Source organism: Nocardioides sp. cx-169 (assembly GCF_021083605.1).
Lineage (GTDB): Bacteria > Actinomycetota > Actinomycetes > Propionibacteriales > Nocardioidaceae > Nocardioides.
Map to the genome: position 1 here is coordinate 1 of NZ_JAJNRO010000004.1, position 226,642 is coordinate 226,642.

A 226,642-nucleotide genomic window follows, 5' to 3' on the forward strand; every position below is an offset into this window, starting at 1 on the left:
GCGGGCCTGGGGGAGCGGCGCGGCCTGGGTGGCGGTCTGGGGGGTGGTGGGTGGGGGGGAGCCCCGCGCGGCCTGGTCGGCCGCGCGGGACTCCGTCGGGAGGCTGGTGGTCACGAGGCGCTCACCCGGCGCTGATCGAGGTGTCGATGAACTCGTTGGTCACCAGCGTCTCGGGCGTGGCGTCGGAGACGTCGCCCTTGCCGTACTCGTCGACGATGTCGATGAGGGTCTGGACCCGCTCGAGGTCGAACGTGCCCATGACGCCGTCCTCGCTGTCGCCGAGCACCCCCAGCTCGACGCCCGTCTTGTGGGCGTACTCGCCGCCTTCCAGGCTGTAGACCCACCCGGTGTCGTACTCCTTGACGAGCTCCACGACCAGCTCGTTGGTCGCCGACGCGTCGTTGATGTAGTCGACCTGCGCCTGCTGCATGATCGGCACGATCTCCTTGAGGCAGTCGGCCTCCTTCTCGTACGTCGCCGTGCTGACGGTCAGCGCCTGGAAGTACTCGGGGAAGCCGGTGTCGTGGATCAGCTGGCCCTTGACGGGCTTGCCCCACTCCGGGATCTCCTCCTCGTACATGAAGGGCTCGGCCGTGAGGAAGCCCGCCTCGGCGAGCTCGCCCTTCGCGCTCACGAACGCGGCCGGCTTGTTCTGGTCGCTGCGGTCGACCTGGTCCTCGTCGATGACCCCGGTGCCGACGAGGTAGTCGACCCAGACGTCCTCGGACGAGCCGACCGAGATGGGGGCGCCCGTGCCCTTGAGGTCCGCGATCGTCTCGACCTCGGGGTAGGTCTCCTCGTCCCAGTAGACGGCGTACGGGCTGATCGCCATCGAGGCCAGGACGCCGATGACCGGGGTGTCGGCCTGCGTGGCCATGTACTCGCCCACGCGGCCGTAGCCGAACATGATGTCGCGGTCCTGATAGATCAGGGACTGGGCGGACTGGAATCCGACGGAGGTGCCGCCGATGCGGATCTCGATGTTCACGCCGCTGTCCTCGCCGTCGACGATGAGCGGGCCGGTGACCGACTTGGCGTCGGCGTCGATCGTGTAGTCGTCGCCGATGAGCTTGTAGATGCCGCCGTGCTCTGCCTCGGGCTCCCAGTCGGCCTGGATCACCACGGTCTCGGGACAGACCTCGGCGAGGACTCCCTCACCGGTGGTGGTGGCGGTCGGCTCCTCGTCCGAGCCGCAGGCGGTCAGGACCAGGGAGCCGACGAGCAGGGTGGAGCCGACGGCCATGGACCGTCGGATGCCTGATGTTGTCATGGTGGGTTCCTTCGAGGTGGGGTGGCGGGCGGATGTGGCGGGACTGTCGGTCGGGCGCCGTCAGCGGGCCCCCCACGCGGGGGACCACTTTCCGACGATCCGGCGTCCGAGTGCGCCGAAGATGCAGAAGGCCGCGATGCCCAGCAGGCAGGCGACGATGACGGTGGCGAGCATCTCGGCGGACTGGAGCCGTGAGCTGTAGCGCTGGAGGAGCAGGCCCAGCCCGGTCTGCCCGCGACCGAAGAAGAAGTCGCCCACGGTCGCCCCCACGACGGCCAGGCCGGCCGCGGTCTGCAGACCGACGAAGACGTCGGGCAGGGCGGAAGGGAACTGGAGCTTCACGAGGCGGGTGAAGGAGTCGGCCCCGCCGAGCGTGAAGAGGTCGTGCAGGCCGCGGTCGGCGCCGAGCATGCCCTGAAGCGGGTTGATGATGAGCGGGAAGAGGCTGATGATCACGCAGACCACGACCCGGGCGAACATCTCGAAGCCGAACCAGAAGCCGATGACCGGCACGATCGCGAGGATCGGGACGGTCTGCAGCAGGATCGCGTAGGGATAGAGGGACCGCTCGATCCAGCGGGCCTGGACCATCGCGACGGCCAGGAGGAGCCCGATGCCGACCGAGATCGCCAGGCCGATGAGCGCCGCCTGGGCGGTGACCCACAGGGCATCGAGCATGTCGGCGCGGATCTCGGAGTCGAGGAAGCCCTCGGTGAGTACGTCGTGCGGCGGCGGCAGCAGGAACTTCTCGTCCTCGGCCAGCACCTGGTAGCTGACGAAGTACCAGATCCCGAGCATCACCGCGAAGACGGCCAGGGGCGGCACGACCGCGACGAGGACCTTCTTGACCGAGCGGTTCACGCGGCCGCCTCCAGGCACTTGGCGACCTTGCCGGCGAGCTCGGCGAACTCCAGCGTGTAGCGCAGGTCGAGGGATCGGGGGAACTCGAAGGGCACGTGGAACTCCTCGACGATTCGGCCGGGCCGAGCCGACATCACGACCACCCGGGTGGACAGGAAGACCGCCTCCTCGACCGAGTGGGTCACGAAGAGCCCCGCGAACGAGCGGTCGAGGAAGAGGTCCATCAGGACCAGGTTGAGTCGGCCGCGGGTGATCTCGTCGAGGGCGCCGAACGGCTCGTCGAAGAGGAAGACCTCGGGGTCGAGCACCAGCGAGCGGGCCACGCTGGTCCGCATCCGCATGCCCCCGGAGAGCTGGTGAGGGAGGTGGTCGGCGAAGTCGGTGAGCCCGACGGTCGCCAGCGCGCGATCGACCGCCGCGCGGATGCCGGCCTTGCTCATGCCTTGGAGCTCGGCCAGCAGCCCGACGTTGCGGCGTACCGTCCGCCACGGCATCAGCGTGGCGTCCTGGAAGACGTAGCCGACGCTGTCGGTGGCGAACTGGATGTCGCCCGATGTCGGCTTGTCCAGGCCCGACGCCAGGCGCAGGAGCGTCGACTTGCCGCAGCCGGACGGGCCGATGATCGACACGAGCTCCCCGCGGGAGACGCTGAGGTCGGTAGGGGCGAGCGCCTCGACGGACTCAAAGGTGCGCCCCACCTGGCGGAAGGCCACCAGGGGCTGAGAAGTGCTGGACATGCGGCGAGGTTAGAAGCGAAATCGGCCGTCTTCGCCCCGGTTTACGGCCTGTTTACTGCTCGTCACCGTTCTTCTCGGCGGTGTTACAAACACTGGGACAGGGGGACAGGCGCCGCTCAGGCGGGGCCGCATCATGTGGGCAGGACCGGTGCCTGCCCGCTCGCGTCGGGTGCTGCCGTCCTGACCCGGGAGCGACTCGGCGCAGCGCGGCGCTCGTACGTGCGCACGCCCACCGAGCCCGATTTGGTGCCGCCTCCCTCAGGCCGTAGAGTTCGTACCTGAATCCAGAGACCGCCGGTTGTCCGGCTGCATCAGCAGCCAGACCGAAGGTTCCGCAGCGATGTGGACGGCCTGCGCAGGTGACAGAGCAAGACCCGCGGCTCGCCGTGAAGTCCACGCCCTGAGCATCTGCGCTCAGGGCGTCCGTCATTTCGGCGGACCCGGCGCGGTGGTCTCCCAGTCCGGAAGGAGACCCATGGCGCGGGCAGATAGAGACGCCGCCGTCGCGGAGATCGTTGACTCGTTCAACGACGCCGCCGGTGCCGTGCTGACCGAGTACCGCGGTCTGACCGTCAAGGAGCTGCAGGACCTGCGCCGCTCCCTCGGTGAGAACGCCAACTACGCCGTGGTCAAGAACACGCTGGCCAAGATCGCCGCCAACCAGGTGGGCATCTCCGGCTTCGACGACCTGTTGACCGGCCCGACCGCCATCGCCTTCATCAGCGGTGACGTCGTCGAGGCGGCCAAGGGTCTGCGTGACTTTGCCAAGGCCAACCCCACCCTGGTCATCAAGGGCGGGGTCCTGGACGGCAACATCCTCGACGCGAAGGAGATCGGCAAGCTCGCCGACCTCGAGTCGCGCGAGGTGCTCCTGAGCAAGATGGCGGGCGCGATGCTCGCCTCCCTCAGCCAGGCCGTCTACCTGCTCAACGCCCCGCTCGCCCAGGCCGCCCGGCTCGCCGGTGCGCTCCAGGCGAAGGCCGAGCAGGACCCCTCGATCCTCGCAGGTGGTGCCGGTACTCCGGTCGCCGCCGAGGAGGCCCCGGAGGCAGCCGCTGCCGACGAGGCCCCCGCAGACGAGGCCGAGGCTCCGGCCGAGACCGACGAGGCCCCCGCGGCCGACGAGGCTCCCGCCGAGGCCGACACCTCCGATGAGGGCGAAGCCACCGAGTCCTGACCCAGGACCTCGGTACCCCACCACCTGAAACCAGGCTCGCCGCCAACACCGGCGGGCCACCGAATGGAAGGAACCGCCACCATGGCGAAGCTCAGCACCGACGAGCTGCTCGACGCGTTCAAGGAAATGACCCTCATCGAGCTCTCGGAGTTCGTGAAGCAGTTCGAGGAGACCTTCGGCGTGACCGCCGCTGCTCCCGTCGCGGTTGCGGCCGCCCCTGCTGCCGGCGCTGCCGGCGGTGGCGAGGAGGCTGTTGCTCAGGACGAGTTCGACGTCATCCTCGAGGCTGCCGGCGACAAGAAGATCAACGTCATCAAGGAGGTGCGCGCCCTGACCTCCCTCGGCCTGAAGGAGGCCAAGGAGCTGGTCGAGGCCGCGCCGAAGGCCGTCGTCGAGAAGGTCGACAAGGCCACCGCGGACAAGGCCAAGGAGGCGCTCGAGGGCGCCGGGGCCACCGTCACCCTGAAGTGATCCACCCGTTCGCCGGGGGCTGACACCAGCCCCCGCCGAGCGACTGCACCGCCACGATGGGCGGCCATCCCTCCGGGGGTGGCCGCCCTTCGCGCTTTCCCAGCATCGAGACTGGCGTGCTTCGGGGGCAGCCTCCCGCCTCAACCTGCGGGCTCCGCCGTTTGCCCAGGTGAGCCCGGGGGTAGTGCACCACCGGCGTGACGAGGAGCACAAAGCCGCGTAACCTCACCGCGGGAACACCGTTGTTACTCACGAGTGGGTCCGTGTGTGCACTGACGCGCTCCATCTGGGGACGGGCCGACTCGGTCCGAGGGGAAGAGAGACGACATGGGCGTGGAGATCAAGGTCGAGGACCTCACCAAGTCCTTCGGCAAGCAGCTGATCTGGGGCGACGTGACCCTCACCATCCCCGCCGGGGAGATCTGCGTGATGCTCGGCCCCTCCGGCACCGGCAAGTCGGTCTTCCTGAAGACCCTGATCGGCCTCCTCAAGCCCGACAAGGGCTCGATCGTCATCGAGGGCACCGACATCGCGACCTGCTCGGAGAAGGAGCTCTACGAGATCCGCAAGCTCTTCGGCGTGCTGTTCCAGGACGGCGCCATGTTCGGCTCGATGAACCTCTACGACAACGTCGCCTTCCCGCTGCGCGAGCACACGAAGAAGTCCGAGTCCGAGATCCGCGACATCGTCATGGAGAAGATGGACCTGGTCGGACTGCTCGGGGCCGAGGACAAGCTGCCGGGCGAGATCTCGGGGGGCATGCGCAAGCGCGCCGGCCTGGCCCGCGCACTCGTCCTGGATCCCGAGATCGTGCTCTTCGACGAGCCGGACTCCGGGCTGGACCCGGTCCGCACGTCGTTCCTCAACCAGCTGATCATCGACCTCAACGCACAGATCGACGCGACCTTCCTGATCGTCACCCACGACATCAACACCGCCCGCACGGTGCCCGACAACATCGGCCTGCTCTACCACAAGCACCTCGCCATGTTCGGCCCGCGCGAGATGCTGCTCAGCTCCGAGGAGCCGGTCGTACGCCAGTTCCTCAACGCCCAGCGCGTCGGGCCGATCGGCATGTCGGAGGAGAAGGACGCCGACGAGCTCGCGGCGGAGGAGGGCCAGGAGCTGCCGCCGCTGCCGCCGATCCCGATGCAGCAGGAGCCGTCCAACGGCATCCCCCGGCGCAGCCAGCGCGAGCCCGGAGCCTGGTGCCGGGACAACGGCGTGACGCCGCCCCCCGGCTCGTTCGAGCCGAACATGTCCATGGCTATCGGGACCTGAGGGAGACGACCACCTCGTGGCATCCACCGCGACCCGGGTACTCGCCCCGGTCGGCACCGCGGGCCAGCTCTTCGCCTTCGGTCTCGACGTCGGACGGGCGCTGTTCCGGCGACCCTTCCAGCTGCGCGAGTTCCTGCAGCAGGCCTGGTTCATCGCCTCGGTCACCATCATTCCGACGGCACTGGTCGCCATTCCCTTCGGCGCGGTCATCGCGCTGCAGGTCGGCGGCCTGATCAAGCAGTTCGGTGCCCAGTCCTTCACGGGATCGGCGTCGGTCCTGGCGGTGATCCAGCAGGCCGGGCCCATCGCGACGGCACTGCTCATCGCAGGTGCCGGCGGGTCGGCCATCGCCGCCGACCTCGGGGCGCGCAAGATCCGCGAGGAGCTCGACGCCATGATGGTGCTGGGCATCGACCCGATCCAGCGGCTCGTCGTCCCCCGCGTCCTCGCCTGCATGATGGTGGCGTTCTTCCTCAACGGCCTGGTCAGCGTCGTCGGCGTCGCCGGCGGCTACGTGTTCAACGTGGTCCTGCAGGACGGCACCCCAGGTGCCTACCTCGCCAGCTTCACCGCGCTCGCCCAGCTGCCGGACCTGTGGGTCGGCCTGCTCAAGGCGCTGGTCTTCGGGTTCATCGCCGCGATCGTGGCCGCCTACAAGGGGATGAACGCCGGCGGCGGGCCCAAGGGCGTGGGCGACGCGGTCAACGAGTCCGTGGTCATCACGTTCCTGCTGCTGTTCGTCGTCAACTTCGTCATGAGCACGATCTACCTCCAAGTCATCCCACCGAAGACGGGTTGACATGGCGAACATGAAGGCGGTCTACGAGAAGCCCCTCGGCTCCCTGAACGAGCTGGGTGGCCAGCTCGCGTTCTACCTCGGCGTGCTCCGTGCGATCCCCCGCTCGGTCAAGCGCTACCCCAAGGAGATCATGCGGATCCTGGCCGAGGTCACCCTCGGCTCCGGGTCGCTCGCCGTCATCGGCGGGACCGTCGGCGTCATCGCCGGCATGACGTTCTTCACCGGTGCGCAGGTGGGTCTCTCCGGGTACGCCGCCCTCAACCAGCTCGGCACCGCGGCGTTCTCCGGCTTCGTGTCCGCCTACTTCAACACGCGAGAGATCGCCCCGCTCGTCGCGGGCATCGCACTGGCAGCCACGGTCGGCTGTGGATTCACGGCCCAGCTCGGCGCCATGCGCATCTCCGAGGAGGTCGACGCCCTTGAGACGATGGCCATCCCCTCGATGCCGTTCCTCGTCGCCACGCGGGTCGTCGGCGGCCTGATCGCGATCATTCCGCTGTACGTCGTGGGGCTGCTGTCGTCGTACTTCGCGAGCCGGCTGATCGTCACCCAGTTCTACGGTCAGAGCTCGGGGACCTACGACTACTACTTCAACCAGTTCCTGCCACCGGGCGACGTGCTGTGGTCCTTCGGCAAGGTGCTGGTCTTCGCCGTCGTCGTGATCCTGATCCACTGCTACCACGGCTACAACGCCTCCGGCGGGCCGGCGGGCGTCGGCGTGGCCGTGGGCCGAGCCGTCCGCACGAGCATCGTCGCCATCAACGTCCTCGACCTGTTCCTGTCCATGGCCATCTGGGGCACCACCACCACCGTGAGACTGGCGGGGTGAGGGCATGAGGATCCTCGGCAACCACAAGGTCCTGGGCGTCGCCTTCCTGGCGCTGCTGGTCTTCGGCGTCTATGCGACCTACGCGGTGTTCACCAAGAAGTTCGTCGACTACGAGGAGGTCCGGCTCGAGACCTCCTCGATCGGCCTGCAGCTGCCCAGCCGGGCCGACGTCAAGATCCGCGGGGTCATCGTGGGCGAGGTGCTGGAGACCCGGACCCGCGCGGACGGCGCGGAGCTCACCTTGGGCATCTTCCCGGAGAAGATGGACACCATCCCCGCCAACGTCACCGGCTCGATCGTGCCGAAGACGCTCTTCGGTGAGAAGTACGTCAGCCTGGAGATCCCGGACAGCGGCCCCGAGGGCCGGCTGCGCACCGACGCCGTCATCGACCGCACCGCGGTCAGCACCGAGGTCGAGCAGGTGCTGTCCGACCTCTACCCGCTGCTGCGCGCCGTACAGCCCGCCGAGCTCAACATGACGCTCAACGCCGTCGCCACTGCCCTCGAGGGCCGAGGCGAGCTGATCGGCGAGAACCTCGAGACCGTCGATGCCTACCTCAAGCGGCTCAACCCGCAGATCCCCGGCCTCGTGGAGGACCTGCGGCTGACCGCGCAGGTCTCCGACGTCTACAGCGACGTGCTGCCCGAGGTGGCCCAGATCCTGGAGGACACCGTCACCACCACCGGCACGCTCGAGGACCGCGCCCCCCAGCTCAACGCGCTCTTCACGGAGGTGGCGTCCTTCTCCGACACCGCGCGGGGCTTCCTCGCCGAGAACGGCGACAACATCACGCGGCTCGCCGACGTGGGCTCCCAGCAGCTGCGGGTGCTGGCCAGGTACGCCAAGGTGTTCCCCTGCCTGACCTCCGGCATCGTCAAGGCCGGCAAGCTCCAGGCGGAGGCGTTCCGCGGTTTCACGCTGCACATCGTGCTGGAGACGCTGCCGCGCCAGCCGCGTGCCTACGGACCGCAGGACAAGCCGCGGATCGCCGAGGACCGCGGCCCCGACTGCCTGAGCCTGCCCAACCCGCCCTGGAGCCAGGCCAACCCGTTGCGCAACCAGCCGGACCTCGACGACGGGGTCGACGAGCCCACCGGCAAGGGCACCTCGCGCGTATCGCCCGGCTACTTCTTCGACGGGGCCGGCGAACCGGGCAGCGTCGAGGAGTCCGACCTGCTCAAGGAGCTGATCGGCCCCGGCTTCGGAGTCCCTGCCTCCGAGGTGTCCGACCTCAGCGTCCTGCTCGTCGCGCCGATGGCGCGCGGCGCGGAAGTGAGCCTGCGCTGATGCCCCGCCTCGACAAGCGCACCACCGGTGACCTGGTCAAGCTCCTGGTCTTCATGGTCGTCACGACGCTGGCGACCGGCGTCCTCGTGATCACCATCGGCAACCTCTCGTTCGGGGGCTCGCGCGACTACCGCGCGGTGTTCGTCGACGCGACCGGCGTGGTCAAGGGCGACGACATCCGCATCGCCGGGGTCAAGGTCGGCACCGTCAAGGACGTCGAGATCATCGACCGGACGCGGGCGCGGGTGTCGTTCACGGTCGAGGACGAGACCCGCCTCACCGAGTCCACCCACGCCCAGATCAAGTACCGAAACCTCGTCGGCCAGCGCTACATCTCGCTGACCCAGCAGGTCGGGAACGACGCGGTGCTCGACGAGGGCGACACGATCCCCGTGGATCGCACCTCGCCCGCCCTGGACCTCACCGTGCTGTTCAACGGGTTCAAGCCGCTGTTCGAGGCGCTCTCGCCCGACGACGTCAACAAGCTGTCCTACGAGATCGTCCAGGTCTTCCAGGGCGAGGGTGGGACGCTCGAGAGCCTTCTGGGCAACACGGCCACCATCACCACGACGTTGGCGGCGCGCGACCAGGTCATCGGCGACCTGATCACCAACCTGAATCTGGTGCTCGACAACCTCGCCGACCGCGACGACCAGCTGACCGACCTGATCAAGACCTTCCGGGTGTTCGTCTCCGGCCTCAACCAGGACCGCGACGCGATCCTGGACTCCCTCGACCAGATCTCGGCGCTCTCGGTCGAGACCGCGGGCCTGGTGGAGGACGTCCGCCCGCCGTTCGTCCAGGACATCAAGCAGCTGCGCCGCTTCGCCACCAACGTGGCCCGCAACAAGGGCGAGCTGGATCGGGCCCTGCAGGTGCTGCCGATCAAGCTGGAGAAGGTCGGCCGCACCGCGATCTACGGGTCGTGGTTCAACTTCTACCTCTGCAACTTCCGGGGCCAGGTCCGTCTGCCGGGCATCGCCCCACTCCAGCTCGACTACGACACCGCAGCCGCGAGGTGTGATCTCGGATGAAGCCCTTCCGCGAACGCAACCCGGTCGTCATCGGGGCCGTCAGCATCACCGTCCTGGTGCTGATGCTGGTCGCCGCCTTCCGGGCCCAGGACCTGCCGCTGATCGGCGGCGGTGACACCTACTACGCCTCCTTCGCCGAGGCGGGCGGACTCAAGGCCAACGACGAGGTTCGCATCGCCGGCGTCCGCGTCGGGAAGGTGGAGGCGGTCGAGCTCGCCGGTGACCACGTCCGGGTCACGTTCCGGGTGAAGACCGACTCCCACTTCGGCAACCAGACGGGCGCGGCGATCAAGGTCAAGACGCTGCTGGGCGCGATGTTCCTGGCGCTCGAGCCGGCGGGGAAGGGCCAACTCGACGACGGCAGCGAGATCCCGGTGGAGCGCACGAGCTCGCCGTACGACGTGGTCGAGGCCTTCTCGGGTCTCGCGGAGACCTCCTCCGACATCGACACCGACCAGCTGGCTGCCTCGCTGAGCACGCTGGCCGACCTCACCCGCAACACCCCGGAGGAGTTCCGCACCGCCCTCGACGGCGTCTCCGCGCTGTCGCGCACGGTCGCCTCGCGCGACGCCCAGATCAACACGCTGCTGCAGAACCTCGACCGGGTCTCGACGGTCCTGGACGAGCGTGACCAGGACATCGTCGGGCTGATGCGCGACTCCGACGTCCTCTTCCGGGCGCTCGTGGCCCGGCGGGAGGCCGTGCACGACCTGCTGGTCTCGACCTCGACGCTCTCGAAGGAGCTGACCCTGCTGGTGCAGCAGACCCGCCAGGACCTCAAGCCCGCGCTGCAGAAGCTCGAGGAGGTGGTCGACGTGCTCAACAAGAACGAGGACAACCTCGACAACAGCCTGCGGCTGATGGCGCCCTTCTACCGGGTGTTCGCCAACACCCTCGGGAGCGGGCCGTGGTTCGACACCTACATCCAGAACCTGCCTCCCGTCGGGACCCCGTCGCTGTGACCGCACTCAAGAAGTACCTCGTCCCCCTGGTCGTGCTCGTCCTCGTGGCTGCCGCCGTTCTCGCCATGACCGGCGGGGACGACCAGAAGCGACTGGTCGCCCACTTCCCGCGCACGATCTCGGTCTACGAGGGCAGCGAGGTGCGCGTCCTGGGGGTCCCGATCGGCCGGGTCGAGAGCGTCAAGCCGTCGGGCACCGACGTCGAGGTCACGATGGCCTACGACGCGAAGGTCAAGGTCCCTGCCGATGCGCGCGCCGTCATCGTCGCTCCCTCGATCGTCGGCGATCGCTACATCCAGCTGACCCCCGTCTACACCGAGGGCGAGGTGTTGGCCGACGACAGCGTGCTCGAGGGGGAGCGTACGGCGGTGCCGCTGGAGCTGGACCAGATCTACTCGAGCCTGGACCGGCTCACCGTCGCCCTGGGCCCGGACGGCGCCAACGCCCAGGGGTCGCTGAGCGACCTGCTGGAGGTCACCGCCGAGAACTTCGGAGGCCAGGGCGAGCAGCTCAACCAGACCATCGAGGACTTCAGCACCCTCACCTCCACCCTGGACAACAACAAGGAGGAGCTGTTCGGCTCCGCGGAGCGGCTCGGCAACTTCATCGAGACCCTGGCCGACAACGACGCCACGGTCCAGAGCTTCAACAGCTCCTTGAGCTCGGTGTCGACGATGCTGTCCGGCGAGCGTCAGGAGCTGGCGGCCTCACTGCGCAACCTGTCCGTCGCGCTGGGGGAGGTCGGCACTTTCGTGCGCGACAACCGGACCGTGCTGGGGCGCAACATCAAGAAGGTCAACCGGGTCGCGAAGGTGCTGGTCAAGCAGCGGGCCGCCCTCGATGAGACGCTCAAGCTCGCCCCGCTGGCGCTGAACAACCTGGCGCTCACCTACAACCCCGACGCCGGCACTCTCGACACCAACGCCAACATCGGCAACCTCGTGCACGAGATCACCAACAACCCCACGCTGCTGCTCTGCAGCCTCATCGGCGAGGCGGACCCCGACGGGGAGCTGTGCGACCTGATCGAGGGGCTGCCCCTACCGCGCAACGCCCCGTTCGGCGCTGGGACCGGCACCGGTTACGGTGCCGCCTTCGACCCCACCCTGGGCGGTCTCGTGAAGGTGGACCAGTGAGGGGCCGGCTGCGGCTGCTGGTCGCGCTCGTCTTCGGCAGCCTGCTGCTGACCGCGTGCGACTTCGACGTCTACGACCTCCCCCTGCCCGGCGGCACGAGCGCCGGGGACGACGCGATCGTCGTCCAGGTGATGTTCGCCGACGTCCTCGACCTGGTGCCGCAGTCCACGGTCAAGGTCAACGACGTCTCCGTCGGTCAGGTCACCGAGGTGGAGCTCGCCGGCGAGGTGGCCAAGGTGACGATCGAGCTGCGCAACGACACCGAGCTCCCGGACCAGCCGATCGCCGAGATCCGCCAGACCAGCCTGCTCGGCGAGAAGTTCGTCTCCCTCAAGCCGCCCGAGGGCGGCGGCAGCGGCCAGCTCTCCACCGGCGACGTGATCCCGCTGGAGCGCTCCGGTCGCAACCCGGAGGTCGAGGAGGTCCTCGGTGCCCTCAGCCTGCTGCTCAACGGCGGCGGGGTGGCCCAGCTCAACACGATCACCCAGGAGCTCAACCTCGCCCTGGAGGGCCGCGAGGACAGCGCCCGGTCGGTCCTCACCCAGGTCGACGAGCTGATGGGTCAGCTCGCGACCAACAAGGACAACATCGTGGACGCGATCGAGTCGCTCAACCGGCTCTCGATCTCCGCCGACCGGCAGAAGGGCGCCATCAACTCCGCGCTCGCCGAGCTGCCGAGCGCCGTCACCTCGCTCGACAAGCAGCGCGGCGACCTGGTGAAGATGCTCCAGGCGCTCAACCGGCTCGGAGACGTGGGAGTGGATGTCATCCGCTCGTCGAAGGAGGCCACGGTCGACTCGATCCGCCAGCTCCAGCCGGTGCTGACGCAGCTGGCCAACTCCGGCGACGACTTCGTCAAGGCGTTCAACGTCTTCCTGACGTACCCGTTCGTCGACGAGGTCGTGGGGCGCGACCCGCAGGTCGCGCGCAACCTGCACATGGGCGACTACACCAACCTGTCCATCACCCTCGACATCGACCTGACGGGGGAGGTCCCCGGCATCCCCGTGCCCGGCCTTCCGTGCACGCCTCTGGGGGACCTGCCCGACACCGGCCCCCTCCCGGATCTGGAGGAGCTCTGCGCCGACGCCAACGCGGCGATCCAGCAGTGCCTGCAGAACCCCACGGTGCAGAACTGCGCCGCCCTTCCGGGATCGGTCGTCCAGGCCGTGTGCAAGCAGGTCCCGATCCCGGGCCTGTGCCCCGGCGGTGGCGGTGGCGGTGGCGGTGGCGGCATCCCGAGCATCCCCGGCCTCCCCGAGCTCCCCGGCCTCCCCGAGCTCCCGGGCCTGCCCGGCGGTCTCGGCGGTCTGGGGCGCCCGGGCTTCGACCCCGAGGGCGGCGCCGCCCGCGGACCGACGATGGGACAGCTCATGGAGCACTACGACCCGGCGCTCGTCTCCCTGCTCGTCCCGGGACTGGTGGTCCGATGATCACCCGGCGCACCAAGGCCCAGCTGCTGGTCTTCGTGATCATCACGCTCCTCGGCGTGACCTATGTCGGCGCGCGCTACGCCAAGCTGGACCGCCTCGTGGTCGACGACAGCTACACCGTCGTGGCGCACTTCCCGGAGTCCGGAGGGATCTTCGCCGGTGGCGAGGTGAACTACCGCGGCGTCAAGGTCGGGCGGGTCGACAAGCTCGTGCTCACCGACCAGGGCGTCGACGTGCACCTCGGCATCGAGAACGACTTCGACGAGATCCCCGCCGAGACCCTGGCCGTCGTCGGCAACCGTTCCGCCGTGGGGGAGCAGTACGTCGAGCTGCAGCCGAAGGTCGACGACGGCCCGTACCTGGAGGGGGACTCCGAGATCGACGAGGCCGACACCCGGCTGCCGATCTCGACCAACCAGCTGCTCACGAACCTGTCGAACACCGTCGCCTCTGTCGACACCGACGACCTGCGCACGACCGTGGACGAGTTCGGGCTGGCCTTCTCGGGTGCAGGGCAGGACCTGCAGCGGATCATCGACTCCGGCACCTCGTTCATCGAGGTCGCCAACGAGAACTTCGACGTGACCAGCCGGCTGATCGAGGACAGCAACGTCGTGCTGCGCGGCCAGCTGCGCTCGGAGAGCGCCCTTCGCAACTTCGCGCGCGAGCTCTCGCGCTTCAGCGGCACCCTCGCCGCGTCCGACGCTGACCTGCGCCAGCTGATCGAGGACGGCTCCGCCACGGCGGCCGAGCTGAGGTCGTTCCTCGAGGAGAACGAGGTCGAGCTCGGCAGCCTGATCAACAACGTGCTCACCACCGGTGAGGTCGTCGTCAAGCACCTCAACGGGATCGCCCATGTGCTGGTGGTCTACCCCTACGTGGTCGAGGGCGGCTTCACTGTCGTCTCCAAGTCGCCCTCGGGGCTCTACGACGCCCACTTCGGCCTGATCCTCACCAACACGCCGGTGTGCCACGAAGGCTATGAGGGCACTGAGCGGCGAACGCCACAGGACCGCGACGACCTGCCGATGAACGAGAACGCCCGGTGCGCCGAGCCGGCGAGCAAGAGCAACGCCCGCGGCTCCCAGAACCTCAACCGGGTCGTGGCCACCTTCGATCAGGAGACCGGCGAGCTCGAGTGGGGCTCGCGGGCCGCCCAGCCTGAGGGGAGCGGTAGCGTGGCTCCGCCGGCCCTCGGAGAGGATTCGTGGAAGTGGCTCTACCTTCAGCCGCTGACGTCATCTCGCCGGTGACCGACAGCAGCGAGAACCGTCCGCCGGACCGCCACTCGACGCCTCGCCAGGCGCTCGATCGCGCGCTGGTCCCCGTCCTGGTGCTGGTCATCGTGGGGTGCCTCGCCTCCTTCGCGGTCTTGCTGGTGACCGGCTCCCGTGCGCCCGAGGGCGCCTCCCTGGGTGGTCGGGTGTCCGCCTTGTTCGGCGCCGACGACCCCCTCGTGGCGGAGCGCGAGAAGGCGATGTCGCAGGCCCAGCAGTTCGTGCTCCGGGTGCACACCTACGGCCCCCAGCTCCTGGACGAGAAGAACGCCATGCCGGAGTACCGCAAGCTGGTCACCGAGGTGATGACCCCCAAGTTCGGAGCCGGCTTCGAGGAGCAGGCGGGCCTCGCGGAGGCGACCGTCGCGCAAGCCGGCGTCGCGCGCGTGGCCGAGGTGTTCTCCTACGCGACCTCCAGCATCGACTCCGACTCCGCGCAGGTCCTGGTGGCGGGGTCGTTCACCACCTCCTACCCCGACCCCAAGAACGCCGACAAGCGGATCGCGACCGACGCCATCCCGTTCCGCTACGAGGTGTCGCTGAAGAGGATCGAGGGCGACTGGCTGGTCGACGACTTCAAGGACCTCACCGGTGAGCCCGAGCAGGAGGCGGCGCCGTGACCCCGAACTGGTACGACCTGCTGGACGTGGACCGCGACGCCACGACCGAGGAGATCCGGGCCGCCTGGAGGTCGGCCATCGCCGACCTGGAGCCCGACGATCGCCGCTTCCGCGTCTACAACGAGGCCGGGGCCGTGCTCCTGGACCCCGAGCGGCGGGCGGCGTACGACGCCACCCTCCCGCAGGACGAAGACCAGGCTCACGAGGGCCACGAGGAGGCTGCCGGCGCGGCGCCGGACGTCCGAGCCGACACAGAGGCGGAGAAGCTGCCTGAGGATGGGCCGCAGGACACCGCGGAGCCCGAGGGCGAGCGGTCGGGCGACGACCGGAGGGCGGGCGCGCGGCTCTGGCTCACCGCCGTGCTGGCCGTCGTGGCGCTGGCGCTGGTCGCCGCCAGCGTCTACGCGTGGACCCGACCCGCGCCCGTCGACGAGGACGCCGCGCGCGCTGCCGCCCGCGCGGCGGTCGTCCCGGTCCTGTCCTACGACTACCGCACGCTGGACGAGGACGCCGCGACCGCCGGCTCCTACATGACGCCGCGCGTCCGCAAGGACTACGACGACACCATGCAGGTGATCAAGGACAACGCACCCCAGACCAAGACCGTCGTGCGCGTCGAGGAGCCGCTCGCCGACGGCGTCGTCAGGTCCAGCGAGGACCGGGTCGACGTCCTGCTCTACGTCAACATGCCGACCACCAACGCGCAGGGAGCGCGCACGTACCGCAACCAGGTCACCCTGCGGATGGTGCTCGCCGATGGCGAGTGGCTGGTCGACGACTTCACGACCAACCTGACCCAGCGGTAGCCCCTGGGGGGAGCGAATCGACAGGCGCGCGGCGGTGGTGCTTGACCTGAGGACCGCGGGAGCGCATGATCCTCGGCGACGCTCATCGTTGCGGTGCATGCAGAGGTTGTTGTGTGCCCTCGTTTAGTGTATCGTGGCGCATTGCGCCTGCCCTCAAATACTTGTCATCCTGCCCGGTGGTTGAGCCTGTGGTGGGTGGGCGCGTCTCTCACACAGCGACACGTCGAAGGACAACTCTTGGCCGCGCGCAGCACTTCCGGTAACTCCCGCCGCATCTCTTTCGCAAAGATCGAAGAGCCTCTCGAGGTTCCTCAGCTCCTCTCACTTCAGACCGACGCCTTCGACTGGCTGATCGGCAACGAGAAGTGGGACGCCGTCGTCGAGCGCCGACGCGCCGAGGGCGAGGACGTCTCCGCCAAGTCCGGCCTCACCGAGATCTTCGAGGAGATCTCGCCGATCGAGGACTTCTCCGAGACGATGTCCCTCGCCTTCGAGAACCCGGTCTTCTACGACCCCAAGTACACCGTCGACGAGTGCAAGGAGAAGGACTTCACCTACTCCGCTCCGCTCTACGTGTCGGCGGAGTTCACCAACAACGACACCGGCGAGATCAAGGGCCAGACGGTCTTCATGGGCGACTTCCCGCTCATGACGCCCAAGGGCACCTTCGTCATCAACGGCACCGAGCGCGTCGTCGTCTCGCAGCTCGTCCGCTCGCCGGGCGTCTACTTCGAGCGCACCGCCGACAAGACGTCCGACAAGGACATCTACACCGCCAAGCTGATCCCCTCGCGCGGCGCGTGGCTCGAGTTCGAGATCGACAAGCGCGACCTGGTCGGCGTCCGCCTGGACCGCAAGCGCAAGCAGAACATCACGGTCCTGCTCAAGGCCCTCCAGGCCGTCGCCGAGGACATCGGCGAGGAGTACGACTACGACGCCGTCATGGCCGAGCTGCGCCAGTACGAGTCGATCCAGCTCACCGAGGAGAAGGACCACACCCAGGGTCCCGACGACGCGCTGCTCGACATCTACCGCAAGCTGCGCCCGGGCGAGCCGCCCACGCGCGAGGCCGCGCTGACGCTGCTGAAGAACTACTACTTCAACCCCAAGCGTTACGACCTCGCCAAGGTCGGTCGCTACAAGATCAACAAGAAGCTCGGTCTGGTCGAGGCCTTCGACCACCAGACGCTGACGATCGCCGACGTCGTGGCCGCCATCCGCTACATCGTGGCGCTGCACGACGGCCGTGAGCAGCTCGAGACGCCCCAGGGCACCCTCGACATCGGCGCCGACGACATCGACCACTTCGGCAACCGCCGCATGCGCACGGTCGGCGAGCTCATCCAGAACCAGCTCCGCACCGGCCTGGCCCGCATGGAGCGCGTGGTCCGCGAGCGGATGACGACGCAGGACGTCGAGGCGATCACGCCGCAGTCCCTGATCAACATCCGCCCCGTGGTCGCGGCGCTGAAGGAGTTCTTCGGCACCTCGCAGCTCTCGCAGTTCATGGACCAGACCAACCCGATCTCCGGCCTGACGCACAAGCGGCGCCTCTCGGCGCTCGGTCCCGGCGGTCTGTCTCGTGACCGTGCCGGCATGGAGGTCCGCGACGTCCACCCCTCGCACTACGGCCGCATGTGCCCGATCGAGACCCCGGAAGGCCCCAACATCGGCCTGATCGGCTCGCTCGCGTCCTACGGGCGGATCAACCCGTTCGGCTTCGTCGAGACGCCGTACCGCAAGGTCGAGAACGGCAAGGTCACCGACAAGATCGACTACCTCACCGCCGACGACGAGGACCGTTACGTCATCGCGCAGGCCAACGCGGCGCTCGACAAGAACGGCAAGTTCGTCGAGGAGCGGGTGCTGGTCCGCCAGCGCTTCGGTGAGGTCTCGGAGATCCTGGCCGACGAGGTCGACTACATGGACGTCTCGCCGCGCCAGATGGTGTCGGTCGCGACCGCCCTGATCCCGTTCCTCGAGCACGACGATGCCAACCGCGCGCTCATGGGCGCCAACATGCAGCGCCAGGCCGTGCCGCTCATCACGAGCGACTCGCCCCTGGTCGGCACGGGCATCGAGTACCGCGCCGCGGTCGACGCCGGCGACGTGGTCGTGGCCGACAAGGCCGGTGTGGTCAAGGACGTCTCCGCCGAGGTCATCGAGACGATGAACGACGACGGCACGTACTCGACGTACAAGCTGGCCAAGTTCAAGCGCTCCAACCAGGGCACCTGCATCAACCAGCGTCCGCTGGTGGCCGAGGGCGACAAGCTCGAGGTCGGCACCCCGATCGCGGACGGCCCGTGCACCGACAACGCCGAGATGGCGCTCGGCACGAACCTGCTCGTCGCGTTCATGCCCTGGCAGGGTCACAACTACGAGGACGCGATCATCCTCAGCCAGCGTCTGGTGCAGGAGGACGTCCTCACCTCGATCCACATCGAGGAGCACGAGGTCGACGCCCGGGACACCAAGCTGGGCCCCGAGGAGATCACCCGCGACATCCCCAACGTCTCCGAGGAGATGCTGGCCGACCTCGACGAGCGCGGGATCATCCGCATCGGCGCCGAGGTCACCACGGGCGACATCCTGGTCGGCAAGGTCACGCCCAAGGGCGAGACCGAGCTCACCCCCGAGGAGCGCCTGCTCCGCGCGATCTTCGGCGAGAAGGCGCGCGAGGTGCGCGACACCTCGATGAAGGTGCCCCACGGTGAGTCCGGCACGGTCATCGGCGTGCGGGTCTTCGACCGCGAGGACGGCGACGAGCTGCCCCCGGGCGTCAACCAGCTGGTGCGGGTCTACGTCGCCCAGAAGCGCAAGATCTCGGTGGGCGACAAGCTCGCCGGTCGCCACGGCAACAAGGGCGTCATCGCGAAGATCCTGCCGATCGAGGACATGCCGTTCATGGAGGACGGCACCCCGGTCGACGTGGTCCTCAACCCGCTCGGCGTGCCGCGACGGATGAACATCGGTCAGATCCTCGAGCTCCACCTCGGCTGGCTCGCCAAGCAGGGCTGGGACCTGGACTTCGCGGACGACAAGTCCGACGCCGACTGGAAGCAGCGCCTGATCAGGATCCACGCGGACAAGGCCGCCCCCAACACCAAGGTGGCGACGCCGGTGTTCGACGGCGCCCGCGAGGACGAGATCACGGGCCTGCTGGGCGCCACCACGCCCAACCGCGACGGTGTGCGGATGATCGGCGAGTCCGGCAAGGCGAACCTGTTCGACGGCCGCTCCGGCGAGCCGTTCGCGGACCCCGTCTCGGTCGGCTACATGTACATCCTCAAGCTGCACCACCTCGTGGACGACAAGATCCACGCGCGCAGCACCGGCCCCTACTCGATGATCACGCAGCAGCCCCTGGGCGGTAAGGCCCAGTTCGGTGGCCAGCGGTTCGGCGAGATGGAGGTCTGGGCGATGGAGGCCTACGGCGCCGCCTACGCCCTGCAGGAGCTGCTCACGATCAAGTCCGACGACGTGCCCGGTCGCGTCAAGGTCTACGAGGCGATCGTCAAGGGCGAGAACATCCCCGACTCCGGCATTCCCGAGTCGTTCAAGGTGCTCGTCAAGGAGATGCAGTCGCTCTGCCTGAACGTCGAGGTGCTCAGCCAGGACGGCACGCAGATCGAGCTCCGTGACGCGGAGGAGGACGTCTTCCGCGCCGCCGAGGAGCTCGGGATCGACCTGTCGCGCCGCGAGCCCAGCTCGGTCGAAGAGGTGTGAGTCGCCGGCGCCCCTCCACCGCGAGGGGCGCCGGCCTCCGCCCCCCATTCTCTTTAACTTTTAAGTACTACGAAGGGTTGCAGCCATCGTGCTCGACGTGAACTTCTTCGACCAGCTCAAGATCGGCCTGGCCACGGCGGACGACATCCGCACGTGGAGCCACGGCGAGGTCAAGAAGCCGGAGACCATCAACTACCGCACGCTCAAGCCCGAGCGTGACGGCCTCTTCTGCGAGAAGATCTTCGGTCCCACCCGGGACTGGGAGTGCTACTGCGGCAAGTACAAGCGCGTGCGCTTCAAGGGCATCATCTGCGAGCGCTGCGGCGTCGAGGTGACCCGCTCCAAGGTGCGCCGCGAGCGCATGGGCCACATCGAGCTGGCCGCGCCCGTGACGCACATCTGGTACTTCAAGGGCGTCCCCTCGCGGCTCGGCTACCTGCTCGACCTGGCGCCGAAGGACCTCGAGAAGGTCATCTACTTCGCCGCCTACATGATCACCGCCGTCGACGAGGACGCCCGCCACCGCGACCTGTCCTCGCTCGAGGGCAAGGTCCAGCTCGAGCGCGAGCGCCTCGAGAAGCGTCGCGACAGCACGCTCGAGGACCGCATGAAGAAGCTCGAGGAGGACATGGCCACCCTCGAGGCCGAGGGTGCTAAGGCCGACGCGCGCCGCAAGGTCCGCGACGGTGCCGAGCGCGAGATGAAGCAGGTCCGCGACCGCGCCCAGCGCGAGATCGACCGGCTCGACGAGGTGTGGAGCACCTTCAAGTCGCTCAAGGTCCAAGACCTCATGGGTGACGAGCTCCTCTACCGCGAGATGAAGAACTGGTTCGGCAAGTACTTTGAGGGCCACATGGGCGCCACGGCGATCCAGAAGCGCCTCGAGAGCTTCGACATCGAGGCCGAGGTGGAGTCGCTGCGCGACACCATCGCCAACGGCAAGGGCCAGAAGAAGGTCCGCGCCCTCAAGCGCCTCAAGGTCGTCGACGCCTTCCGCAAGACCGGCAACAAGCCGCAGGGCATGGTCCTGGACGCCGTTCCGGTCATCCCGCCGGACCTGCGGCCCATGGTCCAGCTCGACGGTGGCCGCTTCGCGACCTCCGACCTGAACGACCTCTACCGCCGCGTGATCAACCGCAACAACCGGCTCAAGCGGCTGCTGGACCTCGGCGCGCCCGAGATCATCGTCAACAACGAGAAGCGGATGCTGCAGGAGGCCGTCGACTCGCTGTTCGACAACGGTCGCCGTGGCCGCCCCGTGACCGGGCCGGGCAACCGCCCGCTCAAGTCGCTGTCCGACATGCTCAAGGGCAAGCAGGGCCGGTTCCGTCAGAACCTGCTCGGCAAGCGCGTCGACTACTCGGGTCGTTCGGTCATCGTGTCGGGTCCGCAGCTCAAGCTGCACCAGTGCGGTCTGCCCAAGCAGATGGCCCTCGAGCTCTTCAAGCCGTTCGTGATGAAGCGCCTCGTGGACCTCTCGCACGCGCAGAACATCAAGTCGGCCAAGCGCATGGTCGAGCGCGCCCGCCCGGTCGTGTGGGACGTCCTCGAAGAGGTCATCACCGAGCACCCCGTGCTGCTCAACCGTGCGCCCACGCTGCACCGCCTCGGCATCCAGGCCTTCGAGCCCCAGCTGATCGAGGGCAAGGCCATCCAGATCCACCCGCTCGTCTGCACGGCATTCAACGCCGACTTCGACGGTGACCAGATGGCGGTGCACCTGCCGCTGTCGGCCGAGGCCCAGGCCGAGGCGCGGATCCTGATGCTCTCGACCAACAACATCCTCAAGCCGTCGGACGGCCGTCCGGTCACCATGCCCACCCAGGACATGATCATCGGCCTGTTCTTCCTGACGACCGACCGTGAGGACGAGCCGGGCGCCGGCCGTGCCTTCTCCTCCCCGGCCGAGGCGATCATGGCCTACGACCGTGGCGAGATCTCGGTGCAGAGCAAGGTCAAGATCCGCTTCAACGACATCGTGCCGCCGCTGGACCTCGAGGTCGGCCCGGACTGGGAGGAGGGTCAGACGCTGACCCTCGAGACCACCCTGGGTCGCGCGCTGTTCAACGACACCCTCCCGGCCGACTACCCCTTCGTGAACTACGAGGTGGGCAAGAAGGCCCTGGGCGCGATCGTCAACGACCTGGCCGAGCGCTACACCAAGGTCGAGGTCGCGGCCTCGCTCGACGCCCTCAAGGACACCGGCTTCACCTGGGCGACCCGCTCGGGTGTCACCGTCTCCATCGACGACGTCACGACGCCGGTCAACAAGATCGAGATCCTGTCGCGCTTCGAGGAGCAGGCCGCCAAGGTCCAGAAGCAGTTCGAGCGCGGTCTGGTCACCGACGACGAGCGCCGCCAGGAGCTCATCGAGATCTGGACGGAGGCCTCCAAGGAGGTCGGCGACGCCATGGAGGCGACGTTCGAGCGCTCCAACCCGATCTACATGATGGTCGACTCGGGCGCGTCCGGAAACATGAACCAGATTCGTCAGGTCGGCGCCATGCGCGGTCTCGTGGCCAACCCGAAGGGCGAGATCATCCCGCGCCCGATCAAGGCCAACTTCCGCGAGGGCCTGTCGGTGCTCGAGTACTTCATCTCGACCCACGGTGCCCGCAAGGGTCTGGCCGACACCGCGCTCCGCACGGCGGACTCGGGCTACCTGACGCGTCGTCTCGTCGACGTGTCGCAGGACGTCATCATCCGTGAGGACGACTGCGGCACCGAGCGTGGCCTGCCCAAGGTCATCGGCGTCCGCGGCGCCGACGGGGTCGTCCGCAAGGACGACAACGCCGAGACCGCGGCGTACGCCCGGTCCGCGTCCAGCGAGGTCACCCACCCCGAGACCGGCGAGGTGCTGGTCGAGGCGGGCGGCGACCTGGGCGACGTCAAGATCGGCGAGCTCGTGGCCGCCGGCATCGAGACGGTCAAGGTCCGCTCCGTGCTGACCTGCGACGCCAAGACCGGCACGTGCGCCAAGTGCTACGGCCGTTCCCTGGCCACCGGCAAGCTGGTCGACATCGGCGAGGCGGTCGGCATCATCGCCGCGCAGTCGATCGGGGAGCCCGGCACGCAGCTGACCATGCGGACCTTCCACACCGGTGGTGTGGCCTCGGCCGACGACATCACGCAGGGTCTGCCCCGCGTGGTCGAGCTCTTCGAGGCCCGCTCGCCCAAGGGCCGGACCCCGATCTCGGAGTCCGCCGGTCGTGTGGAGATCGAGGACACCGACAAGACCCGCAAGGTCCTGGTGACCCCCGACGACGGCTCGGAGGTGCAGGAGTACCCGGTCTCGAAGCGCTCGCGCCTCAACGTCGAGGACGGCCAGCACATCGAGGTCGGGCATCACCTGACGTCCGGTACGCCGGACCCTCAGGACGTGCTGCGCATCCTCGGCGTCCGCAAGGCGCAGGAGCACCTCGTCGACGAGGTCCAGGCTGTCTACCGCAGCCAGGGCGTGTCGATCCACGACAAGCACATCGAGATCATCGTGCGGCAGATGCTGCGCCGGGTCACGGTCATCGAGTCGGGCGAGACGAACCTGCTCCCCTCCGACCTGGTCGACCGGGTGCGCTTCGAGGAGGAGAACCGTCGGGTCGTCTCCGAGGGCGGCAAGCCGGCCTCGGGTCGTCCGGTGCTCATGGGCATCACGAAGGCCTCGCTGGCCACCGAGTCGTGGCTGTCGGCGGCCTCCTTCCAGGAGACCACCCGCGTCCTCACCGACGCGGCGATCCACGGTCGCTCCGACTCGCTTCGCGGCCTGAAGGAGAACGTGATCATCGGCAAGCTGATCCCGGCCGGCACCGGCCTCGAGCGGTACCGCAACATCCGGGTGGAGCCCACCGAGGAGGCCCGCGCCGCGGCGTACTCCGTCACCGGCTACGACTCCTACGACTACGAGTTCGGCAACGCGGGCTCCGGTCAGGCCGTCGCGCTCGACGACTTCGACTTTGGGTCCTACCAGAACTAGGACGAAGTCCTAGGTCTGGTAAGGCAGGACCCAGATCGAGCAAAGCAACGCCCGCCCACGCTTGCGTGGGCGGGCGTTGCTGCGTCGAGATGCAGTCACGGGCGCGGGACAATGCTCTCGACTCTCGACTCGCTGCGCTACCTCGTCCTCGGGTACGCCGACTTCTACTGGGTCTCGCACCCGGCAGCGCACCACTTCGCGAACCTCAGGTGCACACCGCGGCTAAGCGCGACGATCCTCGACACCACGGCACCGGTCGGCGGGGCACGCGCGGTCTACCTCACCGGCATCGCGCTGACGTGTCGAGGGGGTGATTCGGTGTGTGAGCGGGCAACTGAGAGAATCGGGGCGTGACCCAGGCGCCGACGCAGACCGACATCCTGGTGGTCGGTGCCGGCCCCGCCGGGTCGGCGGCTGCGGCCTGGGCGGCGCGCGGCGGCGCCGACGTGGTGCTCGCCGACGCGGCGGTGTTCCCCCGGGACAAGACCTGCGGCGACGGCCTCACGCCACGCGCCATCGGCGAGCTGCAGAAGCTCGGCCTCGAGGACTGGCTGCGCGCCCACACCGTCAACCAGGGGCTGCGCGCCCACGGGTTCGGCCAGACCCTGCTGCTGCCGTGGCCGGGTGGCACGCTGCCGTCGTGGGGGAGCGCGGTGGCGCGCACCGAGCTCGACGACCACCTGCGCACGACGGCGATCAAGTCCGGCGCGACCGCCATCGACGGCATCCGTGCGGTCGACGTACGGCGTGAGGGTGCGCGGGTCGCGGCCGTGGTGTTCCAGCGCGGCGAGCAGCGCTTCGAGATCGCCTGCCGCCGTCTCGTCGTCGCCGACGGCGTGCGCTCGCCCCTCGGCAAGCTGCTGGGTCGCGAGTGGCACCGCGACACCGTCTACGGGGTGGCGGGCCGCTCCTACGTCAGCTCCACCATGTCCGACGACCCGTGGATCAGCTCTCACCTCGAGCTGCGCGGCGAGGACGGCGAGATCCTGTCGGGCTACGGCTGGATCTTCCCGCTGGGCACCGGCGAGGTGAACATCGGCGTGGGCACGCTGGCCACCGCCAAACGGCCCGCCAACGTCGCGATCAAGCCTCTGATGTCGTTCTACGCCGACGAGCGCCGCGAGGAGTTCGGGCTCTCCGGCGAGCTGCGGATGCCCACCTCGGCGCTGCTGCCCATGGGCGGCGCGGTCTCCCAGGTGGCCGGAGCCAACTGGGCGCTGATCGGCGACGCAGCCGGCTGCGTCAACCCGCTCAACGGGGAGGGCATCGACTACGGCCTCGAGACCGGGCGCCTGGTCGCCCAGGTCATGACGGAGACCGACGATCTTGCGACCGTGTGGCCGGCGCTGCTGCGCGAGCACTACGGCGAGTCGTTCTCGATCGCGCGCCGCCTGGCCGGGCTGGTGACCGTGCCGCGGCTGCTGCCCACGCTCGGCCCGGCGGGCATGCGGTCGGACTGGCTGATGACGCTGGCCCTGCGCTGGATGGGCAACCTGGTGACCGACGAGGACCGCGACCGCGCCGCGCGCGTGTGGCGCTGGGCCGGGCGCCGCTCGCTCGCGCGCGACTCGCGACCGCCGTTCACGTGAGCCGCCGCTCCGAGCAGGTCCAGCGGGTAGCGGCGTACGCCGTCGTCCTGCGGGAGGGGCAGATCCTGCTCAGCCGGCTGTCGCCGAAGCTGGCGCGCAGTGAGACGTGGACGCTCCCCGGCGGCGGCGTCGAGCACGGTGAGGACCCACGGGACGCTGTCGTCCGCGAGGTCTACGAGGAGACCGGGCTGCCGGTCACCGTCGGGGAGACCGCGCACACGTTCTCGCTGTACCTGCCCGACACCTGGCGCCAGGGTCGCCGGGTCAACGCCCACAGCATCCGTCTCGTGTACAACGGCTGGGTGCCGGTCGACGCGCCGGAGCCCCATGTCGTCGAGGTCGACGGGTCGACCGCCGAGGCGGCCTGGCAACCCCTGGCCGACGTGCTCGACGGGACCGTGCCCACCGTCTCGCTGGTCCGTGAGGCGCTGTCGGCCCACGAGACCTTCCGGCTGCAGCGGGTGGCGGCGTACGCGCTGGTCGAGCGCGACAGCGCAGTGCTGCTGGCCCGCGTCTCGCCCCGCGGCTTCCACACCGGGCTGTGGTCACTGCCGGGCGGCGGCATCGACCACGGGGAGCCGCCACGCGACGCGGTGGTGCGTGAGGTGCGCGAGGAGACCGGCGTCGCCGTCGAGGTGGGCGAGGTGCTCACCGTGGACGACGAGCGCATCCGCGGCACGGCCCCCTCCGGCCGCGACGAGGAGATGCACGCGGTCGGGATGGTCTTCACCGCCACCGTCGTGGGAGAGCCGGGGCCGCTGGTGACCGAGGTGGGTGGCACCACGGACGCGGTCGCGTGGGTGCCGGTCTCCGAGATCGAGAGCGGCGCGGTGCCGGTCGTGCCGCTGGTGCGCTCGGCGCTGCGCGCCCGCACCGGCGGGCTATCTTGACGGGGTGAACCAGGGGCGAGCGTGAGCGACCTGGTCGCCGCGCTGCGGCGTGAGGGGGTCGCGGACGTCGACGACTCGGCGCTGGCCCGGGCGCTCTACTCCTCCGACGCCTCGCTCTACCGCGTCGTGCCGCGGGTGGTGGTGCGCCCGCAGCACCGCGACGAGCTGGATGCGGTGCTTGCCGTGGCGAGAAGCGCGAGCGTGCCGGTGACGATGCGCGGGGCCGGAACGTCGATCGCCGGCAACGCCGTGGGGGAGGGCATCGTCGTCGACACCTCCCGACACCTGCGCCGGATCCTCGAGATCGACCCGGAGGCCCGCACGGCACGGGTGGAGCCGGGGGTCGTCCACGCGGCGCTGCAGGCCGCGACGGCGCCGTACGGTCTCAGGCTCGGGCCCGACCCCTCGACCCACACCCGCTGCACGATCGGCGGCATGGTGGGCAACAACGCGTGCGGGTCACGGGCGCTGGGCTACGGCCGCACGTCGGACAACCTGGTCGCCGTCGACGCGCTCTTCGGCTCCGGTGAGACCGATGTGTCGGCGCGCCTCGGGGAGCTGGCCGACGCGCACCTGGCGCACGTGCGCACTCACTTCGGGCGGTTCTCCCGGCAGGTCAGCGGCTACGCGCTGGAGCACCTGCTCCCGGAGAGCGGGCGCCGCGTCGACCGGCTGCTGGCGGGCTCGGAGGGCACCCTCGCGCTGCTGCGTGACGTGACGGTGTCGCTGGTTCCCGAGGAGGTCCGGCACCTGCTGGTGCTGGGCTACTCGTCGGTGGTCGAGGCCGCCGACGCGGTGCCGGCCCTGCTGGCTGTGGAGAGCCGGCCGCGACTGTCGGCGGCCCGTGGTCGGCTGGTGGCATGCGAAGGACTCGACTCCCGGATCGTCGATCTGGTCCGCGCGCGCCGAGCCGTGCCGGAGCTGCCCCGCGGCGCGGGCTGGCTCTTCGTCGAGGTCGCTGGCGAGGACGCCGAGAGCCTGCTGGCGGACCTGGAGGCGGCGTCGGGTTGCCTGGAGCGGCGGCGGGTGAGCGACCCGGGGGAGGTCGCCCAGCTGTGGCGGATCCGCGAGGACGGCGCGGGTCTGGCCGCGCGCAGCCTGGCGACACCGGCCTACTCCGGCTGGGAGGACGCGGCCGTGCCGCCCGAGCGGCTCGGGGCGTGGCTGCGCGACTTCGACGAGCTGCTGCGCGAGCACGGCCTGGACGGGGTCCCCTACGGGCACTTCGGCGATGGCTGCGTCCACGTCCGCATCGACTTCCCCTTCCACGACGGGGCCAGTGGGCGGCGGGTCTTCCGCGACTTCCTGACCGCGAGCGCGCTGCGCCTGCGCGAGCACGGCGGCTCGCTGTCGGGCGAGCACGGCGACGGACGCGCGCGCTCGGAGCTGCTGCCGTTGATGTACGACGCCGACTCCCTGGCGCTGTTCAGGGCGGTCAAGGCCGCCTGCGACCCCGACGGCCTGCTCAACCCCGGGGTGCTGGTCGCGCCCGCCCCGCTGGACGCGGACCTCCGGCCCGGCCGGCCGCGGCTGTCGATCTCCCCGGCCCTGCGGCTCACCCACGACGGTGGCTCGCTCGGCGACGCGGTCCACCGGTGCACGGGCGTCGGCAGATGCGTCGCCGCGACCTCGGCCGACGTCATGTGCCCCTCCTACCAGGCCACCCGCGAGGAGAAGGACTCGACCCGGGGGCGGGCCCGGGTCCTGCAGGAGGCGCTCGACGGCACCCTGGTCCACGGCCTGGCCGATCCCGCGGTTCACGAGGCGCTCGACCTGTGCTTGTCCTGCAAGGGCTGTGCGTCCGACTGCCCGACCGGCGTGGACCTGGCCACCTACAAGGCGGAGGTGCTCCACCAGACCTACCGGGGACGGCGCCGCCCGCGCGCCCATTACACGCTCGGCTGGCTGCCGGCCTGGGCCGACCGGGTGGCGCCCGTGGCCGGCGTCGCCAACGCCCTGCTGCGCTTCGGCGCGGTGGCGCGGCTGGCGAAGGCGGGCGCCGGCATCGACCGCAGGCGCTCGCTCCCGGTCTTCGCCCGGCGGACGCTGCGCTCCCAGGTCCGCTCCGCTGAGCCCGGCGCTCCGGACGTGTGGGTGTGGGCCGACTCCTTCACCGACCACTTCCACCCGGTCGCGGGCACGGCCGCGCTGCGGGTGCTCGCGGCGGCCGGGCTCACCGCCCGGGTCATCCCCGAAGACGCCTGCTGCGCGATCACCTGGGTGACCACGGGCCAGCTCGACCGCGCCCGCACGATCCTGGCGCGGACGGTGGCGACCTTGGCGCCGTACGTCGCGTCGGGGGTGCCGGTGCTCGGCCTCGAGCCGTCCTGCCTCGCGACGCTGCGCAGCGACGCCGTTCAGCTGACCGAGGACCCGCGGGCGGCGGTGGTGGCGGGCGGCGTGCTCACGCTGGCCGAGCTGTGGGAGCGCCTGCGCTGGCCGCTGCCCGACCTGACCGGCACCGAGGTGGTGGCGCAGCCGCACTGTCACCACGCCTCGGTGCTGGGGTGGGACGCCGACGAGCGGCTGCTGGCCGCGACCGGGGCGTCGGTGACCCGGGTCGCGGGCTGCTGCGGGCTGGCCGGCAGCTTCGGGATGGAGCAGGGCCACTACGAGGTCTCGGTGGCGGTGGCCGAGACCCACCTGCTCCCGGCCGTGCGTGCCGCGGCCCCCGGGACGGTGGTGCTCGCCGACGGACTGTCCTGCCGACTGCAGCTCGACGACCTCGCGGGGGTACGGGCGATGCACCTCGCCGAGCTGCTCGCTCCTAGACTGCCTGGATGAACCCACGCTATCGCCGACTGGTCATCCCGGTCGCCCTGGTGGGTCTGCTGCTGCTCGTCGTGATCACGGCCCTGGTGCGCGGATGAGCGAGCCGCTGCTGGTCGTGATGGACCGCGTGCGCGGGCTGCTGCTCGACCCCGACACCCTCGTGCGGGCCGTGGCGTCGGGCCGGCACAAGGGCCGACAGCCGCCGCGCTGGCGCCGAGTGGAGCTGCGCTACGTCGATCTCAAGGCAGGTCGGCACCTCCAGGTCGTGGCCTACGACGAGACCCAGGCCCATACCAGCAACCATGCGCTGGCGGCGGCGCCGGCGGCCGTCGACGAGCTGCTCCGGGAGCCGTTCGGCAACTGGCATGTCGAGACGCTCACCGAGGTCCACCAGATCAGGGTCACCAAGAAGCTCGAGGCGATGGCGCACACCAGCGCCCGGGCCGAGGCGGCCGAGGTCGACCGCGGCCACGACCGTGACAAGGACCGGCTGCTGCCGGAGAGCGACCCGGTGTTCCGGGCCCTCGGCCTCAGCGACGCCCAGGGCCGGATGAAGCCGAGCCGTCACGCGAAGTACCGCCAGGTGGAGGAGTTCCTGCGGCTGCTCGACTCCTCGATCACCGACGCGATCACCAAGGGGAGGCTGCGCCGCCCTACCCCCGAGGAGCCCCTGCGCATCGCCGACCTCGGCTGCGGCAACGCCTACCTCACGTTCGCCGCGGAGCGGTTCTTGACCTCGGTGCGCGGGCTGCCGATCCACCTCACCGGCGTCGACGTGCGCGAGCAGTCGCGGGACCACAACGCCGTGATCGCCGCCGAGCTGGGCGCCGGCGCCGAATTCGTGGTCGGCTCGATCTCCGGGGTCCAGCTCGACCCGGCGCCGGAGGTCGTGCTCGCGCTGCACGCCTGCGACACCGCCACCGACGAGGCTCTGGCGAGAGCGGTCGAGTGGCACGCGAGCTTGGTGCTCGCCGCGCCGTGCTGCCACCACGACATCGCGGCCCAGCTGCGCAGCGCCGCCACCCCCACGCCGTACGCCATGCTCACCCGCCACGGCATCCTGCGCGAGCGCTTGGCCGACACGCTCACCGACGGCCTGCGGTCCTCGCTGATGCGCGCGCAGGGCTACCGGGTCGACGTGATGCAGTTCGTGGAGAGCAAGCACACCCCTCGGAACACGCTGCTGCGCGCGGTCCGCACCGGTGCCCCGGACTCCGACGGCGCCGTGCGCCGTGAGTACGACGAGCTGGTCGAGCTCTGGGGGATCACCCCGCGACTGGCCGTGCTGCTCGACGCATGATGCTCGTGGTGGAGCGGCTGCTGGCCGGGGCGATGGTGGTGCCGTTCGCCCTGGGGCTGACCTCCGCCGACGCCGAGCGCCGCGACGTCGTCCTCGAGTTCGCAGACCCCCAGATCGTCGAGTCCAGCGGCCTGGTCGCCTCCGGCGGGCTGTTCGTGACCGTCAACGACTCCGGCGACGAGGGCCGCACGTTCGTCGTCGACCGCGACGGCGAGACCGTCGGCGGTGCGTCCTGGGGTGAGGCCACCGACGTCGAGGCCGTCGCGCCGTGGGGACGCGACCGCGTCCTGGTGGGGGACATCGGCGACAACCGCCGCAACCGCGACTCGGTGCGGCTGCTGCGGCTGCCGCTCGAGCGTGAGCAGCGGGAGGTCGCCCCGGAGGTGTTCGAGGTGACCTACCCCGGTGGGCCGGTCGATGCCGAGGCGCTGCTCGTCCACCCGGTCACCCAGCAGGTGCTCGTCGCTTCCAAGGAGCTGCTCGGCGGCACCCTGTACGCCGCCCCACGCGAGCTCAGCACGTCGCAACCGAACCGCCTGCGGCCCCTGGGCCCGGTGCTCGGCTTCGTCACCGACGGGGCGTTCTTCCCCGACGGCCGGCACCTGGTGCTCCGCGACTACGGTCGGGCCGTCTTCTATGCCTATCCGTCGCTGGAGCCGGTGGCGACGGTCGACCTGCCGAGGCAGGAGCAGGGCGAGGGGATCGCGGTCGACGCGCGCGGCACCGTCTACGTCAGCAGCGAGGGCCAGCGCAGCGAGGTGCTGCGCATCGACCTGCCTGGCGCGCTGCGGGACGTGGTCACGCCGCCCCCGCCCAGCCCCACGCCCACCCCCAGTGCGAGTACGACCCGGGAGCCGGCGCCCGCGACACAGGGCCGCGAGGGCCGCGAGCTGCCGGAAGAGGCGTCGGACGAGCGCCCCTTCTGGCCGTGGTTCCTCACCGGGTGGCTCGGCCTGGGGGTCCTCGTCGTCCTGCTCTACGCGCTGCGCCGCCGATGAGACCCCTGCGGGTGAGACGCGTGCGCGTGCGTCCGGCATAAGGTCGCCGGGTGCCACGACTGCGCCGCACGTCGCCCGACCAGCCGGGCTGGATCCGCCGCCGGGCGGGCAAGGGCTTCGTCTACCTCGACCAGGACGGCCAGAGGCTCCCCGACGAGGACGTGCAGAGGGTCCGGAGCCTGGTGATCCCGCCGGCGTGGAAGGACGTCTGGGTCACGCCGTACGAGAACGGTCATCTTCAGGCCGTCGGCACCGACGACGCCGGGCGCCGCCAGTACCTCTATCACCCGGTCTGGCGTGAGCGACGCGACGCGGAGAAGTTCGACCGGATGCAGGACTTCGGCCGGGCCCTGGTCCGCGCACGCGAGCTCGTGGTCACCGACCTGGGCCGCCAGGGAATGCCCCTGGAGCGCGCCTGCGCCGCCGCCGTACGCCTGCTGGACCTGGGCTACTTCCGGATCGGCAACGACATCTACGCCGACACCCACGGCAGCTTCGGGCTGACCACGCTGGAGCGTCGGCACGTCAAGCGGCGCCGGGACCGGCTCGTCTTCGCGTTCGTCGGCAAGTCCGGCGTCGACCACCGCATCGAGATCGACGACGTCACGGTGATCGAGGCGATCGAGATCATGCGCCGCCGCCGCGGCGGCGACCTGCGGCTCCTCGCGTACAAGAACGGGCGCTCCTGGCGCTCGATCCTGCCCGAGCTGGTCAACGAGTACGTCCGGGGCAGCACCGGGCTGGAGGCCACGGCCAAGGATTTCCGGACCTGGCACGCGACGGTGCTCGCCGCGGCGGCCCTGGCCGAGGCCGAGGAGCACGGGGAGACCCGGGCCTCGCGCAAGCGGGCGGTGGCCGGCGCCATGAAGGAGGTCTCGGAGTTCCTCGGCAACACCCCGACGCTGGCGCGCTCCTCCTACGTCGACCCGCGGATCATCGAGGCCTACGAGGAGGGCAAGACGATCCGCGGCACGACGCGGCGCTCCTACGACACCCCCGACGAGCGCCAGGCCGCCCTGGAGCGCGCGACGCTCAAGCTGCTCAAGCAGACCTGACGTGGAGCTCTCCGCGGTCCAGGGCGACATCACCGAGCAACACGTCGATGCGCTGGTCAACGCCGCCAGCCCGGAGATGCGCGGCGGGGGAGGCGTCGACGGCGCCATCCATCGCGTCGGGGGACCGGCCGTGCTCGAGGACTGCGTGCGCCGCTTCCCGCACGGCCTGGCCACCGGTGACGCGGGCTGGACGACTGCGGGCGACCTGCCGGCGCGCTGGGTGATCCACGTGGTGGGCCCCAACCGCCGCGCCGGCCAGACCGACCGGTCGCTGCTCACGTCCTGCTACTCCCGCGCCCTGGGCGTTGCCGACGAGCTCGGCGCCCGTACCGTCGCCTTCCCCCTGGTCGGCGCCGGCATCTACGGCTGGCCCAAGGACGACGCGATCGCCGCGGCGGTCGAGACCCTGCGCGCCACCGAGACCGGCGTGACCGAGGCGCGGATCGTCGCCTTCGACGGCCCCACGTACGACGCCGTCGTGGCCGCCCTCCGCTGACCCGTCAGAGGCTTCTGACGGGTCAGCGGGGAATCCGGCGAGCTTGTGACGGGTCAGCGGGGCTCAGGCGGTGTGCTCGACGACGTAGTCGATGCAGGCGGTGAGAGACTCGACGTCGGCGGGGTCGATGGCGGGGTACATCGCGATGCGGAGCTGGTTGCGGCCGAGCTTGCGGTAGGGCTCGGTGTCGACGATCCCGTTGGCGCGCAGGGTCTTGGCGATCGCGGCCGCGTCGATGGCGTCGTCGAAGTCGATGGTGCCGATCACCAGCGAGCGGGAGTCAGGGTCGGCGACATACGGCGTGGTGTACGACGTCTTCTCCGCCCAGCCGTACAGCGCGTCGGAGGAGGCGGTGGTGCGCTCCACCATCCCGCTGAGGCCGCCCTGGGCGTTCATCCAGTCCAGCTGCTCCGCCATGAGGAAGAGGGTCGCGACCGACGGGGTGTTGTAGGTCTGGTTCTTCGCGGAGTTGTCGATGGCGGTCGGCAGGTCGAAGAACGCCGGGATGTGCCGGTCACTGGCCGCGATCGTCGCGGCGCGCTCGAGGGCGGCCGGCGACATGAGCGCGATCCAGAGCCCGCCGTCGGAGGCGAAGCACTTCTGCGGGGCGAAGTAGTAGGCGTCGACCTGAGTGAGGTCGACGGGCAGGCCGCCAGCGCCGGAGGTGGCGTCGACCAGCACCAGCGAGCCCTCGTCGGCGCCCTCGGGGCGTACGACGGGCGCCATCACGGCGGTCGAGGTCTCGTTGTGGGCCCAGGCGTAGGCGTCCACGCCGGCCTCGGCCTGGGCCGTCGGCCGCGAGCCGGGCTCGGACTTGATCACCGACGGCGCGTCCAGCCAGGGCGCGTCGGCCGCGGCCTTGGCGAACTTGGAGGAGAACTCACCGAACGACAGGTGCTGGCTCTTGGTCCGGATCAGGCCGAACGTCGCGATGTCCCAGAACGCCGTCGCGCCGCCGTTGCCGAGCACCACCTCGTAGCCGTCAGGCAGGGAGAACAGTGCGGCCAGACCCTCCCGCACGCGGCCGACGGTGTCCTTGACCGGGGCCTGGCGGTGCGAGGTGCCCATCAGCGAGGAGCCGGTGGCAGCCAGTGCGTCGAGGTGGCTGGTCTGGATCTTCGACGGGCCGGCGCCGAAGCGGCCGTCGGCGGGCAGGAGGTCTGCGGGGATCTGGAGGGCGTCGCTCACGTGGCAACCTTCCGAGGTGGGAGGGGTGGGTGCTGACGACGCTGTCAGGGAGGTCCCTATTGTGTCAGCACCGTTGCACGCGCGATAAATCGGAGGACTGCTGTGCGGATCGAGCGCGTCGGTTACGGCCACCCCGACGCCGTGCGCCTGGTCGCCGATGTGCAGGCCGAGTACGTCGTGCGCTACGGCGGGCAGGACGACTCCCCGGTCGACCCGCTGGAGTTCGAGCGGCCGCACGGCAGCTTCTTCGTCGGCTACGTCGACGACGTCGCCGTGGCCACCGGGGCCTGGCGGCGCTCGACCGTCGAGGCGTTCGGCACCACGCAGACCTGCGAGGTCAAGCGCATGTACGTCGTGGCGGCGGCACGCGGCCAGGGGCTCGCGCGCCGCATGCTGGCGCACCTGGAGGCGTCGGCGCGCGCCGCGGGCGCCCGGGCACTGGTCCTGGAGACCGGGATCAAGCAGCCGGAGGCGATCGCGCTCTACGAATCGTCGGGCTACGTGGCGATCCCGGGCTACGGCTACTACCGTGACTCACCGCTCAGCCGCACGCTGGGCAAGCCGCTCGTCTGAGGAGGGCGCGATGCTGCTCCCGGTGAAGGTCGCCCGCGGAGTCGCCCATCTCGCGCGAACCACGCGGGCCGAGGCTCAGTCGCCGACGACGAGGTAGCGCTCGTCGGTGATCTCGCGACCCCAGTAGACGGCCTCGGGGAGCCGCCGCAGCCGCGCGGTCAGCCCGACGTCCTCCACCAGCGCGAGCGTCTGGTCGGCCGTCAGCCCCGCGCCGGTCGACCATCCCACAGCCTGGCGTCGCTCATCGTGACTCCCAGTGCGCGACCGTGAGCGGCTCCGGACGGAGCCGCTCACGGGGCGCGACGGCTCGGCTCAGCCGGCCCACTCCGACTTCCAGCCGTCGACCTCGTCGGCGCCGCGGGCACTCGGGCCGGTGTAGATCGCCGACGGGCGGATCAGGCGACCGGTGCGCTTCTGCTCCAGGATGTGCGCGGACCAGCCGCCGGTGCGCGCACAGGTGAACATCGAGGTGAACATGTGCGGCGGCACCTCGGCGAAGTCGAGGACGATCGCGGCCCAGAACTCCACGTTGGTCTCGAGGACGCGGTCGGGCCGGCGCTCGCGGAGCTCGGCCAGCGCGGCCTTCTCCAGTGCCTCGGCGACCTCGTAGCGCGGCGCATTGAGCTCCTTCGCCGTACGGCGCAGCACGCGGGCGCGCGGGTCCTCGGCGCGGTAGACGCGGTGGCCGAAGCCCATCAGCCGCTCACCGCGGTCGAGCAGGCCCTTGACGTAGGCGCCGGCGTCGCCGGACTCCTCGACATCGGCGATCATCCCCAGCACCCGCGAGGGGGCGCCGCCGTGCAGGGGGCCGCTCATCGCGCCGATCGCGCCGGAGAAGGCGGCCGCGACATCGGCCCCGGTGGAGGTGATGACGCGCGCGGTGAACGTGGAGGCGTTCATGCCGTGCTCGGCCGCCGACGACCAGTAGGCGTCGATGGCGTGCACGTGCTTGGGGTCGGCCTCGCCCTTCCAGCGGATCAGGAACTTCTCGGCCAGGGTGCCGCCCTGGTCGACGAGCCGCTGGGGGACGACCGGCAGCTGCAGACCGCGCGCCGACTGGGCGGCGTACGAGAGGACCATGACGGCCACGCGGCTGAGGTCCTCGCGGGCCTGCTCGTCGGAGATGTCGTAGGTCTGGCCGAAGCCGAACGCCGGGGCCAGCATCGCGACGGCGGCCTGGACGTCGACGCGGACGTCGCCGGTGTGGACCGGCAGGTTGTAGGGCTCGGCCGGCGGCAGGCCGGGGGTGTAGCTGCCGTCGATCAGCAGGCCCCACACGTTCTCGAACGGCACCCGACCGACGAGGTCCTCGATGTCGACGCCGCGGTAGCGAAGCGCGGAGCCCTCCTTGTCGGGCTCGGCGATCTCGCTCTCGAAGGCGATCACGCCCTCCAGCCCGTGGTGTACCTCGGTCATTGTGGCGACTCCTTCGTCTGGCGCCCGGGTGCCGGGCGCGCCGCAGGCATTCTGCACCACGGCCTAGCCTGCAGGTCATGGGAGACAACACTCACGACGACTCCGACATCGCCGCGCTTCGCCAGGAGTACGCCGCCGGAGGGCTTGCCGAAGCCGACCTGGCCCGGGATCCCGTGGCGATGTTCGGGCGGTGGTTCGCCGACGTACGCGCTGCGGGGCTGCACGAGCCCAACGCCATGGTCGTCTCCACGGTCGGGGCCGACTCCCGGCCGTCGTCGCGCCTGGTCCTGCTCAAGGGCTACGACGACGAGGGCTTCCGCTTCTTCACCAACACCGCCTCGCGCAAGGGCGAGGAGCTCGCCGCCAACCCGGCCTGCGCACTGCTGTTCCCCTGGCACCTCCTGGAGCGGCAGGTCCGCGTCGACGGCACCGCCGAGCTCCTGCCGCGCGACGAGGTCGAGGCGTACTTTGTCTCTCGTCCCCGCGGCTCCCAGCTCGGCGCCTGGGCCTCCCACCAGTCGCAGCCGGTCGCGGACCGCGGCGAGCTGGAAGACGCCTACGCCGAGGCCGAGCGCCGCTTCCCCGACGACGTGCCGGTGCCGCCACAGTGGGGCGGCTACCTCGTCCGCCCGCAGGTCGTGGAGTTCTGGCAGGGCCGTCGCGGGCGCCTGCACGACCGGCTGGTCTATCGCGTCGGCGGGGGCGGCGGCTGGACGACGGTACGGCTGGCGCCGTAGGCATCGGGTGGAGCCTCTGGGCCTTCTCCTGCCCTTCTGGGCCGTTGTTCTGCCCCAGAAGGGCAGGGTTATCAGCATCTGCTGATAACCCTGCCGACAGAACCCCGTTGTGAGTGAGCGCTCACTCAGTTACAGTCGCACCCATGCCACCCCGTGCCCGGCCGATGGCGGCCGACGAGCGTCGCACCGAGCTGACCGACGTGACGTTGCGCCTGCTGCGCGTCCACGGTCGCGCGGTCACGACCCGCCAGATCGCAGAGGCGGCGGGGGTCGCTGAGGGGACGATCTTCCGGGTCTTCGACTCCAAGGAGGAGCTCGTCGACGCGGCGCTCGCGCGGGCCTTCGAGCCGGGCGACCTCGTGGCGCGCATCGAGGGCATCGACCGGGACCAGCCGCTGAGCGCGCGGCTGCTCGACCTGGTCAGCGTGCTGCAGCAGCGCTTCCGCGCCACCTTCGACCTGATGCTCAAGGTCGAGCTGGTCGGGCCGCCGGGCCACGTGCACGACTCCGAGGAGGCCGAGGAGCGGCGAGCCCGCCTCACGCTGCTGCTCACCGACCTGGTTGGCGAGGACGGCGACCAGCTCGCCGTGCCCGTCGACCACTTCCTGCACATCCTGCGCCTGCTGACCTTCGCGGGCAGCCACCCGAAGGTCACCGAGGGCCGGCTGCTCACCCCCGAGCAGATCGTCGAGACCGTGCTGCTCGGCCTCGGGAGGAGGGACTGATGCTGCTCCAGCTGATGCGCACCTACCTGCGCCCCTACCGCGCCTCGCTGTCGGTGATCGTCGTCCTGCAGCTCGTCTCCACGGTCGCGCTGCTCTACCTGCCGAGCCTCAACGCCGACATCATCGACGACGGCGTGGCGGTCGGCGACACCGACTACATCGTCCGCGTGGGCGCCGTGATGCTCGCCGTCTCGCTGGTGCAGGTCGCGTGCTCGGTCGTGGCCGTCTGGTTCTCGGCGCGTACGGCGATGGCGTTCGGCCGCGATCTGCGCGCGGCCGTCTTCCACCGGGTCGGCTCGTTCTCCGGGCGCGAGCTCGCGCAGTTCGGCGCCCCGTCGTTGATCACCCGCAACACCAACGACGTGCAGCAGGTGCAGATGCTGACGCTGATGACCTGCACGATGGCGGTCTCGGTGCCGATCATGATGGTCGGCGGCATCCTGATGGCGATGCGCGAGGACCTGGGGCTGTCCTGGCTGCTGGCGGTCGTGGTGCCCGCGCTGTTCGTGTGCGTGGGCCTCGTCGTGTCCCGCATGGTGCCGAGCTTCCGGCTGGTGCAGGAGCGCATCGACGGCGTCAACCGCGTGCTGCGCGAGCAGATCACCGGCATCCGGGTCGTCCGCGCGTTCGTCCGGGAGCCGCACGAGACCCGCCGGTTCGCGCGTGCCAACGACGACCTCACCGAGGTGTCGGTTCGGGCCGGCCGGTGGATGGCCACCATGTTCCCGCTCGTGATGCTCGTCGTGAACGTCTCCAGCGTCGCGGTGATCTGGTTCGGCGGCCACCGCGTCGACCAGGGGCAGATGGAGGTCGGGGCCCTGACCGCCTTCCTGAGCTACCTGATGCAGATCCTGATGTCGGTGATGATGGGCACGTTCATGCTGATGATGGTGCCGCGCTCGGCCGTCTGTGCCGACCGGATCGCCGAGGTGCTGGCCACCGACTCGTCCGTGGTCCCGCCAGCGCATCCGGTGCACGAGGTGACGGGACGCGGCGTGCTGGAGCTCGACGGCGTGGGTTTCACCTATCCCGGCGCCGAGCAGCCGGTGCTGAACGACGTGAGCTTCCAGGCCCGCGCGGGGCAGACGGTCGCCGTCATCGGGTCGACCGGCGCGGGCAAGTCCACCCTGCTCAACCTGGTGCCGCGGCTGTTCGACGCGACGGCAGGCGAGGTGCGCGTCGACGGCGTGGACGTCCGCGATCTCGACCCCACCATGCTGTGGTCCAAGATCGGCCTGGTGCCGCAGCGGGCGTTCCTCTTCACCGGCACGGTGGCCTCCAACCTGCGCCACGGCAAGCCGGACGCCACCGACGAGGAGCTCTGGCGTGCCCTGGAGATCGCGCAGGCGCGCGACTTCGTCGAGGCGATGCCGGAGGGCCTGGACGCGCCGATCGCCCAGGGCGGCACCAACGTCTCCGGCGGCCAGCGCCAGCGCCTGGCCATCGCCCGCGCGCTCGTACGCCGTCCCGAGATCTACCTCTTCGACGACGCGTTCTCCGCGCTCGACCTCGCGACCGACGCCCGCCTGCGCGCGGCGCTGCGCCCGGAGACCCGCGACGCCACGGTGGTCCTGGTCGCGCAGCGCGTCTCCTCGATCCGCGACGCCGACCTGATCCTCGTGCTCGAGGACGGCCACGTCGTCGGGCGCGGCACCCACGAAGAGCTGCTCGCCGGCAATCCGACGTACCAGGAGATCGTCACCTCCCAGCTGAGCGCGGAGGAGGCGGCATGAGCGCCCCGACGCGCGACACCGCGGGCACGATGAAGGAGACCGAGCGCATCCAGCCGGCCGGTGGCCCCGGCCACGGTCCGATGGCCGGCGGCATGGTCGGACAGAAGGCGATGAGCTTCGGCCCCTCGGCCCGCCGCATGCTGCGCCGCATGGCGCCGCGGCGCCGCCAGGCCTACGCCGTGGTCGCGCTGGCCGTCGTGAGCGTCGCTCTGATGTCGCTGGGTCCGAGGATCCTCGGCGAAGCCACGGACCTGATCTTCGACGGCTACCTCGCCCAGGAGCCGATCGACTTCGACGCGGTGCGCGACGTGCTGCTTGGCGTGCTCGCGATCTACATCGGCGCGTCGGTCCTGTCCTGGCTGCAGGGATACCTGCTCAACGACGTCGTGCAGGGCACGGTCCGCGACATGCGTGCCGACGTCGAGGACAAGGTCAACGCGCTGCCGCTTCAGTACTTCGACCGGCAGCCGCGCGGTGAGCTGCTCAGCCGCGTCACCAACGACATCGACAACGTCAGCCAGACGCTGCAGCAGACGATGAGCCAGCTGCTCACCTCGCTCCTGACCGTGGTGGCGGTGCTGTCGATGATGTTCTGGATCTCGCCGGTGCTGGCCCTCATCGCGCTGGTCTCGGTGCCGGTGTCGATGTATGCCACCACCCGGATCATGAAGCGCTCGCAGGGCCAGTTCGTCGCCCAGTGGCGGCGCACCGGCCGCCTCAACGCCCACATCGAGGAGACCTTCTCGGGTCACGCCCTCGTGACGGTGTTCGGCCGGCGCCCGGAGGTGGAGCGGACCTTCGAGGTCGAGAACGACGAGCTGTACGAGGCGTCGTTCAAGGCGCAGTTCGTGAGCGGGCTGATCATGCCGCTGATGATGTTCATCGGGAACCTCAACTACGTCGTCATCGCCGTCGTCGGCGGCCTGCGCGTGGCCAACGGGACGCTGTCGCTGGGGGAGGTGCAGGCCTTCATCCAGTACACGCGGCAGTTCACCCAGCCGCTGACCACGGTGGCCTCGATGATGAACCTGCTGCAGTCCGGCGTCGCGTCTGCCGAGCGGGTCTTCGAGTTGCTGGACGCCGAGGAGCAGGTGCCGGACGTGGCGGGGGAGCCGCTCCTCGACGGTCGCGGTCAGGTCGCCTTCGAGGACGTCTCGTTCTCCTATGACCCGGCCGAGCCGCTCATCTCGGGGCTCTCGCTCGTCGCCCGGCCGGGGCAGACGGTCGCGATCGTGGGGCCGACCGGTGCCGGCAAGACCACGCTGGTCAACCTGGTCATGCGCTTCTACGAGCTCGACGCCGGACGGATCACCCTCGACGGCGTGGACATCACCGCGATGCCGCGCGCCACGCTGCGCGGCGGCATCGGGATGGTGCTGCAGGACGCCTGGCTCTTCGAGGGCACCATCCGCGACAACATCGCCTACGGTCGCCCGGGGGCGAGCGAGGATGAGATCCTCGAGGCGGCCCGGGCGACGTTCGTGGACCGCTTCGTCCACTCGCTGCCCGACGGCTACGACACGATGATCGACGAGGACGGCGGCAACCTCTCGGCCGGCGAGCGGCAGCTGGTGACGATCGCCCGCGCCTTCCTCTCCGACCCGGCGCTGCTGATCCTCGACGAGGCGACCTCCTCGGTAGACACCCGCACGGAGCTGCTCCTGCAGCACGCGATGGCCGCGCTGCGCAGTGACCGGACGTCGTTCGTGATCGCGCACCGCCTCTCCACGATCCGCGACGCCGACCTGATCCTGGTCATGGAGGCGGGGCGGATCGTCGAGCAGGGCACCCACGACGAGCTCCTCGCGGCCGGCGGCGCCTACAGCCGGCTCTACCGCTCCCAGTTCGCCGCGGCGCTCGCGTGAGGGGGGCGGCCCGCCTGCGGTTGATATCCCCTTGAGCGGCGGGCCGCGGCGACCTACGGTGGACGTACACGGGAAAGGAGGTGGTCCGAAGAATGAGTTCTTTGAGGACGCGTGAGGTGGCTGCCCGCTAGCAGCCCAGCATCATGCCGGGTGGAAGTGCCCGGCAGGCTGCTGACGAATTCCTAGCAGCTACCCGACCCGCAGGCGATCCGGGATCACGTCCCCCGGAGCGGCCTTCTCCGGAAGGCCACGCCTGCGGGTCGCTGCATTTCCGCAAGCCCCCGGCGTGGGGCTGGACACAGTGGATGCCGGGGACGACGAGCAGGGGATATAGTTGATCTTGGCAACCTTCTAGCACGCATGAATCGAGCTTCTGTGTCACAGGCAGTCCCCCCGTCCGCCCCGTCCATCCCGTCGGGGCAGGCCCCCGTCCAGATGACCCACCGCGAGATCCTGGAGGCCCTGAGCGGCCTGCTGCTCGCGATGTTCGTCGCCATGATGTCGAGCACGGTCGTGTCCAACGCACTGCCCGTGATCGTCACCGACCTCGAGGGCAGCCAGACCGGCTACACCTGGGTGGTCGTCGCGACCCTGCTGACGATGACGGCCACCACCCCCCTGTGGGGCAAGCTCGCCGACCTGTTCAGCAAGAAGCTGCTCGTCCAGACGGCGCTGGTCATCTACTCGGCCGGCTCGCTGGTCGCCGCGTTCGCACCCACCATGGGCGTCCTGATCGGCGCCCGTGCCCTGCAGGGCCTCGGCGTGGGCGGCCTGACCGCGCTCGTGCAGGTCGTCATCGCCACCATGGTCAGCCCTCGCGAGCGCAGCCGCTACTCCGGCTACATCGGCGCGGTCTTCGCGATCGCCACGGTCAGCGGCCCGCTCATCGGCGGCCTGATCGTGGGCAGCCCGCTCGGCTGGCGCGGCTGCTTCTTCGTGGGGCTGCCCATCGCCGCGCTGGCCTTCGTCGTCCTCCAGCGGACCCTGCACCTGCCCGTCGTACGGCGCAAGGTGCACGTGGACTACCTCGGCGCGACCCTCATCATGGGCGGCGTGAGCGTCCTGCTCGTCTGGGTCTCCCTGGCCGGCCAGCAGTTCGACTGGGCCTCCCGCACGACCGCGCTGATGCTTACCGGCGGCATCGCCGTCATCGCCCTCGCGGTGTACGTCGAGTGGCGCGTCGCCGCCGACCCGATCATCCCGCTGCGCCTGTTCCGCGACCGGACGACCGCCCTGGCCACGCTCGCGTCGGTCATGGTCGGCGTGGCGATGTTCGGCTCGACGGTCTACCTCAGCCAGTACTTCCAGCTCGCCCGCGGCATGTCGCCCACCGAGGCCGGCCTGATGTCGATCGCGATGGTCGGCGGCCTCCTGGTCTCCTCGATCGTCACCGGCCGGATGATCACCACCACCGGCCTGTGGAAGCGCTGGCTCGTGGGCGGGATGGTCCTGGTCATCCTCGGGCTGTTCCTGCTCGGCACGATCGACGAGAAGACCCACCTCGCCGTCGTGGGCGGCTACATGGCGCTGGTCGGCCTGGGCCTGGGTGCGACCATGCAGAACCTCGTGCTCTCGGTGCAGAACAACACCCGCATCGAGGACATGGGCGCCGCCAGCTCGGTCGTCGCGTTCTTCCGCTCGCTCGGTGGCTCGATCGGCGTCTCCGCGCTGGGCGCGATCCTGGCCACGCAGGTCGCCGACAGCGTCAAGGACGGGTTGGCCAAGATGCACATCCGGCCCGACTCGCACTCGAGCGGCGCCATCCCCGATCTGGACACGCTGCCGGCGCCGATCCGCGCGCTGTACGAGGCGTCGTTCGGTGAGGCCGTGGGTCACCTGTTCCTGGTCGCCACGCCGTTCGCGGTCGCCGCGCTGATCTGCGTGCTCTTCATCAAGGAGGTGCCGCTGCGCACCTCCAACTTCGTGGCCGCCGAGGCCGAAGAGCCGGCCGCCCGATGACCAGAGTCGAGCTGCTGCGCCACCTCGAGCAGGAGGTGGGCGTGATGATGCGTCGCGTCAAGCGGGTCGTCGCCGTCAGGGCCGAGCTCGTGCACGAGGACCTGCAGCCGGCGGCGTACCTGATGCTGAGCTACGTCGCCGAGCACGGCCCCCTGCGGGCCTCCTCGATGGCGGAGATCTTCTCCACGGACAAGGGCGCGATCAGCCGTCAGGTGCAGCACCTGGTGGACCTCGGGCTCGTGGTCCGGGTGCCCGACCCCGATGACCGCCGGGCGTGGCTGGTCTCGGCCACGGACGAGGCGGCGGCGCGCCTCGACGAGGTGGCGCGCCACCGCCGCCAGTGGCTCGACGAGCGGCTCGGCGACTGGACCGACGAACGCCTGGAGGACTTCACCAGGCTGCTCATGGACTACAACGAGGTGCTCGGCCGGTCGCCGACCGGCCGGGGGCCCGATCGACGAGGCCTGACCAGCCGGACGTGACCCAACCCGGGTCGTGACCAAGTTCATGTTCACCCGGTCGGGCCGCGACGGTGTCAGCTCGTCCTGACCCAGATCGCGGTGTCGGGAGGCAGCCCGCCGTCGGCCGGCCCGGTGGCCAGCAGTGTCTCGCCTGCGGGCAGCGGCGCGGCGTGCGAGCCGCAGTTGACTGCCAGTGTCACCCGCCCCCGGCGCACGGTGAGGACGTCGTCGAGCACGGTGAGGGTGATGTCGTCGCCGGCGTCGCGCAGCCACTCCCGCCGTAGCGCCAGAGCCCGCCGGTAGAACGCGAGCGTGGATTCCGGGTCGGCCTCCTGTGCCGCCACCGTCAGCGGCGCCCAGTCGTCGGGCTGAGGGATCCAGGGCTGGCCCTCGCCGGGCCCGAAGCCGTACGGCGGTCGGTCGCCCGACCAGGGGATCGGCACCCGGCAACTGTCCCGCCCCGGCTGGCCGGTGCGGAACCAGGACGGGTCCTGGCGGTACTCCGGCGCCACCTCGACGTCCTCCAGGCCGAGCTCCTCGCCCTGGTAGAGGTAGGCGGAGCCGGGCAGGGTCAGCGAGAGCAGGGTCGCCGCGCGGGCCCGCGCCCGGCCGATCGCTCCGCCGCCGTAGCGGGTCGCGTGGCGCTGGACGTCGTGGTTGCTCAGCACCCACGTGGGCGTGCCGCCGACCGCCTCCATGGCCGGGAGGGTGCGCTCGATCACCTCCGCGAAGGCGGTGGCCGACCACGGCGCCAGCACCCAGTCGAAGTTGAACGCCTGATGCAGCTCGTCGCCGCGCACGTAGGCGGCGTTGGCCTCCACGGTGCTGGTCCAGGCCTCCGCGACGGCCATCCGGTCGCCGGCGTACTCGGCGAGGATGCGGTGCCACTGGCGGTAGACCTCGTGGACCTCGGGCTGGTCCCACATCGGGGCGTCCTCAGCGAGGCCGCCGACCTCGAAGTGGTCGAGCTCGGTGCGCTGCCCGCGCTGGTCGCGCAGGCCCTCCTCCTTGAGCAGGCCGTGCGCCACGTCGACGCGGAAGCCGTCGACGTCGCGCTCCAGCCAGAAGCGCAGCACGTCCGCGAACATCGCCGCGACCTCGGGGTTGCGCCAGTCGAGATCGGGCTGGGTGCTGTCGAAGAGGTGGAGGTGCCACTGGTCGGTGTCCCCCACCCGCGTCCAGGCCGGGCCGCCGAAGACGGAGAGCCAGTTGTTGGGCGGCTCGCCTGCGTCCGCGCCGCGTCCGGTGCGGAAGAGGTAGCGGGCCCGCTCCGGGCTCCCGGGCTCGGCGGCCAGCGCGGCCTGGAACCAGGCATGCTCGTGCGAGGTGTGGTTGGGCACCAGGTCCACGATGACCTTCAGCCCGAGCTCGTGCGCGCGGCTCACCAGCGCGTCCGCGTCGGCCAACGTCCCGAACAGCGGGTCGACGTCGGTGTAGTCGGCGACGTCGTAGCCGTGGTCGTGCTGGGGGGAGCGGTAGAACGGCGTCACCCACACCGCGTCGACGCCGAGGTCGCGCAGGTACGGCAGCCGCGAGGTGATGCCGGGCAGGTCGCCGACGCCGTCGCCGTCGGAGTCGGCGAAGCTGCGCACGTAGACCTGGTAGACGACCGCCTGGCGCCACCACTCGCGCCCGCTCACGCGAACGCCGCCGGCTCGATGGTGATCCACACGTGCTCGGCGCACGCCACGACCCGCCCGTCGGCGTCGTACAGCGTCGAGGCCGTGAACGTCTTGCGGCCCTCCTGGCCGCGTGCGGCTCCGACCACCACGTGCTCCTCGTCGATCGCCGGCAGGGCGTCCACCCTCGCCGTCATGGTCCCGAGCACCATCGGTCGGTCGGCCATGTCGGCGGCCCAGGCGCCGACGCAGTCGAGCGCCGCCCAGGTGACGGGCAGCGACGCGTGCGGCACGTCGTCGCGGTACTCGTGCCAGTCCTCCGCGTGGCTCGGGTGCGGCCTCCAGGTCCCGGCCGCGCGGGCCTGGCCGTCCTCCGGCGTCACCTCGCCGGGGAAGATCCGCAGCCCGTCGCCCTCCTCGCGCTCGGTGCCGCAGGCGAAGCAGGTCGGGAACGGGTGCGAGCGCAGGCCGGGGTACGTCGCCTCGGCGCCCCGCGCCTCGTCGGCGGGCACCGGTCCCACCGGCTCGAGGTCGCGCTCGGCCCGCCGGGCCTGCGCGACCGGGCGGCCGTCGTACGTCGCGACGCGGGCGCCGCCGTCGTCGGTCAGCGGCAGCGCGACGTCCAACGGAGGCGGCTGGCGCAGCGCCACGGTGACCGCGGGCCAGGCGTGACCTCGGCCCGCGTCGAGCGGGATCGTCGCCGCCAGGGCGCCGGCGGTCCAGCCGCCGTTGCCGGACGAGGGCGGGCCGCAGAAGCGTCGGGGCACGATCAGCCGGTCGTTCGACGGGTTCATCGGATCTCCTCCCAGCGGGCGATGGCCTCGCGGCGCTCCTGCGCATGATCCACGATCGGGTGCGCGTAGCCCACCCGGTCGCGGTCGTCGGGGCCCGGGTCGTGCGGGTCGGCGACGTCGGTCAGCTCGGGTACCCACCGGCGCACGTAGGCACCCTCCGGATCGAAGCGGCGGCCCTGGCTGGTGGGGTTGAAGACCCGGAAGAACGGCGAGGCGTCGGTGCCGCTGCCGGCCACCCACTGCCAGCCGTGCTGGTTCGAGGCCAGGTCGCCGTCGACCAGCCAGCGCATGAAGTGGCGGGCCCCGTGCTGCCACTCGACGTGCAGGTCCTTGACCAGGAAGCTGGCCGTAACCATCCGCGTCCGGTTGTGCATCCAGCCGGTGGCGCGCAGCTGGCGCATCCCCGCGTCGACCACGGGGAAGCCGGTGCGGCCCTCCTGCCAGGCCTCGAGGTGGTCACGGGGGTCGTCGTAGCGCATCCGAGCGAACTCGGGACGCAGGTAGTCGCGGGCCGTGCGCGGCCGGGCGAACAGCACGTCGGCGTAGAACTCCCGCCAGGCCAGCTCCTTGCGGTAGGTCGCCGCGCCCGGGTTGGGCAGCCCCGCCAGGTCGGCCAGCAGCGTGCGGGGGTGGATCTCGCCGTACTTGAGGTGCACCGAGAGCCGGGACGTGCCGTCGACGGCCGGTCGGTCACGGTCGTCGCCGTAGGCGGCGACGACGTCCAGGAAGTCCGCCCAGCGACCGTGCGCCGCGGCCTCGCCCGCCTCCGGCAGGGCGAGACCCTCCGGCAGCCGGATGTCCGGCAGGTCGGTCGTCTCGCGCAGGCTCAGCCAGGCCGGGTCGGTCGGCGCGTCGACGGGCGCGCGCCAGCCGTGCTCGGCCCAGGCCTTCGAGTACGGCGTGAAGACCCGGTAGGGCTCCCCGCTGCCGTTGGTCACCCGCCCCGGCGCGACGGCGTACGGCGAGCCGGTGCGGACGAGCTCGACGCCGGCGTCGGCCAGCGCGCGCTCGACCGCGGCGTCGCGGACGCGACCGTAGGGCCCGAAGTCGGCCGCGACGTGGACCCGCTGGGCCCCGACCTCCCGGGCGGCCTCGACCACACGTCGTACCGGATCGCCGGGCACGACCGCCAGCGGGACGTCGGCGCCCAGGGCGCGCAGGGAGGCGGTCAGGTGGCTGCGACGGGAGGGGCCTGAGGGGCACCAGAGAGCCGGGTCCAGCACGAACAGCGCGAGCACCTCGCCCTCGGCGCACGCCTCCACGAGGGCGGGGTTGTCGCGGGTGCGAAGGTCGCGGCGGAACCACATGACAGCGGGCATCGCGTCCACGATGCCAGGGACATCCACGCATGCGTCAGAATGGGTGGGTGAGCGACCTGATCGACACCACCGAGATGTACCTCCGCACGATCTACGAGCTCGTGGAGGAGGGCATCGTGCCGCTGCGTGCCCGCATCGCGGAGCGGCTGCACCAGAGCGGCCCCACGGTGTCGCAGACGGTAGCCCGGATGGAGCGCGACGGGCTGCTCACCGTGCAGGGCGACCGGCACCTCGAGCTCACCGACGTCGGTCTCCAGCTCGCGACCCGGGTGATGCGCAAGCACCGGCTCGCCGAGCGGCTGCTCACCGACGTCATCGGCCTCGACTGGGAGCTCGTCCACGAGGAGGCGTGCCGCTGGGAGCACGTGATGTCCGAGACCGTGGAGCGCCGCCTGCTCCAGCTCCTCGACCACCCCACCGCCTCGCCGTACGGCAACCCGATCCCCGGCCTCGAGGAGCTCGGCCAGGTCGAGGTCGGCGAGGACTTCATGGACGGCGTCGAGTCGCTCTCCCAGGCCGCCGGTGCCGAGGAGGGACGGGTGCTCGTGCGCCGGATCTCCGAGGAGATGCAGAAGGACGAGGCCCTGATGAGCGCCATGCGCCGCGTCGGTGCCCTGCCCGACAAGACCGTCACCGTCGTCGCCACGGACGAGGGCGTCCTCGTCGGCTCCGGAGGCGAGACCGCCGAGATCGTCCCCGACGCGGCCGATCACATCTTCGTCAAGCGGCTCTGAGGACCGACCCGTCCCCGCCCAGCCCGCCGGTCAGCCCGCCAGCGCCCCCAGGAACTCCGAGCACCCGACGTCCAGCTTGTACGTCGCGTGCTCGTCGCCGCGGGTGCTGCCGCGGTTGACGATCACCACCGGCACGCCGAGCTTCGCGGCCCGGCGGACGAACCGCAGGCCGCTCATCACGGTCAGGCTGGACCCGGCCACGAGCAGGGTGCCGCCCGCGGGCGCCAGCGCCTCGACCGCCGCGTAGCAGCGCTCGACGCGGTGCACCGGGACGTTCTCGCCGAAGAAGACGACGTCCGGCTTCAGCACCCCGCCGCACCCCTCGCACGCCGGCACCACGAAGCCGGCGGTGTCGTCGAGCTCCACGTCGCCGTCGGGCCGGACCTCGGCCGTCGCGTGGCGCTCGGCGAAGCCGGGGTTCAGCGCCGCCATCCGCTCGTGCAGCGCCACCCGCGACGTGGTCGCACGGCAGCCCAGGCACACGACGTCGGCGATCCGCCCGTGCAGCGCGACCAGCCGCCGCGACCCGGCCGCCTCGTGCAGCCCGTCGACGTTCTGGGTGATGAGCAGCTCCGGGTCGAGCCTGGCCAGGGCTCGGTGGCCGTCGTTGGGGGCGGCGTGCCGCATCCGGCCCCAGCCCAGGTGGCTGCGCGCCCAGTAGCGCTGCTGGGCGGCCGGTCCCGACACGAACTCCTGGTAGGTCATCGGGGCCCGCGTCGGCGACCCCGGCCCGCGGTAGTCCGGGATGCCGGAGTCGGTGGAGAGCCCGGCCCCGGTGAGGACGACGACCGGCCCGCCGCCCAGGAGGGTGCAGGCGGCGTCGTACGTCGTGGCGGTCGGAAGTGCCGTCATGAGGCCCTCAGCGGGCGTAGCGCAGCTCGGCGCGCGCCCGCGCCCTCGCCGCCTCGACCTCGCGGTCCTTGGGCGGCGCGGTGGTCACCAGGTCGTCGAGCAGGTGCTGGGTCAGGTGCGCGATCTCCTGCACGGCCCGGTCGAAGACCGCCTGGTTGGCCTGGGACGGCTTGGTCGTCCCCGACACCTTGCGGACGTACTGCAACGCGGCCGCTGTGACCTCGTCGCGCGTGGCCGGCGGTTCGAAGTTGTTGAGCGGGCGGATGTTGCGGCACATGCGGCCGAGTTTACGTCGCCTTCCGCTGACCTGTCAGAAACGTTCTGACGGGTCAGCGGGGAATGGCGTGAGTGGGTGACGGGTCGGTGCTCAGAGGGCGAAGAGCTCGACGTCGTCGCCGGTGACGAGGGCGACGCGGCCCTCGGGGAGGGGGACGAGGCGGATGTCGGCGACGTCCCTGCCGTGATCGACCTCCACCATGCGGTTGGTGATCTCCTCGCCGGTGAAGGAGAGGACCGAGACGTACCCGGTGCGGCCCCGCTCCACGACGGTGAGCGCGACCCGCTCGGCGCCGAGCCAGGTGAACTGGCGGGGGTCCTGGCCGGCCATCGCGGTCGAGCCGCCGGCGTACTTCAGCACGTCGAGGCGTCGCGGCCGCGCCAGGTCGTGGATGTTGAAGAGCGACACCTGCGCACCCCAGCGACCACGCTCGCCCGGGCCCTGGCCCATGCCGACCAGCCAGTGCTTCCCGAGCGGGTGCAGGTACTCGGAGAAGCCGGGGATCTTGAGCTCGCCGCCGAGGCGCGGGGCGGTCTGGTCGGTGAGGTCGACGGCGTAGAGCGGGTCGATCTGACGGTAGGTGACGACGATCGCCAGGGCTCCGAACCACCGCACCGACTGGATCTGCTCGCCGTCGCCGAGGTGGTCGAGGCGGCCGATCTCGACCAGCTCGTCGCCCTGCGCCTGGAGCGTCACGACCGAGTTGAAGTCGCCCGTCTCCTGCGTCGGGCCGACGGCCAGCCGCAGGACACCCTCGTGCTCGTCCATCGACCAGCGGTCGGCGACGGCGCCCTCCACCTCCCCGGACCCGACGTACGACGCCCCGACGCCGTCCAGCGCGAAGTCGAAGACGTGCGTGACGCCGTCGTCCACGGGCACGACCGTCCGCGGACCGTCGATGATCGAGTCGAAGCAGCACCAGCCCCATGGGTCGGCCTGGGTCGCGAGGTACAGGTGGTCGGACGACTCGTAGGCCAGGGGGGCGGAGCCGGCCAGCCCCAGCGTGCGGAGCTCAGTGGCGGAGTCGGCCGCGAAGCCCACCACCGCCATCGTGTCGAGCGCCAGGTCGGCCTCCGGGATCGCGACGTCGCCGCACGCCACGAGCTGCTCGGTGCCGGCATCGCCGGCCACGCGGGGGATCCAGTCGTCGAGGGTGGAGGCCCGCACGACCTCGCGGTTGGCGCGCAGCGCGTCGCGTCGCCGCTCCTTGCTCGTGCCGCCCCGGCGGCGCGGCTCCACGAACGGCAGGTCGGGCAGACCCGCCTGCAGCACCAGTCGCACGTCCTTCCCGTGCTGGCGGGCGGTGACCAGCCCGCTGGTGTAGTCGACGGTCTCGACCACGGCCGGCGTCGCCGGATCCGCGACGTCGACGGTGACCACACGGGTGCGCGCGCCGTCCCGGCCGAGGCGGCCGATCGCCACGACCGTGTCGCCGGCCAGCAGGATCTCGGCGTCGAGCAGGTCGCCCAGGTCCAGCGAGGTCAGCTCGGAGACGTCCGCGCCGCTGACGTCGTACGTCGTCAGCAGGTCGCCCTCGACCCGCACGAGCACCTCGCCGTCGGTCTTGACGTGGTCCGGCTCGTCGACGCCGGCCTCCTGCACGTTGGTGCCGGTGTCGCTGCTGAGGGACTGGTAGGACTTCGCCACCCGCGAGTTGGCCGCCCCCGTAGGGGAGGGTGACGGGAGGCCGTCACGCGCGGTGGCCTGCTCGAGCATCCACGGCCCGCCGTAGCCGTACTCCTGCCACCCGAACGGCCCCACGAGCTTCAGCGCCCGCTCGACGTAGGAGCTCCGCAGCGCCTCGCACGAGGCGGCAGGCTGCAGGTCGCCGTGGAACGCCGCCGGCGTGATCGGCGCCGTGTCGCCCCCCGGTCGCGTGGGCCCGGGGCCGCCGGGCCCGTCCGAGGACGGCTGCCCGACCAGGATCCCGGCGACGAAGGCCGCGGCGATCCCCGCCACGACCGCGCCGCGCACCAGCGGCCGCACGACGCGTCGCCGGGCGGGACGCCGGCCGCCGGCCCGCATGATGTCGGCGACGGGCGCCGGCCCCACGGGCAGGTCGTCCCAGAGGCGTTCCAGGTCGTTCATGGCGCCCTCCTCGGGCTGGGGCCGTCGCTGAGGTCCGCGAGGTGGTGGTCGGCGGCGAGCTGGGCGAGGGCCCGGGAGAGGCGGCTCTTGACGGTGCCGGGCGGCACGCCGAGCGCGTCGGCGGTCTGCTGCTCGGTGAGCTGCGCGAAGTAGCGCAGCACGACGACGTCCCGGTTGACCTTGCTGAGCCCCGCCATGGCCCGGTGGATGGCGTCGGCGGTGTCGACGTCGGCCATGGGGTCGCGCGCCCCGGTGCGGCCCTCGGGCAGCACCTCGGTCGCCTGCTCGCCCCACCACCGGCGCCGCTTGCTGTCGCGCAGGCCGTTGACCAGCATCCGGTAGACGTAGGCGTCGCGGTTGTCGGCGGCGCGCACCTTCGCCCATGCGGAGTAGCAGCGCGCCAGCGTGGTCTGGACGAGGTCCTCGGCCTCGGGCAGCCGGCAGCCGAGGAACACCGCCGACCGCACCAGGGCCGGCCACGCCTCCTCGGCCCAGGAGGCGAACTCGGTGTCGGGATCCATGCGGTCGTGACGTCCTCGTAGGTCGGGGCAGGCGGGGCGGTCAGGGGTACGACGAGGTGGCCACCGGACCCGGTTCCATCCGGAGCCGGACCAGTGCCACGATGGCCCATGCCCTCACCAGAGTCTCGCGAGTACGACGTCGTTGTCTTCGGAGCGACCGGGTTCACCGGCGGCCTCACGGCCGCGTACCTCGCCGAGCACGCACCCGAGGGCCTGCGTTGGGCTCTCGCGGGCCGGAGCCCCGACAAGCTCGAGCAGGTACGGCGCAGGCTGGCCGAGGCCCACCCGGAGCGAGCGGAGCTGGCCGGCCTCGACCTGCTGCCCGCCGACGTCACGGACGCCGCCTCGCTGGCCGACGTCGCGGGCCGCGCCCGCGTCGTGACCAGCACGGTCGGCCCCTATCTGCAGCACGGCGAGCCCCTGGTCGCCGCTTGCGCCGAGGCCGGCACCGACTACGTGGACCTCACCGGCGAGCCGGAGTTCGTCGACCGCATGTACGTGTCCCATCACGCCACCGCCGTGCGCACCGGCGCCCGGCTGGTCCACGCCTGCGGCTTCGACTCGATCCCGCACGACCTGGGCGCGTACTTCACCGTGCAGCAGCTCGCCGCCTCCGGGGCGGTGACCCTGCGGGGGGTGGTGCGCGCCAGCGGGATGTTCTCCGGCGGTACCTTCCACTCCGCGATCAACGCGATGTCGCGACCCCGGCAGTCCAAGGAGGCGTGGGCGGCCCGGCGCCGCATGGAGCCGAAGCCGGCCGACGGGCGGTCCTCACGCGCGGTCGCGGGCAAGCCGCACCGTGACCGGCAGCTCGGCCTCTGGCTGCTGCCGATGCCGACCATCGACCCGTTCGTGGTGGCGCGCTCGGGTGCCGCGCTGCCGGCGTACGGGTCGAGCTTCCGCTACTCCCACTACGCGGGCACCAAGACGCTGCGCTATGCCGCCGGTGGCACGGCCGCCGTCGCCGCGATGGCGCTGTCGGCCCAGGTGCCTGCGCTGCGCAAGCTGCTGCTGGGCCGGGTCGCGCAGGGGGAGGGTCCCGACGAGGCCAAGCGGGCCCGGTCGTGGTTCACGGTCGACTTCGTGGGCGAGGGCGACGGCCGCACCGTGCACACCCGGGTCGCCGGCGGCGACCCAGGCTACGGCGAGACGGCCAAGATGCTCGGCGAGTCGGCCCTGTGCCTGGCCCTCGACGACAACCCCGAGACCGTCGGGCAGGTGACGACGGTCGAGGCGATGGGGGACCACCTGCTGGCGCGGCTGGAGCGCGCGGGCCTCCGTTTCGAGGTCGTCGCCTGAGCTCCCGGCGCTGCGGTGTGGCGGCCGACTTGTCCGCGGCGACGGACCGTCCCCGTGCTCCTTGTGGCGGCGGACCAACACGGGAGGGGGCCTGGCTCCTTAGCGTGATCTGCATGACAGCACTGACGGACGTCGAGACCTGGATCGCCGAGCAGCTCCCGGCCCTCATCGAGAAGTACGACGTCCCCGGTGCCGCGGTGGCCGTCCTGGCCGGCGGCGAGGTGGTCGACCACGCGGCGGGCCTCCTGAGCCGCACCACCGGCGTGGAGGCGACCCCAGACTCGGTCTTCCAGATCGGCTCGGTGACCAAGGTCTGGACCGCGACCCTCGTCATGCAGCTAGTCGACGAGGGCCGGCTCGACCTCGAGCTGCCGATCCGCACCTACCTGCCGGAGTTCCGCATCGCGGACGAGGCGGCGGCGGTCAAGATCACGACCCGCCAGCTGCTCTCGCACACCGCCGGCTTCGAGGGCGACATCTTCACCGACACCGGCCTCGGCGACGACTGCGTCGAGAAGTACCTCGACGTCCTGCACGAGGTGCCCCAGCTCTTCGCCCCCGGTGAGCTCTTCTCCTACAACAACGCCGGCTACTGCGTCCTGGGCCGCCTGGTCGAGGTGCTGCGCCAGAAGCCCTACGACGCCTGCCTGCGCGACCACCTGTTCGCGCCGCTGGGGCTCACCCACGCCGCCACCGGCCCCTACGAGGCGATCCTGTTCCGCGCCGCGGTCGGCCACCTACAGCCCGCGCCCGACGCGCCGTACGAGGCGGCGCCGGTCTGGGCGATGGCCCGCTCGAACAGCCCGGCCGGCTCGATGCTCGCGATGCGCCCGCGCGACCTGGTCACGTTCGCTCGGATGCACCTGGAGGGCGGGGTCGCTGCCGACGGCACGCAGGTGCTCTCGCCCGCGAGCGTCGCGGCGATGCAGGAGGCGCAGGTGGCGCTTCCCGACCTCGGCCTGATGGGCACGCACTGGGGCCTGGGCTGGGAGCTGTTCGAGACGCCGGACGGCGTGCTCGTCGGCCACGACGGCAACACCATCGGCCAGGCGGCGTTCCTGCGCACGGTGCCGGAGCGCGGGGTGGCGATCGCGCTGCTCACCAACGGCGGCGACGCCTTCTCCCTCTACCGCGACCTCTATTCCCACCTGCTCCTCCAGCTCGCCGACGTCACCCTGCCCGCGCTGCCGGCGCCGCCCGCCGAGGCGGAGGCCATCGACGCCTCCCGCTATGTCGGCACCTACTCCGCGGAGGTGTTCGACATCGACATCTCCCAGGAGGACGACGGCCGGATCTGGATGGATCTGAAGCCGAGCGGCATCGCCGAGGAGTTGGGCGAGAAGCCCGAGCGCAAGGAGCTCGTCCACTACGACGGTGACAGCCTCATCCCGGTCGAGGCGGACCGTGGCATGTTCATGCCGCACGCGTTTCTCGGTGACGACGGCGCGGGTCACGCGCTGTATCTCCACGTCGGCCGCGCGGTACGCCGCGCCGGTGCCTGACCCGTCCACCCACTCCGCAACCACGCACCACGTCACCAGAGGACCCGCCCATGAAGCTGACCGCCACTGCTCTCGGCCTGTGCGTCACCACTGCAATGCTCGCCGGCTGCGGCGGGGGCGGTGACGACCCCGGCTCGCCGTCCGGAGGAGGCGACGTCGTCGACGGCGGCACGTTCACGATGGCGATCGCCGGCGACCCCGGCAAGCTCGACCCGCACTCGTCGGCCAGCACCCAGCTGTTCACCGTCAACCAGCTCGCCTACGACAACCTGGTCGCGGTCAACGGCGACGGCGAGATCGAGCCGCAGCTCGCATCCGAGTGGACCGTCGACGGCACGACGGTCACGTTCACGCTGAACGACAACATCACCTGCGCCGACGGCAGCGACTTCACCGCGACCACGGTCGTCGACAACGTCGCCTACGTGGGCGACCCGAAGAACAAGAGCCCCTACCTCGGCACCTTCCTGCCGGTGGGCGCCACCGCGAAGGCCGACGACGCCGCGGGCACCGTGACCGTGACTCTCGCGCAGCCCGCGCCGTTCGTCCTCAACGGCTTCGCCAGCCTGCCGATGGTGTGCGAGTCGGGGCTGGCCGACCGCCCGTCGCTGGCCGCGGAGACCGCCGGCACCGGCCCGTACGAGCTCACCGAGGCGGTCCCGGGCGACCACTACACCTACCAGATCCGCGACGGCTACGCGTGGGGACCCGACGGTGCGAGCACCGACGAGAACGGCATGCCGGACACCGTCGTCATGAAGGTCGTCCAGAACGAGGGCACCGCCGCTAACTTGCTGCTCTCCGGCGAGGTCAACGCGGCCACGATCCAGGGGCCGGACGTCAAGCGTCTGGACGGTGCGAACCTCTTCTCCAACAGCACCCCCGCCATGGTGGGGGAGCAGTGGTACAACCACAACGAGGGCCGCGAGACCAGCGACGCCGAGGTGCGGATGGCCCTCACCACGGCCCTCGATCTCGACGAGCTCGCGTCCGTGGCGACCGCCGGCGAGGGCACGCCGGCCACGACCCTGGCCTCCCTGGCGCCCACCTCGTGCCCGGGTGACTCGATCTCCGAGGCACTGCCCGCCCAGGACGTCGACGCGGCCAAGGCCGCCCTCGACGGCAGGGAGGTCACCTTCCTCTACTCCAGCGCCGCCGGCACCGCCGTGTCCGCGGCGGCCGAGCTCGCCGCCCAGCAGTGGGAGGCGGCCGGCGCCAAGGTCACGACCAAGGCACTGGACGAGACGGCCCTCCAGGGCGTCATCTTCGGCACCGGCGACTGGGACATCGCGTGGGTCCCGCTCAACGTGAGCAGCCCCGACCAGCTGGTGCCGTTCCTGTCCGGACCCGGCGTGGCCGAGGGCGGCACGAACTTCGCCGGGATCGACAACCCCGACTACACCGCGGCGGTGCAGGAGGCGACCGCGATGAACGGCGTCGAGGGCTGCGACACCTGGCTCGAGGCCGAGTCCAACCTGGTCGCCGCGGCCGACCTGGTGCCCTTCGCCAACAACCAGGTGAAGACCTTCGGCAACGGCGCCGAGTTCGAGTACCCGGGGCAGCTCGTGCCCACGAGCATCCGGATGCTGGCGAAGTAGCCCATGGCCCAGGCGACCACGCTCGCCCCGTCGACCCCACGGGTGGGCTTGACCACCCACCCGTGGGTGCGGTTCGGGGTACGCCGTCTCGGGCGCCTGCTGGTGTCCCTGTGGGTCCTGGTGACCGCGTCGTTCCTCATGATCCACCTGATCCCGGGCGACCCGGTGCGAGCGGCCCTGGGACCGACGGCGCCGGCCAGCCTGGTCACGGCCAGGCGCGCGGAGATGGGCCTCGACGACCCGCTCCCCGTGCAGTACTGGCACTATCTCCAGCACCTCTTCACCGGTGACCTCGGCACCTCGCTGGTCTCGCAGCTGCCGGTGTCGCAGATCGTGTCCCAGCGGTTGCCGGCGACACTCCAACTCGCGCTTCTGGCTTTCCTGGTCGCGATCGCCGTGGCGGTGCCGATGGGCGTCGTGATGGGCGTCCTGACCCGGCGCGGCCACGGTCGACGCACCGAGCTCGCGTTCACGACCACCAGCGTGATCCTCGGCATCGTCCCGGACTTCCTGATCGGCGTGGGCCTGGTCTACGTCTTCGGCGTCAACCTCGGCTGGCTCCCGGTGGCGGGCAACGGCAGCCCGGACGCCTACGTGCTCCCCGTGCTCTCGCTCGCCATCGGCCCGGCCGCGATCCTGTCGCGGATCGTCCGGGTGGAGATGGTGTCGGTGCTCCAGGCCGACTTCATCCGCACCGCACGCGCCAAGCGGCTGCCGTCGCGCACCGTCTACCTCTCTCACGCCCTGCCCAACGCGCTGACCGCTTCGCTCACCCTGGGTGGGCTGATCCTCAGCGCCATGGTCGCCGGCACGGTGCTGGTCGAGAACGTGTTCGCCTGGCCCGGCCTGGGCAGCACCATCGTCTCCTCGATCCTCAACAAGGACTACCAGGTCGTGCAGGCGGTCGTGATCGTGTACGGCGTCGGCGTGCTCCTCGTGAACACCGCGGTCGACGTGGCCCTGGCCCTGCTCGACCCCCGCTCGACGATCCGGGAGGACTGACCATGCGCCGCTGGCTGAGAGTGCTGCGCACTCCCTTGGGCCTGGCCGCGACCGTGCTCACGGTCGGGGTGCTGCTGCTGGCCGTCGTGGCCCCGATCCTGTGGACCGACGACGCGAACGCCGTGGACACCGGCAACATCCTGGCCGGGCCCTCCGCCGACCACTGGGCCGGCACCGACAACCTCGGGCGCGACATCTTCTTCCGCACCCTGGTGGCGACGCGGCTCTCGGTCCAGCTCGCGCTCGCGGCGACGGCGATCGCCGTGGTCGCCGGCCTGATCCTCGGCGCGGGCTCGTTCCTGCTGGGCCGCCGGGCCGGCCGGCTCGTCAGCGCCGGCATCAACATCGCCGTCGCCTTCCCGGGCATCCTGCTGGCGCTGTTCTTCGCGGTGGTGTTCGGTGTCGGCGCCACCGGTGCGGTGCTCGCCATCGGCTTCGCCGGCGCACCGACGATGGGCCGCCTCACGCAGACCCTCGTGGCCAGCGTCGCCTCCCGCGACTACGTCGCCGCGGCGCAGGTCGCCGGCGTCGGCCGGGTGCGCATCCTCCTTCGTCACGTGCTGCCCAACATCGCCGAGCCCCTCGTCGTCAACGCCACCATCGGCGCCGGCGGGGCCCTGCTCTCCTTCGCCGGGCTCTCGTTCCTCGGCCTCGGCGTTCAGCAGCCCAAGTACGACTGGGGTCGGCTGCTCTTCGACGGCGTCGGCTCCATCTACGTCAACCCGGCAGCCGCGCTCGCGCCGGGCGCGGCCGTCCTGCTGGCCGGCCTCGCGTTCAACCTGTTCGGCGAGTCCGTCGCCACGAGCCTCGGCCTGTCCACCGTCGCGGGGGTCCCGCTGCGTGCCGAGGACGAGGAGGAGGCCGGCTCCGTCGACCTCCCCGGCGAGTCCCGGCCCGAGCAGGCCGTCGACGGCGTCGAGCCCGGTCTGGTCCTCGACGTGCGCGACCTGCGGGTCACGTTCCCCGGTCCGACCGGCCCGATCCGTGCCGTCCGCGGCGTCTCCTTCTCCGTGCGCCGCGGCGAGGCCGTCGGCGTCGTGGGGGAGTCGGGGTCGGGCAAGTCGCTCACCGCGCTCGCCGTCTCCCAGCTGATCGATGACACCGGGCGGGTCGAGGCCAGCCGGCTGGAGCTGCTCGGCACCGACCTGCGTGACGGCGGCGCCCTGGCCCACCGGCACCTGCTCGGCACGTCGCTGGCGATGGTGTTCCAGGATCCGATGACGTCGTTCAACCCCACCCGACGGATGGGCAACCAGCTCGCCGAGGTCGCGCGTCACCACCAGGGCATGGACCGCAAGCAGGCCTTCGCCCGCGCGGTGGACCGCCTGCGCGCCGTGCGCATCCCCGACGCCGAGAAGCGCGCACGGCAGTACCCGCACGAGTTCTCCGGCGGCATGCGCCAGCGCGCGATGATCGGCATGGGGGTGATGGGCAACCCGGCGCTGATCGTCGCCGACGAGCCCACGACCGCGCTGGACGTGACCGTCCAGCAGCAGGTGCTCGACCTGCTCGCCTCGATCCGCGAGGCCGACGACGTCGCGCTCATCCTGATCAGCCACGACGTGACCGTCGTCGGCGAGGTCTGCGACCGGGTGCTCGTCATGTACGCCGGGAAGATCGTCGAGGACCTGCCGGCCGCCGGGCTGGCCACGGTCGCCCAGCACCCGTACACCCGCGCCCTGGTTGCTGCGGTCCCCGACATGGACACCGACCTGGACCGGCCGCTGGCCGTCGTGCCCGGTCGCCCGGTCGACCCCTCCGATGTGCCGCCGGGGTGTGCGTACGCCGCCCGCTGCCCGCTCGCCGACGCCCACTGTCGCGAGGTGGAGCCGCCGCTGGCCCCGGTCGGCGGGGGGAGCCTGGTCGCCTGCTGGCACGCGGGCGAGCCCCTCGAGCTGAGCGAGCGCACCGGCGAGCTCGTGGAGATGGAGCCCCGATGAGCGCCACCAGCGATCTGCGCTTCGAGGACGTGACGGTCTGCTACGAGGGCGCCGGCCGGTCGTTCACCGCCGTCGACGGCGTCAGCCTGACCGTGCCGGCCGGCGCCGTCGTCGGTCTGGTGGGGGAGTCCGGCTGCGGCAAGTCGACCCTCGCCCGCGCCGCGGTCGGACTGGCCCCGCTCTCCGGCGGCCGGATCCTGCTGGGCGGCGAGCCGGTGCCCCAGCGCGGTCGCCGGCGCCCGCTGCAGATGGTCTTCCAGGACCCCTACTCCTCACTCGACCCGCGGATGTCGATCGGCGAGAGCATCGCCGAGGCGATCCCACCCGGCATGTCCCGCGCCGAGCGGTCGGCCGAGGTCGAGCGCCTCCTCGAGCTCGTCCACCTCGACCCCGGGCGGTCACGAGTGCTGCCCTCGGCGCTGTCCGGCGGGCAGCGCCAGCGCGTCGCCCTGGCCCGCGCCCTGGCCGGGCAGCCCCAGGTCGTCATCGCCGACGAGATCACCTCGGCGCTGGACGTGTCAATCCAGGGCGCCGTGCTCAACCTGGTGCGCGAGCTCCAGCGCGAGCTCGGGCTCTCGATGCTGTTCATCTCCCACAACCTGGCGGTCGTGCGCTACGTCGCGAGCCATGTGGCCGTGATGTACCAGGGGCGGATCGTCGAGCAGGGCCCCGTCGCCGAGGTCCTCGTGGAGCCCCAGCACGACTACACCCGCGAGCTGCTGGCCGCGGTCCCCGGCTCCCGCGCCGCAACCTCCCCCGGCACCCCCCCCGGCCCCCGGGCCACCCCGACAAGGAGCACCTCGTGACCCGACGGATGCGCATCGACGACCTGACCGCCCTCGCGGTCCCCTCCCAGCCGGCGATCTCGCCCGACGGGACCCGCGTGGCCTACGTCGTGCGCACCCTCGACACCGAGGCGGACCGGCACGTCGACCGCCTCTGGATCGTGGGTACGGCGGACGGTGCGGGAGCGACGGGGCCCCGCGGGCTCACCGGCGGTCCGGCCGACGGCGCTCCGCGCTGGTCGCCCGACGGCTCGCGCCTGGCGTTCCTGCGTGCCCACGACGGTCCGGCCCAGATCTGGCTGCTGCCGGCCGACGGCGGCGACCCCGAGCAGGTCACCGACCTGCCGCTGGGCGCCGGCGCGCCGGTGTGGAGCCCCGACGGACTGCGGATCGCCTTCTCCGCGGCGGTGGAGCCGAGCCCGCGCGGCAACGGCCCGATCGTCTCCGAGCGCCTCGACTACCAGGCCGACGGCGCCGGCATCCACGGCGCGGTCCGCAGCCAGCTGCACGTGCTCGACCTGGCGAGCGGCGAGTGCCGCCGGGTCACCGACGGGCCGCACCACGCCGGCGAGCCGGCGTGGGCGGCCGACGGCAGCACCCTGGCCTTCACCCGTCCCGTGGGGGCGGACGCCGACCTCACCTTCCGCACGGGCGTGCACCTCCTCGACGTGGACGACGCCCGCGCGCGCCCCCGCGTCGTGGGGTTCGCCGGCGGCGTCGCCGCGACCGCGTCCTTCACCCGCGACGGCGACCTGCTGGTCATCGGCTGGCCCGGCGACCCGCGGGGCCACGCCCGACTGTTCCGCGTCCCGGTGGACGGGGGTGACCCGGTCGACCTGACCGGACACCTGGACCGCAACGTCATGCCCGGCGCGACGGCGTACCCGGGCGGGCGTCCGGTGGAGGCCTTCGGCGGAGTGCTGTTCTGCCTGCGAGACCGCGGCTGCACCCACCTGTATGTCGGCGACGGCCACGAGGCCCGTCCGGTCCTCGCCGGAGAGGGTCGCGTCGTCTCCGGACTCTCGGTCGCCGGCGGCACCGCGGCCGTGGCCCTGGCCACCCCCACGTCGTTCGGGGAGATCGTGCTGGTGGACCTGGCCTCGGGCGTGGAGCGGGTGCTCACCGACCACGGCGCCTCGCTCGCCGACATCGAGCTGTTCGAGCGGGTCCCGCGCACGTTCCGCATCTCCGACGGCACCGAGGTGCAGGGCTGGGTCGTGCGCGACCCGGCGCTGAGCGGCCCGGGGCCCCTGCTGGTCGACGTGCACGGCGGACCGCACAACGCGTGGAACGGCGCGGCCGACGAGATCCACGCCTACCACCAGGAGCTCGTCGCCAGCGGCTGGACCGTGCTGCTGGTCAACCCCCGCGGAAGCGACGGCTACGGCGAGTCGTTCTACGACGCCGTCAACGGGGCCTGGGGCGTCGCCGACGCCCAGGACGTCCTGGAGCCGGTCGACGCGCTGGTCGCGGAGGGCCTCGCCGATCCCGAGCGACTGACGGTGACCGGCTACAGCTACGGCGGCTTCATGACGTGCTACCTCACCGCGCACGACGACCGCTTCGCCGCGGCCGTAGCCGGCGGGGTGGTCAGCGACCTGGTGAGCATGTACGGCACCTGCGACGACGGCGCCCTGCTGGGCAGCGTCGAGCTGGGGGGCACCCCGTGGCAGGAGCCGGAGCGGTACGCCGCGATGTCCCCGATCACGCGCGTCGCCGACGTCCGGACCCCGACCATGATCCTGCATGGCGGCGGCGACCTGCGCTGCGACCTCGGCCAGGCCCAGCAGTGGCACACCTCGCTGCGCCAGCTCGGCGTCCCCACCCAGCTGGTCATCTACCCCGAGCAGTCCCACGAGTTCATCCTCACCGGACCCCCGAGCCACCGGCTCGACTACGCCCACCGCGTGGTCGGCTGGCTCGAGCAGCACACCCTCTCGGCGGGCCGTCCCGCGATCGACCTCGCGCACTGGGAGCGGCGCTTGGCCGAGCTCGCCGAACGCCACCATGTGCCCGGCGCCCAGCTGGGGATCCTGCGGCTCTCCCCGCAGACCGAGGACGAGTTGGTGACCGCGTCGTACGGCGTGCTCAACGTGGAGACGCAGGTCCCGACCACCGACGGCTCGCTGTTCCAGATCGGCTCGATCTCCAAGGTCTGGACGGCCACGGTCGCGATGCAGCTGGTCGACGAAGGGCTGCTGGAGCTGGACGCCCCGATCGTCGAGGTGCTGCCGGAGCTGCGCCTCACGGACCCCGACGTGACCAAGACCGTCACCCTGCGCCACCTGCTCAACCACACCAGCGGCATCGACGGGGACGTCTTCACCGACACCGGCCGCGGCGACGACTGCCTCGAGAAGTACGTCGGACTGCTCGCCGACGCCGGTCAGAACCACCCCCTCGGCGCCACCTGGTCCTACTGCAACTCCGGCTACTCGCTCGTGGGCCGGCTCATCGAGAAGGTCACCGGCGGCACCTGGGACCAGGCCATGCGCGAGCGGCTCTTCACGCCGCTCGGGCTGACCAGGACCATCACCCTGCCCGAGGAGGCGCTGCTGCACGGCGCGGCCGCCGGGCACCTCGAGCACGAGGGCGAGCAGATGGTGGCCCCGGTGTGGCAGCTGCCGCGCTCGCTGGGCCCGGCCGGGCTGATCACGGCCACGGCGGCCGACGTGCTGGCGTTCGCGCGCCTGCACCTCGAGGGCGGGGTGGCCGCCGACGGCACGCGGCTGCTCAGCGAGGACAGCGCGGCCGCGATGGCCGGCCACGAGGTCGACCTGCCCGACCGGCTCGTGCTCGGCGACTCGTGGGGCCTCGGCTGGATCCGCTTCGGCTGGGGCGAGGATCGCCTGATCGGCCACGACGGCAACACCATCGGGCAGGGCGCGTTCCTGCGGATCCTGCCCGAGCAGGGCCTCGCGGTCACGCTGCTCACCAACGGCGGCAACGCCCGCGACCTCTACCAGGACCTCTTCCGCGAGCTGTTCGCCGAGCTCGCCGGCGTCGAGATGGCCGAGCCGTTCGTGCCCCCGGCCGACGCCGAGGTCGACATCGCGCCGTACGTCGGCACCTACCGGCGCCACTCGGTCCTGATGGAGGTCTTCGTCGCCGACGACGGACCACGCCTGCGCACCACGATCAGCGGCACGATCGCGGAGATGCTGCCGGACCCGGTGGAGGAGCACCCCCTCGTGCCGGCCGGGCCCGGGCTGTTCGCGATCCGGCCGGAGGGTGTGGAGACCTGGGCGCCGGTGACGTTCTACGAGCTGCCGACCGGGGAGCGCTACCTGCATCACGGCGTCCGCGCGACGCCGCGGGTGGAGTAGTGGACGCCTTCCTGGATCCGTTCCTGGCCGACCTGCGCGAGCTCGTCGAGTGCGAGTCGCCCTCCTCCGACCACGCTGCCGTCGCCCGGTCCGCGGACGTGGTCGCCCGCGTGGGCGCCGCGCGCCTCGGCGTACCGCCGGAGCGGGTGGTGCTCGACGGCGTCACCCACCTGCGCTGGCGGCTCGGGTCCGGGCCGCGCCGGGTGCTGCTGGTGGGCCACCACGACACCGTGTGGCCGCTGGGCACGCTCGCGTCGCGGCCGTTCGCCGTCGAGGACGGCGTGCTGCGCGGCCCCGGCTGCTTCGACATGCTCACGGGCGTGGTGATGGCCTTCCACGCGCTGGCCTCCCTCGACGACGTGGACGGTGTGACCCTGCTGGTCACGGGCGACGAGGAGCTCGGCTCGCCCAGCTCGCGCGGGCTGGTGGAGGACGAGGCGCGCCAGGCGGCGGCCGCGCTGGTGCTGGAGGCGTCCGCCGACGGCGGGGCCCTCAAGACCGCCCGCAAGGGCGTCTCCCTGTACGACGTGCGGGTCACCGGCCGTGCGGCCCACGCCGGGCTCGAGCCCGAGCGGGGAGTCAACGCCACGCTCGAGCTGGCGCACCAGGCGCTGGTCGTCGCCGCGCTGGGTGACCCGGACCTGGGCACGACGGTCACCCCGACCGCCGCGCGCTCGGGCACCACGACCAACACGGTCCCGGCCGCGGCGTCGTTCTCCGTCGACGCGCGGGTCCGCACGATCGCCGAGCAGGACCGCGTCGACGCCGCGATGCGCTCGCTGCGGCCGGTGCTCGAGGGGGCCGTGGTCGAGGTGCTCGGCGGCCCCAACCGGCCGCCCCTGGAGGAGCCGCTGTCGGCCGCGCTGTTCGCGCGGGTCCGTCGCCTCGCGGCCGAGCTCGGCCTGCCCGAGCCCACCGCCGTCGCCGTCGGCGGCGCCTCCGACGGCAACTTCACCGCCGGCGTGGGCACCCCCACGCTCGACGGGCTCGGCGCGGTCGGCGGCGGCGCCCACGCCGACCACGAGCACGTCCTGGTGGAGCCCGTCGCCGGCCGGACCACGCTCCTGGCCCGCTTGGTCGCCGACCTCCTGCAGGACCAGCCGGCTCGGCCGGGCCTCGAGCCGTCTGGGGCGACGAACGACCTGCTCCGGACTGGTGGGCTGCGACCATGACGGGGCCGGAGAACCTGGCCAGCATGGGTGGGGTGAGCAACGTAACAGTGCCTCGGGCACCCGACCTCGACCTCGCCGTACAGGCGGCCGACGCCGCGGCGCTGGCCGCCCGGGTCTCCGTGCGGGAGGTGGTGGACCTGGCCGAGCTGGGCGAGGTCGTGGCCCTGTTCGCGACGATCTGGGGACGCGATGCCAACCCGCCGGTCACCCTGGAGCTGCTGCGCGCCTTCACCAAGGCCGGCAACTACGTAGGGGGCGCGTTCGAGGACGGCCGGCTCGTCGGCGCCTGCGTGGGCTTCTTCCACGCCCCGGCCGAGGACGCGCTGCACAGCCACATCGCCGGTGTGTCGTCGGCGGCGACCGGCCGCAGCGTCGGCTTCGCGCTCAAGCTGCACCAGCGCTCGTGGGCGCTGCTGCGTGGCGTGTCCGAGATCGCCTGGACCTTCGACCCGCTGGTGAGCCGCAACGCGCACTTCAACCTGGTCAAGCTGGGCGCCCTGCCCGTGGAGTACCTGCCGAACTTCTACGGCGCCATGCCCGACCGCCTCAACGGCGCCGACGACTCCGACCGGCTGCTGGTGCGGTGGCCACTGCGCGCCGCCGTCGTCCAGGCCGCCGCGACGGGGGACGGCCCCCGCCCCGTCGTCGGACCCGACGCCGTCGTCGCGCTGGGCGTCGGTCCCGACGGGCTGCCGGCCCGGGGCCGGCTCGACGGCACCACCTCGCTGGTCGCGGTCCCCGCCGACGTGGAGGACCTGCGCCGCAGCGACCCCCGGGCCGCGCAGGAGTGGCGCCGGGCGGTCCGCGACGTACTCACCGAGCTGGCTGCGGGCGGCGCCCGCATCACCGGCTTCGACCGCACGGGCGGCTACGTCGTCCGCCGTACCTCCGAAGGAGTCTCCTCATGAAGCTGGCCGGCGTCGAGCTGCGCTGGGTGTCGATGCCGCTGGTGTCGCCGTTCCGGACGTCGTTCTCCACCCAGACCACCCGGGACCTGCTGCTGCTGAGGGTCGTGACCGACGAGTCCGAGGGCTGGGGCGAGTGCGTCGCGATGGCCTCGCCGCTGTACTCCGAGGAGTACATCGAGGGTGCCGCCGACGCGCTGCGCCGCTTCCTGGTGCCGGCCCTGGCCGCGGCCGGCCCGCTCGACGCGTCGCTGGTCGCCCAGGTCCTCGGTCCCTTCCACGGGCACCGCATGGCCAAGGCCGCACTCGAGATGGGGGTCCTCGACGCCGAGCTGCGCGCGGAGGGGCGCCCGCTCTCCCGTGAGCTCGGCGCCGTGCACGACCGGGTGCCGTGCGGCGTCTCGGTCGGCATCATGGACGACCTCGGCCAGCTGCTGGACGCCGTCGGCGGCTACCTCGACGAGGGCTACGTCCGGATCAAGCTGAAGATCGAGCCCGGCTGGGACGTCGAGCCGGTGCGCGCCGTACGCGAGCGGTTCGGCGACGACGTGCTGCTCCAGGTGGACGCCAACACCGCCTACACCCTGTCGGACGCGCGCCACCTCGCGCGCCTCGACCCCTTCGACCTGCTCCTCATCGAGCAGCCGCTGCCCGAGGACGATCTCTTCGGTCACGCGGACCTCGCCCGGTTGATCACCACCCCGGTCTGCCTGGACGAGTCGATCACCTCCGCACGGACGGCAGCGGCCGCGATCCGGCTCGGCGCCTGCTCGGTGGTCAACATCAAGCCCGGGCGGGTCGGCGGCTACCTCGAGGCGCGGCGGATCCACGACCTGTGCGTGGCCCACAGCGTGCCCGTGTGGTGCGGCGGGATGCTCGAGACCGGCCTGGGACGCGCTGCCAACGTCGCCCTCGCCGCCCTGCCCGGGTTCACCATGCCGGGCGACACGTCGGCCTCCGGCCGCTACTACGCCACCGACGTCACCGCGCCGTTCGTCCTCGTCGACGGCCACCTCCCCGTGCCCACCGGCCCCGGCCTCGGTGTCGACCCCCTCCCCGACGCCCTCGCCGCCGTCACCACCCACACCGAGTGGCTCCCCGCCTGAGGCACCGCTGACCCGTCACCAACTCACGCCGTTCCCCCCTGGCCCGTCAGAAAGTCTCTGACGGGTCAGGGGGGCGGGTGGTGGGGGCGGCCAAACACTGGGGCAGATCTTGTGCGCGGGGACGAAGTAGGGTGAGCCAGACCTTCCTACCGTCAGGGTGGTGATCCCCGCCGTGAACCTGCGCCCGCGCGCCAGCCTGGGACGTGTCCTGGACGACCTGGGCGCCACCCTGCTCGACCTGGCGGCCGGTGATGCCGAGGGCACCCAGGAGATCGGCGGCGTGGTGATCCACGACCCGTTGGACATGCCGCTGCTGCCGGCGGGGGCGCTGGTGCTCGGGGTCGGTGTCGACGAGCCGGACCGGGTCGTGGCACTGCTGCGCGCGCTAGGCCGGGAGGGGGCCGCCGGCCTGGTGTTGCGGGGGCCGGTGCAGGTCACCCCCGAGGTCCGTACGGCGGTCGAGGAGTCGGGCGTGACCCTGCTCGGCCTCAGTCGTGGCGCCCCGTGGGCGCACCTGGCGGCCATGCTCCGCTCGCTGCTCGCCGAGGGCGACGTCGGGGTGGCCGAGCCCGAGTCGATGGGCGGACTCCCGTCGGGGGACCTCTTCGCCGTGGCCAATGCCATCTCCTCGCTGCTGGACGCCCCCATCACGATCGAGGACCGCAGCTCCCGGGTCCTGGCCTTCTCCGGTCGTCAGGACGAGGCCGACCCGTCGCGCGTCGAGACGATCCTGGGCCGCCAGGTCCCCGAGCGCTACGCGCGGGTCCTGTCCGAGCGCGGCGTCTTCCGCGACCTGCATCGCAGCGACAAGCCGGTCTTCATCACGCCGATCCCGATGGAGGGCAACACCTTCACGCGGCCGCGCGTCGCGGTCGCGGTGCGCGCCGGCGACGAGGTGCTCGGCTCGATCTGGGCCGCCGTGCCCGGGCCGCTGAGCGACGAGCGCACCGAGGCGCTCTGCGATGCCGCCAAGCTCGTGGCGCTGCACCTGCTGCGCGTCCGGGCCGGCGCCGACGTACAGCGCCGGCTGCGCGCCGACCTGCTCAGCTCGGCGCTGGAGGGTGGGGCCGGTGCGCGCGAGGCGCTCGACCGCCTCGGCCTCGGCGCCCAGCCGCTGATGGTGCTCGGCGTGGCCGTCACCGGCTCCGATGTCGGGGACGGCGCGGACGGCGACGCGGTGGTCGCTCACGAGCGGGAGCGGCTGAGCGACGCCTTCGCCATGCACCTCAGCGCGGTGCACCCCAAGTCGGCCGCCGCCCTGATCGGTGGGGTGGCCTACGGGCTGGTGCCGGTCCCCGGAAGCGCCGACGGGGCCGAGGAGCGCGCCTCGCGCATCGCGCAGGAGTTCCTGGACCGCGTGGGGGACCGCCGCAACGCCGTCGTCGGCATCGGCCCGATCGCGGGCGACGTCGGCGAGCTGGCGCACTCACGCTCCAGCGTCGACCGCGCCCTGCGCGTCCTGCGCGACGGCGGCGGGCGCCGCGTCGCGCGCCTGAGCGACATCCACGTCGAGGCCCTGATGCTCGAGATGCGCGACCTTGTGGCGGCGCGCGGCGACCGGCCCGAGGGGGCGCTGGCGCGCCTGATGGCGTACGACGCCCAGCATCACGCGAACCTCGTGGAGACCCTGCAGGCGTGGCTGGAGGCCTTCGGCGACGTCGTGGCGGCGTCCGAGCGGCTCTACGTCCACCCCAACACCTTCCGCTACCGGCTGCGCCGGCTCATGGAGGTCGGGGAGATGGACCTCTCCGAGCCCGACGTCCGCTTCGGGGCACTGCTGCAGCTGCGCCTGCTGCCGCCGGCGACCACGTCCCGCACGCCGGCGGAGTGACCCGGTGCTGACGGGCGCGAGACGCCCGCTCAGCACCCGCGCGAGAGCCGGGTGCTGCGGGCCCGGCGGCGCCCCCAGCAGCACGCACTGGCCGCTCGCCACCGAGAGGTCGTCGAGCTGGAGCAGGGCGGTACGGCGACCCCGCACCCGGACCCCCTCGAGCTCCAGCTGCAGGTCAGCACGGGCCCGCACTCACGGCCGCCTCAGCGCGGGGACGAAGGCCGCGACGACGAGCAGCACCCACGTCGTCAGGATGTAGACCCACGGGTACGTAGAGCTGGTCAGGAAGACGACGGACAGCGCGATTGCGGTCAGGACGCCCGAGTAGCCGGAGAGCCCTCGTTGATGGTCTCGGAGGTTTCGCCGAGCGCGGGCGCGGGCCAGGCCACCCGCGACGGTGGCGGGACAGGACCAGCCCTGGTCGCCGAGCGCGGTGAAGGCCGCGGCTCCGATGAGTGCCGTTGAACCGCTGCATGCCGAGCTCCAGATCGTCGGCGCCGGAGCGCATCAGCCAGCTGTTCGGCGGGGCCGCGGCGTGGGTCGTCGACATGGTCGGCTCCTGGCGGTCAGTTCTTGCGGATCCTCGGGGAACTGCCGTCGGTGAGCAGGGCACGTACGGCCTGCCACGCCGTCGTGAGGGCGTGCACCATCGTCTGAGTGTCGTCTCCCAGCAGCCGCACCCAGACGCCGGCGTCGCACGGCAGCGTGCTGACGCCCAGGACGAGGCCGTCCGCAGCGAAGGGGCTCAGGACCCGGTGCAGCAGGTCGCCGATCTCGGCGGCTCCGGCGCGCTCGGTGAGCACGTAGAGCATGGAGAGCACGTCGCGGTCGTCGAGCACGGCCAGGCCGCCGGTGGCGCCGGCGATTGGGGTCAGTCGCACCCGGTCCAGAGCCACGACCGATCCGTCGGGGCGGCACACATCGAGGTCGGAGGCGAGCGCGGAGTACTCGTGGTGCTCGCCGCGCGCGAGCCGCCCCGCCACGAAGGTCTCGCCGAGGACGAGCGTGGCCGAGGAGGGCAGCGAGACGCGGGTCTGCTGGTAGAACCGAGCCTCGGCGAAGGCGATGACCGGGTCGGGCAGGTACTCCACGTAGGCATCGGCTCCCAGGGCGATGTTCGTCTGGGCGACCGCGTAGTCGTGCTCCATCCGCAGCACCTTCGTGTACGCCGCGGTCACGTGGGCCGAGGTGCCGTCCCCGAAGGTCAGATCCGTGCGCAGGCGGTCGCCCTGCATGACCCCCGCGCCGGTCGAGAGCAGGTACGTGTAGGGCATGTCGGGGCGCGCCGGGTCGTAGTAGTGGGGATGCATGATCTGCAGCGGCGACTTCTCGTAGTGCCCGACTAGCTCGGTCGCCCGTCCGGTGAGCGCGAACTCGAGGTCCAGCAGCCCGACCTTGCCCGGGCTGCCGGTGGGCAGGGTGTCCAGCGGGCCGGCGTGGCGCGCCACCTCCGGCGGCACCCGCGCGGGCTCGTAGTAGCGGGGGTCGAGACGGTGCCCGCCGTAGCGGGGCTCCGGCGTCGGCGGCTCGGGCGGGACGGGGGTGGTGTCCGCCATGTCACGGGCGGTGGCGAGGGTCATCGGGTCAGCGCCCTCGGTCGCACTGCCCAGGAGCCGAGCAGGAGGTCCTGCAGCTCGTCGACGCCCTCGCTCGTGAGTGAGTTGGTGAGGATCACCGGCTTGCCGTCTCGGACCGGGATCGCGTCGGACTCTGTGACCGCCGCGTTCGTCCGGAGATACCGGGTGTCGATGTCGTTGGTGATCACGGCGGGCTGCCGCCCCGTGGCGAGCAGCCGCGGCACGAGGGCCTCCGTCAGGGCGGTCTTGCCGGAGCCCACCGGGCCGCCGATCCCGATGCGCAGCACGTTCTCTTTCATTCATCCACCTCGTCGTCGTTGGGTCGTGGCCGGGCGCTGGCTCAGCTCGCGAAGAGCCGACCCTGCGCCCGCTCGTGCTGGGCGGACATCACGTCTGCCATCGGCACACAGCCGCCCAGGTCCTCCAGTGGTCGTCGGGCTGCTTCCTCGGTCACCTCGGCGATGGTCGGGCCGACGGCGTGCAGCACCACTTGCACGTCGCGGCGGTCGAGCAGGCGCAACCGCAGCGCCGCACCGAGGAAGCTCACGGAGAACGCCGACAGGTCGGAGGCGACCGCCTGCTGGATCGGCACTCCGGCACTCGCGTAGGCCACGGCGGTCGCGACCGCCTGGCAGCCCGGCGTCTCCTCGGCCGTGACCATCCGGTGCCACTCGTAGAGCGGGGGCCCGCTCATCGCCTCGAGCGCCACATCGGTGATCTGGTGTCCGCTGCGCACGCTGGCTCGGCGCATCTCGGCATTGAGCTTGGCGGCGAACAGGGTGTGGTCGATGAGGCACACCCGCGCCCAGTCGCCCGCCTGGATCGCGTCGTGGGCGCGGGCGAGCGCCGTGGCGTCGCCCGGCCCCAGCGAGTGGAGCAGGAGGCCCTTCAGGAGCCCCTCGACCCCGCCCCGGTCGACGGCGTGGGCCTGGGCATAGCCCTCCAGCCCGTGCGACATCGTGGAGAACCCGCTGGGGAAGGCGGAGTCCGAGAGCTGCAGGCTGACCAGCAGGTCGGGGATGGGGATCGTGGTCATCGAGACCTCGGGCCAGGAAGAAGGGCTGGTTCATCGGCAGGGACTGCGACGGCAGCGAGGCCCTCCGGTCGCCCATGTGGCCCCAGGTGATGAACCCGCCTTTGATCACCAGTCGCGGCTTGACCGCGTAGGAGTCGATCGGCCAGAGCACCGGCTGGGTCGTGGTGGTGATCCTTGCGGCTGCCAGGCATGAGTGGGTCCCTTCGTCGTGGGCCACGCGCGTGACCCGCCCTCGGTCAATGGGGGGAGGAGAGGTGCTCGGTGGGGGAGGGCTCGCGACCTTCGCGGTGGCGTGTCTCGGCCCGCGCCGCTGGAGTGCGACCCGCGGTCGTGGGCTCGGCGACGGTCGAGGGGTGGGAGTGGGAATGAGCAGCCGGGGGGTGGGGAGGGGCGTGGGCAACCTCGCCCTCCCGCGCGTTCGGGTGGGCATAGCCGTGCCCGTGGTCGGCGAGCAGCCCGGCCGTGATGCCGTCGTCGCCGTGAGCCAGGTCGTGGCACGCCTCGCGCGTACGGCGCCCCACGACGTCGACCACCGCCTGGGGGGACAGTAGAGGCCCGAAGAAGGACACGCGCCCGGCCGGCAGAGCAACGGGTGCGAACCGCGCGAAGCCGGCCGGCACCACGATGACCTCGTCGCTGCCGAGCAGCCGTGCCCGTTGTACGGCAGAGGCGAGGTCGGCGGCGTTGCTCAGGCAGGCGGGCTCCACCGGCACGCCGGCACCGTGGGCTCCCACGAGGTGAGCGACACGGTGCAGGTCCGCGTCGTCGAACGGGTTGGCGGCGGCGGCGGCGAGCAGCAGTCCCGCTCCCGGGCGATCCCGCGCGGTCTCGATGGCGGCCCGTCGCAGCCAGGTGACGAGATGATCCTGGGTGCCGAAGTCGGCACAGAGCGCCAGCCGGCCGGCCCCTGCCCCACCGGCAAGCCACCTCAGGGTCTTCGCCGTATCCGCCACCATGCCCGGGTCTCGCCCCCACGTCATCGGGAGAACGGCCACCACGGAGCCGCCCGCGGCGAGTTCCGTCACGACGGCGTCGTGCAGCGCTCGACCCGGCCGGGTCACCAGCGCGGAGGGCAGCGCCTGCAGGAGCGGTAGGAGGTCGGCCCCATTGGCGCTCTCATGACCGCCCACGAGGATCGTAGTCGTCGCGTGCTGTCCTCCTGGGGGGAGCATGGTCACGCCGCCACGGGATCGTGGCAGGAGACGAGCTTGCTGCCGTCGACGAAGGTCGCCTCGACTTGCAGCAGGGCTAGCCGAAGCCGCACGCCGGGCATGCTCCCGAGCTCGCAGACGACATGCTTGCCCAGCTCCATGCACTCGGCCGCAGACCTGACGTCGCGCGCGGCCTCGAGGATGGCTTCGGGGATAAGCGCCTCCGCCTCGCTCAACTTGAGCTTGGTGCCGCGATCGCGCCGGCGACGCGCGAGGTCTGCGACCTGGTCGATGAGGAGCTTGTCGATCTCGCGGGGGGCCAGGTTCATGGCGTCGACGACCTTCTGCTGGGGAAATGGGTCCGGCTACCGGTCTAGTTGCCTTCCGATGGCGTCAGCAGAGCCACCAGGCCCGGATTCAGAGAGTCACGAGCCTCTATTCACAAGCAGTTCGACATGTGGTAATGGGAGGCGTGCCGTACCCCCGGGCCCGCGACCATGTCCAGGACCGCACCCAGACCCCCTCTCCCAGCGGGACCTGGTCACACCGGGCGCGGCCCGGGGCGTACGCCTGACGGGTCAGGAGGGGCCCGGTCTGGCTCCTGCTCGGGGCCTGTTCCCCGGCGCCACGCTCGTGGACCTCTTCCGGACGCTGAGAGCCTCTACCTCGACCCGCCACTCCATGCACCCACCTCGGTCCCGCTGCGCCACTCGTCCGGGACGCGGGCGGGCAATGGGGGCGTCGAGGACCAGCGACGGTGCTGCTGACCCTCACCGGTGCACACCCATGTGCGCGTCATCGCACGCAGCATGCTGTCATGGCGGGTGTCGGCCTCGAGGACCACTCACCAGCGCCGTGGCGGAGGGCCCTCCGCCGAGCAACGGCTCGTCACGGTCAGCGGCCACGGGGAGGCACGGTGAGCACAAGCAGACCGGCCTACCTGCGTGCCTCCTCCATCGGACTGGTGCTGGTGGGTGGCGGTGTGGGCGCCGGCACCCAGGAAGGGCTCTCGCTCGCCGTCTCCGACCTGGACGGCGTCCCGGTGGTGGTTCCGGTGGTCAACCTGGTGGGCGCCTTCCTGCTGGGCTACCTCTACGAGGCGTTGACCCGCCGGGATCCCGGGCCCCTGACCACCGCGCGCCTGAAGCTCCTGCTCGGCACCGGCTTCTGTGGCGGGCTGACCACCTACAGCTCCCTGGCGACGGACACGGCGGTGCTGCTCGACGACGAGCGGCTCGCGGTGGGGCTGCTCTACGCCCTTCTCACGGTCTCGCTGGGCGCCGCGGCGACCATCGCCGGGATCGTCGCCGGCTCTCGGAGCCCACGTCGCGGCGACCAGCCGCCGGGGGAGGCGCCATGACCGCCGGGCTGTTCCTCCTCCTGGTCCTCGGGGGCGGGGTGGGTGCCGCGCTGCGCTACGTGGCGGACGGCGCGATCAAGGCGCGCACCCACGACTCGTGGTTCCCCTGGTCCACCGCCATCATCAACCTCACCGGCTCTCTTGCGCTCGGGTTCCTCACCGGCCTGGTCGTCAGCCGCATCGCGGACACTGACGTGAGCGCCGTGGTGGGGACCGGCCTGCTGGGGGGCTACACCACCTTCAGCACGGCCAGCTACGAGACGGTCCAGATGGCGCGCGAGGGGCGCATGGCCCACGCGTTCGTCTACGGGTTCGGCGTGCTCGTGGCCGGTGTCGGCCTGGCCTTGGCGGGCTACCTGTCGGGGTCGCGGGTCTAGGGCGACACGTGACAAAGGGGGGATGGCTCCTTGTGCTCGGAGGCGATGGTCGAGGCCGGCATGGTCGGGGTCAACCGCGGCATGGTCTCGCTCCTTCAGTGCGCTTCGGCGGGTTTCGGCGCGGTCACAGAGCGGCCTGGGGCGCGAGGGCGCCCGCGACGGCATCCGGAAGTTCACCGAGCCCCAGTCCCTGATCGTCGATGGGGTCGACTGAGGTACAGCCTCACTCAGCTCCCGCATCTCGGGAGTGTCAGACCGAACGCAAGGCGCAGGTCGTCGAACGCGACCGCCTCTACGACGAGCGCGCCAAGCTGCTCCAGGCCCACTAACGAGGGGCCGTGCCACTGGACCTGCTCAAGACCGAGCAGGACCGCATCGCGCGTCAGATCGCGTTCCTCGACTCACGCACCGAGGCCAGCGAGATCGACTACGACCAAGCCCGCGCCCACCTCGATGACTGCCTAGCCCTGGCAGGCAACGCCCACGCGATCTACGTGAGCATCGACGACTCACTACGCCGCATCGCCAACCAAGTCCTTCTTCGACCGCTCACCGTCACCGACGACGACGCCATCGACGCCGAACCTGGAGTGCCCTTCGGCACCCTGTTCAACCCCGAAGTCCCGGCCACCGCCCTCGCCCGCCAGACAGCAGGCGGAAACGGGACGGTTCAAACCGGAAACGTCGCTGGTTCGTACAACGACGCTCTGGTGCCCCAGGCAGGAGTCGAACCTGCGACCTTTCGCTTAGGAGGCGGCTGCTCTATCCGCTGAGCTACTGGGGCGTGCCATGTGCACATTCGTGCTGAGAGCGTCCACTGACGCTAGTCATTTTGTCAGTCATCACTGGACTCGACGAACTCAGCCCCCGGGCCGTGTCTGACTGAGTCGGCGCTCGGGGCTCTTCGCGGATGTGAGGGCAGCACGAGCGCGCGTTGCCCGGGGGCGCGGATACTCCGGCGTGGCTGCTCCAATTCGTGAGAGCGCGAAGTGTGGTCTACCCGCGGCGGAGCGGGCCTACCCGCAGCGACGGGCGCCATCGACGGCATCTCCGCCGCCCGGTGCTGCGGCGGCGGCTTGCGGGGTCGCCGGGTGCTGCGGGCGCCGGTGTGGACGGCCAGCGCCGCCCGGCGGTCGAGGACCCGGGCCCGCCGCCGATGGGTCGTCCGAGACGCGACTACTCCGCCGCCGCGGACTCCTCGCCTACCTCGAGAGGGAAGTGGCAGGCGACGTACTGGCCGGGTCGGACCTCGCGGACCACCGGCTCCTCCTGCACGCAGAGGTCCTGCGCCTTCGGGCACCGCGACTGGAACCTGCAGCCCTCGGGCGGGCTGAGTGGCGAGGGCATGTCGCCCTTCAGCGCCGGCCCCGCGAAGCCCTTGTCGGGATCGGTGAGCGGCACCGAGTCCAGCAGCGCCCGCGTGTACGGGTGGGCCGGGTTGTCGTAGACCTCCACGGAGTCGCCGTACTCGCAGACCTTCCCGAGGTACATCACCAGGACGTTGTCGCTGACGGTCCGCACCACGCCGAGGTCGTGGGCGATGAAGACGATCGTCAGGTTGAACTCCTGCTTCAGCTCCTCGAGCAGGTTGAGGATCTGCGCCTGCACCGACACGTCCAGGGCGGAGACCGGCTCGTCGCAGATCAGCAGCCGCGGACTCAGTGCGAGCGCGCGAGCGATCGCGACTCGCTGCGCCTGCCCCCCGGACAGCTGGCGCGGCAGCATGGCCGGGAAGCGCTCGTCGGCCAGACCGACCTGCGCCAGCATGTCCTCGGACATCTTGGTGCGAGCGGACTCGGGTTCCCCCTCGATCGTCATCCCCTCGACGACGATCTCCTTGACCGAGCGCCGCGGGTTCAGCGAGGCGACCGGGTCCTGGAAGATCATCTGCATGTCGCGGCGCAGCTTGCGCATCCGCTTCTCGGGGATGGCCTCGATCCAGTCCTCGCCGTAGCGGATCCGCCCGCCGGCGATCGGGTCGAGACGCAGCACGGCCCGACCGGTGGTGGACTTCCCGCACCCCGACTCACCGACGATGCCGAGCGTCTCGCCCTGCTCGACATCGAAGCTGATGCCGGCGACGGCCTTGAACGAGCCTCCCTTGGTGTGGTATTCGACTTCGAGGTCCTCGACCCGCAGGAGCGTGCCTTCACCTCGAAGATGGGCGGTTCCGCTACCGGCCAACGAGATCACCCACCATCGATGAGGCGTCCGAGGACGCGCGGTTGAGGCAGGCCACGTCGTGGTCGCTGCCGACGGACTCCATGACCGGTCCCGGATCGGTGCAGGCATCCAGCGCGTACTCGCACCGAGGGGCGAACCGGCACCCGGGGGGCAGGTTCGTCGGAGGCGGCAACGAGCCGGAGATCAACCGCAGCGGGGTGTGCCGCTGATGGTCGATGGTCGGCGTCGCCCCCAGCAGCGCGTGCGTGTAGCGGTGCTGGGGTGCGTCGAAGACCTGCCGGGTCGAGCCGATCTCGGCGAGCTTGCCCGCGTACATGACCGAGACCCGGTCGGTGCGTCCGGCCACCACTGCCAGGTCATGGCTGATCAGCATCAGCGACATGCCTCGCTCCACCTGGACCCGGCGGAGCAGATCGAGGATCTGGCGCTGGATGGTGACGTCGAGCGCGGTGGTCGGCTCGTCGGCGATGAGGAGATCCGGCTCGCACGCCAGCGCGGTCGCGATCATCACCCGCTGACGCATCCCGCCGGACAGCTCGTGCGGGTAGTTGCGCAGCCGGCGCTCCGGGTCGGGCACGCCGACCTCCTTGAGGAGGTCGAGGGCCCGACCGTGGGCCTCGGACTTGCTCACCCCGAGATGGCGACGCATCCCTTCGGTGAGCTGGCGCTCCACGCGCACGACCGGGTTCAGGGACCGGCCGGGGTCCTGGAAGACCATCGCGATCTGCTTGCCCCAGACCTCCTCCAGCTCCTTGCGACCGAGGGTCAGCAGGTCCCGCCCCTGGAAGAGGACCTCCCCCGACCGCCCCGAGCGGGGTGGCATCAGGCCCATGATGGCGCGGGCCATCACGGACTTGCCGGATCCGGACTCGCCGACGACGCCGAGGGCCTGCGAGCGGCCGACGTCGAGACTGACGCCGTCCACCGCACGCACCACCCCGCGGACGGAGCCGATGTGAGCATGAAGGTTGCGAACCCGAAGCAGGGGCGCGTCGCTGATCACCTCCTGACCCGCCCCGCGCTCGGGCTGGACGCCGGTCACTCCTCGATCCACAGGGTGTCGGGGAGCAGCGAGCCGAAGCCGTACTGCTGGAGTCCGCCGACCTTGGAGTTGGCGATAACACCCATGGCGGCCCGGGTGTACATGATCATCGGCTTCAGCTCTGCGAACCGCTCCTGGACGATGCGGTAGTGCGCCCGCCGGTCCTCGTCGGTCGTCGCGGTCCGAGCGTCCGTCAGCGCCTTGTCGAGCTCCGGGTCGTTGATCCCGCTGTGGTTTCTCTGGGACTTGCTGAAGAGAGTCATCCAAAAGCGATTCTCACCCATGGAGCTCATGATGACGTCGTAGTCGTGGTCGCGGGCGAGCGTTGCGTACTGGGCCATGTCGATCGTCTCCGACTCCACGGTCACGTTGTCGTAGGCGCTCAGCTGGGTCTGGATGCTCGAGATGAGGACCTGCGATGCGGGGCTGAACGCGATGATGGTGAACTTCACCGGCTTGCCCTCGGCCTCCAGCTCGTCGAACAGCTTCCGGGCCTCGTCGGGGTTGTGCTCGTGGATCGGGATGTCCTCGAAGAACGGCGAGTCCTCGGTGAACAGATGGGTGGGAACCTGCCCAGTGCCGTTGTTGACGGCGTCGTCGACAAGCTCAAGGTCGATCGCCGCCGACAGAGCAGCCCGCGCCCGCACGTCGTCGAACGGGGGGCGCCGGGTGTTGAGGACCAGGCCGACGCCGCCGCCCTCCTGGTGGTTCAGCATCTGCAGACCCTCGTTCTGGGCCTTGTCGAGGTTGAGCCACGAGCTTTCCGTGGTCAGGTCCGCGCCGCCGCTGATCAGGTTGTTGATCCGCTGCTCGGGGTCAGTGATCGTGCGGATGTCGATCGCGTCGAGGTAGGGCCTCGGGGCGTCGTAGTAGTTCTCGTTGCGGACCAGCTTGATGACGTCCTGGCGCCGCCACTCCGCCAGGACGAACGGCCCGGCTCCGATCGGGTTGGCATCGACCTCGGCCTGACCTGCCTTGATCGTCGCGGGCTTGCCGATCCAGTTGAGAGCCGTCTCCCGGATCAGCGCGGGGAACTGCGCGTCGGGGGAGACCAGGGTGATGTCGACGGTCAGGTCGTCGACGACCTCGACGGCGGTGATGGTCAGCGAATCGGTCAGGTAGCCCGACGCGACTGCGGGGTCGCCCATGTGCTCCCAGTTGAACTTGATGTCCTCGGACTTCATCGGGGTGCCGTCGGAGTACGTGATCCCGTCTCGCAGCTTCAGCGTCCACGTCAGGCCGTTGTCCGAGGTCTCCAGCGACTCGGCCATGCGGGGCACGGTCTCGTTCGTCTCGAGGTCGTTGAGGATGAGCTGGCCGTACAGGGCGTTGCCCAGGATCGACTGGCCGCTCACGTTGTTATGGAGCACGACGGGATCGAGGCTCCGCGGGTCGGCGGGCTGGATGACCGTCGCGGTGCCGCCCTGGACGGGCTCTCCGCTGGGGCCGTCGGCCGAGCCGCCGCCGCCGCCGCCGCTGCCGCTGCCGCCGCATGCGCTCAGAACGAGGCCGCAGGCCAGAGCGGCTGCGGTCGCGCGGGCGAGTTTTCTCACGGACATGTTGAACCTTTCCTCGGGATGGAGAACTTCAGCTCGAAGGCAACGACGTTGCCGTCGTCGATCAGTCGTGCATGGTGCGGTCGAACCGCTGCCGCAGGTGGTCGCCCACCTGGTTGAGAGCGAAGACGGTCAGGAAGATCACGGCAGCCGGTACGAAGACCAGGTGCGGGTCGGTGGCGATCGAGCTGCGCCCGTCGTTGATCATCCCGCCCCAGCTGGGACGGGGCGAGGGGATGCCGAAGCCGAGGAAGCTGAGGGAGCCCTCCGCGACGATGAGCGCCGCTGCGACGATCGGGAAGAACGCGCCGAGCGCCGGCAGGACGTTGGGCAGGATCTCCTTGATGAGGATCCGGGTGTTGCTGGCCCCCATGTTCTTGGCGGCTCGCACGAACTCGCGAGACGACCAAGCGATCGTCTGGGCGCGCGCCAGCCGCACGAACGTCGGAATCGTGAGCAGCGTCAGGCCAGCCGTGATCGTGGTGATGCTCGGGGTCAGGATGGAGGCCAGGGCCAGCAGCAGGATCAGGGGCGGGAAAGCCAGCATGGCGTCGGTGAGCAGGCTGATCACCCAGTCGGTCCGGCGACCCAGGTAGCCGCCCAGCAGGCCCAGCGTGGTGCCGACCACGAGGCCGGCCGTGGCCGCCATCAGGCCGATGAGCAGTGAGACCTGCGCTCCGTGGATGCACCGCGCGAGGATCGAGCGACCGAAGCTGTCGGTCCCCAGCAGCAGGTCAATGGAGCCGAGGCCGGGCCGCAGCCTCGAGGTGTCGACCGGCTCGGAGTAGCCCGCGACCGGGAGCACCCCCGCGAGGAGCGCTGCGCAGAGAAGAACCCCCAGCCAGGCATAGCACGAGTAGACGATCGCCGACCTCTTGCGCTTGGGCGCCGGTACCACCGGTAACGCGACCGGCACCGGAGTGACGTCGCTCTCGGCTGTCGACGTGGTGAAGGTAGTCATCCTCGTTCCGCCTTCCGGACCCGCGGGTCTAGCAACCCGTAGCTGATGTCGACCAGGGTGTTGGCGCCCACATAGACCACGGCGACGAAGACGACGATCCCCTGGACGGTGATGATGTCGCGGCCGAAGATCGCCGTCGAGACGAGCTGCCCGAGCCCCGGGAGCCCGAACAGGGTCTCGACGACGACCGTGCCGCCGATGAGACGCCCGAGGCTGATGCCCGCCACGGTGATGAGCGAGAACGACGAGGGACGAAGAGCGTGCCGGAACATCACGTAGGCTCGGGTCATGCCCTTGGCGCGGGCGGCGGCCACGTAGTCCTCACGCAGGGTCCCGACCAGGTCGGACTGCAGCAGCCGGGTGAAGACCGCGATCTCGGTGAGGGCCACCGCGAACGCCGGCAGGAAGGCGCCGCGCAGATTCTCCCCCAGGCCGTCACCTAGCTGGGTCCACCCCGAGACCGGGAAGTATCCCGATTGCACCGCCAGGAAGTAGATCAGGATCGGTCCGGCCACAAAGGCGGGGACGGCGAGGAGTACCGAGGTGATGCCCGCGATGCCGCGGTCCAGGAGACTGCCCGGCAGCGAGGCAGCGGCAACCGCGAGGATCACCGAGAGCACCAGCGCCATGAGCAGGGCGAGCACAGCGATCTCCAAGGTGACCGGCAGGCGGTCCACGATCGCCTCGCTCACTGGCACCCTGCTGATGGGGGAGGTCCCCAGGTCGCCCTGTACGGCCCCGCCGAGCCAGTCGCCGTACCGCTGCCACAGCGGATCGTCGAGGCCGAGCTCGGCGTTGAGAGCCGCGACCGTTTCGGGAGTGGCGTCCTCGCCGAGCATCGCGTCCGCCGCCGAGCCCGGAGCCAGGTCGAGCAGACTCAGCGACGCGATCGTCACGAGGAAGATCACCAGAAGGGCGCGGATCACCCGCTTCGCCATAGAGCTCCACACCAGGCGGCGCCGCTTGGGGGTCTGCGCGCCGGCCGACGGCGCCGGAGCGGCGCTGGGCTTGGTCACCGTCTGCGCGGTCATCGCCCAGCCCAACGCGTCGCGCCGGGTCGCCGCCCGTCTGGAGTGGGAGCCAGGCGCTGGACGGGTCCGTGCCCGAGGAGACTGGTGCCAGCCGCATCGCACGGGAGTCCACCGAGACGGAGCCCAGCGTGTCGCTCTCGTAGGCGCCTCCCTTGAGCCTCCAGTCGCTCAGCTTGAATCCGAGCTCGTGGTGCGGCCAGGCGGTCTCGGCCGGTGTCCGTGGTCATCTCGCTCCTCAGAGAGTGGTGTCGGTGGTGCGAACGCTCCAGTGGGCTGGCTCGTCTGCTGCATGTCGTGTGGGGAACCTGGGCGGGGATGGGCCCAGCCGGACGGGGACTCGAGGTGAGCCCGTCGAGAGGCCCCAAGGATGAGGGGGTCGTTGCTGGATCGGAGACGGCGGACCTGTGGGTGCCGCCGGCGCCTCGGGCGTCAGATGCGCCGCTCACGAGGCGGGGCCCTCCTGGGGCGCACCGCCGTCGCTAGACGGCACGGGGGAATCCACGCCGGCCCGAGCCGGCCTCCGCGTTAGGAGGACCTACGGTCTCCGCGGTGCGCGTGTGTCACTGACAGTGCCTTCCTGTGAGCCCGATCTGTCCCTATCGCACCCTGTGATTGCCACCACACAGCCGCTGATGGCGACGCTAGGGGGTATGTATTGATCGGTCAACACCTAACACCAAAAATCCCACCCGCGGATGCCGCCGACGTCGCCGGGAAATCGGCACCGGTGGATGCGTTCCTTGCGGCCTCAGAGATCCGCAGGCGCCGGCCGCAGCGGATTGTCGGCGTCCGCGGCGGCCTCGGGCGTGATCCGGTGCCCGGTCGTGAGGGCGCGTCGGACCGCCATGTAGTCCCGAGGCGAGTTGATGGAGTTCACCGCGATCAGCCTTTGGTCGCGGAAGTAGAAGACCGAGAACCGCTCCTCGCCGGGGTCGCCGCGCAGGACCGTCTGGTCGAAGCCTCCGGAGAGCCCTGCGATCTGCAGCTTCAGCGTGTCCTGGTCGGACCAGAACCACGGCACCGCGTCGTAGCTCACCGGCGCACCGGTCAGGGCGGCGGCGGCGCACTTGGCGTGGTCGACGGCGTGTCCGACGGACTCCAGCCGAACCAGTCCGTCGGCCGAGGGGTGTGGCGTCGCTGCACAATCCCCCACGGCGACGACCCGGGGGTCGCTGGTCCGCGCGAACTCGTCGACCACGATGCCGTTGTCGACCTCGAGCCCCAGCTGTCGGGCGAGCTCAACCCGGGGCTCGACCCCGATGCCGACGACAATGAGCTCGATAGCGACGCGCTCGCCGCCGTCCAGGTGGGCGGCCGCGACCCGTCCCGCTCGACCCTCGATCCTCTCGATCGAAGCGCCCAGCAGCAGGCGGGTGCCGCGGCGCTCGTGTGCCTCGCGATAGAAGTCGGACACGAGCGGGGAGACGACGCGGCCGACGAGCCGGTCGCTTGCTTCGACGACGGTCACGTCCTTGCCGCGCGAACGGGCGACCGCTGCGGCCTCGAGGCCGATGAAGCCGCCGCCGACGACGAGCACGCGCTCGGCGTCCTGCATGCGCTCCTTGAGTTCAGTCGCGTCGGCGAGATCACGCAAATAGCAGACCCCGTCCAGCTCCGCGCCCGGCACGGTCAGGCGGCGCGGCCGCGACCCCGTCGCGAGGGCGAGCCGGCTGAACTCGAGCGTCGTGCCGTTGTCGCACGTCGCCACCCCTGGCTCGCCGTCCGCCGGCAGCCGTACGTCGAGTACCCGGTGCTCGGTGCGCACCGCGATCCGTTCGCGTGCGTAGAACTCCTCCGAGCGGAACTCCAGCGACTCGGAGTTGACGGCGCCTAGGAGGTAGGCCTTCGAGAGCGGGGGACGCTGGTACGGCGGGCGCTGCTCCTCGCTAAGGATCGTGATCGGCTCGTCGGCGCCGAGGTGGCGAAGCGAGATCGCCAACTGGACTGCGGCTTGGCCGCCGCCGACGATCAGGACGCCGGCAGTCGGTTCCGAGGTCACGAAGCTCTCACGAGCTCGGGCCGATCTCGACCGTCAGGCCGTTCAAGGCGTCGCTCATCTCGATCTGGCACGACAATCGGCTGCTTGCGCGGCGCTCGACTGCGTCGTGCAGCATCTCGTCCTCGTCGCTGTCGACCTCGCCCACTGCGTCGAGATAGTCCTCGTCCACGTACACGTGGCAGGTGGCGCAGGTGAGGGCCCCCCGCACCAGTGCGACGATGCCGGGGACGCCGTCGCGCACGGCGACCTCCATGATCGAGGTGCCCTCGGCCACGTCGTACTCACGGACGCTGCCCTCACCAACGCGAATGGTCAGGTGCGGCACGGCTTCCCAGCTCCCTCAATCTTTTATTGACCAGTTGGTCGAATATTCGATACGAATGGGGTGGTTGTCAACCGACGTTCCTGCTGGGTGGGCCGCGCCCAAATTAGTTGACACGTCGATACAATTCCTTGAAGAATCCCCAGACGCGCGTTTCGGCGCGGTTAATAGTTGTCAGGCCGTGAGGCCGGAGGGGAATGGGCGAGCCATGGAGCGTGTTGCGTTCGTAACCGGAGGGGCCTCGGGAATGGGGCTCTCGATCTGCGAGCACCTGGCCAGGGAGGGGCACGCCGTCGCGGTCGTCGACCTCGACCAGGCGAAGGCGCAGGAGGCGGCAGACGCAATCCGAGAGTCTGGCGGGAAGGCCATCGCGTGTGTCGTCGACGTCAGCGACCGGGAACAGGTCGAGGACGCCGTCAAGCAGACCCAGAGCGACCTCGGCACGGTCGGCATCGTGGTGACCAGCGCCGGTGTCGCGCGCTCGGAGCCCTTCGTCGGGATCAGCCTGGCGTCGTGGAACCAGGTGATGGCCGTCAACTTGACTGGCACCTTCAACTGCGTGCAGACGGTGGTCCCCGGCATGATCGAGGCTGGATGGGGCCGAGTCGTGCTCATCTCCTCCTCCAGCGCCCAGCGCGGTGCCCCGACGATGACGCACTACGCCGCCTCGAAGGGCGGCGTCATCGCGTTTGGGAAGACGCTCGCCCTGGAGCTGGCGCCGCAGGGAATCACGGTCAACAACATCGCGCCGTCCGCCATCTGGACTCCGATGGTTGAGCAGCAGCAGTCCGGGGGGGCGTTGGGCAGCAAGGAGGCCTTGACCCGCAACATCCCGGTCGGGCGCCTCGGCACCGGCGACGACATCGCCGCCGCGTGCACGTTCCTGTGCTCGGACGGGGCGTCGTACGTGACTGGACAGACCATCAGTGTCAACGGAGGCTCGTTCGTTGGCTGGTGATCGGCTCCCAGGGCCCAACAGCGCAGCCGGCCGCGGGGTCGCGTCGACCCCGCGGCGGCTTGCGCGGGGCGCGGCGTGCTCCTTGACAACCTCACGTGAGGTCCACCACAGTTTGGTTCAGACCGATCAGTATATTTAGGATGGACATGACCTCATCGCCCTACCCCGTACGCATCCCGCCCCGGGATCGGTCCGATTGGGACTCGGAGGTGGGTGAAGCCCTGTCCGTGCTGGCGCCGCCGAAGAATGCCAGTGCCCCGCCTCGGGACGAGCCGGCCCCGCAGGCGCCGCAGGAGCCGCGCCCGGTCGCCAACATCCTGGGCATCTTCACCTGGCACCCGGCGCTCACGAAGGCGTTCTTGGGTTTCAACAACCACCTGTTCGCCTCAACCCTGACCGACCGGGTCCGGGAGCTGGTCACGGTGCGGGTCTCCTGGGTGCGCGATGGGGAGTACGAGTGGGCCCAACATGTGCGCATGGGCAAGGCCGTGGGGCTCAGCGACCGCGAGATCGACGCGATCTCCGAGGGGCCAGATTCACCGGTCTGGGAGCCCGTCGAGGCGGCGCTGCTGCGCGCGGTGGACGAGATCGTCGCCGAGCGCTACGTCTCGGACGCCACCTGGGCCGCGCTCGAGGGTCACTTCGACCGTCAGCAGCTGATGGACATCGTCTTCACCATCGGCGCCTACGACATGCTGGCGATGGCCTTCAACGTCTTCGGACTGCAGCTCGATCCGGGCATGGAGGGCTTCCCCCTCGACGCTCGATGAGCGCCCGTGGTCCGGCCGAGCCACCCGCAGATCCGGCCCGCGGGGCCTGCGGGCCCATCGTCACCCATCTCCGGCCGTCGCCGACCCGCGACGCCCGCCAGGCTGGCCATCATCCACCTGATTTCGTTCGCAGCACAGAGACTGGAGCACCGGCGTGACCGACCTCAATAATGTCGACTTCTTCAACGACCCCCAGCTCGCCCTCGATCCGTACCCGCTTTTGGAGTACCTCGCGGCCAACCGTCCTGTGTGGCGCGAGCCCACGCACGGGGTGGCTCTCGTCGCCGGTCACCAGGAGGCGATGGAGGTGCTCCGCGATCCCGCGACGTTCTCCTCGAGCACGATCGTCTCCGGTCCGGTGCCGCCGTTCCCGGTAGAGCTCACCGGGGACGACATCACCGACATCGTCGCCCAGTATCGCGACGACCTGCCGATGGGCGACCAGATCGTCGCCTTCGACCCCCCCAAGCACACCGCGCACCGCGCCATCCTGATGGGCCTGATCACCCCCAAGCGGTTGAAGGAGAACGAGGAGTTCATCTGGCGACTCACCGATCGCCAGCTTGACGTCGTGCTGCCTCTGGACCGGTTCGAGCTGATGACGCAGTACGCCCACCCATACGCACTGCTCGTCGTCGCCGATCTCCTCGGCGTTCCCGAGGAGGATCACCAGCTCCTGCTTCGGAAGAACGGTTTCAGCATCGACCGGGTACCCGGCGTGGGGGTGGGGACCTCCGGCGAGGAGGATGGCTCGAGCCACGGCGGCCTCGCGGCGCTCTACGATTACTTCATCGAGGCGATCGAGGACCGCCGCCGCGAACCCCGCGGCGACGTCCTCAGCGGGATGGCGAACGCCACGTTCCCTGACGGCTCCACGCCCGAGCTCATCGACTGCGCCCGGATCGCCTCCAATCTGTTCTCTGCGGGCCAAGAGACGACGGTCCGCCTGCTGGGCACGGCGCTCAAGCGGATCGCCGAGGACGGCGACCTGCAGACGCTGTTGCGTGAGAAGCGCGAGCTGATCCCCAAGTACATCGAGGAGACCCTCCGGTTCGAGGGGCCCATCAAGGGCGAGTTTCGGCTGACGCTCAAGACCACGCAGCTGGCTGGGGTCGACCTCCCTGCCGGGACTCCGGTGATGCTCCTCAACAGCGGCGCCAACCGCGATGCCCGCCGGTTCGAGTCTCCGGGGGAGTTCCTGCTCGACCGGGCGAACGCTCGGAATCACCTGGCCTTCGGGCACGGTGTCCACACCTGCCCCGGCGCTCCATTGGCCCGCTCGGAGGTCCGGATCACCATCGAGCGGCTCTTCGACCGCACGGATGACATCCGGATCTCGGAGGCCGACCATGGCCCCGAGGGGAACCGTCGCTTCGACTACATGCCCACCTACATGTTCCGCGGCCTGACCAAGCTCTTCTTGGAGCTCACGCCCAAGGCCTGAGCCTCCCACCGCCCGCGCGGCGACCGGCCCTGAGCATCAAAGGAAGGAAGAGCAGTGCCAACCGACGACTCCCGGGAGATCCGGATCGACCGTGGCTTGTGCATGGGCTCCGCGCAGTGCTGCTGGTACGCGCCGGGCACCTTCGACCAGGACGACAGCACCGTCGCCATCGTGATCGATCCCCAGGGCGACCCCGAGGCGGAGATTAGGGCGGCCATCGAAGCGTGCCCGACCCAGGCGATTTCACTGGTTCGCGCGGACGCGGGCCAGTCGGCGACGGATTAGCTCCGGCGGGGCGCTGCCCGCGGCGCGCGGGCCGCAGGCTGGGCGGGGTCCGCGCCTGGCTGGCCCGCGTCGCTATAACTATAAGTCGGGGTCGATGCAGATCCGCTTCGTGCTGGACGCGCGGCGCCCGGAGTGGCACCGGTGGCGGGCTCCCGGAGATCCGCGGGTCGCAACGGGATGGGCCCTCCCGCCGGTCGAGGAATCGTACCTTGGTCTCGACCGTTGTGCCCAGCACGTCGTGCTCACCGGCACGCCGGAGCGGGCGCTGCGCCTATTCGTCGGAGTGCTCGGCGGCAGCTGATGTACGAGGTGCGATGAGGTGCTCGGCGCCTCGTGCTCCTACGTCGCGCTGGCGACGGGTCGATGAGTTCGCGGTACCTGGCGCCGGCACCGCGGCGCACCACGATCTGGTCGCGCGGACGGTCGCACGAACGTCTATCACTCGCTCTCCCTCACGTTGACCGACCTCGACCTGGCCGGAGGAGCACATGCGTGCCCATGGCGTGAGCATCCGCGCGCGCCTCCGCGCGGAGGGACGCGATCGTCACCGATCCCCGCCCAGTGTCAGCGTCGAATGGCGCTGCGCCGTTCTGTGGTTCCCGGCCCGCGTACCTCAACCGACAGCATCGCGCCTCGATTCACGATCGGACCGCCCATCTGCAGGCACCCCTAGGAGAAGCGACGTGTCCAAGGCCCCACCCCACGTCTGGCCGCAGCAGGTGCTCGGCACGCAGCTCTCCGTGTGGGGAGGTGTGGCGCCGACGACGGGCTCGGCACGAGAGCTCCGTGATGCCCGAGAAGCGGGTCGCCGCAATGCACCCGGGTGAGGTCCCTCGCCACAAAGTGCGCGGCTCGTCGCCGGAGTCGAGCGCGGGCGAGCGCGCAGCCACGACGCCGATCCGCAGATTAGGGGCTAGAGGGGTTTGATCGACGGCAGGCCGCCTTGACCAGATCTAGTATTGACCAATCTGTACAAATGTCTCTACCGTCGCATCAAAGCGCCGCCAGGCTCACGCGTGGCGGCCCATCACCCTCCTCAAGGACCACTGTGAATCGCACCCGACGCCGTCTCGTGGCCGACCTCGCGTTCTCGTGGGGGGCCGCCCTCCTCGCCGTCGTGAAGGCCCTGGGGTCGGTCAGGATTGAACCGGCCCTGGTCTGCGGTGCGGTGTACGGCGACGCCGCGACAGCAACGCGACCTTCGACCGGCGCGCCTGGCTCGACCAGGGCGGCGAGACGAATCATCGCGTCGCGACCAAGCTCAGTCCCAACGAAGGCCAGAAGTAGCCTCCCCCCGCTCGTGTGGTCGACCGCGCCTGCTATTCCCAGTCCCGTGTCTCGCAATCAAGGAGAAGTCCATGGATACCTTCAGCTTTGACGGCCGTGTCGCCGTCGTCACCGGTGCCGGCCGCGGCATCGGCCGCGCCTACGCCGTCCTGCTCGGCGCGCTCGGCGCCAAGATAGTGGTCAACGACCTCGGTGGCGGGAGGGACGGCTCGGGCAGCGACCTGGGCCCGGCCGAGAGCGTGGTGGCCGAGATCGTCGCCGCGGGCGGCTCCGCCGTGGCCAACGGCAACGACGTCTCCGACCCCGATAGTGCCAAGGCCATCATCGACCAGGCGGTCGCCGAGTACGGCCGTATCGACATCGTGGTCAACAACGCCGGCAACATCGTCTGGGGTGCGCTGCCCGACGCCGACCTCGGCAACATCGAGCGGCACCTGGACGTGCACGTCAAGGGATCTTTCAACACCGTCAAGGCGGCCTGGCCGCACTTCCTGGAGCAGGGCTACGGCCGGGTCGTGCTCACCGGCTCGACCGGGATGTTCGGACTCCCGGACAACCTGGGCTACGCCATCGCGAAGGCCTCGATGATCGGCATGGCCAAGAGCATGACCGTCTCGGCGGGCCAGCACGACATCAAGATCAACGTGGTCGCCCCGAACGCGATGACCCGGCTCGGATCGCGCGAAGAGGGCGGCTCTGCCGACGACGTCCCCGAGGTGCCGGGCATGGAGCCCGAGCTCGTAGCGCCGCTGGTCGCCTACCTGGCGCACGAGGCCTGCCAGGTCAGTGGCGAGACGTACGTCGGCGGGGCGGGCCGGACCGCCCGGCTGTTCGTCGGGGTGACCCAGGGGTACCTCAACGAGCCCGGGACGACGCCCGCGGTCGCCGATGTGGCTGCCAACTGGGACGCCGTCAATGACGAGACCGGCTACTACGTCCCGGGTGACATCATGGACTGGGCCGGGCACTACATGTCGCACCGGACCCCCGACGCCGCTCAGATGGAGCGCGTCACGCCGGACCAGTCAGGCGCATCCCGCTGACCCTAATTCCGGCGCTCGGGAGGTACGCTGCCGGGGGCACTGGGCCCACGTTTGAAGGACGGTGTGATGGGAACGACAGGCGCTTTGCCGGTCAAGAAGGAACGTGTCAAGTCTCGTAAGTACTACGACCGGCGCGAGCGGGTCATCGACGTGGCCGTGGAGCTCTTCTCTCGCAACGGCTATGCGAGCACCGGCGTCGCGGACATCGGCGACGCCGCCGGTCTGGCTCGCGGTGCGCTGTACTACTACATCGGCTCCAAGGACGCCCTGCTCGCCGAGATCCACGACCGGGTCATGGACCCGCTCCTGAGGGAGGCGGAGGCGGTCGCGGCACTCGACGTCGACCTGCGGACCCGGCTGCGACTGCTGTCGGAGTCGCTGCTGTGGCAGGTGATCCACAAGAAGGACCACGTCTGGGTCTTCCTGCACGAGTACCACCAGCTCGAGGGGGAGCGGCGTGCGCAGTTCCGCGAGAAACGCCAGGAGTTCGAGGGTTGCGTCCAGGGTGTGATCGCGCAGGGGGCCGCCCACGGTCTATGGACCGTCAGTGACCCGCAGCTGGCGACGTTTGCGTTCTTGAACCTGCACAACTACACCTACCAGTGGGTCGGCGGTCGCCGCGACCTCGAGGTCGAGGGCCTGGCTGGCTTCTACTGCCACGTCTTCCTCGACGGCATCGCCTCACCCGCGGAGGCCGACGAGGTCAGCCCCGGCCTGCTCGCGGGCCGGGCGTTGCTCGACGAGCTGCGGCGCCCCGACTGAACTGGGGGCGCCGCCCGCCTCACATCTGGAGGGTGAGCACTCGCTCGTGAAACCGCCAGGCCTCGCCGTCGTGGTGGAGGACGTCGGCGTAGTGGCCGGTCAGGCTGACGCCCCAGCCGTCCTCGGAGCGCGAGAACAGCGCCAGGTCGGAGTTGGCCCGGGCCGTATCGGGGCCGGTCCGCTCGACCACCGTGTTGCCCACCAGGTGGAGCTGCGGGCCGGCAGGCGTCATCCCGCCGTAGCCGGCCCGGAGCTCGTCGCGGCCGACGAAGCGAGCCATCCCGACGATCTCGGAGACCCCGTCGGGGCAGAAGAGCGCGACCAGCTCGTCGGGCTGGTGGGCATCCAGGTGCCGGGCGTACGCGGCGATGGTTGCGTGGATGCCCTCGGTGCTGATGTCGCTTCGGACAGCCGTCATGGATCCTCCAAGAAGTGGGAGTCAATAGCATTGACCGATCGGTACAAGGATCATACCCTGAGGTCGGCCGTCAAGGTGGACGGTCGGGCCAAACGAGGAGGAATCGTGGCGAAGCGGTGGGAGCAGCGTCCAGAGCGGTCGACCTGGGGAGACTGGGGTGACGAGGACGAGCTGGGGAGCATCAACCGACTGACCCCACAGAAGGTCCTGGAGGGGGTCCGCGAGGTCGAGCACGGGATCACGTTCTCGCTCAGCTTGCCCCTGGACTACCCCGGGGGCAACGCGCTGCACGACCGGCGATTCCCGCCGGAGGTCCACCCGATCACGGACATGGCCCAGCGGAAGGGCAACTTCTACAACGTCATCGCTCGCGACGAGCTCGACCCGTCCTACGTCGACGTGTGGTCCGACGACCTCGTCACCTTGTACCTGCAGTACTCCACCCAGTGGGACTCGCTGGCCCACCAGGGCCAGCTGTACGACGCCATGGGCGACGGGGTCGAGCGTCCGACGTACTACAACGGCTTCCGCGGCGACGAGGACATCATCGGCCCGAAGGAGGACGCCCGCGGCGACGGCAGCGGCAGCACCTCGTGGACGAAGCGGCTTGGCCTGGAGCACATGGCCGAGCACGGTGTCCAGGGTCGGGGCGTGCTGGTCGACCTGCACCACCATCTCGGCGACGCCTTCACCCCGGTGACGCTCGCGATGCTCCAGGAGATCATGGCCGCCGACAAGGTGATCGTCCAGCCTGGAGACATGCTGGTGCTCCACACCGGGTTCGCGGACCAGATCCTGGCCTGGGACAAGAAGCCCGACCCGGTGAAGATCCGCGCGATGTACTCGCACCTCGACGCCTCGGACGACGCGCTGCTCGAGTGGATCGCCGAGTCCCAGATCTCCGCGCTGATCGCGGACAACTACGCCGTCGAGGGCTTCATGCCCTCGAGTCCCGAGCCGCACAGCCTCCTACCGATCCACAACCTGTGCCTGTTCCGGCTCGGCGTGCCCCTGGGCGAACTGTGGAACACCGGCAACCTGGCGCGCTGGCTGCGCGAGAACGACCGCAGCCGGTTCCTGCTCACGGCGCCGCCGCTGAACCTGCCCGGCACCCAGGGCAGCCCGCTCACCCCCGTGGCGACGGTCTAGCCAGACCCGGGCATCGGGACCCACCCCTCACGCGGGGGGTGGGTCCGGCCCGGGCGCGCCCTGAACCGGCGCGCCCACGCACGATCTCCCACCCCAGCCCCACCCCCGAAGCCATCCACGAGAGGAGCCCCCGCCATGCAGGCAGTCCGCTGGCACGCGGCCCGCGACGTCCGCCTCGAGGACGTCGCCGAGCCCGAGCTCCTGCCCGGGACGGCCATCGTCGAGGTCGCCTTCTGCGGAGTGTGCGGCACCGACGTCCACGAGTACGCCCACGGCCCGGTGATGATCCGGCCGGGTGCCCACCCGCTGAGCGGCGCCACGCCGCCGCTCACCCTCGGGCACGAGTTCAGCGGCCGCGTGGTCGCGATGGACGGTGCCCACCCCGGCATCGAGGTGGGCACGCGGGTCGTGGCCGACCCGTGCCTGCGCTGCGGCGTGTGCCGCTGGTGCCAGCGCGGCGAGTACCACGTGTGCGCCAAGGGTGGCTCGATCGGCCTGGCCGCCGACGGCGGGCTGGCACCCCTGGTGCGGGTCCCGCTGATCGAGCTCCACCCGGTCCCGGACGGCGTCTCCGACGAGCACGCGGCGCTGGCCGAGCCGTTGTCGGTGGGCCTGCATGCCGCCCGACGGGCGCAGATCACGCCCGGCGAGAGCGTGCTCGTGCTGGGCGCCGGCCCGATCGGGCTCGCCGCGGTCGTGGGTGCCCGGCTCTCCGGCGCGGGCCAGGTCTTCGTGAGCGAGCCCAACCCGGCGCGCGCCGAGGTCGCCCGGACCATGGGCGCCACCGAGGTCTTCGACCCGACGACGGACGACGTCCGGACAGAGGTCTTCACCCGCACCGGACGCATCGGCCCCGACGCCGCGATCGACGGCACCGGGATGCCGGTCGCCATCGAGCTCGGGCTGCGCAGCCTGCGGCGCGGCGGCCGGATGGCCGTCGCCGGCATCTCGCCGTCCGAGCTCAAGGTCGACCTGCGCCAGCTGGTGCTGTACGAGCGGACGCTGCTCGGCTCGCTCGGCTACAACTTCGACATCCCCCGGGTCCTCGACCTGATGGCCAGCGGGCAGCTCGACCCCTCGCCGCTCGTGACCGACGTGCGCCCGCTGAGCGTCGTCGTCGCCACGCTCGAGGAGCTGTCAGCCCCCAACCAGCACATCAAGGTGCTGCTGAACCCCCAGGAGACGTGAGATGGACTTCTCGCTCGAGCCCGAGATCGTGGCCCTCAAGAAGATGGTGCGCGACTTCGCGGAGAAGGAGATCGTGCCCCACGCCGCCGGCTGGTCGGAGCGCGGCGAGTTCCCCACGTCGGTCTTCCGGCAGCTCGGGGAGCTCGGCCTCATGGGGATGCTGGTGCCCGAGGAGTGGGGCGGCATGAACGCCGGCATGGTCACCTACGTCGCGGTGATGGAGGAGATCGGCCGGGCCGACCAGTCGGTGGCCGCGGCGTGGAACGCGCACTCGACCATCGCCTCCCTGCCCCTGGTCATGTTCGGCACCGACGAGCAGAAGGAGCGCTGGCTGCGGCCGCTGGCCGAGGGCCGCAACATCGCGGCGTTCGGCCTCACCGAGCCGGGTGCCGGCTCCGACGCCGCCGGCATCACCACCCGGGCGACCCGGACCGAGGACGGCTGGGTAATCGACGGCGCCAAGATCTTCATCAGCAACGCCGGCACCGACATGAGCCTCGGCGTGACCGTCCTGGCCCAGACCGGCACCGGAGCGGACGGGCGCAAGCAGTTCGGGGCCTTCTTCGTCCCCAAGGGCACGCCCGGCTTCGAGATGGGTGAGCCGCTCAAGAAGCTCGGTTGGCACGCGATGGACACCCGCGAGCTCTACTTCGCGAACTGCTTCGTGGGCGCCGACCACCTGATCGGCGACCCGGAGGCCGGCCTGACGCAGTTCCTCAGTGCGCTGGACCCCGGGCGGATCAGCGTCGCGTCGCTGGGGCTCTCGTTGAGCCAGGCGGCCCTCGAGCTCGGCGTGGACTACGCCGGCATCCGCTCGCAGTTCGGCAGGAAGATCGGCGAGCACCAGGCCATCGCCCACAAGGTCGCCGACATGGCGACCCAGGTCGAGGCCGCGCGCTGGCTCGTCTACCGGGCCGCGTGGCTCGCCGACGAGGGGCTGCCCTACCGCAAGGAGGCGGCGATGGCGAAGCTGTTCGCCTCGGAGGTCGCCAACCGGGTCTCGAGCGCGGGGGTGCAGATCCATGGCGGGTACGGCTGGATGGTCGAGTCGACCATCGCGCGCTTCTACTCCGACGCCAAGATCCTCGAGATCGGCGAGGGCACCAGCGAGATCCAGCGCAACGTCATCGCCCGCATCGTCCTCTCCGGGGGCGCGGGTCGCTGAGGCGACCGGCCCGACCGCTTCTCGTCACGCAGGGAGAAATCCGTGGAGAACCTCGCAGCCATCCTGGACCGCAACGCGGACCGGCGCCCGGACAAGGTGGTGCTGACCGACGCCCGGGGCTCGCTGACCAACGCCGACCTGCTGGCGCGCGTGAACGCCCTTGCCGAGGGCCTCGTGGACCTCGGGGTGCGCCGCGGCGACCGGGTGGCCCTGCTGATGTCCAACCGCATCGAGTTCATCGAGGCCCTGTTCGCGATCACCCGGGTCGGGGCGGCGTTCCTGCCCCTCAACACCCGGCTCGCACCGGCCGAGTGGACCTACATCCTGGGCCACAGCCAGGCCCGCGCGGTGATCGCCGACGGCGACCTGGTGGGGCGCCTCGACCCACTGCTCGGCGAGCTGCCGGACCTGTCCGCGGCCGTGAGCATCGACGGCGTCCAGCCCGGGTGGTCGTCCTACGACGAGCTGCTCGCGGCGCATGCCGGGGCCCAGGTCGAGGTCGTCGACGTGGCCGGCAGCGAGCTGCAGCGGCTGATGTACACCTCGGGGACCACCTCGTACCCCAAGGGCGTGCGCATCAGTCACGCCAATGTGATCTGGAAGAACCTCGGCCTGATGATCGAGTTCGGCCTGACCTTCGAGGACGTCACCGCCGTGCCGGGGCCGCTGTACCACGTGGGCGCGCTCGACATGGGCGGGCTGGCGACCCTGCACGCCGGCGGCAGCCTGGTCCTCCTGCCGCGATTCGACACCGCCGAGCTGGTCCGGGTGATCGAGCAGCACCGCGCGACCACGGTGTGGCTGGCCCCCGCGATGGTCAACGCCCTCCTGCAGCACGAGAGGACCGCGACCGCGGACCTGACGTCCCTGCGGGTCATCATGTCGGGCGGGGAGAAGATGCCCGAGGCGCGGCTCAAGCAGATGCTCGACCTGCTGCCCGGCGTCTGGTTCGCGGATGCCTACGGCCTGACCGAGACCGTGTCCAGCGACACCTTCATGCCCCGTGAGGCCATGCGCAGGAAGCTCGGCTCGGTCGGCAAGCCGCTGTCGCACCAGCGGGTGCGGATCGGGGACGCCGAGGGACGCGACGTGCCTTGTGGCACGGTCGGCGAGGTGCTCCTGCGCGGGCCCAAGGTGTTCTCCGGCTACTGGGGCGACCCCCAGGTCAACGAGGGCGTCTTCGTCGACGGCTGGTTCCGCACCGGGGACCTGGGCCGGCTCGACGAGGACGGCTTCCTCTACATCGAGGACCGCAAGAAGGACATGATCGTCTCCGGCGGCGAGAACATCGCCAGCCCCGAGGTCGAGCGGGCCCTCTACGAGCACCCCGACATCGTGGAGGCAGCGGTGATCGCGCACCCCGACGAGCGATGGGGCGAGGTGCCGCACGCGTTCGTCGTCCTCCGCGCGGGAGCCACGCTGTCGACCGAGGAGATCCAGGAGTTCTGCCGGACCCGGCTGGCGAGGTTCAAGGTGCCCAAGTACCTCACGATCGTCCCCGAGCTGCCGCGCACCGCCTCCGGCAAGGTCGTCAAGCGCCGGCTCCGCGACGCGCCCACGGTCCAGGAAGACTGAGCAAAGGTGAATCACATGGTGTCCACGCCCACCGAGGCAGGCCGCACCGCTCCCGGCGCCGTCACGGCCGAGGACCTGACCGAGATGTACCGGCGGATGGTCCGGATCCGGCAGTTCGAGCAGAGCGCGTCCAAGCTGTACGCCGCGACCGAGATCCCCGGGTTCCTGCACCTGTCGATCGGCCAGGAGGCGACCGCGGTCGGCGGCTGCTGGCACCTCGGCGACGGAGACGGCATCACGTCCACGCACCGCGGCCACGGGCACTGCCTGGCCAAGGGCCTCGACCTGGCGCCGATGTTCGCGGAGCTGATGGGCCGCGAGGCCGGGACCTGCCGAGGACGCGGCGGGTCGATGCACATCGCCGACCCGGGGGTCGGCATCTTCGGGGCCAACGGGATCGTCGGCGCCGGCCTGCCCATCGTCTCCGGCGTCGCGACCGCCGCCCAGCTGCGCGGCCGGGGCGAAGTCGCCGTGGGCTTCTTCGGCGACGGTGCCGTCGCCCAGGGCATGTGGCACGAGGCGGTCAACCTGGCTGCGGTGTGGGACCTGCCGGTGGTCTTCTTCTGCGAGAACAACCACTACTCGGAGTTCTCCCGTGAGGAGGACCAGCACCGCGCCGGGCTTGCCGCCCGGGCCGCCGGCTACGGGATCCGCTACGAGGCGGTCGACGGCAACGACGTGGTGGCGGTCGCCGAGCTGATGCACCGGCTGGTCGCGGGGCTGCGCACCGGTGACGGCCCGGTGCTCGTGGAGGCCGACACCTATCGCTGGCACGGCCACTACGAGGGCGACCCGATCAGCTACCGCGAGGCCGCGGAGCTCGACGAGTGGAAGAAGCGCGATCCGCTCGTCGTGGCGCGTGCCCGGATGCTCGAGCTCGGCCTGGACGTCTCGGTGGCCGACGAGATCGACCGTGAGGTGACCGCGCAGATCGGGGCCGCCATCGAGGAGGCGCGTTCCTCGCCGTTCCCGGACCCCGAGGCCCTCCTCGACTTCGTGATGGTCGAGGACGACGAGCCGGAGGAGGTGCCCGCCGAGCCGGGCGAGCGGTTCCGGATGATGGATGCCGTGCGCGAGGCGGTGACCTACGAGCTCGAGCACGACCCGGACGTCTATGTCGCGGGCATCGACGTCGGCCGCGGAGGCAACGTCTTCGCGCTGTTCCGCGGCCTCGCCGACCGCTTCCCCGGCCGGGTGCGCGACACCCCGATCTCGGAGTCCGCGATCGTGGGCGGCGGGGTCGGCGCCGCCATGGCGGGGATGCGCCCGGTCGTCGAGGTGATGTACATGGACTTCATCGGCGTCTGCCTGGACGCCTTGATGAACCAGGCGGCGAAGCTGCGCTTCATGACCGGCGGCCAGGCCTCGATTCCCCTCGTCGTCCGGACCCAGTTCGGTGCCGGGCGGTCGTCGGGGAGCCAGCACTCGCAGAGCCTCGAGGCGATGCTGGCGCACATCCCCGGCCTGACCGTGGTGATGCCCTCCGACCCGGCCGAGACCTACGGCCTGCTGCGAGCCGCGATTCGCAGCCCCAACCCGGTCGTCTTCGTGGAGAACCGGCTGCAGTACGGCCTGAAGGGCCCGCGTCCCCAGGCCGACTACCTGATCCCGCTCGGGAAGGCCCGGATCGCGCGACCCGGGCGCGACGTCACCGTGGTGAGCTACTCCCGGATGCTGCAGGAGGCCCTCGCCGCGGCCGACGAGCTGGCGGGGGAGGGGATCGAGGTCGAGGTCGTGGACCTGCGCACGGTCGCGCCCCTGGACCGGGCGACGGTGCTGGAGTCGCTGAGCCGGACCCGGCGGCTCGTGGTGGCCCACGAGGGCGTCCAGGACTTCGGGGTCGGCGCGGAGATCGCGGCGCTCGCCGCGAACGAGGGCTTCTGGCACCTCGACGCCCCGGTCGTGCGCGTCGCGCCGGTGGCGATGCCCGCGCCGTACTCACCAGGGCTCGAGAAGGCGTGGCTGCCCGACCGGACGGTCATCACCGACGCCGTGCGCCGCGTCGTCCAGGTGCCCGCACGATGAGGGCCCAGCGCGCACCGCACGCGAGTGCCCAGCCCCAGCAGCCTCCCGCCGGGTGGCAGCCGTCGCGTGCCGCGGCGGCCCCCGCCTCGGCGACGACGCTCCTGGCCGCGCCGTCGGCCGGGCCGCGTTTCGTCGCCGACGTCGACCTCGACGTCAGCGGCGCACGACGGGATGCCGGAGGCGAGGACGACCTCACGGCCGAGATCGTGGTCTGCCTCCTGGCGGCGTGCCGTGCCCACGGGCTCGTCGACGACGGCACCTCCCTCCAGGTCCTGAGCCCGGCTGCCGACGGCTGGCATGGGGTGTCCTACCGGCAGGCGGCACGGCAGTCGGCGTTCGGGATCGCGCGCGGCCTGGCCGAGATGGCCCCGGTGGCGCTGGACCAGGATCCCGGCACCTTGCGGCTGGTGCGGCTCGAGGGATCCGGCGTCCGGTGCGCCACCGACTGGGGGCTGCCCGGTCTGGCGACCATCACCGTCGGCGCGCCCGCTCCGGTCGCCACCCCCTGGGTCCAGCAGGATGCGGGTGGGCTCAGCATCGTCACCCGGTGGCTGGTCCGGGTGTCGCTCGCGACGCCGCCCGGCGCCGAGACCGCGCGCGCCGCCGTGAGTGCCCTGGCCGCCACCGAGCGCGCGCTCGCGGAGCCCGGGGCGCGCGCCTGAGTATGAGACTGACCGGGGCCTGATATCGGTGCCTGGCACAGAGCGTTACGGTCACCACGCCCTGCGATCCAGGACCGGGCGATCGGACCGCTGTGACGACTGGCACGCTGCGTGCGGTCGACGCCCGCCTGGCGGCGCTGCAGTTCCTGAACCTGCACAATCACAGCTACCAGTGGGCCCGCACCGCCAACCGCACGCGGAGCGTCGCGGAGCTCTCGCGCGAGTTCTGCCGGACCCTGCTCCATGGGATGGCGGTCGGCCCGGTCGAGCTGGGTGAGCTCGACGACGCGGTGGCGCCGGCTCCTCCTGCCGCCGGTCCCGGCCAACGTCCGCGACCCGGCGCCCCACCAGATCCCGACCCCGGGCGGAAAGGTCCTCGCCATCCCTGGCAAGTGCAGATCGATCAGTACAGAATAGGTCCATGACTTCGGTGCGGACCGCGGCGCGGGTCCGGCTGGTGGTGATGGTGCTCGCGCTGGCCGGGGTCCTGGTGGCCCTGGTGGCGACGCTCATCGTCCCGCTCGTCGCCCACCTGCCCGAGGTGTTCGACGTCAGCCCGGTCGCCGCGTCCTGGCTGCTCACCAGCACGCTGGTCGCCGGTGCGGTGGCCACCCCGATCATGTCCCGCCTGGCGGACCAGCACGGCAAGCGTCCGATGCTGCTGATCTCGCTCGCCCTACTGGTGCTGGGCTCGCTGCTGCTCGCGACGTCGAGCTCCTTCGTCCTGGCCGTCGCCGGGCGCTCGCTGCAGGGGTTCGGATCCGCGCTGATCCCCATCGCCATGAGCATCCTCAAGGACGTCCTGCCGGCCGAACGGGTCGGCTCCGGGGTGGCGCTCGTGAGCGCGACCCTAGGCCTCGGCTCGGCCATCGGCCTCCCGCTGGCCGGGGTGCTGTACGGCGCGACGGGGTGGAGCGGCCTGTTCTGGCTGACCGGGGGCCTGGGGCTGCTGCTGATGGTGGCGGTGCGGGCCGTCCTGCCGGCGCCGGCCCGCGGCTCCCGGGTCCGGCACGCGTTCGACTGGTGGGGTGCCGCCCTCCTCCTGTGCGTGCTCGTCCCGCTGCTGCTGGTCGTCTCCCAGGGCAACACCTGGGGCTGGGACAGCCCCCGGATCCTGGTGCTCGGCCCTGTCGCGACGGTGGCGCTGGCCGCGTGGGTGCTGTGGGAGAGACGGGCTCCGGCGCCGCTGATCGACGTACGGCTGGCCGTCCGGCGCCGGGTGCTGCTGACCAACCTGGCCTCCGCGGCGGTGTCCCTGGGCATGCTGGCCAACCTGCTCGTCGCCGCCGGGCAGCTCGGCGCTCCGGAGTCCGTCGGGGGCTTCGGCCTCAGCACGGGGGGCATCGGCCTCGCGGCGGCGGCGCCCGCCGTCGTTCTGGTCCTGAGCGCGCCCCTGGTGGGTCGCCTGCTCCGGGTGTTCGGCGGTCGCTGGGTCCTGAGCGTGGGCGCGCTGGTGATGGCCGTCAGCTACGTCGCCCGGGTCTTCCTGGACGGCTCGGTGCCCCAGGTGGTCCTCGGGGCGGCGCTCGTGAGCATCGGCACCAGCTTCTGCCTCTCGGCCATCCCGATCATCATCATGGCCGCGGTCCCCTCCCGGCAGACCGCCTCAGCCAACGGTGTGAACTCCCTGTTCCGCACGATCGGCACGTCGGTCTCGACGGCCGGGCTGGCGGCCCTCACGAGCGCCACCGCGGTCGTGGCCGGCGGCCTGGAGTACCCGTCGGTGCAGAGCCACCACATCGCCCTCCTGAGCTGCGCGTCGGCCGCCCTGGTCGCGGCCGGCCTCGCCTGGGCGATCCCACGGACCCCCGAGGCCGCAGCCCGGCCCGGGTCGGATGCCCTGATCGCCGTGCCCGGCGTGCCAGGCGAGATCGTGGAGCTCACATGAAGGACCGATCATCGCGGCCCGATGTCGGCGTCCTTGCCTTCGTGACCGACCGCTCGATGCCGCTGCTCGAGCTCGCTCAGGAGGTCGAGGCGCGAGGCTTCGACGCGCTCGTGCTGCCGGAGCACACCCACATCCCGCTCTCGAGTGCGGAGGCCTTCCCGGACGGGGAGATGCCCGAGCGCTACCGGCGCACCCTGGATCCGTACGTCGCCCTCGCCGTCGTGGCCGCGCGCACCGGGCTGGCGATCGGGACCTGCATCTCGCTGGTGGCCCAGCACGACCCGATCACCCTGGCCAAGACGGTCGCCACGCTCGACCTCGTGTCCGGCGGTCGCTTCACCCTGGGGGTCGGGTACGGATGGAACGTCGACGAGCTGGCCAACCACGGTCGAGACCCGTCGCGACGTCGCGGGATCGTCACCGAGCACGTCGCCCTGATGAGATCGCTGTGGCGCGACGAGCTCGCCGAGTTCCGGGGCGAGCACGCCACGCTCGCGCCTTCCTGGGCCTGGCCCAAGCCGTCGGCCGAGGCCGCGGTCCCGGTGCTGCTCGGCTGCGCGCCGACGGCCCGGGGCTTCGAGTCGGTCGTGGGCTGGGCCGACGGGTGGATCCCGGGCGGCGACGACCCGGAGCTGCTCGCCGGCTGGATGGTGGACCTGCGCACGCGGTGGGAGGCGGCGCGACGGCCCGGCTCTCCCGTGGTGTGGGCGATGCGCACCGTGGTCGACGACGCCACCCTCGCGCGGCATCTGGACCGCTATCGCTCGCTCGGCGTCGACCAGGTGGTGCTGGACGTGCAGGCGCTCTCGCGCGAGGAGTTGCCGGCGGTCCTGGACCGGTACGCCGACGTGGTGCGCGACGTGCTGGGCGAGGCGTCGGCCTCGCCGTGAGCACCGCCGCGCGCGGGGCACAGGTTGGGCCCGCGTGCGAGCGGGACGGCTACGGAGCCTCGTCCGCGGGCTGGGGCCGCCGGGAGATGACGAGCAGGCCGAGGGCCGCCAGTGCTCCGAGCACGGCGGCGGCGAGCGCCCACCACACTCCGTCGAGGTCGAGATCGGCGACGTGGTCGAGCGACCAGGCGCCGGGACCGATGGCGGCGATCCCCACCGCGACCAGTGCCACGAGCAGGACGTATTCCGAGCCGCCCTTGAAGACGAAGTAGCCCTTGCCGCGGTGGTCGGTGAGGGCCGCCACCAGCATCAGTCCGACGAAGGCGGAGCAGGCCAGGCCGGTGAGGAGGCCGAGGGCCAGCAGGAGCCCGGCCACGATTTCGGTCGCGGCGGCCAGGCGGGCGTGCAACCACGCGGGCTGGAGCCCGAGGGCCCCGAACCAGCGGGTCGTGCCTGCCAGGCCGCCGCTTCCGAAGATCTTGTTCAGACCGTGCAGCACCAGCATCGGACCGAGGGCGAGACGGATCACGAGCATGCCGATATCTAGCTCCATGCCGGTGTCCTCGGATCGATTCGTTGTGCTGGTGCGCCGGTCGGGTGACTAGACCGCCGTGGCGGCGGGGGTGACGACCTCGGCGAGCTTCTTCGAGGTGTCGAAGCCCACCACGCCGGCGAGCGTGCCGCCCAGGATGGCGGCCCGGTCCTCATCGTCGACGCCCTCGAAGTTGAAGGCGACACAGTCCCGGCTGTCGCGGAAGGTGCCCTCGGCGTGCGGGTAGTCGTTGCCCCACATGATCGTGGAGAGGCCGGTGATGTGACGGGCCTGCACCGCGGTCGGGTCGTCGGCGAACTGCACGTGGATCTGGCGGCGCAGGTAGTCGGTGGGGCTCAGCGGGAGCGGCCACTTGGCGTTGATTGCGAACAGGCGGCCCATCGCCGGCTGGTCCTTGGGGCCTCGGCTGTCGTCCCAGAACCCGAGCCACCAGTCGGGGTCCTGGCCGATGCCGGTGCGCCACGACTTCTCCATCATGCCCATGTAGGACACGAGCCACCCGGCGCCGAACTCCACGAGGTTGAAGTGGAGGTTCGGGAACCGCTCGCAGACGCCGCCGCCGATGAGCGAGGCGATGATCTCCTGCGGGCTCGCCGCGGCGGTGTTGCCGCCGCCCATGGTGCGACCGGCGACCATGTCGTCGGTGAGCTGACCCTTGCCCATGTTCATGGCGGTCATGAGGCCCTTGACCGTCGTGGCCGTGTGGGAGACGTTCTCCTTGACCATGACCCCGCCGGTGGCGACGTGGAAGAAGATCGGCAGCCCGAGGTCCTGGGCGACCGTCCAGACCGGGTCGTACTCCTTGGTCCAGTACGGCTTCGGCGGGATCTCCGGGAGCAGGAGCGCCCGGATGCCCAGCTTGGCCACGCGCTTGATCTCCGCGACGGCGTCGGGGACGTCGGTCAGCGGGATGGCGGCGGTGGGTCGGAGCCGGCTGCTGTAGGCCAGGTAGTTCTCGGCGACGAAGTCGTTGTAGACGCGGGCGTGGGCCATCGACAGCTCGTGGTCGTCGGTGAAGAGCACGAACAGCGAGAGGTTGGGGAACATCACCGAGGCGTCGACGCCGTCGATGTTCATGTCGCGGATGATGTTGTCCGGGTCGCCGTCCGGCGTCTCGCCTCCGGTCTGGCGGTACTTGGAGATGGTCCACCCGTCGAAGCCGATGGTGTGGAGCTTCTTGAACTCGGTGTGGCCGCCCGGGACGATCGGCTCGTCGAGGGTAAACTCCTCCTCCCACAGGGCGCGGTCGCGCAGGTGCTTGGGGAGCCGGTCCTTGTAAAGGTCGACCGGCTCGATGATGTGGGAGTCACCCGAGACGACGAATTCCTTGAATACGTGGCGTGCCTCTGACATGGAGTCCTTCTTTCGGTGCAGACGCGGCGGTGTGAGACGGACCTCACACGTTTTGTGAGACTGAGTGTCAGGTTAGAGACCGGAGCCCAGTTCCGCAATGGGGTCTCACCAGCGGTTAGGCTCGGACCATGACGGAGAGTCGCACCACCCGGACGATCGCCCGCGAGGCCGTGCGCGCTGACCTCTCCCAGGCGGCCTTCCAGCTGACCCGTCAGCGCGGCTTCGACAACATCACCGTCGGCGACATGGCGGCCGCCGCCGGCGTCTCGCGCAGCACCCTGCTGCGCTACTTCGCCTCCAAGGAGGAGGCGGTGCTCTACGCGTTCAGCGTGCATGTCGCCCGCTTCGCCGAGGCGCTGCGGGCCCGTCCGGACTCCGAGGACGACTGGACGGTCCTGCGCCGCTCCCTCGAGGGGGTCATCGACTTCTACCTCGCCGACCCGGTCGGCGCGCTCGAGATCACCCAGCTCGTCATCGAGACCCCCGAGCTGTACGCGCACCAGCTGCAGCGCCAGCACAGCTGGCGGCCGGTGCTGGCCGAGGCGCTGGCGGCGCGCGCGGGCCTCTCCGTCCCGGTCCCCATCGCGCTCGAGGTCAAGGTGGGGGCCGCCCTCAGCTGCCTGTCGATCGCCGTGGAGCGCTGGGTCGCCTCCGCGGGCGCCCTCGACCTGCTCACCCTCCTGCGCGAAGGGCTGGACGTCATCGCTCCGACGCCTGCGTCGGTGAGCTCGGTCATCGAGGCCTGACCCCGGCTCCGATCGGCGGCACCGGCCTGGCTGCCGTGGAGCCACCGCGGCGCGGGCCGGCGGCGGGCCGCAGGCGCACGTCCTGACCTCGACGCCGGGGACCTGCGCGCCCACCTCGGTTCCGTGACGCCTGGGCAACTTTTATGATCGTCGGCCCAGAATTCGTTGATCGATCGGTACAAAGCGGCTAAGGTCGCCCGACGAAGGGTCCGCCGCCCATCAGGCCGGTGGCGCTTCATTCACCGGTTCGGGATCCATCCACGACACGGAAGTCAGAACGCTCATGGCCGGTAGTGGCACCTCGCATTTACTCCGGACCTCCAGGGTCGTCCCCGTCGAGGACCTGCACGTCGAGCTGGACAGCTCCCTGCGCCGCGAGCCCGTCCGGGTCGTCACCGGGCGGAGCTTCGACATTGCCGAGGGCGTGAGCCTGGGCCTGGTCGCGGGAGTCCAGAAGCGGCAATGCGACCACGGCCAAGGCCATCCTGTAGCCCCAGTGCATCACCGGGGGCACCATCACCTTCGAGCAGTGGGACCTGCCCGCCTGAGGCGATCCGAGTTGCGCCAGATGCGCACGCGGACGGAGACGGTCTTCCAGGACGCCTGGTCGTCGTTCCATGCCCCGCACAGTGTCGAGGAACCCCTCACCGTGCGTGGGGGGCCACCGACAAGGGGGAGCGGCGCGAGCGCCGAGCAGGAGCCGCAGGTGCGCATGCTCGCACCGGGTCACTTCATCGCCTGTCACTTCCCTACCCCTCGGGCCGAGTCCGCGGACGCGCCCGTCCTCACCACCAATGGAGCCGCAACATGACCTCTTCCTCCTCTCCCGTCGACGTCCTGGTGATCGGAGCCGGCGTCACCGGCCTCCACCAGCTGATGGGCGCCCTCGACGCCGGCCTCTCGGTCAAGGTCCTCGAGGCCGGCCACGGGGTGGGCGGCACCTGGTACTGGAACCGCTACCCGGGCGCCCGCTTCGACTCGGAGAGCTGGACCTACGGGTTCCTGTCCGAGGAGATCTGGCGGGAGTGGAACTGGAAGGAGCAGTACGCGGGGCAGCCCGAGATCGAGGAGTACTTCAACTTCGCGGTGGACCGCCTCGACCTGCGGCGCCACATCGAGTTCGGCGCCAAGGTCGTCTCCGTGGTCTGGGACGACGCCTCGTGCACCCACACCGTCACGACCGAGGGCGGTGCGTCGTACAACACCCGGTTCGTGGTGGCCGCGAGCGGCAACCTGTCGGTCCCCTTCATCCCCGAGATCCCCGGTCGCGCCGACTTCCGCGGCGATCAGCACCACACCGGTCGCTGGCCCGACGGCGTCGACCTCACGGGCAAGCGGGTCGCCCAGATCGGCACCGGCTCCAGCGGGGTCCAGATCGTCCCGGCCGTCAAGGACCAGGTGGCCCAGATCACCGTCTACCAGATGAACGCCGACTGGGTGACGCCGCTGAACAACGGGCCCCTCTCCGAGGAGGAGCGGGCCCGGATCCAGCGCGACTACGAGGAGATCGTGGCGGTCCTGAACAACTCGCCGAGCGGCTTCGAGCACCGCTCGGAGGGCCTGTCCTCCACCGATCACGACCTCGAGCAGCGTCGTGCCTTCTTCGAGAAGACCTGGAACAGCCGCGGCTTCCGCAAGCTCACCGAGAACTACATCGACCTCACCACCAACCCGGAGATCAACCGGGAGTGGTGCGAGTTCATCGCCGACAAGATCCGCACCATCGTCAAGGACCCCGTGATCGCCGCACGCCTCACGCCCACGGACGGCGGGTACGGCGGTCGTCGCCCCCCGTTCGGCACCGGCTACTACGAGGCCTACAACAACCCCAACGTCGACCTGGTCTCGCTCCAGGAGACCCCCATCGTGAGGATCACGCCGGACGGCATCGAGACGACGGAGGGGCACCGCGAGTTCGACGTCATCATCTGGGCGACCGGCTGGGACTTCGGGACCGGCGCCCTCAACCGGCTGGGCGTGCGCGGCCGCGACGGCCTCGCGCTCGAGGACCACTGGAAGTCTGGCCCGCTGAGCTACCTGGGCATCATGACCCACGGGTTCCCCAACTTCTTCTTCCCCGGCGGCCCGCACGGCTCCACGGGCAACAACCCTCGCTACTCCGGGGACCAGGTCGCCTGGACGACCCAGGTGATCGTGCACGCCCGCGAGCAGGGCGTGGGGGCCGTGGAGGCCACGGAGGCGGCCGAGCAGCAGTGGACCGGCCGGATGAACGAGAGCAAGGGCCTGTTCCTCGAGAGCAGCTACTTCCACGGGGCCAACATCCCCGGCAAGCCGGTCGCCCAGCTGCTCAACCCCACCGGTCGCTGGGCGATGCAGGAGGTCATGCGCGAGGACGCGGCCGCGGGCTACCCGGCGCTGCTCATGACCGGTCAGGAGTCCGGGCAGCCGTCCGCGGCCCAGGGCGGGGCCGACGACGTGGCGGGCGCGGTGCGCAACGCGATCGGCGCCCACACCCAGGCCCAGGACGCCGGCGACGCCGAGCGGATCGCCTCGCTCTACCTCCCCGACGCGGTGCTGGCGCTGCCCGGCAGCGAGCCCCTGGTGGGGCTCGAGGCCCTCCGCCAGGCCTTCCTCGGCTGGGCGCCGACCGCGCCGCAGAAGCACCTGGTCGGCAACACGGTGGTGACCCAGGTCTCCGACGACGAGGCCCACGCGGTCAGCGACGTCGTCTTCTTCCAGCGCGGCGAGTCCGGCTGGTCGGTGCAGGTCACGGGGCGCTACGAGGACACGCTGCGCCGCACGGCGGACGGCTGGCGCTTCGGCCGGCGCGACGTGCAGTACACCGCGTGACCGCGGTCGAGCTCCAGGCGCATCCCGACGAGCCCCGGCTCGGCGTGCTGCGCCTGGACCGGCCGCCTGTCAACGCTCTCGACCAGGACTCCTGGGACCGCCTGGCCGCGATCGGCAGGGAGCTGCACGACCCGGCGTCGCCGTACCGCGCCCTGGTCGTGACCGGGGGGCCGCGCACGTTCGCGGCCGGCGCTGACGTCGCGGAGCTCGTCGGGCTCGAGCCGGCCGTCTTCGACCGGCGCAACCGGGTGCTGCAGGGGGCGTTCGACGCGATCGCGACCGCGCCGCAGATCAGCGTGTCGGCCATCAACGGCCCCGCGCTGGGCGGGGGCCTCGAGCTGGCCCTCGCCACGGACCTGCGGCTCGCATCGCAGGACGCCCGTCTCGGCCTGCCCGAGATCACGCTGGGCATCATCCCCGGCTCCGGCGGCACCCAGCGGCTGCCGCGGATGATCGGGCTCGGGCCCGCGCTCGACCTGATCCTGTCCGGGCGGATCGTGCGAGCCGACGAGGCGCTGCGGATCGGGCTCGTGCACGAGGTCCTGCCGGCCGCCGAGGTCGAGGACGCCGCCATCGCGCGCGGGCTTGCGTTCGCCGCGGGTCCGGTCGCTCTGCGCCACGCAAAGGCCGCGGTCCGCGAGGGCCTGGAGCGTCCGCTCGCGGAGGGACTCGCCCTCGAGGCCGAGCTGATCGCGGCCAGCTTCGCCACGGCGGACGCTCGGGCCGGGCTCGTCAGCTTCCTCGAGCACGGGCCGGGTCGCGCGGTGTTCCGCGGGACCGACGAGATCGGGGCAGGAAGCTGACTACACATGATCGATCGGCACGCAACGACGGCCGTGACCTGGAGGAGAAGACAGACGTGATGGAGAGCTGGGCCGACGTGAGCGGCCGGCGAGTGGTGCTCACCGGGGCGGGCCGCGGCCTGGGGCGGATCCTGGCGTCGGCCTTCGATGCCGCCGGGGCCCACCTGGGCCTGGTCGCGCGGACGAAGGACTCGCTGGACGACCTGGCTCAGACTCTGAAGGGAGACCCGCTGGTCTGCGCGGGCGACGTGCGAGACGACGAGTTCAACGGCCGGGTGGCGCGTCAGATGGTCGAGCGCTTCGGCGGGGTCGACGTGTGGATCTGCAACGCCGGGATCTCACCGGAGATGACCTCGGTCTCCGACATGAGCCCCGAGACCTGGCGCGAGATCGTCGACATCAACCTGACGGGCACCTTCCTGGGTGCGCAGGCCGCGGCCCGCGTCATGGAGCCCGGCGGGCGGATCATCATCACCGGATCGGTGATCGGGGACCGGCCCCGCGCCGGGCTGTCGGCGTACGCCGCCTCGAAGAGCGGCGCCCACGCGCTCACCCAGGCGCTGGCCCTCGAGCTCGGTCCCCGCGACATCACGGTCAACGCGGTCGCTCTGGGCTGGTTCGACACCGGCCTGGGCGCGCACTGGCACCGTGACGAGCGACGCGAGAACGACATCGTCGACCACACCTCCCTCGGCCGCTGGGGCACCGCGGGTGACCTCCCCGGCGCCTACCTGTTCCTGGCCTCCGCGGCCTCGGGGTACGTCACGGGCACCACGCTCACGGTCGACGGCGGATACTCGCTGATCTAGGAGGCCGACGGGCTCCCGGACGCACGACGTCCTGCGGTCGTCCCCAGGGTCGTCCCGTGCTTCGGGAGTCCCGGCCGCAGCACATTCCCGCCCCGCACGCAGAAAGCGAAGGCAACGTCGCTGTGACGCACCCGCTTCCCTGGGCCGACCGGCCTACCACCGCCGTCCCCCCGTTCGACCAGGCGCGAGCCGAGGCCGCCGTGCGCGAGCTGCTGTTCGCGATCGGCGAGGACCCCGACAGGGAGGGGTTGCAGGACACCCCGGCGCGAGTCGCGCGCGCCTACGCCGAGGTCACCTCCGGGCTCAGGATGAGCCCTGAGGAGGTGCTGACCACGACCTTCATCCTGGACCACGACGAGATGGTGCTGGTGCGCGACATCGAGCTGTGGTCGATGTGCGAGCACCACCTCGTGCCGTTCACCGGCGTCGCCCACGTCGGCTACATCCCCGCCGAGACCGGCAGGGTCACCGGGCTCTCGAAACTCGCGCGACTCGTCGACGTCTACGCCAAGCGGCCCCAGGTCCAGGAGCGGCTCACCACGCAGGTGGCCAACTCGCTGATGGACATCCTGGAGGCGCGCGGGGTCATCGTCGTGATCGAGGCCGAGCACCTGTGCATGACGATGCGCGGGGTGAGGAAGGCCGGTGCCCGCACGATCACCTCGGCCGTGAGGGGCTCCTTCCTGACCGACCGGGCCACCCGGAGCGAGGCGATGGCGCTGATCCAGAGCCCGCCCCGCTGAGCGGAGGCCGGCCCGCAGCGACACCGGCCCGACCACCCCGGGTGCGCTCCCTCGAGGGGTCGCGGGTTTGGACTAGTCGCCGCCCGCGGTGACAATTTGGCTATCACACGTATCTTCGCCACGGCGAACGCGACCCCCACGACCAGAGGTGCAGATGTCCGACGAGCAGCAGCCTGCTGAGTCGGAGTCACCGACCCCGCAGGGCGGCCGCCGCCGGGGACGGTCCCCCAAGCGTCACGTCGTGGCGCGGGTGCTGATCACGACGCTCGTGGTGCTCGGCATGGTCACGGGGCTCTCGGTGGTGTTCATCGCTCGTCACCTCTCCGACAACCTCACGGTGCTCGACCCGAGCGACCAGCTCTCGAACCGCCCGGACAAGGTCGACGAGGGCCCCGGCGAGCCGCTGAACATCCTCGTGATGGGCTCCGACAGTCGCGAGGGCGCCGGCAACAACATCGACGGCCTCACCGGCGACGGCGCGCGCTCCGACACCACGATCCTCATGCACCTCTCCGCTGACCGGGAGCACGCGTACGGCGTGAGCATCCCGCGCGACTCGCTGGTGACGCGTCCCGACTGCGAGGACAAGGACGGCAACACCATCCCGGGCGGCGAGAACCAGATGTGGAACACCGCCTTCGCGCTGGGCGGGCCGGCGTGCACGATCCAGCAGTTCGAGCAGCTGACCGACGTCCGGATCGACCACTTCGTCGTCGTCGACTTCGCGGGCTTCCGCGACATGGTCGACGCCATCGACGGGGTCGAGGTCTGCATCCCCGAGGACATCGAGGACCCCGCCCACGGGATCAACATCCCGGCCGGCACCCGCGAGATCCGCGGCAAGGAGGCGCTCAACTACGTCCGCGCGCGCTACACGCTCGGCGACGGCTCCGACATCGGCCGCATCCAGCGCCAGCAGGCGTTCGTGGCGGCGATGGCCAAGAAGGTCGTCTCCGGCGGCACGCTCGCCCGCCTCGACCGCGTGGTCGCCTTCCTCGACGCGGCGACCAAGTCGCTCATCGTCGACCCCGGGCTCGAGGGTGTCTTCAAGATCGGCAAGCTCGGGCTCGGCTTTCGTGGCATCGGCCTGGACAACATCAAGTTCCTGACCGTCCCGTGGGCCTACGACACCCGCGACGGGTTCGAGGGGCGCGTGGTGTGGCGCCCCGACGCCTCGAAGGTATGGCGCAAGGTGCGCGAGGACGAGCCGCTCACCAAGCGCCTCAGCAGAGGCTCGATCAACGCCGGCAACGTGCCCGGGTCCGGCTCCGGCGGCAGCCCCGGCACGCGTCCCGACCGGAGCGACGAGGAGGAGGCGGCCGCCCGCGAGGCCGCCGGTCTCTGCGCATGAGCGACCCCACGACCGACCCCACGACCGACTCCGCGACCGGCGAGGGGCGCGAGCCTCGCGCGGAGAGCGCCTGGCAGCGCCGGCGCCGCCTCGAGGCGGTCTTCGGAGACACCCTGCCCGACACCACCAGCGACGAGCAGGACCCCGCGGGGGCCGACGACAACGAGGCCTGGCTCAAGGCGCAGGTGCCCCCGCACCACGGGGGATGACGCGTCGTCGCGCAGCAGGCCCGGTCAGGTCCGCGGTGGCCCCTCGGCCTGGCTCGCGAGCAGGTCGCGGATCTCCTGGAGCAGCTTGACGTCCTCGGGCGTGCCCGGCTCGGGGCTGGGGAAGAACCGCTCCTTCGCGGCGACGTAGGGAGTCACCACGAAGAAGTAGACGACTGCGGCCAGGATCAGGAAGGCCACGAGTGCGGTCAGGAACGGCCCGACCTCGACCTTGCCCGGCGCGTAGTCGTCGAAGTTCGGCTGGCTGCCGCCCAGGACCTTGGCGATCGCCGACAGCAGCATCTGGGTGAAGGCGGTGACGACGGCGGCGAACGCCGTACCGATGATGACCGCGACCGCGAGATCGACGAGGTTGCCGCGCAGGATGAAGTTCTTGAAGCCGCTCATGGGGTGCTCCTCGCTTCCGAGAGGCGGGCCGGCGCCCACCGGTCTCTCGACGCTAGCCCTCGGTCCAGGTGAATGTCACAACGGTGCGGACCGCGGCAGCGGTGAGCGCGCCGACCTCGGAGGGGGTCACGCCGACCACCACCAGGCGGCCCGGGAGGCCGCTCGCCGCGGCGGCGCCGTCGTCGGCCGGCAGGGCCAGCACCGGCACGTCGCGGGCCACGACCTCGGCGTCGCCCGCCTGCGGGTCGGCGGCGACCAGGTCGATCCGGTCTCCGACCGACAGCAGCCCCACCATGCCCGGATCCGGCAGCCGCACCGGGGTGGCGACCAGGTCCGGACGGCCCTCGGTGAGGGCCGGCCCGACCAGCCGGACCGCGGTGAGCGGCTCCCCACGGCGCAGGGGCCCGGCGAGCGTGTGCCCCACCGGGTCCTCGGCGAGGTCGTCGGGCACCGACTCCGGGGTGAAGGCGACCCGGACCAGGTCTTCTCCGTCGAGCACCGTGCCCGCGGCCAGGTCGTGGGCGGCGACGGGCACCTCGACGGTCGCGGGCGGCGGAGCCGTGGCGGCGTGCAGCCCCGCCGCGACCGCGACGGCGACCAGCAGTGCCGCGAGCGGCCGGCGCCGGCGCAGCACGGCGCGGCGGGCCTGCCGCACGGCATGCCCCAGGCGGGGCCGCCCCGGTCGGTCAGCGGGGGAGGAGTCCATCCCCCGACGCTAGGCGAGGACGCGCGGCGGCGGGCCCGCTCTCCACAGGGGTCAGGAGGAAGCGGCGGCGGCCGGCTTCGCTTCGACCTTGGGCTTGCTCTCGGTCTTCGTCTCGGTCTTCGTGTCCGAGGTGCTCTCGCTCTTGGCGGCCGGAGCGTCGCTCGAGGTGCTGGTCGAGCGGCTGTCGTTGCGGTAGAAGCCGGAGCCCTTGAAGACCACGCCCACGGCGTTGAACAGCTTGCGCAGCCGGCCCTGGCACTCCGGGCACTCGGTGAGCGCATCGTCGGAGAAGCTCTGGAACTGCTCGAAGGTGTGGTCACACTCGGTGCAGGCGTACTGGTAGGTCGGCACGGGGTCTCCTTCGATGGCGCGGATCTGGCACTCCGCCCTGGCGACTGCCAATGCTACGACACGGCACAATGAGTGCCGCCATGACCGAGGACACCACAGCTACCCGCGGGCCGTGGGCATCCTTCCTCGCACTCCCGCGCGCGGCGCGCGTCACGTCGTACGTCGCCGTGGTGGTCGTCCTGGCGCTCGTCGCCGGGCTCGCGACGGTCGTGGTGCTCGCCCGCCGCCCCCTTCCACAGACCTCCGGGGAGCTGTCGCTTCCCGGCCTTGAGGCCGAGGTCGAGGTCGTGCGCGACGAGCACGGCGTCCCGCAGCTCTACGGCGACTCGCTGCTCGACCTGGTGCGGGCCCAGGGCTACGTGCACGCCCAGGAGCGCTTCTTCCAGATGGACGTCCGCCGCCACGCCACGGCGGGGCGGCTGGCCGAGCTGTTCGGCAAGGACGCGGTCGAGAGCGACGCCTACGTCCGCACCATGGGCTGGCGCCGCGTCGCCCAGCGCGAGCTCGCCCTGATCGAGCCGGCCACCCGCGCCGCGCTGGAGGCGTACGCCGGCGGCGTCAACGCGTTCCTCGCCGAGAGCTCGCCCACCGAGATCGCGCTGGAGTACACCGTGCTCAACGCCGGCGGTCTGGACTACCACCCCGAGGACTGGACCGCGGTGGACTCGCTCGCCTGGCTGAAGGCGATGGCGTGGGACCTGCGCGGCAACATGGCCGAGGAGATCGACCGGGTCCTGGTGGCCGGGTCCGTGGGCGAGGAGCGCGCGGCCGAGCTGTATCCGGCCTACCCCTACGACGAGCATGCTCCGGTCGTCGACCGGGGCGCCGTGGTGGACGGGGTGTTCGAGCAGGACGCCACCACCGGCGGCACCCGCGACCCGCGCCGCCCGGCGTTCACCGCCGACCAGCAGGCGCCGCTGGCCCGCCTGCGCGCGGGGCTGGCGCGGATGCCGTCCTGGCTGGGCCGCGGCGAGGGCCTGGGCAGCAACGCCTGGGTCGTCGATGGAGCGCACTCCGCGACCGGTGAGCCGTTGTTGGCCAACGACCCGCACCTCGGCGTCGACCTGCCCGGGGTCTGGATGCAGACGGGGCTGCACTGCCGGCGCGTGAGCCCCGAGTGCCCCCTCGACGTCGCCGGTTTCACCTTCGCCGGGGTGCCGGGCGTGGTGATCGGCCACAACGCCGACATCGCCTGGGGCTTCGCCAACCTCGGCCCCGACGTCACCGACCTGTTCGTGGAGCGGGTGCGCGGCGACACCTGGCACTACGACGGACGGGAACGTCCGCTGCACGTGCGCACCGAGACGATCGAGGTGGCCGGCGACGAGGACGTGGAGCTGACGGTGCGCGCCACCGACCACGGGCCGCTCGTCTCCGACGTCGACGACGTCGTCGACGTCGTCGGTCAGGTCGCCGACCTCGCGCGGCGGCAGGGACCGGCCCCCGACGAGTACGCCGTCGCGCTGTCCTGGACGGCACTGCAGCCCGGCACGGCGGCCGACGCCATCCTGGCCCTCAACCTGGCGACCGACTGGGACTCCTTCCGCGCCGCCGTGGCCGGCTTCGCCGCGCCTGCGCAGAGCATCGTGTACGCCGACCGCGAGGGCCACATCGGCTACCAGGCGTCGGGACTGGTGCCGATCCGCAGGTCCGGCAACGACGGTCGGGTGCCGTCGGCCGGGTGGCTCCCGGAGAACGACTGGACCGGGGAGGTCGTGCCCTACGAGGGCCTGCCCCGCGCACTCGACCCGGAGGGCGGCGTCATCGTCGCCGCCAACCAGGCCGTCATCGGCGAGGACGACTACCCCTACTTCCTCGGCGACGACTGGGACCAGGGCTACCGATCGGAGCGGATCGGCCGGTTGCTCGATCAGGAGAGGGAGCTGTCGGTCGACGAGATGGCGGCGCTGCAGCTCGACGACCGCAACCCCCTCGCGCCGGTGCTCACGCCGTACCTGCTGGGGGTGCGGCTGAGGCCCGGATACGCCGACGACGGCCAGCGCCTGCTGGACGACTGGGACTTCCGGCAGCAGGCCGACAGTGCGGCGGCCGCGTACTTCAACGTCGTGTGGCGCGAGCTGCTCGAGAGGACCTTCCACGACGAGCTGCCCGAGGAGTCCTGGCCCGACGGCGGCAACCGGTGGATGAGCGTCGTCACCCGGCTGCTCGAGGAGCCGGGGTCACCGTGGTGGGACGACCTCGCCACCCAGGACGTCGTGGAGACCCGCGACGACATCCTGCGTGCGGCCCTCGTCGGCGCGCGCGACGAGCTGACCGCGCTGATCTCGCCGACCCCGCGCGAGTGGACCTGGGGCGACCTGCACGAGCTCGACCTGCGCTCCCTGCCCCTGGGCGAGTCCGGCATCTGGCCGGTCGAGCGTCTGGTCGACCGAGGCGGCTGGGAGGTGGGCGGGGGCGCGGCCACCGTCGACGCGACCGGCTGGGACGCCCGGGAGGGCTACGAGGTGACCACGGCCGCGTCGATGCGGATGGTGGTCTCGCTCGGCGACCTCGACGCGTCGCGGTGGGTGAGCCTCACCGGGGTCTCCGGCCACCCGTTCAGCGGGCACTACAGCGACCAGACCGACCTCTGGGCGGCCGGCGAGACGCTGCCGTGGCGGTTCTCCCGCGACGCGGTCGTCGCCGACGCGATCGACACGCTGACCCTCGTCCCGGTCCCCGAGGACGGCTGAGCGGTCCGACCGAGGGCTCACTCCTGGAGGCCGTCCAGCACCCGCATCGCCTTCATCCCGTGGGTGTAGGCCCCGCCCGCGCGCAGCGCCGCGGTGACGAAGGTGGTCTCGGCGATCTCCTCGCGGGTCGCCCCGGCCTCGTGGGCCGCCTTGGTGTGGCTCTCCAGGCACATCTCGCACTGGGTCGTGAGGGCGACGGCGATCGCGATGAGCTCGCGGTACTTCGGCGGGATCTCGCCCTCGGTGTTCGCGAACACCGACTCGGCGAACGCCGCGTAGCCGGCGGCCTCGGTGGGTGCGGCCTTGCGCAGCGCCGGGGCGTAGGCGCGGTCGGACTTGGCGGGGGTCACGGTCATGGCAGGTCTCTCCTGGGTCGAGGGTGGTGGGTGGGCCGGGGGCAGAGGTCAGGACGCGGGCGTGGTCCACGTGGAGGTGAACCACGACACCTCGCCGGTGTCCGGCTGGTAGGAGCGCCGCGGCAGCGTGCCGATGTCGGCGCCGTAGACGTGGATCCCCACGCACGGCTCGTCGCCGCCGCAGAACACCTGGTGCACGTCGTCGTCGGTGGTGCAGCACACGGTCACCTGGCCGGCCGTCCAGTCGACCTCGGCCTCGCGGCGGGGGACGTCGCCGTCGTGGGCGGGCTTGGTGAAGGCGACCTCGCGCTCGACGCCGGAGTGGATGCCGACGACGCCCCAGGTCTCGTGGCCGTGGACGGGGGTGCCCTGGCCGACGTTCCAGACCGCGGAGGCGATGGAGAAGCGGCCGGCGGGGTCGACGTGGAGCGGGTACATCACGTAGCGATCCTCGCCGGGCTTGGTCACCGACGGCGGCAGGTCGATCCCCGCGGCGAGCGCGGCGCGCAGCCGGTCGGCCACCAGTGGGGTGAGCTCGTGCTCGTCGTGGTGGGTGTCGACGAGCTCGCCGACCTCCTGGACGAGCTCCGCGAGGCGGGGGTCCTGGACTGTGGTGGTCATCGTGCTCCTTCGGGGGTGCGGGCGGGGGCGGATCGGTCGCGGTACTGGCGGACCCGGTCGCGCAGACCTGGCCGGCCGGCCAGCGAGCGGACGAGCTGGGCGAGCGGGTCGGGGGCAGACGGTGCGCCGGCCCGGCGCAGCGCCGCCGTCGTCCCGGGCGGGAGTGCGCGGGTCGCCTCGGCCAGCCGGGCGATCTCGGCCTCGGCCTCGTCGCGCCCGACGAGCGGGGTCAGCAGGCCGTGGTCGGACGCCTCGATGCCGGTGATCCGCCGGCCGGTGGCCGCGGCCTCGGTCGCGAACGAGGGCGAGGTGAGCGCCGCGAGGCGCGCGGTGCCGAGGACGGCGCCGAAGCCGGCGCCGGGGAAGCGCAGCGAGGCGCCCGGAAGGCCGAGGCGCACGTCGGCGGCCAGGGCCAGGTCGGCGCCGGCGCCGACCGCCGGGCCCTGAACGAGCGCGACGGTGAGCGCAGGCAGCTCCGCGAGGCGCTCGAGCAGGAGCTGGATCCGCACCAGTCGCAGCAGCAGGTCCGCATCGCTCTCCTCGTCGAGCGTGCCCATGTCCAGGCCTCCGCAGAAGACCCGGCCGCGCGCCTCCAGCACGACCACGTCGGCCGTCGCCCCCACGGCGCTCAGCTCGTCGTGGAGCCGCTCGACCGTGGCGGCGTCCAGCGCGTTGGCCCGGTCGGGCCGGTCCAGGACCAGGCGGGCGATGCTCACGCGACACCCCACTCGGCCAGGACCTCGGCGGTCTGCTCACCCAGGCGCGGCGCGGCGCCGTCGAGCCGCGGCTCCGTGTCCGTCGCGCGCACCGGGAACACGGTGGTCCATGACGGCCCGGCGACCGGGACGTCGTAGGGCCGCACGAGCCCGCTCTCGCGCAGAGCGGGGTCGGCCAGGACGTCGCCGAAGGTGTTGACCGGCCCGGCCGGCACGCCGGCGGCGCGCAGCCGCTCCACCCAGTCGGCCGCGGGGCGCTCGGCGAAGCGCTCGGTGAGGAGCTTCTCGAGCTCGAGCTGGTGGGCCACGCGGCCGTCCTGCGCGGCGAAGCGGGGGTCGTCGGCGAGGCCGGGGTCCCCGAGGACCTCGCAGACCGCGCGCCACAGCCGGTCGTTGCCGGCGGCGAGGACGAAGGGCGCGTCGGCCGCCGCGAAGACCTGGTACGGCGCGTTGCGCGGGTGGCGGGTGCCCCGCGGCGTGGGGTCGACGCCGCTGCCCCAGTACTCGCTGGTCTGCAGCGCCGAGGTCGCGAGCAGGCAGTCGAGCATCGGCACGTCCAGGTGCACCGAGCGCCCGCTCGCGCGGACCTGCGGCAGCCAGGCGACCACGCCGAGCGCGGCGTAGAGGCCGCTGGTGAAGTCCGCGACGGGCACCCCCGCCTTCACCAGCTCGCCCTCGTCGGTGCCGGTGACGCTCATCATCCCGCTCATGGCCTGGATGACGACGTCGTAGGCCCCGAGGCCGGCGTACGGCCCGCTCTGTCCGAAGCCCGAGACCGAGGCGTAGACGAGGCCTCGGTGCTCGGCCGCCAGCTCGTCGTAGCCCAGGCCCAGCCGGGCCAGGACCCCGGGCCGGTAGTTCTCCACGACCACGTCCGCGGCCAGGCACAGCCCACGCACCCGGGCCAGGTCGTCGGGGTCCTTGAGGTCGGCGAGCACGCTGCGCTTGTTGCGGTTGACGCTGGCGAAGTTGTGGCTGAACCGCTCCTCGCCGTCGGTCGCGAGCGGCGGCCACTGGCGCATCTGGTCGCCGTCAGGACCCTCCACCTTCACCACGTCGGCGCCCAGGTCGGCCAGCAGCATGGACCCGAAGGGCCCGGCGGCGACATGGCCGAACTCGACGACCCGCACCCCGTCGAGGGGCCGGGGGGTGGCGGAGGAGGTCATGGTCTGCCCTTCGGTCGGTCGGTGAGGCGGCGAGTCGCGGTGCCCGAACAATACTAAATCACGTGACTTATGGTGATTCGCGGGGTGTCGGCGCGTCGACGGTTCGGAATGTAAGACAAGTAAGTCAGTATGGTTTATGGTGAATGTTCCGACGTCCTCTCGGGCTCCCGCTCCTCACCCGGAAAGGCTCACCTCGATGAGCAGACTCACTCGTTCCCCTCACGGCCGCCGGCTCCCCGCCCTCGACCGCCGCGCCCTCCTAAGCGCCGGCCTCGGCCTCACACTGGCCGTCTCGATGGCGGCGTGCGGCGCGGACGCGTCGACGCCCGGCGGCTCGGGGGGCGGTGCCGGCGTCGTCAAGTGGGCCTGGCAGCTGCCCACGACGTGGGACCCGGTCACCTCCTCGGCCGGCTCGGACGTCCAGATGCTCGCGCTGACGTACTCCTCGCTGACCCACATCGACGAGAAGGGCAACGCGATCCCGCACCTCGTCGAGAAGTGGGAGTACAACGGTGACGGCACCCAGGTGACGTTCACGCTCCAGGACGGCCTGACCTTCAGTGACGGCGCGCCGATCGACGCCGAGGCCGTCAAGGTCAACCTCGAGCGGGGTCGCGACGCCGACAACTCCCTGATCGCCCCTCAGCTCGCCGACCTGGTCGACGTGACCGTCGACGACGAGCTGACCTTCACGCTCACGCTGGACGGCCCGAACTACCAGTATCCGAACCTGCTGGCCGGCAAGACCGGGATGCTCGTCAACCCCAAGGCCATCGCCGACGACGTCGAGTCGCTGGCCACCAAGCCGGCCGGCTCGGGCCCCTTCACCCTGGACAGCTACACGCAGAACGCCAACGCCAAGCTGACCCGCAACCCGAAGTACTTCCAGGCCGACGAGATCTTGGTCGCCAACTTCGAGCTGTACCCGGCCGCCGACGCGGCCACCGTCGTGGCCTCGGTCCAGTCCGGCCAGTACAACGTCGGCCTGCTGCCGGGCAGCCAGGTCCAGGCCGCCGAGGCCGCCGGGCTCGACGTGCAGGAGATCCCGTCCCTGTACGTCGCCACCCTGGACGTCAACGTCACGAAGAAGCCGTTCGACGACCCCGCGGTGGTCGAGGCCCTGCACTACGCGGTGGACCGCCAGGAGCTCGTCGACGCGGGCCAGTTCGGAGTCGGCGAGGTCAACTACCAGCCGTTCCCGCCGGGCCACGTCGGCTACAACGAGGAGCTCAAGGACGTCTTCGCCTTCGACCCCGACAAGGCGAAGGGCATCCTGAGGGACGCCGGCTACACCGAGCCGATCCCGCTCACGATCTCGGCGTCCAACCCGGAGGGCGTGCCCGAGCTGCTGCAGTCGCAGCTCGAGGAGGTCGGCTTCGACCCCGAGATCGAGACGATCCCGGTCGCTCAGTTCACCCAGCAGGTCTACATCAACCACTCCAAGGCGCTGGCCGTCGACGGCTTCGCCGGGCGCGAGTCGCCGGCACAGGCCTTCCAGGTGCTGTTCAGCGACACCGGCCTGATGAACCCCGGCCGCCAGTACGACCCGTCGGTCCGGGCGGCGATCGAGAAGGTCATCGCCACCCCGCTCGACGACCCGAAGTACGCCGAGCTGCTGCAGGAGGCCGTCAAGGTCGCGGTCGAGACGATGCCCAACACGTTCCTCTACACGGTGCCGCGCGTCCTCGTCCGCAACACCTCGGTCTCCGCGGTGCCCGAGAGTCCGGCCCTCGTCGAGTGGAACGGCGTGAGGGTCCAGTGAGCACCGCGACCCTCACCGCCCCGGTCGCAACGGGGGACGTCTCGGGCCACGCAGCCATGGCCCCCACCCGCGTCAGCCGGGCGGTGGGGGTCGCGACACCCGTCGCCAGGATGCTGCTCGTCGCGGTCACGGTGTTCCTGCTGTCGTCCGTGCTGACCTTCGCGCTCGGCGCCATGTCGGGGGCCAACCCAGCCGCCGCGGTGCTCGGCGAGACGGCCACGCCGCAGGACATCGCCCGCATGAAGGCGGAGTTTGGCCTCGACCAGCCGCTGTGGCAGCAGTACCTCACCTGGCTGGGGCACCTGCTGCAGGGCGATCTCGGCGTCTCGTGGTTCACCACCGTGCCGGTGACCGACAGCATCGCCGCCGCCCTGCCCGTTGACCTGTCGATCGCGGGACTGGCGCTCCTGATCGCGGTGCTGCTCGGCGGCGGCGCCGGCATCGCCGCGGCCCTGAGCAACGGCGGGGTCGTCGACCGCTGCGTCACCGTCGTCTGCTCGGTGCTCGCGACGATGCCGCCGTTCGTGATCGGCATCGGCCTGATCGTGATCTTCTCGGTCAACCTCGAGTGGCTGCCCTCCGGCGGCTACGTGCCGATCAGCCAGGACCCGGCGCAATGGCTGCGGTTCGCGATCCTGCCGGCGCTCGCACTGAGCGTCGATGCCGCCGGGTCGCTGGCCCGCCAGCTGCGGACCTCGCTGGTCGGCGCGCTGCGCGAGAACTACGCGACCGGCGCCGAGATGCGAGGCTTCTCGCGACGCCGCGTGCTCTTCGGGCACGTGTTGCGCAACGCCTCCGGCCCGGCGCTCGCCGTCCTCGGCTTCGCCGTGCCGACGATCATCGGCGGCGCCGTCATCGCCGAGAAGCTCTTCAACCTGCCCGGCATCGCGCAGCTCGCACTGCAGTCTGCCGAGCAGGGCGACGTCCCGGTGATCCTCGGGACGCTGATGGTGACCGTGGTCGTGGTGCTCATCGCCAGCACGGTCGTCAACCTGCTCCAGACCGCGCTCAACCCACTGGCCCGCCGGGCCGCCCGACCCGCCGGAGGCAAGTGATGGACACATTGCGCAGGGTGTGGCGGGTCCCCGCCGCCAAGGTCTCGATCCTGGTCCTCCTGGGCGTGGCCGTGCTCGTGGTCGCCGGCGGCTGGCTCGCGCCGTACGACCCACTGGCGCAGGAGCCGTCGCAGATGCTGCTGGGCCCCAGCGCCGAGCACTGGCTCGGCACCGACTACCTCGGCCGCGACGTGCTCAGCCGGCTCATGGCGGGCACCCGGGTCTCGGTGGCCGGCGCGCTCGAGGCCGTCGGCACCGCCGCCCTCATCGGCATCCTGCCCGGCCTGGCGTCGGCCTGGCTCGGCCCGCGGTTCGAGTGGTTCTCGCTGCGGGTCACCGACACGCTCATGGTCATCCCGTTCACGGTCTTCGCCATCGCCGTCGTCGGCACCCTGGGCAACGGCCTGCACCAGTCGATGATCGCGATCGGCATCCTGATGTCGCCCCTCTACTTCCGGATCACCCGTGCCGTCACCCTCGGCCTGCGCCAGCAGCAGTACGTCGAGGCCGCCGAGCTCATGGGTGCCTCCCAGTGGTGGGTCCTGCGCAAGCACATCTGGTCGAAGGTGCTGCCGACGATCGCGGTCACCACGGCCCAAGCCGTCGGCGCCGCGCTGCTGGTGATGGCCTCGCTGACCTTCCTCGGCCTGGGCGTCACCCCGCCCGCCCCGACCTGGGGCGGGATGCTGGCCAGTGACCTGGCCTACCTCGCCCAGCAGCCCTGGGCGCCGCTGTACCCCGGCGTGATGATCATGCTCACCGTCGGTGCGCTCAACCTGCTCGCCGACATCATCCGCGAGGCCACGCCCGACGCCGTACGCCGCACCTGGCGCCGGCCGGCCCCGGTCGGCACCGGCCTCGCCGTCGGCTCCTCCGTCGCAGCCCAGCCCGTGGCCCTCGACGATCCCGCCTCGACCGAGCTGAAGGAGGACGGCGATGTCCGTGTCCCCGCTGCCTGAGCCCACCCTGCGCGTCGACGATCTCGGCGTCACCGTCGGCCAGGAACGCCGCGCGGCCGTCCGCGGCGTGTCCTTCCAGATCGCCCGCGGCGAGTCCGTCGGCCTCGTGGGGGAGTCCGGCAGCGGCAAGACGCTGACCTGCCGCTCGGTCCTCGGGCTGCTGCCGGCCGGCTGCGACGTCGCCGAGGGGAGCATCCGCCTGGGCGACGGGGCCGACCAGGTCGAGCTGACGACCGTGCGCCGCCGCGGCTGGGACCGGCTGCGCGGGCTGCGGCTCGCCGCGGTCTTCCAGGACCCCGCGTCGTACCTCAACCCCTCGCTGACCGTCGGCCACCAGCTCGCCGAGCAGCTGCGCGTCAAGCGCCGTCTCAAGCGCCGGGAGGCGCACGTCCGCAGCGTCGAGCTCTTCACCGAGGTGGGGCTGCACCGGCCCGAGCAGGTCTTCCACCAGTACCCGCACGAGCTCTCGGGCGGCATGCTGCAGCGCGTCCTGATCGCGATCGCGGTGGCGCTGGAGCCGGACCTGCTCATCGCCGACGAGGCGACCACCGCGCTCGACGTGGTGATCCAGGCCGAGATCCTGCAGCTGCTCTCGCGGCTGCGCCGCGACCACGACCTGTCGCTGCTGCTGGTGACGCACGACCTCGCGGTCGTCGCGGAGACGTGCGACCGGATCCTGGTGATGTACGGCGGCGAGATCGTCGAGAGCGGCCGCACCGAGGAGGTGCTCGCCGACCCGCAGCACCCCTACACGCGGGCCCTGCTCAGCGTCGCCTCGATCGGCGACTGGAGCCGCCGGCGGCTGGACGTCATCCCGGGTTCCCCGCCCGAGGCGGGCGAGCAGATGCCAGGCTGCCGCTTCGCGCCGCGCTGCGCGGACGCCGCGGCGGTGTGCACGGCCGGGCCGGTCGCGCTGCGCGAGCGCGGCTCCGGGCGGGCCGCCCGCTGCGTACGCTTGGACGAGCTCGCCGGCGCGCACGCCGGGGGTGCGGCATGACCGCCGCTCTCGACGCCTCGGCCGCTCCGCTGCTGTCCGTGCGCGACCTCACGGTCACCTACGCGCCGCCGCGCCGCCGGGGCTCCCTCGGCACCGGCGCCGCGCTCTCGGGGGTCGACCTGGAGATCCACGCGGGCGAGATCGTCGGCATCGTCGGGGAGACCGGCTCCGGCAAGACCACGCTGGCTCGCGCCACGGTCGGGCTCGTGCAGCCGGCGGCCGGCTCCATCGACTTCGCCGGCGCCGAGCTCGGCGGGCTGCGGGGGCGGGAGCTGCGCGACTTCCGGCGTACCGGGCAGGTGCAGCTGGCGTTCCAGGATCCTCTCCGCTCGCTCGACGGCGACCTGACGGTGGCGCAGGTCGTGGGGGAGCCGCTCGAGATCGTCGGCACCGACCGGGCCGAGCGCCGCCGGCGCGTCGACGAGGCCCTGGACCTGGTGGGACTGGAGCCGACCTTCCGCGATCGCTACCCGCGCCAGCTCTCGGGCGGCCAGCGGCAGCGGGTCTCCCTGGCCCGCGCGATCGTCACCCGGCCGCGGCTGCTGTTCTGTGACGAGCCGGTCAGTGCGCTCGACGTGTCCAACCGCAACCTGGTGCTGCGCCTGCTCGACCGGCTCCGTGAGGAGCTCGGCCTGGCCGTCGTGATCATCGCCCACGACCTGTCCTCGCTGGCCGGGATCGCCGACCGGGTCGCGGTGTTCTACCGCGGCCGGCTCGTCGAGCAGGGCCCCATCGGCGAGGTGCTGGAGCGGGCCGCGCACCCCTACACCGCGCTGCTCGCCGCGTCGGCGCCCAGCGTCCAGCACGAGGACCGGCTGCGGCCCGACCAGCTGCGGCACCCCGTGGGCGACGTCGGCCGCGACTGGTCGCCGGGCGCGTGCGTCTTCGCCGCCCGCTGCGCCTTCGCCCACGACGCCTGCCACGAGCAGCCCGCGCTGGCTCCGGTGGCCGGCACCGCGCGCCGTACGGCGGCCTGCCACGTGGCCGACACCTGGCGTGCCCAGCTCACGACCACCAACCCCGCCCTCGGAAAGGTTCCCGTCACATGACGATCGAGTTCATCGGCTTCGCCTCGACCAAGGAGTACAGCGAGTCCGGCGGCACCGCCGACGGCCCCGTCGTCGACCCGGCCTACCTGCGCGCCGTCGCGACCGCGCACGAGGAGTCGGGCTTCGACAAGGTGCTGGTCGCGCACTCGTCCGCGAGCCCCGACGGGTTCGTGATCGCCGACCAGGTGCTCACCGCGACCGAGCGCCTCGCGGTGCTGCTCGCGCACCGCCCCGGCTTCCTCGCCCCGACGCTGGCGGCGCGGTCCTACGCGACGCTCGACGCCTTCCACCCCGGTCGCATCGCGATGCACGTCATCACCGGCGGCGACGACGCGGACCAGGCCCGCGACGGTGACTTCTCCGACAAGCCGACGCGCTACGCGCGCACCGACGACTTCCTGACGGTAGTTCGCAAGGAGTGGGAGTCCGAGACCCCCTTCGACCACGAGGGCGACTTCTACCGGGTGGCGCAGGGCTGGTCCTCGGTCCGGCCGGCGCAGCCGATCCCGGTCTACTTCGGCGGCGCCTCGGGCGACGCCGTGCGGGTGGGGGGCAAGCACGCGGACGTCTACGCGTTCTGGGGCGAGCCGCTGGCGGGCATCGCGGAGCGGATCCGTGAGGTGCGCGCCGCGGCGGCGCCGTACGGCCGTCGGACGCGGTTCAGCGTGAGCCTGCGCCCGATCGTGGCCGACACCGAGGAGCAGGCGTGGGCCAAGGCCGAGGAGATCCTCGAGCGGGCCAAGGAGCGCGCCGGCGGCCCGCAGCCCGGCTTCAAGAACCTCGACCACCAGCAGCAGGAGGGCTCCAAGCGGCTCCTCGACGCTGCCGCCAAGGGCGACGTGCACGACAAGCGGCTGTGGACCTCGGTCGCCAAGGTCACCGGCGCAGCCGGCAACTCCACGGCCCTCGTCGGCAGCCACGAGCAGGTCGCGGACGCGCTGCTGGACTACGTCGACCTCGGCGTCAGCACCCTGCTGATCCGCGGCTTCGAGCCGCTGGCCGACGCCATCGCCTACCGCACGGTGATCGACCTGGTTCGCGAGGGCGCCTCCCGGCGTACGCCGGTGGCGGCTTCTGCCTGACCCCTCTTCGTCGGCACGCCCTTGTGCACCCAGGGGCGTGCCGACTCCCTCCACGACAGATCGGACCCCCATGACCACCACCGCACCCGACACCCGCACCGCACCTGCGCCGTACGAGCGGCCGGTCGAGCTGCTCGGCATGATCGGCACCCGCGACCAGTCCGAGAGCCGCCCGGGCTCGGGGCCGGCGATCGACGCGGACTACACCCGGCGCTTCGCCCGCGCCCACGAGGACGGCGGCTTCGACCGCATCCTCATCGGCTACGGGTCGAGCTGGCCCGAGGGCACCCAGGTCGCCGCCCACGTCGCTGCGCACACCGAGCGCCTCGGCCTCCTGGTCGCGCACCGCCCCGGCTTCGTCGCGCCCACGCTCGCCGCGCGGACGTTCGCGACCATGGACCACTTCTCGAAGGGCCGGGTCGCCGTCCACGTCATCACCGGCGGCAGCGACGTCGAGCAACGTCGTGACGGCGACTACCTCGGCCACGACGAGCGCTACGACCGCACCGACGAGTACCTGCAGATCCTGCGCCGGGCGTGGACCTCGACCGACCCCTTCGACTTCGAGGGCGCCCACTACCGGCACGAGGGGTACGCCGCCGGCGTGCTGCCCTACGGCGAGCGGCACCTGCCGCTGTTCTTCGGCGGCTCCTCCGCGGCGGCGTACCGCGTCGGCGCCCGCCACGCCGACACCTTCATGCTCTGGGGCGAGCCGCTCGCCGAGACCGCCGAGCAGGTCGCGTCGGTGCGGGCCGCCGCGGCCGAGGCCGGGCGCGAGGCGCCCCGCATCAGCGTCTCCTTCCGCCCGATCCTCGCCCCGACCGATGAGCTGGCCTGGGAGCGGGCGCACGAGGTCCCGCACCGGATCCAGCACGGTCCGGCCAGGGCCCTGCTGGAGACGGCCACGAGGACGACCGACGACGTCCCGCAGAACGAGGGCTCGCGGCGGCTGCTCGCCGCGGCCGCGAAGGGCGACCTGCATGACCGCGCGCTGTGGACCCCCACCGCCACCGCGGCCGGCGCCGGCGGCAACACCACCGCCCTCGTCGGCAGTCCCGAGACCGTCGCCGCCGCGATCCTGGACTACGTCGAGATCGGCGTCGACACGATCCTCATCCGCGGCTACGACCCGCTCGACGACGCCATTGACTACGGCCGCCACCTGCTCCCGCTCGTGCGGCAGGAGGTCGCGCACCGGCGCTCCTCGGCCGCCTGAGGGTCGGGGTCGAGGGCTAGGAACGCCCGCGGAGTACGCCGGTCAGAGGCGTACGTCGTCTCACCAGCGAGCGACTCGCCACGCCGCGCCGTACGCTGCGACGGCCGCGGGCAGCTCGCGGAAGTGCTCGGTGAGCGCCATCAGGGTCAACGTGGCGAAGCAGGCCAGCCCGAGCAACGCGGGCCAGTCCGCGTCATCGGCGGTACCGGCGGGCTCGGCCTGCCGTGGCGTCCGGTCGAGGGACATGACCCCCTCCTTCATCCGACCTGGATACCCGATTTTGTCCAGTGACTCAGTCGACTAAAGGGTAGCGCGTCGGCGGCAAGATGTGCGGAGGGAAGGGGCAGGGTCGGTAGGCCCCGTGGGACTCGAACCCACAACCAAGAGATTAAAAGTCTCCTGCTCTGCCAATTGAGCTAGGGGCCCGGGGGGCTGGGGTTCCGTCCGGAGAAACACCTGGACAATCACGATGTAGTTTCCAGCGTCGCCCGCGCACCCGCCGCCACAGGGTATCGGCCCGGTCGACATCCCAGGACAGAGTCCCCTGCCCGGTCCGAGCGGAACTGGCGTCTGCGGCGCTCCGGCACAGGTGTCGACTGCAAGGGGGAGGTGGCGATGGCGGCCGCGGTAACTGCAGATTCCCCTTCACCTGGTGCGTGCGATCCACCAGTTACCGGCGGGTAGGCGGGCGGGCGCCGAAGCGACGGGCACACCCGCACTGAGGACGTCTCCTCACCCGCACCGTCCTCATCATCGACCCGTCGACCGGGGAGACCATCGGGCCCGCTACCTGATGACGACCCCGGCAGGCGGGAAGGCGCGCGTCGAACCGGCCTGACGCGCCGAGCCGGGCAGACGAGCAGGTCGATCCAGGCGCAAGTTTCCGGCCCGCTCATACGTTTCGTCCCTCGGGCCGGGGTACCGGTGGAGCGTGTGCTTCTCCATGAGCGCCGATCTGACTGCCGGGGCGGCCCTGCTCCCCGTCGCTGCGATCTGCCTGCGCGAGGTGCGCACGGCGCGGGAGCTGCCGTTCGCGTCGCTGCCGCTGCTCTTCGCGCTCCACCAGCTGACCGAGGCCCTCGTCTGGCGCGGCGCGTCGGACTACGTCTCGGCCGGTGTCCAGCACGCCGCCGCGGTGATCTACGTCCTCTTCGCCTTCCCGGTCCTCCCAGTCCTGGTGCCGCTCGCCGTGCTGCTGCTCGAGCCTCGGGGACGGCGCCGGCGGGTGGCGCCGTTCGTGGTGCTCGGCGCAGTGGTCGGGGCGTACCTGCTCTGGGCAGTTCTCGACGGCCCGTTCCTCGTCAGGGAGGAGCCGCACGCACTGATCTATGACGTCAACCTGACGTACGGGCCGATGTGGGCCGTGCTGTACATCGTGGCGGTGATCGGCCCGTCGGTGCTGTCGGGCTACCCCTCGATCGTCGTCTTCGGACTTCTCAACCTCGTCGGGCTCACGGTCGTCGCCATCATCTACGTCCAGGCTTTCGCGTCGCTGTGGTGCGTTTACGCGGCGCTGACCTCCGCGCTGGTCGTCGTGCACATGGTGCTGCGCCGCCGGCTGTCGGACCTCCACCGCCTCGAGGGTCAGGGGCTGGCGCGCGCCTGAGGCGGTGGTGATCGAGACAGCCGCCGCAGGTCGCGGAGACGCTACGCCTGCGCCGGTCGCCTCTGGAATCTCTCCGAGCGCCTCACCACCCCCCGCGCCCGCCCTGCGGTGTGCGTTCTCGACCATCTCCGCGCGCTCTTCCGGGGTCATCGACGCCAGGACTGGCGGTAGTCGTCCACGCCGTCGGCGATGAGCTTGGAGGAGGCTTGGTCGTCGGCCAGGTCGCGGAGGCGCCGTCGGCCGGAGAGCGCCTCGGTGAGCACGTTCTTCGTCACCAAGACAGGCGCCGGCCTTGGGAGTGAACTCGATCGGGACTGGGGGGCCCGAAGGTCCGGTGAGGGCCTCGGTGGGTGGGTGGGGCATGGCGGACTACTGCGCAGGCGGCGGTACCGGAATGCCGCGGTCGGTGAGGGCCTGTTCGGCGCGCACGACCAGCTCATCACGTCTGCCTACCATCTTCCGCAGGTTCACCAGCACGGTGTCGCCGCGCAGGCTCGGGCGCAGCAGGTCGAGGTCAGGACGGGCCAGCAGCACGTCGTAGTACGGGGTGAGGATGGCATCGCTGAACTTCAGCTTCGCCGCGATGGTCTCCAGCGGGGTGCCGAACTTCGCCACGACCTCGTTGACATCCGCACCGGCGTCCAGCATGCGCTCCAGCAGCTTGGCCTCGCCCGTGAAGTCATGCTCGTTGCGGCCGAGCAGGAGGTGCAGCGGCTGCCCTTCGCGCACATCGGCGCCGTCGTCGAGAAGACGGTTCGCGATGGCGACCCGCTGGGAGGTGTCAGGGTTGCTCAGCGCCAAGGTCAGCGGAGTCCCGGACGCGTAGGCGTAGTTCACCCACGCCGGCTCGTAGACCCGGTTGAGATCATCGACGGTGCCGTACGTCAACGCCCGGTACAGCTCGGCGGTGTCACGGGGCACGTTGCGCTTGAAGAGTCCCATGTGCGGTCTGCCTCCTCGGCTTCTCGTCCTTCAGGTCCTGGCTACGGCACTTCGTCAACGTGTGAACTGTTTCCCGCTGGGAGATCCAGCCGTGCGAGTCGCTCGCCACCCGACCGCTCCGCACCCGAAGCCACCCCCGCAACGAGGGAAGCGGCCCGGGGCAGGACCGCCTCGAGTCGTCCGGGCCCACGGTAGCGGCGCAAGAAGTCCTCCGGACAGATCTCGAGCCGCGCCGTCCTTGGCGAAGGCCCACACCTGGCCCTGGCGGCTGGTGGCGGTTTCAGCCGCGCCCGGGACCCAGATCTCAGGAAAACGTTGACGCGTGTCAGCCCACGTTGTTTCGTGTTTCTCACCCGGACTCTCGCTGGCTAGCAGCCCCCCGCACGGACCGATGGATCGTCGGCACGTGACGTGCCCGCGCAGCGTCCTCTCGGAAGGAGTCAGCCCGATGTCTGCATTCACCCGACGGCGCCGCTGGGCCCGTGCCCTCGCACTGTCCACACCCGTGGCGCTCGTGACCGTCACGCTCGCGTTCGCGGGCACGCCAAGCGTCACGGCTGCACCCTCGGCCCCCACCGTCGCCCTCGAGCGGCTAGCCGACGAAGAGCCCATGGTCGTCGAGGTGCTCCTCGACGACACCGCCGAGCTGGACCGACTGGTCGCGACCGGTGTCGACCTCGAGCACGGAGTCGAGCAGGAGCAGGACGGCCTGACCGTGCGCGCCGTGGTCACCGACAGCGAGATCGAGTCCCTGAAGGCCGCCGGCTACGAGATCGGCGAGGTCCTCTTCACCGCCGACGACTCCGCCGCGGCCCTGGCCGGGCGCGCGGACATCATCGCGGCGCAGCGTGCGGCCAACGCCGCCGTGCAGCGCGGCAAGTCCAGCGGCCTACGCCTGCTTCCGGGCTCGACGCCGGCGGACTCCTCCGACGTGCGGATCATCCGCGCCGACTACTACACGAGCTTCGGGACCGGGGTCCTCTCGGTGGAGGCGAAGTGGATCGACGCCGCCACGGCCACCACCCCCCTGGTCGTCCGGCGCGACAGTGGGCCGGGCACGCCGATGGGCTCCGGCGGCACCCAGACGATCTCGCCCTTCGTCGACGCCGGCGTCTACCTCTACCACCTCGGCGCGACCAACGTGGACGTCGACGTCCGCGGGGAGCCGGTCCGGCCCGACCGCGTCCAGATCACCAGCCCGAGCGGCGACGTCGCCATCGCCCGGGTCAACGACTGGCTGCCCACCGGCACCGAGCAGGACCCGTTCAAGGGTGCCGGCTACCAGGAGGACTTCATCACCAAGTACCTGGTCCCGACCGAGCTCTACGCGCGGGTGCAGCAGCTCGCCAAGACCTACCCGGGCCTGGCGGAGGTCGTCACCCTGCCGAACGCGTCGGGCGGCTACCGGCGCAAGGCGCAGGCGCTCCTGGAGGCGACCAACCGCCTCACGGCCAACATCAACGGCAGGACCCTCGATCTCCCGTACGCCGCCGCCTCCTCCGGCGCGTGGGCCACCCTGGCGCCGACGGCATCGACGACGCCGGGACCGGTCGCCGTGCGACGCGTGACCTCGGCGCCCAACCCGGCCTGGCCCCTGGCCACGCCGAGCATGGGGTGTGGTCCGATCACCGGTCTGCCCGCCGGGGCCATCGCGGTCATCGACCGCGGCGAGTGCAGCCTGGCCGACAAGGTCCACAACGCGCAGAACGCCGGCGCGGTCGCGGTGGCGCTCGTCAACGCCACCACCGGGCTGCCGAGCGCGCCCAGCGGCACCACCACCCCGACCGCCGGCGGGGCCGCGGTGACGCTGCCGACCGTCGGGATCTCGCTGATGGACGCCACCCGCATCCGCAACGGCGGCGCCACGGTGACGGCCCGGCTCGTGCCCGCCCCGGCGGTCCCGAACGACGCGCGGCTGGGCGTCGAGTCCCGGGCCTGGGGCCACGAGGGCGGCAACGACATCGCCGCCCAGATCATCGACCCCGGGGCGCCGAGCGCGCCACTGACCGTGACCGTGACCGGCACCAGCATCAGGGTGAGCGTGGCGACGGATGCCACCGGCGCGATCGTCAGCACGGCCGCCGAGGTCGTCGCGGCGCTGCTGGCCGACCCGTCCGCTGCCGCGCTGGTCGACGCCTACCCCTACCGGGGCGAGACCGGCGCCGGCGTGGTGCGGGCGACGCCGGTCATCACGCTGAGCGACAACCTCAACGCCCCGGCCTGGGTCTCGCGCGACCCGCACCCGGTCTACGCGCTCAAGATCGGCAAGACCCGCAACGGCACCAAGCCGGGCGTCCTGGCCTATGCGCAGGAGCACGCGCGGGAGTGGGTGCCCCCGCTGGTGACCCTCGAGGCCGCGGAGCGGCTGCTGCGCAACTATGCGACCCACGCGCCCACCCGGGAGCTGGTCGACAACCTGGAGATCTGGATCGCGCCGTCGATCAACCCCGACGGCGGGCACTACTCGTTCTTCGACTTCGCCTCGCAGCGGCGCAACCTGACCAGGCACTGCGCCCAGGGCGGGGCGTACGACGCCACCGCGCGCAACAGCTGGGGGGTCGACCTGAACCGCAACTTCACTGAGTACAGCGCGCACGACGGCTACTCCGGCGCGTCCACGACGAACTGCACCAGCGACACCTACGCGGGCCCCGCAGAGCTGTCCGAGCCGGAGGCGCGCAACGTCGACTGGATGATGGCCCGTCCGAACATGCGCTACTCCATGAACATGCACTCCTCGGGCGACTACTTCATGTGGGCGCCGGGCGCCTACAAGGCCGAGGGACGCGTGACCGCCCCCCGGCCGAGCGTCGGCGAGGAGGCGTACTTCTGGCAGGCGTCCAACCAGATCCTCACCGCGATCAAGCGCGAGCGCGGGATGTCGGTGACCCCGGCCCGGACCGGGCCGATCATCGACGTGCTGTACTCCGCGGCCGGCAACTCCGGCGACCTCGCCTGGTACAAGTACGGGCTGTACGGCTGGAACTTCGAGGTGGGCCGCACCTTCCAGCCCCCGTTCGAGGCGCTCACGCCGACCGGCCCGGGAGCGCACCAGGAGGCGATGGAGTACGCCAACGGCCTGGTCGCGCTGCTCCAGGTGGCGCGCGGTCAGGACCTCGATGTCCAGTCGCCGACGACCGGGATCGAGTTCCTGGAGACCTCCGACCCCGCGCGGGTGGACTTCGAGTTCACCTCCAGCGAGGCGGTGGAGATCTACTACACGCTCGACGGCACTGTGCCGACCCGGACGAACGCCACCCGGTGGGAGTCCGCCGGCGACCGTGAGGGCGGCAGGCGGCTCAGCGTCGCGAAGGGCAGTCCCGTCTACTGGTACGCCGTCGACGCGGCCGGCAACGTCGAGCGGAGCTACGACCCCACCGATGCCACCGACCGGCGCTACCGCAAGTGGGTCGCCGACCCCGAGTGGTCGCCCGAGGCGGCCGCGCCGACCGTCCGGCTGAGCGTGGCGCCGACCAGCGTCAGGCAGGGCGAGCGGGCCACGGCCACGGTCTCGGTCACCGCGACCAACGACTTCGGGCTGAAGCCCTCGGGCACCGTCTCGCTCACGGCCGGTGGCGCCAAGGTCGGCACCATCACCCTGGGCGCCGACGGTAGAGGCACCGGTCGGGTCGGCCCGTTCGCACGGGCCGGTTCGGTGCCGGTCGTGGCGACGTACTCCGGCGACGACCTGACCGCCGGCGCCTCCTCGAGGCCGGTCACCGTCAGGGTCGCGGCCGCGTCGAAGGTCGCCTCGAACGTCGCGGTCCTGAAGGTGTCGCCCGACCGGATCACGCCGAGCACCCGGGCACGTCTGACCATCCGGGTCGCCGCGCGCGCCCCGGTGGCGGGCAGGGTCGTGGTGCGCTCGGCCGGCCGGGTCGTCGCCAGCGGCCGGGTCGGGGCGAGCGGCCGGGTCGTGCTGACCCTGGCCAGGCTCGGCAAGATTGGCCCGAAGACACTGGTGATCCGGTACGCCGGCAACACGCGGGTGAAGGCCGACACCACCCGCACGGTGGTGCGCGTGGTGGGCTGAGCGCGAGCCGCATCCGGCGGGGCCGGCAGCACCTCCGGGGGCCTGCCCCAGCCGGCTGACCCAGCGGGTGACCCGGCCAGGTGGCCTAGCCGGGGTCACGGTTCGCCACCAGCGGGGACAGCCAGCGGCTGTCCGGGTCGGCGTCGACGAGGAGCGAGCGGACCAGGATCGAGAGCGGGACGGCCAGGATGGCGCCGATGGGACCGATCACGCCCGCCCAGAAGATCAGGGAGAGGAAGGTCAGGGTGGAGGTCAGGCCGACCGAGTTGCCGACGACCCGGGGGTGGATCACCGAGCCGATGACGAAGTTGACCGCGAGGTAGATCGCCACCACCGCCAGCAGGAGGCCCGGTCCGCCCTCGAGCAGGGCCAGGACGGCGGGCGGCACCAGCCCGATGAGGAACCCGATATGGGGGATGTAGCTGGTCAGGAAGGCCAACAACCCCCACAGCAACGGCGCCGGGACGTCCAGCAGCTCCAGGGCGATGGTGTCCAGGACGGCGGCGATCAGGCCGAAGACCGTGGAGACCAGGAGGTAGCGCCGGGTGTCGTGGGCGAAGCTGCGCAGTGCCGCGACCAGGTCCGGCCGCCCCCGGGCCACGGTGGTGAGCTGATCGGAGAACGCCCGGCTGTCGACGGTCATGAACAGTACGAGCGCCAGCATGAACACGAGGCCGGAGAGCAGTCCGTAGACGTCGGACAGGGCCTCGGTGGCGACGCCCACGAGCCTGCCCAGGTCAAGCCCGTCCAGCACGTGCCGGATCTGCTCGGTCGAGACCCCGGCCCGCTCCAGGAGGTGGATCGCGTCCGAGGCCGCGTCGTTGAAGTCGTCCTTGTACTGCGGGAGCAGGGTCGCGAACTTGGCCCCGGCCACCACGATCGCCACCGCCAGCCCGATCGCCACGGCGGCGACCAGCAGCACGCACAGCGTCGTGACCACCCAGCCCCACAGGTGACGGTCGAGTCGCACGCGCAGAGGATGCACCGCGATGGTGAGGACCAGGGCGAGGAAGGCCGGGCCGATCAGGCCGGCCGAGGCGCGCATGCCGGAGATCACGAGGAAGGCCGCCGCCAGCCCGAGCAGCACGATCAGGCCCCGCGGCAGGGCGCCGTCCCGCTTCGTGCCGGCGCTCCACACCGACTGCCGCTTCGGTGGCTCCGGGCCGGGACGGTGGTCCTCGGGCTCCGCAGGTGGCGTCGTGGGCACGGGGGCTCCCTCCCGCCCGAGCGCCGAGGCGCCCTGGGCTGGTCCGGCTCCACGAGACTCGGGTCCACCGGCGCCGGCGGGGACGGACCCACTACCGCACTCGACGATACGCCTGCCCCGATGACGCCAGGAACCCTCGCGGCCAGGGCGGCGGGGGTGGCCGTGCTTCCATGACCCGTGCTCAACCGACGCGGCGCCCTTCCCCTCCTGGTCCTCATCGTGACGCTGGTGACGCCCGCGGTGACGCAGGCGATCCCGAGGGCGACCAGCGCGGCGCCGGCCTCGGCGGTGGTCCGGGTCAACCAGGTGGGCTACGCCGTGGGCGAGCCTGTGGTGGCCTATGCCATGACGCGCACGGCCGCGCCGACGGCGACGTACGCCGTCGTCGACGAGGAGGGGACCGTCGTCGCCTCCGGTGCCGTAGGCCCCGACACCGGGCGCTGGAGCGACCGCTGGCCGCATGTCTACCGGGTCGCGGCGCCGCCGGTGCGCGAGCCCGGTCGCTACCGGCTGGACCTCCGCGGTGCCGCCACCGGCACGTCGCCGACGTTCACCGTCGCCGAGGACGGCCAGCTGTACGCGCCGCTGGCCGTCAACGGGGTGCGCTTCTTCCAGGCGCAGCGCGACGGGGCGCGGCAGGTGCGCGGTGTCCTCGCTCGCCGCCCCAGCCACCTGGCGGACCGGCGCGCCCGCACCTACGAGCCGCCGCGCCTGCGGGGCGGGCGGCTGGCGGGGGAGCTGCGAGCGACGGGTCGCCGGGTGAACGTCGAGGGCGGCTGGTTCGACGCGGGGGACTACCTGAAGTTCGTGGAGACGGCCAGCTACGCCGACGCCCTGCTCCTGGTCGCCACCCGAGACGCGAGCCGACCGGTGCCGGGGCTCCGTGCCGAGGCGCTGTACGGCGCACGATGGCTGGACCGCGTCTGGCTGGAGCGGTCCCGCACGCTCGTCTACCAGGTGGGGATCGGCGAGGGGGGCCGTGGCTTGCTCGGCGATCACGACGTCTGGCGGCTGCCGCAGGCCGACGACCGTCGGCGCGTCGGACCCGGCTCGCCGGCGTACCTGCTCAAGCACCGGCCGGCGTTCGTGACGGGCGCGCGCGACCAGCGGATCAGCCCCAACCTCGCCGGCCGCACGGCGGCCGCCTTCGCGCTCGCGGCGCAGGTCCTCGCCGCCGACAACCCGCAGCGCGCGCGCGCCTACCTCGCGAAGGCGCGAGGCGTCCTGGCCCGCGCCAAGACGCGGCAGGTGGGTCGGCTGCTGACCACCTCGCCCCACTCCTACTACGAGGAGGACGAGTGGCGCGACGACCTCGAGCTCGGGGCCGTGGAGATCGCGCTGGCGGGTCAGGCGCTGAAGGTGCCGCTCGGCCGACAGCGCGCCGACCTGCGCCGGGCCGCCCAGTGGGCGCGGGCCTACCTGCGCAGCCCCCGGCACGGCTGGTACACCCTCGCCCGCGACGACCAGTCCGCGCTCGCGCACGCCGACCTGGTGCGTGCGCTCGACGCCCACCCGGACCTGCGGCTCGCGGTGACGCGTGCGGACCTGACCGGGGACCTGGCCGCCCAGCTGCGGATCGCCCGGACGCGGTACGCCGACCCGCTGGCCTTCGGCGGCGACGAGGATCCGGGCGCCGACTTCGCGTTCGGGGTCGCCGTCACCGAGCGGCGCTACCGCGAGCTCACGGGAGACGGAAGTTTCGCCGCGCTCGGCGGCTCCCTGCGCGACTGGGTGCTCGGGGCGAACGCCTGGGGCACCTCGCTGGTCATCGGCGCCGGCAGCACCTTCCCGCGCTGCCCCCACCACCAGATCGCCAACATCCTGGCCGCCCGCCCCGGCTCGGACGGGACCCTGCTGGGCGCGGTCTCGAACGGCCCCGCAGAGGCGGCGGCGTTCCGCGACCTGGGCAGACCGGGGGCTTACGCCCGCCGATGCGCCGCGGGCTCCGGGTGGGCGGCCTTCGACGGCCAGGGTGCGCGCTACCGCGACGACGCTCGGGCGTACGCCGCGACCGAGCCGGCGATCGACTACGTGGCCGTCTCCGTGCTGGCCTTCGTGCTCGAGTCGGGGACTGCCGGCTAGGGGACCCGGCGCACAGGTAGGTCTTTCCGAGGGTCTCACCGGGGGACTTCGGACTCCTCGCCCAGGTGGCGCGAGCGGGGGGCCCTAGCCTGTTCCCGGGAGGCACGTCATGGAGTTCAGACAGCTCGAGTACTTCCGGGTGGTCGTCGAGGCCGGCTCGGTCTCGCGGGCGGCCAAGCGGCTGCATCTCACCCAGCCGCCGCTCAGCACCGCGATCTCTCGGCTGGAGAAGGAGTTGGGCGTCCAGCTCCTCGAGCGCACCGCCAAGGGCGTGGTCCCGACCGCCGCCGGGCTGCACCTGCTCGCCGAGGGCGGTCAGCTGCTGGCCCAGCGCGACCGGCTGGTACGTCGTCTCGCGCTGATGGGGGATGGGGCGATCGGCGAGCTTCGGGTCGGTGTCGAGCCGATGGTGGTCAACGAGCTGATCGCCGAGGTCGTGGGGGCGTTCGTCGACGCCGTCCCCGGCGTGCACGTCAGCCTGACCGATGCCGCGCCGGACGCCCTGCTGCAGGGTGTGCGGACCGGGGAGCTGGACATCGCGTGCGTGCCGTTCGGCCCCGACCAGTTCGCCGACTTCGTTACCGAGTTCTGCGACTACGAGCGGCTCGGACGGATGCCGGTGCAGCTCGCGGTCCCGACCGCCCGCCGGCGCGAGCGGCACGACGGTGCACGCGGCTGGGGGAGGTGGGTCGTGCCGTACCGGCTCTCCGCCTTCAGCGGCTTCCCCGAGGCGATCGAGGCGGCGCTGGCCGACGACCCCACGTTCGACACCATCGAGGTGTCAACCCCGCAGACGGCGGTGGGCTTCGTCGCGGCCGGCCTGGGCGTTGCGCTGGTCACCGAGCGAATGGCCAAGGCCAACCCCGACGTGGCCGCGCTCTGGGCGCCCGACTGGGTCCCCGACATGGGCGTCTCGCTGCTGTGGCGACGCGGCGCCGAGGTCACACCGCTGATGGCGCGGTGGGTCGAGGCCAGCCGCGAGGTGGCCCGCTCGCGGCTCGTGGAGGTCGACTCGTATACGACCGCGAATACCCCTGACGACGAATCGGAATGACTCCACCCTGTCGCTGACAGGCCGTATCTCACGATGCGGGCGCCTTTTCGACCGATCGCTCGGCTCGCCCCAAGGCGGGGCCTCGGGCCCTGGTTTGCGGTAGCCCCGACCGCATCGCCGCAGGTCAGCGCCCTGACAGGCCCGGCCGTGAGTGCGAGTCGGACCTCGGTTCCCGGGGTCGCGGCACGCAACAGCCGCTCGATGTCAAGGCCCCGGGAGGCCTGTCTTGTGTGGTTGACGCGTTGTCAGGATCCGCCTTGAGCCGGTCCCGAGACCTGGCTCACCTTTTGCCACCAAGCCTGGAGAGCCGAGCCCATGAGCGAGCTGCTGATCAAGGACGACACGACCGAGCAGGACGTCGACCTCGTCCCCTTCACCGGCGAGGAGTACCTCGCCAGCCTTGACGACGGCCGCGAGGTCTGGATCTATGGCGAGCGCGTGGAGAACGTCGCGGAGCACCCCGCGTTCCGTAACTCCGCTCGCATGATCGCCCGCATGTATGACGCGCTGCACGACCCGGCCCGCAAGGACATCCTCACCACGCCGACGGAGTGGGGCGGCTTCACGCACCGCTTCTTCCGCGCCGCGAACAGCGTCGAGGAGCAGGTCGCCGCCCGCGACGCGATCGCGGAGTGGCAGCGGATCACCTGGGGCTGGATGGGCCGCTCGCCGGACTACAAGGGCTGCTTCCTCGGCACCCTCGGCGCCAACTTCGACTTCTACCGCGGCTACGAGGAGAACGCCCTCGCCTGGTACCGCAAGGCGCAGGAGCGGACGTACTACATCAACCACGCGATCATGAACCCTCCGGTCGACCGCGCCGACGGCGCCGAGGCCGGCAAGGACGTCTTCATGCGGGTCACCCGCGAGACCGCCGAGGGCATCTACGTCTCGGGCGCCAAGGTGGTCGCGACCGGCTCGGCTCTCACGCACTACACGTTCGTCGGCCACGTCGGTCAGGTCGCGATCCAGGACCCGGCGTACTCGCCGGTGTTCATCACGCCCACCAACGCCCCCGGAGTGAAGCTGATCTGCCGCACCTCCAACGAGTACCGCGCCGCCGTGCTGGGCAGCCCGTTCGACTACCCGCTCTCCAGCCGACTGGACGAGAACGACGCCATCCTGGTCTTCGACGAGGTCTTCGTGCCGTGGGAGAACGTGTTCATCCACAACGACCTCGAGCAGGCCAACCGCTACAACGTCCACTCGGGGTACCTCGAGCGAGCCTCGCTGCACGGCTGCACCCGTTTCGCGGTCAAGCTCGACTTCCTGGTCGGCCTGCTGTCCAAGGCGCTCGACGTGACCGGCGCCGGGGAGTTCCACGGCGTGAAGTCGCAGCTGGGCGAGGTCATCGCCTGGCGCAACACCTTCTGGGCGCTCTCCGACGCGATGGCCAAGAGCGGGGTGCCGTGGAAGAACGGCATGGTCCGCCCCGACCCGCACTTCGCCGGCGCCTACCGGGTGATGAACCAGCTCGCGATGCCGAAGATCAAGAACATCATCGAGCAGGTCGTCGCCAGCGGGCTCATCTACCTCAACTCCCACGCCAGCGACTTCAAGGCGCCCGAGATCAGCGGCTACCTGCAGACCTACCTGCGCGGCACCAACGGCATCACCGCGGAGGAGCGCGTCAAGGTCATGAAGATGCTGTGGGACTCCATCGGCACCGAGTTCGGTGCCCGCCACGAGCTCTACGAGATCAACTACATCGGCAGCAACGACGTCACCCGTCAGACGAACCTCTTCGCCGCGATGGGCACCGGCCTGCTCGAGGAGTGCCGCGAGTTCGCACAGTCCGCGATGGACGACTACGACCTCGACGGCTGGACCGTCACGGACATGGTCTCGCCCGACGACGTCAGCATCCTCGGCCGCTGACGGCCGAGACCGAGAGAGAGGCAGCCATGGCGACCGCAGTCGACTGCGCCCAGGTCACCTACGAGATCCCCGACCTGGCGCTCCAGGAGAGGTTCCTGACCGCGTTCGGGATGACCCGGGCGGAGGGCAGCGACGAGCAGACCCTCTACATGCGCGGCACGGGGACCCAGCACCACATCCATGTCAGCCGCAAGGCGGCCCGGCAGCGCTTCGTCGGGGCGTCCGTCGAGATGGCGACCCGCGCGGACCTCGACGAGCTCGCCGCCATGGAGGGCTCCTCGCCGGTCCGGGAGGCCACCGAGCCGGGAGGCGGCCTCGAGGTCGTCATGCACACCCCGGACGGGATCGAGATCAAGGCGATCTGGGGTCGCGCGGCGGCCGAGCCGATCCCGGACCGGGCGCCGTTCAAGTTCAACAACCTGATCGAGAAGCCGCGCGTCCACGAGCCGGTCCGGATCAGCACCGCCCCGTGCACCGTCGCGCGGCTGGGACACTTCGTGCTGCACGTGAGCGACCACGACGCGACCGTGGCCTGGCTGACCGAGCGCTTCAACTTCCTGCCCTCGGACTACATGGTCCCGCCGGGCACGGACGGGCCGCCGTACGGCACGTTCCTCCGGCTGGACCTCGGCGACCAGCTGGTCGACCACCACTTCCTGCTGGTCCTCCAGTCGGACTGGGTCGGCGTGCACCACAGCGCCTTCGAGGTCCTCGACCTGGACGCGGTCATGTCGGCGCACGACTACCTGCTCCAGGAGGGCTTCTCGCTCGACGTCGGTGTCGGCCGGCACCGTCTCGGCAGCCAGGTCTTCGACTACTGGAAGGACCCGCACGGGTTCCGCATCGAGCACTACACCGACGGCGACGTCGTGGACGCCGGCCACCGGCCCACGACCTTCAACGGCACCGCGAGCGAGACGACGCAGTGGGGCAACCGCCCGCCGCTGGAGTTCTTCCAGTGAGCCCCGAGGAGGAGGCGGCCCTCGAGCAGCTGCGCCAGGTGGGCACCGCGAACGTCGCCAACGCGCTGTACGCGCGCGGCTTGCGCAACGTCGTGATGCACGGCGTCGCCCCGCTGGCCCCCGGTCAGGAGCAGCTCGTCGGCCCGGCGTACACACTGAGGTTCATCCCGGCCCGTGAGGACCTGGACTCGATGGCGGAGTACGGCAAGGACTCCAACCTGCACCGGCGCGCCATCGAGGAGGCGCCGCCCGGCTCGGTGCTGGTGATCGACGCTTTCGGCTCCACCCGCGCCTCGTCCATGGGCGACATGATGGCCGCCCGGCTGCGCCGGCGCGGGGTCGCCGGTGTGATCACCGACGGTGGCTACCGCGACACCACGGCGATCGCGGCGACCGGCCTGCCCTGCTACCAGAGCGGCAACGCCACGCCCGCGACCCCGATCGTGCTGCACCCCGTCGCGCTGGACGAGCCGATCGGCTGCGCCGGCGTCGCGGTCTACCCCGGCGACATCGTGGTCGGGGACGGCGACGGGGTCGTGGTGATCCCGCGTCACCTCGTCGTCGAGATCGCCGAGGCGGCCTACGCCGCCCACGAGTACGAGCAGTTCGCCGAGCTGCAGATCGGGGCCGGTCGACCCCTCTTCGGCCTGTTCCCGGCGACCCCGGAGAGCACGACGGAGTTTCACGCCTGGGTGGCCGCCGGCCGCCCCGCCCCAGAGGAGATCGCATGACCGACGTCAACCAGGCCACCATGAAGTCCCTCGAGGTGCTGATCCACGCCACGGAGCTCGATGAGGACCAGTGGATCGACTACCCGGAGTACGGCTTCCGCCAGTACTTCCTGTTCAAGAACGAGGAGACCGGGGCCAGCATCGCGCTGCTCGAGTACGAGCCGGGCGGCCGGATCCCCACCAAGCACACCCACGCCTCGAACCAGTTCATGTACTGCCTCGAGGGCGACTACGAGTACACCGACTCCGGCAAGCGGCTGCGGCCCGGGTCCTTCTACATGAACCCGAAGGACCACCCGCACGGCCCCACCCTCGCGCACGAGCGCAGCGTGCTGGTCGAGATCTACGACGGCCCGCACTACTACGAGAAGCCCGAGTACCACACCGACGAGACCATCGGCGACTTCCTCGCCAAGGACCCGGCATGACCGCCGCGAACGGGAGCACAGACATGACCGACCAGAGGTTCGACACCGCCGAGGCGCTCGCCGCCTTCGGCCTCCAGCGGGTCCACTCCGGGACCTACTCGGCCGGCACCGGCTGGGGCCCGGTCGAGGGCCGCGACCTGATCAACGCCGAGTGTCCCGCCGACGGCACGGTCGTCGCCCGGGTCGCCAGCTCGACGGCTGCGGACTACGAGGAGATCCTGGCCACGGCGACCGCCGCGCAGGAGCGGTGGCGCGACGTCCCCGCGCCCCGGCGCGGGGAGCTGGTGCGGCGGATCGGGCAGCTGATCGAGGAGAACATGGACGCACTGGCGGCCATCGTCTGCCTCGACACCGGCAAGTCGGTGGCGGAGGCCAAGGGCGAGCTCAAGGAGTCGGTGGACATGTCCGTGCTTGCCGCGGGCCAGGCACGGATGCTCTACGGCCACACCCAGCAGTCGCAGCGGGTGGACCACCGGATGTATGACCAGTGGCTGCCGCTGGGCGTCGTCGGGATCATCAGCGCCTACAACTTCCCCGCGGCCGTCTGGGCTCAGAACGGCTTCCTCTCCGCGATCGCCGGCAACACCGTCATTTGGAAGCCCAGCCCGAAGGTGCCGCTGACCGCGATCGCCGTGCAGCAGCTGGTCAACCGGGCCGCCGAGGAGCTGGGTCACCCCGGGGTCTTCTCGCTCTACCTGCCGGCGGACGACGCCGACGCCGAGCTGATGGTGGCCGACCGGCGCGTCGCCATGATCTCCTTCACCGGCTCCACCGGTGTCGGCAAGCGGGTCGCCGCGGTGGTCGGCTCGACCCTCGGCCGGCGCTACCAGCTCGAGTGCTCCGGCAACAACGGCTGCATCGTCGACGAGACCGCCGACCTGGACCTCGCCGCCAAGGCACTGACCTTCGGCGTCGTCGGCACCACCGGGCAGCGCTGCACCAGCACGCGACGGGTCATCGCGCACGTCGACATCGTCGACGCGCTGGTGGAGAAGATGAAGCGGGCCTTCGACCAGATCCCCCTCGGCGACCCGCGCGACCCCGACAGCGTCGTCGGCCCGCTCATCGACGCCGCCGCGGTCGACCAGTACCGGCGGGTCCTGGAGCAGGCGACCGCCCAGGGCGCCTCCGTGGTCTACGGCGGTCAGGTCCTGGACCGGCCGGGCCTGTACGTCGAGCCGGCCATCGTCACCGGCGTGAAGCCGGACTTCGAGATCGCCCAGGAGGAGACGTTCGCGCCGATCGTGTCGGTGCTGACCTATGAGACTCTTGACGAGGCGATCCGGATCCACAACGACGTCGCGCAGGGCCTGGCCTCGGGCATGCACTCCACGAACCTCACTCACATCGAGACGTTCCTGTCGGCGCGCGGCAGCGACTGCGGGATCGTCCGGATCAACATGGGGACGACCGGCGCCGACGTCGGGGCGGCCTTCGGTGGGGAGAAGGAGACCGGGGGCGGGCGCACCGCCGGGTCGGACGCCTGGCAGGGCTTCATGCGCCGCCAGTCGGTGTGCGTGAACTGGGGCGGTACCTCCGCCTGGGACCACCTGATCGAGCTGTGAGGAACCCGTCATGAACATCGCCATGAGCACCGTTGCCAGCACCCAGGGCCAGAGGAAGCAGCGGGTCCGCTCGGACTCGGTGCGCGAGCCCGCCGACAAGCTGTGGTCGAACTGCTACCGGATCGGCGACCTCGTCCTCGTCTCGGGCATGACCGCCCGGGCCGACGACGGCGAGACCGTCGTCGGCGGCGAGTACGAGCAGGCCCAGGTGGTCTTCACCAAGATCAAGGACCTGGTGGAGGCCGCCGGCGGCGTGATGGACGACGTGGTCAAGATGACCATCTTCGTCACTGACATCACCCGCAACCGCGCCGTCTGGAAGGCCCGCGAAGAGTTCTTCAGCGGCGACTTCCCCGCCTGCACCCTGGTCGAGGTCTCCAGCCTCGCCAAGCCTGAGATCGTCCTCGAGATCGAGGCCATGGCGGTCGTCGGCTGCAGCGCCGGCTGACCCTCCCCGCCCGTCCCACGCAGCGTCACCACCCCTCTCAGACCGTCCGTCCCCGATCCGGGCGCGACCCCCGTCGCCGTCCGCTGAGGTGCCCACCGAAGGAACGCCCATGACATCGATCGACCAACCCCGCTCACCCGGGTCCGTGACCTCCTCGCTGGCCGCGGCCGCCGAGGACCACGCCCTCGTCAGCGTCCCGGCGGCGGAGCGCCGCAGCGGCTTCCAGCTCGCCCTCTCGCCGGTCAGCGTCGCGACCGCGCTGGTGATCTTCGCTATCGCCGGGTTCACCGTGACCCTGGCCGGCTTCGCCTGGGGACTGGCCGCGGGCGTCGCGGTGGCGGTGTTCGGCTTCGCCCTCGGCAAGCTGCTGGGCGACATGGCCTACCGCACCGGCCTGTCCGGGACGGTGACCTCGAGGTTCTTCGGCTTCGGCCAGCGAGGCTCGGCCGTCGGCTCGGTCGTGTTCGCGGTGATGATCCTCGGCTTCCTCGCCGTCGAGTCCGCCCTGCTCTACGAGGGCACGCTCCTGATGTTCGAGTGGGACGACACCTGGGCCTCCAAGATCGGCGTGTACGGCGTCCTCACCCTGCTGTGGATCGGCCTGGCCATCTTCGGGCTCAAGCTCGCGCTCCGCGCGGGTGCCGCGATGATCGTGGTGACCCTGCTGGTCACGGCGTACATGATCGTGCAGATCTACGTCGTCGACGGCGCGAGCATGTCCGCGGTCTTCGAGTTCGAGGGCGTGGTGCCGGGCGGCGGCTGGACGAAGTTCGAGACCGCCGTGTCGGTGATGGGCGCGACCGCCGGCACGATCGCGCTGGTCACCGCCGACTTCGCCCGCTACGCCCGTACCCCCAAGGACGTGACCGTCCTCGCCGCCGCCGGCCCGCTGGTGCAGAACATCGTCATGGTCGTCCTCGGCTCGCTCGTCGTGGTCGGCGGCATGCCCGAGGTGGTCGAGTACCTGATGGCCCGCGACGCCGGTCTCAGTCCCGAGGCGGCGGCCGGTGCCGGCAGCGACCTGGTCATGGGCAACACCGGCGCGTTCTTCGTGATCTTCGCCGGCTGGGCCGGGTTCATCACGATCTACGCCGCCCAGGCGAAGGCACAGGCGATCAACGCCTACTCGGGCTCGCTGACACTGGTGAACCTCGTCGACTCCCTGTTCGGCAAGAAGCCCGGCCGCGCCGTCATGGTCGTGGTCGGCAACATCATCGCCCTGGTGATGATCGCCGCCGGCATCCTCGACGAGTTCAACACCTACCTGACCTACCTGGGTGCGATGACCCTGGCCATGGCCGGCGTCATGATCGCCGACTACTACGTCGTGCGGCGCGCCAGCGTCGCCGGCAGCCACCGGGTCGAGCGGTGGAACTGGGCGGGCGTCATCACGCTGGTCGCGGCCGCCGTCGTCGGCATCTGGCTGATGGAGGCGGAGATCGTCACCCTCGGCTTCCTGGTGTCCTTCGTGGTCGCCCTCGTCGGCTACCCGCTGCTCCGCTCGGCGATGCCCGAGGGCACCGCCACCGGCTTCGTCGACGAGGCCGACGCCCTCGCCGAAGCGTTCTGACCCACCGTCGTGTGAAGAGGAGACCCCCCATGTCCCAGAAGCTGGTCGAGGCGTACTCCGTCACGGACCCCTATGCCCTGCGCGCCGCCTTCGGGCGCTTCGCCACCGGTGTCGTGGCCGTGACCTACGAGGCCGACGGGGTCCGCTACGGCATGACCGCGAACTCCTTCACCTCGGTGTCCCTGGACCCGGCGCTGGCCCTGGTCGCGGTGAAGAGGACCTCGCGTGCGCGGGAGTTCCTCGAGACCGGTCACTACACGGTCAACGTGCTCGCGGAGGAGCAGCTCGACACCGGGCTGCACTTCGCGGGCCGGCCGGGTGGGCCGGAGGTCGAGTGGGTGACCACCGGCCGGTCGCCGCGGATCGCCGGTGCCCTGGCGTACTTCGAGTGCGAGCCGTGGGCGACGTACGACGGCGGCGACCACGTCCTGGTCGTGGGCCGGGTCACCGCCTTCGGCGAGGGATCCGGCGCCGCCGAGGCGGCGCCGCTCGTCTTCTTCGAGGGCGCCTGGCGCCGGCTCGCGGCGGGGGCGTGCGCATGAGCACCACGGTCGGGTTCGCGGGCGACTACCTCGACCTGCTCCTGGAGGCCTCGTTCCGGCCGGGCTCCCAGACGCCGGCCGCCGGGGAGGACCGGGCGGCGGCGGGAGAGGCCTTCCCACCGGTGCTCCTCCGAGGCCTGGCGGAGGTGCTGGGGCGATGAGGCTCGCGACGATCCGCACCGAGGACGGGACCCGGGCGGTCCGGCTCGAGGGGGACCGGTTGGTCGACCTCGGCCGGCCCGACCTGGGCGCGCTGCTCGCCGAGGCGGACTGGGAGCTGGCGGCGTCGGCCGACGAGGGCCGGACGTTCGCGGCCGCGGGGGCGGACTTCGCCCCAGTGGTGCCGAGCCCGTCGAAGGTGGTCTGCGTCGGGCACAACTACACCAACCACATCCAGGAGATGGGACGCGAGCTGCCGGCGTACCCCACCCTCTTCCCCAAGTTCGCCGACACCCTCATCGGCGCGAACGACCCGCTCGTCAAGCCGCCGGAGACCGACCGGCTGGACTGGGAGGTGGAGCTCGCGGTCGTCATCGGGCGTCAGGTGCGACGCGCGTCGACCGCCGAGGCGGAGGCCGCGATCGCCGGTTTCACCGTGATGAACGACGTCTCCGTGCGCGACTGGCAGTTCCGCACGATCGAGTGGACCCAGGGCAAGATCTGGGACTCGACCACCCCCGTGGGCCCCTACCTCGTGACCCCCGACGAGCTCCCGGGCGGCGTACGTCCCCGGCTGAACGTCCGCACGCTCGTCGACGGGGTGGTCATGCAGGACGACGACACCGCGACGCTGCTCTTCGACCCGGTCGCGCTCGTGGAGTACGTCTCGACCGTGATCACGCTCCGGCCCGGCGACCTGATCGCGACCGGCACCCCGGCCGGGGTCGGGCAGGCTCGGGACCCGCAGGTGTTCCTGCAGCCGGGCAGCACGGTGAGCGCAGTCGTCGAGGGCATCGGCGCCTGCACCAACGTCGTCGTCGAGGCCTCGTTGTGACGTCTCGGCACGTGGTCGCGATCGGGTGACTGCCGGGCCTTGCCGCGTGCCGATCGGGCCACGGAGTCGATGACCTTTGGCCCTGCACCGGCACGGCGCCTGGGCCGAAGGTGGCAGGGAGCGTCCGCTCCGCGGGTGCCGACTGGGCGACTCAGGAGGCCCGATGTCGACCGAAGTGCCGCCGCGGAGCGACTCCTACCCCGTGCGTGTCGATGCCGAGCTCGACCCGCAGACCTCGCGGGCCCTCTGGCTGGTGAAGTGGCTGCTCGCGATCCCGCACTACGTGGTGCTGTCCTTCCTGGGGGTCGCATTCACGGTCACGAGCGTCCTCGCCTTCTTCGCGATCCTGTTCGCCGGGCGCTACCCACGGGCGATGTTCGACTTCAACGTGGGGGTGCTGCGCTGGTCGTGGCGGGTCACCTTCTACGCCTACGGCGCCCTGGGCACCGATCGCTACCCGCCCTTCTCGCTGCACGACGTGGCCGACTACCCCGCCCATCTCGACGTGGACTACCCCGAGCACCTGTCCCGCGGGCTGGTCCTGGTCAAGTGGTGGCTGCTGGCCATCCCGCAGTACCTCGTCCTCTTCGCGATCTTCGGCGGAGGGGGGTACGCCGCGACCGACGGGGACCTGTCCTCGGCCTGGGTCCCGGGACTGCTCGGGGTGCTGGTGCTCGTGGCGGCCGGCTACCTGCTCTTCGCGGGGCGCTACCCCGAGCCCTTGTTCGACCTGGTGGTCGGGCTCAACCGGTGGGGCTTCCGGATCGTGGGCTACGTGACCCTGATGACCGACCGCTACCCGCCCTTCGCGCTGGACCAAGGCGGGCGCGACCCGGGGGGAGCAAGGCGGCCGCAGGAGGAGACCGGCTGGAGCGCCGGTCGGGCCGTGTCGTTGACGTTCGGCTCGGTGCTCGTGGCCACCGGGCTCACGTGCGCGCTCATCGGGGCGGTGCTGGGCGTGGTCGACGTCGGGGCCAAGGACCGGGACGGCTACTTCATGAGCGATCAGACGGACCTGTCCACCCGGACCAGCGCGATCACCTCGGCCAGCGTGGACCTGCGCGACGACGCACCCGGTGACTTCCTGCCGGATGTGGTCACCGGCGACGTCCGGGTCACCGCCGAGCCGGTCGCCGGAGCCGAGCTCTTCCTCGGCCTCGCCCGCACCCGCGACGTCGAGGACTACCTGGCCGGGGTCGACTACGTCACCGTGACCGACCTGCGCGACGGACGCCCGGTCTACCGCGCCCACGCGGGCTCGGACACCGCGGCTGCCCCCGGCGAGCAGGACTTCTGGACGGCCCAGGACTCCGGCCGCGGACGGTTGAGCATCGACTGGAAGCCGGCCGACGGCGAGTGGAGCTACGTCCTCATGAACGCCGACGGCAGCCCCGCGGTCCGCGGCGACGTCGAGGTGGGAGCCGAGCTCCCGATCATCGGGACGCTCGCCGCGGTGGTTGCGGTGACGGGCCTCGTCCTGATCCTCCTCGGATTCGTCCTCGTGGCCCTCGCTCTGCGCGCCGCCTCCCGGCACCGTCGCGGCAGCCTCCGGGCGCCGCCTGCCGGGACCTCCTGACGGCGGCGCGGTGTGAGGAGGCGCGTGCCCACTGCTGCGGCCGATGGAGGCGGTCGGCGGTTAGGAGCCCTCTTTGCGTGTGCTGCGGTCCGGACGGGTACCGCCGACGAAGTCGAGAAACCTGGAGGGACCCATGTCCACCACCACCGTCATCATCCTGATCATCGTCGTGCTCGTGCTGCTCGCCGTGATCGGCGTCGCGGTCGCGATGGCCAACAAGAAGAAGGCCGAGGCCCGCCGTCACGAGGCCGAGCAGCTGCGGATGCAGGCCGGCAGTCACCAGGGCGCGGTCGTCGAGACCGCCAGGGACGCGGAGCAGCGCGAGGCCGAGGCGAAGATCGCTCGCGCCGAGGCCGAGCGGGCCGAGCAGCGGGCCACCGAGGCCCGCCAGGGCCACCACGTCGAGGAGGCTCGCTACGAGGACCAGCTGCGCGAGGCCGACCGGATCGACCCCGACGTCGACCACCGGGCCACCGACTACCGCCCCGGTGCGGTCGGCACGCCGGAGGCCACGGGCACGCCGGAGACCACGGGTGCGCCGGAGGCCTCGAGCACCGACCCGGGCACTGCGCCGGAGGGCACCCACCGCGCCACGCCGGGCGGCCCTGCCTGAGGCTCCTGCGGCGCCGACGTGCCTCTGGTCGGGCCCGGAGGGGACCCGTTTCCCGCCCGGACATCTGCCGGAAGCACAAGCTTCACAGGTGCTCGCAAGATTGGTGGCACCAAAAAGTTTGGATCGGCGATTCGCTTGGTAGTGTCTGCCGTGCAACAGATGCAAGTTCCAGCTGGTCTGACGCCCGCGGAGTTTGTGATCCAATGGCGTTTCTGGTTTGTGGTAATACCAATCACGGGTCGGAGCGACGTGTCACCGCATCTGTGCGGGTCGCCGAAGTGGCGGCTTTCGTTCCGATAACAGGAGTAATGAGCACATGGCTCAAGGCACCGTGAAGTGGTTCAACGCTGAGAAGGGCTTCGGCTTCATCGCGCAGGAGGACGGCGGCGACGACGTCTTCGTGCACTACTCGGCGATCCAGACCCAGGGCTACAAGTCCCTGGACGAGAACCAGAAGGTCGAGTTCGACGTCACCCAGGGCCCCAAGGGTCCCCAGGCTGAGAACGTCCGCCCCGTCTGATCGACGCGGCTGAAAAGTCTTCTACGCGAGGCCCCCACCCGGTTCGGGTGGGGGCCTCGTGGTCTTCCCGGGTGGTGCGGGATGGCCCGATCTGACCAGAGGAGATCGCCCCGTTTGCGCATAGGCTCGACAGGGAACCATCCTGGGATGGACAGGCCCGGCGGACGGAGGCTCCTCGTGCACGATCAGTTCGACGTGACGCTGGAGGACGTCGACCTCCTGGGCGAGGTCGAGCTCACGACCAACCTGATCATCGCCGCCAGCGAGTCCGACGGCCACCTCTCCGCCGACGAGATCGACCAGATCCTCGGGGTGGATCCCGGGCCGCCGCAGCCCCGACGCGAGGCCTGAGGGCCTCGGCACCGACCCCTCGACCCGCCGACGCACCCGGCGGGTTTTTCGTCATCTTGGTTCTCATACCGTAGGGGGGTATGGTGTCGGCATGGCGGACGGTCACCAGCACGGCTACATCCAGCGCAAGGACGACTACCTCAAGCGCCTGCGCCGCATCGAGGGGCAGGCGCGGGGGCTGCAGCGCATGGTCGAGGAGGAGCAGTACTGCATCGACATCCTCACCCAGGTGGCCGCCATGACGAAGGCTCTCCAGGCGGTCTCGATCGGCCTGCTGGAGGAGCACATGCACCACTGCGTCGTCGACGCCGCCCGGGCGGGTGACGCCGAGGCGCGCGAGAAGGTGAGCGAGGCGGTCGAGGCTATCTCCCGCCTGGTCCGGTCCTGAGAGGAACACGATGAGCCACACCAGCACCTGGAACGTCACCGGCATGACCTGCGGCCACTGCGCCGCCTCGGTCACCGAGGAGATCGCCGAGATCCCCGGTGTCGAGAGCGTGGAGGTCTCCCACGAGGCCGGCACCGCCGTGGTCACCAGCGCCGAGCCCGTCGAGCGCGCCGCTGTGGAGGCGGCCGTCGTCGAGGCGGGCTACGAGCTGGCCTGACATGTCCGACACGGCGACGAGCCAGGTCGAGCTCGAGATCAGCGGCATGACCTGCGCCTCGTGCGCGAACCGCATCGAGCGCAAGCTCAACAAGCTCGACGGCGTCTCCGCCAGCGTCAACTACGCCACGGAGAAGGCGAGGGTCGCCTACCCGACCTCGGTCACGACCGAGGACCTGCTGGCCACCGTCGCTGCGGCGGGCTACTCCGCCGCGCTCCCGGTCCCCGAGCCCGCCGCACAGGAGCCCGCGGGCGACCCGGAGCTGGACGCACTGCGCCAGCGACTCGTGATCTCCGCCCTGCTCACCGTGCCCGTGGTCGCGATGGCGATGGTCCCCGCCCTCCAGTTCGAGTACTGGCAGTGGGCCTCGCTGACCCTGGCCGCGCCGGTCGCCGTGTGGGGCGCCTGGCCGTTCCACCGTGCCGCCTGGACCAACGCGCGGCACGGCGCCACGACGATGGACACGCTGGTCTCCATCGGGGTGCTGGCCGCCTTCGGGTGGTCGGTGGTCGCGCTCTTCTGGGGGACGGCGGGCACGCCGGGCATGACCCATCCGTTCCGCTTCACCGTGGAGCGCACCGACGGGCTCGAGAACATCTACCTGGAGGCGGCCGCCGGGGTCACCACCTTCCTGCTGGCCGGCCGGTGGTTCGAGAAGCGGGCCAAGCACCGGGCCGGCGCGGCGATCCGGTCGCTGATGGACCTCGGCGCCAAGGAGGTGGCGCTCCTGCGCGACGGTCCCGACGGCGGCGAGACGCGGGTGCCCGCTGCCAGCCTGGCGGTGGGCGACCTGTTCGCCGTACGGCCGGGGGAGAAGGTGGCCACCGACGGAGTGGTCGAGTCCGGGCACTCCGCGGTCGATGCCTCGATGCTCACCGGGGAGCCGGTGCCGGTGGAGGTCGGCCCAGGGTCGGTCGTGACGGGGGCGACCGTCAATGCCAGCGGCCGGCTCGTCGTGCGCGCGACGCGGGTCGGCGCCGACACCCAGCTCGCCCAGATGGCGCGTCTGGTCGAGGAGGCGCAGAACGGCAAGGCGCAGGTGCAGCGGTTGGCCGACCGGGTCTCCGGGGTGTTCGTGCCGCTCGTCATCGCGCTCGCCGTCGCGACGCTCGGCTTCTGGCTGGGCGCCGGCGCCGACGCCTCGGTGGCCTTCACGGCCGCCGTGGCGGTGCTGATCGTGGCTTGCCCGTGCGCCCTGGGCCTGGCGACGCCGACCGCCCTCATGGTCGGCACGGGGCGTGGCGCCCAGCTCGGCATCGTGATCCGCGGTCCGGAGGTCCTGGAGTCGACGCGCGCCGTCGACACGGTCGTGCTGGACAAGACCGGCACCGTCACCACGGGCCGCATGGCGCTGGTGTCGACGGTCCCCGCGGCCGGGGAGTCGCTCGAGGAGGTGCTGCGCACCGCAGCCGCCGTCGAGGCGGGCTCCGAGCACCCGATCGCGCGGGCGGTGGCGGAGGCCTCGCCGGGCGCGGTCGCGACCGGCTTCCGCAACGTGGAGGGGCTCGGGGTGCAGGGCCGGGTCGAGGGCCGCGAGGTCCGCGTCGGGCGGCCGGTCCTGCTCGCCGACGCGGGGATGCCCCTCGGCCAGGACCTGCTCGCGGCCGTCGACGACGCCGAGGCCTCAGGCCGTACGGCGGTCGCCGTCGGGTGGGACGGGCGCGCCCGCGGGGTGCTGGTCGTGGCCGACACCGTGAAGCCGACCTCGCGTCAGGCGGTGTCGGACCTGCGCGCGCTCGGCCTGGCGCCGGTGCTGCTGACCGGCGACAACGAGCGCGCCGCGCGGGCGGTCGCGGCCGAGGTCGGCATCGACCAGGTCATCGCCGAGGTGCTGCCGGCCGACAAGGTCGACGTGGTGAAGCGGCTGCAGGCCGAGGGCCGGGCCGTCGCGATGGTCGGCGACGGCGTCAACGATGCCGCCGCGCTCGCCCAGGCGGACCTGGGCATCGCCCTAGGCACCGGCACCGACGTGGCCATCGAGGCCAGCGACCTGACCCTGGTCCGGGGTGATCTGCGGGTCGCGGCGACCGCCGTACGGCTCGCGAGGCGGACGCTGAAGGTGATCAAGGGCAACCTGTTCTGGGCGTTCGCCTACAACGTCGCCGCCCTGCCGTTGGCCGCCGCCGGCCTGCTCAACCCCATGCTCGCCGGCGCCGCCATGGCCCTCTCCTCCGTCTTCGTCGTCACCAACAGCCTGCGCCTGCGCCGCTTCTCCTAGCGGGTTGCTCGGTCGGGGTAGTCCCTAACAAAATCTGTCTCGGCACGCCGAGGGCGTGGCAGAAATTGTTAGGGACTACCCCAGCGGACGGGCCCTCAGCAGGTCGCGAACAGCACCGGGCCGGTGGAGAGGTCGGAGAGGACGGAGGCGCCGTCGACGGGGTCGAGGTCCAGGGTGAGCAGGGGGCCGTCGGCCTCGACCGGGCCGAGCTCGAAGCGGTCGCTGAAGTCGCCGCCCTGGCCGGGGGACGGTCCCGCCGCCAGAGCGGCGCGCGAGTCGGCGTTGGCGCGGGCCTGCTCGTCGCTCTCGAAGGTGAGCGCGAGGCGCAGGTCGAGGCCGGGCTGGACGGAGAGCGCGTACGCCGTGAACGGGTCCACCGCGCCGGCCTGCGCCAGCAGCCGGTCGGCCTCGGCCTGGTCGTCGGCGTCGGCCTGGCTCATCGCCAGGGCGCCGCATGCCTGGGCGCCGGTGTAGAGCGCCGCCGAGAGCGCCTCACCCGAGGCCTCGACGACCTCGTCGAAGCCCTCGACCGAGGGCGCGTCGCCGAGCGCGACCTCGACCGCGCTGCCGAGGTAGCCCTCGGTGTCGCTCGTGAGCACCAGGGACTCGTCCTCGAGCAGGGTCACGAAGCTGACCTCGGGCGTGACACCGCCCAGGCGGCCGATCGCCTCGCTCCCGCCGGCCCAGACCCCGTCCGCCTCGTCGGGCTCGGCGTAGCCCAGCCTGCGCAGGCGGTCGGCGATCAGGTCCCAGTCGGTCGAGTCCGGCAGGTGCAGCATCACGACAGCCCCCTCCTCCGACTGGCTGAACAGCTCCCAGTCGGCGGTGGCGGGGGAGAAGCCGTAGTGCACGTGCAGCTGCTGCGCCGACTCGGGCAGCGCGGAGGTCGAGGTCAGGTCGGCGTCGTACCCCGCGGCCATGAAGTCCACGACCTCCCCCTGTGGGCTGTCGGCGGAGAGGTCCACGCCGAGCTCGTCGCGCACCCCGGCCCAGTCGGTCCACGAGAAGCGGTCCCCGTCGTCCGGGGCGAGGGACATGGCGCGCTCGAGGTCGGTGCGGTGCACGTCGCGCCACCAGCGGACGCCGACGACAGCGGCGGCCACGACCAGCGCCAGCACGAGGACGCCGAGGCCTGTCGTCAGCAGTCGGCTGCGTGTCGCGGCGATGTCGGCCCTCCTGGCTCCGTGGTGGTGTGACACTAGTCGTCATGCCTGCCTCGCCAGCCCCGGACGTGGTCTCCGCGGGCGCCGTGATCTTCCGCCCCGGCAAGCGCGTCCTGCTGGTCCACCGGCCCAAGTACGACGACTGGTCCTTCCCCAAGGGCAAGCTCGACCGCGGCGAGCACCCGACCGCCGCGGCCGTGCGCGAGGTGGCCGAGGAGACCGGGCTGCAGGTGCGGCTCGGCGCACCCCTGTCCCATCAGCGCTACCCGGTCGCCCGAGGGCGCAAGACCGTGCACTACTGGACCGGCCGGCCCCTGGCCGACCACGACGTCAGCGGCTACGTCGCCAACGCCGAGATCGACGACGTCCGGTGGGTCGACGCCGAGGACGCGCTGACGACGCTGACCTACGACTACGACCGCGACACCCTGCGCGAGGCGCTGAAGGTACGGCGCAAGACCCGCACCCTCGTCGTGCTGCGCCACGGCAAGGCCCGCTCCCGCAAGGCCTGGCGCTCCGACGACCGCGAGCGCCCCTTGCTGCAGGTGGGTCGCGCGCAGGCCGAGCGGCTGGTGCCGGTCCTCGCGGCGTACGGCGTGGTGCGAGTGGTCTCGTCGGGCAGCACGCGCTGCGTCGAGACCGTCGCGCCGTACGCCGCGAGCTGCGGCTGTGACGTCGAGACCGACGACCGGCTCAGCGAGGAGGACGCCAAGCCGAAGCGGGTGCGCAAGCTGGTCGCCGGGCTGCTCGACGACGGGCGCCACGCCGTGCTGTGCACGCATCGGCCGGTGCTGCCGGAGGTGTTCGACGCCCTGGGCGTCGAGGACCCGTCGCTGGAGGTCGGCGAGATGCTCGTCGCCCACCTGCGCAAGGGCCGCGTCGTCGCGACCGAGCGGCACCTGGTGCGCTAGGCGAGGGGGCGCGTCGCGCGCCGCCCCCACTGGGCGGGTCGAGTTCATCCCTCGTTCACCGTCGGCCCCAGAGCCGGCCACCTGCGGCCTCGACACTCCTAATCGTCACCCCACAGACGACACAGGAGATCCGACGTGAAGATCACCTCCATCCGCCGTGCGCTCCTGCCCGGCATCGCCCTGCTGGCGCTCGCGCTCAGCGCCTGCGGTGGCGCCGACGCCGGCGCCAGTACCGGCGACGACGGCTCGGCCCAGTCCGGCAAGGTCGCCGTCGACGGCTCCTCCACGGTCTTCCCCATGAGCGACGCCGCCGCCGAGCTCCTCCTCGAGGAGGACCCCGACGTCAAGGTCACGGTCGGCGAGTCCGGCACCGGCGGCGGCTTCGAGGCGTTCTGCGCCGGGAAGACCGACATCTCGAACGCCTCGCGCCCGATCAAGGACGAGGAGGCGGCGGTCTGCAAGCAGGCCGGCATCGACTACACCGAGCTGCAGGTCGCGACCGACGCGCTCACGATGGTGGTCCACAAGGACCTCGACGTGGACTGCCTCACCGTCGACCAGATCGTCCAGCTCTGGGGCCCCGGCTCCCAGGTCAAGAGCTGGAACGAGCTCGACCCCCGCTTCCCAGAGCAGGAGATCGCGCTGTTCGGCCCCGGGACCGACTCCGGCACCTACGACTACCTGGCCGCCGACGTGATCGGCGACGACTCCGAGTCGACGCGCAGCGACTACGAGTCCTCCGAGGACGACAACGTCCTCGTGCAGGGCGTGGGCGGCACCGAGGGGGCGACCGGCTACTTCGGCTACACCTACTACGAGGAGAACACGGACACGCTGAAGGCGCTGGCCATCGACAACGGCGAGGGCTGCGTCGAGCCCTCCGCCGAGACCGCGCAGGACGGCAGCTACGCGCCGCTGGCCCGACCTCTGTTCATCTACGTCAACAACGCCGAGTACCGCGACAACGAGGCCGTGGCGACCTACGTCGACTTCTACATCGAGAACCTCTCCGAGATCGCCGAGGTCGGGAAGTTCATCCCGCTCAGCGACGAGCTGTACGGCGAGACCCGGTCCGCCCTCGAGGGCATCTCCGGCTGACCCGAGGACCTGACCCGCTCATGAGCAGCCTCTCCGGCACCGCGGTGCCCGACCTGAGCAAGAAGGCGCGCCCGGTCGAGACCGTGATCCGCGCGGTCCTGATGGCGTCCGCGCTGCTCTCGGTCGCCATCACCGTGGGCATCGTCGTGGCCCTGATCCGCCCAGTGATCGACTTCTTCGCGGAGGTCCCGCTCGGGGACTTCCTCGCCGTCGAGGGCGCCCACGCGGTGCTGCCGCTCGTCGGCGGCACGGCGATGACCACGGTCATCGCCCTGCTGGTGGCCGTGCCGCTGGGGCTCGGTGCGGCGATGTACCTCTCCGAGTACGCCTCTGCCCGCGCCCGCAAGGTGCTCAAGCCGACCGTGGAGCTGCTCGCCGGCATCCCGTCGGTCGTCTACGGCTTCTTCGCGCTCTCCTTCGTCACACCCACGCTGCTGCAGGACGTCCTGCGCCTCGACGTGGGCTTCACCAACGCCCTCGCGGCCGGGATCGTGCTCGGGGTGATGATCATCCCCACCGTGGCCTCGCTCTCCGAGGACGCGCTGTCCGCCGTACCGCAGGCGATGCGGCAGGGCTCGCTGGCCATGGGCGCCAACCGGATGCAGACCACGCTGCGGGTGGTGCTGCCGGCCGCGCTGTCCGGGGTCGCCGCGGCGATCGTGCTCGGCCTCTCGCGCGCGGTAGGGGAGACGATGATCGTCACGCTCGCCGCGGGCTCGTTGAAGAACCTCTCGCTCGACCCCCGCGAGGGGATGCAGACCATGACCGGCTTCATCGCGACCACGGCGGGCGGCGAGAACGCCGTCGGCTCCACGTCGTACAACGAGCTGTTCGCCGTCGGGATGCTGCTGTTCGTGCTGACGCTGGTCATCAACGTCATCAGCATCGCCCTCGTCCGACGATTCAGGCAGGCCTACTGATGAGTGTGGCCACCACCGCCGCCCGCGAGGTCACGCGCACCGTCTCGACCGGGCGCAGCAGGGACAAGAGCCTCGGCTCGCTGGTGTTCCTCGCCGCCCTGTGGTTCTCCCTCTTCTTCGGGGTGATGGTGCTCCTGGTGCTCATCGTCGACACCGCCATCCAGGGCGCGCCGCGCTTCGACTCCGCGCTGATCACCGAGTACGGCTCGCGGGTGCGCCCGGAGTCGACCGGCTTCCGCGCCGGCATCCTCGGCTCGCTGTGGCTGATGGGCTTCACCGCCCTGCTGGCCGTGCCCCTGGGCATCGCCGCCGCGCTGTACCTCGAGGAGTTCGCCGACGGCGACCGCTGGTGGAACCGGCTGATCGAGATCAACCTGCAGAACCTCGCCGCCGTGCCGGCCATCGTCTACGGGCTGCTGGCCGTTGCGATCATGGCGCTGCTGGGCTTCGGCCGCAGCGGCATCGTGCTCGGCGGCGCGATCGCGCTGGCGCTGCTGATCCTGCCGGTCATCATCATCACCACGCGCGAGGCCCTCCGCGCGGTCCCGCAGGAGATCCGGCAGGGGTCCCTCGCGCTGGGCGCCACGGTGTGGCAGACGACGTGGCGCCAGACGCTGCCCTCAGCCGTACCGGGCATCGCCACCGGCACCATCCTCGGCCTGTCGCGCGCCATCGGCGAGGCCGCGCCGCTGATCGTGGTCGGGCTGGCCGGGTCGGTGCGCTTCGACCCGACCGGCGTCCTGAGCGAGATCACGGCGCTGCCGATGATGATCTTCTCGCTCACCAGCCAGTCCCAGGAGGAGCTCCGCACCGCCGCCTCGGCCGCGATCATCGTGCTGCTGATCATGATCCTCGGGCTCAACGCACTGGCCATCTTCATCCGCAACAAGTTCCAGAAGACCTGGTAGGAGACCCATGTCCACGCACCCCGCCACCGCCACCGCCACCGTCACGGACCGGGCGGCGGTGGACGTCCGCGAGTTCGGCGTGATGACCGGCGCCGAGCCCGACCGCGACCTGCCCGCCGTACCACCGGAGCCGGTGATGGAGGCGCTGCGGCTCAACGTCCACTACGGCGACTTCCACGCGGTGCACGACGTGAACCTGTCGTTCGGCAAGCACGAGATCACCGCGCTCATCGGGCCGTCGGGCTGCGGCAAGTCCACCGTGCTGCGCTGCCTCAACCGCATGAACGACCTGGTCTCCGGCGCGCGGGTCACGGGGGAGGTGACCTACCACGGGCAGAACATCTACGCCCGCAACGTCGACCCCATCGCCGTCCGCACCCAGATCGGCATGGTGTTCCAGAAGCCCAACCCGTTCCCCAAGTCGATCTACGACAACGTCGCCTACGGCCCGCGGGTCACCGGCATGAAGGTCGAGAGCATGGACGACCTGGTCGAGGAGGCGCTGCAGGGTGCGGCCCTGTGGGACGAGGTGAAGGACAAGCTCAAGCAGTCGGCGTACGGGCTCTCCGGCGGGCAGCAGCAGCGACTCTGCATCGCCCGCACCATCGCCACCAGGCCCGACGTGATCCTCATGGACGAGCCGTGCTCCGCGCTGGACCCGATCGCCACCTCGCGCATCGAGGACCTGATGCTGCAGATGCGCGACGACTTCACGATCATCATCGTCACCCACAACATGCAGCAGGCCGCCCGCGTCTCCGACCGGACCGCTTTCTTCACCGCCCGCCCCGACGAGACCACCGGCAACCGCACCGGCCTCCTCGTCGAGTTCGACCGCACCAGCCGGATCTTCGCCAACCCCACCGACCAGCGCACCGAGGACTACATCTCGGGGCGGTTCGGCTGAGGTGGTCTGGCCGGGTAGTCCCTAACGACATCTGCCACTGAGCGCCCTCGTGAGGGCAGATTCTGTTAGGGACTACCCCGGCGTGAGGCCGCCCCCCAAGAGCCTGTGGATGACGCCGGCGCGGGCGTTGGCGATCGGCGAGTCTTGGTCGCCATGCGCCGCCGCCCCGTCACTGTGGCACCGACAGGTCACCACCCGGGCCATCCCGATGTGGTGGTGCCGGTGCGCATGGACCCGACGGGCTCGCAGGGGCCGAGGCCCGACCAGGTACGCCGCCGGACGTACCGCCGCACGAGCGCAGGACTCTACGTCCCGGCCGAGGTCAGCACAGAGAGGCCCGAGCAGCGCATCGTGGAGGCTGCGCAGGTCATCCCGGGATACGGCGGGGTCACCGGCTGGGCGGGGCTGTGCTGGCAGGGCGGTCGGTGGTTCCGCGGCGACGATCTCTGGGTCGACGGGGAGCAGTCTCACCGCGACGTCACGGTCGTGACGATGCTGCACGCCCGTCACCAGCCCGGGATCCGGGTGAGCGAGGAGCGGCTGCGGCCGAGGGACGTCGTCATGGTCGACGGCCTGCCGCTCACTGTGGCTGCCCGGTCGGTGTGCTTCGAGGCGCGCTATGCCCCCGACCTCCGCTCGGCGGTGCGGGTGTTCGACCTCGCGGCGTACAACGACCTCGTCTCGCTGGAGGAGTGCGGGGAGTACGTGACCTACCTCAACGGCTGGACCGGCGTGCCGCAGTGCCGCGAGGCCCTGGCGCTGGCCGAGGAGAACGTGTGGTCTCCGCGCGAGGTCGACATGCGTCTCGTATGGCGTGGGGCCACCGGCGCCCGAATGCGGCTGCTGTGCAACGTGCCGGTCTTCGACCTGCACGGCCGCTTCGTCGGTACACCCGACCTGCTCGACCCGGTGGCCGGCATCGTGGGGGAGTACGACGGCGGCCACCACCTCGCTGGTGCGCAGCGGGCCAAGGACGTCGCCCGAGAGGCGGAGCTCCGAGCGACCGGGCTGGAGTACGTCACGATGCTTGCGGCAGACCACCCGCACACGCATCAGTTTGAGCGACGCCTGCGTGACTGCATCCGAAGAGCCGAGCGTCGGCCCGCGGACGAGCGCCGGTGGACCCTGGAGCGTCCTGCCTGGTGGATCCCTACCGACACTGTCGCCCAGCGCCGGGCGCTCACCGAGTCCCAGCGCGCCCGGCTGCTCGCGCACCGCCTGGCGTGATCCCTCCGGTCCGGGTAGTCCCTAACGATTTCGGCCTGAGAGAGCTCTCTCGGCAGCAGATATTGTTAGGGACTACCCGACCGGCACGCCGCCGCACACGCCGCTCTCGGGCAGCACCAGCGGGGTCGACGAGCTCGGACCAGGCCGAGAAGAGCCGGACGTGGCCCCACTCGCCGACGGCGGCGCCGGCGCTCGTCCCGGCCTCCAGGATCAGGGTGCGCAGGCCGCGCGAGTGGGCGTGGGCGGCGGCGGCCAGGCCGATCGGGCCGGCGCCGACGATGACGAGGCGATGAGGAGCGGGCATGCCCGGCGATCTATCGATGGCGATCAATGAAAGCAACTATCGATCGTCATCGATTGTAGATTGGGGTCATGTCCGACCAGCCCGCGCTCGCGCCCGAGGCCGCGGCGACGTACGCCGAGTGGTTCGCAACCCTCGCCGACCCCACGCGGGTGCGCCTGCTGCACGCGGTGTCGACGTCGCGCTCCGGCGCGCTGCGTGTGGGGGACCTCGCCTCCGAGCTCAAGATCAGCCAGTCGACCGCCTCGCACCATGTGCGCCGCCTCGCCGAGGTCGGCTTCCTCAACGTCGACAGGGTCGGCACCTCGTCGGTGGTCTCGGTCAACCCGGCCTGCTGCACCGGCCTGCCCCACGCCGCGGACGTGGTCATGGGCACGTTGGCCGAGCCCCCGTGCTGCCCCGAGGACCTGCCGGACGACATCACGACGCGGACGATGGCCGACGGCGACCTGAGCGTCGTGCGTGCCATCTACGCCGACGGCCTGGCCACCCGCAACACCACCTTCGAGACCGAGGTGCCGCCAGCCGGTGAGCTGGCGACCCGGTGGCTGCCCGAGCATCGGTGGGTCGCGGAGCGCGAGGGGCAGGTCGTCGGCTGGGCCGCCGTGGGCGCCGTCTCCTCGAGGGCCTGCTACGGCGGGGTGGGGGAGATCTCGGTCTACGTCGCCCCGAGCGCGCAGGGCCACGGCGTCGGGAAGTCGCTGCTGCACCGCCTCGTCAACGAGGCGGACGCACGGGGCCTGTGGACGCTGCAGGCCGCGATCTTCCCGCAGAACCGCGCCTCGATCGCGCTCCACCACTCCGCCGGCTTCCAGACCCTCGCGGTCCGCTCGCGCATCGCCCGGCTCGACGGGGTGTGGCGCGACACGGTGCTGCTGGAGCGCCGTCGCGCCGGCGACTAGCCACCACACATCGATATCTGTCAATATCGACACATGTCGATGTCTGAGGAGTTCGCCTGCTGTACGCCGCTCGCGCGCGAGCCGCTGAGTGCCGATCAGGCCGCCCGGGTCGCGCCGATGCTGAAGGCGCTGGCCGACCCGGTGCGGCTGCGGCTGATGTCGATGGTGATGTCGCGCGAGGGCGCCGAGGCGTGCGCCTGCGAGCTGCTGCCGGCCTTCGAGCTCTCCCAGCCCACGATCAGCCACCACCTCAAGGTGCTGCACGAGTCGGGGCTGGTCGAGCGCGACAAGCGCGGGGTCTGGGTCTACTACCGGGCCCGCCCCGAGGCGATCGCCGCGCTGGGCAGCCTGTTCGACTCCGCCCTCGCACCCGCGTGACCTCCACCCGGGACCGCGAGCCGACCGCCGTACTGCCGCGGCTGTCGGGGCTGGACCGCCTGCTGCCGGTGTGGATCGGCGCCGCGATGCTCGTGGGCCTGCTGCTGGGCCGCACCGTCCCCGGCCTGGACGGCGCGCTCGCCGCGGTCGAGGTCGGCGGGGTCAGCCTGCCGATCGCGCTCGGCCTGCTGGTGATGATGTACCCGGTGCTCGCCAAGGTCCGCTACGGCGAGCTGGGCCAGGTCACCGCCGACCGGCAACTGCTCCTCACCAGCATCGTGCTCAACTGGCTGCTCGGACCGGCACTGATGTTCGCGCTGGCGTGGCTGCTGCTGCCCGACCTGCCGGAGTACCGCACCGGACTCGTGATCGTCGGCCTCGCGCGCTGCATCGCGATGGTGCTCATCTGGAACGACCTCGCCTGCGGGGACCGCGAGGCCGCCGCCGTCCTCGTGGCGGTCAACTCGGTCTTCCAGATCGTCGCCTTCGCCGCGCTCGGCTGGTTCTACCTGCAGGTGCTCCCGGGCTGGCTCGGCCTCGAGCAGGACGTCCTCGAGGTGTCGGTGTGGGAGATCGCCCTGTCGGTGCTGGTCTTCCTCGGGGTCCCTCTGCTCGCCGGCTACCTCACGCGCACAGCGGGGGAGCGGGCACGCGGGCGCGAGTGGTACGAGGGGACCTTCCTGCCGCGCCTCGCCCCGACCGCCCTTTACGGGCTGCTCTTCACCATCGTCGTGCTCTTCGCGCTGCAGGGCGACACGGTCACCGACCGCCCCGGCGACGTCGCCCGGATCGCGCTGCCGCTGCTGGCGTACTTCGCGCTGATGTGGGGCCTCTCGATGCTCCTGGGACACCGGCTGGGGATGTCCTACGAGCGCACCACCACGGTCGCCTTCACCGCCGCCGGCAACAACTTCGAGCTGGCCATCGCGGTCGCGATCGGGGTCTTCGGGGTCACCAGTGGACAGGCGCTGGCCGGGGTCGTCGGGCCGCTGATCGAGGTGCCGGTGCTCGTCGGGCTCGTGTACGTCGCCCTCTGGGGGCGCCGCCGCTTCACCTGGCCTGCTCCGGACTACCCGACCAGACGACTCAGGGCACGACCTCGATGAGGAAGTGGCTGATCCAGTAGCAGCCGGCGGCAACGAGGCCGGCCATGGGGAAGGTGAGGACCCAGGCGGCGACGATCGACTTCGCGACGCCCCAGCGGACGGCGGAGAAGCGCTTGGTGGCACCGACGCCCATGACCGCGGAGGTGATGGTGTGGGTGGTCGAGATGGGGGCGGAGTAGACGAAGGCGGTCGTGTAGAGCACGCCGGCGGCGATCGACTCGGCCGCGAAGCCGCGGGCGGGGTCGAGGTGGATGATGCGGCGCCCGAGGGTGCGCATGATCCGCCACCCGCCGGCGTACGTGCCGAGCGAGATGGCACCGGCGGCGGCGATGATCACCCACAGGGGCAGGTCGTCGCCCGGGTTGACGAAGCCGCCGGCGAGCAGCGCCAGGAAGATGACGCCCATCGTCTTCTGGGCGTCCTGCAGGCCGTGGCCCAGCGCCATGGCGGCGGCGGACAGGGTCTGCAGGAAGCGGAAGTTGCGCTGGAGGCGATGCGGGTTGCGCCGGCGGAAGATCCACATGATCGCCAGCATCAGCGCGAAGCCGGCGGCGAAGGCGAACACCGGCGAGATGATCATCGGTACGACGACCTTGTCGACGACCGTGGACCACTTCACGTAGATGCCCGACGCCATCGCCGCGCCGACCAGACCGCCGATGAGTGCGTGCGAGGAGGACGAGGGCAGGCCGTAGTACCAGGTGATGAGGTTCCAGGCGATGGCGCCGAGAAGTCCAGACATCACGATCACGAGGCCGTGCGAGCCGTCGGGCGGCGAGATGACGCTGCCGACGGTATTGGCGACCTCCTGACCGAGGAAGGCGCCGACGAAGTTCATGACGGCGGCCATGATCAGGGCCACCCGCGGCGTCAGCGCCCGGGTCGACACCGAGGTGGCGATGGCGTTGGCCGCGTCGTGGAATCCGTTGGTGTAGTCGAACGTCAGGGCGACGACGACTACGGCGATGACGAGCGCGAGTTCCACGGTGGGTCAGGACTCCTTGACGGCGATCTGCTCCACGATGTTCGCGACCTTCTCGAAGGCGTCGATCGAGTCCTCGAGGCCCTCGACGATGTCCTTCAGCTTCAGGACCTCGATGGTCTTGTACTCGCCAGAGAAGAGGTTGGCCAGGATCCGGCGGTGGTTCTTGTCGCCGGCGTTCTCCAGGCGGTTGATCTCGATCCAGTACTCCTCGAGCGACTGCATCGAGCGCAGGTTCGGCATCGACGCCGACGTCAGCTCGGCGCACCGCTGGAGCACCTCAACCTGCTGCGACAGCTCGGCCGGCAGGACCCTCACCTCGTAGAGCAGGATCATGTCGACGACCTCGTCCATCATGTCCATGATGTCGTCGAGCGCCGAGGCCAGCGAGTAGATGTCCTCGCGGTCGAACGGCGTGATGAAGGTGCTGTTCACCCGGCGCACGATGGCGTGCGTGGTCTCGTCGGCGGCGTGCTCGGCGTCGCGCATGCGCTGGCCCACGTCGGCGGCGTCGGCGCCCTCGCTGAGCATCTCGGCGAGCAGGTCGGCGCCCCTGACGAGGTGATTCGCCGACTCCGTGAAGAGGTCATAGAAAGAGGTGTCAACCGGACGGAATCGCAGTGCCACGAAGTGCTCCTGATCAGGCGGTGACGAACGCGACTCATGCTAGGGGGTGCATGTCTCGCGGGTGCAACTCGCGCCCCCTCGATCCTACGCGGGGGACAGGCCTCAGACCGTGCTCCACCGCCTGCGCTGGCCCTCGATGAGCGCCTCTTGGAGATGTACCTCACCGTCGTTCTGAGCCCAGAGTCCGTCGCTGCCGAGCACCCACGCGCTCGTGGTCGGAGCGAAGGCGAGGTCCAGCAGCCGCCCGATGGCGCGGACGCTGTCGGCCGCGGGCAGCCGCACCAGCACCTCGACGCGGCGGTCGAGGTTGCGGTGCATCATGTCGGCCGACCCGATCCAGGCGACCGGGGTGCCGGCGTTCTCGAACCAGTAGACCCGACTGTGCTCCAGGAACCGGCCGAGGATCGAGCGCACCTCGATCTGCTCCGACAGGCCGGGTACGCCGGGCCGGAGCGCGCAGATGCCGCGCACGAGGAGCTGCACCGGGACGCCCTCCTGGGAGGCGAGGTAGAGCGCGTCGATGACGGCCTCGTCGACCACGGAGTTGGCCTTCATCCGGATGCCGGCCGGCCGCCCGGCGCGGTGGTGCTGGATCTCGGCGTAGATCTGGTCGATGAGCCCGCTGCGGACGCTGTCGGGGGCGACCAGCAGCTCCTCGTAACGCGCGTTGCGCGACCAGCCGCTGAGGTTGTTGAACAGGTGGGCGACGTCCTCCCCGATGAGCCCGTCGGTCGTGATCAGGCCCAGGTCCTCGTACATCCGCGAGGTCTTGGGGTTGTAGTTGCCGGTCCCGATGTGGGTGTAGCGGCGGATCCCCTCGGGCTCGTCGCGCACCACGAGCGAGAGCTTGCAGTGGGTCTTGAGACCGACCAGCCCGTAGACGACGTGGCAGCCGGCCTGCTCGAGCTTGCGCGCCCAGCGGATGTTGGCCTGCTCGTCGAAGCGGGCCTTGATCTCGACGATCACCAGGACCTGCTTGCCGGCCTCGGCGGCGTCGACCAGGGCGTCGATGATGGGGGAGTCGCCGGAGGTGCGATAGAGCGTCTGCTTGATCGCGAGGACATGCGGGTCGGCGGCGGCCTGCTCGATGAAGCGCTGCACCGACGTGGCGAACGAGTCGTAGGGGTGGTGCAGCAGCACGTCGTGGCGGCGGGTCGCCTTGAAGACGTCGACCGGTGCCGAGGACTCCACCTCTGCCAGCCGGAAGTGGGTGGTGGGCACGAAGGCGGGGAACTTCAGGTCCTCGTGGCTCAGGTCGGCGATGCTGTGCAGCCCGCGCAGGTCCAGCGGCCCGGGCAACCGGAACACCTCCTCGTCGGACACGTCGAGCTCGGAGACCAGCAGCTCGAGCACCGCGGGGGCGATGGACTCCTCGACCTCCAGCCGCACGGGCGGGCCGAAGCGGCGTCGCAGCAGCTCCTTCTCCAACGCCGCCAGCAGGTTCTCGGCGTCGTCCTCCTCGACCTCGAGGTCCTCGTTGCGGGTGACCCGGAAGGTGTGGGCCTCCAGCACCTCCATGCCAGGGAAGAGCCGCTTGAGGTGGGCGCCGATGACGTCCTCGAGCGGCACGAACCGCGCGTTGCCCAGCGGCACGAACCGCTCGAAGATCGGCGGCACCTTGACCCGGGCGAAGTGCTCCTTGCCGGTCTTGGGGTTGCGCAGCACCACCGCCAGGTTGAGCGAGAGCCCGGAGATGTAGGGGAACGGGTGTGCCGGGTCGACGGCCAGCGGCGTCAGCACCGGGAATATCCGGTCGCGGAAGAGCCGCTTGCAGAACTTCTGCTCGTCGCGGTCGAGGTCGTCCCAGCGGACCAGCTCGATGTCGTGCTCCTTGAGCGCGGGCACGATGTGGTCGCGGAACTGCCGCGCGTGACGCTCGGTGAGCTCGCGGGTCACGGTCCAGATCCGCTCCAGCACCTCGCGCGGCATGAGCCCGGAGGCGGCTCGTACGGCGAGGCCCGCGGCGATGCGCCGCTTGAGGCCGGCCACCCGCACCATGAAGAACTCGTCGAGGTTGCTGGTGAAGATCGCGAGGAAGCGCACCCGCTCCAGCAGCGGCAGCGACTCGTCCTCCGCCAGCTCCAGGACCCGCTGGTTGAAGTGCAGCCACGACAGCTCCCGGTCCAGGAACCGGTGGTGGAACCGCTCGATCGCGGCCCTCGTCTCCTCGTCGGGGACGTAGGTGACGTCGACGTCGTACGACTCGTCGATGCCGCCGTCACCGCCGTCGCCGCCGACCTGGTCGTCGGCGTCGTCGGGGGCGCTCGCGCCGTCGACCGCGACGGGCTCCGGGACGATCTCGAGAGGCATCCTTGCAGTGTGCCACCGTCGGGTGAACAAGGCGTGCTGCGTGGCGGCTACCCTCCACCCTCGTGAGCGGACGGGGAGCGGCGGCAGCGGCACGAGCGGCCTTCGAGGCGGCGGCGCTCCGGGGCGCGATGGCGCTGCCGGAGCCGGTCCAGCGGGTCCTGGCCGGCCGGCCGGTGCTGCGCGACGGGCAGCGGCTGGCGACCGAGACCCAGCTGGCGCTGCGGCTGCAGCGACTCGGACGGGTTCCCGGCGTCGAGACCCTGCCGATCACCGACGGCCGCCGGGCCTTGCTCCACCAGACCCGGCTGGTGGCGGGCCGACCCACGATCGGTGCGGTCCGCGAGCTCGCGGTCGCGGGTCTGCCCGCGCGGCTCTACACCCCGACCGAGGTGCCCGGGCCGCTGCCGCTGCTGGTGTTCTTCCACGGCGGCGGCTTCCTGTACGGCGATCTGGAGACCCACGACGCGCCGTGCCGGGTGCTGGCCGAGCGGGCCGGGGTGCGGGTGCTGTCGATCGACTACCGGCTGGCGCCCGAGCACCCGTTCCCGGCCGCCTACGACGACGCGCTGGCCGCCTACGACTGGGCGCTCGAGCACGCCGAGTCACTGGGCTGCGATCCCGCCCGGCTGGCCGTCGGCGGTGACTCCGCCGGAGGCAACCTGGCCGCCGGGGTCGCGCTGGAGGCCGCCCGGCGCGGCCTGCCCCTGGCGTTCCAGCTGCTGGTCTACCCGATGACCGATGCCGAGCACGCCACTCGCAGCTACCCGATGTTCGACGAGGGCTTCTACCTCACCCGGCGCTTCATGGACCTCGCCGACGAGTGCTACCGCCCACGCGAGCTGGACCCGCGAGACCCGCGGCTCTCGCCGTGCCACGCCGAGCTGCCCGCCGGCCTGGCGCCGGCGTACGTCGCGACGGCCGGGTTCGACCCGCTGCGCGACGAGGCCGAGGCCTACGCGCGGCGGCTCTCCGAGGCAGGGGTCGAGGTGACGCTGCAGCGCTTCCCCGACCAGATCCACGGCTTCCTGCAGGTCGTGGGCGTGGGTCGCCGCACGCCCGCGGCGGTCGCGCAGATCGCCGCCCACCTGCGCGCGGCGCTCTCGGCCTAGCGGCGCCGACGGGGCCAGCGGGGGCGCTGGTGGTCGTCGCCGTCGCCGTCAGGGGCGTCGGCGGGCTCGGCCGCGTCGGCAGCCAGGTGCTGCGTGAGCTCGGCGAGCCGCTGCTCGGCCTCGAGCCGCTCGCGCAGGGTCTCCTCGACCAGCTCGGTCTGACGGCGTACGGCGGCCTCGACGGCGCTGCGCTCCATCGCGCGGTTCTCGGCGGCCCGCTCGGCCTCGGCGCGCAGCCCGGCCTGGCGAGCCGCCTCGGCCAGGGCTTCGTCGAGCTGGGCACGCAGCGACCCAAGCTCGGCGGCGTGGGTCTCGGCCACCGCCGCGGCCTCGCGGGTGAGTGCGGTGAGCTGTCGCTCCAGCTCGAGACGGTCGGCGGCCACCTCGAGGGCCCGGTCGGCGTGGGCGCCGGCGTCCCGCTCCGCGACGGTCCTGGCCGCGAGCGCCGCGGAGGCCGCCGCCTCGGCCCGGGCGCGCGCCTCGTGGGCCTCGCTCGCGAGCCGGGCGGACTCCTGCGCGGCGGCCTCGGCGGCGGCGCGGGCCTCGTGCGCCGACCGTGCCGACTCCGCCTGCTCGGCGGCGGCCTGCTGCGCTGCGGTCGCCTGGGCGGTCGCCTCGCTCGCCGCCTCGGCCTGGGCCCGTCCGGCCTCCTCGGCGGCGAGCCGCTCCCGCGCGCTCGCCTCGGCGGTCTGGGCCTGGGCCCGGGAGGCGTGCTCGGCCGCGGCGCGCGCGATGGACGCCTCCTCGGCGAGGCGCGCCTGCTCGGCGGCGGACTCGTCGGCGGCGCGGCGGGCGGCGGCCTGCTCGGCGGCGGCCTGCTCGGCGGCTGAGCGGGCCTCGCTCTGGGCGCGGGCGGTCTCCTCGGCGGCGGTGCGGGCCTCGTGGGCGAGGCGGGCTTGCTCGGCCTGCTCGGCGGCGGCGTGCTGGGCGTGGGTGGCGCTGGTGGCGGCGTCGGCGGCGGCGTCGGCCTGGATGCGGGCGGCGTGCTCGGCGGCGAGGCGGGTCTCGGCGGCGGCGAAGGCGGTCTCGGCCTGCTGGCGCGCGGTGTCCTCGGCCACCTGGCGCGCGGTGTGGGCCTCCTGGGCGAGGCGCGCCTGCTCGGCGGCGGACTCGTCGGCGGCGCGGCGGGCGGCGGCCTGCTCGGCGGCGGCCTGCTCGGCGGCTGAGCGGGCCTCGCTCTGGGCGCGGGCGGTCTCCTCCGCGGCGGTGCGGGCCTGCGCGGCCTCGCCGGCCAGACGGGCCTGCTCGGCGGCGGCCCGATCCGCCGCCTCCCGGTCGCGCAGGGCCTGGGCGGCCGACTGCTCGGCGGCGGCACGCGCCTTTTGGGCCTCCTCGGCCGCGCGCGCGGCCGACGTGGCGGCCTCCTCGGCTCCCGCACGGGCGGTCACGGCGGCAGCGGTCTCCTCCGCGCGCTCCCGCGCGGACGTCTCGGCGGCCTCGCGCCCCTGCGCGGCGGCGGTGGCGGCCTCCTCGGCCGCGATGCGGGCCGCGGTGGCCTCCTCGGTGCCGGCGGCCGCCAGCCGGGCGGCCTCCTCGGCCTCGCCCCGTCGTACGGCGGTCTCGGCGGCGGCCTCCTCGGCCACCCGCCGCGCCTCGGCGTGCTCGGCGAGCGCGCGCTCGGCGGCCTCGCGCGCCTGGATCGCGACCGCGGCGGCGGACGCGTGCTCGAAGGTGGCGCGCTCGGCCCGCTCGCGGGCCAGCGACGCCTCGCGAGCCGACTCCTCGGCCACCAGGCGCTCGGCGGCCTGCTCGGCCGCGGCCAGTTCGGCCGCGCGGTGCAGGGAGGCGGCGTGGGTCGCTGCGGAGATCATCTCCGCGGCGCGCGCCTGAGCCTGCTCGATGGTCTCGGTCGGCTCCGGCTGGCCCTTGCGGCGCCAGCGACGGGCGATCTCACCGTCGGAGGGTGGTGGGGTGGAGCTCACGGGGACGAGCGTAGTGACATCAGTAGACGACCGCTTGCGCGTCCGGCGCCAGGATCTCCTCGGCGAAGAGCGCCGCCCCCGCGATGTGGATGCCGGCCAGCAGGTCGTCGGGGGTGAGCCCGCGCCGTACGGCGCACTGGGAGCAGACCGTCACCCGACCCCTGTCGATCACCAGCTCGAGCAGGTCGGGGAGCGGGGTCGCGTGCGGAAGGGCGAACTCCGCCGCCCGGCCCGGGACCGCGAACCACGCGGCCTCCCCGGTCAGCCAGAGCGAGACGGGGACGTCGAGCGCGACGGCCGAGGCGGCGACGGTGAAGGCCTGGTTGCAGCGCTCGGCGTCCTCCGCGCCGCAGGTGACCTTGACGACGAGTGATCGCGACATGAGCACACATTAAGGTGGACGGGTGGCCTTCGAACTCCCGGACAACCTTCACCCCCAGTGCGGACCGGTGGCGTGGCTGCTCGGCACCTGGGCCGGCAACGGTCACGGTGACTATCCGACGATCGAGCCGTTCCAGTTCGGGCAGGAGCTGATCTTCACCCACGACGGCCGGCCGTTCCTGCACTACTTCTCCCGCTCCTGGATCATCGACGAGTCCGGGGAGAAGGTGCGCGACGCCGCGTTGGAGACCGGCTTCCTGCGCTGCCAGCCCGACGGGCAGATGGAGCTGCTGCTCACCCACAACACCGGGTTCGTCGAGGTCTACTACGGCGCCGCCGAGGGCGGCAAGGTCGAGGTCAGCACCGACGCCGTCGTGCGCACCCACACCGCCAAGGAGTACGTCGGCGGCCACCGGCTCTACGGCAACGTCGAGGGCGACCTGCTCTACGCCTTCGACATGGCGGCCATGGGCCAGGCGCTGCAGCCCCACACCTGGGCCCGTCTGCAGAGGAGGTGAGCGTGGCCGACTGGCGCAGCCGACTGCGGGAGAGCGGGCACCGGCTCACCCCGCAGCGAGAGCTGATCCTGGCCGCGGTCGAGGAGCTCGGCCACGCCACGCCCGACCAGGTGCTGGCCCATGTCCGGCGGCGCTCCGAGGCGGTCAACGTCTCCACGATCTACCGAACCCTGGAGGTGCTCGAGGGGCTCGGGCTGGTCCGCCACGCGCACCTGTCCGATCGCGCCCCGACGTACCACTCGGTCACCGACCATGAGCACTTCCACACCGTCTGCAGGAATTGCGGGGGCGTCACCTCCGTTGACCCAGGTGTGCTGAGCTCACTGCGCGAGACCCTCCGCGAGGACCATGGCTTCGCCATGGACGTGGGTCACCTGACCGTCTTCGGGACCTGCGCGGAAGGGTGTGAGTCATGACCGGCCCCACGCTCTCGCCCCTGCTGTCGCTGCCCGGTGCGGTCGCCGGCAACGGCGTCGACGCCCCTGTCGCCGCCCACTACGGCTCCTTCAACACCGAACAGCGCACGCTCGAGAGCGGCGAGGGCTTCGTCGACCTCTCCCACCACGACGTCGTCCGGATCTCCGGCCCCGACCGCCTCGACTGGCTGCACAACCTCACCACCCAGTTCTTCACCGGCCTGCCGCCCGGCGTGTGGACCCAGGCACTGATCCTGAGCCCGACCGGCCACGTCGAGCACGAGCTCCGCGGGGTCGACGACGGGGAGTCCTTCACCGCGTTCACCGAGCCCGGTGCCAGCGGTCCGCTCCTCGGCTTCCTCGAGCGGATGGTCTTCATGACCCGCGTCGAGGTCACCGACGTGAGCGCCGACATCGCCGTCACCTGGCGCCCCGACGGCACCTACCACCTCGTCCCGCGCGGCCAGCTCGAGATCTTCGCCGAGGCCGCCGGTCCGGCGTGCGGGCTGTGGGCCTTCGAGGCGCTGCGCATCGCCCGCGGCGAGCCGCGCTTCGGCCTCGACACCGACCACCGCACGATCCCCAACGAGGTCGGCTGGGTCGGTACGGCGGTCCACCTCGACAAGGGCTGCTACCGCGGCCAGGAGACGGTCGCGCGCGTCCACACCCTCGGCCGCCCCCCGCGCCGGCTCGTGCTCCTGCACCTCGACGGCTCCGAGAACCGGCTGCCCGTCCGCGAGAGCGAGCTGCTCCTGGGTGACAAGCCCGTCGGCTTCGTCGGCACCTCCGCCCGCCACCACGAGCTCGGGCCGATCGCGCTGGGCCTGGTCAAGCGCAACGTCGACCTCGACGCCACCTTGACCACGGACTCGATGCCGGCCGCCCAGGAGATGGTCGTCGACCCCGAGATCGGCCTGCACGTCCGGTCCCGCCGCTAGATGCAGGGCGCAGCGCTGGCGGTCGTCGTCCTGCTGGGGCTCGTCCTCTCGCGCCTCACGCTGCTGCTCCTCGCGGGACATGGGCCATGGGCGGGCAGCACCCTCGTTGCCTTCGACCAGACCCACGGCCTCAACACCGGCGACGTGCCCGTCCTCGCGCTGTGGGTGATAGGCGTGTCGGCGTGTTGGTTCCTCATAAAGAGACGCTAGTGGACCTCCAGCGTCACCGCCGCTACATCGGTAGGCTGACGCCCATGAGTGGAATGAAGGCCAACCTCGTAAACAGTCGTCGAGTGACGACGGTTCACAACCTACTTGCTGGATCCAAAAAAAAAGTCAAGGGCACTGGAAATCAAATCCAGTATGGCACTGCATTGGTTAAGAAGTCCACGCTGCGGATAAATGGGAGCGATAATATCATCGTCCTAGGTGACCGATCGCGCTTGGCAGGAGTCAAGATTACAATCCAGGGTGACAATCATACGCTTGTCATTGGTCCCGACGTGCGAATGAATAACCTTGAAATCGCCTTTGAAGATTCTGGATGCGAGATTTCTATAGGTGAGGCCACTACTATTGATGGCGGCCACGTGGCGGCGGCCGAGCCCGGTTCTCGGATTACGATCGGAAGTGGCTGTATGTTTTCTCGCGGTATTCATATAGTTACTACTGATTCGCATTCGATTCTGGATCAGGAGACGCGTGACCGCATCAATCCCGCGCGAGATGTTGAGATCGGCGACCACGTGTGGGTGGGAAGTTTTGCGAAGATTCTCAAGGGTGCAGTTCTCCACAGCGGCTGCATAATTGGCTTAGGTGCTGTAGTCACCGGGGTAGTCGACAGCAATACGGTTGTGGCGGGGAATCCCTCGCGGGTAGTGAAGCGGAATGTTGACTGGTCGAGGGCGCGAATCTGATATTGAAAACGTGACCCGAGATTGTGGGCTACGGGAAGAAGTGGCAACCTAATAGGTCGGTGCTGGCTGGGCTTCGGGGCCTACGCTGAGTCGACCGCAGGTCAGATCGATGGTATCGGAATGGGGGTGGACGAGCGGTGATCGACTCACAGTACGGCTCGGTCAATGATGGTGTCCTAGGCGCTGGTGGGCCGGCGCGGCCCCTTGCGGGAATTCGCGTGCACTACCTATGCCACTACGTGGGGCCTGGGATGGCAGCGAAGCGCGCCGGTAGTCCGGCTGCCATCGATAAGATCGAGTACACAAAGTCTGCACTGCTGCGGGCAGGGGCTGATGTACAGCTGGTCTCCGCTTGCGGAGCCAAGGCGGGAGAGGGCAGACTGCCGCGCGTCGCGCACGCCATAGGGCCGAGGGAACGACACATCTATCTGTCTGCTGGCCGCTTTCCCACCAAGTTTGGCTCCGCGGCCGCGCGCGTAGTGGCTTGGTGGAACGTCATTCGTTACCTGCTCACTGAAGTTCGCTCAGGGGAGGCTGTGCTTGTGTATCACGCACCCTCACTCATTGGCCCTCTGTCACTCGTGCGCAGATTTAAGCGCTTCCACTTGGTTCTGGAAGTTAATGAAATCTATTCGACTGTGTGGTCGAGCTTCGCGAATCTGAGAATGGCCGAAGAGCGCTTTGTGCGAAGTGCTGACGCGTACCTCTTCGTCAGTTCGATTGCCGCACGAAAGTTCTCGGGCGGAAAATTCTATGCGATCTCGCACGGGACCTACTTCCTGCCTCCTCAAGCCTCGCGAAGAGATGGGGGCGAGGTTGTTCACGCGGTGTACGCAGGCGTCGTGGATTCCAGAAGGGGTGCGGAACTTGCAGCAAAGTCTGCCGCCTTCTTGCCAGAGAACTTCGTCATTGATATTCTGGGTTTCGGGACCGACGAAGCCATCGCCGCCCTAGACGCCGAAATTCGTAGAGTCAACTCCACCATAGGGCGACAATGTGTGAGGTTCCATGGTCAAAAGCGCGGGAGAGAATTGACAGACTTCCTCCATTCTTGTGACGTTGGACTGAGTACGCATCAGTATCGAGGCGAAGAACTGGAAGGCTCTCAGTACTGCTTTCCGTCTAAAGTGTCTCTCTATGTAACGCATGGACTGCCCGTAGTGTCCGAGCGTCTCCAAGTTCTAGTGGACTCGAAGTTGGCACGTGCAGCCACGTTCTACGAACAGGCCACCCCTAATCTCGTCGCGGATGCCATCGTGAAAGGAGCACTCGAGGGTTCGCGCCTTGAAATGCGCGAGCTAGTGACTGAACTGGACAAAGCTTTCGTTGAGGAACTTGCGGTAGTGGTGAAGCACGGCGTCACTGCCGTCTAGGCGGCTGTAACTTGGATGTGACGTTTGCTTGTTCCGTGGGTCGGGCGTGCTTCATTCTTGGCTGCATCGGTTAATCGGGCAGAGTGCAACGTAGCCGATCCGGCTCGGTTGACCATACAGAGCGAACCTTGCGACATAGAGCGCGGTGTCTGCCTTGACGGCCCTGTGAGGGCGTCCTCACCTTTCTCCGTTGAGATCGACGGGCGGATGTCCCTTAACGTACAGAGTCGCCGGAGCCGGACCCGCCGGCGACGCGGGGACTTGGACGTTACCTCAGTCGACGCCGCGCAATAACAGCCTTGAGGATCGTAATCGTCGAGCCTTGGAGCAGGGGCGCGAAGACCAACGATGCCGAGCGTGTACGGGCCGTGGTTGCGTGCGGCGTCGGAACGTCGACCCTGCGCCTGGCAGTCCACATCTGAAACCCGGTGTGTGGTGCACTTCCTCAGCGCCGGTACTGCACGTGCGTGTCCGCGGCGGCGTGCGTGAACCCGAGGCCGGAGTAGACCGCGACGGCGGGCGCGTTGTCCGACTCGACGTAGAGGATCACCTCATCGACGTCGGCGAGGTGGTGCAGGCCAGCGAGCGTGAGGGCCTTGCCCAGACCCCGGCCCTGGGCGGCCGGGTCGATGCCGACGACGTACACCTCGCCGAGGGTGGGGGAGTGGCGCTTGGTCCAGTGGAAGCCCAGCAGGTGGCCGTCGCCGGCGTCGGCGACGAGCAGACCGGCCGGGTCGAACCAGTCCTCCGCCATCCGCGCCGCCAGGTCGTCGGCGTCCATCGCGCCCTGCTCGGGGTGGTGTGCGAACGCCGCCGCGTTGACCCGCAGCACCTCCTCGGCGTCGCCGGGCTCGTAGGAGCGCACCCGCACCCCGTCGGGTACGGCGAGCGGGGGCAGCGCCGCGGTGGTCGGTCGCCGCATCACCCACAGCGCGCGGACCGCCTCGAAGCCATGGGTCGCGGCCAGGGCGGCCGCCCCGGGGTGGTCGACGTGCGACCAGGCGAGCAGGGTCCGATCGCCGTGCTCGGAGAGAACCTGCTCGAGCAGGCGGCGCCCGACGCCGCGACGTCGGGCGTCGGGGCGCACGACCAGGCTCAGCTCGTCACCGACCAGCAGGGCGAAGCCGTCCTCGTCGCCCCACTGCTGGACGCGCTCGGGGTGGTGACGCAGTGCCCGCCAGGTGCCCTCGTCGACCGGTGCGGCGCCGTCGACCCTCTCCGCCGCGGCGGCGATCTCCTCCAGCGAACTCATCGCGCCAGCCTAGAGCGCCGTACTGCGCGCGCGATTCGCCCGAGCCGGCTCAGGCGTCCTGGCCCTCTCGCTCGGCGACGAGCGCGGCGTCGGCCGCGCCCTCCTTGTCCTTGGCCGGGACCACGAAGCGGTAGCCGACGTTGCGGACGGTGCCGATGAGGGTCTCGTTCTCGGGGCCGAGCTTGGCGCGCAGGCGACGCACGTGGACGTCGACGGTGCGGGTGCCGCCGAAGTAGTCGTAGCCCCACACCTCCTGCAGCAGCTGCTGGCGGCTGAAGACGCGCCCGGGGTGCTGGGCCAGGAACTTCAGCAGCTCGAACTCCTTGAACGTCAGGTCCAGGGAGCGCCCGCCGATCTTGGCGGTGTAGGTCGCATCGTCGACCACGACCTCGCCGGAGCGGATGACGTGGGCGTCGGGGTCCGCGGCGTCGCGGCGGGCGTTGAGGCGGCCGATGGCGAGCTTGATGCGGGCCTCGAGCTCGGCCGGGCCGCAGGTGTGGAGGACGACGTCGTCCATGCCCCAGTCGTGGTTGACGACCGACAGCCCGCCCTCGGTGACGATGAGCAGGACGGGGACGTCGGTGCCCGTCGTACGGATCAGGCGACACAGGTCGCGGGCCCCGGCGAGGTCCTGGCGCCCGTCGACGAGCAGCAGGTCGGCCTCGGGCGCCTCGAGCAGGGCGCTGCCCTCGGCGGGGAGGACCTTCACCTGGTGGCCCAGCAGCGCGAGACCGGGCAGCACCTCGGCTGACGACTGCAGGGCGCTCGTGAGTAGAAGCAGTGTGCTCACAATGGTCTCCTCCCGACAATGGGGCGGGGACCGAAACGCAACGCTGGGCTCCGGTCGGGCGAATCTGAGGAGAATGGTAGCGAAACGTGGCCGACACAGTAGATCGTTCCAAGTTAAATGAGACCGGGGTCATCGAGGTCCGTTACTGGGCCGCCGCACGATCCGCGGCCGGCGTCGACGGCGACGAGATCTCTGTAACCGGGCCGATATCTCTGGCCGAGGTGGTCGAGCGCGTCGCTCGCCTCCACCCCGACACCCGGCTCCTAGACGTCATCGGGGTCTGCTCGGTCCTCCTCGGCGACCGCCCCGTCGCCACCGAGGACCCCGCCGCCCTCCAGGTCCCGCCCGGCTCGACCCTGCAGTTCCTCCCGCCCTTCGCTGGCGGGTAGCCGGTCTCGAGGCTCAGGCGCCAGGGCGCCTTCGCACCTCGACCGTCGAGGGGGGCGCGTCGTTCGGTGGTCGAGGTGCGAGGAGGGCCAGCGACGAGCCTCGAGACCTGGTGAGTCGAGAGCGGGGGCCGATCGCGCGACCGCCGAGAGGTCCGGAATGCCGACACGCCTCGCCTCGTTAGCCATCACGTGCCCACCGGAATCCTCGTGCTCGTCATCGCCGTGGCGGCAGCGCTCGCCTTCGGCGCCTACCGGGCGTTGACCGACGGCCACTTCCGGGGGGCCGACCCGGTCCGTGACGCCGAGACACCGACCGAGCCCGCCCCGGCATCGTTGCTGGCCGGCACCGAGTGGGCAGACCAGCTGGGGGAGCGCGCGACGCTGCTGCAGTTCTCCTCGGCGTTCTGCGCGCCGTGTCGCGCCACCCGCCGGATCCTCACCGACGTCGCGGAGGTCGTCCCGGGGGTGGCCCACGTCGAGGTCGACGCGGAGCACCACCTCGACGTCGTACGCCGCCTGGGCATCCTGCGCACACCGACGACGATCGTCCTCGACGGTCACGGCGTCGAGGTCACCCGGGCCGCGGGTGCGCCCCGCAAGGAGCAGGTCCTCCAGGCGCTCGCCGGAATGAGCTGAGAGCTCAGCGCACGTCCAGGTAGTCCACCGACTCCTCGACGCCCGTGCGCAACCGCGCGAGGTCGACGCGCACCATGTGCGCGACCACCTCCTCGAAGTTCGCCGTCGCCTCCCAGTCGATGACGCGACGCGCCTCGGACGGGTCCGCCGTCATGGTCGGCGAGTCAGCCGGTCGGAGCAGCGCCGGGTCCGGCACGACGTACGCCGCGGGGTCCCCGGCGCCGGCCGCCTCGAAGGCCACCTCGAGTAGGTCCTGCAGCGTGTGGGTGACGCCGGTGGCGATCACCAGGTCGGTGGGCGCCTGCGTCTGGAGCATCCGCACCATCGCGTCGACGTAGTCGGCCGCAGCGCCCCAGTCACGGGCCACCGAGAGGTTGCCCAGGGCCAGCTCGTCGCGGCGTCCGAGGGCGATCTCGGCCGCTGCGCGGGTGATCTTCCGGGTCACGAACCGTAACGGGCGCAGAGGGCTCTCGTGGTTGTGGAGCACTGCGGTGCAGGCGAAGAGGTCGTGCTCCTCCCGGGCGCGGGTGGTCGCCTCGTGGGCGCGGACCTTGGACCTTGCGTAGGGGCTGTCGGCGGCGTCGCCGGTCTCCTCCGCGGAGCCGGCCTGGAGGTACCGCACGTCGAAGCCGGCCCGGTCGCGATGGTCGAGCAGGGCGGCGAGCATCCGCTCGGCGGCGGCGCCGTTCACCTCGTCGACGAGCTCGGGGTGGTCCCAGCTCGCGCCGACGGAGGAGAACCCGGCCAGGTTGAAGACCATGGTGGGGCGGTGTGCCTGGAGCAGGGCACGGAAGCCCTCGTCGTCGCGCACGTCGTGCGTGACGACCTCGACCCCGCCGAGGTAGACGCCCATGTCGGCCAGCGCGGGGTCGCCGGGCCGGACGGTCCCGACGACCCGGGTCCCGCGGTCGGCGAGGAGCCGCGCGAGATGGACCCCGTCCTGGCCCGAGACGCCCGTGACGAGTGCGGCCGGAGGCGCCACCATCAGCGCGGCTCGGTGCCGGGTCCCTCGGCGAGCGCGGCGATGTCGGAGTCGACCATCAGCTCCGCGAGCGCGCGCACCCCGGTCTCGGCCTTCCAGCCCAGCAGGTCGTGGGCCCGGGAGGCGTCACCGATCAGGGCGTCGACCTCGGTCGGGCGCTCGTAGCGCTGGTCGAACATCACGTAGTCGTGCCAGTCGAGGTCGGCATGCTCGAACGCCATCTGCACGAACTCCCGCACCGAGGTCCCCACCCCGGTGGCGAGCACGAAGTCGGACGGCTCGTCGGCCTGCAGCATCCGCCACATGCCCTCGACGTACTCCTTGGCGTAGCCCCAGTCGCGCACGGCGTCGATGTTGCCGAGCATCAGGATGTCCTGCACGCCGGCCTTGATCGCGGCCACTCCCTTGGTGATCTTGCGGGTCACGAACGTCTCGCCGCGGCGCGGCGACTCGTGGTTGAACAGGATCCCCGACACGGCGTACATGTCGTAGGCCTCGCGGTAGTTGACCGTCATCCAGTGGGCATAGAGCTTCGCGGCGGCGTACGGCGAGCGCGGATAGAAGAGGGTGTCCTCGGCCTGCGGGGGAGGGCTCGCGCCGAACATCTCCGAGGTGGACGCCTGGTAGAAGCGGCAGTCGAGCCGGGCGGCGCGGATGGCCTCCAGCAGGCGCACCGTGCCGATGCCGTCGGCCGAGGCGGTGTACTCCGGCATCTCGAAGGAGACCCGCACATGGCTCTGGGCGGCGAGGTTGTAGACCTCGTGCGGCTGCACCTCCAGGACCAGGTTGACCAGGCTGACGCCGTCGGTCATGTCCCCGTAGTGCAGGAACAGCCGCTCGCTCGCCTCGGGGTTGAGGTAGATCGGGTCGATGCGGCCGCGGTTGAAGCTCGACGAACGCCGGACCAGGCCGTGCACCTCGTAGCCCTTGGCCAGCAGCAGCTCGGCCAGGTACGAGCCGTCCTGGCCGGTGATCCCGGTGATGAATGCGCGCTTCGGCACGGTGGTCCCGATCTGGTAGTCCCGCGAATGGACGTCGACGCCCCGAGCATAGAGAGCCCCGGGGGCGCCCCGGGGGCGCCCCGGGGGCGCGCCGGGGGCGCCCGGGGCCGCCGCGCGAGCGCGTGGCACGGTGTGCCCGTGGACATGCGCGACGGTGTGAGGCGGGGCGCCCGCGTCCTGCTGCCGTGCTATCTCGCGGTGCTGCTCTTCGCCCTGCTCGCGCCGTCGGCGCGGACGCCGTCGGCCAGCGTCGGCTGGCTCGGGAGGGCGCTGGAGCGCCTCGGTGCTCCGGAGCAGCTGCTCGAGCCTTCCCGGGTCGAGTTCCTGGCCAACGTGGCCATCCTGGTGCCCGCCGTGGTGCTGGGTGCCGTGGTCTGGGCCGCGCCCTCGTGGCGCGACTGGACGGCGTACGGCTTCGTCTTCTCGGGCGGTGTGGAGGTGGTGCAGGCGCTGCTGCTCGAGGAGCGCTCCGCGACCTACGTCGACGTCGTCGCCAACACGCTGGGAGCGCTGGTCGGCGGCCTGCTGGTCGCCGTCGTGAGGCGCCGGCCAGGCGCAGTGTCTCACTAAGTGGACGCACCGTCCGACATGTGGACGTTGATTGGGTGGGACCTGGGTGTCGTCCCTACTCTGGGGACATGATCTCGACCTGGTTGACCAAGCGACGCGCAGTGGACCACTGCCGCGTGCGCTCGTCCCTGTGTCGAATGTCCTGACGGGTCCCGTCCGTCGCTCCGCTTAGTGTACTAGATCACTCTAGTTTCCTGCCGAGCCGAACTGCGCGCCGAGCGCGACGGGCCTCTGCCTTCCCCGGAGCCAGGACACAGGAGAGCCATGACCACCCAGATCGACTCGCGCGGCCCGCAGCTCAATGCTGCGGTGACGGCCGTGGTGCTGGCGACGGTGCTGGCCACCGCGCCCAGCTTCTTCGCGACGATCCTGCTGGCCGTCCAGGCGGCCCTCTTCGCGATCGGGGCGCTGCTCGGGGTCCAGCGCACCCCCCACTCCTGGGTGTTCCGCACGCTCGTCCGGCCCCGGCTCACGAAGGCGCCGGAGTGGGAGGACCCGGCACCGCCGCGGTTCGCCCAGTCGGTCGGTCTCGGCTTCGCCCTCGTCGCCCTGGCCGGCCTCCTGTCCGGCGTCACGGTGCTCGGCCTCGTGGCCACGGGCCTGGCCCTCACCGCCGCCCTGCTCAACGCCGTCTTCAGGTTCTGCCTGGGCTGCGAGCTCTACCTGCTCATCCGCCGCATCACCAGCACGTCTGGCCCGGTCGCCGCCGGCCGGTCCGCAACCAACTGAAAGGCAACACCACATGTCTCGCGAGAGCTCGCTCGTCTCCCCCCAGTGGGTGGAGGACAACATCGACAACCCCGACATCGTCATCATCGAGGTCGACGAGGACACCACGGCCTACGACAAGGGCCACATCAAGAACGCGATCAAGCTCGACTGGACCACCGACCTCCAGGACCAGGTCCGCCGGGACTTCGTCAACAAGGAGCAGTTCGAGGCCCTGCTGTCCGACCGTGGCGTCGCCAACGACCACAAGGTCGTCCTCTACGGCGGCAACAACAACTGGTTCGCGGCCTACGCCTACTGGTACTTCAAGCTCTACGGCCACCAGGACGTCGTCCTGATGGACGGCGGCCGCAAGAAGTGGGAGCTCGACTCCCGTGAGCTCACCGACGAACTGCCGACCCGCGAGAAGACGTCGTACACGGCGAAGGACCAGGACACCTCGATCCGCGCCTTCCGTGACGACGCCGTGGCCGCCATCGGCGTCCAGAACCTGATCGACGTCCGCAGCCCCGACGAGTACGCCGGTCGCCTGCTGGCCCCCGCCCACCTCCCGCAGGAGCAGGCCCAGCGCGCCGGCCACGTGCCCACCTCGCTCAACGTGCCGTGGAGCAAGAACGCCAACGACGACGGCACCTTCAAGTCCGACGAGGAGCTCAAGGCGCTCTACGCCGGGGTCGGCCTGGACGACTCCAAGGACACGATCGCGCTGTGCCGCATCGGCGAGCGCTCGTCGCTGACCTGGTTCGTGCTGCAGGAGCTGCTCGGCCTCAAGAACGTCAAGAACTACGACGGCTCGTGGACCGAGTACGGCTCCCTCGTGGGCGTCCCGATCGCCCTCGGCGACGAACCTGGTGACGCCTGATGTGCGGCGCGACCGAGGGCGGCCTGTCGCTCGACGGCGTGGACGTCAAGAAGGAGGCCATCATCCAGGGCCAGGTCTTGCGCGGGGAGGACCCCGTCGGCAACGCCTACGTGCGCCTGCTCGACCGCACCGGTGAGTTCACCGCCGAGGTCCCGACCTCGGCCACGGGCCACTTCCGGTTCTTCGCCGGCGAGGGGGAGTGGACCCTGCGCACGCTGGCCCCCAAGGCCGACCCCGTGGACAAGCGGGTGGTCGCCTCGGTCGGCTCCGTCGCCGAGGTCAACGTCAGCATCTGAGGCACCGTCGGCCCCGGCGACGCGTCGATCCGACGCGTCTCCGGGGCCGTCGCCTATCCTGCGGTCGATACCGTCCCTCGGAAGGGAGCGAGCTGTGGCTGCGCGCCGGAGCAGGCAGAACCCCGCGGAGCGTCGCAAGCGCCTGGTGATCCTGCAGCTCGCGGGCCTCGTCCTGCTCGTGGCCACCACCGCCTACATCGTCTACCAGTCGCTGCAGGTCGCCTGACTCAGCGCTCGAGCAGCAGCGTCACGGGGCCGTCGTTCACGGACTCCACGCGCATGTCTGCCCCGAAGGCGCCTCGCTCGACCCGCGCCCCCAGCGACTCCAGGGCCGCGCAGAACCCCTCGTAGACCGGCTCGCTCACCGACCCCGGCGCCGCGGCCTGCCACGTCGGTCGCCGGCCCTTGCGGGCATCGCCGTACAGCGTGAACTGGCTGACCACCAGCACCGGCGCCCCCACCTCCGACGCCGAGCGCTCCTCGCGCAGGAGCCGCAGGTCCCAGATCTTGCGGGACATCCACCCGATCTCCGCCTCGCCGTCGCCGTGGGTGACCCCGAGGTACACCAGCAGCCCGGGCTCGCCGATCCTCCCGACGACCGCCCCCTCCACCGTCACCGACGCCGACAGGACCCGCTGCACCACCGCTCGCATCCCCCCATCCTCCCGCCCCCTGCGCCACGGTGGCCGAGGCGCGACCGCAGCGAGCCCTCAGCGCCACAAACCCCCGCCACCACCCCCTCCAACAGCAAGACCTCCCGCGACGCGCCCGACCCTCGAAACACCTGCCCGCCTCTGACACGATGGCCCCCATGCCCGCCGTACCTCCCGAGGCTCTGCTGATCACCGTCGCCCCGACCGGCGCGGAGACCGCGAAGTCCGACTGCCCGCAGCTGCCGACGACGCTCGAGGAGCTCGTCGCCACCGCCCAGGCCTGCGAGGCCGCCGGCGCCGCGATGATCCACGTCCACGTCCGCGACGCGGAGCACCAGCCCACCCTCGACCTCGGGCTGCTCACGGAGACCGTCGACGCGCTCCACGAGACGACCGACCTGGTCGTCCAGCTCTCCACCGGCGGCTCGGTGCACGACCCGCTCGACCAGCGGCTGAAGGTGCTCGACGCCCGCCCCGACTCCTGCAGCCTCACCATGGGCACGACGAACTTCGGCGACGACGTCTTCGCCAACCCCTGGCCGTTCGTCTCCGAGCTCTACCAGCTCACGCAGGAGCGCCGGATCGTCCCCGAGTTCGAGCTGTTCGACCTGGGTCAGGCCCACGCCCTCACGCGCCTCCTCGACCGCTACGGCCTGCCGTACGGCGGTCGGGTGCACTGCGACTTCGTGATGGGCGTGCCCGGCGGCATGCCCGGCACGGCGGACGCCCTCGTCGCCGGCGTCGCGACGCTGCCGCCCGAGGTGACGTCGTGGTCGGCGACCGGCATCGGCCGCACGACCCTCCCGGTCGCGCTCGCGGCCCTCTCGAAGGGGGGACACCTGCGCGTCGGGATGGAGGACGTGCTGACCCTGAGCCGCGGCGTCCCGGTCGAGAGCAACGCCCAGCTCGTGGAGCGCGTCGCGTCCTTGGGCCGGGTCGTGCAGCGCCGACCGATGACCTCCGCCGAGGCCCGCTCGCTCCTCGCCCTCGAGGGGGACTAAGACAGCGCGCGAGCCGCATCGCTCTGGGTCGGATCCCAAGGCGCCCATCGGTCTAGACCGATCGGGCCTAGACGCGGGGATAGGAATTCTTTATCTCGCCACATGGGCTTTGAAATGGCAAGACGAACACGGCGTGTGTTTGACTGCGCCAGCACGTTCACATACTTATCGGCGTCTGAGACGCCACATGGGGAGAATCCTGATGAAGAAGCTCATCGTCGGCCTGCTGGCCGCATTCCTGATGGCGTCCGGTCTGGTGGCCTTCTCGGGCACTTCCGCGACCGCCGCCTGCCCCTACACCAGCTGCATCAACACCAACACCGCCCTGGGTGGCCCAGCGTCGGTGCGCAAGGGCAAGAAGGCGACGTTCAACATCAAGGTGACTGCCAAGCGCGGGACGGCCAAGCCTGTCGGCAGGATCAAGGTCACCATCAAGAAGAATGGTGGCGGCTACTCCCAGGTCGTCAACAAGAGCGTGAGCGGCGCCAGGAGCGTCAAGGCCGCGACCCGCAAGCTCACCAAGGTCGGCACCTACACGGTCACCGTGAAGTACACGCCGAAGGCCGGTTCGGTATTCAAGGCATCGACGAAGAAGAAGACCTTCAGGGTCAAGCGCTGACCCTCTGAATCTGTCCCCGAAGGGCCCCACGGACACGTGGGGCCTTTCGTGCGTTCGGAACCTGGCGTCGCGGGCGGCCAAGTGGTCCACCGGCGCGTCAAAGAACTGGAAGGATGCACATCGTGGTGACGCGTCGCAGGGTCCTGATGATGATCGGTGGCATCGTGCTCGTGGCGGTGGTCTTCACCGCCTGGCAGGCGGTGCAGCTACAGCGTGACCTCACCCAGGCGGAGGCCAGCGTCGACCGACTCACGGCCGCCGTGACCGACGGGGACGCCGCGGCGCGCGACGAGGCCATCGAGGATCTCCAGGAGGCTGCGGCCTCCGCAGCTGGCCGGACCGACGGCCCGTGGTGGGCGGTCCTGACCAAGGTCCCGATGCTGGGCGACGATACCGGCGGCCTACGCGCTCTGAGCTCGTCGCTCGACGTCATGGCCAACGACGGGATCGGGCCCCTCGCGACCACGCTCGACGATCTCGACCGGCTCTCGGCCGACGGCCGGATCGACCTGGACGTCGTCGAGGGCCTACGCGACCCCGTGGACAAGGCGCGTACGGCGTTCCGCGAGGCCGCCGCCGACGTCGACGGCGTGGACAGCGGCGGCTTCGTGGGCGCACTGCGCCCGCGCTTCGACGACTACGTCGACCGCGTCACCGACGCCGCGTCCGCCCTCGACGCGGCCGACACAGCGGTCGACGTGGTCCCCGCGATGGTCGGAGCAGAGGGTCCGCGCGACTACCTGCTGATCTTCCAGAACAACGCCGAGATCCGCGGCACGGGGGGCATGCCCGGCGCCTGGGCCCGGATCCATGCCGAGGACGGCAGGCTGGAGATGGTGAAGCAGGGGACTGCTCTCGACTTCCCCATGGCGGCTCGCCCTGTCCTTCCGCTCACCCAGGAGGAGACGGCCGTCTACGGGCAGGAGCTCGGCACCTACTTCCAGGACCCTGGCTTCACTCCGGACTTCCCCAGGGCCGCCGAGCTGTGGCAGGCGCACTGGGACGCTCGATACCCGAGCATCCCCATCGACGGGGTCATCTCCCTCGACCCGGTCGCCATGTCCTATCTGCTTGAGGGCACGGGACCGGTCGCGGTCGGCTCTCTGACCCTGACTCCGGACAACCTGGTGGAGGAACTGCTCAACAAGCCCTACCTCGAGCTGGACGTCAGCGCGCAGGACGCCCTCTTCGCGGAAGCGGCGGCCGCCATCTTCGGGAAGCTGACCGGTGACCTCGAGTCGCCCGTCGACATGATCCGCGGGATGGGTAGGGCCGCGGACGAGAAGCGCTTCCTGGTGGCGTCCTTCGACGAGACCGTGGGGTCTCAGCTCGAGGGGACCGCGGTGGCAGGCGCCTTCCCAGGAGACGACGGGAAGACGCCACACGTGGACGTCGGCCTCAACGACGCCACCCCGTCGAAGATGTCCTACTACCTGCGCTACTGGGGGGACGCCCGCGCGACCGGCTGCACCGGCGGACGGCAGAAAATCGAGGCGTCGATGAGCATGAGCCAGGCGATCGCGCCCGGCGAGGCGGCCGCACTGCCCGACTCCGTGACCGGCGGCGGCATCTACGGCACCGAGCCGGGCACCCAGCTCGTCCTGGTTCGTCTGTACGGGCCCTACGGCGGCACCATCGACCAGGTCCGGATCGACGGCGCTCGGGTGCCCCCCGAGAAGCAGCTGATCAACGGCCGACCGGTCACCACACTCGCGATGGGCATCGAGACCCGGGACGACGTCGTCATCACCTGGTCCATGACCTCGGGCCCCGGGCAGACCGGCGACGGGGCGGTCGGCATGACGCCCGGCGTGCAGCGGGGGAGCAAGGGGTCCACTTTTGCCAACGCGTGCTGATGCCAGGCGTTCCTCACGTATCCTCGGGGCGCCAAAGAACTCGAGACTGACAGGACGGCGCTGAGTGTTCAGCATCCTGCTCTCACCCCCCGACGTGGGTGAGCTGGAGCACAAGTACGTCTCCCAGGCGCTGCGCTCTGGCTGGGTGGCTCCTGCTGGACCGGACTTGACCGCCTTCGAGGAGGAGGTCGCGGATCGGGTGGGGGTGGCCCACGCGGTCGGCCTCTCGTCAGGCACCGCCGCGCTCCACCTGGCGCTGGTCTCGTGGGGTGTCGGCCCCGGTGACGTCGTCCCCGTGTCGACCCTGACCTTCGCGGCGACCGTCAACGCGATCCGGTATGTCGGTGCCACCCCGCACTTCGTCGACTGCGACCCCGAGACCGGCAACATGAGTCCGCAGCTCCTCGAGCAGGCATTCTCCGAGCTCGCCGACCAAGGCGCTCGGGTCCCCGTCGTCGTGCCCGTGGACCTGCTCGGTAAGTGCGTCGACTACACGCCGATCGCCCGGGCCGCCGAGGCTCACGGCGCCCGGCTCCTGGCTGACTCCGCCGAGTCGTTCGGCGCCACCTACCAGGACCGCGCAGCCGGTTCGTTCGGCGCAGCGTCGGTCCTCTCGTTCAACGGCAACAAGATCATGACCACCTCCGGTGGGGGCATGCTACTCACTGACGACGAGCGGCTCGCCTCACACGTCCGCAAGCTCTCGACCCAGGCTCGGGAGCCAGTGGCCCACTACGAACACGAGGAGATCGGTTACAACTACCGACTCTCCAACATCCTCGCCGCCCTGGGACGGGGGCAGTTGACGCGCCTCGACGAGATGATCAAGCGGCGACGGGAGTGGCGCGAGCGGTATCGAGCGATGCTCGCGCCCAGCCCGGGGGTCCGGATCCTGGGCGGAGCCGACGATACGCAGGACAACTGCTGGCTCACCGCCATCGTGGTGGAGCCCTCGGAGTCCAGGTGGACGGTCGACCACCTGGGGGCGGCCATGGCGGCAGCTGGCATCGAGACCCGCCCGGTTTGGAAGCCGATGCACCTGCAACCGGTCTCTACCGGATTGGCAGGAACCTTGGACGGGTCGTCGGAGCGGATCTTCAAACAAGGACTGACGCTGCCCAGCGGGTCCGCCCTCAGCGACGACCAGTTCAACCTCGTGCAGTCGGTGATCCAGTCGGTGATCGCCTCATGAGCGAGCTCCCCTATGACAGGTTCAAACGTGTCCTCGACGTGGTCATAGCAGCCGTATGCGGACTCGCGACCGCCCCGTTGCAGTTGGTGGTAGCGGCGCTCGTTCGGCTCAGGCTCGGTTCACCGGTCCTATTCCGGCAAGAGCGACCCGGAAAGGACGAACGCGTATTCGAGCTCTTAAAGTTCCGCACCATGCTCGTCCCCGATCCCGAGCACGGTCTAGTCGACGACGTGGACCGCATGACGCGGCTCGGGACGTTCCTCCGGGCGACCTCCCTTGATGAGCTTCCCACACTGTGGAACGTCATTAAGGGCGACATGAGTCTTGTCGGGCCCCGGCCCCTCCTCCTGCAGTACCTCGAGCGATACTCGCCCGAGCAGCGGCGACGTCACGAGGTGCGACCTGGGGTTACGGGACTAGCGCAAGCAAGCGGACGGAACGCGTTAAGCTGGCCGGCCAAGTTCGCCCTCGATGTTCAATATGTCGACAGTCGCTCCCTCGCGCTCGACGCAAAAATCATCTGGGCGACGATAGGAAAGGTCCTGCGCCGCGAGGGGATATCCGACGCTTCCACCGTCACTATGAGTGAGTTTTCAGGCACGGAGCGGTGATGCCGAAGCCCACGGTGTCGGGATTTCTAAAGGCGGTGAGCTCCACCAGTGGTGACACCTCGAGTGTCCAAGAGCATCCGAGCCCTGGATTCAATGTCGGCTATGTCGAAACTACTGTGCGCCTGCAGCAGAATGACGAGGTCTGCCTGGGCCAGGCCTTCTTCCAGGTTGGACACGCGGGTCGCGGGTACTGACCACTCCATCACCAGCGGGTCAAAGTACGTGAGTTCTGCCCCCAATTCCAACAGGCAGTTTGCCACGTCGATCGCGGGCGACTCACGCTGGTCAACGATGTCGGCCTTATAGGTAACGCCGAGTAGGAGGACTCGCGAGCCGCGAACAGCCTTGCCATGTTCGTTGAGCAGCCTCGTGGCGCGTTGGCTGACGTATGAAGGCATGGACGAGTTGATCTCTTGCGCGAGTTCGACGAAGCGAAAGGCGTAGCCAAGCTTCGAGCGGACACGGTGAGAGAGATAGTTGGGGTCGATGGGGATGCAATGGCCGCCTACTCCCGGCCCAGGGGTGAATTTATGGAAGCCGAACGGTTTGGTTTCCGCGAGACGAATCACATCCCAGAAATCGATCTTCAGTTCGTGGAAGAAACGGCTCATCTCGTTGACCAGAGCAATGTTGACGTGGCGGTAGGTGTTCTCCAACAGTTTTGCTGCTTCAGCCTCTCTGGTGCCAGCAGCGACAACGACTGTGTCCACCACCCGCCGATAGAACGTCTCCGCTACTTCCGCAGCTGTCTCAGAATCAGCGCCCACAATCTTCGGAGTGTTGCGAAGTCCATACTCGGCATTGCCGGGGTCGATGCGTTCAGGAGAAAAGGCCACCCAGAAGTCCCGGTTGCTGACCATCCCGGAACCGGCTTCTAGGAGGGGTGACACCACCTCGCTGGTCGTCCCCGGGTACGTGGTGGACTCCAAGACGACCAGCGTGTCGCGCTTTAGGTGGGGAGCGATCGACATGCATGCACCGCGAACGGCACCCAGGTCGGGCCCCCCCTCTGGAGACAGGGGGGTGGGAACACAGATGACCACGGCAGCGGCCTCGCCAACAACGGCAACGTCGGATGTAGCACTGAACCCGCGTTCAAGGAGTTGGCTGACGTCCGAGTTTGAGAGGTCATCCACATGTGAGAACCCCGCATTCAGACCAGCCACGACGTCAGGATTAGCGTCCAATCCGATCACCCGCATGCCTGACCGGCAGGCCTCAGCCACCAAGGGAAGACCCACGTACCCCAGCCCCACAACCACAAGATCGATCACTGTGCACTCCAAACCGAATGCGGACGACTGCGGGCGCCGCTCTCCCCGAGCGCAATGCTAGGCCGTAGGATGGGGAGACTCAGACTTGAGGGGGTAGTCAGTCGACCTGGGTGGCGGAGACGGGTCTCATCGGGCCGTCATGCAGATGTGTGACCGAACCAAGGGCCGCGGGCTCCAGTGTCGCCAACAGCACGCCAGTTAGGATAGAAGCCAGATTGTTGACGATCCGTCGACGGCCCGAGGGAAAGTGGCGTGGTCACCCTCGCGTCAGACCGCCGCGAGTTCGAGAGGGGCAGTAGCCCAAGCGTGAAGATCGTCTATCTCCACCAGTATTTTCGCACGCCTGCCATGTCAGGTGGCACCCGATCATATGAGATGGCTAGACGGCTCGTCGCCGCCGGTCATCAGGTCGATCTGCTGACGGCCGACCTAGACGGTGGTAAAGGGCTCACATGGCGGACCGAGTCGATCGATGGCATCAACGTGCACTGGCTCCCGCTGTCGTACGACAATCGGATGGGCTACCTTCGGCGAGTATGGGTTTTCGCTGTATATGCGGTGCGCGCGTCTTTTCGAGCCAGCAGACTGAAGACCGACTTGATCTTTGCTTCTAGTACGCCGCTGACTGTTGTTCTGCCGGCCGTTGCTGCGAGTCGCTGGCGCCGCCCCATGGTCTTCGAGGTCCGAGATCTGTGGCCCGATGTCCCGATCGCCTTGGGGGCTTTGCCGAACCCGCTGCTTCAGAGGCTTGCGCGGACTCTCGAGCGGTTCGCCTACCGGCGGGCGAGGGCGGTGGTAGCGCTCTCTCCGGGGATGGCAGATGGTGTCAGAAACGCCGGTTACCAAGGCCGCCTGAGCGTGATCCCCAACTCGTGCGACAACGACGTGTTTGCCGTCGATGCGTCGCTTGGCGCGGACTTTCGTCGGACACGATCATGGTTAGGGGACAGGCCGCTGGTGGTCTATACGGGCACCTTCGGGAAGGTCAATGGGATTTCCTACATGGTTGATTTGGCGAAGCACCTGGCCCTGATCGACCCTGAAGTGAGACTCCTCGCCGTCGGGGGTGGTGGGGAGGAAGCAATGGTGCGGCAGCATGCGGAACGCGCTGGCGTTCTAAACAAAAATTTCTTCATTGAACCCCCTGTTCCGAAGCGGGATTTGCCCGCGGTGCTGAGCGCAGCAGACCTTTGCAGTTCTTGGGTCATCCCGGTGCAAGAGCTAGAGGCAAATAGCGCTAACAAATTCTTTGATGCCCTGGCGGCAGGGCGCCCCGTTGCCATCAACCACGGCGGCTGGATGAAGGACCTGATCAACAATCAGGGGATCGGCCTTGTCCTAGACCCTCTAGATGCCCACGACGGCGCCGGCAAGGTACACAGGTTCCTTTCCGATCCCCAGGCGCTGTCGCGGGCCAGCGACGCGGCGCGGACGCTCGCAACCGAGGTCTTCGCCCGAGATGTGCTCGCAGACAAGCTTATCCGACTTCTTGAGCAGGTGCGCGCGGAAGATTCCCCTTCCCATCACTCGAGATGGAACCACGAGAGGAAACGCAAATGAACGACTTGCCGTCGACGGGGTCGCTCCGCGGCTCATCGGTCACAATCACGGGTGGGACGGGGTCCTTTGGACATGCGATGACCAAGCATCTTTTGAAGCGCGACGTCGGCTCGATTAGGATCTTTAGCCGTGACGAAGCCAAGCAGGATCGCATGCGGCGGGAACTGAATGATGACCGCCTACGCTTCTTTATCGGCGACGTACGCGATGAGGCGAGCGTACGCAACGCCATTGACGGCGTGGACTATGTATTCCACGCTGCCGCGCTCAAGCAGGTTCCCTCGTGCGAGTTCTTTCCTGACCAGGCGGTAAAGACTAACGTGATGGGCAGTTTCAATGTGGTCAATGCCTCGATCGCGAACCAAGTTCAAGCAGTTGTGTGTCTCAGTACGGACAAGGCCGTCTACCCGGTGAATGCGATGGGCATGTCGAAGGCCATGATGGAGAAGATCGCACTGGCCGCAGCCCGTAACCATCTGAATTCTCCCACGAGGGTGGCCGTCACTCGGTATGGAAACGTTCTCCTCTCGCGGGGCTCGGTGATCCCGCTCTTCGTGCATCAGGTGCTGTCCGGCAAACAGATGACTATCACCGAGCCGACAATGACGAGATTCCTGATGTCGCTGGATGAATCAGTGGAGCTCGTTGAACACGCCTTCACCCATGCCTCCCAAGGGGACCTCTTCGTCCGAAAGGCTCCCGCGGCGACGATCGACACATTGGCCCGTGCCGTGGCCTCAGCGCTCGGCGTGGAGGATCCCGATATTCGCGTAATCGGAGTACGGCACGGTGAGAAACTCCACGAAACCCTACTGAGCGTTGAGGAAATCACGACTTCAACAGACCAAGGCGACTACTACCGAGTCCCGCTTGACGCTCGCTCCTTGAACTACGAACTCTTCTTCGAAAAGGGGGAGACCCAATTTGTCCAAGCTGAGGACTACACGTCGCACAGTACTGTCCAACTCTCGGTGGAGCAGACCAAGCAGATGATCTTGGCTTTGCCTGACTTCCACAAGATCGTTGCCAGTGAGCGTCATGGCTGACTCGGAGGCTTCGGTTTTGATTCTTGGAGCAAGCGGTATGGCAGGGCATGTCGTAAGCACCTACTTGCGAGAGAGTGGCTACACCGTGACGACGGCCGCTTCGCGGCACCCACTCGACTCCAGCACCCACATGGTTGATGTGCGAAGGTTCCAAGACGTCGAGACCCTGCTGGCGACCGGCGGCTACGACGTCGTAGTCAACTGTGTAGGCGCCCTAGTGGCAGCCAGTGATCACGCTCCACCCCTTGCAGTCGCTCTGAACTCCCTTCTTCCCCACCAGTTGGCACACGCATGCGCCAGTTCGGGTCCGAGAATCATTCACCTGAGTACCGATTGTGTGTTCTCCGGGAAGACAGGTCCGTATCGTGAGGATAGTTTCCGCGATGGACCCGGCTTCTACGATCGAACGAAGGCGCTCGGAGAGCTAGAAAACTCAAAGGATGTTACGTTACGCACCTCGATCGTTGGGCCGGAGATCCGGACGCCCGCGACAGGACTTTTTCACTGGGTGATGAGCAGTCAGGGCGAGGTTCGAGGATTCACCCGATCCATTTGGAACGGATTGACGACGCTTCAACTAGCCAAAGAGATTGATGAATTGATCCGGCGCCATGACATTGCTGGAGTAGTCCAACCCGTGCCCGAGAACTCGATCAGCAAACACGACCTTGTCGAGTTGATTTCCACCACATTCCGGCACGAGAACCTAACGGTCACTCCGGTCGAAGGAAAGGACGCCGACAAGACGCTGCTTCAAACGAGAAGTGACTACCACCGCACGGTACCCGACTTTCAGCTCATGCTCGCCGACCTTCGTGACTGGATGATCGGACATGCTTACCTTTACACCCAGTACCCTCAATACAGGATCACCACGGACCAGTAGGACCCCCACGCTCAGTTATGCGATCGGTTTAAAGTAGAGGATTAGCATGAAGGTAATGACCGTCGTTGGCACTAGGCCTGAGATCATTCGCTTATCTGCTGTCATAGCGAGGCTTGACCAGTTTTTCGATCAAGTGCTCGTGCATACGGGGCAGAACTTTGACTACGAGTTGAGTGAGGTCTTCTTCGAAGAACTCGGGGTGCGGCGCCCCGACTCGTTTTTAGGGGCCGCGGGCGGGCGACTCGGAACTACACTCGGAAGTATTTTCGTCGGAATCGAAAACCTAATTGCTATACACAAGCCCGACGTCTTCTTGATACTCGGCGATACCAATAGTTGCCTGTCTGCCCTTATTGCCAAGCGGCTTCAGGTTCCCGTTTATCATATGGAGGCGGGGAATCGAAGCTTTGATGAGAACGTACCCGAGGAGATAAATAGGCGAGCCATCGACCACATCTCCGACTTCAATTTGGTATATACGGAACATGCCAGGCGGAACTTGCTGGCAGAAGGGCTGCCCCCGCGGCGAATCCAACTAACTGGATCCCCCATGGCGGAAGTTCTTCGTCTTCAACGACCGGGCATTGATGGGTCCACCATTCTCTCAGACCTCTCTCTGGAACGGGGGTCCTACTTCCTTGCCAGTCTGCATCGGCAAGAGAACGTGGACAATCGAGCACGATTGACGTCTCTGCTGCGCGGATTAAGCGCGGTCGCCGAAGAATACGATCGCCCCGTGCTTGTGTCGACTCACCCGCGAACTCGGGCGCGACTTGAGGGGGGCGAAGCCCACCACGTAGGTTTGCAGTTCCACAAGCCTTGGGGCTTCAATGACTACTCGAGGCTCCAGCTCGACGCAGCCTGCGTGCTCTCTGACTCAGGATCGGTCTCTGAAGAGGCCGCGATCCTGGGTTTTCCAGCCGTCACCGTGCGCGATGCGATTGAAAGACCTGAGGCGTTGGATGCCGGAAGCATCCTGATGAGTGGAACGGATCCCGCGAATCTGATTCGGTGCGTCGCGTTGGCACTTGACCCCGGGCAGCGGCGGGACATACCTGCGGAGTACGAGATTGACAACTGCTCGTCGCGGACTGTCGCATTCATTGCTTCAACATTCCACCGCCACGCCGAGTGGGCTGGGCTCAGACCCCTATCCAACTAGAAATCAAGGTTCTGATGAAGCGGTTCGGAAGCCACGATTGGATGCACATGCTGCACCGGAACACCGCTTCCGGGGCGGGGAGTACGGCTCCCGCTGACAGTCTGTGAACTTACATAGGGCGGGGCGGCAGGCGGGGCTGACCGCCAGCGTTGGTGGGTCTTTGCTCGTGCGAGGAGGGGCGATCCTCGTCGCTGTCCTTAGTCTGCCCGCCTATATGCGCTTCTTCCCGGAGAACGCGGCGCTAGGTGTCTGGTTCACAATTCTGACGCTGGTCGGATGGTGCTTAACTCTGGACTTGGGCCTCGGCAACGGACTGCGCAATCGGCTGGTGGAGACGCTCGCGCTTGAGAGCGTGAACGAGTCTCGCACCTTGATCTCTTCTACCTATGTGGCGAGCGGCGGCATTGCTGCCTGCTTGGGCATCCTACTTTTCCCAATCGTCTACTTTGTCGACTGGAATCGCGCTTTTAATGTTGAACCAGAGGTTCTAACTGCTTCAACCCTTCGCACGGCTGTGGCACTGTGTTGTGGAGCGATCGTCCTGCAATTGTTCCTGCGGCTTTCGACCGCGGTGCTCTTGTCGCGACAGCGTGCCGTCGCGAGTGCACTCCCCGGTCTCGGGACGAGTGCAGGAATGCTGTTGACGGTCCTCATCGTGAGTCCAGCAGATATCGATACCAACTTCGTCATACTGTCGGCTGCTTATCTGTTCTGGAGCGCCACCCCGCTGCTTGCGGCTGGGTTGGTGGCGTTTAGCGGGGACTTCAAGATATATCGCCCGTCAGTGAGATTCTTCAGTTTAGGCTCGCTCCCAGCTATTTTTAGGGTTGGCTTCGGGTTTTTGGGTCTTCAGCTTCTTTACATGGCCCTGATAACTACGGACACCCCACTAGTCTCGTGGCTATTCAGCCCGCGCTTCGTCGTCGACTATCAAGCCTACTTCCGACCCTTCGGGTTAGTGGGTTCCTTGTTCGTGGTAGCCATGACCCCCATGTGGTCTCGGGTGACCCACGCGTGGGTAGTGGGCGATACCCAGTGGATAGAAAGGGCCTACCGCCGTGCGAATATAGCGGCCCTTGTCGGGTTCGCAGGATGCTTGGCGGCGGTCCCAGTTATGCCCCAGTTGCTCGACCTATGGCTAGGGGCTGAGACGATAAATGTGCAGGGCGAATATTCGCTAGCTTTCGCAGTCTTGACCGGTGCCACCATGATGAATTCCGTGATGGCTAGTTTTACGAGTGGATTGGGCGAGATCCGATTCCAGTTACTCTTCTACGGAGTAGCGGCGTGTGCAAAGATCCCCCTGGCCCTATTTCTCTGCCGGCAACTCGACAGCTGGATCGGAATAGTCTGGGCCACGGCAGTGGGGCTCTTGGTGTACAGCGCATCCCAAGCATGGTGGCTAGCGAAGAAATTCGAGCCGTTCCGAGACCAGTCGCACTAGCGGTATGAACGGGCCCCTTCGAGCATCAGCCGTATTGCACCGCCAACTGATATACGTGAGGCGAAAAGTGAATGTTTGCGGACCGCGAACTGAATTACGAGTAGCCAGGTCAACCTGGGCGCCATGCGCTTGAAAACCGCCCCCCGATCCCTGAAATACTTTTCAGAGTATCCGTCAAACCACGAAGACTTGCCCATGTGGGTCATTCCAATAACGACTGGTTCGTATCTGATTCGAAGCCCCTTCCTCAGGGCATCGAACAGAAAGATGGACTCTTCGCCCATGCTGTGCGGGGAGCCAGACCCGAAAGCCTCGTCGAAAGATAGGCCGGAAGTTCTGACCGCTTCGCGGCGAAAAGTGATCTCAACTGAGGAGACCTTCATGGCTCCCAGGAATGTGAGTCGTCGACCCATTTGGGAGAAGTCCTTGGCTCGCTCGGTGCCGGTCCGACTGACTTGAAAGGCTATGATGTCCGCTTCGGGGTGGCGCCCATATGCATCCGATATCATGGTTGCATAATCTGGCGCCAGAATCACGTCGTCGTCAGTTATGACACAGATATCAGCGCTCGCGAGTTCGATCGCCTTGTTGCGGCTAGCGCTGAGCCCACGAGCAGTGCTCGTGTGTACCAAAACAGTATGGCCGTCGAGTTCTAGGTTGGTGTCACCGCAGAAGTCAGCTTGATTGATGACGACAGCGTCACTAGCCAACCCGAAGTCTGTGAGGAAGTTGAAGTCGTCACGGTACATCGTAGCTACCAAGACTTGAACGCTCAAGGGGGTCATCACAATCCACAAGTCATTGTCAGTTGAACGATTTATATGGATTCAAGCCGAACGCTCCAGCCTGAGTGAAGAAGAACAATAGGCAAGCAGGAACAGTAATCAACCACATGGCCGCCTTGATTGAAGGTTTCTCCTGGCGTTCGATGAGTTCTGGCACGAGTAGAACCAAGAAGATCAAATAGTAATATCCGGTCCTGCCGACGATAAAAGAAACACTGGCCAGAGCTTGGAAGAGAACTGCAAGATATAAGTAGTTCCGCGTTCCATTCAAAGTTGGTGAGTTATGCCCCTTGTCGTCTGGTCCCCCGAGGGCCAAGGCCGCCAACCACAAGAGCGCTAGGGCCACGAAGAGAAGCCCAGCGCCGGTGTTTTCTATGAGGACTGGGGAGTCTCGATAGAGGGAGTACAAAATGGGATAGATCTCTGCGCGAAGCGCAAACGTGGCGATGATGATCGCTATCCCGGCAATTACGATCGGCCCGGTGGGCAAAATTGGAAATAGCCAATAGGCGGGTATGAAGGCTAGGGCGCTTTGGTGGAAAAGCGACGCTGCAAGTACCATGGCAAGGAAGGGTAACGGTTTTCGGTCGATAATAAACCTGTATGCCCAGAAGCATATTGCGACGGCCATGGCTTGTCGAAGGCCTGAATACGAGAAGAGGTAGAACCCTAAGGTGGCGTATAGGAACACGCTTAGCGCGGGCATGCGGCTGTAGCGACGTATGGTCAGTCCGACGGGAAGCATTGTGACGATAGCCGTAATGGCAAGAAACCATTGATCACTCAGACCTTGTTTAGCAAGGAACTGGGCATAGAGACTAAAGCCGATCTCAAAGTTGTACAATGTGTCGCCAGCAAGGAAATCTAATGAATGCGAAAGATGAAATGCGTTCAAGTAGGAGCCTACGTCGATTCCGAGCTGTGGGTCGCGGAGCGCCTGAACCGTTGTGAGTGCACCGCATCCCACCAATGTCACGATGGATCCTCGCAATGCCCGGTTGGCTAGAGGCTGCGTCAGCCCTGCCGCGGCTGCCAGGGCGACCAGTGCGCACCAATATGGCGTCACTTGGTGTCTCTGGCCATCGCGGAGCGGTAGATTTGAAGGTACTCGGTGGTCATACGACGATTTGAATACTTGTCTCTGGCTCTCAAGCTCATTGCTTCCCTTTCCAACTCGGTACTTTGAGTGGATAGCTCGACAGCCGCAGCCAGGGCGGGAAGGTCGCCTTGAGCGACGAAAGTGCTGTGATCGGGAAGCGCGATCTGCTCAGGCCCGCCTGCTCTGTAGCCGATGACCGGTGTGCCGCACGCTAGGGATTCCGCGGTCACCATTGAGAAGGTCTCACGCCGACTCGTGAGCAAGGTCGCGTCTGCAGCGGTGTAGAACGCTGCCAAGCGGCGGGCATCGGAGATGCGGCCGACGCATACGACGTTCTCTGGCAGTTGTTTACCTGCACCCGGGGCCACATCCCCAAGTACCACGACTTTGACTCGGCTGCCCAACTGTCGTGCAAGCGCCACCACGTCTTGTCCTCCCTTGAAGGATGTGGGGGAGGCATCGAACAGCGGGGTGACGTGAAGTAGCACCTTCTGATCGGCGTTGCGGTGCATTTCAATTGGAGCGGGGGTGGTGCGTCTGAACACGTCGTCGTCGAGCCCGTTCAACACCGTTTGGTGTTTCAGATGACTGAGAATGGGCGAGGCCTGGGCACGTGCCTGCAACCATGGAGACACGGAAACAATCGTGATCTGGTCACTGAAGCCACGGAATGCATTCTCCATGCGTTCCCAACCCTCGCGGGTCCGATCTAAGACGAAGGATTTGGTGGCGTCGCGAAGTTGGGGACACCGACCGCAGCCGGGCGTGAGACGCCATTTGTCACAGTCCAAGGCATGTCCACAACCCCCGGTGTGCATGAATTCGGCATGTAAAGTCAAGACGCAAGTCTTATCCTTTACTCTTAGCCAATCGAGCAGCGCATAGATATTAACAAAATAGCCGTTAAGGCACTGCATGTGTACTATGTCGGGCTTTTCACGCTCAAGGTGGCGAATTATTCTTCTGGTAGCAAATTCCGAACCAGCGTATTGTAGCGAATAAGCCCTCGCCTTAGCCGCATTCCACTTCGCGGCCTTCTCCGAGGCCACTTTGACAACCTGGGCGTCATCGCTTTTGCGGCCACGCCCATAAAGGACAGATGATTGATGCCCTCTCCTTATGAGGTCATGGTGCAAATTTGAGGTGATGCGGCCCGTGCTTCCCGAAGAATAGACGTTATTGATCTGAACTATTTTCACAATTCTACCGACCCGCTGTGACCGCGCGCGGCTTGAATTGCGATTTCTCTAAAGTGGTAGTTGTTGCGCGTTGCAGAATGATTGGTCTCCGCTACCTCTATGGCACGCGCGCTCGAGCATGCGCGCATGCGGGGTTCCCGCATGGCTTTCTGTAGGGAAGGTCTAAGATTCTCCGGTGAATCTGCCACTATGGCGCTTTGGGTTTCCTTAAGGTACTGAGTGCTGGCGATCTCAGGTGGCGCGTAGGCAAACAGACATGTCCCGGTGGCGAGGTAGTCGGCGATCTTAGTCGAAAAGGCGTGTGTCAATTGCGCGCGGTAGGCGGGGTTAAAGCTCTCCACATGTATGTTGAGATGTGAACTGGTGATGGCTTTAATTACTGTACTTTGATCCACGAGACCGCAATAGCGTACCGCCGGTGCGGAGGCGAGCGTGGCCAGGACGGCTGCAGTTGGGGGTGGGCCGAAGATTCGGAGAACCGCGGCCCGGTTTATATCGTGGGCAACTGATGCCACCTCGAGGAGTGCCTCTAAGCGACCGAGCCCCAGGTTGCCGGTGTAAACAAGGTCGATGGCTTCAGTGGTCGCTGTCGTAGTCCGGGGTGAAATCTCTGTGGACGTCAGGAGGACTGAAGAGGGCGCGTTTGAAAGGTCGGAAAAAGTCTGCTGCAATGGAGAGCAACTATAGAAAACGTGGCTGGCGTGCCGGAAGGTGGCCCGTATAGCCCGCCGTAGCACGCGATGCCAGATCCGGTAGAGGGGAGCACTTGCCCTGTTGTTCCGGTCATCTAGATAGTTTGATTTCTTAAAGAAGTAGTCTTCGCTGTTATACACGAGCAGAGGCGCACTGTGAGCCTTGGAGAGGGCCAGGGCCAGGCGGAGCATGAAGATGGAATCGCCCGCCTGAACGAGAATGACCTGCGGTCTGAAATCTGCGACGAATTTCTCAAACGTACTCAGCCCTCGAACGTGGGCCGCGGACCAGAGGAGCTCCCTCGCCAGCATCCTGAACGCAGTGCGTCTGGGCCGCTTAGTCACCGAGGGAGAAGGAGCGGCCCTGGTCTGAGGTTGAACAACCGAGCCAATCGGTCCGCGGCGCACGAGGCGAAGCAGGACATCTCGATCCGTGATCCTGAAGTACTGGCCTGCGGTGGCAACGTCGGGTGTCTGGGCGCTGATAAAGAATTGTGCGATTCGGGAGGCGGGGTAGCTGCGGAGGAAGCTGTCCAAAGTGCGGCCGTTAGAGCCTGAAGTAGATAAGCAATTGTTGCTGACTATAAGCAACCTCGGCTCCGACCCGACCCGCGCCTCCTCCGCACTCTCACCGTAGGAGGGCGAAACGGACCGATTGTCGGTAACCGGTTCGCGGTGCATGGGGATCCGTTCGGTTAATGTGGGCTTTCAACCAGTGTGGCGGTCGCGTCAACTGGAACTGTTGATCATGCCAGCGCCAACCGTGATTCCAGTCGCTTCGTCAATCAGGATGAACGACCCGGTGGTGCGGTTCTTCGAGTACGGGTCACATAGCAGCGGCACGGTGGTGCGCAGCTGGACGCGGCCGATCTCGTTGAGGCCGATCTCCTTGGTCTCCTGGTCGCGGTGCAGAGTGTTGATGTCCAGGCGGTACTGGATGTCCTTGACCAGGGCGCGGGCCGAACGGGTCGTGTGCTTGATCGCCAGCTTCTGGCGGGGGCGGAGCGGCTCGTTGGTCATCCAGCAGATCATCGCGTCGATGTCCTGGCTGGGCTTGGGCGCGTTAGACGGCCGGGCGATCATGTCGCCGCGCGAGACGTCGACGTCGTCCTCGAGGCGGATGGTCACCGACATCGGGGGGAACGCCTCGGAGCTCTCCTTGTCGAAAAGGTCGATGCCGGCGATCTTGGAGGTCATGCCGCTGGGCAGGACGACGACCTCGTCGCCCGGCTTGAGGACGCCGCCGGCGACCATGCCGCCGTACCCGCGGTAGTCGTGGTGCTCGTCGGACTTGGGGCGCACGACGTACTGGACCGGGAAGCGCACGTCGACCAGGTCGCGGTCGGAGGCGACGTGGACGTGCTCGAGGTGGTGCATGAGCGTCGGGCCGCTGTACCAGTCCATCCGCTCGGAGCGGTTGACGACGTTGTCGCCGGACAGCGCGGAGATCGGGATGACCTCGAGGTCGGGGATGTTGAGCTTGGTTGCGAACGCTCGGAACTCGGCGTGGATCCGGTCGTAGACCTCCTGCGAGAAGTCGACGAGGTCCATCTTGTTGACCGCGAGCACCAGGTGGGGGACCCGCAGCAGGGACAGGATGACGGCGTGGCGGCGCGACTGCTCGGTCAGGCCCTGGCGGGCATCGACGAGCACCAGGCCGAGGTCGGCGGTGGAGGCGCCGGTGACCATGTTGCGGGTGTACTGCACGTGTCCTGGCGTGTCCGCGATGATGAACTTGCGGGCCGGGGTGGCGAAGTAGCGGTAGGCGACGTCGATCGTGATGCCCTGCTCGCGCTCGGAGCGCAGACCGTCGGTCAGCAGGGCCAGGTCGGTGTAGTCGTAGCCCTTGGAGACGCTGGTGGCCTCGACGGCCTCCAACTGGTCCTCGAAGATCGACTTGGAGTCCAGCAGCAGCCGCCCGATGAGGGTGGACTTGCCGTCGTCGACGGAGCCGGCGGTGGCGAATCGGAGCAGGTCCATCAGAAGTAGCCTTCCTTCTTCCGGTCCTCCATGGCGGCTTCGGAGAATCGGTCGTCGCCACGGGTGGCGCCTCGTTCGGTCACGCGGGCGATGGCGACCTCGGCGATGATCTCTTCGATCGTGCTGGCGGTGCTCTCGACGCACCCGGTCAGGGTCAGGTCGCCGACCGTGCGGAAGCGGACGGTGCGCTCCTCGGCGGTCTCGTTGCCCTTCATCGGGTTGAAGTCGCTCTCGGTCAGCAGCATGCCGTCACGCTCGAAGACGCGGCGCTGATGGGAGAAGTAGATGGAGGGGATCTCGATGCCCTCGCGGCCGATGTAGTCCCAGATGTCCAGCTCGGTCCAGTTGGAGATCGGGAAGATCCGCATGTGCTCGCCGGAGTGGATGCGGCCGTTGTAGAGGCTCCACAGCTCGGGGCGCTGCATCTTCGGGTCCCACTGGCCGAACTCGTCGCGGTGCGAGTAGACGCGCTCCTTGGCGCGAGCCTTCTCCTCGTCGCGCCGCCCGCCACCGAAGGCGGCGGTGAAGCCGCCCTCCTCGAGGGCGTGCAGCAGGGTGCCGGTCTGCATGCGGTTGCGGCTGGTCTTGCCGTCGTCGACGATCACGCCGTTGGCGATCGCCTCCTCGACGCTGGCCACGATCAGGCGTACGCCGGTGCGGGCGACCCAGCGGTCACGACACTCCAGGACCTCGGGGAAGTCGTAGCCGGTGTCCACCTGCAGGACGGGGAACGGGATCTTCGCCGGGTAGAAGGCCTTCTCCGCGAGGCGGAGCATCACGATCGAGTCCTTGCCGCCGGAGAACATCAGGACGGGCTTCTCGAACTCGGCCGCGACCTCGCGGATGATGTGGATCGACTCCGCCTCCAGCTGGTCGAGCTGGCTCAGCTGGTAGTCGGCATGAGTTTGGGTCATGGGGGAACGGGGACCTCTCGGTGGACAGCAACGGACATCGTAGCCAGGTGCCTCCCCGAGCACGAAGACGCGACCAATGTCGAGTGTGACACAGCAGTTTCTCACCGGGGAGTACGCCGTCGCGGTGGCCGCGAGGGGTCGGCTGGTGTGGCTAGGTGGTGCGGTCCGGCGGACGGGCTGGCTGGTGGTAGCCCAGCTCCTCCAGCTCGGCCACCGTGGGGGCGCCGAACATCGGCAGGCCCTGCTCCTTGCGCAGCAGTCCCCAGACCAGGGGCACCAGGAACACCATCGCCAGCCCGACGAGCCCGATGAGCACGGGGTGCGTCTGCTCGACGCCCAGGGGGGCCCAGCCGGCCTTGTCGAGCAGGGCGACGCCGGACATGGTCAGCACCACGACGATCGCCCGCCGGATGAACGACTGCGGCACCCGCGGCGCGAGCTTGCTGCCGAGGATGGTGCCGGGCACCGAGCCGAGGACCAGCGGCAGGGTCAGGCCCATGTCCAGGCCGTCGTTGACGATGATGTTGGAGATCGCGGCGGCGAGAACCAGCGGGACCGCCTGCACGAGGTCGGTGCCGACAAGCTTCACGGCGGAGAGCCCGGGGTAGAGCATGAGCAGCGCGACCATGATGACCGAGCCGGAGCCGACGCTGGTGATGCCGACCAGCAGGCCGCCGAGCGCCCCGACGAGGAGCGTCGGGATCGGGCGGATTTTGGGATTCGGGTCGCCGCTCGGGCCGCCGGCGCGGACCCGGCGCAGGTTGAGGTAGAGGCGAAGCGCGTAGGTGGAGGCCGCCAGGAGGAGGGCGAAGCCGATGCTCATCTTGAGCACGTCGTCGATGTCCTCGGGATCCACGACTCCCGCGAGCAGGTGCGGTCCGGCCAGCGCGGTCGGCACCGAGCCGAGGATGAGCCACTTGGCCAGGGCCAGGTTGGGGGAGCCCTCCCGCGAGTGGACGATCGCGCCGCCGGTCTTGTAGATCGCGGCGGCCGTGAGGTCGGCAGTGACGATCTTGGCGGTGTCGCCCACGCCGAGGAAGATCAGCGCGGGGGTCATGAGCGCCCCACCGCCCATCCCGGTCAGGCCCACGACGATGCCGACGACGAACCCCGCGATCAGGATGGAGGAGAAGTCGGCGGTGATCAGGTCGCTCATGCGCCGATCCTCGCCGACCCGGTGAGTGCCGGGACGACGACGCGCAGCAGCTCGTCGATCTGAGTGGCGCACGCCTCGGCCGCCTCCGGCCCCCGGCCGTAGGGGTCGTGGACGTCCAGACCGACGTCCGCGTTGCCGCGCCGCTCGGCGACCGCCGTCAGCAGGTCGGCGCCCGCGAGGTCGTTCGCGGTCGCCGCCTGGGCGAACTGCCCGAGGGTGAAGACCTTGCGGAACGCGGTCGGGTGGTCCTGCAGGATGAAGGTGCGGTGCGAGGCCTCCGCGGTCAGCACCAGGTCGGCCTGCTCGACGAGCTCGGGGCTGAGCGGGCGGCTGACGAACCCAGCGCTGTCGATGCCCCGCCGGCCGAGCGCCTCGGCCATCACGGCGTCCATCGGGTGCTCACGGAAGCCGTGGGTGCCCGCACTGCGGAACATGACGCCCTGGTCCTCGGCCGTCGCCGTGCGGGCCGAGAGCTCCATGTAGGGGGAGCGGCAGATGTTGGCGGTGCACACGAACAGCACGTTGAGGGTGGGGCTCGGTGCCGGCGCGTCGTCCTCCTCGGGTGGTTTCGCTCGCTCCGCTCGCACCTCAACCACCGGCGCTTCGCCCTCGGTGGTGGAGGCGCGAGGAGCGTCAGCGGCGAGGCTTGAGGCCTCGCGCTCCGTGCCCAGGTCGAGGTAGCCCGCGTCGCGGAGGGCGTCGAGGACGTCGGCGAGGGCGTCATCGATGGAGCGGCCCGTGGTGTCGACGCGGACGTCGGCGTCCGTAGGCTCCTCGTAGGGCGAGGAGATGCCGGTGAACTCGGGGATCTCGCCGGCGCGGGCCTTAGCGTAGAGGCCCTTGCGGTCGCGGCGCTCGCACTCCTCCAGCGGTGTCGCCACGTGGATGAGGAAGAAGGCGCCGCCGGCCTCTTCGACCATCGCCCGCACCTGCTGGCGCGTCTGGTCGAACGGCGCGATGGGGCTGCACACGGCGACGCCGCGGTGGCGCGAGATCTCGGCGGCGACCCAGCCGATCCGGCGGATGTTGGTCTCGCGATCCTCCTTGGAGAACGTCAGCCCGGCCGACAGGTTGCGGCGTACGACGTCCCCGTCGAGGCTGGTGAGCGTCCGCTCGCCCTGCTCGAGCACCCTGTCCATCAGGGCCCGCGCGAGGGTCGACTTGCCGCTGCCGGACAGGCCGGTGAAGAACAGCACGAGGCCCTGCTGCTCGGGCCCGGGCCGGTCGGCGTCCACGATCTCGGCGATCTCCAGTGGCAGCTCTCCGACGTCGCGGAGCCCGTGCACCCGGTCCAGCCCCGCGTAGTTGGCGACGACCTGAAGGCCGAGGTCGTGGTCGGTGGCCGCATCGCCGTGCGAGGCGAGCGGCACCGCGACCACCTCGGCGTCGAGGTACTCGGCGGCCACCAGGGTGGCGCGCATCAGCGCGACCGGTGAGAGCTCCGGCGTGCCGTGGCCGACCAGGGCCAGCAGCACGGTGGGACCGAGGTCGCGGATCTCGCGCAGCTGCACGTCGGTCAGGGCGTCCGTGACCGGCACGAAGGCCCGCCCGGCGTAGCGCTCGCGGACGACGGCGGGGGAGAGGTAGTGGCTGCGGAACGGGCCGTACTGGGCGTGGGTCAACGGCTCGACGGCCCAGCCATCCGGTCCGGCCACCGTGACGCGGGCCAGGGGGAGACCCTCGGGGTCGACCAGCTCCACGGCGCCGGCATCCGCCGCGGCGGCGGCGACATTCGGCGGCAAGGTCAGCGTGACGGGGCTGCCAGGCTCATTGAACGCCCGGATCGGCACCAGCGCCCCGACACTGAGCAGCTCGAGGTCGTCGAGCTCGCGCGGCGATGGGCAGTGCTGCGGGGCAGGAGGATGAGGCACGGACTCATCCTGCCGCATCGCCCGGGCCGCCCCGGACCCCGGCGCCGAGCGTTGTAGCGTGCACCCGCGCGCCACTGCGCCCCGACGAGAGTGAGACCGCGATGTCCGAGATGTCTCAGGACCGCCCTTGGGGGAGTTGGCACGTCATCGAGGACGGCCAGGGCTACAAGGTCAAGCGCATCGTGGTCCACCCCGGGAAGCGCCTGTCACTGCAGACGCACCAGCACCGCTCGGAGCACTGGGTGGTGATCTTCGGGATCGCCACCTGCACGGTCGACGGCGAGGTCGTGGTGGCGTCCCCCGGGCAGTGCATCGATGTGCCACGCGGCGCCACCCACCGGCTGTCCAACGAGCACTCCGAGGACCTGCAGATCATCGAGGTCCAGCAGGGGGCCTACACCGGCGAGGACGACATCACCCGGCTCGAGGACGACTTCGGGCGAGCACCCTGAGAGCATGAGCGCATGAGACGACGCCTGGCAGTGGTGGGCGGAGGCGGATTCGGCCGGGAGATCCTCGACATCGTCGACGCCATCAATGCCGCCGGTCGCCCCGGCGAGGGGTTCGACGTGATGGGTGTGCTCGACGACGGTCACCCAGACGGCGAGCTGCTGGCGTCCTTCGAGGTGCCGCACCTCGGGCCGACGGCCCAGATGCTCGAACTGCCCGCGGACGTGGCCGTCGTGGTGGGGATCGCCCATCCGCAGACGCGGCATCGCGTCGTCGAGTCCATGGGGGTGCGCGAACGACCGATCCTCATCCATCCCACCGCCACCATGGGCCGCAAGGTGACCCTTGGGCCGGGCGCGGTCGTCTGCTCGCATGTGAGCGTCGCGAACCACGTAGTGATCGGGCCGGACGTCCAGGTCGGCGCCAACAGCACGCTCGGCCACGACTCCACGCTGGGAGCCTGCGTGACCGTCAGTCCACTGAGCGCGATTAGCGGCGACGTTCATCTGGAAGACCGGTCCTTCGTCGGGACGGGGGCGAGCATCAACCAGGGGCTGCGAATCGGGACCGATGCGGTGGTGGGTAGCGGCGCCGCCGTAGTGCGAGACGTCGACCCCAAGGTGACGGTCGTCGGGAACCCGGCGAGAGTCCGCCCATGACCACGTCCCCCGTGCTCGCCGAGATCGTCCGTTCCGGCTTCGTCGAGGGCCACCACTACGGCTCCGTCGTCGCTCTGGCGGACAACGGCGGGGTGCACTGGTCCGTCGGACCGGTCGACCACGCGATGCTGCCGCGCTCGTGCAACAAGCCTGTGCAAGCCCTCGCCATGGTCCGGGCCGGCCTCGACCTGCCCGACGACCTCCTCGCGCTCGTGTGCGCGTCCCACTCGGGCGAGGACTTCCACCTCGACGGCGTACGCCGGATTCTCGCGACCGCCGGCCTCGACGAGTCCGCGCTGCAGACCCCGCCGGACTATCCACTCGATGACGAGGCCCGCATCGAGGCGCTGCGCTCGGGCCGGCCGACGACGCCGATCGCCATGAACTGCTCTGGCAAGCACGCCGGGATGCTGGTCACGTGCGCGGTCAACGGCTGGGACCTCGACACCTATCGCGACCCGGCGCATCCGCTGCAGCAGCTCATCATGAGCACCTTCGCGGAGCTGACCGGCGTCCCCGTCGAGGCCGTCGCCGTCGACGGGTGCGGGGCCCCGCTGCTGTCCACCACGCTCGTCGGTCTGGCGCGGGCCTTCCGCGCCCTCGCCGTTGCCAAGGATGGACCGGAGGCCCGCATCGCCGGCGCCATCCGTCGCCACCCGGAGTTCGTGTCAGGGACGCGTCGCGACGAGCTCGCGCTGCTCACCGCGATGCCCGGCGCCATCGGCAAGGCCGGCGCCGAGTCGTGCTACGCCGTGGCCCTGCCGGACGGACGCGCGTTCGCGCTCAAGACCGACGACGGGGCGGCCCGCGTGCGCCCCGTGCTGATGGCCGCCGCTCTGAGCCGCTCCGGTGTGGATCGGGAGGCGTGGGTCAACGGTGACGCCGTTCGGCGCACGGGCGTGGTCGAGCTGCTTGGTGGCGGCGTGCCGGTCGGAGAGATCCGCGCGGTGTTCTGAGGTCGTCGCGGGGTCTCGACACGGCTCGCTGCGCTCGCCGGCTCGACCAACGAGATGACGCGGTTTGCTGCGCTCGCCACGACCAGCGAGGGCCTGGCGCCGGCGGGGGTGAGCCCCTCGGTGGTCGAGCCGCGAGCGCAGCGAGCGTGTCGAGACCGGGGCGCGACCCGGGCCAGTGCTTGCTGGGTCGCCTGCCGAATTCCCGCTTAAAACAGGGGTTTGTGCCCGATGTCACCGGCTCTGAGTTTGCATTTTGCTTGCTCTTGTTAGCACTATGGAGCCATGGCAAAGGGAAAGGTCGGTAAGACCGTTGAGTCCCTCGGTGACTACCTGAAGGAGCAGCGGGTCGCCTCGCGGCTCTCGCTCCGTCAGCTCGCCGAGCAGGCCGGAGTCTCCAACCCCTACCTGAGCCAGATCGAACGTGGTCTGCGCAAGCCCTCCGCCGAGGTCCTGCAGCAGATCGCCAAGGCACTGCGCATCTCCGCGGAACAGCTCTACATCCGCGCCGGGATCCTCAGCCCGGAGGACGGTGTCGGTGGCTCGGTCGAGCTCGCCGTGCTCAACGACGCGGGCCTCACCGAGCGGCAGAAGCAGTCCCTGCTCGACGTCTACTCGTCGTTCCTGGCACTCAACGCCGGGCGCACCTCCGACGACGACTGACGCGTACGCCCCCACCCCGCAACCGAAGGAGAACGCCATGGCCAAGGCCAAGTTCGACATCTCGACCCTGGAGCTTCCCCCCGTCGCGGCGAAGCCGCTGTATGCCGGCGTCGGCGCCACCGACCTCGCCGTCGGGATCGTGCGCGACTACGTCGCCGACGTGCAGAAGAGGATCTCGGGCTACCAGAAGGACGTCCAGAAGACCGTCAGCGGCCTCGACTTCGAACCCAAGGCGCTGCGCGACCAGGCCTTGACCGCCGTCAGCTCCCGGGTCGAGGCCCTGCAGGCCGACGCCCTCACCCTGCCCGCCAAGGTGCAGAGCGCGGTCAACGAGAACGTCGCCACGGTGACCGGCACCTACGCCGACCTGGCCAAGCGCGGCGAGAACCTGGTCACCCGCGTGCGCCACCAGGAGTCGACGAAGGCCACCGTGTCCACGGCCAAGACCACCACCGCCAAGGCCAAGACCACCAAGACCCAGGGCGCCAAGGCCACCAAGTCGACCGCCAAGAAGGCGTCGACCGCGGCCAAGAAGACGGCCACGACCGCCAAGAAGTCCTCGGGCCCCGCCCGCAGCAGCGCGAAGGCGACGACCACCGCCGCGAAGAAGACCGCCTCCAACGCGGCCAAGGCGGCCACCGACGCCGCCCAGAAGGTCGGCGACTGAAGAACACCCGACGACGGACAGCTGACGCTGTTCTGACGCGCCACGAGGCCCCCCGGAGGTATGAGCTCCGGGGGCCTCGTCGTCCAATCGCTAGGCTGGGGCCATGGGACTGCAAGGTGACATCGCCGTGGTGCTTCAACTGGTGCTGCTGGCCGTCAAGATCTTCGCGCTGGTCACCGCGCTCACCTACTCGTCCGAGTCGTACGTCGCGGCGGGCAAGCTCACCAAGCCTGCGTGGGGGATCATCCTGTGCCTGGCCGTGGTGCTGCAGCTGCTGCCCGTCTTCGGGATGATCGTCAATCTCGCCTTCACCATCGCGACGATCGTCTTCCTGGTCGACGTGCGTCCGGCATTGGCCGGGCTTCGCCGCCGCTAGGGTGAGGCGCGACGGCCGGTTTGCGGTCGCGCCGAGGCCAGATGCGTCACTTCAGTCGGTTTCGGTCGGTTCCTCCCCTGCCGCTACAGTGACCTGCGCGCACGCATGGGGGGTGCACCGGAGGACGGGACGATCGTGGAGCTCAAGGACTACTGGCAGACGGTGCAACGACGCTGGAAGTTGATCGTCGTGGTCTTCCTGCTGTGTGTCGCCGCGGCCGGTTTCCTCACCTGGCAGGCGACCCCGAAGTACTCCTCGTCCGCGCGCATCTTCGTCTCGACCACCCCCTCGGACACCAACGATGCCCTCGCGGGGAACACCTTCGCTGCTCAGCGCGCGTCCTCGTACGTGGACCTGGTGGGGACGAGAAAGCTCGCCGAGAGTGTGGCCAGCAACTTGGGCGGGACGGCAGCGAACGACCCCGAGGGGCTTCGGGCGGCCATCTCGGCCGAGGTGGTGCCGGAGACCGTCAACATCGTGCTGACGGCGACGGACCCCGATCCTGCGGAGGCCCGTGACATCGCCCAGGCCTACGCCGAGGCCCTCAGCGACCTGGTCGCGGACCTCGAGACACCGCGCGGCCAGGCCAACGCGCTGATCACCGCCTCGATCGTCGACAACGCCCAGGTCTCGTCCTCCCCCGTGAGCCCGCAACCCGTGCGCAACATCGGCCTGGGGGCCGTCCTCGGGCTGCTGCTCGGCCTCGGCCTCGCGGTGCTGCGCGATCTCATGGACAACACGCTGTCGTCGAGCGACGACATCGCCCTGGTCACCTCCGCCCCCATCCTGGGCCACATCAACAGCGACCCTGCCGCCGTGAAGAAGGCCCCGGCCGTCGCTCTTGCGGAGTCGAGTCCGTGGGCGGAGGCGTTCCGCGTCCTGCGGACCAACATGCAGTACGTCGACGTCGACCACGAGCGGCGGGTCTTCGTGGTGTCGAGCTCTCTGCCGGCCGAAGGCAAGTCGACGACCGCGGTCAACCTGGCGATCACCCTGTCGTTGGCGGGCGAGCGGGTGGCGCTGGTCGAGTGCGACCTGCGCCGTCCCCTCATCGCGCGACGCCTCGGACTGGACGAGGCGGTCGGCACCACGAGCGTGCTGATCGGCAAGGTCTCGTTGGACGACGCCCTGCAGACCTATGACGGCACGGACCTGAAGGTGCTCGCGTGCGGGCAGCTGCCGCCCAACCCCTCCGAGCTCCTGCAGTCGCAGGCCATGGAGGTCCTCATCAAGGACCTTCGGGAGCGCTTCGACGTGGTGATCCTGGACACGCCCCCCCTGCTCCCGGTCACCGACGCCGCGCTGCTGTCCGCCCAGGCCGACGGCATGCTCGCCGTGGTGCGCCACGGCAAGACCACGCGCGACCAGCTCCGTCATGCGCTCGAGCGGGTCGAGCAGGTCGACGCGAAGTGCGTCGGCGTGGTCGTCAACCTGGCCCCCGCCAAGAAGTCGACCGGTTACGGCTACGGCTACGGCTACTCCTACGCCCCTCTCAAGGGTGGGGCCGGCAAGCACGAGAAGGTGTCGGACGCCTCCGTGCGCCGCTAGTCCGCGACGTCAACTGCTCTTCCGCCGATCGACAAGGATTCGGCGAACCGCCACGCTGGCTCTTCCCACGTGGTACCTCTGGTGCACCAAATATCCTGTTGGGAGCGCCTACCCGTGAGCAGCCTCGTGGTCCGAGTGCGCCGTTATCGGCTCGTCCTGTCCGCGAGCGTCGATGTGGTGGCGTGGATGTGCTCCTACCTGGTCTTCGCGTGGCTGCGGTTCGACACGGCAGCCGAGAGCGTCCCATGGCTCGAAGTGGCAGCCGTGGGCGCGGCGACGGCCCTGCTCTACCTCGTCGTCGCCGCCGTCGGCCGGCTCCACCAGGGCCGGGCCCGGGTCGCCAGCCTCGAGGAGATGCTGCTGCTCGGGCTCTGCGTCGTCGGCTCCGGGGGGTTGGTCACGGCGGTCAACCTGACCACCCAGTGGGTGCCGCGCTCGGTCCCGGCGGGGGCCACGCTGGCGGCATTGGTCCTGATGGCCTATGCCCGCGCCTCGTGGCGCCGCTTCAACGAGTACGACGACGAGCGGTTCGCGGACGGCTCGACCCGGGTCCTGGTCGTCGGAGCCGGCGACGCCGGCCGGGAGCTGATCGGCTCGATGATGCGCGACCCGGCACGCCAGTGGCGCCCGGTGGCGATCCTCGACGACGACCCGCGCAAGCGCCATCTGCGGCTCCGGCAGATCCCGGTGGTCGGCACGACGGAGAGCCTCGCCGAGAAGGCCGCGGAGTACCACGTGCACACGGTGGTCCTGGCGCTTCCCAGCGCGGACGCCGCGACGATCAACCGGCTCCGGCTGGCGGCTCTGGACGCCGAGCTCGCGGTCAAGGTGCTGCCGGCGAGCACCCAGCTCCTCGACGACCACGTGGGCATCCGCGACCTGCGCGACATCAACCTGACCGACGTGCTGGGCCGCAACCAGCTCGACACCGACGTCGCCGCCATCGCGGACTACCTCACCGGGCGCCGGGTCCTGGTCACCGGCGCCGGCGGCTCCATCGGCTCCGAGCTGTGCCGACAGATCCACCGCTTCGCTCCGGCCGAGCTGATGATGCTCGACCGCGACGAGTCCGCACTCCACGCCCTTCAGCTCTCGATCCACGGGCGGGCCCTGCTCGACTCCGACGAGGTCATCCTCTGCGACATCCGCGATCGGGCGGCCGTCACCGCCATCTTCGCGGCGCGTCGCCCCGACGTGGTCTTCCACGCCGCGGCGCTCAAGCACCTGCCGATGCTCGAGCAGTACCCCGCCGAGGCGGTCAAGACCAACATCGCCGGGACCGCCAATGTGCTGGACGCCGCCGACCTGGTCGTCGTCGATCGCTTCGTCAACATCTCGACCGACAAGGCCGCCAACCCGTGCAGCGTGTTGGGCTACTCCAAGCGGATCGCGGAGTGCCTGACCTCGGCCACGGCACAGCAAGCCGCCGGCACGTTCCTCTCCGTCCGGTTCGGCAACGTGCTGGGCAGCCGAGGCTCGGTGCTGACGTCGTTCGCCAAGCAGATCGCGGAGGGTGGCCCGGTCACCGTCACCGACCCCGACGTCACCCGCTTCTTCATGACCATCGAGGAGGCCTGCCAGTTGGTCATCCAGGCCGCCGCCATCGGGGGCCCGGGGGAGGCCCTGGTGCTCGACATGGGCGAGCCGGTGCGGATCCTGGACGTGGCACACCAGCTCATCGAGCAGTCGGGCACCCGGGTGAGTATCGAGTTCACCGGGCTGCGCGAGGGCGAGAAGATGCACGAGGAGCTCTTCGGCGACGATGAGCCGCAGCACGTCCGGCCGGTCCACCAGCTGGTGTCACACGTCCCCGTCCCCCTCATGCCGGCCCGGAGCGTGTCGGCTCTGCCCGTGACGGGCACCGCCGATGCCGTGCGCGACGCCATGGCCCGGCTCTGCGCGGCCACTGACGCCTCCGCGGCCGCGCCTCAGCGGGAGTCGGTCAGGTAGTCGCTCAAGGCGGCCATCGCGTCGACCGGCACGAACCCGGTGGACTCGAGCTTCGTCAGCGGCAGGACCGAGCTCGCCGGGCGGGGAGCCAGCTGCTTCCCGGCGGCGTACTCCTCGGTGGAGATGCGCGCGACGTCGTCACGTGAGCGCCCGCTCAACGCGAAGACCTGCGCAGCGACGTCCGCCCAGCTGGTCGTGGCGCCGCCGTTGGTGACGTTGTAGGTGCCGTACGGCGCCGCCGTGTCGACGAGGTGCCGGGTCGCGCGTGCCAGCTCGTGAGCGAAGGTGAGACGCCCGACCTGGTCGTCCACGACCTGGGGGGACACGCCCTTCTCGGCCAGGCTCTGCATCGTGCGCACGAAGTTCCTGCCCTCGCCGATCACCCAGGACGTGCGCAGCAGGTAGTGACGCTCGGCGGTGGCGACGGCGACGTCACCGGCCGCCTTCGACTGGGCGTAGACGCCCAGCGGCGAGAACGGCTCGTCCTCTGGGTGCTCGGCGGCGGTGCCGTCGAAGACGTACTCGGAGGAGAAGTGCACCAAGGTGAGGTGGTGCTCGTCGGCCAGCCGGGCCAGGGCCGCCGGGCCGGCCGCGTTGGCCGCCCACGCGGCGACCCGGCCGTCGGGGGTCTCGGCGGCGTCGACGGCCGTGTAGGCGGCGGCGTTGAGCACGAGCTCGTGGTCGTGCCAGGGCCAGGCGGCCAGCGCTGCGGGGTCGGTGAGGTCCAGCTCCTTGCGGCTCACGCCGAGGGCGTGGGGGAAGGCCTCCAGAAGGGCGCGCCCGAGCTGGCCTTCGGCGCCGAGGACGAGCGGGCGCGGACGCCCGACGGGGACGGTGTCCTGCAGGCGGGGGTTGCTCAGGTCCTTCTCGGAGATCTCGCACTCGGCGAGCGGGATCGGCCACGGGATCGCGACGGTCGCGTCGGCCAGGTCGAGGGCCGGGTAGGCGATGCCCGGGCGCCAGTGCTGGTTGACGAGGTAGCTGTAGGCGACCCCGTCGTCGAGCGTCTGGTAGCTGTTGCCCACCCCGCGGGGGACGAAGACGGCGACAGACGGGTCCATCTCCACGTGGAAGGTGGCGCCGAAGGTCTCTCCCTCGCGCATGTCGACCCAGGCGGCGAAGATCCGGCCGTTGGCCACGGAGACGAACTTGTCCCACGGCTCGGTGTGGATGCCCCGGGTGGCGCCGCGGGTGGCGTTGAAGGAGATGTTGTTCTGCACCGGCCCGAAGTCGGGCAGCCCGAGCGCGACCATCTTCTCGCGCTGCCAGTTCTCCTTGAAGAAGCCGCGGGCGTCCTCGCGGAGGTCGAGGTGCACGACCAGGAGGCCGGGGATGGGGGTGGTCTCGATCATGAGGTCAGGCATGCCGGATCCGATCGGTCGAGTCGTCGTGGGTGCTTACGTCACCGGGTCTCGACACGCGCGGTCGCGACCTCGTTCCTCGGTCGCGCGCGCTGCTCGACGACCGATGTGACGCCCCGGGCTCGCGAGCTCGCACGTGACGTCACTGACCCTTGGCGGCGTAGAAGGCCTCGGTGGTCTGCTTGTGGGGCCGCCACCAGTCCTCGTGCTCCTGGTACCACTCGATGGTGCGGGCGAGGCCGCCCTCGAAGTCGGAGTAGACCGGGCTCCAGCCGAGCTCGTCGCGCAGCTTGCTCGAGTCGATGGCGTAGCGCAGGTCGTGGCCGGCGCGGTCGGTGACCAGGTCGAAGTCGTCGGCCGGGCGGCCGAAGTGCGCGAGGATGCTGCGCACGACCTGCAGGTTGTTGCGCTCACCGTCGGCGCCGATCAGGTAGGTCTCGCCGATGCGACCCTGCTGCAGGATCAGCCACACGGCGGCCGAGTGGTCCTGAGCGTGGATCCAGTCGCGGACGTTGGTCCCGTTGCCGTAGACCTTCGGGCGGTCCCCGTCGATCACGTTGGTGATCTGGCGCGGGATGAACTTCTCGATGTGCTGCCAGGGGCCGTAGTTGTTGGAGCAGTTGCTGATGGTCGCCCGGACGCCGAAGCTCCGGACCCAGGCGCGCACCAGGTGGTCCGAGCCCGCCTTGGCGGCGGAGTAGGGGCTGCTCGGGTTGTACGGCGTGGCCTCGGTGAAGCGCTGCGGGTCGTCGAGCTCCAGGTCGCCGTAGACCTCGTCGGTCGAGATGTGGTGCAGGCGGGTGTCGTGGCGGCGGGCCGCCTCGAGGATCTGGAAGGTGCCGACGATGTTGGTCTGGATGAACGGCCCCGGCTCGGTCAGGGAGTTGTCGTTGTGCGACTCCGCAGCGAAGTGGACCACCGCGTCCGCGTCCGCGACCAGCCCGTCGACCAGCTCCCCGTCGGCCACGTCACCGACCACGAGCTCCACCCGGTCGGCGGGCAGTCCTTCGAGGGACTCCCGTGACGCGGCGTAGGTCAGCTTGTCGAGCACGGTCACCCGGGCGTCGGTCTCCCTCACCAGGTGATGGACGAAATTGGAGCCGATAAAGCCGGCGCCGCCGGTCACGAGTACATGGTCCACGCCCTCACCCTAGAGTCTGCGCATGCGCGGAATCATCTTGGCCGGCGGTACGGGCTCGCGACTGCACCCGATCACCCACGCCGTGAGCAAGCAACTCATGCCCATTTACGACAAGCCGATGATCTATTACCCGATGTCGACGCTGATGTTGGCGGGCATCCGGGAGATCCTGGTGATCACGACGCCCCACGAGGCCGAGCAGTTCCGCCGGCTGCTGGGCGACGGCTCGCAGTTCGGGATCGAGATCAGCTATGCGGTACAGCCCTCGCCCGACGGGCTGGCCCAGGCCTTCGTCATCGGCGAGGAGCACCTCGGCTCGGAGCCTGCGGGCCTGGTCCTGGGTGACAACATCTTCCACGGCGCCGGCCTCGGCACCCGGCTGCGGCGCTTCGCCGACATCGACGGCGCCGCGGTCTTCGGCTACCGGGTCGCGGACCCGTCGGCGTACGGCGTGGTGGAGTTCGACGAGAACCGTCGCGCGCTCTCCCTCGAGGAGAAGCCGGAGCACCCGCGCAGCCACTTCGCGGTGCCCGGCCTGTACTTCTACGACAACGGCGTGGTGGAGCTGGCCAAGCACCTGAAGCCGTCGGATCGCGGCGAGCTCGAGATCACCGACCTGAACCGGATCTACCTCGAGCAGGGCCGGCTCCAGGTCGAGGTGCTGCCGCGCGGCTCGGCCTGGCTGGACACCGGGACCTTCGACGACCTGAACGACGCCAGCAACTTCGTGCGCGCCATCGAGAAGCGCCAGGACACCAAGATCGGCGCGCCGGAGGAGGTGGCCTGGCGGATGGGCTTCATCGACGACGCCCGCCTCGAGGAGCTCGCCCAGCCGCTCGCCAAGAGCGGCTACGGCGCCTATCTCCTCGACCTGCTGGTCGAGGCCCGCCAGGAGGGCCGAACGGCTTGAGGTCGGGTGGGCCGGGGCGAAGGGTGCGCCAGTACATCGCTGCGGTCGGGATTGCTCTTTCTGGCCTCGCCCGCTAGCAACAGCGGGCACCTTTCCGGTGAAGAGGCGAGGTGCCTGGCGGTGCGGGGATCGACCCGTGGGCGACCGTCGGAACTTTCGTCTGGGTAGCGCCCCTGCCAACTGCCGATGTGGACGCTCCGCAGTCTGCGGCAGCGTCGAGGCATGAACTTCGTGACGGAGCTGGCTCTCGGCGTTTGCTTAGTCATCGTCGGGGCCGTGTTGGTGCTGGCATTCCCAGATGCCGAGTTCGTATGGTTCCGTGGCCAACCCCTGGGGGTCGTCCTTGGCGTCCTGGGTCTCGTGGATATCGCAACGGCACTAGCGCGCCGGTGGCAGCAGCCCCGGACGCGATGAGCTCCCCGGTGGCCCAGACGACGAGCTGTCCCTGGCTCAGTAAGCGCCGCGGGAGCCGAAGACGGCGCCGACGGTCTTGGCCAGGATCGAGAGGTCCTGGAGCATCGACCAGTTGTCGACGTAGTAGAGGTCGAGGCGGACCGTCTCGTCCCAGGAGAGGTCGGAGCGTCCGGAGACCTGCCACAGACCGGTCAGGCCGGGGCGGACGTGCATCCGCCGGTTGACGTCGCCCCGGTAGCGGGCCACCTCGCTGGGCAGCGGGGGACGAGGGCCGACGAGGCTCATCTCGCCGCGCAGGACGTTGAACAGCTGGGGGAGCTCGTCGATCGAGAAGCGGCGCAGCCACCGGCCGGGGCGGGTGATGCGAGGGTCCTCCCGCATCTTGAAGAGGACCTCGTGGTGCCCGACCTCGGCGTGCAGCTGCTGAAGCAGCGCCTCCGCGTCCGTCACCATGCTGCGGAACTTCAGGCACGGGAACTCGCCACCGTGTCGGCTGACCCGCGTCTGGCGGAACAGCACCGGACCGCGGTCGTGCATCTTGATGCTGACGGCTGCGAGGAGGAAGACCGGGCTGAGCAGAAGGACGAGGGAGGCGGAGCCGACGATGTCGAAGAGCCGCTTGCCCCATCGTGCTGCGTCGGTGGCCTTGGGCGGGTCGATGTGCATGAGCGGGAGTCCACCGACCGGACGGATGCGCACGCGCTCAGCCGAGACGTCCGTGACCGAGGGCGCCACGACCACCTGGACGTCCTGGTGCTCCAGGTCCCAGGCGATCCGCCGCATCTGCGTGGCAGAGCTCAGTGCGCCGCCGGCGAAGAAGACGATGTCGGCCTCATGCTCGAGGACCGCCGACGTGGCGTCGTCGCTGTTGCCCAGCACCGGGACGCCGCCACGAGTCTCCTCCTCCAGGTAGTGCGCAGGCGTGAGAGCACCGATCACCTGATAGCCGAGCCAGGTCTCGCGGCGCAGGACATGGGCGATCTCGTCGATGTGGCCGGGAGACCCGGCGATGAGCACCCGGTGGAGGAGGGAGCCTCGGCGCCGGGCGGCGTGCACGAAGCGTCGGAGTAGGACGCGTCCCAGGACGAGCGCGGGGATCCCGATGACGAAGGTGAGGAGGAAGAACCCGCGCGACAGCGGGAACCTCGCGAAGTAGCAGGCGACGCCCACGAGCCCCGCGGTCATGAAGCTGGACTGGACGACGCGCTTGTACTCGTCGGTCCCGGCGTCGAACACGCTCTTGGTGTAGCCCCCGGCGAGCACGATGGTGCCGATCCACCCCAGGACGATCAGCGGCCCGACGATGCCCAGATGTCCGGCGATGTCGGTGTCGGTCGCGAAGAGCACGTCACGGCCGAGCGCGCCGAGCATCGCCGAGGCGATGATGACGAGGGCATCGACCAGGAACGCCGTGGCAGGAAGGTAGCGGAGGGCTCGTGAGGACACGGACTTCCGGAGCCGTGTCTCACGGTCCCACAGGATCGTCATACGTCTTCCAAACGGAGCACAGAGAAGCAAGTGCGGCTGGGTTGCCACCAAGATGGGGCCCCCATGGACCCATGCGGCTCAATCTAGGTGCTCGCGCGACACCGTGCAGTAGGAATCAAAGAGCCGGTCCTAAATTTGTCCCGAATGAGGTGAACATCACATAGGGAGTCCGGGTAGCGTAGTCCGCTCGTGTGGTCGAGCCCTAGGTCGAAGGGCCTATGTCCCTCCCGAGTGACCGGCGCCACACTGGGATCATGACCGTGGTTCTCTGGGTGCTGGTCGGGTTGGTCGTGTGGACGCTCATCTCGCTTCCGCTTGCAGTGGTGGTGGGGCGAAGCATCGGCAGGCGGAGGGAGTCGGAGGGGGAGTTGAGCTCAGAGCCGGGCGGCGCGCGGCCGGTCTTCTTCCTTGCCGCCTGAGCCGGAGTCGCGTCGGTAGGCTGCCGGCCATGAAGGTTCTCGTCACCGGCGGCGCCGGCTACATCGGATCGACCACCGCCAAGGCGCTGGAGGAGGCCGGGCACACGCCCGTCATCCTCGACTCCCTGCTCTCCGGGCCCAAGGCGTTCGTGCGCGACCGGATCTTCTACGAGGGCGACGTCGCCGACCGGGACCTGCTGCGCCGCATCGTCGCGGAGCACCCCGACCTCGACGCGACGATCCACATGGCCGCGCGCATCGTCGTACCCGAGTCCATGGAGCTGCCCTACCTCTACTACCGCGACAACGTCGCCAAGTCGCTGGAGCTCTTCGACGAGCTCAACACGCTGGGCAAGACCCGCGTGCTGTTCTCCTCCTCGGCGTCGCTCTACGCCACCAAGGACGACTTCGAGGTCACGGAGGAGGACCCGCTGGAGCCGACCTCGCCGTACGCGCGCACCAAGCGGATGATGGAGCAGGTGCTGCAGGACATGGCGGCCGCGACCGACCTCAGCGCGGTCATCCTGCGCTACTTCAACCCGATCGGCTCCGACCCCGACCTCGAGTCCGGGATCTACGCCAAGGAGCCCTCGCACGTGCTCGGACAGCTCGTGATGGCCGCCCGCGGCCAGAAGGACGCCTTCACGATCACCGGGACCGAGCACCCCACCCGCGACGGCACGGGCATCCGCGACTACATCCACGTCTGGGATCTCGCCCGGGCCCACGTGCGCGCCATCGAGCGGTTCGACGACGTCATCGCCGCCGTCGACGGGCCCAGCACCGTCATCAACGTCGGCACCGGCGAGGGCGTGACGGTGCGTGAGCTCGTGGCGTCGTTCGAGCGGGTCTTCGGCCAGAAGGTCCCGCTGAAGGAGGCGCCGCCGCGGCCGGGCGACGCCGTCGGTGCCTACGCGAACGTCGACAAGGCCGCCGAGCTGCTCCAGTGGCGCACCGAGCTGAGCCTGGACGAGGCGATCGCGTCCGCCCTCGCCTGGGGTGAGAAGCGTCGGGAGATCCTGGGGTACGAGTGACCCGTCGTGGGGGATCGGCCAGCAGGTCCTAGGGCCCCGGAGGTCGCCGATCGGCGAGGCGCCGTCCGGGTCAGCGCGAGCGACGGATGGTGTCGAGGACCGAGCGCAGCGCCAGCACCATCACCACGATGAGGGAGATCTCCAGGGCCGTCATGGTCAGTAGGTGCCCCTCGGCCTGCTGGCCAAACCTGCCACGGCCGAGTGGCCGTGGGCGGCCATCGGCCACGGTCGCCGCCAGCGTCCCGACCAGCGGTGCTCTCTCCGCCCGGGGCAGATGGGCCACGGCTACCCTGCACAGCGTGCTTCGGACCGCCCATTGGGATGACTGGTCCCTCGACGACCTGCTGGCCGCCAAGGGGGAGACCCGTGTGAGCCTGGTGGTGCCGGCTCGCAACGAGGCCGCCACGGTGGGCGACGTCGTGACCCGGGTGCGCAGCGCCCTGGTGGACACGGTGGCGCTGCTGGACGAGGTGGTCGTGATCGACTCCGACTCCACCGATGCGACGTACGACGTGGCGACCGACGCCGGGGCGGTCGTCCATCGCTCGTCGGAGATCCGTCCGGACCTCGGCAGCGTCGGCGGGAAGGGCGAGGCGATGTGGAAGTCGCTGTTCGTCACCACCGGCGACGTGCTCGTGTTCATGGACGCCGACCTGCTCGACTGGGACACCCACTTCGTGCCGGGCCTGCTGGGGCCGCTGCTGAGCGCCCCGGACGTGGCGCTGGTGAAGGGGTTCTACGAGCGGCCGCTGCTCGCGGGGGAGGGCGGGCCGCTCGACGGGGGGCGGGTGACCGAGCTCGTGGCGCGACCGGTGCTGGCGCTGGAGTACCCCGAGCTCGCCGGGCTGGTGCAGCCGCTCGCCGGTGAGTGGGCGGTACGGCGCTCGCTCTTCGAGACGCTCTGGGTGCCGACCGGATACGCCGTCGAGCTGGCCGCGCTGATCGACACCCTCGCCGCGCGCGGGTCGGAGGCGATCGCGCAGGTCGATCTCGGGCGACGCGCGCACGCCCACCAGGGGCTGCTGGACCTCGGGGCGATGGCGACCCAGATCCTCGCGGCGGTGGCGCGTCGGCGCGGTGGTGTCGAGGCTCCCACCTCGTCCACCGAGGGGGACCAGATCGTGGAGCTGCGGCAGTACCGCTCCGAGGAGGGTGTGATCGTGCCGATCGAGAGGGTCGTCCACGTCGGCGAGCGACCACCTGCGGTGACCGTATGACGCTGCGTCTGGGACGTCACTCGTTCGCCGACGACGCCACCTTGATGATGGCGATCGTCAACCGCACCCCCGACTCCTTCTACGACCGGGGCGCCACCTGGGCGGAGGACAAGGCCTTCGAGCGGGTCCGGCTCGTGGTCGAGCAGGGCGCCGAGATCGTCGATATCGGGGGCATCAAGGCCGCGCCCGGCGTCGAGATCGATGCCGCCGAGGAGAAGGCGCGGGTGGTGGACTTCGTCGCCCGGGTGCGGGAGAGCTTCCCGGGCCTGGTGATCTCCGTCGACACCTGGCGGGCCGAGGTCGGCCGGGCCGCCTGTGAAGCCGGGGCGGACGTCCTCAACGACGCCTGGGGCGGTGCTGACCCCGAGCTGGTCGACGCGGCCGCCCAGTTCGGCGCCGGCCTCATCTGCACCCACACCGGCGGCGCGACCCCGCGCACGCGTCCCTACCGCGTCGAGTACGACGACGTCGTGCGCGCCGCGATCGAGGACACCACCGCCTACGCCGAGCGCGCCCTGGCCGCCGGGGTCGACCGGGAGTCGATCGTCATCGATCCGGCCCACGACTTCGGGAAGAACACCTTCCACTCCCTCGAGCTGACCAGGCGCCTGGGCGAGATGGTCGCGACCGGCTGGCCGGTGCTGGTCTCGCTGTCCAACAAGGACTTCGTGGGCGAGACCCTGGGGCTCCCGGTCGGCGAGCGCCTCACGGGCACGCTGGCGGCCACCGCCGTCTGCGCCCTCGCCGGCGCGCGCCTCTACCGCGTGCACGAGGTGGTCGAGACCCGGCAGACGGTGGACATGGTCTGGACGATCGCCGGGCGGCGCCCGCCCCGCCGGGCGATCCGGGGGCTGCAGTGAGCGGCGGGGCGGTGCGCGTCGCGCTGGTGCCCGGCGTGCCGGCACTGCTGCCGTCGTACCGGGGGATCGAGGACCCGGTCGCCGACCTGCGGGCCGCGTGCCTGGACGCGGTGCGCTGGCTCGGGGCGGGCTTCGGCGTGCACGGGTCCCTGCAGGGACTGAACGTCGCTCGGTGCCTCGCGGAGGAGGCCGGCGTCGCGGTGGACCTGAGGAGGGAGCATCCCGGCAGCGTGCTCGTGGTGGCCAACGGGAGCGCCACGCGCTCGGAGAAGGCGCCGGGTCACCTGGACGAGCGTGCCGCCGGCTTCGACGAGGGGCTGCGGGCGGCGCTGCTGGCCGGCCGGGCCGGTGACGTCGACGAGAGCCTGGCCCGGGAGCTGTGGGCCGACGTCGCGAGCCTGGTGTGGCTCGGCCGGGAGATCGAGGTCGACCCGGACTCGGTGCGTGTGGACTACGACGACGACCCGTACGGCGTGCAGTACTGGGTCATGCGCATGGAGGGTGTGTGGCGATGAGGGTGCTCGTCGGCCCGGAGACCGACGACCTGACGCGGATCTACGCCGCGCCGCGAACGCCGTGGCTGCGGGTCAACATGGTGTCGACCGTCGACGGCGCGGCCACGGGGGAGTCGGGCAGGAGCGGCTCCATCAACAACGCCGCCGACAAGCGGGTCTTCGACACGCTGCGCGCCCTGGCGGACGCGATCGTGGTCGGCGCCGGCACCGCGCGCATCGAGGGCTACCGGCCGGCGGAAACGCCGATCGTGCTGGTCAGCCGGCGCGGCGACGTGCCCGAGAGGCTGCGGGGGGCGCCGGCGGGCTCGGTGCTGCTGGCGACGACCGCTACGGCTGCCGGGCTGGTCGAGGCGCGCGACGTCCTGGGCCACGACCACGTCCTGACGCTCGGGGACGACCGGGTCGACCTGGCGCTGCTCAAGGAGACGCTCGTCGCCCGCGGCCTGGTCGACCTGCTCTCCGAGGGCGGGCCGTCGCTGCTCGGTGCGCTGCTCGCGCAGGGCGTCGCGGACGAGCTGACGACGACCGTCGTACCGCGCCTGATCGGCGGTGACCACCCGCGCATCGTGGCCGCGCCGCCCCTCGACGTCCCCCTGAGCCTGCACACCCTCCTCGAGGACGACGGCACCCTCCTCGCGCGCTGGCTCGTCGAGCGCCGGGGTGGTTTCGAGGCTCCTCGCTGGGGCTCGTCGCACCTCAACCACCGTGGGGGGCGGGGGACGGCCTAGGCTCCGCGGCATGGGTGAGGAGCTGGAGGTACGGCGTACCGACGGGGTCGTGGAGGTGACGTTCAACCGGCCGCAGCGGCACAACGCGTTCACGCGGGAGATGTACGCGGGGATGCGCGAACTCTGCGCCGAGCTGCGTGACGACGAGTCGGTGCGGGTGCTGGTGCTGCGGGGCGCGGGTGGGCGGGCGTTCGCGGCCGGCAACGAGATCTCCGACTTCCTCGAGGCCGACGCGGTGGCCTACGAGGATTGGATCCGCGAGCTGCTGGAGTCGCTGCACGCGCTGCCCCAGGTGACGGTGGCGGCCGTGTCGGGCGTCTGCGTCGGCGGCGGGCTGGCGGTGGCGACCCACTGCGACCTGAGGATCGCGACGGCGGGCAGCCGGTTCGGGTACCCGATCGCGCGCACGCTCGGCAACGCGCTGGCCGGCTCGATCGTCTACCGCTGCGCCGCGGTGTTCGGGGAGTCGTTGACCCGGGAGATGCTGCTGGCGGCGCGGCTGGTCGACGCGGAGCGCGCGTACGCCGTCGGCGCGGTCATGTCGGTGGCCGCCGACACCGAGGCTCTGGACGTCGAGGTGGCCACGCTGGTCGAGGGGGTCCTGGCGCTGTCGCCGGTGACGGTGCGCGCCACCAAGCACCAGCTGCTCGACCGCGCGCGGCGTCTCGAGGCGAGCCCCGAGGGCGACGCCGAGGTGCTGCGCGAGGTCTACACCGGACCCGACTTCGCCGAGGGCGTGCGCGCGTTCCTGGCCAAGGAGCGGCCGGCGTTCGGCCGCTAGGCACCTGACCGGTTTGGCCGGTGCCGCCCGGGGCATCACAGGAGGACCACTGGGGGACGTCGGGAGGGCACGGCATGCGGTACGACGCGATGCGCCCAAGCCGGCGGGCCCTGATCCTCCTCGGAGCGCTCATGGTCGCCGTGGCCGTAGCCGGCACGCTGTGGTGGCGAAGCGGCGCGGACGAGCGTCGGGTGGCCGCGGCCTGCGAGAGCTGGGAGGAGAACCTGCCGTCCCTGAGCGCCGCGATCTCGGAGTCCGAGGACGCCGCCGAGGCCGCGGCGAGCGCGCGGGCCGACCTCGTCCACGACCACGTCGAGGACCCGGACGCCCTCGACGAGGCGATCGAGCGCTGGCTGAGCGACACCGACGCCATGTTCGACAAGCTGGGGGAGGACGGTGACCCCACCGAGCGGGAGCGGGAGCTGCTGCGCCCACTCGCCGCCTCGTTCTCCGCAACCTGGGACCTGCGGCTGGGGCTGCGGAGCGACACCCCGAGCGAGGTCGGTGACACGGTCTCCGAGCTGGAGCGCCGGCTCCAGGCCACCGACGACGCCTGCTCCTCATCGGCGAGCTAGCCGCCGGAACCGTCGGGAGGGAATGCCGGCCCTCGGCCCCCTGTTGGGTCACGACATGACCTCGGACGACTCTCGGCGCGTGTCCCTGCTGCTCGGCGCGCTGTTCGGCGTGGCCGGCATGGGCTCGTCGTCGGCGGCGATGGCGCTGCCGTTGCTGGGCTCCGACCTCGGGGTCGGCGTGGGGGACGCCACCTGGACGATCAGCCTCTACGTCCTGATGCTGGCGGTGACCACCGCCGTCTACGGCCGGGTCTCGGACCTGGTCGGGGTGCGGATCCCGCTGCTGGTCGGCATCGGCATGATGACGTCGGGCGCGCTGGTCGCGGCGTTCGCGCCGACGTTCGAGGTGCTCCTCGTGGGCCGGATCCTCCAGGGCGCCGGCGCCGCCGCCGTCCCGACGCTGGGCGTCGCCGTCCTCAGCAAGCGGTACGACGGTCAGGTGCGCGACGTGGCGATGGGCCGGCTGGCCGGCATGGCCGCCGCGGTGAGCTGCCTGGGTCCGCTGATCGGCGGCGTGGTGGAGCACGCGCTCGGCTGGCGCTTCGTGATGGCCCTGCCGATCCTCGGCGTGCTGGTCCTGCCGTTCCTGTGGCGGGCGCTGAGCCCCGAGGGCTCCGGGGCCGGCCTCGACGTCCTCGGGGCCGTGCTGGTCGCCGCGACCGCCGCCGGCCTGGTGCTGGTCGTCCAGTCGCCGGCCACGGGCGTGCTCATCGCCGTGCTCGGCGGAGTCCTGGTCCTGCTGGGCGTCCCCGCGGTCGCCTGGCGGGTGCGTCGTCGCCCGCACGGCTTCCTGCCCGCCTCGGTGATCCGCGACGCCACGGTCGTGCGCAGCTCGCTCGCGGCTGCGGCCGTCCCGGCCGCGTGGTTCGCGCACCTGGTCGCCGTACCGGCCGTCCTCGTGCACGAGGGCTGGGAGGCGTGGCAGGTGGGGCTGCTGCTCGTGCCGAGCGCGGTGCTGGCGATGGCGATGCCGAGGGCCGCCGGGACGCTCCTCGACCGGGTCGGTCCGGCCGTCTCGCTCGGGCTGGCCGGGGTGGTCGCGACGACCGCGCTGCTGCTGGCCGCGCTCGGCACCTGGCTCGTCGCGCCGGCCGTCCTCGCGGTGGCCGTGTCCCTGGTGACGGTGGCCTTCGGGCTCGGCCAGCCGGCGCTGATGGCGGCGGTGGGGGAGTCCGTGGCGCTCGACGTGCGCGGCGTCGCCCTGGGCGTGGCGACGCTGCTGTTCCTGGTCGGCGGCTCCGTCGGGTCCGCGATGGTGGGCGGCCTCGGCGAGGTGGTCGGGATCCCCGCCTCGCTGGCCCTGCTCGCACTGCTGCCGGTGCTGGGCCTGCTGGCCCTCGTCCCCGAGCTGAGGCGCGCGCCCGAGCCGGTGTGACCGGGTCTGTCACAGTGGCTGCATGCATGTGGGCATGACCCTGCCGGTGATGGAGCCCGACCTGTGGCGCGGCGCCGGGACCCTCGAGGCCTGGGCGCACGCCGTGGACGAGGGCCCCTTCTCGTCGCTGTGCTTCGGGGAGCGGATGGCCTTCGACAACCCCGAGACCCTCACGCTGCTGGGCGCAGTGGCGGCATGGACCTCCCGCGTCCGCATCACGACGACCGTCGTCGTGCCGCAGCTCCACGACCCGGTCTGGCTCGCCAAGGCGCTCGCCACCGGTGACCGGCTGAGCGGCGGACGGCTGACCGTGGGCCTGGGCGTCGGGGGCCGCGAGGAGGACTACGGCGCCGTCGGCGCCAACCCGAACACCCGGACCATGCGCGGCATGGCCGCGCGCGTCGCGATGATGCGCCGGGTTTGGGCGGGCGAGGAGGTCCGCGACGTCACCCGCCCGGTGGGCCCGCTGCCGGTGCAGGACGGTGGCCCCGAGCTCCTGGTGGGGACGATGGGTCCCCGCACGATCCGCAGCGCCTCGGCGTGGGCCGACGGGCTCGCCGGAGTGAGCCTCGACCTCGACGCGGACGCGGCGTCGTTGCTCTTCGAGCAGGCCCGGGTCGCCTGGTCCGAGGCCGGCAAGGGGGCCCCGCGGCTGACCACGTCGTTCTGGTTCGCACTCGACGACGGCGACGGCTCCGCGCGCGAGCAGGTGCACCGCCACCTGCGCCACTACCTGAGCTGGCTGCCCGCGTCCCTGGTCGACGCGATGGCCCCGACGACCGGCTTCGCCGGCACCCCCGACGGACTGCGCGACACACTGCGGCGCTTCGAGGACGTCGGCGCCGACGAGGTGCATTTGATCCCCACCGGCTCGGACCCCGCCCAGGTCGAGCGCGTCGCGGAGCTGCTCCGATGAGCCCGCGGCGCGAGACCCGCGGCGCCTGGGGACAGGCCGCCGTCGGCGCCGCCGTCTTCGTCGCCGTGCTGTGGGCCCTCGAGCTTGTCGACACGGCGCTCTCCCACCGCCTCGATCAGTACGGCGTGCAGCCGCGCGAGGACGAGGGGCTGCTCGGCATCCTCTTCGCGCCGCTCCTGCATGCCGGGTGGGGACACCTCGCGGCCAACACCGTGCCGGTGCTGGTGCTGCTCTTCCTGGTGCTGGCCTCCGGCGTGCTCCGCGGGGTGCAGGTCACCGCGATCATCTGGGTCGTCGGCGGGCTCGGGGTGTGGCTGGTCGCGCCCACCCACACCGTGCACCTCGGCGCCTCGGTGCTGATCTTCGGCTGGCTGGTCTACCTGATGATCCGCGGCGTGTTCACCCGCCGGCTCGGCGAGATCGCCCTCGGGGTGCTGCTGTTCCTGCTGTACGGCGGCCTGCTGCTCGGCGTGCTCCCGGGCCAGGTGGGGATCTCCTGGCAGGGGCACCTGTTCGGGGCCGCCGGTGGCGCGCTGGCGGCGTACCTGACGAGCGAGCGGAAGGGGACTTAGCGCAGGCTCATGGAGCCCGAGAGCATCGGCTCCCAGCCCAGCTGCTGCTCCTCGGCGAGGCGCGCGTCGATCTGCTGGGCGACGTCCTCGGGCCAGTCGGAGGTCTTGCGGGTCTCCATGTCCATGTGGAGCAGGATCTCCTCCATCACGTAGCTCACGCGCGAGTGCGAGTCGTCGAGCAGGTAGACCACGACGTGCGCCGCGCGGCGCGAGCGGCCGACCAGCCGCACGCGGACGGAGATCTTGTCGCCGGTGCGCAGCTCGGAGAAGTAGGTCAGGTGGTGCTCGGCGGAGAAGACCGCCTGGCCGGCCGTGTGCGGCCAGTTCTGGGGGATGCCCACCTCGACGAGCGACTCGTCCAGGCCCTCGCTCGCGATGCCGAGGTAGTGGCGCACGTTGAGGTGGCCGTTGAAGTCCTCGAACGCGGCCGGAATGCCCTGTTGGGAGTACGCCGGAAGCGCGGCGATCTGGTCGTAGCTGGGCTGTGCGGTCACGCGCAGACCGTACCTGCGGGCCGCCCCAGGGTCTGCGGCGGGTCCGGTGGACGCGGGCCGGGGCCGTGCATACCCTGTGCCCGGGCGAGCGAGGGGCGGCGAGGGTGAGGGCGATGAGCTTCGACGAGGTCATGGAGCTCGTCGTGCACGGCTTCGAGGTCGGCGGCGTGACGATCCTGGTCGTCGGCTCCCTGGCGGGCCTGGTCGCCGCGGCGGCGTCGTACAAGCGCGTCGGCGCTGCCGGCGCCTACGAGCGCGCCCGCCGCAACGTGGGTCGCGCGATCCTGCTGGGCCTGGAGTTCCTGATCATCGCCGACATCGTCTTGACCATCACCGTCGACCCCACGCTCGACAACGCCCTGGCGCTCGGGCTGATCGTGCTCGTGCGGACCTTCCTGAGCTTCTCCCTCGAGGTCGAGCTCGAGGGCACGCTGCCGTGGCGGCAGCGGCCCGCCGCGAGCAAGCCGCCCACGGGATAGTCCCTCAGGAGTCGGCTGGGCTGTCCCGATCCGTCAGGTCACCTCAGCGAGGCGGCCAGGGCGGCGACCTGGTCGAGCGGCGGCCGGTAGCCCGGGAAGTAGCCGCAGACCCGGGTGGCGTGCTCGCCGAAGCGCCGGCGGAGTTCGGCGGCGCACTCCTCCGGGGTGCCGACCACGGCGAGCGTCTCCAGCATCGCGTCGTCGACGAGCGCCATCATCGCCGCGACGTCGCCGGCCTTGGACAGCGCGTTGAGGTCGGGCTGCAGGTCGGCCCAGCCCTCGACCTCGAGCACCGGCAGGTACGCCGGGGTGGAGGCGTAGAACGCCAGCAGCCCGCGCACCCCCAGCGCCGCGGCCTCCTGCTCGGCGGGCGTGCGGCCCATCGCCAGGATGGCCTGCGGGAGCACCGCGAACGACTCCCGCGAGCGGCCCGACCGGGCCAGTCCCTCCTCGACCGCCGGCAGGGTGCGCTCGCGGAAGTGCCGCTCGCTGTGGAAGGGCATCACCAGCAGGCCGTCGGCGACCTCGGCCGCCGTACGTGTCATCACGGGGCCGAGCGCGCCGAGCAGGACCGGCGCGACGCCGTACGGGTTGGGCCCGGGCACGAACGTCGGCGGCATCAGCGTGTGCTGGGTGTGCTCGCCCCGGAAGTCCAGCCGGGTGCCGTCCTGCCACGAGCCCAGGACCGCCTTGACCGCCAGCACGATCTCGCGCATCCGCGCCGCCGGCGGGCTCCACCGTGCGCCGTACCGCTTCTCGATGTGCGGCCTGATCTGCGACCCCAGCCCGAGCCGGAAGCGACCGCGTGACAGCAGCTGCAGGTCGTAGGCCGCGTGCGCGAGGTGCAGCGGGCTGCGCGGCATCGCGATCGCGACGTTGGTCATCAGGTCGGTCTCGACCGAGCCGGCCGCGCTTGCCAGCGGGAGGAACACGTCGTGCGGCCCCTCGAAGGTGAACAGCCCCGCGACCCCGGTGCCCGCCAGCTCCCGCGCGCGCCGCGCCGCTTCGTCGGGCCGGCCGTCGAGCTGGACGTCGAGGAGCATGTGCCGACGCTACCGGTGGGCGACTAGAACACGTTGCAGGTTGGGCGGTCACGCGCTGGCGCGGCGCACGAGCGTGGGCGGGTAGATGACCCGCATGGCGCGGACGCTGCTGTCGCCGTCGACCTGCTGGAGCAGCAGACGGGTGGCCTGCTCGGCCATGTCGACGATGGGGTTGCGGATGGTGGTGAGCTGCGGGTCGGTGCGCTCGGCGACGCCGAGGTCGTCGTAGCCGATCAGGGCGACGTCGTCGGGGACCGCGCGGCCGGTGGCGGCGAGCACCCGCAGAGCGCCGGCGGCCATGAGGTCGGAGGCCGCCACGATGCCGTCGAGGTCGGGGTGGTGCGCCAGGAGGGCGGTCGCGGCCCGCTCGCCGCCGCGCTCGGTGAAGTCACCGTGCTCGACCGCGTCGTCGCGCAGGCCGGCCTCTCGCATGGCTCCCCGCCAGCCCTCCAGCCGGTCCACGCCGGCGCTCATGTCGTCGGGCCCGGCGATGGTCGCGATCCGGGTGCAGCCGCGCGAGATGAGCGCCTGGGTGGCCTCACGACCCCCGGCGACGTTGTCGGTGTCGACGTAGGCGACCTTGT

The 226,642-nt window shown here is 70.3% G+C and carries 215 protein-coding genes and 2 tRNA genes (1 of these 217 cut by a window edge); 147 read left to right on the top strand and 70 right to left on the bottom strand.

Annotated elements, in window-relative coordinates; translation table 11 throughout:
• Positions 1–121 precede the first annotated feature (121 nt).
• The 3 genes from LRP67_RS05720 to LRP67_RS05730 are packed head-to-tail and all read right to left on the bottom strand — an operon-like array spanning position 122 to position 2,868.
• Positions 122–1,270, bottom strand: a complete 1,149-nt coding sequence (locus tag LRP67_RS05720; protein ID WP_231269227.1) for an ABC transporter substrate-binding protein — start codon at positions 1,268–1,270, stop codon at positions 122–124.
• Positions 1,271–1,330: 60 nt separating this feature from the next.
• Positions 1,331–2,131: an ABC transporter permease gene (locus tag LRP67_RS05725; protein WP_231269228.1), complete on the bottom strand. Its 801-nt coding sequence runs from the start codon at positions 2,129–2,131 to the stop codon at positions 1,331–1,333.
• Positions 2,128–2,868 carry an ABC transporter ATP-binding protein gene (locus tag LRP67_RS05730; RefSeq protein ID WP_231269229.1) on the bottom strand — a complete coding sequence of 247 codons (741 nt, stop codon included), beginning with the start codon at positions 2,866–2,868 and terminating at the stop codon, positions 2,128–2,130. The genes LRP67_RS05725 and LRP67_RS05730 overlap by 4 nt, the downstream gene beginning before the upstream one ends.
• A gap of 475 nt (positions 2,869–3,343) precedes the next feature.
• Here LRP67_RS05730 and rplJ point away from each other — a divergent pair, with 475 nt between their 5' ends.
• The 22 genes from rplJ to LRP67_RS05840 all read left to right on the top strand — a co-directional run bounded on the left by rplJ (position 3,344) and on the right by LRP67_RS05840 (position 32,780).
• On the top strand, positions 3,344–4,045 hold the full coding sequence (rplJ, locus tag LRP67_RS05735; protein WP_231269230.1) for a 50S ribosomal protein L10: 702 nt from the start codon (positions 3,344–3,346) through the stop codon (positions 4,043–4,045).
• 81 nt (positions 4,046–4,126) lie between these two features.
• Positions 4,127–4,516, top strand: a complete 390-nt coding sequence (gene rplL, locus LRP67_RS05740; RefSeq protein ID WP_231269231.1) for a 50S ribosomal protein L7/L12 — start codon at positions 4,127–4,129, stop codon at positions 4,514–4,516.
• Between the two features lie 327 nt (positions 4,517–4,843).
• A complete protein-coding gene (locus LRP67_RS05745; RefSeq protein ID WP_231269232.1) occupies positions 4,844–5,797 on the top strand; it encodes an ABC transporter ATP-binding protein in 954 nt (317 codons plus the stop codon).
• A 16-nt stretch (positions 5,798–5,813) separates the two neighbouring features.
• Positions 5,814–6,596 carry an ABC transporter permease gene (locus tag LRP67_RS05750; RefSeq protein ID WP_231241531.1) on the top strand — a complete coding sequence of 261 codons (783 nt, stop codon included), beginning with the start codon at positions 5,814–5,816 and terminating at the stop codon, positions 6,594–6,596.
• Position 6,597: 1 nt separating this feature from the next.
• Entirely contained in the window at positions 6,598–7,425 is an 828-nt protein-coding gene (locus tag LRP67_RS05755) for an ABC transporter permease (RefSeq protein ID WP_231269233.1), read from the top strand.
• 4 nt (positions 7,426–7,429) lie between these two features.
• Positions 7,430–8,713 (top strand): MCE family protein, encoded by a 1,284-nt coding sequence (locus LRP67_RS05760; RefSeq protein ID WP_231269234.1) that lies wholly within the window; start codon positions 7,430–7,432, stop codon positions 8,711–8,713.
• Entirely contained in the window at positions 8,713–9,747 is a 1,035-nt protein-coding gene (locus tag LRP67_RS05765) for an MCE family protein (protein WP_231269235.1), read from the top strand. The genes LRP67_RS05760 and LRP67_RS05765 overlap by 1 nt, the downstream gene beginning before the upstream one ends.
• Positions 9,744–10,709, top strand: coding sequence for an MCE family protein (locus tag LRP67_RS05770; RefSeq protein WP_231269236.1), 966 nt, complete (start codon positions 9,744–9,746; stop codon positions 10,707–10,709). Before LRP67_RS05765 ends, LRP67_RS05770 begins: the two co-directional genes overlap by 4 nt.
• The gene (locus LRP67_RS05775; protein ID WP_231269237.1) at positions 10,706–11,845 is read left to right on the top strand and encodes an MCE family protein; all 1,140 of its coding nucleotides are present in this window, start codon (positions 10,706–10,708) and stop codon (positions 11,843–11,845) included. Before LRP67_RS05770 ends, LRP67_RS05775 begins: the two co-directional genes overlap by 4 nt.
• Positions 11,842–13,278 (top strand): MCE family protein, encoded by a 1,437-nt coding sequence (locus LRP67_RS05780; RefSeq protein WP_231269238.1) that lies wholly within the window; start codon positions 11,842–11,844, stop codon positions 13,276–13,278. Before LRP67_RS05775 ends, LRP67_RS05780 begins: the two co-directional genes overlap by 4 nt.
• Complete coding sequence (locus LRP67_RS05785; protein WP_231269239.1) at positions 13,275–14,531, top strand: MCE family protein; 1,257 nt, start codon at positions 13,275–13,277, stop codon at positions 14,529–14,531. Before LRP67_RS05780 ends, LRP67_RS05785 begins: the two co-directional genes overlap by 4 nt.
• On the top strand, positions 14,528–15,175 hold the full coding sequence (locus LRP67_RS05790; RefSeq protein ID WP_231269240.1) for a hypothetical protein: 648 nt from the start codon (positions 14,528–14,530) through the stop codon (positions 15,173–15,175). Before LRP67_RS05785 ends, LRP67_RS05790 begins: the two co-directional genes overlap by 4 nt.
• Positions 15,172–15,981: a J domain-containing protein gene (locus tag LRP67_RS05795; RefSeq protein ID WP_231269241.1), complete on the top strand. Its 810-nt coding sequence runs from the start codon at positions 15,172–15,174 to the stop codon at positions 15,979–15,981. Before LRP67_RS05790 ends, LRP67_RS05795 begins: the two co-directional genes overlap by 4 nt.
• Positions 15,982–16,218: 237 nt before the next feature.
• A complete protein-coding gene (locus tag LRP67_RS05800) occupies positions 16,219–19,710 on the top strand; it encodes a DNA-directed RNA polymerase subunit beta (protein ID WP_231269242.1) in 3,492 nt (1,163 codons plus the stop codon).
• A gap of 88 nt (positions 19,711–19,798) precedes the next feature.
• Positions 19,799–23,680: a DNA-directed RNA polymerase subunit beta' gene (locus LRP67_RS05805; RefSeq protein ID WP_231269243.1), complete on the top strand. Its 3,882-nt coding sequence runs from the start codon at positions 19,799–19,801 to the stop codon at positions 23,678–23,680.
• 350 nt (positions 23,681–24,030) lie between these two features.
• Positions 24,031–25,269 carry a geranylgeranyl reductase family protein gene (locus tag LRP67_RS05810; protein WP_231269244.1) on the top strand — a complete coding sequence of 413 codons (1,239 nt, stop codon included), beginning with the start codon at positions 24,031–24,033 and terminating at the stop codon, positions 25,267–25,269.
• Positions 25,266–26,159, top strand: coding sequence for an NUDIX domain-containing protein (locus tag LRP67_RS05815; protein ID WP_231269245.1), 894 nt, complete (start codon positions 25,266–25,268; stop codon positions 26,157–26,159). The genes LRP67_RS05810 and LRP67_RS05815 overlap by 4 nt, the downstream gene beginning before the upstream one ends.
• A 21-nt stretch (positions 26,160–26,180) precedes the next feature.
• A complete protein-coding gene (locus LRP67_RS05820; protein ID WP_231269246.1) occupies positions 26,181–28,943 on the top strand; it encodes an FAD-binding and (Fe-S)-binding domain-containing protein in 2,763 nt (920 codons plus the stop codon).
• Between the two features lie 82 nt (positions 28,944–29,025).
• Complete coding sequence (locus LRP67_RS05825; protein WP_231269247.1) at positions 29,026–30,231, top strand: SAM-dependent methyltransferase; 1,206 nt, start codon at positions 29,026–29,028, stop codon at positions 30,229–30,231.
• A complete protein-coding gene (locus tag LRP67_RS05830; RefSeq protein WP_231269248.1) occupies positions 30,228–31,229 on the top strand; it encodes an esterase-like activity of phytase family protein in 1,002 nt (333 codons plus the stop codon). Before LRP67_RS05825 ends, LRP67_RS05830 begins: the two co-directional genes overlap by 4 nt.
• Before the next feature lie 50 nt (positions 31,230–31,279).
• The gene (locus LRP67_RS05835) at positions 31,280–32,284 is read left to right on the top strand and encodes a DNA topoisomerase IB (RefSeq protein ID WP_231269249.1); all 1,005 of its coding nucleotides are present in this window, start codon (positions 31,280–31,282) and stop codon (positions 32,282–32,284) included.
• 1 nt (position 32,285) lies between these two features.
• Positions 32,286–32,780 (top strand): macro domain-containing protein, encoded by a 495-nt coding sequence (locus tag LRP67_RS05840; protein WP_231269250.1) that lies wholly within the window; start codon positions 32,286–32,288, stop codon positions 32,778–32,780.
• Positions 32,781–32,843: 63 nt separating this feature from the next.
• Here the strand turns inward: LRP67_RS05840 and serC are convergent, their stop codons facing one another.
• Complete coding sequence (gene serC, locus LRP67_RS05845) at positions 32,844–33,968, bottom strand: phosphoserine transaminase (RefSeq protein ID WP_231269251.1); 1,125 nt, start codon at positions 33,966–33,968, stop codon at positions 32,844–32,846.
• Positions 33,969–34,070: 102 nt separating this feature from the next.
• On the opposite strand from serC, the gene LRP67_RS05850 reads away from it, so the two are divergent.
• Positions 34,071–34,541, top strand: a complete 471-nt coding sequence (locus LRP67_RS05850; protein WP_231269252.1) for a GNAT family N-acetyltransferase — start codon at positions 34,071–34,073, stop codon at positions 34,539–34,541.
• Positions 34,542–34,616: 75 nt separating this feature from the next.
• Here the strand turns inward: LRP67_RS05850 and LRP67_RS05855 are convergent, their stop codons facing one another.
• Positions 34,617–34,769, bottom strand: coding sequence for a hypothetical protein (locus tag LRP67_RS05855; protein ID WP_231269253.1), 153 nt, complete (start codon positions 34,767–34,769; stop codon positions 34,617–34,619).
• An 84-nt stretch (positions 34,770–34,853) separates the two neighbouring features.
• On the bottom strand, positions 34,854–35,957 hold the full coding sequence (locus tag LRP67_RS05860) for a citrate synthase 2 (protein WP_231269254.1): 1,104 nt from the start codon (positions 35,955–35,957) through the stop codon (positions 34,854–34,856).
• A 77-nt stretch (positions 35,958–36,034) separates the two neighbouring features.
• Between LRP67_RS05860 and pdxH the strand changes: the two genes are divergently transcribed.
• The 6 genes from pdxH (at position 36,035) to LRP67_RS05890 (ending at position 43,458) form a co-directional block, all read left to right on the top strand.
• On the top strand, positions 36,035–36,694 hold the full coding sequence (gene pdxH / locus LRP67_RS05865) for a pyridoxamine 5'-phosphate oxidase (RefSeq protein ID WP_231269255.1): 660 nt from the start codon (positions 36,035–36,037) through the stop codon (positions 36,692–36,694).
• Positions 36,695–36,837: 143 nt separating this feature from the next.
• A complete protein-coding gene (locus LRP67_RS05870) occupies positions 36,838–37,419 on the top strand; it encodes a TetR/AcrR family transcriptional regulator (RefSeq protein ID WP_231269256.1) in 582 nt (193 codons plus the stop codon).
• A complete protein-coding gene (locus LRP67_RS05875) occupies positions 37,419–39,152 on the top strand; it encodes an ABC transporter ATP-binding protein (protein WP_231269257.1) in 1,734 nt (577 codons plus the stop codon). The genes LRP67_RS05870 and LRP67_RS05875 overlap by 1 nt, the downstream gene beginning before the upstream one ends.
• Entirely contained in the window at positions 39,149–41,017 is a 1,869-nt protein-coding gene (locus tag LRP67_RS05880) for an ABC transporter ATP-binding protein (RefSeq protein WP_374107396.1), read from the top strand. The genes LRP67_RS05875 and LRP67_RS05880 overlap by 4 nt, the downstream gene beginning before the upstream one ends.
• A 435-nt stretch (positions 41,018–41,452) precedes the next feature.
• On the top strand, positions 41,453–42,976 hold the full coding sequence (locus LRP67_RS05885) for an MDR family MFS transporter (RefSeq protein ID WP_231269258.1): 1,524 nt from the start codon (positions 41,453–41,455) through the stop codon (positions 42,974–42,976).
• Positions 42,973–43,458, top strand: a complete 486-nt coding sequence (locus tag LRP67_RS05890; RefSeq protein WP_231269259.1) for a MarR family winged helix-turn-helix transcriptional regulator — start codon at positions 42,973–42,975, stop codon at positions 43,456–43,458. The genes LRP67_RS05885 and LRP67_RS05890 overlap by 4 nt, the downstream gene beginning before the upstream one ends.
• A 53-nt stretch (positions 43,459–43,511) precedes the next feature.
• Here LRP67_RS05890 and LRP67_RS05895 read toward each other — a convergent pair whose 3' ends face one another.
• From LRP67_RS05895 to LRP67_RS05905, 3 genes are read right to left on the bottom strand one after another with little or no spacing between them, the layout of a single operon-like run.
• Complete coding sequence (locus tag LRP67_RS05895; protein WP_231269260.1) at positions 43,512–45,077, bottom strand: glycoside hydrolase family 13 protein; 1,566 nt, start codon at positions 45,075–45,077, stop codon at positions 43,512–43,514.
• Positions 45,074–45,850 (bottom strand): hypothetical protein, encoded by a 777-nt coding sequence (locus LRP67_RS05900; protein ID WP_231269261.1) that lies wholly within the window; start codon positions 45,848–45,850, stop codon positions 45,074–45,076. Before LRP67_RS05900 ends, LRP67_RS05895 begins: the two co-directional genes overlap by 4 nt.
• Positions 45,847–47,169, bottom strand: coding sequence for a deoxyribodipyrimidine photo-lyase (locus LRP67_RS05905; RefSeq protein WP_231269262.1), 1,323 nt, complete (start codon positions 47,167–47,169; stop codon positions 45,847–45,849). The genes LRP67_RS05900 and LRP67_RS05905 overlap by 4 nt, the downstream gene beginning before the upstream one ends.
• 47 nt (positions 47,170–47,216) lie before the next feature.
• Here LRP67_RS05905 and LRP67_RS05910 point away from each other — a divergent pair, with 47 nt between their 5' ends.
• Complete coding sequence (locus tag LRP67_RS05910; RefSeq protein WP_231269263.1) at positions 47,217–47,903, top strand: metal-dependent transcriptional regulator; 687 nt, start codon at positions 47,217–47,219, stop codon at positions 47,901–47,903.
• A 30-nt stretch (positions 47,904–47,933) separates the two neighbouring features.
• Here the strand turns inward: LRP67_RS05910 and LRP67_RS05915 are convergent, their stop codons facing one another.
• The 4 genes from LRP67_RS05915 to LRP67_RS05930 form a co-directional block, all read right to left on the bottom strand.
• Complete coding sequence (locus tag LRP67_RS05915) at positions 47,934–48,755, bottom strand: Sir2 family NAD-dependent protein deacetylase (protein ID WP_231269264.1); 822 nt, start codon at positions 48,753–48,755, stop codon at positions 47,934–47,936.
• Between the two features lie 7 nt (positions 48,756–48,762).
• Positions 48,763–49,032 (bottom strand): DUF2277 domain-containing protein, encoded by a 270-nt coding sequence (locus LRP67_RS05920; protein ID WP_231269265.1) that lies wholly within the window; start codon positions 49,030–49,032, stop codon positions 48,763–48,765.
• A 90-nt stretch (positions 49,033–49,122) separates the two neighbouring features.
• Positions 49,123–51,120, bottom strand: coding sequence for a beta-propeller domain-containing protein (locus tag LRP67_RS05925; protein WP_231269266.1), 1,998 nt, complete (start codon positions 51,118–51,120; stop codon positions 49,123–49,125).
• Complete coding sequence (locus tag LRP67_RS05930; RefSeq protein WP_231269267.1) at positions 51,117–51,641, bottom strand: SigE family RNA polymerase sigma factor; 525 nt, start codon at positions 51,639–51,641, stop codon at positions 51,117–51,119. The genes LRP67_RS05925 and LRP67_RS05930 overlap by 4 nt, the downstream gene beginning before the upstream one ends.
• Positions 51,642–51,749: 108 nt before the next feature.
• On the opposite strand from LRP67_RS05930, the gene LRP67_RS05935 reads away from it, so the two are divergent.
• From LRP67_RS05935 to LRP67_RS05985, 11 genes are all read left to right on the top strand, one after another.
• The gene (locus tag LRP67_RS05935; RefSeq protein WP_231269268.1) at positions 51,750–52,940 is read left to right on the top strand and encodes a trans-acting enoyl reductase family protein; all 1,191 of its coding nucleotides are present in this window, start codon (positions 51,750–51,752) and stop codon (positions 52,938–52,940) included.
• Positions 52,941–53,053: 113 nt separating this feature from the next.
• A complete protein-coding gene (locus tag LRP67_RS05940) occupies positions 53,054–54,442 on the top strand; it encodes a serine hydrolase (RefSeq protein WP_231269269.1) in 1,389 nt (462 codons plus the stop codon).
• A gap of 50 nt (positions 54,443–54,492) precedes the next feature.
• A complete protein-coding gene (locus tag LRP67_RS05945) occupies positions 54,493–56,040 on the top strand; it encodes an ABC transporter substrate-binding protein (protein ID WP_231269270.1) in 1,548 nt (515 codons plus the stop codon).
• Positions 56,041–56,043: 3 nt separating this feature from the next.
• Positions 56,044–57,042 (top strand): ABC transporter permease, encoded by a 999-nt coding sequence (locus LRP67_RS05950; RefSeq protein WP_231269271.1) that lies wholly within the window; start codon positions 56,044–56,046, stop codon positions 57,040–57,042.
• Between the two features lie 2 nt (positions 57,043–57,044).
• On the top strand, positions 57,045–58,982 hold the full coding sequence (locus LRP67_RS05955) for a dipeptide/oligopeptide/nickel ABC transporter permease/ATP-binding protein (RefSeq protein ID WP_231269272.1): 1,938 nt from the start codon (positions 57,045–57,047) through the stop codon (positions 58,980–58,982).
• Positions 58,979–59,788, top strand: coding sequence for an ABC transporter ATP-binding protein (locus LRP67_RS05960; RefSeq protein WP_231269273.1), 810 nt, complete (start codon positions 58,979–58,981; stop codon positions 59,786–59,788). Before LRP67_RS05955 ends, LRP67_RS05960 begins: the two co-directional genes overlap by 4 nt.
• The gene (locus LRP67_RS05965) at positions 59,785–63,093 is read left to right on the top strand and encodes a serine hydrolase (protein ID WP_231269274.1); all 3,309 of its coding nucleotides are present in this window, start codon (positions 59,785–59,787) and stop codon (positions 63,091–63,093) included. Before LRP67_RS05960 ends, LRP67_RS05965 begins: the two co-directional genes overlap by 4 nt.
• Positions 63,093–64,265: a M20 family metallopeptidase gene (locus LRP67_RS05970; RefSeq protein ID WP_231269275.1), complete on the top strand. Its 1,173-nt coding sequence runs from the start codon at positions 63,093–63,095 to the stop codon at positions 64,263–64,265. Before LRP67_RS05965 ends, LRP67_RS05970 begins: the two co-directional genes overlap by 1 nt.
• A 32-nt stretch (positions 64,266–64,297) precedes the next feature.
• Positions 64,298–65,173 carry a GNAT family N-acetyltransferase gene (locus LRP67_RS05975; protein ID WP_231269276.1) on the top strand — a complete coding sequence of 292 codons (876 nt, stop codon included), beginning with the start codon at positions 64,298–64,300 and terminating at the stop codon, positions 65,171–65,173.
• Complete coding sequence (gene menC, locus LRP67_RS05980; RefSeq protein ID WP_231269277.1) at positions 65,170–66,276, top strand: o-succinylbenzoate synthase; 1,107 nt, start codon at positions 65,170–65,172, stop codon at positions 66,274–66,276. The genes LRP67_RS05975 and menC overlap by 4 nt, the downstream gene beginning before the upstream one ends.
• 160 nt (positions 66,277–66,436) lie before the next feature.
• Complete coding sequence (locus LRP67_RS05985; RefSeq protein WP_231269278.1) at positions 66,437–68,107, top strand: helix-turn-helix domain-containing protein; 1,671 nt, start codon at positions 66,437–66,439, stop codon at positions 68,105–68,107.
• A gap of 192 nt (positions 68,108–68,299) precedes the next feature.
• Here LRP67_RS05985 and LRP67_RS22030 read toward each other — a convergent pair whose 3' ends face one another.
• The 6 genes from LRP67_RS22030 to ureA all read right to left on the bottom strand — a co-directional run bounded on the left by LRP67_RS22030 (position 68,300) and on the right by ureA (position 72,200).
• On the bottom strand, positions 68,300–68,596 hold the full coding sequence (locus tag LRP67_RS22030) for an urea transporter (RefSeq protein ID WP_374107405.1): 297 nt from the start codon (positions 68,594–68,596) through the stop codon (positions 68,300–68,302).
• 77 nt (positions 68,597–68,673) lie between these two features.
• Complete coding sequence (locus LRP67_RS05990; RefSeq protein WP_231269279.1) at positions 68,674–69,687, bottom strand: urease accessory protein UreD; 1,014 nt, start codon at positions 69,685–69,687, stop codon at positions 68,674–68,676.
• A complete protein-coding gene (locus tag LRP67_RS05995) occupies positions 69,684–69,983 on the bottom strand; it encodes a GTP-binding protein (RefSeq protein WP_231269280.1) in 300 nt (99 codons plus the stop codon). Before LRP67_RS05995 ends, LRP67_RS05990 begins: the two co-directional genes overlap by 4 nt.
• Positions 69,984–70,024: 41 nt before the next feature.
• On the bottom strand, positions 70,025–70,720 hold the full coding sequence (locus LRP67_RS06000; RefSeq protein WP_231269281.1) for an urease accessory protein UreF: 696 nt from the start codon (positions 70,718–70,720) through the stop codon (positions 70,025–70,027).
• A 236-nt stretch (positions 70,721–70,956) separates the two neighbouring features.
• Entirely contained in the window at positions 70,957–71,850 is an 894-nt protein-coding gene (locus tag LRP67_RS06005; protein WP_231269282.1) for a hypothetical protein, read from the bottom strand.
• 44 nt (positions 71,851–71,894) lie between these two features.
• Positions 71,895–72,200, bottom strand: coding sequence for an urease subunit gamma (gene ureA / locus LRP67_RS06010; RefSeq protein ID WP_231269283.1), 306 nt, complete (start codon positions 72,198–72,200; stop codon positions 71,895–71,897).
• Between the two features lie 587 nt (positions 72,201–72,787).
• Here ureA and LRP67_RS06015 point away from each other — a divergent pair.
• Together LRP67_RS06015 and crcB are read left to right on the top strand one after the other, a co-directional pair.
• Positions 72,788–73,231, top strand: coding sequence for a CrcB family protein (locus LRP67_RS06015; RefSeq protein ID WP_231269284.1), 444 nt, complete (start codon positions 72,788–72,790; stop codon positions 73,229–73,231).
• The gene (gene crcB / locus LRP67_RS06020; protein WP_231269285.1) at positions 73,228–73,608 is read left to right on the top strand and encodes a fluoride efflux transporter CrcB; all 381 of its coding nucleotides are present in this window, start codon (positions 73,228–73,230) and stop codon (positions 73,606–73,608) included. The genes LRP67_RS06015 and crcB overlap by 4 nt, the downstream gene beginning before the upstream one ends.
• Before the next feature lie 708 nt (positions 73,609–74,316).
• Here the strand turns inward: crcB and LRP67_RS06025 are convergent.
• The 8 genes from LRP67_RS06025 to LRP67_RS06060 form a co-directional block, all read right to left on the bottom strand.
• Positions 74,317–74,392, bottom strand: a tRNA-Arg gene (locus LRP67_RS06025).
• A gap of 392 nt (positions 74,393–74,784) precedes the next feature.
• Positions 74,785–75,792, bottom strand: a complete 1,008-nt coding sequence (locus LRP67_RS06030) for an ABC transporter ATP-binding protein (protein ID WP_231269286.1) — start codon at positions 75,790–75,792, stop codon at positions 74,785–74,787.
• The gene (locus tag LRP67_RS06035; RefSeq protein WP_231269287.1) at positions 75,782–76,834 is read right to left on the bottom strand and encodes an ABC transporter ATP-binding protein; all 1,053 of its coding nucleotides are present in this window, start codon (positions 76,832–76,834) and stop codon (positions 75,782–75,784) included. Before LRP67_RS06035 ends, LRP67_RS06030 begins: the two co-directional genes overlap by 11 nt.
• The gene (locus LRP67_RS06040) at positions 76,831–78,393 is read right to left on the bottom strand and encodes an ABC transporter substrate-binding protein (RefSeq protein ID WP_231269288.1); all 1,563 of its coding nucleotides are present in this window, start codon (positions 78,391–78,393) and stop codon (positions 76,831–76,833) included. Before LRP67_RS06040 ends, LRP67_RS06035 begins: the two co-directional genes overlap by 4 nt.
• Before the next feature lie 61 nt (positions 78,394–78,454).
• Positions 78,455–79,351: an ABC transporter permease gene (locus LRP67_RS06045; protein WP_231269289.1), complete on the bottom strand. Its 897-nt coding sequence runs from the start codon at positions 79,349–79,351 to the stop codon at positions 78,455–78,457.
• The gene (locus LRP67_RS06050) at positions 79,348–80,382 is read right to left on the bottom strand and encodes an ABC transporter permease (RefSeq protein WP_231269290.1); all 1,035 of its coding nucleotides are present in this window, start codon (positions 80,380–80,382) and stop codon (positions 79,348–79,350) included. The genes LRP67_RS06045 and LRP67_RS06050 overlap by 4 nt, the downstream gene beginning before the upstream one ends.
• A 748-nt stretch (positions 80,383–81,130) precedes the next feature.
• Positions 81,131–82,381 carry an FAD-dependent oxidoreductase gene (locus LRP67_RS06055; RefSeq protein WP_231269291.1) on the bottom strand — a complete coding sequence of 417 codons (1,251 nt, stop codon included), beginning with the start codon at positions 82,379–82,381 and terminating at the stop codon, positions 81,131–81,133.
• Between the two features lie 7 nt (positions 82,382–82,388).
• The gene (locus LRP67_RS06060) at positions 82,389–82,706 is read right to left on the bottom strand and encodes a 2Fe-2S iron-sulfur cluster-binding protein (protein ID WP_308189701.1); all 318 of its coding nucleotides are present in this window, start codon (positions 82,704–82,706) and stop codon (positions 82,389–82,391) included.
• A gap of 178 nt (positions 82,707–82,884) precedes the next feature.
• On the opposite strand from LRP67_RS06060, the gene LRP67_RS06065 reads away from it, so the two are divergent.
• From LRP67_RS06065 to LRP67_RS06090, 6 genes are all read left to right on the top strand, one after another.
• A complete protein-coding gene (locus tag LRP67_RS06065) occupies positions 82,885–83,661 on the top strand; it encodes an SDR family NAD(P)-dependent oxidoreductase (protein WP_231269293.1) in 777 nt (258 codons plus the stop codon).
• Positions 83,662–83,870: 209 nt separating this feature from the next.
• Positions 83,871–84,431 carry a carboxymuconolactone decarboxylase family protein gene (locus tag LRP67_RS06070; protein ID WP_231269294.1) on the top strand — a complete coding sequence of 187 codons (561 nt, stop codon included), beginning with the start codon at positions 83,871–83,873 and terminating at the stop codon, positions 84,429–84,431.
• Positions 84,432–84,585: 154 nt separating this feature from the next.
• Positions 84,586–85,875: a cytochrome P450 gene (locus LRP67_RS21785; protein ID WP_231269295.1), complete on the top strand. Its 1,290-nt coding sequence runs from the start codon at positions 84,586–84,588 to the stop codon at positions 85,873–85,875.
• A gap of 54 nt (positions 85,876–85,929) precedes the next feature.
• Positions 85,930–86,160: a ferredoxin gene (locus LRP67_RS06080; RefSeq protein ID WP_231269296.1), complete on the top strand. Its 231-nt coding sequence runs from the start codon at positions 85,930–85,932 to the stop codon at positions 86,158–86,160.
• A gap of 1,358 nt (positions 86,161–87,518) precedes the next feature.
• Positions 87,519–88,490 (top strand): SDR family NAD(P)-dependent oxidoreductase, encoded by a 972-nt coding sequence (locus tag LRP67_RS06085; RefSeq protein ID WP_231269297.1) that lies wholly within the window; start codon positions 87,519–87,521, stop codon positions 88,488–88,490.
• Between the two features lie 66 nt (positions 88,491–88,556).
• Positions 88,557–89,252, top strand: coding sequence for a TetR/AcrR family transcriptional regulator (locus tag LRP67_RS06090; RefSeq protein WP_231269298.1), 696 nt, complete (start codon positions 88,557–88,559; stop codon positions 89,250–89,252).
• Positions 89,253–89,271: 19 nt separating this feature from the next.
• Here the strand turns inward: LRP67_RS06090 and LRP67_RS06095 are convergent, their stop codons facing one another.
• Entirely contained in the window at positions 89,272–89,670 is a 399-nt protein-coding gene (locus tag LRP67_RS06095; protein WP_231269299.1) for a nuclear transport factor 2 family protein, read from the bottom strand.
• Positions 89,671–89,775: 105 nt separating this feature from the next.
• On the opposite strand from LRP67_RS06095, the gene LRP67_RS06100 reads away from it, so the two are divergent.
• The 8 genes from LRP67_RS06100 (at position 89,776) to LRP67_RS06135 (ending at position 100,212) form a co-directional block, all read left to right on the top strand.
• Positions 89,776–90,819: a cyclase family protein gene (locus LRP67_RS06100; protein ID WP_231269300.1), complete on the top strand. Its 1,044-nt coding sequence runs from the start codon at positions 89,776–89,778 to the stop codon at positions 90,817–90,819.
• A 135-nt stretch (positions 90,820–90,954) separates the two neighbouring features.
• Positions 90,955–92,007 carry a zinc-binding dehydrogenase gene (locus LRP67_RS06105; RefSeq protein WP_231269301.1) on the top strand — a complete coding sequence of 351 codons (1,053 nt, stop codon included), beginning with the start codon at positions 90,955–90,957 and terminating at the stop codon, positions 92,005–92,007.
• A gap of 1 nt (position 92,008) precedes the next feature.
• Positions 92,009–93,172 carry an acyl-CoA dehydrogenase family protein gene (locus tag LRP67_RS06110; protein ID WP_231269302.1) on the top strand — a complete coding sequence of 388 codons (1,164 nt, stop codon included), beginning with the start codon at positions 92,009–92,011 and terminating at the stop codon, positions 93,170–93,172.
• Between the two features lie 42 nt (positions 93,173–93,214).
• Complete coding sequence (locus LRP67_RS06115) at positions 93,215–94,747, top strand: long-chain fatty acid--CoA ligase (protein WP_231269303.1); 1,533 nt, start codon at positions 93,215–93,217, stop codon at positions 94,745–94,747.
• A 15-nt stretch (positions 94,748–94,762) separates the two neighbouring features.
• Positions 94,763–96,772: a pyruvate dehydrogenase complex E1 component subunit beta gene (locus LRP67_RS06120; RefSeq protein WP_231269304.1), complete on the top strand. Its 2,010-nt coding sequence runs from the start codon at positions 94,763–94,765 to the stop codon at positions 96,770–96,772.
• Complete coding sequence (locus LRP67_RS06125) at positions 96,769–97,434, top strand: hypothetical protein (protein WP_231269305.1); 666 nt, start codon at positions 96,769–96,771, stop codon at positions 97,432–97,434. The genes LRP67_RS06120 and LRP67_RS06125 overlap by 4 nt, the downstream gene beginning before the upstream one ends.
• A gap of 421 nt (positions 97,435–97,855) precedes the next feature.
• On the top strand, positions 97,856–99,322 hold the full coding sequence (locus LRP67_RS06130; RefSeq protein WP_231269306.1) for an MFS transporter: 1,467 nt from the start codon (positions 97,856–97,858) through the stop codon (positions 99,320–99,322).
• Positions 99,319–100,212 carry a TIGR03619 family F420-dependent LLM class oxidoreductase gene (locus LRP67_RS06135; RefSeq protein ID WP_231269307.1) on the top strand — a complete coding sequence of 298 codons (894 nt, stop codon included), beginning with the start codon at positions 99,319–99,321 and terminating at the stop codon, positions 100,210–100,212. The genes LRP67_RS06130 and LRP67_RS06135 overlap by 4 nt, the downstream gene beginning before the upstream one ends.
• A gap of 49 nt (positions 100,213–100,261) precedes the next feature.
• On the opposite strand, the gene LRP67_RS06140 is transcribed toward LRP67_RS06135, so the two are convergent.
• Together LRP67_RS06140 and LRP67_RS06145 are read right to left on the bottom strand one after the other, a co-directional pair.
• Positions 100,262–100,765 (bottom strand): DoxX family protein, encoded by a 504-nt coding sequence (locus LRP67_RS06140; RefSeq protein WP_231269308.1) that lies wholly within the window; start codon positions 100,763–100,765, stop codon positions 100,262–100,264.
• A gap of 48 nt (positions 100,766–100,813) precedes the next feature.
• Entirely contained in the window at positions 100,814–102,118 is a 1,305-nt protein-coding gene (locus tag LRP67_RS06145) for an amidohydrolase family protein (RefSeq protein WP_231269309.1), read from the bottom strand.
• Between the two features lie 128 nt (positions 102,119–102,246).
• On the opposite strand from LRP67_RS06145, the gene LRP67_RS06150 reads away from it, so the two are divergent.
• From LRP67_RS06150 to LRP67_RS06180, 7 genes are all read left to right on the top strand, one after another.
• A complete protein-coding gene (locus tag LRP67_RS06150; RefSeq protein ID WP_231269310.1) occupies positions 102,247–102,864 on the top strand; it encodes a TetR family transcriptional regulator in 618 nt (205 codons plus the stop codon).
• A gap of 807 nt (positions 102,865–103,671) precedes the next feature.
• On the top strand, positions 103,672–105,675 hold the full coding sequence (locus LRP67_RS06155) for a nuclear transport factor 2 family protein (RefSeq protein WP_231269311.1): 2,004 nt from the start codon (positions 103,672–103,674) through the stop codon (positions 105,673–105,675).
• Positions 105,672–106,478 (top strand): enoyl-CoA hydratase/isomerase family protein, encoded by an 807-nt coding sequence (locus LRP67_RS06160; RefSeq protein WP_231269312.1) that lies wholly within the window; start codon positions 105,672–105,674, stop codon positions 106,476–106,478. Before LRP67_RS06155 ends, LRP67_RS06160 begins: the two co-directional genes overlap by 4 nt.
• A 59-nt stretch (positions 106,479–106,537) precedes the next feature.
• Positions 106,538–107,287 (top strand): SDR family NAD(P)-dependent oxidoreductase, encoded by a 750-nt coding sequence (locus LRP67_RS06165; protein WP_231269996.1) that lies wholly within the window; start codon positions 106,538–106,540, stop codon positions 107,285–107,287.
• 122 nt (positions 107,288–107,409) lie between these two features.
• A complete protein-coding gene (gene folE / locus LRP67_RS06170; protein ID WP_231269313.1) occupies positions 107,410–108,030 on the top strand; it encodes a GTP cyclohydrolase I FolE in 621 nt (206 codons plus the stop codon).
• Positions 108,031–108,184: 154 nt separating this feature from the next.
• Positions 108,185–109,381 carry an LCP family protein gene (locus tag LRP67_RS06175; protein ID WP_231269314.1) on the top strand — a complete coding sequence of 399 codons (1,197 nt, stop codon included), beginning with the start codon at positions 108,185–108,187 and terminating at the stop codon, positions 109,379–109,381.
• Positions 109,378–109,590: a hypothetical protein gene (locus LRP67_RS06180; protein ID WP_231269315.1), complete on the top strand. Its 213-nt coding sequence runs from the start codon at positions 109,378–109,380 to the stop codon at positions 109,588–109,590. Before LRP67_RS06175 ends, LRP67_RS06180 begins: the two co-directional genes overlap by 4 nt.
• Positions 109,591–109,614: 24 nt before the next feature.
• Here LRP67_RS06180 and LRP67_RS06185 read toward each other — a convergent pair whose 3' ends face one another.
• Genes LRP67_RS06185 through LRP67_RS06195 form a run of 3 tightly spaced genes read right to left on the bottom strand, consistent with a single transcriptional unit; the run spans position 109,615 to position 111,052 of the window.
• Positions 109,615–109,995, bottom strand: a complete 381-nt coding sequence (locus LRP67_RS06185) for an MscL family protein (protein WP_231269316.1) — start codon at positions 109,993–109,995, stop codon at positions 109,615–109,617.
• 52 nt (positions 109,996–110,047) lie between these two features.
• Positions 110,048–110,701, bottom strand: a complete 654-nt coding sequence (locus tag LRP67_RS06190; protein ID WP_231269317.1) for an SAF domain-containing protein — start codon at positions 110,699–110,701, stop codon at positions 110,048–110,050.
• 51 nt (positions 110,702–110,752) lie between these two features.
• On the bottom strand, positions 110,753–111,052 hold the full coding sequence (locus LRP67_RS06195) for an FmdB family zinc ribbon protein (protein WP_231269318.1): 300 nt from the start codon (positions 111,050–111,052) through the stop codon (positions 110,753–110,755).
• A gap of 80 nt (positions 111,053–111,132) precedes the next feature.
• Here LRP67_RS06195 and LRP67_RS06200 point away from each other — a divergent pair, with 80 nt between their 5' ends.
• Positions 111,133–113,745 (top strand): penicillin acylase family protein, encoded by a 2,613-nt coding sequence (locus LRP67_RS06200; RefSeq protein ID WP_231269319.1) that lies wholly within the window; start codon positions 111,133–111,135, stop codon positions 113,743–113,745.
• Between the two features lie 17 nt (positions 113,746–113,762).
• Here the strand turns inward: LRP67_RS06200 and LRP67_RS06205 are convergent, their stop codons facing one another.
• From LRP67_RS06205 to LRP67_RS06220, 4 genes are read right to left on the bottom strand one after another with little or no spacing between them, the layout of a single operon-like run.
• Positions 113,763–114,101 (bottom strand): carboxymuconolactone decarboxylase family protein, encoded by a 339-nt coding sequence (locus tag LRP67_RS06205; RefSeq protein ID WP_231269320.1) that lies wholly within the window; start codon positions 114,099–114,101, stop codon positions 113,763–113,765.
• Between the two features lie 48 nt (positions 114,102–114,149).
• Complete coding sequence (locus LRP67_RS06210) at positions 114,150–114,722, bottom strand: hypothetical protein (RefSeq protein WP_231269321.1); 573 nt, start codon at positions 114,720–114,722, stop codon at positions 114,150–114,152.
• Positions 114,719–115,438, bottom strand: coding sequence for an enoyl-CoA hydratase/isomerase family protein (locus LRP67_RS06215; protein ID WP_231269322.1), 720 nt, complete (start codon positions 115,436–115,438; stop codon positions 114,719–114,721). Before LRP67_RS06215 ends, LRP67_RS06210 begins: the two co-directional genes overlap by 4 nt.
• Positions 115,435–116,604: a CaiB/BaiF CoA-transferase family protein gene (locus LRP67_RS06220; RefSeq protein ID WP_231269323.1), complete on the bottom strand. Its 1,170-nt coding sequence runs from the start codon at positions 116,602–116,604 to the stop codon at positions 115,435–115,437. Before LRP67_RS06220 ends, LRP67_RS06215 begins: the two co-directional genes overlap by 4 nt.
• Before the next feature lie 196 nt (positions 116,605–116,800).
• Here LRP67_RS06220 and LRP67_RS06225 point away from each other — a divergent pair, with 196 nt between their 5' ends.
• The 7 genes from LRP67_RS06225 (at position 116,801) to LRP67_RS06255 (ending at position 124,724) form a co-directional block, all read left to right on the top strand.
• Complete coding sequence (locus LRP67_RS06225) at positions 116,801–118,366, top strand: ABC transporter substrate-binding protein (protein ID WP_231269324.1); 1,566 nt, start codon at positions 116,801–116,803, stop codon at positions 118,364–118,366.
• The gene (locus tag LRP67_RS06230) at positions 118,363–119,421 is read left to right on the top strand and encodes an ABC transporter permease (protein WP_231269325.1); all 1,059 of its coding nucleotides are present in this window, start codon (positions 118,363–118,365) and stop codon (positions 119,419–119,421) included. The genes LRP67_RS06225 and LRP67_RS06230 overlap by 4 nt, the downstream gene beginning before the upstream one ends.
• Positions 119,421–120,380 (top strand): ABC transporter permease, encoded by a 960-nt coding sequence (locus LRP67_RS06235; RefSeq protein WP_374107397.1) that lies wholly within the window; start codon positions 119,421–119,423, stop codon positions 120,378–120,380. Before LRP67_RS06230 ends, LRP67_RS06235 begins: the two co-directional genes overlap by 1 nt.
• Entirely contained in the window at positions 120,358–121,377 is a 1,020-nt protein-coding gene (locus LRP67_RS06240) for an ABC transporter ATP-binding protein (RefSeq protein ID WP_231269327.1), read from the top strand. The genes LRP67_RS06235 and LRP67_RS06240 overlap by 23 nt, the downstream gene beginning before the upstream one ends.
• On the top strand, positions 121,374–122,426 hold the full coding sequence (locus LRP67_RS06245) for an ABC transporter ATP-binding protein (RefSeq protein WP_231269328.1): 1,053 nt from the start codon (positions 121,374–121,376) through the stop codon (positions 122,424–122,426). The genes LRP67_RS06240 and LRP67_RS06245 overlap by 4 nt, the downstream gene beginning before the upstream one ends.
• On the top strand, positions 122,423–123,508 hold the full coding sequence (locus LRP67_RS06250; RefSeq protein WP_231269329.1) for an LLM class flavin-dependent oxidoreductase: 1,086 nt from the start codon (positions 122,423–122,425) through the stop codon (positions 123,506–123,508). Before LRP67_RS06245 ends, LRP67_RS06250 begins: the two co-directional genes overlap by 4 nt.
• Positions 123,509–123,578: 70 nt before the next feature.
• Entirely contained in the window at positions 123,579–124,724 is a 1,146-nt protein-coding gene (locus tag LRP67_RS06255) for an LLM class flavin-dependent oxidoreductase (protein WP_231269330.1), read from the top strand.
• A gap of 60 nt (positions 124,725–124,784) precedes the next feature.
• On the opposite strand, the gene LRP67_RS06260 is transcribed toward LRP67_RS06255, so the two are convergent.
• Both LRP67_RS06260 and LRP67_RS06265 read right to left on the bottom strand, forming a co-directional pair.
• Positions 124,785–124,970 carry a hypothetical protein gene (locus LRP67_RS06260; RefSeq protein ID WP_231269331.1) on the bottom strand — a complete coding sequence of 62 codons (186 nt, stop codon included), beginning with the start codon at positions 124,968–124,970 and terminating at the stop codon, positions 124,785–124,787.
• A 107-nt stretch (positions 124,971–125,077) separates the two neighbouring features.
• Positions 125,078–125,150: transfer RNA gene (locus LRP67_RS06265), tRNA-Lys, on the bottom strand.
• Positions 125,151–125,667: 517 nt separating this feature from the next.
• Between LRP67_RS06265 and LRP67_RS06270 the strand changes: the two genes are divergently transcribed.
• Positions 125,668–126,330: a DUF6629 family protein gene (locus tag LRP67_RS06270; RefSeq protein ID WP_231269332.1), complete on the top strand. Its 663-nt coding sequence runs from the start codon at positions 125,668–125,670 to the stop codon at positions 126,328–126,330.
• Between the two features lie 146 nt (positions 126,331–126,476).
• Here the strand turns inward: LRP67_RS06270 and LRP67_RS21325 are convergent, their stop codons facing one another.
• Positions 126,477–126,605 carry a hypothetical protein gene (locus LRP67_RS21325; protein ID WP_269211198.1) on the bottom strand — a complete coding sequence of 43 codons (129 nt, stop codon included), beginning with the start codon at positions 126,603–126,605 and terminating at the stop codon, positions 126,477–126,479.
• Positions 126,606–126,699: 94 nt separating this feature from the next.
• Positions 126,700–127,251 (bottom strand): hypothetical protein, encoded by a 552-nt coding sequence (locus tag LRP67_RS06275; RefSeq protein WP_231269333.1) that lies wholly within the window; start codon positions 127,249–127,251, stop codon positions 126,700–126,702.
• A 469-nt stretch (positions 127,252–127,720) separates the two neighbouring features.
• Between LRP67_RS06275 and LRP67_RS21330 the strand changes: the two genes are divergently transcribed.
• The gene (locus LRP67_RS21330; RefSeq protein WP_269211199.1) at positions 127,721–131,305 is read left to right on the top strand and encodes a M14 family zinc carboxypeptidase; all 3,585 of its coding nucleotides are present in this window, start codon (positions 127,721–127,723) and stop codon (positions 131,303–131,305) included.
• An 85-nt stretch (positions 131,306–131,390) separates the two neighbouring features.
• On the opposite strand, the gene LRP67_RS06285 is transcribed toward LRP67_RS21330, so the two are convergent.
• Complete coding sequence (locus tag LRP67_RS06285; protein WP_231269334.1) at positions 131,391–132,512, bottom strand: AI-2E family transporter; 1,122 nt, start codon at positions 132,510–132,512, stop codon at positions 131,391–131,393.
• A 177-nt stretch (positions 132,513–132,689) separates the two neighbouring features.
• On the opposite strand from LRP67_RS06285, the gene LRP67_RS06290 reads away from it, so the two are divergent.
• The 19 genes from LRP67_RS06290 to LRP67_RS06380 all read left to right on the top strand — a co-directional run bounded on the left by LRP67_RS06290 (position 132,690) and on the right by LRP67_RS06380 (position 150,649).
• On the top strand, positions 132,690–134,594 hold the full coding sequence (locus LRP67_RS06290) for a glycoside hydrolase family 9 protein (RefSeq protein WP_231269335.1): 1,905 nt from the start codon (positions 132,690–132,692) through the stop codon (positions 134,592–134,594).
• 109 nt (positions 134,595–134,703) lie between these two features.
• Positions 134,704–135,648: a LysR family transcriptional regulator gene (locus LRP67_RS06295; protein ID WP_231269336.1), complete on the top strand. Its 945-nt coding sequence runs from the start codon at positions 134,704–134,706 to the stop codon at positions 135,646–135,648.
• Positions 135,649–135,963: 315 nt separating this feature from the next.
• Entirely contained in the window at positions 135,964–137,526 is a 1,563-nt protein-coding gene (locus LRP67_RS06300; protein ID WP_231269337.1) for a 4-hydroxyphenylacetate 3-hydroxylase family protein, read from the top strand.
• Positions 137,527–137,552: 26 nt separating this feature from the next.
• Positions 137,553–138,488: a VOC family protein gene (locus LRP67_RS06305; RefSeq protein ID WP_231269338.1), complete on the top strand. Its 936-nt coding sequence runs from the start codon at positions 137,553–137,555 to the stop codon at positions 138,486–138,488.
• The gene (locus tag LRP67_RS06310; protein WP_231269339.1) at positions 138,485–139,219 is read left to right on the top strand and encodes a ribonuclease activity regulator RraA; all 735 of its coding nucleotides are present in this window, start codon (positions 138,485–138,487) and stop codon (positions 139,217–139,219) included. Before LRP67_RS06305 ends, LRP67_RS06310 begins: the two co-directional genes overlap by 4 nt.
• Positions 139,216–139,647, top strand: coding sequence for a cupin domain-containing protein (locus tag LRP67_RS06315; RefSeq protein ID WP_231269340.1), 432 nt, complete (start codon positions 139,216–139,218; stop codon positions 139,645–139,647). Before LRP67_RS06310 ends, LRP67_RS06315 begins: the two co-directional genes overlap by 4 nt.
• Before the next feature lie 23 nt (positions 139,648–139,670).
• A complete protein-coding gene (locus LRP67_RS06320) occupies positions 139,671–141,212 on the top strand; it encodes an aldehyde dehydrogenase family protein (RefSeq protein ID WP_231269341.1) in 1,542 nt (513 codons plus the stop codon).
• A 10-nt stretch (positions 141,213–141,222) separates the two neighbouring features.
• Positions 141,223–141,660, top strand: coding sequence for a RidA family protein (locus tag LRP67_RS06325; RefSeq protein WP_231269342.1), 438 nt, complete (start codon positions 141,223–141,225; stop codon positions 141,658–141,660).
• Between the two features lie 109 nt (positions 141,661–141,769).
• Positions 141,770–143,230: a cytosine permease gene (locus LRP67_RS06330; protein ID WP_231269343.1), complete on the top strand. Its 1,461-nt coding sequence runs from the start codon at positions 141,770–141,772 to the stop codon at positions 143,228–143,230.
• Between the two features lie 29 nt (positions 143,231–143,259).
• Positions 143,260–143,772, top strand: coding sequence for a flavin reductase family protein (locus LRP67_RS06335; protein ID WP_231269344.1), 513 nt, complete (start codon positions 143,260–143,262; stop codon positions 143,770–143,772).
• Positions 143,769–143,933: a hypothetical protein gene (locus LRP67_RS06340; RefSeq protein ID WP_231269345.1), complete on the top strand. Its 165-nt coding sequence runs from the start codon at positions 143,769–143,771 to the stop codon at positions 143,931–143,933. Before LRP67_RS06335 ends, LRP67_RS06340 begins: the two co-directional genes overlap by 4 nt.
• The gene (locus LRP67_RS06345) at positions 143,930–144,766 is read left to right on the top strand and encodes a fumarylacetoacetate hydrolase family protein (RefSeq protein ID WP_231269346.1); all 837 of its coding nucleotides are present in this window, start codon (positions 143,930–143,932) and stop codon (positions 144,764–144,766) included. Before LRP67_RS06340 ends, LRP67_RS06345 begins: the two co-directional genes overlap by 4 nt.
• A gap of 163 nt (positions 144,767–144,929) precedes the next feature.
• Positions 144,930–146,342, top strand: a complete 1,413-nt coding sequence (locus LRP67_RS06350; RefSeq protein ID WP_231269347.1) for a DUF4389 domain-containing protein — start codon at positions 144,930–144,932, stop codon at positions 146,340–146,342.
• Between the two features lie 133 nt (positions 146,343–146,475).
• Positions 146,476–146,955: a hypothetical protein gene (locus tag LRP67_RS06355; RefSeq protein ID WP_231269348.1), complete on the top strand. Its 480-nt coding sequence runs from the start codon at positions 146,476–146,478 to the stop codon at positions 146,953–146,955.
• 316 nt (positions 146,956–147,271) lie between these two features.
• Complete coding sequence (locus tag LRP67_RS06360; RefSeq protein ID WP_056863399.1) at positions 147,272–147,475, top strand: cold-shock protein; 204 nt, start codon at positions 147,272–147,274, stop codon at positions 147,473–147,475.
• A 177-nt stretch (positions 147,476–147,652) separates the two neighbouring features.
• Complete coding sequence (locus tag LRP67_RS06365; protein WP_231269349.1) at positions 147,653–147,826, top strand: hypothetical protein; 174 nt, start codon at positions 147,653–147,655, stop codon at positions 147,824–147,826.
• A 91-nt stretch (positions 147,827–147,917) separates the two neighbouring features.
• Positions 147,918–148,214, top strand: a complete 297-nt coding sequence (locus tag LRP67_RS06370) for a metal-sensitive transcriptional regulator (RefSeq protein WP_231269350.1) — start codon at positions 147,918–147,920, stop codon at positions 148,212–148,214.
• A gap of 10 nt (positions 148,215–148,224) precedes the next feature.
• A complete protein-coding gene (locus tag LRP67_RS06375; protein ID WP_231269351.1) occupies positions 148,225–148,431 on the top strand; it encodes a heavy-metal-associated domain-containing protein in 207 nt (68 codons plus the stop codon).
• Between the two features lies 1 nt (position 148,432).
• A complete protein-coding gene (locus LRP67_RS06380) occupies positions 148,433–150,649 on the top strand; it encodes a cation-translocating P-type ATPase (RefSeq protein WP_231269352.1) in 2,217 nt (738 codons plus the stop codon).
• A 95-nt stretch (positions 150,650–150,744) separates the two neighbouring features.
• On the opposite strand, the gene LRP67_RS06385 is transcribed toward LRP67_RS06380, so the two are convergent.
• Positions 150,745–151,848, bottom strand: a complete 1,104-nt coding sequence (locus LRP67_RS06385; protein WP_231269353.1) for a hypothetical protein — start codon at positions 151,846–151,848, stop codon at positions 150,745–150,747.
• Positions 151,849–151,856: 8 nt separating this feature from the next.
• Here LRP67_RS06385 and LRP67_RS06390 point away from each other — a divergent pair, with 8 nt between their 5' ends.
• The 6 genes from LRP67_RS06390 (at position 151,857) to LRP67_RS06415 (ending at position 157,783) form a co-directional block, all read left to right on the top strand.
• Positions 151,857–152,723, top strand: coding sequence for an NUDIX hydrolase (locus tag LRP67_RS06390; RefSeq protein WP_231269354.1), 867 nt, complete (start codon positions 151,857–151,859; stop codon positions 152,721–152,723).
• A gap of 135 nt (positions 152,724–152,858) precedes the next feature.
• Positions 152,859–153,821 (top strand): PstS family phosphate ABC transporter substrate-binding protein, encoded by a 963-nt coding sequence (locus LRP67_RS06395; RefSeq protein WP_231269355.1) that lies wholly within the window; start codon positions 152,859–152,861, stop codon positions 153,819–153,821.
• Between the two features lie 20 nt (positions 153,822–153,841).
• On the top strand, positions 153,842–154,741 hold the full coding sequence (pstC, locus tag LRP67_RS06400; RefSeq protein ID WP_231269356.1) for a phosphate ABC transporter permease subunit PstC: 900 nt from the start codon (positions 153,842–153,844) through the stop codon (positions 154,739–154,741).
• Positions 154,741–155,649, top strand: coding sequence for a phosphate ABC transporter permease PstA (pstA, locus tag LRP67_RS06405; RefSeq protein ID WP_231269357.1), 909 nt, complete (start codon positions 154,741–154,743; stop codon positions 155,647–155,649). Before pstC ends, pstA begins: the two co-directional genes overlap by 1 nt.
• Positions 155,650–155,785: 136 nt before the next feature.
• Positions 155,786–156,556 (top strand): phosphate ABC transporter ATP-binding protein PstB, encoded by a 771-nt coding sequence (pstB, locus tag LRP67_RS06410; protein WP_231269997.1) that lies wholly within the window; start codon positions 155,786–155,788, stop codon positions 156,554–156,556.
• Between the two features lie 351 nt (positions 156,557–156,907).
• Complete coding sequence (locus tag LRP67_RS06415; RefSeq protein ID WP_231269358.1) at positions 156,908–157,783, top strand: hypothetical protein; 876 nt, start codon at positions 156,908–156,910, stop codon at positions 157,781–157,783.
• Here the strand turns inward: LRP67_RS06415 and LRP67_RS06420 are convergent.
• Positions 157,737–158,087: an FAD-dependent oxidoreductase gene (locus LRP67_RS06420; RefSeq protein WP_231269998.1), complete on the bottom strand. Its 351-nt coding sequence runs from the start codon at positions 158,085–158,087 to the stop codon at positions 157,737–157,739. The genes LRP67_RS06415 and LRP67_RS06420 overlap by 47 nt on opposite strands.
• Before the next feature lie 68 nt (positions 158,088–158,155).
• Here LRP67_RS06420 and LRP67_RS06425 point away from each other — a divergent pair, with 68 nt between their 5' ends.
• The 3 genes from LRP67_RS06425 to arsB are packed head-to-tail and all read left to right on the top strand — an operon-like array spanning position 158,156 to position 160,470.
• Complete coding sequence (locus LRP67_RS06425) at positions 158,156–158,986, top strand: GNAT family N-acetyltransferase (RefSeq protein WP_231269359.1); 831 nt, start codon at positions 158,156–158,158, stop codon at positions 158,984–158,986.
• Between the two features lie 33 nt (positions 158,987–159,019).
• Positions 159,020–159,364: a metalloregulator ArsR/SmtB family transcription factor gene (locus LRP67_RS06430; RefSeq protein ID WP_231269360.1), complete on the top strand. Its 345-nt coding sequence runs from the start codon at positions 159,020–159,022 to the stop codon at positions 159,362–159,364.
• A complete protein-coding gene (gene arsB, locus LRP67_RS06435; RefSeq protein ID WP_308189703.1) occupies positions 159,361–160,470 on the top strand; it encodes an ACR3 family arsenite efflux transporter in 1,110 nt (369 codons plus the stop codon). Before LRP67_RS06430 ends, arsB begins: the two co-directional genes overlap by 4 nt.
• On the opposite strand, the gene LRP67_RS06440 is transcribed toward arsB, so the two are convergent.
• The 3 genes from LRP67_RS06440 to LRP67_RS06450 all read right to left on the bottom strand — a co-directional run bounded on the left by LRP67_RS06440 (position 160,451) and on the right by LRP67_RS06450 (position 164,389).
• Positions 160,451–161,455, bottom strand: a complete 1,005-nt coding sequence (locus LRP67_RS06440; protein ID WP_231269361.1) for an inorganic phosphate transporter — start codon at positions 161,453–161,455, stop codon at positions 160,451–160,453. The two genes, arsB and LRP67_RS06440, sit on opposite strands and share 20 nt — an antisense overlap.
• A 6-nt stretch (positions 161,456–161,461) precedes the next feature.
• On the bottom strand, positions 161,462–162,079 hold the full coding sequence (locus LRP67_RS06445; RefSeq protein WP_231269362.1) for a DUF47 domain-containing protein: 618 nt from the start codon (positions 162,077–162,079) through the stop codon (positions 161,462–161,464).
• A 102-nt stretch (positions 162,080–162,181) separates the two neighbouring features.
• Positions 162,182–164,389, bottom strand: a complete 2,208-nt coding sequence (locus LRP67_RS06450; protein WP_231269363.1) for an RNA degradosome polyphosphate kinase — start codon at positions 164,387–164,389, stop codon at positions 162,182–162,184.
• Positions 164,390–164,451: 62 nt separating this feature from the next.
• Here LRP67_RS06450 and LRP67_RS06455 point away from each other — a divergent pair, with 62 nt between their 5' ends.
• Complete coding sequence (locus LRP67_RS06455; RefSeq protein WP_231269364.1) at positions 164,452–165,498, top strand: alpha/beta hydrolase; 1,047 nt, start codon at positions 164,452–164,454, stop codon at positions 165,496–165,498.
• Here the strand turns inward: LRP67_RS06455 and LRP67_RS06460 are convergent.
• Together LRP67_RS06460 and LRP67_RS06465 are read right to left on the bottom strand one after the other, a co-directional pair.
• Positions 165,495–167,420 (bottom strand): hypothetical protein, encoded by a 1,926-nt coding sequence (locus tag LRP67_RS06460; RefSeq protein WP_231269365.1) that lies wholly within the window; start codon positions 167,418–167,420, stop codon positions 165,495–165,497. The genes LRP67_RS06455 and LRP67_RS06460 overlap by 4 nt on opposite strands.
• A gap of 19 nt (positions 167,421–167,439) precedes the next feature.
• The gene (locus tag LRP67_RS06465; protein ID WP_231244642.1) at positions 167,440–167,802 is read right to left on the bottom strand and encodes a DsrE family protein; all 363 of its coding nucleotides are present in this window, start codon (positions 167,800–167,802) and stop codon (positions 167,440–167,442) included.
• Positions 167,803–167,824: 22 nt separating this feature from the next.
• Between LRP67_RS06465 and LRP67_RS06470 the strand changes: the two genes are divergently transcribed.
• From LRP67_RS06470 to LRP67_RS06495, 6 genes are all read left to right on the top strand, one after another.
• The gene (locus LRP67_RS06470; protein ID WP_231269366.1) at positions 167,825–168,319 is read left to right on the top strand and encodes an FABP family protein; all 495 of its coding nucleotides are present in this window, start codon (positions 167,825–167,827) and stop codon (positions 168,317–168,319) included.
• 2 nt (positions 168,320–168,321) lie between these two features.
• The gene (locus LRP67_RS06475; RefSeq protein WP_231269367.1) at positions 168,322–168,735 is read left to right on the top strand and encodes a Fur family transcriptional regulator; all 414 of its coding nucleotides are present in this window, start codon (positions 168,322–168,324) and stop codon (positions 168,733–168,735) included.
• Positions 168,732–169,673, top strand: a complete 942-nt coding sequence (locus LRP67_RS06480; protein WP_231269368.1) for a folate-binding protein YgfZ — start codon at positions 168,732–168,734, stop codon at positions 169,671–169,673. Before LRP67_RS06475 ends, LRP67_RS06480 begins: the two co-directional genes overlap by 4 nt.
• The gene (locus tag LRP67_RS06485; protein ID WP_231269369.1) at positions 169,674–169,883 is read left to right on the top strand and encodes a hypothetical protein; all 210 of its coding nucleotides are present in this window, start codon (positions 169,674–169,676) and stop codon (positions 169,881–169,883) included. It abuts the gene before it with no gap.
• 44 nt (positions 169,884–169,927) lie between these two features.
• A complete protein-coding gene (locus LRP67_RS06490) occupies positions 169,928–170,590 on the top strand; it encodes an acyltransferase (protein ID WP_231269370.1) in 663 nt (220 codons plus the stop codon).
• Positions 170,591–170,841: 251 nt separating this feature from the next.
• Positions 170,842–171,963: a hypothetical protein gene (locus tag LRP67_RS06495; protein WP_231269371.1), complete on the top strand. Its 1,122-nt coding sequence runs from the start codon at positions 170,842–170,844 to the stop codon at positions 171,961–171,963.
• 445 nt (positions 171,964–172,408) lie between these two features.
• Here the strand turns inward: LRP67_RS06495 and mshD are convergent, their stop codons facing one another.
• Positions 172,409–173,215, bottom strand: coding sequence for a mycothiol synthase (mshD, locus tag LRP67_RS06500; RefSeq protein ID WP_231269372.1), 807 nt, complete (start codon positions 173,213–173,215; stop codon positions 172,409–172,411).
• Positions 173,216–173,264: 49 nt separating this feature from the next.
• A complete protein-coding gene (locus LRP67_RS06505) occupies positions 173,265–174,005 on the bottom strand; it encodes a response regulator transcription factor (RefSeq protein WP_231244648.1) in 741 nt (246 codons plus the stop codon).
• 86 nt (positions 174,006–174,091) lie between these two features.
• Between LRP67_RS06505 and LRP67_RS06510 the strand changes: the two genes are divergently transcribed.
• The gene (locus LRP67_RS06510; protein WP_231269373.1) at positions 174,092–174,394 is read left to right on the top strand and encodes a MoaD/ThiS family protein; all 303 of its coding nucleotides are present in this window, start codon (positions 174,092–174,094) and stop codon (positions 174,392–174,394) included.
• A 189-nt stretch (positions 174,395–174,583) separates the two neighbouring features.
• On the top strand, positions 174,584–175,030 hold the full coding sequence (locus tag LRP67_RS06515; RefSeq protein WP_231269374.1) for a thioredoxin family protein: 447 nt from the start codon (positions 174,584–174,586) through the stop codon (positions 175,028–175,030).
• Positions 175,031–175,034: 4 nt separating this feature from the next.
• On the opposite strand, the gene LRP67_RS06520 is transcribed toward LRP67_RS06515, so the two are convergent.
• Positions 175,035–176,015 (bottom strand): GDP-mannose 4,6-dehydratase, encoded by a 981-nt coding sequence (locus LRP67_RS06520; RefSeq protein ID WP_231269375.1) that lies wholly within the window; start codon positions 176,013–176,015, stop codon positions 175,035–175,037.
• On the bottom strand, positions 176,015–177,013 hold the full coding sequence (gmd, locus tag LRP67_RS06525; protein ID WP_231269376.1) for a GDP-mannose 4,6-dehydratase: 999 nt from the start codon (positions 177,011–177,013) through the stop codon (positions 176,015–176,017). Before gmd ends, LRP67_RS06520 begins: the two co-directional genes overlap by 1 nt.
• A gap of 144 nt (positions 177,014–177,157) precedes the next feature.
• On the opposite strand from gmd, the gene LRP67_RS06530 reads away from it, so the two are divergent.
• From LRP67_RS06530 to LRP67_RS21335, 5 genes are all read left to right on the top strand, one after another.
• On the top strand, positions 177,158–177,583 hold the full coding sequence (locus tag LRP67_RS06530) for a VanZ family protein (protein WP_231270000.1): 426 nt from the start codon (positions 177,158–177,160) through the stop codon (positions 177,581–177,583).
• 264 nt (positions 177,584–177,847) lie between these two features.
• Positions 177,848–178,312 carry a DUF4395 domain-containing protein gene (locus LRP67_RS06535; RefSeq protein WP_231269377.1) on the top strand — a complete coding sequence of 155 codons (465 nt, stop codon included), beginning with the start codon at positions 177,848–177,850 and terminating at the stop codon, positions 178,310–178,312.
• Between the two features lie 13 nt (positions 178,313–178,325).
• On the top strand, positions 178,326–179,174 hold the full coding sequence (locus LRP67_RS06540) for a sulfurtransferase (protein ID WP_231269378.1): 849 nt from the start codon (positions 178,326–178,328) through the stop codon (positions 179,172–179,174).
• Positions 179,174–179,470: a DUF1416 domain-containing protein gene (locus LRP67_RS06545; RefSeq protein WP_231269379.1), complete on the top strand. Its 297-nt coding sequence runs from the start codon at positions 179,174–179,176 to the stop codon at positions 179,468–179,470. Before LRP67_RS06540 ends, LRP67_RS06545 begins: the two co-directional genes overlap by 1 nt.
• A gap of 94 nt (positions 179,471–179,564) precedes the next feature.
• Positions 179,565–179,696, top strand: coding sequence for a hypothetical protein (locus tag LRP67_RS21335; protein ID WP_269211201.1), 132 nt, complete (start codon positions 179,565–179,567; stop codon positions 179,694–179,696).
• A 1-nt stretch (position 179,697) separates the two neighbouring features.
• On the opposite strand, the gene dtd is transcribed toward LRP67_RS21335, so the two are convergent.
• A complete protein-coding gene (gene dtd / locus LRP67_RS06550) occupies positions 179,698–180,123 on the bottom strand; it encodes a D-aminoacyl-tRNA deacylase (protein ID WP_231269380.1) in 426 nt (141 codons plus the stop codon).
• Between the two features lie 158 nt (positions 180,124–180,281).
• Here dtd and LRP67_RS06555 point away from each other — a divergent pair, with 158 nt between their 5' ends.
• The 5 genes from LRP67_RS06555 to LRP67_RS06575 all read left to right on the top strand — a co-directional run bounded on the left by LRP67_RS06555 (position 180,282) and on the right by LRP67_RS06575 (position 185,402).
• Entirely contained in the window at positions 180,282–181,124 is an 843-nt protein-coding gene (locus LRP67_RS06555; RefSeq protein WP_231269381.1) for a 3-keto-5-aminohexanoate cleavage protein, read from the top strand.
• A 202-nt stretch (positions 181,125–181,326) separates the two neighbouring features.
• Positions 181,327–181,743 (top strand): hypothetical protein, encoded by a 417-nt coding sequence (locus LRP67_RS06560; protein WP_231269382.1) that lies wholly within the window; start codon positions 181,327–181,329, stop codon positions 181,741–181,743.
• Between the two features lie 122 nt (positions 181,744–181,865).
• On the top strand, positions 181,866–183,599 hold the full coding sequence (locus tag LRP67_RS06565; protein WP_231269383.1) for a DUF4012 domain-containing protein: 1,734 nt from the start codon (positions 181,866–181,868) through the stop codon (positions 183,597–183,599).
• A 64-nt stretch (positions 183,600–183,663) separates the two neighbouring features.
• Entirely contained in the window at positions 183,664–184,791 is a 1,128-nt protein-coding gene (locus tag LRP67_RS06570; RefSeq protein WP_231269384.1) for a DegT/DnrJ/EryC1/StrS aminotransferase family protein, read from the top strand.
• The gene (locus LRP67_RS06575) at positions 184,788–185,402 is read left to right on the top strand and encodes a sugar transferase (RefSeq protein ID WP_231269385.1); all 615 of its coding nucleotides are present in this window, start codon (positions 184,788–184,790) and stop codon (positions 185,400–185,402) included. The genes LRP67_RS06570 and LRP67_RS06575 overlap by 4 nt, the downstream gene beginning before the upstream one ends.
• A 26-nt stretch (positions 185,403–185,428) precedes the next feature.
• Here LRP67_RS06575 and LRP67_RS06580 read toward each other — a convergent pair whose 3' ends face one another.
• A complete protein-coding gene (locus LRP67_RS06580) occupies positions 185,429–186,676 on the bottom strand; it encodes a nucleotide sugar dehydrogenase (RefSeq protein WP_231269386.1) in 1,248 nt (415 codons plus the stop codon).
• A gap of 306 nt (positions 186,677–186,982) precedes the next feature.
• Here LRP67_RS06580 and LRP67_RS06585 point away from each other — a divergent pair, with 306 nt between their 5' ends.
• The 5 genes from LRP67_RS06585 (at position 186,983) to LRP67_RS06605 (ending at position 192,774) form a co-directional block, all read left to right on the top strand.
• Positions 186,983–188,236 carry a glycosyltransferase family 4 protein gene (locus LRP67_RS06585; RefSeq protein WP_231269387.1) on the top strand — a complete coding sequence of 418 codons (1,254 nt, stop codon included), beginning with the start codon at positions 186,983–186,985 and terminating at the stop codon, positions 188,234–188,236.
• Entirely contained in the window at positions 188,233–189,282 is a 1,050-nt protein-coding gene (locus LRP67_RS06590) for an SDR family NAD(P)-dependent oxidoreductase (protein ID WP_231269388.1), read from the top strand. The genes LRP67_RS06585 and LRP67_RS06590 overlap by 4 nt, the downstream gene beginning before the upstream one ends.
• Positions 189,275–190,168 carry a sugar nucleotide-binding protein gene (locus LRP67_RS06595; RefSeq protein ID WP_231269389.1) on the top strand — a complete coding sequence of 298 codons (894 nt, stop codon included), beginning with the start codon at positions 189,275–189,277 and terminating at the stop codon, positions 190,166–190,168. Before LRP67_RS06590 ends, LRP67_RS06595 begins: the two co-directional genes overlap by 8 nt.
• A 46-nt stretch (positions 190,169–190,214) precedes the next feature.
• A complete protein-coding gene (gene wecB / locus LRP67_RS06600) occupies positions 190,215–191,330 on the top strand; it encodes a non-hydrolyzing UDP-N-acetylglucosamine 2-epimerase (protein ID WP_231269390.1) in 1,116 nt (371 codons plus the stop codon).
• Between the two features lie 214 nt (positions 191,331–191,544).
• The gene (locus LRP67_RS06605) at positions 191,545–192,774 is read left to right on the top strand and encodes a lipopolysaccharide biosynthesis protein (RefSeq protein ID WP_231269391.1); all 1,230 of its coding nucleotides are present in this window, start codon (positions 191,545–191,547) and stop codon (positions 192,772–192,774) included.
• Here the strand turns inward: LRP67_RS06605 and LRP67_RS06610 are convergent.
• From LRP67_RS06610 to cysC, 8 genes are all read right to left on the bottom strand, one after another.
• The gene (locus tag LRP67_RS06610; RefSeq protein WP_231269392.1) at positions 192,771–193,523 is read right to left on the bottom strand and encodes a glycosyltransferase family 2 protein; all 753 of its coding nucleotides are present in this window, start codon (positions 193,521–193,523) and stop codon (positions 192,771–192,773) included. The two genes, LRP67_RS06605 and LRP67_RS06610, sit on opposite strands and share 4 nt — an antisense overlap.
• A 55-nt stretch (positions 193,524–193,578) precedes the next feature.
• Complete coding sequence (locus tag LRP67_RS06615; RefSeq protein ID WP_231269393.1) at positions 193,579–194,535, bottom strand: EpsG family protein; 957 nt, start codon at positions 194,533–194,535, stop codon at positions 193,579–193,581.
• Positions 194,536–194,621: 86 nt separating this feature from the next.
• Positions 194,622–195,857 (bottom strand): glycosyltransferase, encoded by a 1,236-nt coding sequence (locus LRP67_RS21790; RefSeq protein ID WP_231269394.1) that lies wholly within the window; start codon positions 195,855–195,857, stop codon positions 194,622–194,624.
• The gene (locus tag LRP67_RS06625; protein WP_231269395.1) at positions 195,854–196,861 is read right to left on the bottom strand and encodes a glycosyltransferase; all 1,008 of its coding nucleotides are present in this window, start codon (positions 196,859–196,861) and stop codon (positions 195,854–195,856) included. The genes LRP67_RS21790 and LRP67_RS06625 overlap by 4 nt, the downstream gene beginning before the upstream one ends.
• A gap of 417 nt (positions 196,862–197,278) precedes the next feature.
• Positions 197,279–198,529 carry a sulfate adenylyltransferase subunit 1 gene (locus LRP67_RS06630; protein WP_231269396.1) on the bottom strand — a complete coding sequence of 417 codons (1,251 nt, stop codon included), beginning with the start codon at positions 198,527–198,529 and terminating at the stop codon, positions 197,279–197,281.
• Positions 198,529–199,443, bottom strand: coding sequence for a sulfate adenylyltransferase subunit CysD (gene cysD / locus LRP67_RS06635; protein WP_231269397.1), 915 nt, complete (start codon positions 199,441–199,443; stop codon positions 198,529–198,531). The genes LRP67_RS06630 and cysD overlap by 1 nt, the downstream gene beginning before the upstream one ends.
• A gap of 151 nt (positions 199,444–199,594) precedes the next feature.
• Positions 199,595–200,599 carry a sulfite exporter TauE/SafE family protein gene (locus tag LRP67_RS06640; protein ID WP_231269398.1) on the bottom strand — a complete coding sequence of 335 codons (1,005 nt, stop codon included), beginning with the start codon at positions 200,597–200,599 and terminating at the stop codon, positions 199,595–199,597.
• On the bottom strand, positions 200,596–202,470 hold the full coding sequence (gene cysC / locus LRP67_RS06645) for an adenylyl-sulfate kinase (protein ID WP_231269399.1): 1,875 nt from the start codon (positions 202,468–202,470) through the stop codon (positions 200,596–200,598). The genes LRP67_RS06640 and cysC overlap by 4 nt, the downstream gene beginning before the upstream one ends.
• A 101-nt stretch (positions 202,471–202,571) precedes the next feature.
• Between cysC and LRP67_RS06650 the strand changes: the two genes are divergently transcribed.
• From LRP67_RS06650 to LRP67_RS06685, 8 genes are all read left to right on the top strand, one after another.
• Entirely contained in the window at positions 202,572–202,922 is a 351-nt protein-coding gene (locus LRP67_RS06650) for a phosphomannose isomerase type II C-terminal cupin domain (protein WP_231269400.1), read from the top strand.
• A gap of 12 nt (positions 202,923–202,934) precedes the next feature.
• Positions 202,935–203,579: a NeuD/PglB/VioB family sugar acetyltransferase gene (locus LRP67_RS06655; RefSeq protein WP_231269401.1), complete on the top strand. Its 645-nt coding sequence runs from the start codon at positions 202,935–202,937 to the stop codon at positions 203,577–203,579.
• Positions 203,576–204,535 carry an asparaginase gene (locus tag LRP67_RS06660; protein WP_231269402.1) on the top strand — a complete coding sequence of 320 codons (960 nt, stop codon included), beginning with the start codon at positions 203,576–203,578 and terminating at the stop codon, positions 204,533–204,535. Before LRP67_RS06655 ends, LRP67_RS06660 begins: the two co-directional genes overlap by 4 nt.
• 282 nt (positions 204,536–204,817) lie before the next feature.
• A complete protein-coding gene (locus tag LRP67_RS06665; RefSeq protein ID WP_231269403.1) occupies positions 204,818–205,195 on the top strand; it encodes a helix-turn-helix domain-containing protein in 378 nt (125 codons plus the stop codon).
• A gap of 37 nt (positions 205,196–205,232) precedes the next feature.
• Positions 205,233–205,862, top strand: coding sequence for a hypothetical protein (locus tag LRP67_RS06670; RefSeq protein WP_231269404.1), 630 nt, complete (start codon positions 205,233–205,235; stop codon positions 205,860–205,862).
• Positions 205,863–205,965: 103 nt separating this feature from the next.
• A complete protein-coding gene (locus tag LRP67_RS06675; RefSeq protein WP_231269405.1) occupies positions 205,966–206,238 on the top strand; it encodes a DUF2516 family protein in 273 nt (90 codons plus the stop codon).
• Between the two features lie 105 nt (positions 206,239–206,343).
• Positions 206,344–207,786 (top strand): polysaccharide biosynthesis tyrosine autokinase, encoded by a 1,443-nt coding sequence (locus LRP67_RS06680; RefSeq protein WP_231269406.1) that lies wholly within the window; start codon positions 206,344–206,346, stop codon positions 207,784–207,786.
• Between the two features lie 114 nt (positions 207,787–207,900).
• On the top strand, positions 207,901–209,736 hold the full coding sequence (locus tag LRP67_RS06685; RefSeq protein WP_231269407.1) for a nucleoside-diphosphate sugar epimerase/dehydratase: 1,836 nt from the start codon (positions 207,901–207,903) through the stop codon (positions 209,734–209,736).
• On the opposite strand, the gene LRP67_RS06690 is transcribed toward LRP67_RS06685, so the two are convergent.
• Positions 209,715–211,100: a sugar nucleotide-binding protein gene (locus tag LRP67_RS06690; protein WP_231269408.1), complete on the bottom strand. Its 1,386-nt coding sequence runs from the start codon at positions 211,098–211,100 to the stop codon at positions 209,715–209,717. The genes LRP67_RS06685 and LRP67_RS06690 overlap by 22 nt on opposite strands.
• 139 nt (positions 211,101–211,239) lie before the next feature.
• Positions 211,240–212,238 carry a dTDP-glucose 4,6-dehydratase gene (gene rfbB, locus LRP67_RS06695; protein WP_231269409.1) on the bottom strand — a complete coding sequence of 333 codons (999 nt, stop codon included), beginning with the start codon at positions 212,236–212,238 and terminating at the stop codon, positions 211,240–211,242.
• 22 nt (positions 212,239–212,260) lie between these two features.
• Between rfbB and rfbA the strand changes: the two genes are divergently transcribed.
• A complete protein-coding gene (rfbA, locus tag LRP67_RS06700) occupies positions 212,261–213,148 on the top strand; it encodes a glucose-1-phosphate thymidylyltransferase RfbA (RefSeq protein ID WP_231269410.1) in 888 nt (295 codons plus the stop codon).
• A gap of 450 nt (positions 213,149–213,598) precedes the next feature.
• Here the strand turns inward: rfbA and LRP67_RS06705 are convergent, their stop codons facing one another.
• Positions 213,599–215,008 (bottom strand): sugar transferase, encoded by a 1,410-nt coding sequence (locus tag LRP67_RS06705; RefSeq protein ID WP_231269411.1) that lies wholly within the window; start codon positions 215,006–215,008, stop codon positions 213,599–213,601.
• Positions 215,009–215,304: 296 nt separating this feature from the next.
• On the opposite strand from LRP67_RS06705, the gene LRP67_RS06710 reads away from it, so the two are divergent.
• Together LRP67_RS06710 and galE are read left to right on the top strand one after the other, a co-directional pair.
• On the top strand, positions 215,305–215,469 hold the full coding sequence (locus LRP67_RS06710) for a hypothetical protein (RefSeq protein WP_231269412.1): 165 nt from the start codon (positions 215,305–215,307) through the stop codon (positions 215,467–215,469).
• Positions 215,470–215,498: 29 nt separating this feature from the next.
• The gene (gene galE, locus LRP67_RS06715) at positions 215,499–216,503 is read left to right on the top strand and encodes a UDP-glucose 4-epimerase GalE (RefSeq protein WP_231269413.1); all 1,005 of its coding nucleotides are present in this window, start codon (positions 215,499–215,501) and stop codon (positions 216,501–216,503) included.
• Between the two features lie 70 nt (positions 216,504–216,573).
• Here galE and LRP67_RS06720 read toward each other — a convergent pair whose 3' ends face one another.
• Positions 216,574–216,786 carry a hypothetical protein gene (locus LRP67_RS06720; RefSeq protein WP_231269414.1) on the bottom strand — a complete coding sequence of 71 codons (213 nt, stop codon included), beginning with the start codon at positions 216,784–216,786 and terminating at the stop codon, positions 216,574–216,576.
• 16 nt (positions 216,787–216,802) lie between these two features.
• Here LRP67_RS06720 and LRP67_RS06725 point away from each other — a divergent pair, with 16 nt between their 5' ends.
• The 9 genes from LRP67_RS06725 to LRP67_RS06765 all read left to right on the top strand — a co-directional run bounded on the left by LRP67_RS06725 (position 216,803) and on the right by LRP67_RS06765 (position 224,042).
• Positions 216,803–217,720: a glucosyl-3-phosphoglycerate synthase gene (locus tag LRP67_RS06725; RefSeq protein ID WP_231269415.1), complete on the top strand. Its 918-nt coding sequence runs from the start codon at positions 216,803–216,805 to the stop codon at positions 217,718–217,720.
• A complete protein-coding gene (folP, locus tag LRP67_RS06730; RefSeq protein WP_231269416.1) occupies positions 217,717–218,580 on the top strand; it encodes a dihydropteroate synthase in 864 nt (287 codons plus the stop codon). The genes LRP67_RS06725 and folP overlap by 4 nt, the downstream gene beginning before the upstream one ends.
• 11 nt (positions 218,581–218,591) lie before the next feature.
• Complete coding sequence (locus tag LRP67_RS06735; protein ID WP_231269417.1) at positions 218,592–219,095, top strand: hypothetical protein; 504 nt, start codon at positions 218,592–218,594, stop codon at positions 219,093–219,095.
• Positions 219,092–219,823, top strand: coding sequence for a dihydrofolate reductase family protein (locus LRP67_RS06740; protein ID WP_231269418.1), 732 nt, complete (start codon positions 219,092–219,094; stop codon positions 219,821–219,823). The genes LRP67_RS06735 and LRP67_RS06740 overlap by 4 nt, the downstream gene beginning before the upstream one ends.
• 10 nt (positions 219,824–219,833) lie before the next feature.
• A complete protein-coding gene (locus tag LRP67_RS06745) occupies positions 219,834–220,604 on the top strand; it encodes an enoyl-CoA hydratase-related protein (protein ID WP_231269419.1) in 771 nt (256 codons plus the stop codon).
• A gap of 74 nt (positions 220,605–220,678) precedes the next feature.
• Positions 220,679–221,179: a hypothetical protein gene (locus LRP67_RS06750; RefSeq protein ID WP_231269420.1), complete on the top strand. Its 501-nt coding sequence runs from the start codon at positions 220,679–220,681 to the stop codon at positions 221,177–221,179.
• 55 nt (positions 221,180–221,234) lie between these two features.
• On the top strand, positions 221,235–222,554 hold the full coding sequence (locus LRP67_RS06755; protein ID WP_231269421.1) for an MFS transporter: 1,320 nt from the start codon (positions 221,235–221,237) through the stop codon (positions 222,552–222,554).
• Positions 222,555–222,576: 22 nt separating this feature from the next.
• On the top strand, positions 222,577–223,470 hold the full coding sequence (locus LRP67_RS06760) for an LLM class flavin-dependent oxidoreductase (RefSeq protein WP_231269422.1): 894 nt from the start codon (positions 222,577–222,579) through the stop codon (positions 223,468–223,470).
• Positions 223,467–224,042 carry a rhomboid family intramembrane serine protease gene (locus LRP67_RS06765; RefSeq protein ID WP_231269423.1) on the top strand — a complete coding sequence of 192 codons (576 nt, stop codon included), beginning with the start codon at positions 223,467–223,469 and terminating at the stop codon, positions 224,040–224,042. The genes LRP67_RS06760 and LRP67_RS06765 overlap by 4 nt, the downstream gene beginning before the upstream one ends.
• On the opposite strand, the gene LRP67_RS06770 is transcribed toward LRP67_RS06765, so the two are convergent.
• The gene (locus tag LRP67_RS06770) at positions 224,039–224,536 is read right to left on the bottom strand and encodes a thioesterase family protein (protein WP_231269424.1); all 498 of its coding nucleotides are present in this window, start codon (positions 224,534–224,536) and stop codon (positions 224,039–224,041) included. The genes LRP67_RS06765 and LRP67_RS06770 overlap by 4 nt on opposite strands.
• A gap of 113 nt (positions 224,537–224,649) precedes the next feature.
• Here LRP67_RS06770 and LRP67_RS06775 point away from each other — a divergent pair, with 113 nt between their 5' ends.
• Positions 224,650–225,015 (top strand): DUF1622 domain-containing protein, encoded by a 366-nt coding sequence (locus LRP67_RS06775; RefSeq protein WP_231269425.1) that lies wholly within the window; start codon positions 224,650–224,652, stop codon positions 225,013–225,015.
• Positions 225,016–225,053: 38 nt separating this feature from the next.
• Here the strand turns inward: LRP67_RS06775 and LRP67_RS06780 are convergent, their stop codons facing one another.
• On the bottom strand, positions 225,054–226,058 hold the full coding sequence (locus LRP67_RS06780) for a TIGR03617 family F420-dependent LLM class oxidoreductase (RefSeq protein WP_231269426.1): 1,005 nt from the start codon (positions 226,056–226,058) through the stop codon (positions 225,054–225,056).
• A 48-nt stretch (positions 226,059–226,106) separates the two neighbouring features.
• A protein-coding gene (locus tag LRP67_RS06785; RefSeq protein WP_231269427.1) for a LacI family DNA-binding transcriptional regulator crosses the window boundary here: on the bottom strand, positions 226,107–226,642 show its 3' portion. It continues 502 nt past the right edge of the window; the window shows 536 of its 1,038 coding nt (coding positions 503–1,038); its start codon lies beyond the right edge, outside the window; its stop codon occupies positions 226,107–226,109.

What these genes read in the sequence shown, in the direction of transcription:
- LRP67_RS05720 (WP_231269227.1), bottom strand. Translation starts at nt 1,270, where the DNA reads ATGACAACATCAGGCATCCGACGGTCCATGGCCGTCGGCTCCACCCTG.
- LRP67_RS05730 (WP_231269229.1), bottom strand. Translation starts at nt 2,868, where the DNA reads ATGTCCAGCACTTCTCAGCCCCTGGTGGCCTTCCGCCAGGTGGGGCGC.
- rplJ (WP_231269230.1), top strand. Translation starts at nt 3,344, where the DNA reads ATGGCGCGGGCAGATAGAGACGCCGCCGTCGCGGAGATCGTTGACTCG.
- rplL (WP_231269231.1), top strand. Translation starts at nt 4,127, where the DNA reads ATGGCGAAGCTCAGCACCGACGAGCTGCTCGACGCGTTCAAGGAAATG.
- LRP67_RS05745 (WP_231269232.1), top strand. Translation starts at nt 4,844, where the DNA reads ATGGGCGTGGAGATCAAGGTCGAGGACCTCACCAAGTCCTTCGGCAAG.
- LRP67_RS05755 (WP_231269233.1), top strand. Translation starts at nt 6,598, where the DNA reads ATGGCGAACATGAAGGCGGTCTACGAGAAGCCCCTCGGCTCCCTGAAC.
- LRP67_RS05760 (WP_231269234.1), top strand. Translation starts at nt 7,430, where the DNA reads ATGAGGATCCTCGGCAACCACAAGGTCCTGGGCGTCGCCTTCCTGGCG.
- LRP67_RS05765 (WP_231269235.1), top strand. Translation starts at nt 8,713, where the DNA reads ATGCCCCGCCTCGACAAGCGCACCACCGGTGACCTGGTCAAGCTCCTG.
- LRP67_RS05770 (WP_231269236.1), top strand. Translation starts at nt 9,744, where the DNA reads ATGAAGCCCTTCCGCGAACGCAACCCGGTCGTCATCGGGGCCGTCAGC.
- LRP67_RS05785 (WP_231269239.1), top strand. Translation starts at nt 13,275, where the DNA reads ATGATCACCCGGCGCACCAAGGCCCAGCTGCTGGTCTTCGTGATCATC.
- LRP67_RS05825 (WP_231269247.1), top strand. Translation starts at nt 29,026, where the DNA reads ATGAGCGAGCCGCTGCTGGTCGTGATGGACCGCGTGCGCGGGCTGCTG.
- LRP67_RS05830 (WP_231269248.1), top strand. Translation starts at nt 30,228, where the DNA reads ATGATGCTCGTGGTGGAGCGGCTGCTGGCCGGGGCGATGGTGGTGCCG.
- LRP67_RS05860 (WP_231269254.1), bottom strand. Translation starts at nt 35,957, where the DNA reads ATGACCGAGGTACACCACGGGCTGGAGGGCGTGATCGCCTTCGAGAGC.
- pdxH (WP_231269255.1), top strand. Translation starts at nt 36,035, where the DNA reads ATGGGAGACAACACTCACGACGACTCCGACATCGCCGCGCTTCGCCAG.
- LRP67_RS05870 (WP_231269256.1), top strand. Translation starts at nt 36,838, where the DNA reads ATGCCACCCCGTGCCCGGCCGATGGCGGCCGACGAGCGTCGCACCGAG.
- LRP67_RS05875 (WP_231269257.1), top strand. Translation starts at nt 37,419, where the DNA reads ATGCTGCTCCAGCTGATGCGCACCTACCTGCGCCCCTACCGCGCCTCG.
- LRP67_RS05880 (WP_374107396.1), top strand. Translation starts at nt 39,149, where the DNA reads ATGAGCGCCCCGACGCGCGACACCGCGGGCACGATGAAGGAGACCGAG.
- LRP67_RS05885 (WP_231269258.1), top strand. Translation starts at nt 41,453, where the DNA reads ATGACCCACCGCGAGATCCTGGAGGCCCTGAGCGGCCTGCTGCTCGCG.
- LRP67_RS05890 (WP_231269259.1), top strand. Translation starts at nt 42,973, where the DNA reads ATGACCAGAGTCGAGCTGCTGCGCCACCTCGAGCAGGAGGTGGGCGTG.
- LRP67_RS05900 (WP_231269261.1), bottom strand. Translation starts at nt 45,850, where the DNA reads ATGAACCCGTCGAACGACCGGCTGATCGTGCCCCGACGCTTCTGCGGC.
- LRP67_RS05905 (WP_231269262.1), bottom strand. Translation starts at nt 47,169, where the DNA reads ATGCCCGCTGTCATGTGGTTCCGCCGCGACCTTCGCACCCGCGACAAC.
- LRP67_RS05915 (WP_231269264.1), bottom strand. Translation starts at nt 48,755, where the DNA reads ATGACGGCACTTCCGACCGCCACGACGTACGACGCCGCCTGCACCCTC.
- LRP67_RS05920 (WP_231269265.1), bottom strand. Translation starts at nt 49,032, where the DNA reads ATGTGCCGCAACATCCGCCCGCTCAACAACTTCGAACCGCCGGCCACG.
- LRP67_RS05925 (WP_231269266.1), bottom strand. Translation starts at nt 51,120, where the DNA reads ATGAACGACCTGGAACGCCTCTGGGACGACCTGCCCGTGGGGCCGGCG.
- LRP67_RS05930 (WP_231269267.1), bottom strand. Translation starts at nt 51,641, where the DNA reads ATGGATCCCGACACCGAGTTCGCCTCCTGGGCCGAGGAGGCGTGGCCG.
- LRP67_RS05935 (WP_231269268.1), top strand. Translation starts at nt 51,750, where the DNA reads ATGCCCTCACCAGAGTCTCGCGAGTACGACGTCGTTGTCTTCGGAGCG.
- LRP67_RS05940 (WP_231269269.1), top strand. Translation starts at nt 53,054, where the DNA reads ATGACAGCACTGACGGACGTCGAGACCTGGATCGCCGAGCAGCTCCCG.
- LRP67_RS05945 (WP_231269270.1), top strand. Translation starts at nt 54,493, where the DNA reads ATGAAGCTGACCGCCACTGCTCTCGGCCTGTGCGTCACCACTGCAATG.
- LRP67_RS05950 (WP_231269271.1), top strand. Translation starts at nt 56,044, where the DNA reads ATGGCCCAGGCGACCACGCTCGCCCCGTCGACCCCACGGGTGGGCTTG.
- LRP67_RS05955 (WP_231269272.1), top strand. Translation starts at nt 57,045, where the DNA reads ATGCGCCGCTGGCTGAGAGTGCTGCGCACTCCCTTGGGCCTGGCCGCG.
- LRP67_RS05960 (WP_231269273.1), top strand. Translation starts at nt 58,979, where the DNA reads ATGAGCGCCACCAGCGATCTGCGCTTCGAGGACGTGACGGTCTGCTAC.
- menC (WP_231269277.1), top strand. Translation starts at nt 65,170, where the DNA reads ATGAAGCTGGCCGGCGTCGAGCTGCGCTGGGTGTCGATGCCGCTGGTG.
- LRP67_RS05990 (WP_231269279.1), bottom strand. Translation starts at nt 69,687, where the DNA reads ATGACCCTCGCCACCGCCCGTGACATGGCGGACACCACCCCCGTCCCG.
- LRP67_RS05995 (WP_231269280.1), bottom strand. Translation starts at nt 69,983, where the DNA reads ATGAAAGAGAACGTGCTGCGCATCGGGATCGGCGGCCCGGTGGGCTCC.
- LRP67_RS06000 (WP_231269281.1), bottom strand. Translation starts at nt 70,720, where the DNA reads ATGACCACGATCCCCATCCCCGACCTGCTGGTCAGCCTGCAGCTCTCG.
- ureA (WP_231269283.1), bottom strand. Translation starts at nt 72,200, where the DNA reads ATGAACCTGGCCCCCCGCGAGATCGACAAGCTCCTCATCGACCAGGTC.
- crcB (WP_231269285.1), top strand. Translation starts at nt 73,228, where the DNA reads ATGACCGCCGGGCTGTTCCTCCTCCTGGTCCTCGGGGGCGGGGTGGGT.
- LRP67_RS06040 (WP_231269288.1), bottom strand. Translation starts at nt 78,393, where the DNA reads ATGTCCGTGAGAAAACTCGCCCGCGCGACCGCAGCCGCTCTGGCCTGC.
- LRP67_RS06045 (WP_231269289.1), bottom strand. Translation starts at nt 79,351, where the DNA reads ATGACTACCTTCACCACGTCGACAGCCGAGAGCGACGTCACTCCGGTG.
- LRP67_RS06050 (WP_231269290.1), bottom strand. Translation starts at nt 80,382, where the DNA reads ATGACCGCGCAGACGGTGACCAAGCCCAGCGCCGCTCCGGCGCCGTCG.
- LRP67_RS06085 (WP_231269297.1), top strand. Translation starts at nt 87,519, where the DNA reads ATGGATACCTTCAGCTTTGACGGCCGTGTCGCCGTCGTCACCGGTGCC.
- LRP67_RS06090 (WP_231269298.1), top strand. Translation starts at nt 88,557, where the DNA reads ATGGGAACGACAGGCGCTTTGCCGGTCAAGAAGGAACGTGTCAAGTCT.
- LRP67_RS06095 (WP_231269299.1), bottom strand. Translation starts at nt 89,670, where the DNA reads ATGACGGCTGTCCGAAGCGACATCAGCACCGAGGGCATCCACGCAACC.
- LRP67_RS06105 (WP_231269301.1), top strand. Translation starts at nt 90,955, where the DNA reads ATGCAGGCAGTCCGCTGGCACGCGGCCCGCGACGTCCGCCTCGAGGAC.
- LRP67_RS06110 (WP_231269302.1), top strand. Translation starts at nt 92,009, where the DNA reads ATGGACTTCTCGCTCGAGCCCGAGATCGTGGCCCTCAAGAAGATGGTG.
- LRP67_RS06120 (WP_231269304.1), top strand. Translation starts at nt 94,763, where the DNA reads ATGGTGTCCACGCCCACCGAGGCAGGCCGCACCGCTCCCGGCGCCGTC.
- LRP67_RS06125 (WP_231269305.1), top strand. Translation starts at nt 96,769, where the DNA reads ATGAGGGCCCAGCGCGCACCGCACGCGAGTGCCCAGCCCCAGCAGCCT.
- LRP67_RS06130 (WP_231269306.1), top strand. Translation starts at nt 97,856, where the DNA reads ATGACTTCGGTGCGGACCGCGGCGCGGGTCCGGCTGGTGGTGATGGTG.
- LRP67_RS06135 (WP_231269307.1), top strand. Translation starts at nt 99,319, where the DNA reads ATGAAGGACCGATCATCGCGGCCCGATGTCGGCGTCCTTGCCTTCGTG.
- LRP67_RS06140 (WP_231269308.1), bottom strand. Translation starts at nt 100,765, where the DNA reads ATGGAGCTAGATATCGGCATGCTCGTGATCCGTCTCGCCCTCGGTCCG.
- LRP67_RS06145 (WP_231269309.1), bottom strand. Translation starts at nt 102,118, where the DNA reads ATGTCAGAGGCACGCCACGTATTCAAGGAATTCGTCGTCTCGGGTGAC.
- LRP67_RS06150 (WP_231269310.1), top strand. Translation starts at nt 102,247, where the DNA reads ATGACGGAGAGTCGCACCACCCGGACGATCGCCCGCGAGGCCGTGCGC.
- LRP67_RS06155 (WP_231269311.1), top strand. Translation starts at nt 103,672, where the DNA reads ATGACCTCTTCCTCCTCTCCCGTCGACGTCCTGGTGATCGGAGCCGGC.
- LRP67_RS06165 (WP_231269996.1), top strand. Translation starts at nt 106,538, where the DNA reads ATGGAGAGCTGGGCCGACGTGAGCGGCCGGCGAGTGGTGCTCACCGGG.
- LRP67_RS06175 (WP_231269314.1), top strand. Translation starts at nt 108,185, where the DNA reads ATGTCCGACGAGCAGCAGCCTGCTGAGTCGGAGTCACCGACCCCGCAG.
- LRP67_RS06180 (WP_231269315.1), top strand. Translation starts at nt 109,378, where the DNA reads ATGAGCGACCCCACGACCGACCCCACGACCGACTCCGCGACCGGCGAG.
- LRP67_RS06185 (WP_231269316.1), bottom strand. Translation starts at nt 109,995, where the DNA reads ATGAGCGGCTTCAAGAACTTCATCCTGCGCGGCAACCTCGTCGATCTC.
- LRP67_RS06190 (WP_231269317.1), bottom strand. Translation starts at nt 110,701, where the DNA reads ATGGACTCCTCCCCCGCTGACCGACCGGGGCGGCCCCGCCTGGGGCAT.
- LRP67_RS06200 (WP_231269319.1), top strand. Translation starts at nt 111,133, where the DNA reads ATGACCGAGGACACCACAGCTACCCGCGGGCCGTGGGCATCCTTCCTC.
- LRP67_RS06205 (WP_231269320.1), bottom strand. Translation starts at nt 114,101, where the DNA reads ATGACCGTGACCCCCGCCAAGTCCGACCGCGCCTACGCCCCGGCGCTG.
- LRP67_RS06210 (WP_231269321.1), bottom strand. Translation starts at nt 114,722, where the DNA reads ATGACCACCACAGTCCAGGACCCCCGCCTCGCGGAGCTCGTCCAGGAG.
- LRP67_RS06220 (WP_231269323.1), bottom strand. Translation starts at nt 116,604, where the DNA reads ATGACCTCCTCCGCCACCCCCCGGCCCCTCGACGGGGTGCGGGTCGTC.
- LRP67_RS06225 (WP_231269324.1), top strand. Translation starts at nt 116,801, where the DNA reads ATGAGCAGACTCACTCGTTCCCCTCACGGCCGCCGGCTCCCCGCCCTC.
- LRP67_RS06235 (WP_374107397.1), top strand. Translation starts at nt 119,421, where the DNA reads ATGGACACATTGCGCAGGGTGTGGCGGGTCCCCGCCGCCAAGGTCTCG.
- LRP67_RS06240 (WP_231269327.1), top strand. Translation starts at nt 120,358, where the DNA reads ATGTCCGTGTCCCCGCTGCCTGAGCCCACCCTGCGCGTCGACGATCTC.
- LRP67_RS06245 (WP_231269328.1), top strand. Translation starts at nt 121,374, where the DNA reads ATGACCGCCGCTCTCGACGCCTCGGCCGCTCCGCTGCTGTCCGTGCGC.
- LRP67_RS06250 (WP_231269329.1), top strand. Translation starts at nt 122,423, where the DNA reads ATGACGATCGAGTTCATCGGCTTCGCCTCGACCAAGGAGTACAGCGAG.
- LRP67_RS06255 (WP_231269330.1), top strand. Translation starts at nt 123,579, where the DNA reads ATGACCACCACCGCACCCGACACCCGCACCGCACCTGCGCCGTACGAG.
- LRP67_RS06260 (WP_231269331.1), bottom strand. Translation starts at nt 124,970, where the DNA reads ATGTCCCTCGACCGGACGCCACGGCAGGCCGAGCCCGCCGGTACCGCC.
- LRP67_RS06270 (WP_231269332.1), top strand. Translation starts at nt 125,668, where the DNA reads ATGAGCGCCGATCTGACTGCCGGGGCGGCCCTGCTCCCCGTCGCTGCG.
- LRP67_RS21330 (WP_269211199.1), top strand. Translation starts at nt 127,721, where the DNA reads ATGTCTGCATTCACCCGACGGCGCCGCTGGGCCCGTGCCCTCGCACTG.
- LRP67_RS06295 (WP_231269336.1), top strand. Translation starts at nt 134,704, where the DNA reads ATGGAGTTCAGACAGCTCGAGTACTTCCGGGTGGTCGTCGAGGCCGGC.
- LRP67_RS06300 (WP_231269337.1), top strand. Translation starts at nt 135,964, where the DNA reads ATGAGCGAGCTGCTGATCAAGGACGACACGACCGAGCAGGACGTCGAC.
- LRP67_RS06305 (WP_231269338.1), top strand. Translation starts at nt 137,553, where the DNA reads ATGGCGACCGCAGTCGACTGCGCCCAGGTCACCTACGAGATCCCCGAC.
- LRP67_RS06315 (WP_231269340.1), top strand. Translation starts at nt 139,216, where the DNA reads ATGACCGACGTCAACCAGGCCACCATGAAGTCCCTCGAGGTGCTGATC.
- LRP67_RS06320 (WP_231269341.1), top strand. Translation starts at nt 139,671, where the DNA reads ATGACCGACCAGAGGTTCGACACCGCCGAGGCGCTCGCCGCCTTCGGC.
- LRP67_RS06325 (WP_231269342.1), top strand. Translation starts at nt 141,223, where the DNA reads ATGAACATCGCCATGAGCACCGTTGCCAGCACCCAGGGCCAGAGGAAG.
- LRP67_RS06330 (WP_231269343.1), top strand. Translation starts at nt 141,770, where the DNA reads ATGACATCGATCGACCAACCCCGCTCACCCGGGTCCGTGACCTCCTCG.
- LRP67_RS06335 (WP_231269344.1), top strand. Translation starts at nt 143,260, where the DNA reads ATGTCCCAGAAGCTGGTCGAGGCGTACTCCGTCACGGACCCCTATGCC.
- LRP67_RS06340 (WP_231269345.1), top strand. Translation starts at nt 143,769, where the DNA reads ATGAGCACCACGGTCGGGTTCGCGGGCGACTACCTCGACCTGCTCCTG.
- LRP67_RS06345 (WP_231269346.1), top strand. Translation starts at nt 143,930, where the DNA reads ATGAGGCTCGCGACGATCCGCACCGAGGACGGGACCCGGGCGGTCCGG.
- LRP67_RS06350 (WP_231269347.1), top strand. Translation starts at nt 144,930, where the DNA reads ATGTCGACCGAAGTGCCGCCGCGGAGCGACTCCTACCCCGTGCGTGTC.
- LRP67_RS06355 (WP_231269348.1), top strand. Translation starts at nt 146,476, where the DNA reads ATGTCCACCACCACCGTCATCATCCTGATCATCGTCGTGCTCGTGCTG.
- LRP67_RS06360 (WP_056863399.1), top strand. Translation starts at nt 147,272, where the DNA reads ATGGCTCAAGGCACCGTGAAGTGGTTCAACGCTGAGAAGGGCTTCGGC.
- LRP67_RS06370 (WP_231269350.1), top strand. Translation starts at nt 147,918, where the DNA reads ATGGCGGACGGTCACCAGCACGGCTACATCCAGCGCAAGGACGACTAC.
- LRP67_RS06375 (WP_231269351.1), top strand. Translation starts at nt 148,225, where the DNA reads ATGAGCCACACCAGCACCTGGAACGTCACCGGCATGACCTGCGGCCAC.
- LRP67_RS06380 (WP_231269352.1), top strand. Translation starts at nt 148,433, where the DNA reads ATGTCCGACACGGCGACGAGCCAGGTCGAGCTCGAGATCAGCGGCATG.
- LRP67_RS06390 (WP_231269354.1), top strand. Translation starts at nt 151,857, where the DNA reads ATGCCTGCCTCGCCAGCCCCGGACGTGGTCTCCGCGGGCGCCGTGATC.
- pstC (WP_231269356.1), top strand. Translation starts at nt 153,842, where the DNA reads ATGAGCAGCCTCTCCGGCACCGCGGTGCCCGACCTGAGCAAGAAGGCG.
- pstA (WP_231269357.1), top strand. Translation starts at nt 154,741, where the DNA reads ATGAGTGTGGCCACCACCGCCGCCCGCGAGGTCACGCGCACCGTCTCG.
- pstB (WP_231269997.1), top strand. Translation starts at nt 155,786, where the DNA reads ATGGAGGCGCTGCGGCTCAACGTCCACTACGGCGACTTCCACGCGGTG.
- LRP67_RS06420 (WP_231269998.1), bottom strand. Translation starts at nt 158,087, where the DNA reads ATGCCCGCTCCTCATCGCCTCGTCATCGTCGGCGCCGGCCCGATCGGC.
- LRP67_RS06425 (WP_231269359.1), top strand. Translation starts at nt 158,156, where the DNA reads ATGTCCGACCAGCCCGCGCTCGCGCCCGAGGCCGCGGCGACGTACGCC.
- LRP67_RS06430 (WP_231269360.1), top strand. Translation starts at nt 159,020, where the DNA reads ATGTCGATGTCTGAGGAGTTCGCCTGCTGTACGCCGCTCGCGCGCGAG.
- LRP67_RS06450 (WP_231269363.1), bottom strand. Translation starts at nt 164,389, where the DNA reads ATGCCTCTCGAGATCGTCCCGGAGCCCGTCGCGGTCGACGGCGCGAGC.
- LRP67_RS06465 (WP_231244642.1), bottom strand. Translation starts at nt 167,802, where the DNA reads ATGTCGCGATCACTCGTCGTCAAGGTCACCTGCGGCGCGGAGGACGCC.
- LRP67_RS06480 (WP_231269368.1), top strand. Translation starts at nt 168,732, where the DNA reads ATGACCGGCCCCACGCTCTCGCCCCTGCTGTCGCTGCCCGGTGCGGTC.
- LRP67_RS06485 (WP_231269369.1), top strand. Translation starts at nt 169,674, where the DNA reads ATGCAGGGCGCAGCGCTGGCGGTCGTCGTCCTGCTGGGGCTCGTCCTC.
- LRP67_RS06490 (WP_231269370.1), top strand. Translation starts at nt 169,928, where the DNA reads ATGAGTGGAATGAAGGCCAACCTCGTAAACAGTCGTCGAGTGACGACG.
- LRP67_RS06495 (WP_231269371.1), top strand. Translation starts at nt 170,842, where the DNA reads ATGGCAGCGAAGCGCGCCGGTAGTCCGGCTGCCATCGATAAGATCGAG.
- mshD (WP_231269372.1), bottom strand. Translation starts at nt 173,215, where the DNA reads ATGAGTTCGCTGGAGGAGATCGCCGCCGCGGCGGAGAGGGTCGACGGC.
- LRP67_RS06520 (WP_231269375.1), bottom strand. Translation starts at nt 176,015, where the DNA reads ATGGTGGCGCCTCCGGCCGCACTCGTCACGGGCGTCTCGGGCCAGGAC.
- LRP67_RS06530 (WP_231270000.1), top strand. Translation starts at nt 177,158, where the DNA reads ATGCGCGACGGTGTGAGGCGGGGCGCCCGCGTCCTGCTGCCGTGCTAT.
- LRP67_RS06535 (WP_231269377.1), top strand. Translation starts at nt 177,848, where the DNA reads ATGACCACCCAGATCGACTCGCGCGGCCCGCAGCTCAATGCTGCGGTG.
- LRP67_RS06540 (WP_231269378.1), top strand. Translation starts at nt 178,326, where the DNA reads ATGTCTCGCGAGAGCTCGCTCGTCTCCCCCCAGTGGGTGGAGGACAAC.
- LRP67_RS06545 (WP_231269379.1), top strand. Translation starts at nt 179,174, where the DNA reads ATGTGCGGCGCGACCGAGGGCGGCCTGTCGCTCGACGGCGTGGACGTC.
- dtd (WP_231269380.1), bottom strand. Translation starts at nt 180,123, where the DNA reads ATGCGAGCGGTGGTGCAGCGGGTCCTGTCGGCGTCGGTGACGGTGGAG.
- LRP67_RS06555 (WP_231269381.1), top strand. Translation starts at nt 180,282, where the DNA reads ATGCCCGCCGTACCTCCCGAGGCTCTGCTGATCACCGTCGCCCCGACC.
- LRP67_RS06560 (WP_231269382.1), top strand. Translation starts at nt 181,327, where the DNA reads ATGAAGAAGCTCATCGTCGGCCTGCTGGCCGCATTCCTGATGGCGTCC.
- LRP67_RS06575 (WP_231269385.1), top strand. Translation starts at nt 184,788, where the DNA reads ATGAGCGAGCTCCCCTATGACAGGTTCAAACGTGTCCTCGACGTGGTC.
- LRP67_RS06590 (WP_231269388.1), top strand. Translation starts at nt 188,233, where the DNA reads ATGAACGACTTGCCGTCGACGGGGTCGCTCCGCGGCTCATCGGTCACA.
- LRP67_RS06595 (WP_231269389.1), top strand. Translation starts at nt 189,275, where the DNA reads ATGGCTGACTCGGAGGCTTCGGTTTTGATTCTTGGAGCAAGCGGTATG.
- wecB (WP_231269390.1), top strand. Translation starts at nt 190,215, where the DNA reads ATGAAGGTAATGACCGTCGTTGGCACTAGGCCTGAGATCATTCGCTTA.
- LRP67_RS06605 (WP_231269391.1), top strand. Translation starts at nt 191,545, where the DNA reads ATGCGCTTCTTCCCGGAGAACGCGGCGCTAGGTGTCTGGTTCACAATT.
- LRP67_RS06610 (WP_231269392.1), bottom strand. Translation starts at nt 193,523, where the DNA reads ATGTACCGTGACGACTTCAACTTCCTCACAGACTTCGGGTTGGCTAGT.
- LRP67_RS06625 (WP_231269395.1), bottom strand. Translation starts at nt 196,861, where the DNA reads ATGCTGGCGAGGGAGCTCCTCTGGTCCGCGGCCCACGTTCGAGGGCTG.
- LRP67_RS06630 (WP_231269396.1), bottom strand. Translation starts at nt 198,529, where the DNA reads ATGGACCTGCTCCGATTCGCCACCGCCGGCTCCGTCGACGACGGCAAG.
- cysD (WP_231269397.1), bottom strand. Translation starts at nt 199,443, where the DNA reads ATGACCCAAACTCATGCCGACTACCAGCTGAGCCAGCTCGACCAGCTG.
- LRP67_RS06640 (WP_231269398.1), bottom strand. Translation starts at nt 200,599, where the DNA reads ATGAGCGACCTGATCACCGCCGACTTCTCCTCCATCCTGATCGCGGGG.
- LRP67_RS06650 (WP_231269400.1), top strand. Translation starts at nt 202,572, where the DNA reads ATGTCCGAGATGTCTCAGGACCGCCCTTGGGGGAGTTGGCACGTCATC.
- LRP67_RS06655 (WP_231269401.1), top strand. Translation starts at nt 202,935, where the DNA reads ATGAGACGACGCCTGGCAGTGGTGGGCGGAGGCGGATTCGGCCGGGAG.
- LRP67_RS06660 (WP_231269402.1), top strand. Translation starts at nt 203,576, where the DNA reads ATGACCACGTCCCCCGTGCTCGCCGAGATCGTCCGTTCCGGCTTCGTC.
- LRP67_RS06665 (WP_231269403.1), top strand. Translation starts at nt 204,818, where the DNA reads ATGGCAAAGGGAAAGGTCGGTAAGACCGTTGAGTCCCTCGGTGACTAC.
- LRP67_RS06670 (WP_231269404.1), top strand. Translation starts at nt 205,233, where the DNA reads ATGGCCAAGGCCAAGTTCGACATCTCGACCCTGGAGCTTCCCCCCGTC.
- LRP67_RS06675 (WP_231269405.1), top strand. Translation starts at nt 205,966, where the DNA reads ATGGGACTGCAAGGTGACATCGCCGTGGTGCTTCAACTGGTGCTGCTG.
- LRP67_RS06680 (WP_231269406.1), top strand. Translation starts at nt 206,344, where the DNA reads ATGGGGGGTGCACCGGAGGACGGGACGATCGTGGAGCTCAAGGACTAC.
- LRP67_RS06690 (WP_231269408.1), bottom strand. Translation starts at nt 211,100, where the DNA reads ATGCCTGACCTCATGATCGAGACCACCCCCATCCCCGGCCTCCTGGTC.
- rfbA (WP_231269410.1), top strand. Translation starts at nt 212,261, where the DNA reads ATGCGCGGAATCATCTTGGCCGGCGGTACGGGCTCGCGACTGCACCCG.
- LRP67_RS06710 (WP_231269412.1), top strand. Translation starts at nt 215,305, where the DNA reads ATGACCGTGGTTCTCTGGGTGCTGGTCGGGTTGGTCGTGTGGACGCTC.
- galE (WP_231269413.1), top strand. Translation starts at nt 215,499, where the DNA reads ATGAAGGTTCTCGTCACCGGCGGCGCCGGCTACATCGGATCGACCACC.
- folP (WP_231269416.1), top strand. Translation starts at nt 217,717, where the DNA reads ATGACGCTGCGTCTGGGACGTCACTCGTTCGCCGACGACGCCACCTTG.
- LRP67_RS06740 (WP_231269418.1), top strand. Translation starts at nt 219,092, where the DNA reads ATGAGGGTGCTCGTCGGCCCGGAGACCGACGACCTGACGCGGATCTAC.
- LRP67_RS06745 (WP_231269419.1), top strand. Translation starts at nt 219,834, where the DNA reads ATGGGTGAGGAGCTGGAGGTACGGCGTACCGACGGGGTCGTGGAGGTG.
- LRP67_RS06750 (WP_231269420.1), top strand. Translation starts at nt 220,679, where the DNA reads ATGCGGTACGACGCGATGCGCCCAAGCCGGCGGGCCCTGATCCTCCTC.
- LRP67_RS06755 (WP_231269421.1), top strand. Translation starts at nt 221,235, where the DNA reads ATGACCTCGGACGACTCTCGGCGCGTGTCCCTGCTGCTCGGCGCGCTG.
- LRP67_RS06760 (WP_231269422.1), top strand. Translation starts at nt 222,577, where the DNA reads ATGCATGTGGGCATGACCCTGCCGGTGATGGAGCCCGACCTGTGGCGC.
- LRP67_RS06765 (WP_231269423.1), top strand. Translation starts at nt 223,467, where the DNA reads ATGAGCCCGCGGCGCGAGACCCGCGGCGCCTGGGGACAGGCCGCCGTC.
- LRP67_RS06775 (WP_231269425.1), top strand. Translation starts at nt 224,650, where the DNA reads ATGAGCTTCGACGAGGTCATGGAGCTCGTCGTGCACGGCTTCGAGGTC.
- LRP67_RS06780 (WP_231269426.1), bottom strand. Translation starts at nt 226,058, where the DNA reads ATGCTCCTCGACGTCCAGCTCGACGGCCGGCCCGACGAAGCGGCGCGG.